Below are 230686 nucleotides of genomic sequence, written 5' to 3' on the forward strand. Positions count from 1 at the left end.
CAATATACACAAAAGTAGACCTACATATTTCTCCAAAAGACAACTCAAGCAAAGTCTGCCAAGACATAATTAAAGCTTTTGGTTTATCTGAAAAAGGGTGGACCGAGTCACTATCAAATTTAGACATTCCTACAAACGGAATTGTTCTAATAACAGGCGCAAGTGGTGTTGGTAAAAGCTTACTATTAAAAGAAATATCTCGACACTTTTCAGCCATAAGAAAAATATCTGACCACATTGATAAAGCGAAATCTATTGCCGAGATAATATGTTATGACGATGCAGGAGCAGTAATCCGTTACCTCTCAAAATTTGGACTGGGAGAGCCACGTATTCTGATTGGCCCCTTCTCTCACCTATCTGATGGGCAAAAAGAACGTTTCCTTATTGCGTCGGCCTTAATGCAGGGAACCGGGCCACTTATCCTTGACGAATTCACTACACGATTGGATAGGCGTACAGCTCACATTGTCGCTATAAATTTAGGGAAAATTCTTCGCTCCAATAAACAAAACGCTTTTATTGCAAGTTGCCACGACGATGTCGTCGACTTTTTAAAACCTGACATTCACATTGAGCTTTGCGCAGATGGTAAACACCGTATTTCGAACAAAAAAATCAAACCCGCGAATATATTAGAAAGCTTAAAAATAGAAATAAAGAAAGGCACCATAGACGACTATAAAAAACTTTCTCGTTATCACTATGAAAATGACAACCCGAATGATATAGATATGTTGGCGCCTCTAGTTGACCATGTTGTTACTGCTTATTCTCAAGGAATGTTGATTGGTGTCAACTTATGTATACGTCCATGGCCAAAGGCATTCGAAATATTTCCTGAGTTCTCAGAGATCAATAAATCTATATTGCAATCATTTCGGGTTATTGTACATCCGCAGTATCGTGGCATTGGTTTGACTAAAGCGCTAGATGTAATTCCCAACTCGAATACAAAAACACTATTATCATGGTCTGCATTTTCTTCATATTACTCTTTTCCTATACTAGCAAATTATCAGCGCTTTCATAGCCCATTTGAAATGATGAGCGACGCTGAAATTCTGCTTCAATCATTTGTTGAGCCTAGACAAAAAAATAAAGAAAAATCTCTTCACCTGATTATCGAGTGCCGAGAAATTTGGCAAGACCTAACAAATGAGGAAAAAAGGATATTGAAAGATTTAGTAGTGGATGCCGCCATCGAGAAAAGTTTACGCCTAACTTTATTTCAAAGAAAAATATCTGGCTTGGAAACCTCCGTTGAGTCCAGAAAATTTATCAAATCTATTTTTTTAAAACTTTATTCCAGATCCAGTAGCGACATTTTACCCATGCTGTTGGCTGAAACAGTTTATAGACCAATGGCTATGTTCGTTAAAAATATAGGCGACATACGTATAACGGAGAATCCCCTTATTAAATTAGAAAGCCCATGGGTCTTGCGTGGTGACGTTGCTATTCTTAGGGATAAGAATCAACTTAAATTTATCGCAGAGGACGGAGTGAAAAGTATCAAGCCTCACAACTCCAATACTGCCAAATTGCTTCATCTACTTAGTACAACAGGGGTAGTGTTGGAATTAGAGAAGGAACCGGAAGGAAGCCTTTTTCGAAAATTAAAAGATGCTAATCTTATTCACACAGCCCCTCCTTGCGGGATGACTCCGTTACAGTCTGTGCAATGGTCCTGGAATGAAGCAATAGCACCAAACCATGAAATTAGTCAACGCCTATATAATTCATCAATAGTAATTGTTGGTTGCGGCGGTACTGGATCTTTAGTTGCACAAAGCCTTGCTGGTTCAGGAGTTGGCTCCTTTGTCTTGATTGATTTTGATAAAGTGAGCATGAGCAATCTTAATCGTCAATTTGTTTTTAGCGCACGGGATATCGACCAATATAAAGCAGACATACTCGCTCAGCGATTATTGGAAAATCAAAAAGTAGTAAAAACAAAATCCGTTATATTAGAGATAACTTCTAGTAGACACTTAGCAAGGTTAGCAAGGGGAGCGAATTTGATAATCTGTTGTGCAGATGAGCCTAAAGGAGCCATTCTGAGTTACGTTGCTAAAGCAGCACTAAAAACAGGCGCCTCAGCCCTGTTCGGTGCCGTCGGCATTAACAATGGCACACTCGGGCCGCTTTTGAGAGACAAACCTTCATTTCAGGCATATCTACGCTGGACTAGAGACGTACACAATGTTTGTAAAAAAGTAATTATTCCTGCACGTTTTCCATCCAATGGAATAACAAACTCGATTGTTGCCAACCTTATGGCGTGGGAGGCTCTTCAACACTTGGCAAAAATTGGCCCTTCAAAAGTAAATGCGTGTATTTTAAGCTTAGATTTCAGAACTCTAGAACTCACAAAGAAACAGGCATTTGAATAAAATGAACGGATTAGGTTTTTTAAAAAACAAAAATGATAATTTATATTACTCTTTGTCAATTTTCCTAAATATGGATGTTCAAAGAAGCCTATTCGTTCTTTACTTGCTACAACTTGGCATCACACAAGGAGAGGTAGGTGTGCTCCAGTCTTTTTTATTTTTTTCTTGTGTAGCATTAGAAATTCCGTCTGGCTTACTCGCAGATCGATATGGCCGCAAGTTTTCTCTTATGGTCGGCTTTCTAGGGTTATGTATAAGCGGTATAGGCTTCTTACTATTCTCCTCTTTTATTCCCTTCGCGATTATATTCTGCCTATTCGGTGCCAGCATTGCAATGGGCTCCGGTTCAGACAGAGCATTATTGTATGATAACTTGCTGGCAGAACACCGTGCTAGAGAGTATCCCAAGATATTGTCGCGTGCCCGTGCTATCGGTGCGGTTTCATTAGGCTTATCCATGCTTCTTGGTGGTATATTACAAGATAACTTATCATGGAACAGCGTTTATATTTTTTTTGCGATATCAAAATTTATCGGCGCACTTATTGTAATGTGCATTCCCGAAATGCGGCTTCCGTCTACCTCACCGGCGCTCCCTAAAGAAAATAGAGTAAGCCATGAAACGGCAGAAAACGTTTTCACATCGCTCGTCAATTTTTTCCGTTCAAAAAGGGGGTCTCTTCTTATACCTCTATTTATTGGCTATGCATTATTCGAACTATCAACGATTCCCCTTTTTATCTATGGCCAGCCGTTTTTTGCCATGCAGGGTTTAGAGGTACCTATTATTGCCGGCGTTTATGCTGCCGTTGAAGCCATATCGGCAGTTATGTTCATAGCTGCGGGTTTTATTTGCTCTAGATTTTCTCTCGGCATAATTGCTCTTACCACTACCGCCGCTGTTACCTTTCTACTAGGTATTTTATCATTAAACATCGGAACTATTACTTCGGCTGTAACTTTCCTTCTTATTATGTCGCTCCCTTCAATCTATGAAACCTCATATGAAACATATATTCATGAGAATGTTGACTCACACATCCGGGCGTCCTGCCTATCTGTCGCAAACCTGATAAATTCAGTTATCATCGGCATCTCTTATACTATTTTTGGCGGGCTGCTGGATGCTTATGGTTTTTCGTTGACTTTGGTTATAGTTGCTGCCACCTGCTTTGCTGGTTTATTTGGTGTCAGCACAACACTATTCTTAAACGGACAAAGAAGTCATTTAAAAAAACAGGAAGTTTGAATCGCGCAGAGTTTTTCACACTCTACAGGCTCACTGCGTAACGTTTTCAAGTCACGGCATTAATCTTACGTAGCATCATTCAAAATCAAACTCCGATAATGCCCCGGATTCGACCCACTCCACTTACGAAACGCCTTATAAAACGAACTCGTATCGGCAAACCCCAACCGCTCGGCAATCTGCGCAAAGCTGATCTGCGGCTCCGCCAGCCACACTATCGCCAACTCCTTGCGCACGCTGTCCTTGAGGCCTTGATACGTCTGGCCCTCTTCCGCCAGGCGGCGGCGCAAGGTGGACGCAGAGATGCACAGCGTGGTCGCGAGGCCTTCAGTCTCCGGCCAGGTGTGGGGCGGCAGCTGGCGCAGGTCATGCTTGATACGGCTGGCAAGGCTTTGCGGGTCGCGGTATTTGACCAGGATATTGGCCGGCGCCTGGCTGAGGAAACGTTGCAGTTCTTGTGGGGTTCGTTTGATCGGCAGGTCCAGGCATTCGGCGGAAAAAATCATGCGGGTGCGTGGCCGATCAAAGCGCAGATTGTCTGAAAACATCACCTGGTAATCGTCACAAAAGTCCGGCCGTGCGCAGCGCAGTTCGATGGCCAGGATCGGGATGCGCCGCCCCGCCAGCCAGCAGGCGACGCCGTGAACGATCATCCAATAGGTGAAATAGGTGAACGCGCGCTTGGCCTCGGGCTCAGGCTCAAGCAACACGATTTCCGCCAGACTTTGTTGGCGTACCAATTGGGCAGGCATGCGCTCGAGCATCAGTGACAGAAAATCCAGGCCGGTTTCCAGGCCGGCCAACAGGCTGGGTTGTGCCAGCGAGGCGCGACACAAAAACGCCAGGCTGCCGGATTTGAGCTTGCGCGGGTCCATGCCGAAGAATTCGTCGTCCAGACGTCGCGCCAGCAAGCGCCACAACCGCGCATATGCCGTGGCAGCCACGCGCGCGCTGGGCTGTTCCAACAACAGCGGGTCAATCCCGACTTTGCTCAACGCCTCAACGGTGGCCGCTCCCGGTGCGCAGCTCTGCAACAGGGCTTCGCGCACGAGGTGAATGGAGATGGTGTCTTTTTCCGACATGGGGTGTTGCTCGATCCGGCTGCGGTTTATGGCCTGCATGATAAGGGCGGTTGCCCTTCGCCACCACCGTTCAGCCCAGGTTCAGCAAAGGTCAATATTTCTTGTTTAGCAATGAGTATCATTATGTTACAACTTAGCTTCCTATCTAGTTACGCCCTGGTGCCCGATGCTCGTTCCTTTTTTAATCATGCTGCGCGAAGGCATTGAAGCGGCGTTGATCGTCGGCATTATCGCCAGCTACCTGCAACAGACCGGGCGCGGCCAGTGGATGCCCGCTGTGTGGATCGGCGTGTTTCTCGCCGCTGCCCTGGCCCTGCTGGTGGGCGGTGGCCTGGAACTGGTCAGCGCCGAATTTCCGCAAAAGCAGCAGGAACTGTTCGAAGGCATTGTCGGGCTGGTCGCAGTGGGCATCCTCAGTTCCATGGTGTTCTGGATGCGCAAGGTGGCGCGGTCGATCAAGCACTCCCTGCATCAATCCCTGGACCACGCACTGGCCGGCTCCAAGCATCAGGTAACGGCGCTGATCCTCATGGTGTTTTTCGCCGTGGCCCGCGAAGGCCTGGAAACCGTGTTCTTCCTGCTCGCGGTGTTCCAGCAGAGCGAAGGCCCGGGCGCACCGATAGGCGCCCTGCTCGGCCTGATCCTGGCGATCATCGTCGGCTTCCTCATTTACACCGGCAGCATGCGCCTGAACCTCGGTGCGTTTTTCCGTTGGACTGGCCTGTTTATCCTCGTGGTGGCCGCCGGCATCCTCGCCAATTCGGTGCAAGCCCTGCACGAAGCGGGCGTGTGGAATCACCTGCAAACCGTGCTGTTCGACTTCAGCGCCGCGCTGCCCATGGACAGCCCGCTGGGTTCGGTACTCGCCGGCATGTTCGGCTATCAGGAAACACCGACCGTCAGCACCCTCGGCGCCTACCTCATTTACCTGGTGGTGGCCCTGGTGATGTTCTTCCTGCCCGCCGCGCCGTCCAAGCCGGCCGCCGCACCTTCTTCCGTTTCCAGCCAGTAAGGACCGTACCTTGTCCAACCCAACCCCTCAACCGGCTTCGCCACCCCGCGCCCTGCGCTGGGCCGTGGCGGGCTCGGTGGTCGTGATGATCGCCGCCGGTGGCCTGTTCTATTACGCCTCGCAACTGGCGGCCAGCAAGCGCCAGGCCAACCACGATGAAATCGCGGTGACCATTCATGGCCACGCCTGTGAGCCGAACGAACTGACGGTACCCGCCGGCCGTGCAAGTTTTCGCATCATCAACCGCTCTGATCGTGCCGTTGAATGGGAAATCCTTGACGGCGTTCTGGTCGTCGAAGAGCGCGAAAATATCGCGCCGGGCCTGAGCCAGGTGATCAACGCCAACCTGCTGCCCGGCGACTACGCGATCACCTGCGGCCTGCTGAGCAACCCGCGTGGCACCTTGCATGTCACGCCCACTGCACAGTCCGACGCCCAAGCCAAGGCCAAGCCATCGATGGTGGCGTTTATCGGGCCGTTGTCGGAATTCCGGGTTTACCTGAGCAGCCAAGGCAGTGCACTGGTCAAGGCAGTCACCGCGCTGCAACAGGCGATTGATGCCGGCGATCTCGCCCAGGCCCAGGCGCTGTATGTGCCGGCTCGCGAGGCCTACCAACGCTTGGCGCCGGCGTCGCAACGCCTGGCCGAGTTGGACAACGCGATCAATGCACGCGCCGACTACTTTGAAAAACGCGAGCAGGACCCAGCCTTCAGCGGCTTCCATCGCCTGGAATACAGCCTGTTCCAGCAACGCAGCCTCGACGGCCTGGCGCCGATTGCCCAGCGCTTGCTGAGCGACGTCACCACCCTCAGGCAACAACTGCTCGCCCAATCCCTGCCACCGGAGCAACTGGTGAGCATCGTAGTGCGCAACCTCAACAGCCTGGCGGATGTACGCGCCATTAGCGGTGAAGAGGAACGCTACAGCCACATCGACCTTAACGGTTTCGCCGCCAACCTGGAGGTTGCACACAAGGTCGTCGAGCTGATGCGGCCGCTGTTGACCAAGTCCGCTGCCGACCTGCTGCCTAAAGTCGACAGCGCCCTCGCCGCCTTCGATGCCCAACTCAACGGTTTGAAGGTCGATCAGGGCTACGCCACCTATGACAGCGTGACCGCCGATCAGCGCAAGCAGATCAGCGACAAGGCCAAGGCACTGGCCGCCGCACTCGATGGAATCGACCCCGCCCTTGGCCTTTCCGGCCTGCAGTGAAGACGACCGCACACATGAGTGATTCAGCACAATTTGACCTTCAACGCCGCCGTGTCCTGTTGGGCATGGCCGCCACTGGTGCGGCGATTGCCGGCAGCACCCTGACCTGCCCGGCCATGGCGGCCGCCGCCGAACAAGTCACCACCGCGCCGCGCAGTGACAAGACCCAGGACCACCAGGCGTTCTTCGGCAAGCACCAAAGCGGTATCGTCACCCCGCGTCCGGCCTGCGGCATGGTCGTGGCATTCGACGTGCTGGCCAGCGACCGTGACGACCTGGAGCGCCTGTTTCGCACCTTGAACGAGCGCATCGCCTTCCTGATGACCGGAGGTACCGTGCCGCAAGTCGACCCGAAACTGCCGCCCACCGACTCCGGCATCCTCGGCCCCGTGGTCACGCCGGATAACCTGACCATCACCGTTTCGGTAGGTGAGTCACTGTTCGATGAGCGCTTCGGCCTCGGCGCAGCCAAACCCAAGCGCCTGATCCGCATGGTCGGCTTCCCCAACGATGCTTTGGAACCGGCGCAGTGCCATGGTGACCTGAGCCTGCAGTTCAGCTCCAACACCCCGGACACCAATATCCACGCGCTGCGCGACATCGTAAAGAACCTGCCCGACCTGCTGCTGGTGCGCTGGAAACAGGAGGGCAGCGTGCCGCCCCAGGCGCCGGCCAAACCCGGTGAGCCGGCACAAAGTGCGCGCAACTTTTTGGGCTTTCGCGACGGTTCGGCCAACCCCGATTCCAACGACGCTACGGCCATGGACCGGATCGTCTGGGTCCAGAGCGGCAGCGACGAACCCGCCTGGGCCGCCCATGGCAGCTACCAGGCCGTGCGCATCATCCGCAACTTCGTGGAGCGCTGGGACCGCACCCCGCTGCAGGAACAGGAAAGCATCATCGGCCGCGTCAAACCCACCGGCGCGCCGATGGATGGCACCCGGGAGTCCCAGGTCCCGGACTACAGCAAGGACCCGGAAGGCAAGTTGACCAAGCTCGATGCCCACATCCGCCTGGCCAACCCACGCACCCCGCAGACCCAGGCCAATCTGATCCTGCGGCGGCCGTTCAACTACTCCAACGGCGTCAACAAGAACGGTCAGCTGGACATGGGACTGTTGTTCATTTGCTACCAGGCTGACCTGGAGAAAGGCTTTATCAGCGTGCAGACCCGGCTCAACGGCGAGCCCCTGGAGGAATACCTCAAGCCCGTCGGCGGCGGCTACTTCTTCACCTTGCCGGGGGTCACGGGGCCTGATGACTTCATCGGGCGCACGCTGCTTGCGGCAACGCACCCTCACACCACTGCCCATACCTAAAACAAACTCAGAGCGGATACCGTCCCATGAAGAAGTCAACCCTCGCGTTGTCGTTGCTGATGACCCTTTCACCGCTGGCCGCATTTGCCGCCACGGCGCCATTGGACCTGGTAGGTCCGGTGTCGGACTACAAGATCTACGTTACCGAAGAGATCGGTGAATTGGTCACCCAAACCCAGGCCTTCACCGCCGCGGTGAAAAAAGGCGACCTGGCCACCGCCAAGAAGCTCTATGCGCCGACCCGTGTGCACTATGAGTCCATCGAGCCGATCGCCGAGCTGTTCAGCGACCTCGACGCCTCTATCGATTCTCGTGTCGACGATCACGAAAAAGGCGTGAAGGCCGAAGACTTCACTGGCTTCCACCGCATCGAGTACAGCCTGTTCTCGGAGAACACCACCCAGGGCCTGAATGCCCTCGCTGACAAGCTCAACAGCGACGTGCTGGACCTGAAAACCCGGGTGGACGGCCTGACCTTCCCACCGGAAAAAGTCGTCGGCGGTGCCGCAGCACTGCTTGAAGAAGTTGCCGCGACCAAGATTTCCGGCGAAGAAGACCGCTACAGCCACACCGACTTGTACGACTTCCAAGGCAACATCGACGGCGCGAAGAAAATCGTCGACCTGTTCCGTGGCCAGATCGACCAACAAGACAAGGGGTTTCTGGCCAAGGTCGACAAGAACTTTGCCACCGTGGACAAGATCCTGGCCAAGTACAAAACCCCGGACGGTGGCTTTGAGACCTACGACAAGGTCAAGGATAACGACCGCAAGGCCCTGGTGGGTCCGGTCAATACCCTGGCTGAAGACCTGTCGATGCTGCGCGGCAAGCTGGGCCTGAACTAAGCCCGCACAAAAAAACACCCAGGCCCTGGTGCCAATCAGTTAGAGCTTTTTGTAGGAGCGAGCTTGCTCGCGAAGAACTAAAGGTCCCCGCGTTTATCCAGAACGCGTTGCCTGGACGTTTTTCGCGAGCAAGCTCGCTCCTACAGTGAATCCCTTTCGGCGCCTGGGTGTTTTTTTGCCAAGTGGTTTTACAAAATCCGGTAGAGCAGCCGCTCGATGCGGACCCGGCTGACCCGGCGCAAAAACTTGCCCACCGCCGCCGGGTAGTCCGCCAGGGTCTCCAAGTGCTGGTAGCCGGCAATGCGCGTGGTGTGCTGGAAAATATGCGCAAGCTCTTGCGCACGCGGCGCCAACCATTCGCCCTTGGGGTCGTCGATCAGCAAGGCGTTTTCCAGGTCGAGGCGGAACGCCCTGGGGTTGAGGTTGTTGCCGGTGAGCAACGTGTAGCGCTCGTCCACCCACATGCCTTTAAGGTGATAGCTGTTGTCGCCGTCATGCCACAGGTGCAGGTTCAACTGGCCGTTGTCGATCATCGGCTGATGGCGCTTGGCAAAGCGACGCAGGCTGATTTCATACAGATAAGGCAACGCGGCGATCACCTTGAAGGGTTCGCTGGGCGGAATGTAGAAGTCGTTGGCGGTCTTGTCGCCGACGATGATGTCGATCTTCACCCCGCGCGCCAGGGCCCGGTTGATCTCCCGAGTCACCGGCAGCGGCAGGTTGAAGTACGGCGTACAGATGGTCAGTTGCTGCTGGGCGCTGGCGATCAGCTCCAGGATGACCCGGCTGAGCGGGTTGTTCTTGCCCACGCCGAGTAATGGGCTGACTTGCAGCTGCCCATTGGGCAACTGCCCGGCGCTGGTGTCATACGCCGCATGCTTGAGGCGGCTGCGCAGGTCGCCGATGTCGTTGCGCAGGCTGCGGGTGGTGGGCGGGTTGGGCAGGTCGAGGCGATGCACCGCCTTGGACGCTATCAGGCCATGCTCCACCAGGTGCTGCATGGAATCGGCCAGCGCCTGGCTGTGGATCAGGTGATAACGGTCGAAGCGGTATTTGTCGAACTTGTGCAGGTACACGTTGTTCAGGCTGGCGCCGCTGTACACCACCGTGTCATCGATCACAAAGCCCTTGAGGTGCAACACGCCGAACAGCTCGCGGGTTTGCACCGGCACGCCGTACACCGGCACTTCACTGGCGTGACTCTGGGTCATGGCCTGGTACCAGGCGCTGTTGCCGGGCTGTTTGCCGGCGCCGATCAAGCCACGCTGGGCGCGCAACCAGTCGACCATCACCACGATCTCCAACCCCGGTCGCGCAGCCTTGGCGGCGTGCAGTGCGTCGTAGATCTCCTGCCCCGCTTCGTCCTGCTGCAAGTACAACGCAACGATGTAGATGCGCCGGGTGGCCTGGGAGATTTTCTCCAACAGGCAGCGACGATAGGCATCGGCGCTGGGCAGCACCTCGATGGCATCGGCAGACAGTGGAAAACCGCGCAGTTTAGGCAGCAGGGAGCGTTTGAAGAACGACGGCATAAGGCTCGCAGTGGGTCGAATCCGAAGAGGCCCAAAGCTTACACCATGGGGGCACTCAGGTCTCGTCAGTGTGAATGGAAAATTCCCTATTGACCAAGAAGAATGATCGTTCTACTGTTGATTGCATGAACGACATGACAAATAACGAAACCCGCGACATTATTCTCGACGTGACCGAGAAGTTGATTTATCGGCACGGCATCGCTGCCACCGGCATGGACTTGCTGGTGAAAACCGCGGGGGTCTCGCGAAAAAGCATCTATCGCTATTTCACCAACAAGGATGAGCTGGTGATCGCCGCCCTGCAGCGCCGCGACGAACGCTGGATGCGCTGGCTGCGTACTGAAGTAGAGCGCAGTGAAGACAGCGGCGAGCGCCTGCTCGCGCTGTTCAGCGCCCTGAAAGGCTGGTTTGGCTCGGCGGACTTTCGTGGCTGCGCCTTTATCAATACCAGCGGCGAAACCGGGCGACGCGCGCTCCCCGGTGCGCCTGCTGGCCAAGGCCCACAAACAAAAACTGTTCGAATACCTACTTGAACTGTGTCACGCACATGGCACCCCCGATCCGCAGCGCCAGGCCGCGCAGCTGCTGATCTTGATTGATGGCGCCATCACCGTTGCCCTGGTGATGGGCGATACAACGGCTGCCGATAACGCGCAAGCGATGGCGCGCACGCTGTTGGGGCTTTGAACAACTTTCGCTGCACTTTCATGACTTTTCAGGAGCCGCTTTATGTCATCCAACGCAGAAGTACGCCCGCCACTGCCACCCTTTACCTGTGAGTCGGCCATCGAAAAAGTGCGCCTGGCCGAAGACGGCTGGAACTCACGCGACCCACAGCGGGTTTCACTGGCCTATACGCTGGACACCCAGTGGCGCAACCGCGCCGAGTTCGCCCATAACCGCGAAGAAGCCAAGGGTTTCCTCACGCGCAAATGGGCTAAAGAGCTGGATTACCGACTGATCAAGGAGTTATGGGCGTTCACCGGCAACCGCATCGCCGTGCGCTATGCCTACGAATGGCACGACGACTCCGGCAACTGGTTTCGTTCGTACGGTAATGAAAACTGGGAGTTCGACGAGAACGGCCTGATGGCCAACCGTTTTGCGTGCATCAACGACCTGCCGATCAAGGAGAGCGAACGCAAGTTCCACTGGCCACTGGGGCGTCGCCCGGATGATCATCCGGGCTTGTCCGAGCTGGGTTTGTAGCCCCGAAAGATCGTTCCCACGGCGTGGGAACGATCCGCGCGGCGGTTACTCAATCCTGATTCAGCCCAACGCGATACAACACCCCATCGTCCTCATCCGTCAGCACATACAGATAGCCATCCGGCCCCTGCCGCACATCGCGAATCCGCGCTTTCAAGTCACCCAGCAAGCGCTCTTCATGGACGACCTTGTCGCCATCGAACTGCAACCGAATCAACTCCTGGCTGGCCAGCGCGCCGATAAACAGGTTGTGCTGCCATGCCTTGAAACGGTCGGCGTCGTAGAACGCCATGCCGCTGATCGCCGGTGACTTCTCCCACACATGGTGCGGCGCCACGGTGCCTTCGGCGGTCTTGCCCTTGGCCTCGGGAATCGGCGTGAGGGAGTAGTTGATGCCATGCGTCGCCAACGGCCAGCCGTAGTTCTTGCCGCGCTCGATGATGTTGATTTCATCACCGCCACGTGGCCCATGCTCGTTTTCCCAGATTGTGCCACTCCACGGGTTCAACGCGAGCCCCTGCGGGTTACGCTGGCCGTAGGACCAGATCTCGGGACGTACCCCTGGCTGACCGACAAAAGGGTTATCGTCGGGCACGCGGCCATCCGGATAAATGCGCACGACTTTGCCTTGCAGCTTGTCCAAGTCCTGGGCGGTGGGCCTGACGTTGTTTTCGCCCAGGGTCACGAACAGGTAGCCGTCACGGTCAAACGCCAGGCGCGAGCCGAAGTGATTGCCAGTGGACAGCTTCGGTTCCTGGCGCAGGATGACCTTGAAGTCCTTCAGGCCGCTCAGGTCATCAGCCAAGCGCCCTCGCCCCACGGCGGTCCCGGCCTTGCCATCCTCGCCGCCGCCTTCGGCATACGACAGGTAGACCATGCGGTCCTGCTTGAAGTCGGGCGACAGCACCACGTCAAGCAGCCCGCCCTGCCCCTTGGCCCACACCTGCGGCACGCCCGTCAATGGCGCGGAAAGCTTGCCGTCAGGGCTGACGAAGCGCAGATGGCCGGGCAGCTCGGTTACCAGAAAGCCCTGCCTGTCCGGCAGGAATGCCACCGCCCAGGGATGATTCAAACCCTTGGCAATCGGCGTGGCCGTGACACTGCCTTGCTCACTGGGAAATTGTTGGGCATCAGCGGCATGAGCCGCCGCCAATGGCAGCAGCGTGGTTGCGCAAATAGCGGCGAGCAGGGTTTTGCGTAGAAACATAAGACGAATCCTTACCGGCGATTGCCGTTGGCATCATAGGTGGGAGCTTTGGTTTCGGTGTTCGGGCGACTGGGCGTGGCGTCGCGCTTGGGATAGCTGTTGCCGATCCCGCCGTTTTCCACGGTAGGCCGGGGGTTGGTCGGCGCGGTCTGAATACCGCGAACCGCCGGCGCATTGGGCTGGGTGCCCTGCATGCTGTTGGGGTTGGCCCGATGGATGGGGCTGTTATTGGTGTCGTAACGCCCCGGCAGGGTTTGCGCCTGGGCCAGGGGAACCAGGACCAGACCCAACGCCAGCGCTGCAAGATGACGCACATAACTGTTCATGACGATGCCTCTCTTTGCCGAGTACACGTGCTTTCGATAACACGCTACCCCAGGGGTTCGTATGACGACATTAAATAGTTTCTCATCAGGTGTAACACGATCTGTCCGAGCATCCGCTCGCCGAAACTTTTGCCCGACCCCACGAGTCACCAGAACACAGGCTTATTTTAGGAGACGTACTTATGCCCCGGGCAATCTGGAAAGGCGCCATCAGTTTCGGCTTGGTTCACATCCCGGTGTCGCTGGTGTCGGCGACGTCTTCCCAAGGCGTCGACTTTGACTGGCTGGACAAACGCAGCATGGACCCGGTGGGCTACAAGCGCATCAACAAGACCACGGGCAAGGAAATCACCAAGGAAAATATCGTCAAGGGCGTCGCCTTTGAAAAAGGCCGCTACGTGGTGCTCAGCGAGGATGAAATCCGCTCAGCCCACCCCAAGTCGACCCAGACCGTCGAAATCATCGCCTTCGTGGACAGCGACCAGATCCCCCTGCAAAACATCGACACGCCCTACTTCCTGGCCCCGGACAAACGCGGCGGCAAAGTCTATGCGCTTCTGCGCGAAGCGCTGAAAAAAACCGGCAAGGTCGCCCTGGCCAATGTGGTGCTGCACACCAAGCAGCACCTCGCCGCATTGATGCCGCTGGAATCGGCGCTGGTGCTGGTGATGCTGCGCTGGCCCGCCGAGGTGCGCAGCCTGGACGAGCTGGAACTGGGCGAAGATGTGATCAAACCAACCCTGGCCAAGGGTGAGCTGGACATGGCCAAGCGTCTGGTGGAGGACATGAGCGCCGACTGGCAACCCGAGGAATACCGCGACACCTTCCAGGAAAAGATCATGGCGCTGGTGGAGAAAAAGGCCAAGGAAGGCAAGATCGAAGACGTGGAATCGGTCGAAGGCAGCGAAGAGCGCAAGTCCGCCGATGTGATCGACCTGACGGAACTGCTCAAGCGCAGCTTGGCGGGCAAACCTGCGGCAAAGAAACCCACCGCGAAAAAATCCAACAAAAAGGCGTCTTGAGTCTGCCATTGGCTGGAGAACGACATGGCAAAGCCCCTGAGCGAGTACAACCGCAAACGCGACTTCGGGATCACCGCCGAGCCCGCCGGCGAGTCACCTGCTTCCAAACGCAAAGCCTCGGCCCTGAGCTTCGTGATCCAGAAGCACGATGCGCGTAACCTGCACTATGACTTTCGCCTGGAACTGGACGGCGTACTGTTGAGCTGGGCAGTGCCCAAAGGCCCCAGCCTGGACCCGAGCCAGAAGCGTCTGGCGGTGCACGTCGAAGACCATCCCCTGAGTTACGGTGGCTTCGAGGGCAGTATTCCGGCCGGCCAATACGGCGCCGGGGACGTCATCGTGTGGGACCGTGGCATCTGGCAGCCCCATGACGACCCGCACAAGGCCTATGCGGCCGGCAAGCTCAAGTTCAGCCTGATCGGCGAAAAGCTCTCCGGCGACTGGACCCTGGTGCGCACCCGGCTCAGGGGCAGCGGCGACAAGGAGCAATGGCTGCTGATCAAGGAAAAGGACCCGCAGGCGCGGCCCAGCGCCGAGTACGATATCGTCCAGGCCGAGCCTGCCAGCGTGCTCAGCGATGCCGTAGTCGGCAAACCCAAGGCTAAGGCCAAGGCCAAAACGCCGCCAAAAACCAAAGCGGCAACCAAAACGGCAACCAAGGCCACCCCGCGCAAGCAGGCAGCAGAGGTGCCCGAGCAGTTTCCGCCGCAACTGGCGACCCTGGTCGATCGCGCACCCGAAGGTGACTGGCTCTACGAAATCAAGTTCGACGGTTACCGCATCATGGCGCGCATCCGCGACGGTGAGGTGCGTCTGTTCACTCGCAACGGGCATGACTGGACCGAGCGCCTGCCGCGCCAGGCCAAAGCCTTGCAAGCGCTCAAGCTCAAGGACAGTTGGCTCGATGGCGAAGTGGTCAGCCTCAACGGCGACGGGTTGCCGGATTTCCAGGCGTTGCAGAATGCCTTCGACATCGGCCGCAGCCTCGACATCGTTTACTACTTGTTCGATGCGCCCTTCCTGAACGGCCGCGATCAGCGTGAAGACCCGGTCGAAGATCGTCGCGCCGCACTCAAATCGGCGCTGTCGGCCAGCAATAGCAAGCTGCTGCGCTTCTCCGAAGCCTTTGCCGCCAACCACCGTGACATTTTCGAAAGCGCCTGCGACCTGGCCTTGGAAGGCGTGATTGGCAAGCGTGCCGGCAGCCCCTACGTATCCCGTCGCAGTGCCGACTGGATCAAGCTCAAATGCCGCTTGCGCCAGGAATTCGTGATCGTCGGTTACACCCGCCCCCAGGGTTCACGCACCGGGTTCGGCGCACTGCTGCTGGCGGTCAACGACGATACCGGGCTGGTGTACGCCGGGCGCGTGGGCACCGGCTTCGACCAAGCCTCACTCAAGGCCATCTACGCCAAACTCACTGCGCTCGAGCGCAAAGATTCACCCTTGCAAAAGCCGTTGACCAGCGCTCAGGCGCGGGGCGTGCACTGGGTCGAGCCGAGTCTGGTCGGTGAAGTGCAATTTGCCGAATGGACCCGTGAAGGCGTGGTGCGCCAGGCCGCGTTTGTGGGCATGCGCACCGACAAGCCGGCTGAGCAGATCATTCACGAACTGCCGCGCACGGCCAAATCGGTCAAGGCGCCCAAGGCGAAAAAAACCGAGAAGGACGCAAAACCCGTGAAGTCCACAAAAATCACTCACCCTGATCGCGTGATCGACGCGCAGAGTGGCACGCAAAAACAGCAATTGGCACAGTTCTACACCGACATCAGCCCCTGGATCCTGCCCTTCCTGCGCAACCGGCCCGTGTCGCTGCTCAGGGCGCCAGAGGGCATCGAAGGCGAGCAGTTCTTCCAGAAGCATGTCGAACGCATGACGATCCCGCACATCAAGCAATTGGACCAGGCGCTGGATCCCAGCCATGCGCGCCTGATGGAAATAGACTCCGCGGATGCCTTGGTCGGCGCCGTGCAGATGGGCACGGTCGAATTGCATACTTGGGGCGCTACCACCGACAAGATCGAAACCCCGGACCTGTTCGTGCTCGATCTCGACCCGGACCCCGCCTTGCCCTGGAAGTCCATGCTGGAAGCGGCGCAACTGACCCTGTCGGTGCTGGACGAACTGGGCCTGCAAGCCTTCGCCAAAACCAGCGGCGGCAAAGGCCTGCACCTGATCGTACCGCTGGCGCGGCGAGATAACTGGGACAGCGTGAAAGCCTTCGCCAAAGCCATCGCCGAATTCATGACCCGCCAGTTGCCCGAGCGCTTTACCGCCACCAGCGGCCCGAAAAACCGCGTGGGCAAAATCTTCATCGACTATCTGCGTAACAGTCGGGGCGCCAGCACCGTTGCGGCTTACTCCGTGCGTGCGCGACCAGGCCTGCCGGTCTCGGTACCGGTCAGTCGGGAAGAATTGAGTGGGTTGCGCGGCGCGCAGCAATGGACAGTGGCCAACCTGCATGAACGCCTGCAGGATTTAAAGGACGACCCCTGGGCCGGTTACGCTAATCGGCAGAAGATCAGCAAGCGGATGTGGGACAAGCTGGGCGCGAAGCCACCGAAGTGATTCGCGCCCTGGGCGGGGCTCAGATGAGGATGAAGATCAGCGCCAAGCCGGCGAAGATCGCCCACTTTTCCAGGTAATACCGCGTACGGTTGCGCTTTTTGAGTTCCTTGCCGCGCAACCGGATTTTGTACAAGCGGGTAAAGGCCCGGTTGAGGCCGCCGGTCTTGTCGCCTTCATCATTGGGCGAGCCCGCGGCGGCCATCACATTGCGGCTGAACCAGCGATTGAACGCAGCGGCCCAGCGATATTTCATCGGCCGTTCGATGTCGCAGAACAGAATGATGCGGTTATGCGCCGTGGTGTTCTCTGCGTAGTGAATGTAGGTCTCGTCGAACATCACCGGTTCGCCGTCGCGCCAGTAATAGCTCTCGCCATCCACATTGATATAGCAACCCGGATCGTTAGGCGTATCGAGCCCCAGGTGATAGCGGTAGGAGCCCGCGTACGGGTCACGGTGGCGCACCAGCTTGGACCCTGGCGGCAGCTCGGCGAACATTGCCGCCTTGATCGAGCCGATGCTTTGCACCAACTCAGTGGTGCGTGGGCACAACTTCATCGCCGACGGGTGGCTGTCGCCATACCACTTCAGGTAGAAGCGCTTCCAGCCGGATTTGAAGAACGAATTGAAACCCACGTCGTTGTACTGCTCCGAACGCTTGATCTCCCCGGCGCGCATCAGGTTCTGGCCTTCCTGGCGAATCTCTTCCCAGTGTTCCTGCAACGGGCTCAGGTCCGGAAAATCGCTGGGCGACAGGAAAGGACGGCTTGGTTGTCTGGAGAACAGGTACAGGAAGCAGTTGATCGGCGCCAAAAACGTCGAGTGATCGCTAAGCTGGCGGCCCAACTTGTGTCGCACCCGGCCACGCAAATGTACATACGCGATGGAGGCAACGTAGAGAGCAACAATGATGAGTTTCAAGGGATTCGTCACACGTCAGGGAGAGAACAGGCTGCTCCTGCGCGCCCACAACGGCCGAGGATGGATAAGCAGCACCTGAAATCACAATTCACATACAGGTGACACGACCGGCTGGAGAACCATGCGGTGTATGACCATTGGCCGTTATTTAGCCATACTTTGTAACCAAAGGTTAACTAAGAATTGTGAAAAGCTGTCCATGAATTGTGCTGGGAGGGGTGAGCAGGCGGGCCCCAGGGCCCGCCCGCCACAAGGCGTTACTAGGGTTTACAGCTGATCGTCCTTACGCTCACGCCGGGAAAAACTGCTGTCTTCCAACGCCGAATAAGGTACGGCACGACGCTGGGTGAGCATCAAATGGCGGATCAGCGCGATCATCATTCCGAGCACCAACCCGCCTACCAGGCTCAACGCAATGACCAGGGACTTTTTCGGTTTGATCGGCGACAAGGGCTCCTGGGCGCGACGGTCAATCGTCACCAGTTTCAGGTTACTCATGTCGATGTTCAAACCGCGCAACCGAGCGACTTCGGCGCGAAGCGGCTCAACGTCCTGCAGGAAGATGTCTTCATTACCGCGCTTGCGCAGCACTTCAACTTCGCGGTTGGCGTCCAACAGTTGGAGTTCTTTGCCAATTTCGGCAATACGCGGGTTGGTGAAGTCATCGCTGGTGCGCTTTTGCAGCGCGGCGCGCTCAGCCTCCAGCGCCTCGGTACCCAGGAAGTACAGCGGAATCTTCTGGTTGTTGACCTCGGTGCGCATCACCTGGCTCGAGCCGGTTCGCGCGGAGTCAGCCATAGAGGACGGCGTGGTCGGCGTCCTGATCCCCATGGACTGAGCGATGCTGATGGCTTCAGCCAATTCCGCCAGGCGGTTGGTGCGCTCCATTTTCATCTGCAACCGCAGGGCACTGAGCTCATCCTGCAATTGGGCGCGCTTGAGCCGGTCCGCCTCGAGCAGCTTGGCGATCTTCGATTCCTTGTCGGTATCGTAGTTGGCACGAGCAGCGTCGATCTTGCCTTTGAGTTCGGTCAGGCGGTTGTTCACGATCACCTTGAGGTCGGCGCCAACCTGCTGACGCTCTGCGGCAATGGCGTAGTCGACAAACCCGTTGAGAATCTTCACCCCGTCAACATCGGTCGGGTACTGCAACTCCAGGCGAATATAGTTGCTCAGCGAGTCGGACTTCTTCGGGTCCGGCAGGATCAGATTGACCGAGTTGCGGTTGAAGGCTTCAAAACTCTGCTCCAGGGTTTGCCCTGGCTTCTGGAACGCCTTGAACAATTCTTCGTGGTCTTTGAAGAAGCCCAGGCGAGCCTCGTAGGAGTCCAATTGCGCGCCCACTTTGAGCAATGCGTCGGCGGGCGGCAATTTGTACACTTCGGAGCGGTTCAACGCATCCAGTTCGTTGATCGCCGCAGGCCGCAGCACGCTGCTGACCTCAAAGGTCTTGGGTGCCAGAAAGGCATAGCCCGCGCCTAAAACTCCCGCCAAAACCGTACAGCCCACGATCAGCTTTTTTTGCCGCCAGATGGCATTAAACAATTCAAACAGATCAATTTCATCAGACGCAGCGGGCGCAGGCGGGGAAGTTCGATTCAAAATAGAAACACCTTAAATTAATACTAAAAGGCCATCATTTAACAGTCACATTAATGGCTTCCAGATCAGGGACAACGCCCTGAGCACAGCGGAACGGTGGCAGTCTGACCACTGAGTCTGACGAAATATCCCACTATTAAAAGGATTATTTCTGATTTATGTCGAGGCGTAGTAGCAAAGACATATTCTTGTGGGACTAGTCACGCCTCAAGCGTAGTCAATACAACATGAAAAAGCTGTCAAATGGCTGTCTCATAAAGAAAAAATCCTGCCACCGCACCCACTGTTACATTGCGGTTACAATTCTCCACCTTGCCCTCCAGCAAACGGAACTTGCATGTCATCTGCATCAGTCACGGATTTCCACGCCCTGCAGGGCGCCTGGGAGCAAACTGCCCTGGAAGACAATGGCGTCCTCAACCCGGCCGACGCCCATAGCGCGCCGGGTGCCATTACCACGATCAGCGGGGACACATTTGAAGTCGTCACGGTCGAGGGCCGCCTCTTGCTGGCTGGCCGTTTTGCCTTGGACGCCACCACCACGCCCAAAAGCATTACCTGGGTAGACGCCATCGGCGAGGACGCCGGCAAGTCGCTGCCGGCCAGCTACCGGCTCGAAGGCGATGATTTTGTGTTTATCGCGGCCGATGAAGGCATGCCGCGGCCAACCGTATTCGGCACAGGCCCTGGGCAAACCATGCGCACGTTCGTACGTAGGGCTTGAACGGCACCCTCATCCGGTTTGATCACGGCATTTTCACGAGGCCTTCACTTTCCGACGTATAGGGTGAAGGCTACCTACTCCAGTGAATCCCCTTGGCCCGCAATCATTCGCGGGCTTTTTTTGCGCGCGAAAACCAGCTTCATCAGGCGCCGCAGAAAACCTCAGGCCGCCACGAAACTTATCGCAAGGCGCCCGAGTCACTAGCCCAACGCCTGTTCAGCCCCTGGACAGCGCTCTGGAAGGTTGCCCCGTGGCCCATCACTCAGACCTGCGCACTGCCCTGTCCCTGGACAGCCTGAATTTCTTTCTCGCGGATGTGCGCGACGGCTTGGGCCCCTACCTGGCGATTTATCTGCTGGCGGTTCACCAATGGGATCCGGCCAGCATTGGCGTGGTCATGACCCTGGCAGGTATCTGCGGGCTGATCACCCAGGGGCCGGCAGGCGCGCTGATCGACCGTACTCGCAGCAAGCGCGCGGTGATTGCGCTTGCCGCGCTGCTGGTCACGCTCAGTTGCCTGATGCTGCCCTTTGTCAGTTCATTTGGCTGGGTCGCGCTGACCCAGGCCGCCAGCGCCATCGCCGCGTCGGTGTTTGCACCGGCGATTTCCGCGATTTCCCTTGGCATCACCGGGCCACGGGCGTTTACCCGGCGTACCGGGCGCAACGAAACCTTCAATCACGCCGGCAACGCGGTCGCGGCATTGCTGGCCGGGGGGCTGGCCTATCTGTTCGGGCCGGTGGTGGTGTTCTACCTGATGGCGTTTATGGCCGTCGCCAGTGTCATCGCGGTCGCCTGTGTCCCGGCCAACGCGATCGACCACGAAGTGGCCCGCGGCTTCGACCCGGCGCATCACACTGACCATGAACAGCCCTCGGGCCTGAACGTCTTGCTGGCCAACCGCCCGCTGTTGCTGTTCGCCATTTGCTGCGCGCTGTTTCACCTGGCCAATGCGGCGATGCTGCCGCTGGTCAGCCAGAAGCTGTCGCAGATCAACCTGCAGATGGCCACGCCGTTGACCTCGGCCTGCATCGTCGCCGCGCAACTGGTGATGGTGCCGACGGCGATGCTGGTGGGGGCCAAGGCTGACCTGTGGGGGCGCAAGCCACTGCTGCTGGCCGGGTTCATGATCCTGCCACTGCGCGGCGTGCTCTATACCTTGTCCAGCGACCCCTACTGGCTGGTTGCGGTACAGATGCTCGACGGCATCGGCGCCGGTATTTTCGGCGCGTTGTTCCCCGTGATCGTCAAGGACCTGACCCAGGGCAGCGGCCGCTTCAACGTCAGCCTCGGCGCGCTGTCGACCGTATTTGGCCTGGGCGCGGCGCTGAGCAGCAGCCTGGCCGGCTTCGTGGTGCAGTTGGCCGGCTACAACACCGCCTTCCTGACCCTGGCCGGGGTGGCGGCCGTGGCGTTGCTGCTGGTGATGCTGGCCATGCCGGAGACATTGGCAAAACCATCCTTCGCTCGCCATACAACTGTTGCCTGACATATGCGACAATGCGCGCCAAATTCCAACACACATCCCAAATTTTACGCTCAGCGACCGGGTTTCGCGCCTTGATGTCGCTGTTGACGCATGCCTGAAGGCGTCTGCCGTCACGCTCGCAACCCATTGATAGGTAAAGTAATTGATCTCCACAGCTAACATCACCATGCAGTTCGGCGCCAAGCCGCTCTTCGAGAACGTCTCGGTCAAGTTCGGCGCCGGCAACCGCTACGGTTTGATCGGTGCCAACGGTTGCGGCAAGTCGACCTTCATGAAAATTCTGGGCGGCGACCTCGACCCGTCCGGTGGCCAGGTCATGCTGGAGCCGAACGTGCGCCTGGGCAAGCTGCGCCAGGACCAGTTCGCCTACGAAGAATTCACCGTGCTCGACACCGTGATCATGGGCCACGAAGAGCTGTGGAAGGTCAAGGCCGAGCGCGACCGCATCTACTCGCTGCCGGAAATGAGCGAAGAAGACGGCATGGCCGTGGCCGAGCTGGAAACCGAGTTCGCCGAAATGGATGGCTACACCGCCGAATCCCGTGCCGGTGAGCTGTTGCTGGGCCTGGGCATTGCGCTGGATCAGCATTTCGGCCCGATGAGCGAAGTCTCGCCTGGCTGGAAACTTCGCGTATTGCTGGCCCAGGCGCTGTTCTCCGACCCGGAAGTGCTGTTGCTCGACGAACCGACCAACCACCTGGACATCAACACCATTCGCTGGCTGGAAAACATCCTGACCCAGCGTAACAGCCTGATGATCATCATCTCTCACGACCGTCACTTCCTGAACAGCGTGTGCACTCACATGGCTGACCTGGACTACGGCGAGCTGCGCCTGTTCCCGGGCAACTACGACGAGTACATGACCGTGGCGACCCAGTCCCGCGAGCAACTGCTGTCGGACAACGCCAAGAAGAAAGCGCAGATTTCCGAGCTGCAATCGTTTGTCAGCCGCTTCTCGGCCAACGCCTCGAAAGCCAAGCAGGCCACGTCCCGCGCCAAGGCGATCGACAAGATCCAACTGGCCGAGGTCAAGCCTTCGAGCCGTGTGAGCCCGTTCATCCGTTTCGATCAGAACAAGAAGCTGCACCGCCAGGCTGTCATGGTCGAAAAAATGGCCAAAGGTTTCGACGGCAAGCCATTGTTCAAGGATTTCAGCTTCCAGGTTGAAGCCGGCGAACGCGTGGCGATCATCGGCCCGAACGGTATCGGCAAGACCACCCTGCTGCGCACGCTGGTCAACGAACTGACGCCGGACGCCGGTAGCATCAAGTGGACCGACGCCGCAGAACTGGGCTATTACGCCCAGGACCACGCCCATGACTTCGAAGACGACGTCACCCTGTTCGACTGGATGGGCCAGTGGACCCAGGGCGAGCAAATGATCCGTGGCACGCTGGGGCGCATGCTGTTTTCCAACGACGAGATCCAGAAGTCCGTAAAGGTGATTTCCGGTGGTGAGCAAGGCCGCATGCTGTTCGGCAAGCTGATCCTGCAAAAGCCGAACGTGTTGATCATGGACGAACCGACCAACCACTTGGACATGGAATCCATCGAAGCGCTGAACCTGGCGCTGGAGAACTACCCGGGCACGCTGATCTTCGTCAGCCACGACCGTGAGTTCGTATCGTCTTTGGCCACCCGCATCATCGAGTTGAGCGCCAGCGGCGTGATTGACTTCAGCGGCACCTATGACGACTACCTGCGTAGCCAGGGTGTGGTGTTTTAAGGCAGCCTTTAGTTTTTTAGCTAAGAAGCAGAGCCAAATGTGGGAGGGGGCTTGCTCCCGATAGCGGCGTATCAGTCACCTATGAATGGGCTGAACCACCGCTATCGGGAGCAAGCCCCCTCCCACATTGGTTAGGGCAGTGGCATCATGGCCATACCGCCCGCCAGCGAATGAGCTCACATGCCTGTTGCCCCCTCCTCCCTGTCGATCACCCTGCAGATCGTCTCCATCGTCTTCTACACGTTCATTGCCTTTATCTGCATCGGCCTGCCGATTGCGGTGATTCCAGGCTATGTGCACGAACATCTGGGCTACAGCGCCGTGGTGGCCGGCGTCACCATCGGTTCGCAGTATCTGGCGACCTTGCTCAGTCGGCCGATGGCCGGGCGCATGTCGGACAACGTCGGCACCAAACGCGCGATTGTACTGGGCCTCGCCGGCATCCTGATCAGTGGCGTGCTGACATTTATCGCGGTGCTGCTGGAAGGCATCCCGGCGCTTAGCCTGGCGGTGCTGATCGTAGGCCGGTTGCTGCTGGGCGTGGCCCAGGGCCTGATTGGCGTGGGCACCATCAGCTGGTGCATGGGCGCGGTGGGCACCGAGCACACCGCCCGCTCGATTTCCTGGAATGGCATTGCCTCCTACGGCGCTATCGCGATTGGCGCACCGCTGGGGGTGGTGATGGTGGCCGACTATGGCTTCGCCAGCCTGGGCCTGGCACTGACGGGACTGGCCGCGCTGGGCCTGATGCTAATCCGCAATAAACCTTCGGTACCGGTGGTGCGCGGCGAGCGCCTGCCGTTCTGGGCCGTGTTCGGACGTATCGCCCCGTTTGGCGCCAGCCTGTGCCTGGCCTCGATTGGCTACGGCACGCTGACCACCTTTATCACCTTGTATTACCTCAATCGCGGCTGGACCGGCGCGGCGTATTGCCTGACCGTGTTTGGCGTGTGTTTTATCGCGTCGCGCCTGCTGTTTATTTCCGCCATCAGCCGCGTGGGCGGCTTCACCGCCGCCATCGGCTGCATGCTCATCGAGACCCTGGGCCTCACGCTGCTGTGGCTGGCGCCGTCGACCGGCGTGGCGTTGATCGGCGCCGGGTTGACCGGTTTCGGCTTGTCGCTGGTTTACCCGGCGCTCGGGGTAGAAGCCATCAAGCGCGTGCCCGACAGCAGCCGTGGCGCCGGGCTGAGTGCGTACGCGGTGTTTTTCGACCTGGCCCTGGCGATTGCCGGACCGTTGATGGGCGCAGTGGCATTGAACCTCGGCTACGGCTGGATCTTCTTCTGCGCGGCGCTGCTGTCCGTCACAGCACTGACGCTGACCGTGCTGCTCAAGCGTCGCGCTTACTGATCAGCCGTCTGTAGCCCGGCGCGAGTGGCCTCGCCGAGGGTGTGACTGAAAAAGCGCCCGGCCTCGGAGATCAGATCGCGGTGAATGCCTTCGCGGTCGACGCCGTCGGCATCGGTGCAGATGGCGGGCATCGTCGCCAATTGGTCGCTGTCGCACGGCGCCATGAACACGAAGTGCCCTGCCCCGGCCAGCAGTTTGAAGTCCGGCGGCTCCGGCAGCTTGCGCGCCAGGGCGGCAGCGTTCTTGTCCACGGCGACCAATTGGTCGCCATCGCCGCTGTAGAGCAGCACCGGCACATGCACGTCAGCCAGGGTATGGCGACCAAACATCAGGCTCAATGGTGCCATCAGCATCAGCGCGTGGATGCGTGGGTCGGCCTGGGGCTGCAGGTCGTCACGGTCGACTACCAGTTCGCCTTTTGTAGTGCAGGCGTCACGGTCTTGCGGACGCTGCTGGCAATAGCGGCGCAGGCGCTCGAAATCAGGTTTGGCGCCGGCCAGGATCAGCGCCGTCTCGCCGCCGGCGGAATAGCCGATCACGCCCACCTGGTCGACGTCGACGAAAGGCGAGAGCATCGGGTCGCCCAGTGCTGCAGTGATCGCCTGGGAAATCTGGATCGGCCGACCATACAGGTTGCTCACGGTGCCCAGGCGGCTGTGATCCTTATAGTTGTCGCCGGGGTGCAGCACCGCCACCACCACAAAGCCCTTGCGCGCCAGCGAAGTGGCCAGGTCATGCAGGGCCAACGGCGTACCGGTATTGCCGTGGGACAACATCAGCATCGGAAAACGGCCGATGGCAACCTTGGCGTCTTCGCCCGCAGCCACATGATAGGCACCCAACACCGTGGAGTGCTCGGCGTCGGTGGAGGGGTAAAACGCAATGGCCTTCATCGGCTGCTCATCCAGCGGGTCGAGCACGCTCATGCGATGAAAGCCCACGCTCCAATGTGGGTGCGGCGCAGGCGCGGCCTGCACTGAAAGCAGGCCGCCGCAGAGGGTAAGAACCAGAACAGCACAGAGTCGCATCATGGGATGTCCACCTTTGCTGCATGAGAGTCGGCAGGTCGTATAAAAATTCCGGGGTAATGAACCCAAGCCTGCATAACCTGGGCCATAAATCAAAAAACTCCGTACTCCGCTCGCGCTCAGGCGATCAGAATACAGAGTTTAGGCGCCCGGCTTCAGATTGAAACCAGGCGAGGCGCAAATTTACACAAGTCTTACGCGGCGGCGAACAACTGTTCGTTGATAAGCACGTTGGCATCGCTCAACGCCTTGCTGCGCACTTCGTCGCCGTAGGCCAGGCCTTCAGCCCGTACGATTTCGATGTCGGTGATGCCAAGGAAGCCAAACAGCAGCTTCAAATAACCTTCATGAGCAGCGCCCGACGCCTGGCCGGAGTGCAGGCCACCGGCGGTAGAGACAATGATCACCTTCTTGTTGCCACACAGGCCTTCAGGGCCGGCTTCGGTGTAGCGGAAGGTCTGGCCGGCGACGGCGATGCGGTCGATCCAGGCCTTGAGCTGGGTCGGGATGGTGAAGTTGTACATTGGCGCACCCACCACCACGGCATCGGCGGCGAGGAATTCAGCCAGCGACGATGCGCTCAGTTCGGCTTCGTGCTTTTGCGCGGCATCGCGCAGTTCGGCGGCGGTGCCCAGGGCGCCCAGGGTGGCGCCGGAGAAGTGGTTGATCCCTTCGCTGGCCAGGTCACGGTAAGTCACTTGCACGCCCGGCTCGGCGACTTGCCATGCCTTGACCACACCGGCGCTGAGCTGACGGGAAGCCGAGTTGTCGCCGAGGATGCTGGAATCGATATGCAACAGTTTCATGGTGAGTCTCCGAGGTGGGATCGTCAGGGGCGATCAGATGGTGTTGATGCTACGCACCTAACCAATGGTCGATAAGCCACCTGCAATGCGATAGATTGTCCTACTGACGGGACAATAGGCTGACCATGCAAGACCTCAATGACCTCTACTATTTCGCCAAAGTCGTCGAAGCCGGCGGTTTCGCTGCTGCCGGCCGCCTGTTGGGCATCCCCAAATCGCGACTGTCACGGCGCATTGCCGAGCTGGAAGAACGCCTTGGCGCGCGCCTGCTGCAACGCACCACCCGGCAACTGACCCTGACCGCCGTCGGCGAACGCTACCTGCGCCACTGCCAGGCGATGTTGCTGGAAGCGGAGATGGCCGATGAAGCGGTGGCCAGTATGTCCAGCGAGCCCCGGGGGCGTCTGCGGGTCACGTGCCCGGTCGGCCTGGCGCAGCAGATCCTGCCGGAATTGGTGGCCGGGTTTCTCGCCGCGCACCCGTTGGTGCAACTGGACATGACCCTGGTCAACCGCCGCGTCGACCTGGTGGCCGAGGGCATCGACGTCGCGCTGCGCGTACGTGAACTGGGCGACGAAGACCCGTTGCTGGTCACCAAACGCTTGCGCGAGGCGCACACCGTACTGGTCGCCAGCCCGGCGCTCGTGAGCGATCGCCGGGTAGAAACCCTGGACGACCTCAAACAGCTGCCGATCATGGGCGCACTCGAAGCGGACCGCATGGTGCACCAGCGCATCATCGACCCGCAGGGCAACGCCCATGAACTGGTGATGGAAGCGCGCCTGGGCATCGAGGATTTTATCGTGCGCAAGACCAGCGCCCTGATGGGCGTGGGTTTCACCCAGCTGCCGATGATGTATTGCGAAGAGGAACTGGCCAGCGGCCGACTGGTGCAACTGCTGCCGCAATGGTCGCTGCCGGGCGGCTGGTTGCAGGCCGTGTACCCGCACCGGCGCGGTGTGCTGCCCGCTATCCGCGCCTGGATCGATTACCTGGAAGAAGGCTTCAAGGGCTGTGGAGATCGCCTGTTATGAGCATGACCGAAGCACAAGTCGCGCAGTTCTGCCTGAGCCTGCCGGGCGCGCGTGAAGATTACAAATGGGGCGGCGTGCGGGTGTTCTCGATTGCCGGCAACAAGATGTTCGCGCTGCAGAACCTGCGCGGCGATTCACTGGCGTTCAAGGTCGACAAGGAACTGTTCCTCGGCCATGTCGATCGCCCAGGCATCCACCCGGCGCCGTACCTGGCACGCGCGCAGTGGATCATCATGAATACGCCCTACCCGCTGGGGCCCGCAGAACTGCGTGGCTTGCTGCAGCGTTCCCACCAGTTGGTGGTGAGCAAGCTGCCCAAGCGCACACAGGTCGGGTTGTTGCTAGAGGATTGAAAGCAGCGTACCGCCGAGAAACAGCTGATCCAGCCAGAACACCTGGTGCAGCAGCACGATCACCCAGAACAGCACCTGGTAGGACACCTTGCGTGTCTTGTGCCGAAACACCTGCTGTGCGATCAACGCACCCGGCCAACCGCCCGCCAGCTCGACGGCGTGCAGGATGTTTTCCGGGATGCGTCGCGCTTCTGTCTGCGCCTTGCGCTTGTCGCTCCAGTACAAAAAGAACGCCACCACGCTGACCACGCCGTACGCCGCCAGCGGGATGACGGTATCGCCGCGATGCCACAGCAGCACCGAACCCAGTAGTGGCGCGGCGCACAGCAGCATGAAGATCAATGCCTTCAGGCGCGGATGCTGAATGTTCATGGCTTGACGGCTGTCCAGTCGATCCAGCCGAATTGCCAGGTCGCCAGGATCACCAGGCCGAACGCGATGCGGTACCAGGCAAAGGCCGCGTAGCTGTGGTTAGCGATGAATTTGAGCAGGCCCTTGACTGCGATCATCGCGAAGATGAACGAGGTGACAAAACCAATGGCGAACACCGGCAGGTCCGCCGGTTGGAACAGGTCGCGGTATTTGTAGCCCGAGTACAGCGCTGCACCGACCATGGTCGGCATCGCCAGGAAAAACGAAAACTCGGTGGCGGTCTTGCGCGACAGGCCGAACAGCAGGCCGCCGATGATCGTCGCACCGGAGCGCGAGGTACCGGGGATCATCGCCAGGCACTGAGCGATGCCGACCTTGAGTGCGTCTTTCCAGGTGATCTCGTCCACGGTTTCGGCATGCACGGCATGTTGCCGGCGTTCAGCCCACAGCATGATCACGCCACCCACCACCAACGCCGTGGCCACGGTGATCGGGTTGAACAGGTAATGCTTGATCAGGTCGGCGAAGATCACCCCCAGTACCACCGCCGGCAACACCGCGATGATCAGGTTTACGGTGAAACGCTGGGCATTGCGCTGGGTGGGCAAGCCGACGACCACATCGAGGATCTTGCGGCGAAACTCCCAGACCACCGCCAGGATTGCGCCCAGCTGAATAATGATATTGAAGGCTTCGAAACGTTCGCCGCCGAAATTGATCAGGTCAGCGACGATGATCTGGTGGCCAGTACTGGAGATCGGCAGGAACTCCGTCAGCCCCTCGACTACGCCAAGAATCAATGCCTGTATGGCGGTCCAAAAATCCATGCTTTCTCCAAAGGTCACGCGCGTGGCGTGCCTCTCAGTATTTTTTAAGGTTCACTGACAACGAGCGCGCTGCAGCGCCCGGCGTTGATTCTCAATGCCGGACTGCAAAAATTCCGTGAAAAATCAGGCAGTACTCAGGTTTTTCGATTACGGGCCGAAAGCCTATCAGACAAGCCGTAAAAGTCGATGCGACACCCACAATTATAAAAGGCACGGAGTGACAGGACGATGAACAGTTTGCGCAATATGTCGATCAGCCGACGCCTCTGGCTGATCCTGGTAGTCGCCGTGCTGATGCTGCTGACCTTGGGCGCGTTGATGCTCAAACAGATCCATGGCGACCTCTACCAGGCCAAACGCCAACAGACCCAGCACGTGGTACAAACCGCCAGCGGTGTGTTGAGCTACTACCAGAACCTGGAGAAAACCGGCGCGCTCACCCGCGAAGCGGCGCAGCAGCAAGCCTTGAGCGCGGTGCGCGGCCTGCGTTACGACCACGACGATTACTTCTGGATCAACGACCTCACCCCCGTGATGATCATGCACGCGGCCAACCCCAAGCTGGACGGCAAGAACCTTTCGGCGATCCGCGACCCGGACGGGTTTGCCGTGTTCAATGAGTTCGTGATCCTGGCCAAGGCCAAGGGCGCCGGCATCGTCAATTACCGCTGGCCAAAGCCGGGCGCCGATGCGCCAGTGGAAAAAACCTCGTACATCCAACTGTTCGAACCCTGGGGCTGGATCATCGGCTCGGGCGTCTACGTGGACGACGTGCAGGCTGAGTTCACCGGCCAGGTGTGGAAAGCCTCGGCGATCGGCCTGGCCATCGCCCTGATCATGACCCTGCTGGTGCTGCTGATCGCGCGCAGCATCGTGCAACCGTTGCAGGCGGCGGTGAACGCCATGGGCAACATCGCCAGCGGCGAAAGCGACCTGACCCGCAGCCTCGACACTCACGGGCGTGACGAGGTCACCCAGTTGTCCCAGCACTTCAACACCTTCACCGCCAAGCTGCGCCAGGTGGTCGGCCAATTGCAGGTGTGCGCCAACGCCCTCGGCGAGTCGTCGACCGAGTTGGGCCACAACGCCAGCCAGGCCCACGACCGCAGCCAGCAACAGTCACAACAGATGGAACTGGTGGCCACCGCCGTCAATGAAGTCACCTATGGCGTGCAGGACGTGGCCAAGAACGCCGAACACGCCGCCAGCGAAATGCGCGATGCCCAGGCTCAGGCGCAACAAGGCCAGGTCAACATCGACGGCAGTCTGCAACGGATCGACCAGCTTTCCAGCACCATCAGCCAGGCCGTGGACGTTATCCGCACCCTCTCCAGTGAAAGCACACAGATCGGCGGCGTACTGGAAGTGATTCGTTCCATTGCAGATCAGACCAACCTGCTCGCCCTCAACGCCGCCATCGAGGCCGCCCGCGCCGGCGAGCAGGGTCGTGGGTTTGCCGTGGTGGCCGACGAAGTACGCCTGCTGGCCCAGCGCACGCAGAAATCCACCGCTGAAATCCAGTCGATGATCGAACGGCTGCAAGGCCATTCGGAAGCCGCGGTCAAGGTGATCAGCGACAGCCACAGCGCTTCGCAACTGACCATCGAACAAGCCGGCCTGGCGGGCGCCAGCCTCAGTGCCATCGGCCAGGCGTTGCACAACCTCAACGGCCTGAACGCCTCGATTGCCAGCGCCACCCTGCAACAGGCCCATGTGGTGGAAGACATCAACCAGAACGTCACCCAGGCGGCGGGTTTGTCCCAGAGCACCGCGCTGGCGGCCGAGCAGTCCAGCGTGGCAAGCGCGCAGCTACGGGGCTTGAGTGAGCAGCTTGATGGGCTGCTGCGCCAATTCAAGGTCTGACGTTGGGATGGACTTGCGATAGCGGTGGGTCAGTGAAAATTGCAGGTGACTGAACCACCGCCATCGGGGGCAAGCCCCCTCCCACATGTTGATTCGGTTTCGTCAGCAAGCAGCCATTTCGTGAACAATGAAGATCCCCTGTGGGAGGGGGCTTGCCCCCGATAGCAATGGGTCAATCACCACCAATAGCGACTGACACCCAGCCTTCGGGAACACTGCTGTTTGAGGATGGATGGCCTGTAGGTACAATCACCGCCCTCTTCCACTCTCCCAAGGAACCGCCATGTCCGGGCTTGAATTGTTCGCCGCCGCCTTGGGGGTGATCGCTGTCTGGCTGACGGTCAAGCAAAACCCCTGGTGCTGGCCCATCGGCCTGGTAATGGTGCTGCTCTACACCTGGGTGTTCTTCGACGTGAAACTCTATTCCGACATGCTGCTGCAGGTGGTCTACGCCGTGCTGCAACTCTACGGCTGGTGGCAATGGACCCGTGCCGGCGCGGTCAAGCAGGGCAGGCAGGTCAGCAGCCTGGGCTGGCCGGCGATCATGACCAGCCTGGCCGTCGGCGCAGTGTTCAGCCTGTTGCTCGGCGCTGCCATGGCCCACTGGACCGACGCCGCCCAGCCCTGGCTTGACGCGGCCCTCACCGGCTTCAGCCTGGTGGCGCAGTTGTGGATGGCGCAAAAACGCCTGCAGTGCTGGCCGCTGTGGATCTTGGTGGATGTGATTTTCGTCGGGCTGTTTCTCTACAAAGGCCTCTACCTCACCGCCGCGCTCTATGCCCTGTTTACCGTAATTGCCGTGCAAGGCTGGCGTGAATGGCGCGCCGACCCGGCGTTACGCGCATGAAGGTGGTGGTACTGGCGGGCCCTGAATCCAGCGGTAAGAGCTGGCTGGCGGCCGAACTTCACGCGCATTTTGGCGGATTGATGGTGGGTGAATACGTGCGCTATTTCATCGACCATCATCAGCGCGACACCTGCCTGGCGGACATCCCGGCGATCGCCCAGGGCCAGTTGGCCTGGGAAGACGCCGCCCGCGCCGCGCAGCCTGAAGTGCTGATCCTCGACACCCACCTGCTGACCAACCAGCTCTGGAGCCAGACCCTGTTTGGCGACTGCCCCGGCTGGCTCGACCGCGAGCTGCTGGCGCGCCACTACGACCTGCACCTGCTGCTGTCGCCGGAAGACGTGGAATGGAGCGCCGACGGCCAGCGCTGCCAACCGCAACTGACGGACCGCCGGGCGTTCTTTCAGGCCAGCCTGGATTGGATGCACGCGCATCGTCAGCCTGTGGTGGTAATCCGGGGCGACTGGCAGGCGCGCCGTGATGCCGCGTTTGCCGCCGTCGAGCGCCTGCTCGCGCCTGCGCCAGCCGGTTAACGCTTCTTGCGCGTACCGAGCTGTATCCAGGTCGGCGCGTGGTCGCTGGCATGCGCCTCGTTGCGCACCCAGGCGTCGACACCCGCGTCCTTGAGATAGGGCTTGAGCGCGGGGTTGAGCAACAGGTGGTCGATGCGCAGGCCGGAATTCTTCTGCCAATGCTGGCGAAAATAGTCCCAGAACGTGTACACCCGCTCTTCGGGGTACAGATGACGCAATGAATCGGTCCAGCCCTGTTCGAGCAAGCGTTGATAGCAGGCGCGACTCTCGGGCCGCAGCAACGCATCCTTGAGCCAGGAGCGCGGGTTATAGATATCCAGGTCGGTGGGCACCACATTGAAATCCCCGGCCAGCAACACCGGATGATCACTGGCTTGCCACGCCTGGGCGTAGTCGATCAGGCGTTCGAACCAGGCCAGTTTGTAGTCGAATTTCGGCCCCGGTTGCGGGTTGCCATTGGGCAGGTACAGGCAGCCGACCAACACGCCATGCACGGCCGCTTCGATGTAGCGGCTTTGCTCGTCGCTGTCGTCACCGGGCAGGCCGCGCCGGCTTTCCAGCGGTTGCGCATCCTTGGCGAGAATCGCCACACCGTTCCACGAGGCTTGGCCCAGGCAGATCGCGCCGTAGCCGGCCGCTTCAAAATCAGCATAGGGAAACAGGCTTTCCGGCGCCTTGAGTTCTTGCAGGCAGACGATATCCGGCTGCTCCCGCGCCAGCCATTGCAACAGGTTGGGCAGGCGGGCACGCAGGCCGTTGACATTGAAGGTGGCGATTTTCAGCGCTTTCATTGGGCAGGGTCCTTTCGGGGCTCTTGGGGTAGAGCTTGAAAGGCGCGTGGATGTTCCATCCAGACACAGGCCTTGTGTGGAAGGGAGCAAGGCCAGATGCCTGTAGGAGCGAGCTTGCGCGCGAAGAACCCAGCCCCCCGCGTGCATCCAGAATGAACGCATTGTCTGGATGTTTTTCGCGAGCAAGCTCGCTCCTACAGGTATCAGGGCAAGCACCCTTCCACAATTGCCGTGAATCAGGCCTTAGTAGCCCAACGACAGCCCAGTGTTGCGTCGCGGATCATTCGCACCATAGAAGCGGTTGTTGCCCACCGGCTTGCCACCCAGCGCCGGGGCGCCTACCAGGATGGCGGCCAGGTGGTTGGCGTCCTGGGGACCTGCAAACTTGTGGCCCCAGCTTTCGAGGATCTTCTGGGTGTCGGGGCTGACCGCGAAGGTCTCAAGGTTCGTGGTGTCAGGCATCCATTGCTGATGGAAACGCGGCGCGTCCACAGCCTCCTGGATATTCATCTTGTAGTCGATGACATTGAGGATGGTCAGCAAGGTTGCGGTGATGATGCGACTGCCGCCCGGCGTACCCACCACCATCACCGCCTTGCCATCCTTGGTGACGATGGTCGGGCTCATCGATGACAGCGGCGCCTTGCCCGGTGCGATGGCATTGGCTTCACCCTGGACCAGGCCATACATGTTCGGCACGCCGACCTTGACGGTGAAGTCGTCCATTTCATCGTTGAGGATGACCCCGGTCTTGCTCGCCATCACGCCCGCACCAAACCAGTCATTGAGGGTGTAGGTGACCGAAACGGCGTTGCCCCAGGTGTCGACGATGGAATAGTGCGTGGTGTTATTGCCTTCATGGGGCGACACGCCCGGCTTGATCGCCTGGGAATCCCCGGCCTTGTGTGGCTCGATGGCGTCGCGCAGCTTTGCCGCGTAGTTTTTATCCAGCAGATGCGCGATCGGGTTCTTCACGAAATCCGGGTCGCCGAGGTAGCTGTTGCGGTCCACATAGGCGTGACGCATCGCTTCGATCTGGTAGTGCAGGCCCTGGGCCGAGTGATAGCCCAGGTCCGCCATCGGGTAGCCTTCGAGGATGTTCATGATCTGGCAGATCACCACGCCACCGGAGCTTGGCGGCGGCGCCGAGACCACATGGTAGCCGCGGTAATCGCACTCGATGGGCGCCAATTCGCGGGTCTTGTATTTGTCCAGGTCAGCCTGGGTGATCAGGCCCTTGCCGGCCTGACTGGAATCCACCAATGCCTTGGCGACCCAGCCTTTATAGAAACCGTCGCTGCCCTTGGCGGAAATCTCCTTGAGGGTCTTGGCCAGGTCTTTCTGCACCAGCGTCTGGCCGACCTGCATCGGTTGGCCGTTGTGCAGGAAAATCCCGCGCAGGTCCTGGTCTTTTTCAAACTCACCGGTGGCGGTGTGCAGCAGGTCGATATCGCCCTGCTCCAGGGCAAAGCCGTGTTCGGCCAGCTTGATTGCCGGCGCAATCACTTGGGCACGCTTGAGGGTGCCGTACTTGCTCAGGGCCAACTCCATGCCGGAGACCGTGCCGGGCACCCCGACCGCCAGATGGCCCTTGGCGCTCAGGCCTTCGACGACATTGCCGTCCTTGTCCAGGTACATATCGGCCGTGGCCGCCAACGGGGCTTTTTCGCGGAAGTCGAGGAAGGTCTTGCGCCCGTCCGCCAGTTGCACGGTCATGAACCCACCGCCCCCCAGGTTGCCCGCCGCCGGGTACACCACGGCCAGCGCATAACCCACGGCCACTGCCGCATCCACCGCATTGCCGCCGGCCTTGAGCACGTCCACGCCGACCTGTGTCGCCAGATGCTGGGCGGTGACCACCATGCCGTTTTCACCGGCCACCGGGGCCTGGGAAGCGGCGTGTACGCCACTGACCGTCAACACCAAGGCAGTGGCAATCAGGGTGCGGCTGAAGGGTTGGTATTTCATCCGTGGCTACTCTATTTATGGGGATGCACCAAAATAGCCCTTCGCGGATTCGATCCCCAGCGAGGTGGCGTTTTTATTACAGAACTTGTCGGTCATGGAACGGTTGCCGGAGGCAATCAGCGCTGGCCTATAAATTTTATGGCGCTAGAATCAACGCCACTCTTCATCCGCCGCCCTGATACGAGCCCCTTCATGAGCTTTGATTTCGACACGATCCACCCACGCCTCGGCACCGGCAGCACCAAGTGGAGCCGCTACCCGCAAGACGTTTTGCCGATGTGGATCGCCGACATGGACATCGCCGCACCGCCTGCGGTGCTGCAGGCCTTGCGTGAACGCCTCGATCAACAGATTCTGGGCTACAGCGTGGCCGGCCCGGACGTGCGCGAAGCCATCATCGCCGACCTGTGGGCCAAGTACGCCTGGCGCGTACAGCCTGAAGAGTTGCTGTTCCTGCCCGGTGTCGAACCGGGCTTCAACATGGCCCTGCACGCCTTTGTGCAACCGGGCCAGCCGGTGGTATTGCAAACCCCCAACTACCGGCCGATTCGCCTGGCACCCGCTCACTGGAACCTGCCGCGCATTGAACTGCCGTTCGAGTTGATCGAGGGTGAGTACCGCACGCCCCTGCCGGCGCTGCGCCAGGCGCTGACCGGCGCCGGTGCGCTGCTGTTGAGCAACCCCCACAATCCTATCGGCAAGGTCTTCCCTCGCGCGGAACTGCTGGCCGTGGCCAACGCCTGCCTGGAAAGCGGCGCACTGATCATCTCCGATGAAATCCACGCCGAGCTGTGCTTTGACGGCCGTCGTCATATCCCCACCGCCAGCCTTAGCGATGCGATTGCCCAGCGCACCATCACCCTGATGTCGGCGAGCAAGGCCTACAACGTGGCTGGCCTGAAGACCTGTTTCGCCGTGGTGCAGAATGCCGAGATGCGCGAGCGCTTCAACCAGGCCCGTTGCGGCATGGTCGACAGCGTCAGCCCGTTGGGCCTGGAAGCTACCCGCGCCGCCTACAGTCAATGCGGCGAATGGCTCGACGCGCTGGTGCAGTACCTGCAAGCCAACCGTGACTACCTGCTCGATGCCGTGCAGACCCGCCTGCCCGGCGTGGTGATGCATGCGCCACAGGGTACTTTCCTGGCCTGGCTGGACTGCAGCGCCCTGGGCCTGGATGACCCACAACAGTTCTTCCTGGAACAGGCCAAGGTCGGCTTGAGCGCCGGCATTGAGTTTGGTGATGACAGCCAACAGTTCGTGCGCCTGAACTTCGGCTGTCCACGGGCGATGCTCGAAGAAGGCCTGCAGCGCATGGAGCGAGCCCTGCGCCAGCGGTGACCTGTGGCATCTGCGGGTGCCGGCTGGCCGGCGCCTGCTTTGTGCGCGCAGTTAAAGCTTGGCGATAGACACTTCGGTGGACTTCACAAAGGCGATCACTTCACTGCCCACTTTCAACTCCAGGTCACGCACCGAGCGGGTGGTGATCACCGAAGTGACGATGCCGGACGCGGTCTGCACATCGATTTCCGAGACCACTTCCCCCAGCAGGATTTCCTTGATCACGCCCTTGAACTGATTGCGCACGTTGATCGCTTTGATGGTCATGTCGGCTTTCCTTTTGGCTGTTGAGTCAATCCGCACGAATGCGCAGGCACTCAAAGTGCGCCATCCGGAAGAACAACAAAAGGAATATATAACTCTTTATTTATTCCATACAGGAATATGAAAACTGTTGCTCTAGCAACAGTACTTCAACACATTGCACCGTTGCACCACAGCTTCCAGCCAGTACCCGCCCATAAATACGTGGCAACACAGATGGCACAGAGACTGCATATTCCTTAAAAGCATGAAGGAGCATGCCGAATAATTTTCTGAATATAAGAAAAGTCTCTCTAAACGCCTCACGTGCCTGGAGCTGTTCCATGAAACCCTTCGCCAAACGCTTACTCGGCGCATGCGCCCTCGCCCTGTGCCTGCAACCGCTGGCCCAGGCCGCCGAAACCGATCCTGCGCAGGTCAATCTCGACTACGCGTACTACTCGCCGGTCAGCCTGGTGCTCAAGCACTTCGGTTGGCTCGAACAAGCCTTGCCGCATTCCAAAGTGGGCTGGGTATTGAGCCAGGGCAGCAACCGTTCGCTGGAATACCTCAACAGCGGCGGCGTGGATTTCGCCTCTTCCGCCAGCCTGTCCGCCGTGCTGAGCCGGGCCAATGGCAGTCCGATCAAATCGGTGTATGTGTACAGCCGCGCCGAATGGACGGCCTTGGTGGTACGCAAGGATTCGCCCTTCAAGAGCGTCACGGACCTCAAAGGCAAGAAAATCGCCGCCACCAAAGGCACCGACCCGTACCTGTTCACCCTGCGCAGCCTGCAACAGGCCGGGCTGAAAAAGGACGACGTGGAACTGGTGCACCTGCAACATCCGGATGGCCGCACCGCGCTGGAAAAAGGTGACGTCGACGCCTGGGCCGGCCTCGACCCGCATATGGCCGCCAGCGAAATCCAGGCCGGCTCGCGCCTGCTGTACCGCAACAAGGACTTCAACAGCTACGGCGTGATCAGCGTCACCGAGCAGTTCGCCAAGGCGCACCCACAGACCATCACCACGGTACTGGGCGCCTATGAAAAGGCCCGCGATTGGGCAGTCAAGCACCCGGATGAGTTCGCCAAACTGCTCGCCGACGAATCCGGCCTGCCGTTGGAAGTGGCCAGGCTGCAGTTGTCGCGTACCGACTTGAGCACACCGTTTTTGAACAGCAAGGATGTGCTGTCATCCAAGGCCGCCGCGCCGATCCTGGTGTCCGAAGAGCTGGTGCGCAAGGGCGTGGACGTGGACCAGGTGATCGACCAGTTGCTCGACACCTCGTTCGGCCAGTAAGGAGCGCCTGATGACCAGCAAAACCCAAGCCTTGCCCCTTGCCGCGCCACCGGTGATCAAGCGCAGTGCCTGGCCGCGCCGGCTCAAGGGCCTGGTGGTGCCGGTACTGATTCTGCTGGTGCTGGAGGCGGTTGTGCGCGTGGGCTGGCTGCCGTCGTATCAGATGCCGGCGCCCAGCGAGATCGCTGTGACCCTGGCGGACCTGGCCGAGGGCGCGCTGTGGAAACACATCAGCGCCAGCCTGGTGCGGGTGCTGCTGGGCTTTGCCATTGGCGCCAGCCTGGCGCTGGTGTTTGCCGCCTGGGTGGGCTTGAGCCGCGAGGCTGAGGCCTATCTGGAACCGACCTTCGCCGGGCTGCGCTCGATCCCGAGCCTGGCCTGGGTGCCGTTGTTGCTGTTGTGGTTGGGCATCGACGAGACCTCGAAGATCGTGCTGATCGCAATTGGCGCGTTCTTCCCGGTCTACCTCAACGGCGTCGCGGCCATCCGCGACATCGACCGCAAGCTGGTGGAGGTCGGGCAAATGTATGGCTTCAGTCGGCGGCGCCTGGTGCGGCGCATCCTGTTGCCGGCGGCCCTGCCCGGCCTGTTTACCGGGTTGCGCAGCGGCCTGAGCCTGGCCTGGATGTTTCTGGTGGCGGCCGAGTTGATCGCGGCCACCAAAGGCTTGGGTTACCTGCTCAGCGATGGGCGAGAGACTTCGCGGCCGGATATCGTGCTGGCGGCGATCATCGTGCTGGCGCTGCTCGGCAAGGTCAGCGACGGCCTGCTCGCAGCGCTGGAAAAGCGCTGCCTGGCCTGGCGCGACACGTTCCAGGGGGCAGGACAATGAGCGCGCAACCCCTGTTGGACATTCACGTGGCGCGTAAAAGCTTCGCCGGCAGCACCGTGCTCAATGAGGTGCGCCTGGCCTTGCAGCCGCGCGAAGCCGTGAGCCTGCTGGGGCCCAGCGGGTGCGGCAAAAGCACCTTGTTGCGCATCGTCGCCGGATTGGACACCGACTACCAGGGCGAACTGCGCAGCCCCGACGGCGAAGTCGCCTTCGTGTTCCAGGAACCGCGGTTGATGCCGTGGCTCACGGTGGAGCAAAACATCGGGTTCAGCGCGGACAATCACTACGACAAGGCCTGGGTCACGCAATTGATCGAAGAAGTCGGCCTCAAGGGTTTTGCCCAGGCGCTGCCCAAGGCGTTGTCCGGCGGCATGGCGCAACGGGTCGCCATTGCCCGGGGCCTGTATTCACGCCCGCAGGTGCTGCTGCTGGATGAACCGTTCAGCGCCGTGGATGCGTTCACGCGCATGAAGCTGCAGGACTTGCTGCTGCAACTGGCCGACCACCATGCCATCGCCCTGCTGCTGGTGACCCATGATGTGGACGAGGCGCTGTACCTCAGTGACCGGGTGCTGGTGATGGACAACCGGCCCAGCAGTATCCGCCAGGCGCTGGCGGTGGAGCTGGCACACCCGAGGGACCGACGCGATCCGTTGCTGGCTCAACTCAAGGCGCTGTGCTTGACCGAGCTGCAACGCGCCCACGTCATCTGAGCAGTCCCTCCTGTCGGTCAACGTACAGGCTCCGACTTGTGCGTTGACCATCGGCATCACACACCATATAGTGTGCCCACAAACAGATCCCACCACTACATAGTGTGCAGTATCGGTATTTACCGACCACACTATGAGCGGTATTTCAATGCCTTGAAGCCTGCAAACCGCATATTTTTTTGGACGGTTGCACACGCCGTCAGAACAGACCAGAAGGGAGTATTTCAATGCTGAGTTGGGATGAAGTCGACAGCGAAGACAGCACTGCGCCAGTCGTCAAAGGCGCCAACGCCGGCCACGCCAGCGAAGCCAACATGGACCGCCTCGACGGTGCCGGCGCCGCCGCCGCCGTTGAAGCCCGCGCCGTCACCGCCAACGACTCCGCCGCCATCGTGCGCGCCAAGGCCGCCCTGGACAAACTCGACGTCGCCGAAGGCCTCGCCGAGCTCGAAGGCGCCTCCGCCCGCGTCGCCGTTGACGAAAAGCGCATGATCAACTGCCGCGCCGACCTCAACCAACTCGTGCCTTTCAAGTACGACTGGGCCTGGCAGAAATACCTCGACGGTTGCGCCAACCACTGGATGCCGCAAGAGGTCAACATGACCGCCGACATCGCCCTGTGGAAAAACCCCGAAGGCCTGACCGACGACGAACGCCGCATCGTCATGCGCAACCTCGGCTTCTTCTCCACCGCCGACTCGCTGGTGGCCAACAACCTGGTGCTGGCCGTGTACCGCCTGATCACCAACCCGGAGTGCCGCCAGTACATCCTGCGCCAGGCCTTCGAAGAAGCGATCCACACCCACGCCTACCAGTACTGCATCGAATCGCTGGCCATGGATGAAGGCGAAATCTTCAACATGTACCACGAGATTCCATCGGTCGCGAAGAAAGCCGCCTGGGGTCTGAAATACACCCGTTCGATCTCCGATCCGAAGTTCGAAACCGGCACCGTCGACACCGACAAGGAACTGCTGCGCAACCTGGTCGCCTACTACTGCGTCCTGGAAGGCATCTTCTTCTATTGCGGCTTCACCCAGATCCTGTCCATGGGCCGCCGCAACAAAATGACCGGCGTGGCCGAGCAGTTCCAGTACATCCTGCGCGACGAGTCGATGCACCTGAACTTCGGTATCGACGTGATCAACCAGATCAAGATCGAAAACCCGCATTTGTGGGATGCCGAGATGAAGGAAGAAGCGACCCAGATGATCCTGCAAGGGACCCAGTTGGAAATCGAATACGCTCGCGACACCATGCCACGCGGCGTGTTGGGCATGAACGCGGCGATGATGGAGGACTACCTCAAGTTCATCGCTAACCGTCGTCTGTCGCAGATTGGCTTGAAGGAAGAGTATCCAGGTACGACTAACCCGTTCCCTTGGATGAGCGAGATCATGGACTTGAAGAAAGAGAAGAATTTCTTTGAGACTCGGGTGATCGAGTACCAGACCGGTGGCGCGCTGAGCTGGGATTGATTCAACAGCACAGATCCAAAATGTGGGAGGGGGCAAGCCCCCTCCCACATTGGAAACGCGGTGTTCCATCAACTTGCAAATTGCCCTCTATGCCCAACCAAACCATCAAGACGCCCTGTGTAGGCCTGTGTTCCACCGTCTACGGTGACCTGGTCTGCCGGGGCTGCAAGCGCTATCACCACGAAGTGATCCAGTGGAACGGCTACAACGCTGAAGAAAAACAGGCGGTGTGGCTGCGCCTGGAGCAGTTGCTGGTGCAGGTGATGGCCAGCAAGCTGGAAGTGTTCGACGCGCAGCGTCTGCGCCATCAACTGGAAGACCGCAAGATTCGCTTCATGCCGCACCAATCGCCGTATTGCTGGGCCTACCAGCTGATTGCCCGGGGGGCTCGGGTGATGTCCAAGCTGGACGCCTACGGGCTGGCGTTGCTGCCGGAGTTTCGCGACCGCAACCTTGCGGACTTGCGCGATGCGATTGACCGGGAGTTTTTCCTGCTGTCCGAGGCGCATTACGAGCGCTACATTGCGCCGGTATTCATGCGAGAGTCTTTTGGCCCCGCGCTGATCGCCACGCTCTGACGCACAATTGTGTTTAAAATGCCGCCCGCTCAACGACTGACGCTCAACGATGACCCCAGACGCACTCGCCACCCTGCACGCCCATCTGCTCACCGCCCTGGCCAGCGCTCCCGCTGAAACCCGGCGCCTGTTTCACGGCCGCGGCCGCTGCTGGCCGGGCCTGGAGCAGTTGACGGTGGACTGGCTGCAAGGCGTGGTGCTGGTGGCGCTATTCAAGGAAACCGAGCATCTTGAGGCCTTGAAGCAGCAGCTATTGCAGATCGACTGGGCCGGCTTCGGCGCCCATACCGTCGCGCTGCAACACCGCTACCTGCCGCAAAGCACCACCGAGTGGCTGCTGGGCGACGCCATCGACGATCTGACTATCACCGAAGGCGGCCTGCGTTACCTGATCGACCTGGGTAAAAAGCAGAACAGCGGCCTGTTCCTCGACATGCGCTACGGCCGCAACTGGGTGCGCGAGCAAGCCAGGGGCCAGCGTGTGCTGAACCTGTTTGCCTACACCTGTGGCTTTTCGGTCGCCGCTATCGAAGGCGGTGCCGACCATGTGGTGAACCTGGACATGGCGCGTGGCGCCCTGAGCCGTGGGCGTGACAATCATCGCTTGAACGGTCATGACTTGAGCAGGGTGACCTTTCTGGGCCACGACCTGTTCAAGTCCTGGGCCAAAGTCACCAACAGCGGCCCCTATGACCTGGTGATCATCGACCCGCCCTCCTTCCAGAAAGGCAGTTTCCTGCTGACCAAGGATTACCAGCGCGTCCTGCGCCGCCTGCCGGATTTGCTCACGTCCCAGGGCACCGTACTGGCGTGCATGAACGATCCGGCCTTTGGCGAAGACTTCCTGATCGACGGCGTCACCCGCGAAGCACCGGGCCTGCGCTTCGTCGAACGCCTGGAAAACCCGCCGGAATTCCCTGATATCGACGCGCAAAGTGGCTTGAAGGCCCTGGTGTTTCGCCAGGGCTGATGCCGAAACGTCCTACGCTTGCTACGCTAAGCCATACGCCGGGCGGTGAACCTTATCCCCGCCTTCCCGGTCGATACCTGCATTCCCCGGCCAGACTCGACGGCGTTACGTTGTCGGCTGCCCCGTTTGACCCTTTGGAGAACCGCCCGTGATATCGACCCTGCATGTAGCCAGAATCAAAGCCTGGGGCGCCCACGGCTTTACCGCCACCGGTGTGGTACTGGCATTCCTGGCCACCCTGGCGCTGCTGGAGAACTCACCCAAGGCCTGCCTGCTGTGGCTGGGCCTGGCACTGGTGGTGGACGGCGTCGACGGCTCCCTGGCGCGACGGGTCAACGTCAGCACGGTGTTGCCCAGCTTTGACGGCTCGGTACTGGACCTGGTGATCGATTACCTCACCTACGTGTTCATTCCCGCACTGTTTATCTACCGCTACATCGACCTGCCGGAATTTACCCACCTGTTTGCGGTGTCGGTGATCCTGGTGTCGTCGCTGTTCTGCTTCTGCAACGTCAACATGAAGAGCAAGGACAACTATTTCGTCGGCTTCCCGGCGGCGTGGAACGTGGTGGCTTTGTGCGTATACATCATCCAGCCTGACGCGTGGATCACCTTGCTGACCGTGATCGGCCTGGCGCTCCTGACCGTGACGCCGATGAAGTTTCTGCACCCGTTCCGGGTCAAGCGGTTCATGCCGATCAACATCGCGGTGACCACGATCTGGTTGCTGTGCAGCTTCCTGATGGTGGTGGATTACCCGAACACCAACCCATGGACCTTCGGGCTGTGGTCGCTGATGTCGGCGTACTTTCTGGGGATCTGCATCTGGCGCACGGCGCTGGAGTGGATGGGCACCCACAAATAGCCAGACAAACACGGTTAAACCTGTGGGAGGGGGGCTTGCCCCCGATAGCGGTGTGTCAGTAACCCTTAAGCTGACTGACCCACCGCCATCGGGAGCAAGCCCCCTCCCACAGTTGGATCTGCGTACATCCGGCAGGTCTGCATCGGCACTGCGGTGGATGGGCACCCACAAATAGCCAGACAAACACGGTTAAACCTGTGGGAGGGGGCTTGCTCCCGATGACGGTGGGTCAGCAACACTTGAGCTGACTGACCCACCGCTATCGGAAGCAAGCCCCCTCCCACATTGGGCTGTGCTCACTCATTTGGTTTTGCGTACATTGGACAGGTAAGATGGCGAGCTTGTGTGCCCACCCAACAATAAGCCCTGCCCATGCCCTTCGAACTCAGCGTTGACCTGACCACCCTCGCCATTCTCGCCGTCGTGGCGTTTATCGCCGGTTTCATCGACGCCATCGCCGGCGGCGGTGGCCTGCTCACCACCCCTGCCCTGTTGACCGCCGGCATGCCGCCCCACCTGGTGCTGGGCACCAACAAACTCAGCTCCACCTTTGGCTCAGCCACCGCCAGCTTCACCTTCTACCGGCGCAAGCTGTTCCACCCGCGCCAGTGGGTGCATGCCATCGTCGGTACGCTGATCGGCGCGCTGACCGGTGCCGTGGTTGCGCATTATTTGCCCGCCGAGACTTTGAACAAGATGCTGCCCGTGATCGTGTTCGCCTGCGGAATTTATCTATTGTTCGGCGGCACGCCCAAGACGCCGCTGGACGCCGAGGCGCCGATCAAGAAGAAATGGCAGGCCACCCAGGGCTTCGGCCTGGGTTTCTACGACGGCGTGGCCGGGCCTGGCACCGGCGCGTTCTGGACCGTGAGCACCATGCTGCTGCACCCGATCGATCTGGTGAAGGCAAGCGGCGTGGCGCGCAGCATGAATTTTGTCAGCAACGCGGCGGCGCTGACGGTGTTTATCATCAACGGCTCAGTGGACTGGGTGGTCGGCCTGGCGATGGGGATCTCGGTGATGGGGGGCGCATTCTTCGGCGCACGCAGCGCAATCAGCGGCGGCGCCAAGTTCATTCGGCCAGTGTTCATCACCGTGGTACTCGGTTTGACGGTGCGTTTAGCCTGGCAGCACTGGTTCAGCGTGGCCTAGGCGACGGGCCACATAGAGGTCGATCAGGTACCGCGCAATCGAGCGGGATGCCGGCAACGGCGGCAGGTCGTGGATGCTGAACCACTGCGCGTCTTCGATCTCGTCGGCCTGGGGCACGATATCGCCACCAGCATATTCGGCATGAAAGCCCAGCATCATCGAATGGGGGAACGGCCAGCACTGGCTGCCCATGTACTGCAGGTTCTTCACCTCTACCTGCACTTCCTCGCGCACTTCGCGGATCAGGCAGTCTTCGGCCGACTCACCCGGCTCGGCAAAGCCGGCCAGGGTGCTGTAGACCCCGCTGACAAACCGTGGCGAACGTGCCAGCAGAATCTCATCGCCACGGGTCACCAGCACGATCATGCTCGGCGAAATCCGAGGATAGCTGCGCAGGTCGCACGCCTGGCAGTACATCGCCCGCTCCCGTGGCACCTGCACCATGGCCTGGCCGCAACTGCCGCAGAACCGGTGCTCGCACGCCCAGGTGCCAATTTGTGCGGCGTAGCCCAGCACTTTGTACAGGGTATGATCGCCTTGCAGCATAAAGCCGCGCAGGCCTTGCCAACTACAACCCGGCACTTCGCCTGCACCGTCGACTTCGAGCAGGTACACCGGCTCGCCATCGAGGTGCCCGATGCCGTGTTCGGCAAACACTGAAAGGTCCTGGCGCTTGAGCCATTCCCGAGGGAACAGCGGCCCGTTGTCATCATGCAAAAAGCCATCGCGGCTGCGGGCAACCGCCCAACCGCCGGTGGCGTCGTTGTCCAGCAGCGTTGTGGTAATCCAGCCTGAGGTCATATCGATCAATCCACGAATTCGGGAGCCTGTTTGCTCATATGGGCCGCGATGGCCACGCGCAAGTCGTTGGATTGCAACATAGCCGAGTTCCAGGTGGCAACGTATTCCAGGCCATCATTGATGGTGTGGTCGCGCATATAACTGATCATGGCCTTGGTGCCGGTCACGGCAATCGGCGACTTGGCGGCGATTTCATGGGCAATGGCCATGACGCCGGCCAACAGGCTGGCCTGGTCGGCAAACACCCGATTGACCAGGCCGATGCTGCGCGCTTCTTCAGCACCGAACTGACGCCCTGTATAGGCCAGTTCACGCAACATCCCATCGCCGACGATGCGCGGCAGGCGCTGCAGGGTGCCGACGTCAGCAGCCATGCCAATGTCGATTTCCTTGATCGAGAACTGCGCGTCCTCGGCGGCGTAGCGCATGTCACAGGCGCTGATCAGGTCAATCGCGCCGCCGATGCAATAGCCCTGGATCGCCGCCAGAACCGGCTTGCGGCAGTTGTCGACCGCATTGAACGAGGCTTGCAGTTCGAGGATCTTGCGCCGCAGCAGGCGCGCATTGCGGCCCACGTCCTTGCCTAGCTCAGTGGCCACCGAGGCCAGCAGCATCAAGTCGATGCCGGAGGAAAAGTGCTTGCCGGCACCGCTGAGCACCACCGCGCGCACGGCATCGGTGTCGTCGACCCACTGGAAGATGTCGATGATTTCGCTCCAGAACGCCGCGTTCATCGCGTTGATCTTTTCCGGACGATTGATCTGCACATGGGCAACGTTGCCGCTGAGTTCGACGACGAAAGCTTGGTATTCGGACATGGCAGTGATCCCTGACTGGCGAGTGATGAGGCCCGAACTATAACAAGGGTCAGCGACGGCGCATCGGCCAAAAGCGGGACTCACGGCCGGGATGGAAAAGACGCTGGATAAAAGCCGGCACACACGCCATCCTTCGCCCTTTAAGCCGCCTGACTCGCGGCGTTCGACGTTTAAAGGATCTGCCATGCACGCCCAGCCCCTCACCATCGCCGAGTTCGAACTGATCGAAGAAACCCTGCTCCAGTACGGCGACGACCATTCGGTGCTCAACGTCGCCGAACTCGACGGCTACTTCACCGCGCTGGTGTCCAGCCCGACGCAGGTGGACATCGCCGAGTGGTTCCCGGCCATCTGGGGCGGGCAGAACCCGGCCTGGGAAAGCGCTGAGGAGGCCGGGGCGTTCCTGGACCTGTGCGTGCGCCACCTGAACACCCTGGCGGCGCAACTGGCCGGTGACGCCATGAGTTTCACGCCGCGCTTCGATGAGAAAGAACACCAGGGCCAAGCCGTAACCCTCGCGGAAGAATGGTGTTTCGGCTACATCCGTGGCGCCGCCATCGGCAACTGGCCGCCGTTGCCCGCGGAACTGGCCACTCAGTTCGAGAAAATCTCCTGGTGCGCCGAGCAGGATAACTTCGAATTGCCGGCAGACCTGGATGTGCCGGCCCATCAGCAACGGGTCAGCGAAATCGAACCGGCGGCGCGGGCGCTGCATGATTACTGGCTGAGCAAGCGCTAAATCTCGACAAGCACCGCACCTTTGGTCGATTATTCGGGTCCGCCCCGTCGGCCACTCCACGCCACCTCGCCTTGATCAGGAGCCTTGTCCCTTGAGTTCGCAGAAAACCGTGACCGTTACACCGCCCAACTTTCCTCTCAATGGCAAGGTCGCGCCTCCCGGCTCCAAATCCATTACCAACCGCGCCCTGCTGCTGGCGGCCCTGGCCAAGGGCACCAGCCGCTTGAGCGGCGCGCTCAAGAGCGACGACACCCGTCATATGTCAGTAGCCCTGCGGCAGATGGGCGTGACCATCGACGAGCCGGACGACACCACCTTCGTGGTCACCGGCCAAGGCAAACTGCGATTGCCGGCGCAGCCGCTGTTCCTCGGCAATGCCGGCACCGCCATGCGCTTTCTCACCGCCGCCGTGGCCACCGTGCAGGGCACCGTGGTGCTGGACGGCGACGATTACATGCAAAAGCGCCCGATCGGGCCGCTGCTCGCCACCCTTGGCCAGAATGGCATCCGGGTCGACAGCCCGACCGGCTGCCCACCGGTGACCGTGCACGGCGTGGGCAAGGTCCAGGCCAAGCGTTTCGAGATCGATGGCGGCTTGTCCAGCCAGTACGTCTCGGCGCTGCTGATGCTCGCGGCATGCGGCGAGGCTCCAATTGAAGTCGCCTTGACCGGCAAGGACATCGGCGCCCGTGGCTATGTAGACCTGACGCTCGACTGCATGCGCGCCTTCGGCGCCCAAGTGCAAGCCGTCGACGACACCACCTGGCGCGTGGCCCCCACCGGTTACACCGCCCATGATTACCTGATCGAACCCGATGCCTCCGCAGCCACCTACCTGTGGGCCGCGGAGGTATTGACCGGGGGCCGCATCGACATCGGTGTCGCCGCCCAGGACTTCACCCAGCCGGACGCCAAGGCCCAGGCGGTGATCGCCCAGTTCCCGAACATGCAGGCCACGGTGGTGGGCTCGCAGATGCAGGACGCCATTCCGACCCTGGCGGTGCTCGCCGCCTTCAACAATACCCCGGTGCGTTTCACTGAACTGGCCAACCTGCGGGTCAAGGAATGTGACCGCGTGCAGGCGTTGCACGACGGCCTCAACGAAATCCGTCCGGGCCTGGCGACCATCGAGGGCGACGATCTGCTGGTGGCGGCCGACCCGGCGCTGGCCGGCACGGCGTGCAACGCATTGATCGATACCCACGCCGACCACCGCATCGCCATGTGCTTTGCCCTGGCCGGGCTGAAGATCTCGGGCATCCGCATTCAAGACCCGGATTGCGTGGCCAAGACGTACCCGGGGTACTGGAAGGCCCTGGGCAGCCTCGGCGTCACGCTCAGCTATTAACTAAGGCACCAGCGCCGGTTACGGGAGGGCATGCACATGACCATTCGCCAACCCTGCCCGCCCGGCGTGTGTGATTGCGAGCGTGAACGATTGCTGGAGGCGCCCGGCGCCGACCTGCGCATTCTCAACCTGACACGCCAGGAAGAAAAACGCCTGCTCGAGCGCCTGGAAAACCTCAAGAGCCTGCAGGACCTGGAGCATATGCAGCAGCGGATGTACGACCAACTGGGCATCCGCCTGCATATTGCGCCGGGCCACACCGAGGTCAAGAGCATGCGCGGCATCCAGATCGTCATCGACGAATTTCCCGGTCTTTGTCGCAAGACCCGCCAGTCGATTCCGGCGGCGATCCGGCGTGGCCTGGAGAAACAACCGGAGATTGCCTACCGCTTGCTGGATGCCCACGACCTGTTTCGCGACGCTTGACTCATCCTGCAACCGTCTCGCGCTCGAACAGGCCCTGCCCCACCGCCCTGGCCCTGTGCAGATGCGTCTGGGCAGTCTCGCTTTCCGACTCCAGCAACAGCTCTGAGGTCAGCACCTGCGCTCCGCAGTAGTCAAAGATCCCGTAATCGATCTGCGTGCGCATGGCCGTGGCATAACCGTGCCGGTCAAAGGCGCCCGCATCGGCGCCGCCCAAGGCCAGCAGATGCACCTTGAGGTGCCGCAACTTCTTGGTCACCGGCGTATCAGGGCCGTAATCGATTGCCCAGCCGTTGACGAAAACGCGGTCGATCCAGCCCTTGAGCAGCGCCGGCATCGACCACCAGTAGATCGGAAACACCAATACCAAGGCATCGGCGCGCTCGATGCGTGCCTGTTCGGCCAGCACATCCGCTGGCGGCGTTTCGCGGTTTCGGTGTACGCAGTGATCGGCGGCGGTGTAGCGTGGGTCGAAGCCTTCGGCCGCAAGGTCCGCAAGTTCAAACGTGTGACCGCAGGCGTCCAGGCCGGCGCCGACGTGCTCGGCCACGCTGCGGGTAAGGGATTGCGGGTCGTGATGAGCCACAACGATGAGTGCATGCATGACATTGACTCCTTTTAGGCTTAAGCTACTTTTAGTAAGTTAACGCCTTTAAGTTACTTTTGGTATATAAGCATGTCAAGCGAACAATCCCCTGCCCCACGTCGGCGCCTTTCCCGCGAGGAACGCCTGCAACAATTATTGGAGACAGCCTGGCAACTGGTGCGCGAAGAAGGCACCGACGCCCTGACCCTGGGCCGCCTGGCGGAGCTGGCCGGGGTAACGAAACCGGTGGTCTACGATCATTTCGTCACCCGTTCGGGCTTGTTGGCTGCGCTGTATGAAGACTTTGACGGGCGCCAGAACCAAGTGTTTGTCGACGCCATCGAAGCCAGTAGCGCGACGCTTGAAGCGCGCGCGTGGGTGATCGCTGAGTCCTATGTGGATTGCGTGTTGCTGCAGGGGCGTGAGATCCCGGGGGTGACGGCGGCACTCAGTGGCTCGCCGGAGCTGGAAGCGCTCAAGCGCAAGTACGAAGCGATTTTCCTCGACAAATGCCGCGATGCCCTTGCGCCGTTCGCATTGGGTGGCAGGCTTTCCCAGGCGGGACTGCGCGCCATGCTGGGGGCGGCCGAGGCCTTGTCTCACGCAGCAGCCAGCGAGGAAATCAGCCGCGAAGAAGCCCAGCAGGAGTTGCTGGAAACCATCCTGGCGATGGTCAAGCGCGGCGAGTCGATGTGTAGGAGCGAGCTTGCTCGCGAAGAAACTCAGGCCCCCCGCGCCTATCCAGAATGAACGCGTTGCCTGGGCGTTTTTCGCGAGCAAGCTCGCTCCTACAGGCATTAGGGCTTTCCCTCTCCCACAGTGTCACCGGTTCTCAGGCCAAGCGTGCGTCTACAAAGCGCTGCACCTTGCGGGTCAGTTGATCCAGATGCCGGTCGCGCTGTTTTTCGGCGTCCACCATCGCCCGCTTACCGTGCTTTTGCAGCAGGTAGGTATGAATCTGCCGCACTTCCAACGAGCTGTAGATAGCCGCGACGTCCAGCACACCCATCAAGCCATCGGTGCCGTAGTCCCGCGTATTCATCAGCACCTGGGTGCCGCGCGCGCCACGTACCTTGAAGCCCATGGCTTCGAACGCCCGAACCTTCTCCACCGAGCATGCCAGCTCCGCATGGGGATAGCGCGCGAGCACGTCGCCCAGCATCGCCCGGGCCACGCCCTGGCGCCTGAACCCCGCGTGCACGGCCATGAACGCCACGCCACAGGCTTGGGGGTCATCCTTCACCGGCAGATACAGGCAGAAGCCAACCACCGTCTCGTCCTGCATCGCCACCACCAGCTCAACGGCGATGCCCTTCGATCCGTTCAGTGCCTCCAGGTACAGGTGCACCTCATAACCGATGGCGTACTGGTAAATGTTGTAGAGCAGATTACTGGGCGCCAACGCCACGCTGCTGATGTCGGTGAGGTTGTCGACCACCATTTGCAGGATCTGGCTGTTGACCGGTTCGGGGCACGGCGTGGTGTAGCGGGTAAGGCTGTACATGCACATTCCTGGTTTTCTACGTCAAGGCAGCAGCGATTGTACCTGTTGCGCGCCGTGTAACCGGGTTCTCACCAGCCCACACCCTACAATCGCGCAAAAAAGTTCGGACCAACGGGTGCATGCATGCACCTGGATCGCGCATCATGGGCACTTTCAAGCTCAAGGGTAACGTCCATGCGCGTTCTGTCATTGATGATGGGTCTTACGACGCTGGCCGCCAGTACGGTGTTCTGCGCCAGCGCGATGGCGAATGAAGAAAGTCAGTTGGTACAACAGATCAACCAATACCGCAGCCAGGTTCAGCGCTGCGGCGACCAGGGTTCCCAAGAATTGCCGCCGCTGAGCAATGATGCACGGCTGGTGCTGCCGGCCTCCAATGCGGGGGATTTGCAGCAGTCGCTCGCGCGGGCCGCGTACCCCATGGTCAACGTGCAGGCTATCAGCCTGTCCGGGCCCAAGGATGCCGAGGCCGCCATGAAAGCGGTGCGTGAAAGCTTCTGTCGCGTGGTACTGGATCCGCAGTTCGTCGATATCGGCGTCAGCAACAGCGGCCAGGACTGGCGCATCGTGCTCGCCCGCCCGCTGCTGACCAGCGGCCTGGGCGACTGGCAGACCGAAGGCCGCAAACTGCTCGACCTGATCAACGCCGCCCGCGCCCAGCAGCGCCAGTGCGGCACCGAAGCGTTCACGGCGACCACGCCACTGTCGTGGAACGACGACCTGGCCGGTGCCGCCAACAGCCATACCCGCAACATGGCCAACGGCAACTTTTTCGATCACCTGGACCACGACGGGCGCACCCCCGGCGACCGCGCCGAGCTGGCCGGGTACATCGCCAAGAACATCGGCGAGAACATCGCCGCCGGCCTCGATACCCCGCGCAAGGTACTCGACGGTTGGCTCGCCAGCCCCGGCCACTGCGCCAACCTGATGAACCCGCAATTTCGTGAGCTGGGCGCGGCCTACGCGATGGACCCCAAGAGCGATGCGGGCATCTATTGGACGGGGCTCTTCGGCACACAATAAAGGTGGGCGCCGGCCCAGGCCGGCAGCCCCTCGTCCCGCCAAATGAACGATGAAATCAAAGTGCTATCTAGGCGATAATCGCGCTGAACCGATCAGGGTCATTCCGGTCTGTTGCTTGTCAGTCTGACCTCTTCAAGGCGTAAGAACGCGTAGCGAACAAGGTGTGAACCCAATGATGAACTGGCTGCAAGATAGCAGCGAAATGGCGGACCGGGTTCGTCGGCATGATTGGGCCAATACGCCCCTCGGTCCGCTGGAGCACTGGCCCGACGTGTTGAAGACAACCGTTGCGCTGTGCTTCGCCTCCAGCTTCCCCCAGGCCATTGTCTGGGGGCCGCAGTTGATCACGCTCTACAACGATGCATTCGTGCCGATCCTGGGCAACAAGCCCGACGCCTTGGGCCGTCCGTTCAACGAGGTGTGGCATGAGGTCTGGGATGACATCCGCCCTATCGCCGACACGGCTTTCGCCGGGCATGCCACCTATATCGAAAACTTCCCGCTGTTGATCCAGCGTAACGAAGCACCTGAGCAAGCGTATTTCACTTTTTGCTACAGCCCGATCCGGGATGCGCAAGGTGGCGTGGTCGGGCTGCTCGATACCGTGACCGAAACCACCGCCACGGTCTTCCTTGCGCGGCGCCTGGAAGTCCTGGATGCCATTGGCAATAGCGTCGCCACCGCCACCGACGCCGAAGCCATCATGACCTCGACCACCCGTTTGGTTGCCGAGCACCTGCAGGTGTCGATTTGCGCGTACGCCGACATGGAAGACGATCAGGACGGGTTTACCATTCGCGGCGACTGGTCGGCGCAAGGCTCGCCGAGCATCATCGGCCATTACAGCCTGGCCGCATTCGGTGAGCGCGCGGTGAAATGCCTGCGCGCCGGCGAGCCGTTGGTGGTGTGCAATAACCTGCTCGAATTGCCGGCCCAAGAAGCTGCAAGCTTCCAGGCACTCGGTGTCACCGCGACCATTTGCATGCCCCTGATCAAGGACGGACGTCTCACCGCGCTGATGGCCGTGCACGACAAGCAGCCCCGCTACTGGTCCTCCTATGACCTGGCACTGTTGGGCGAAGTCACCGAACGCTCCTGGGCGCATATCGAACGCGTACGTGCCGATGCCGCGGTGCGTGAAGGCCTGGCGGCGTATACGGAGCTCAATGCAACCCTGGAACAACGCGTGGAAGAGCGCACCCGCGCCCTCGCCCAGGCGGAAGCCGCGCTGCGCCAGTCGCAAAAGCTCGAGGCCATCGGCCAACTCACCGGCGGCGTCGCCCACGATTTCAATAACCTGCTGACGATCATCCGCTCATCCGTGGACTTCCTGCGCCAGCCGGGGCTTTCGGAAGAGCGCCGGCAACGCTACATGGGCGCGGTGTCCGACACCGTCGAACGGGCCAGCAAGCTCACCAGCCAACTGCTCGCCTTTGCCCGCCGTCAGCCGTTGAATCCGCAGGTCTTCGATGTCAGCCAACGTGTGCAGAACATCGGCGACATGCTCGAGAGCGTCACCGGCGCGCGCATTCACGTGCAGGTGCAATTGCCCGACCTGCCCTGCTATGCGCGCATCGACCCCAGTCAGTTCGAAACCGCCTTGATCAACATCGCCCTCAATGCCCGCGACGCGATGGACGGCCAGGGCACCCTGAGCATCAAGGTTGCCGCGCAGCAGCCACTGCCGCGCATCCGTGGGGATGACGGGTCGCACCTGCCCTACATCAGCGTTGCACTGGCCGACACCGGCATCGGGATTTCCGGCGATACTTACGAGCGCATTTTCGAACCCTTCTTCACCACCAAGGCCGTCGGCAAGGGCACCGGGCTTGGCTTGTCGCAGGTATTTGGCTTTGCCAAGCAATCGGGCGGCAATATCGATGTGGTCAGTACCCTCGGACAAGGCACGGTGTTCACCCTGTACCTGCCGCAAGTGGAAGGCGAAGCCGCGCCGCAGCAGGAAGAACACCAGGATCTTCCAGCACCGTTGGATGTTGCCCAATTGCATGTCCTGATCGTGGAGGACAACCTGGAGGTGGGACGCTTCGCCAGCCAGATCCTCAAGGATCTGGGTTACCAGACCACGTGGGCCACCAACGCCGAGCAGGCGCTCACGCTGGCCGGCAAAGACGCCGAGGCCTTCGATGCGGTTTTCTCGGATGTGGTAATGCCGGGAATGACCGGTGTCGCCATGGCCAAGCTGCTGCGCCAGCGCCGTGCGGACCTGCCGGTGGTACTTGTGTCGGGTTACAGCGAAGAATTGGCGGACAGCGGCTATGAAGGCTTTGAGTTCCTCGCCAAGCCCTACTCCGCCGAACAGGTCGCCCGCGCATTGGCCAAGGCCATGACCAAGGATCAGCCCGCCACGGCCACCTGATTGCGGCCACGCGCCTTGGCCTGATACAGCGCCTGGTCGGCGCTGTCCATCAACACGTACAGATCCAGCGCCTGGCCATGGGTCGACGCCAACCCCAGGCTGGCGCTCAGCCCCTGTACCGGGCCGGCCTTCAGGTCGCTGATGGTCTGGACCAGTTGCGCTGCGAGGCTGCGCGCGGTCTCCAGCGACGTGTTGGGCAGCAGGATCGCGAACTCCTCGCCTCCCAGTCGACCGTACACATCCACCTGACGAAAGCCTGCGCTGATCACGCTGCCAATCTGGCGCAATACCTGATCGCCAGTTTGATGGCCGTAGGTGTCATTGATGCTTTTGAAGTGATCCATGTCCAGCATCAGCGCGCACAGCGGCTGCTGCTCGCGACGGCACTGGGCGTGCAGCAGCTGGGCGCGCTCGAAAAACGCACGGCGGTTCATCAGGCCGGTCAGCTCATCGGTCTGCGCGGCGCGGGTTGAAATAGCGTGAGCGCGCTCCATTTGCCGGGTCAGGCGAAAGGCTTTTTCCAGTGCATCGGAAAGTTTGCGCGTGGCGCCCACCACAAAGGAGGAGAACACCAATACCGCCAGCGCCACCCCCACCTGCATCGGTGACGGCTGGAACAGCAGCCACAGGGTACAGGGCAACAGCACCAGGTACATGGAACCCAGCGACATGTAGCGATAGGCCGAATAGCAGGACACCGCGCTGACCGACATGCCCACGGCGAACAGCATGACCAGCACCTGGGACACGCGGTCATCGACCGGCATCACCGCCAGCGCCCCGCTCCCCCAGATGCCGGCCGACAGCATCAGCGTCAGCCAATAGCGACGTTCCCAGCGTGCGGGGGTTCGTTCAGTGTCCGGGCAGCGAAACCATTCAACGAACAGCTGCAAGCGCAGCAGCGACGAGCCGGCCAGCAGCACCAGCCATATGAGGATGGTCGAGTGATCGAAGCGGTCCCAGCACAGCCAGCAGAGCATGACCGCGCCCAAATAGCTGCCAAAGATGGCCGGAAACGACTGACGAAACAGCTGGTGCAAACGGTCGGTTCGCACCTGCTCTTCGATAACGCGGTCTGGGTCTTGCCCAAGGCTGTTCATGCGCGTCGCCTGCCTGGCTGCCGACAAAGGCGCCATTGTGGCACCCTGCCAGTAGCGTGGACAACAGCCGGCGGCTCGCTAAAGCGTTTTAACCCTCTTCAGGCCGCAGAATCAGCACACCCAAGGGTGGCAGGTTCAACGACAGCGACACCGGCTGCCCGTGGCGCGGTTCATCCAGAGTCTGCACCGCGCCGCCATTACCGTAGTTGGACCCGGCATACATGTCGGCGTCACTGTTGATCACTTCGCTCCAGCGCCCGGCAAACGGTACGCCGACGGCGTACGCCTCACGCGGCACCGGGGTGAAGTTGGCGACCACCAGCACCGGCTTGCCGTCCTTGCTCCAGCGCAGCCAGGCATAGACGCTGTTGATCGCGTCGTCGCCAATCAACCACTGGAAGCCCTGAGGCGCATCATCCTGCTCGTGCAGCGCCGGTTCTTCGCGGTACAGCCGGTTCAAGTCGCCCACCAGCTTCTGCACCCCACGGTGCTCGGGGTATTGCAGCAGATACCAGTCCAATTGCTGGTCGTGGTTCCATTCTCGCCATTGGCCGAACTCGCAACCCATGAACAACAGCTTCTTGCCCGGGTGCATCCACATGAAACTCAGGTAGGCGCGCAGGTTGGCGAATTTCTGCCAGCGGTCACCGGGCATCTTGTCGATCAGCGAGTGCTTGCCGTGCACCACTTCATCGTGGGAAATCGGCAGGATAAACCGCTCGGACCAGGCGTACACCAGGCCGAAACTCAGCTCGTTGTGGTGATGGGCGCGGTACACCGGGTCTTGCTGGATGTAATGCAGCGAGTCATGCATCCAGCCCATGTTCCACTTGTAGTTAAAGCCCAGGCCACCTTGCTGGGTGCTTTGGCTGACGCCCGGCCACGCCGTGGATTCCTCGGCGATCACCAGGGCGCCCGGCGCTTCCAGGGCAACCACGTCGTTCAAGTGGCGCAGAAACTCGATGGCTTCCAGGTTCTCGCGGCCACCGTGGCGGTTGGGCACCCACTCGCCGGCTTTGCGCGAGTAGTCGCGGTACAGCATCGACGCCACCGCATCCACGCGCAGGCCGTCGATGTGGAAGTGCTTGAGCCAGTGCAACGCCGAGGCGAGCATGAAACCGTGCACTTCAGTGCGGCCCAGGTTGTAGATCAGCGTGTCCCAATCCTGGTGAAAACCTTCCAGCGGGTTGGCGTACTCGTACAACGCGGTACCGTCGAATTGCGCCAAGCCGTGGGTGTCGGTCGGGAAATGCGCCGGTACCCAGTCGAGGATCACGCCGATATCGGCCTGATGGCAGGCGTTGACGAAATACGCGAAATCTTCCGGCGAGCCAAAGCGTGCACTCGGCGCGAACTGCGACAAGGCTTGATAGCCCCAGGAACCGCCGAAGGGGTGCTCCATGATCGGCATCAGCTCGATATGCGTGAAGCCCAGTTGCTGTACGTAAGGAATCAGGCGCTCGGCCAGTTCGCGCCAACCGTACTGACGCGCCACTTCGCCGGCCTCGTCGAGTTCGCATTGCCAGGAACCGACGTGCAACTCATAAATCGACAGCGGCGCGGTGGATTTCTGCTTGTCACCGCGCGCCTGCATCCACTCATGGTCCTGCCAGTCCACCTGCAACGGCGCGGCAACCTTCGAAGCGGTGTCCGGCGGCAGTTGGGTGGCCAGCGCCACCGGGTCGGCCTTGAGCGGCAGGATGCCGTGGGCGCCGAGAATTTCGTACTTGTACGCCGCGCCCGGTTGCAGGCGCGGAATAAAGATCTCCCACACGCCCGACGGATGGCGCAAGCGCATCGGATGCCGGCGACCGTCCCAGATGTTGAAGTCGCCCACCACCGAGACCCGTCGGGCATTCGGTGCCCAGACGGCAAAGCGCACGCCCTGCACACCGTCCACCGTGGTCACCTGAGCGCCCAGGCAGTTGCCCAGGTCACGGTGGTTGCCTTCGGCAAACAGGTACAGGTCCATTTCACCGAGCAGCAATTGGCTGAAGCTGTACGGGTCTTCGGTAATCTGCTCGCCGCCGGCCCACTGAATCTTCAGCAGGTAGTCCTGGCGTGTGCTGAAGTGCCCAACGAACAGTCCCGGCACCTGGGTGGCGTCGAGGCTGCCGATCGGCTCGCCACCGTCACGTGCCAGTACCTGGACGCTCAAGGCTTCGGGCAGGAACGCGCGGATGAATTGCCCGCCCTGCTCATCGTCGTGCGGCCCAAGGATCGAGAATGGATCGTGGTGCTCGGCGCGCACCAGCGCGTCGACGTCCTTGGACGCCGGCATTGCAGTCAACTTGGGCTGCAGCGGTTCTTTATGCGTAAAACTCATGACGTCTCCCCACCGCGTGCAGTTTTCGATTCAGGTGTAAGCCCGCTGAGTAAACCGTGCAGCCCTTGCAAGGGCACCGGCAACCAGCTCGGGCGATTTTCCGCTTCGTAGGCCACTTCATACGCGGCCTTCTCCAGGCTGAACAACGTCAGCGCAGCGTCCTGGCCGTTGGCATCCTGCCAGTCATGCGCCAGTGTAGCCGTCGCTGCCTGATAAGCCTGGGTAAATGCCTGGCGGGCTTCACTCAGGTAACGCTCGGTCACGCGTCGACGTGCGGCCTGCGCTTGCGGCGAATGGTCAACCGCTTGCACATTCAAGGCCATGGCCGCCGCGTAGTCGAAGGAGCGCAACACACCGCTCACATCCTTGTACGGGCTGTGCTTGCCGCGCCGTTCATGCAGCGGGCGCGCCGGCTCGCCTTCAAAGTCGATCAAATAGGCGTCGCCCTTGACCACCAATACCTGGCCCAGGTGCAAGTCACCGTGGACGCGAATCCGCAATCCACCCTGCGTGGCTTTCGCCAACGCCTGAACATGCGCGCCGATGGCTTTTTCCTGCGCCAGTAGTTCACTGACCAGCGCCTGATCGGCGGGGTTCAACTGGCTTTGATTTAGTTTGAGCAACTGCAAGGCCCGTTGGATTTGCGCCCCCACGTCCTTGGCCCAGGCCTGGGTGTCCTTCGTCGTGGTGATTTCGGGCTTGAAGTCCTTGTTCTGGGTGGGCGCGCCCAACACCACGTGCATCTCACCCAGACGCTGGCCGAGCAGGCCGGCAAAGTCGGCCAGTTCGCCCAGCGCGTTGTAATGCTGCTCCTGTTCGGAAATCGCTTCGGCCAGCTCGTCGCGGATCGCGCGCTCAAGGTTGTTCTGGGTCCAGCTCCAGGCGTCGCCCTGATTGCTCAGGTAGCCCTGGGCGATCATCAACAGGTTGTCCTCGCCTTGTGCATCGCGCCGGCTCATCGAGCCCATCAGCGGAGAAATATTCGGGTAGGCGGCTTCGGTGAGGTAGGCGCTCATTTCCAGCTCCGGGTGCACCCCGGTGCTGACTTTGCGGATCAGCTTGAGCACCAGGCTCTCGCCCACTACCACCGAACTGTTGGACTGCTCGGCAGACAGGTAGCGCACCGCGGCTTCGTCCGTCAGTTGCAGGGCGGCCAGATGCGGCGTTGCCTCGAAGCGCAGGTCACCCTCGCTGCAGTTGAGTACGGTGCCAGCCTGCAGGCTCTGGATCACCGCGCGCACGAAAGGCTCGAGGCTGAACGCGTCGGTGACCAACCCCACCTGGCGGCTACGGCGTACGCGAGCCATTGCCAGTTGCTGGGGCAAGGCCGTGGTGAGTTGGTCTTCGCCGAGGAAACCGAATGGCAGCTGGTAACGGCTGGTCTGGCCTGCGCTGGTGACGTCGATTTCGCTGAGCAGCACCGGGTGCTGCGCGTCGCCGAAGCGCACGCCATAGGCGATACGCACACTTTCAATGGTAGCGTCCTTACCAGCGAACCAGCGACGCTTGGGCAGCCAGGCCGGCAGCGAAGTGTGTTCAAGGGTCGTGCGACAGGGTTCTTCCAATAATTCTTCCATACGTTTTTTCAACACCAATGTCGTGAAGTCAGGAATGCTCTGGGCCGGTTCCACATGCCAGCTGGGCATCTGGTTTTCCGCAGCCAGCACAAACCAATAAAAGCCATAGGGCGCCAGGGTCAGCAGGAAATTGAGCTGGCCGATCGGTGGGAACGCGTTACCGCCCAGCATCTCCACCGGCACCATGCCGGCGAAGCCCGACAGGTCCAGCTCTGCGGCCTGGGCGCTGCGCGACACGTTGGCCACGCACAGGATGATTTCAGTGCGGCCGTCCTCCCCGGTGTATTCGCGGGTATACGCCAGGATGCGACGGTTGGCCGGCGACAGCATCTTCAAGCTGCCACGGCCAAACGCCTTGGATTGCTTGCGTACCGCGAGCATGCGCCTTGTCCAGTTCAGCAGGGAATGCGGGTCCTGGGCCTGGGTCTCGACGTTGACCGACTGATAGCCGTATTGCGCGTCCATGATCGGCGGCAATACCAGGCTGGCCGGGTCGGCGCGGGAGAAACCGCCATTGCGGTCGATGGACCACTGCATCGGCGTGCGCACGCCGTCGCGGTCGCCCAAATAAATATTGTCGCCCATGCCGATTTCGTCACCGTAGTAGAGGGTCGGCGTGCCGGGCATCGACAGCAGCAGGCTATTGAGCAATTCCACGCGGCGCCGATCACGTTCCATCAACGGCGCCAGGCGCCGCCGAATGCCCAGGTTGATGCGCGCGCGGCGATCGGCGGCGTAGTAGTTCCACAGGTAGTCGCGCTCTTTGTCGGTGACCATTTCCAGGGTCAGTTCATCGTGGTTGCGCAGGAAGATCGCCCACTGGCAATTGGCCGGGATTTCCGGTGTCTGGCGCAGGATATCGGTGATCGGGAAGCGATCTTCCTGGGCCAGGGCCATGTACATGCGCGGCATCAACGGGAAGTGGAAAGCCATATGGCATTCATCGCCGTCGTCGCCTTTGCGGTCGCCGAAGTAGAGTTGCGTGTCTTCCGGCCATTGGTTGGCCTCGGCCAGCAGCATGCGGTCCGGGTAATGCGCGTCGATTTCGGCGCGGATCTGCTTGAGCACGTCGTGGGTTTCGGCAAGGTTCTCGTTGTTGGTGCCGTCACGTTCGATCAGGTAGGGAATCGCATCCAGGCGCAGACCGTCGATGCCCAGGTCGAGCCAATAGCGCATCACCGACAGCACCGCTTTCATCACCTGCGGGTTGTCGAAGTTGAGGTCGGGCTGGTGCGAATAAAAGCGGTGCCAGAAATACTGGCCGGCCACCGGGTCCCAGGTCCAGTTGGACTTCTCGGTGTCGAGGAAGATGATCCGCGTACCGTCGTATTTCTGGTCGTCATCCGACCAGACATAGAAGTCTCGCGCCGCCGATCCCGGTTTGGCCTTGCGCGCACGCTGGAACCAGGGGTGCTGGTCGGAGGTGTGGTTGATCACAAGCTCGGTGATCACCCGCAGCCCGCGTGTGTGCGCCTCGGCAATGAAGCGCCTGGCGTCGGCCATGGTCCCGTAGTCACTGTGCACGCCACGGTATTCGGCGATGTCGTAGCCGTCGTCGCGGCGTGGCGAAGGGTAGAACGGCAGCAGCCAGATGGTGTTCACGCCGAGGTCGGCAATGTAGTCGAGCTTGGCGATCAGCCCGGGAAAGTCACCAATGCCGTCGTTGTTGGAGTCGAAATAGGATTTGACGTGCACCTGGTAAATCACCGCGTCCTTGTACCAGAGCGGGTCTTTGATAAAGGTGGCTGGCTTGGGTTTTTTCGCCATTGGAAACTCCTGGAACGCTGAAATTCTGCAGACGGAATGCGATCAATGTGGGAGGGGGCTTGCTCCCGATAGCGGTGGATCAGTCACCTGATTTATCAACTGAAACACCGCCATCGGGAGCAAGCCCCCTCCCACATTTTGATCTCCACTGGGTTCAGGAAGCGGTAATCCGCCAGATCCCAAACGGCATTTGCGGCTCCAGCCGCGTCCATTGGGTCTTGCCATACCAGGTCCAGCGATGGCCATTCATCAAGTCTTCGCCCTGGGTCTGGGCGTCGTCCGGCAAGCCCATCTCCCATAGCGGCAATTCGAAGTGCGCTTCCTGGGCGTTGTGCGGGTCGAGGTTGACGGCCACCAGCACGAAATTGCTGCCGTCCTCGCTGCGCTTGCCGAAGTACAGGATGTTGTCGTTCCAGGCGTTGTAGAGCTTGAGCCCCAAATGCGTCTGCAACGCCGGGTTCTGCCGGCGGATGCGGTTGAGCTGGGCGATCTCGGCAATGATGTTGCCGGGCGCGGTGAAATCGCGTGGGCGAATTTCGTATTTTTCCGAGTCCAGGTATTCCTCTTTGCCCGGCACCGGTGCGGACTCGCACAGCTCGAAGCCCGAGTACATGCCCCACAGCCCCGAGCCCATGGTGGCCAGCGCGGCGCGAATCAGAAACCCCGCGCGACCGGACTCATGCAGAAAGGCTGGGTTGATATCCGGCGTATTGACGAAGAAATTCGGGCGGTAGCATTCGCGCCACGGCGACTGATTCAACTGGGCGAAATACTCACTCAGCTCGGCCTTGGTGTTGCGCCAGGTGAAATAGGTGTAGCTCTGCGAGTAACCGACTTTACCCAAGCGCGCCATCATCGCCGGGGTGGTAAAGGCTTCGGCCAGGAAGATTACGTCCGGGTATTGGGCACGCACGTCGCTGATCAACCATTGCCAGAACGGCAGCGGCTTGGTGTGGGGGTTATCGACGCGAAAGGTCTTCACGCCCTCTTGCACCCAACCCACCACGACGTCGCGCAACTCGACCCACAGGCTGGGGATCGCATCTGCCGCATAAAAGTCGACGTTGACGATGTCCTGGTACTTCTTCGGCGGGTTCTCCGCATATTTGATCGTGCCGTCCGGGCGCCAGTTGAACCAGCCCGGATGCTGCTTGAGCCACGGGTGGTCCTGGGAGCACTGGATGGCAAAGTCCAGGGCGATTTCCAGGCCGTGGTCGGCGGCCGCCTTGACCAGGCGACGGAAGTCATCGCGGCTGCCCAGTTGCGGGTGGATCGCCTCGTGCCCGCCCTCCTCGCTGCCAATCGCGTAGGGGCTGCCGGGATCATCCGGGCCTGCGGTCAGCGAGTTGTTCTTGCCCTTGCGGTGGCTGCGACCGATCGGATGGATCGGCGGGAAGTACAGCACGTCAAAGCCCATGTCATGGATCATCGACAGGCGTGAGTGCACATCGTTGAACGTGCCATGGCGGGCCGGATCGTCGGTAATCGAGCGGGGAAACAGCTCGTACCAGCTGGCGAACTGGGCGCGCTCGCGTTCCACGTCAATCGGGTAGACGGTGCTGACGCTCAAATAGGCGCGGTGGTCGGCCTGGGTCATCAGGTGTGCACTGTCTTCGTGCAGAAACTGCGCGACCTGCTCGGTTTCCAGCAGGCCGGAGAGTTCGTGGTGCAGCAGCATCAGGCGGTCGCGCAGTTCGTTGTCACTGCGCTCGGCAGCCTGCAGCACCAGGCTGCGGCCTTCCTGCAGTTCCAGGCTGACGGGCACCCCGGCTTCGTGTTTTTTGCGCAATTCATAGCAGAAGCTGGCGAAGGTATCGATCCAGGCCTCGATGCAAAACTCATGGGGCCCTTGGGCCGTGACGGTAAATGCGCCTTCCCAGCCGTTATTGCCCACATCAGTCATCACCACGCTGTGCCAGTGTTCCTGCCCAAGCGGGCGCCAGCGCACCAGTACCGCCAGCTTGTCGTGGCCATCGGCGAACACTTTACTGGTCACGTTGACGCGCTGACCGACCACTGCCTTGACGGCAAACTCACCGCCGTCGATCACAGGCATAGTGCTTTCAATCGCGATTCTGGGTAACAGCAGTGCTTGGGACAACGGCAACGAAGCGTGTTCTGGTACCCGTGTTTCAGCAGTCATCGAGCCTATTCCCCTTACGCCCAGTGGACGCTCTGTGCTTGATCCGAATTCGGTGATGGCAGCGCGCTTGAAGCGCAGACCCGTATTAGGTCCGAGCCTGGGCTTGAGTCAAAAGTTCAGGCGGATATGCGCCACCGGGCGGGGAATCAATTCCCTGCGCTGGCTGTCCACCGTTAGAGCTAGAGCAAAGCACAAAGGAGGCCACACCGATGACTATCCCCATCCCGGCTGAAACGCCGGACCCGAATATCGACAACCCGACCTTGCCCCCCACCGAGCCTGCGCCAGTCCCGGAGCAGGAACCGCCGGAGAATGAACCGCCACCGGTACAGGAACCGCCGACCACCATGCCGCCGGTGATCGTCAGTCCTTCTCGAAACGCTTGACGATTTTCGGCATCACGCTGAACACCGCCAGGGCCAGCAACGTACTCAATACCGCTGTCGATTCCCGGCCCAAACCGGCCGAGACCCCAATCGCAGCGGTCATCCATAAACCCGCTGCGGTGGTCAGTCCCTTGACGTGGCCGGCGTCATCATCCTTGCCTTTGATGATGGTGCCGGCGCCCAGAAAGCCGATGCCGGCAATCACGCCCTGCACCACCCGGCTCATGGCGTCGGCCTGATTGCCGGACATCTGCGGCACCATCACAAACAGCGCGGCGCCTAACGCCACCAGCATATGCGTGCGCACCCCGGCAGCCTTGCCTTTGCTTTCGCGTTCAAAACCCAGGATGCCGCCGAGTACCGCGGCCATCAGCAGGCGCACGGTCATCTGGGTGAGCTGTTTGGCGTCGCCGATATCGGCAAATTCCGCCTGCAGGGTTTGCCACGCTTCGTGTAGCCAAGCGTCCATGGATGCTGCCCTTTTATGATTATTGATAGAAGGTGGACAGCGGCGACCGTCAGTCAGTTGCGTGGAACCCTAACGCCTCCGTGGCCCCAAACGATCACAGCCTATGAAAAGGACACTGGTATGCCCATCCGTATCGACAACCAACTGTGTTATTTCACGCTCAACGACAATGGCCAGGAACAGAGCGTGCCGGCCACCCGTGTCAAGGTCGAGACCGACATCGATAAGGCCATGTCGTACGTCGAATTGGCGGCCGAGCGGATCTACATCACTGAAGCCGAGGCCGACGCACTGACCGTCGCGGGGGCTCACGACGGGCGTGAACATGTAAAATCCGACACCCCTGGTTCGGTAATTTAATTGATCTGTATCAATCCATGAGGATCTCTTGTGGGAGGGGGCTTGCTCCCGATAGCGGTGGCTCAGTCAGCTGATTTATCAACTGAAACAGCGCTATCGGGAGCAAGCCCCCTCCCACATTTTTCATCCGGCCTCGCCCATCTGATCCGCTTTTTATCCCACCACCTGAATCTGTTATGCAAACAGAGCGCCGGGCATAGTTCGTTCGCCTGATGGAGGCTGATGAGCGAATGACCATGAGCGAACGAATCCCCACCGTGGAAACCTTTGAGCCCATCCACCCAAAGAAGGTGAAGGCCAGATCCACCGACGACCTGATCCATACCCGCAGCTTCACCGGCCTGTTCCGCACCTTGCGCATGAGCGGTGCGGGCGTTCTGTTCCTGGCGTTTTTCGGCACCGTGTGGCTGAACTGGGGCGGGCGCCAGGCCGTGCTGTGGGATCTGGCCGAGAACAAATTCCACATATTTGGCGCAACCTTCTGGCCCCAGGACTTCATCCTGCTGTCGGCCTTGTTGATCATCTGCGCCTTCGGCCTGTTTGCCATCACGGTATTCGCCGGCCGCGTGTGGTGCGGCTATACCTGCCCGCAAAGCGCGTTCACCTGGCTGTTCATGTGGTGCGAAAAATTCACCGAAGGCGAGCGTCACCAGCGCATCAAGCTGCACGCCGCGCCCTGGAGCCTGAACAAGCTGGCACGGCGCTCGGCCAAGCACACCCTGTGGCTGGGAATCAGCGTGCTCACCGGCCTGACCTTCGTCGGCTACTTCACCCCCATCCGCCCGTTGGCCGCTGAACTGCTGACCTGGCAACTGGGCGGCGTCAGTCTGTTCTGGGTGTTGTTCTTCACCGCGGCGACCTACCTCAATGCCGGCTGGCTGCGCGAAGCGGTGTGCATGCACATGTGCCCCTATGCGCGCTTTCAAAGCGTGATGTTCGATAAAGACACCCTGACCATCGCCTATGACACCGCCCGTGGCGAACGCCGTGGCGCGCGAAAGCGCGATGTGAAGCCGGCAGACGCAGGCCTGGGCGATTGCATCGACTGCCAGCTGTGCGTGCAGGTGTGCCCCACCGGCATCGACATCCGCGATGGCCTGCAAATGGAATGCATCGGCTGTGCGGCGTGCATCGACGCCTGCGATTCGATCATGGACAAAATGGGTTATGCCCGCGGCCTGGTCAGCTATACCAGCGAGCACCAACTGCAAGGTGGCAAGACTCGGCTGCTACGACCGCGCCTGATCGGCTACAGTGCCGTGCTGCTGGCGATGATCGCCGCGCTGGTGGTGGCCTTGGTCGAGCGGCCGATGGTGTCGCTGGACGTGACCAAGGACCGCGGCATGTTCCGCGAGAACAGCCAGGGCTTGATCGAAAACATTTACAGCCTCAAGGTCATCAACAAGACCCAGCAGCGCCAGGATTATCGCCTGGAGCTGGTGGACGCCGAGGGCTTCCAGTTGCAAGGCAAGACCCAGCTCAGCCTGGCACCGGGAGAAATCAGCGATGTGCCGGTGTCGGTGGCGCTGCTGGCGGACACTCCGGCGAGCAGTTCACAGACCCTGCGCTTCAAGGTCACGGATGTGGATGAGCCTTGGATCTACAGCGCTGCCGACAGCCGTTTTGTCGCGCCATTGAATCGCTGACCCTTTAAGCAAATAACCAGGCCCCCATGAAACGCTACGAAAAATTCGCCGACGACATCGCAGAACTGATCCGCTCCGGCGTCCTTGGCCCAGGTCAGCGCGTCCCTTCGGTGCGCTATGCCAGCCAGACCTACGGCGTCAGCCCGTCCACGGTGTTCCAGGCGTATTACCTGCTGGAGCGGCGTGGCCTGATTCGCGCGCGACCGCGTTCGGGCTACTTCGTCAATGTCCATGCGCCCAGCCCGTTTTCCGAGCCGGTGGTGAGCGAGCAGGTGCATGAGTCCACGGAAGTCGATGTGAGCGAGCTGGTGTTTTCGGTGCTGGATTCGATCAAAGACCCGAACACCGTGCCCTTTGGCTCGGCCTTCCCCAGCCCGATGCTGTTTCCGCTGCCGCGCCTGGCCCGCTCAATGGCCAGTGCCAGCCGCGAAATGGACCCGCGCCTGGTGGTCACCGACATGTCCCCCGGCAACCCGCATCTGCGCCGCCAGATTGCGCTGCGCTACATGGTCGGCGGCCTGATGCTGCCGATGGAAGAACTGCTGATCACCAACGGCGCCCTGGAAGCGCTGAACCTGTGCCTGCAGGCCGTCACCGAGCCGGGCGACCTGGTGGCGATTGAAGCCCCGGCGTTTTATGCCTGCCTGCAAGTGTTGGAGCGCTTGAAGCTCAAGGCCGTGGAAATCCCGGTGCACCCACGCGACGGCATCGACCTCAACGCCCTGGAGCAAAGCCTTGCGCGTTACCCCATCAAGGCCTGCTGGAGCATGACCAGCTTCCAGAACCCGATGGGCGCCACCGTGCCGGAAGAAAAAAAGCAGGCGCTGGTGCAATTGCTGCGCAGCCACCAGGTACCGCTGATCGAAGATGACGTGTATGCCGAGCTGTATTACGGCCAGCATGCGCCGAAACCGGCCAAGGCGTTCGACACCGAGGGGCTGGTGATGCATTGCGGCTCCTTCGCCAAGAGCCTGGCGCCGGGTTACCGCGTGGGCTGGGTGGCGGCCGGCCGTTTCGCGCAGAAGGTCGAGCGCTTGAAGCTGATGACCTCGCTGTGCCCGTCGATGCCGGCCCAGGCCGCGATTGCCGATTACTTGCAGCATGGCGGCTACGACCGGCACCTGCGCAAACTGCGCTATGCCCTGGAAGAACAGCAAAACGCGATGCTCGCGGCCATCGCCCGGTATTTTCCGGCGCAGACCCGGGTCAGCCAACCGGCTGGCGGGTATTTCCTGTGGCTGGAATTGCCGGAGCACACCGATTCATTGAAGGTGTTTCAAATGGCCCTGGCGCAAGGCATCAGCATCGCACCGGGGCCGATCTTTTCGGCGACCCGGCGCTTTCGTAACTGCATCCGCTTGAATTACGGCAGCCCGTGGACCGACGCGTCGGAGCAGGCGATGGAGACGCTAGGGCGGATCGTGCGCTCGTTTTGAGTGGCGCAATGACAAGGCTCTTTGTAGGAGCGAGCTTGTAGCGGTCCAGTTTTTTTGGACCACTCTGTAGGAGTATTAGGCCGCCAGCTTTTCAAAAATGGCTGGCGGCAGGTTGTTCGAGGCAGAGTGACAGCGTCGATGGTTATAATGAGCAATGAAGTCCATCACGTCCCGCTCTGCTTCGAAGTGAGTTGAGTAACCATTTTCAGGTGACCAATCGTGTTTTTGCGATCTGAAATAGCGCTCCACAACCGCATTGTCCCAACAGTTCCCGCGCCTACTCATGCTCTGCACGATCTGCTTTTCAGCCAAGTAGCTGACGAAGCGCTCAGCTGTGTATTGGCATCCCTGGTCCGAGTGAAACACCAGCTCGGGGGAAGGTCGACGCAGCCCCACAGCAAGTCGTAAAGCCTGCAATGAAAGCTCGGTATCAGCCGTCCTTGAAAATGCCCAACCAACGATTCTGCGCGAAAAAAGATCCATCACAATGGCTAGATACAACCAACTGCCACCGACACGGATATAGGTAATATCTCCCGCCCAGAACGTGTTGGGTTGTTCCGGATTAAAGCGTCGCTCCAGTACATTGGGCGCGATGTTGGACACTTTGGTGGCTCGCCGATAGTGCGCATACTGGGCCCGACGTCTCACCAGGCCCAAACTCTTCATCAAGCTGCGCATACGATGGCGCCCGACCACTACGCCCTGTGTTTTCAGGACTTTTGTAAACCCACGACTGCCCAGCGCTCCGCGATGCTCTCGGTGTAATAGCCGGATTTTCTTTTCCAGTTGGGGCTCAATTCTGCGCTCAGGTTTGGGCTGGCGCATCGCGTAATAGCTGCTGCGAGGCACGCCCAGCAAGCGGCATAGACGTCGCACCGACAGCTTTTTTGTGGCGCCCTCAATCATTTTCTTCGGCCAAACAGCACCTTTAGATGAGAGGGCAACTGCTTTTTTAGGACATCGTTCTCGGCTTCCAGCAACGCCAACCTGGCCTGCAGCGAATCAATGAGATCCTGATCCTGAGGACGCGTCGTTTGCGCTGCTCCTACCTGCTCCTTGCGCCATCGCGAAACCCAGCGTCGCAGCGCCGTCGGCCCCACACCCGTTTGCTCGCACGCCTTAGGTACTGAGTAGTTCAACTCAACGACCAGACGAATCGCTTCGGCTTTTTCTTCGGCTGTAACGATCCGAAATCCCATGACGCTTCCTTAGGTTGATACTCCTACATCATGGTCCATAAATATTGAGCCACAACAGCTTGCTCGCGAAGAACTCCGGGCCTGCGCGTTTATTCAGGATGAACGCGTTGGCTGGACGTTTTTCGCGAGCAAGCTCGCTCCTACAGTGGGCATGCGTGGGGTGAGGGAAAGCGCGATCAGCGCCCGCCACCCAAATCGATGAACGTGCCGGTGGCGTACGAAGATTTGTCCGACAACAACCAGATAATCGCCTCAGCCACTTCATCCGGACGCCCGCCTCGGGCCATGGGAATACCGGATTCGAGCTTGCTGACCCGATCCGGGTCGCCGCTGAGGGCATGGAAGTCGGTAAAAATATAGCCAGGGCGAACCGCGTTGACGCGAATGCCCTCGCCCGCCACTTCCTTGGACAGACCAAGGGTGAACGTATCGAGCGCGCCCTTGGAGGCCGCATAGTCCACATATTCACCCGGCGAGCCAAGGCGCGCCGCCACCGACGAGACGTTGACGATACTACCGCCCTGCCCGCCATGCCTGGGCGACATGCGCAGCAGCGCATGCTTGGCGCACAGGATCGGGCCAAGCACGTTGGTCTTGAGGATTTTCAGCACGCGGAATTCAGACATTTCATCGACCCGCGACTTCTGCCCGACGGTGCCCGCGTTATTCACCAACGCCGTGACGCGGCCCAGTTCGGCATCGACACGGTTGAACAGCGCGATCACCTCATCTTCGATGCTCACGTCGGCGCGCACCGCAATCGCTTGTGCGCCCAGGGCGCGGACCTGGTCCAGTACAGCATGGGCTGCGTTTTCGTCGGACTGGTAGTTGATGCAGATGCGATAGCCCTGACGCGCGGCGAGCAACGCGGTCTCGGCGCCGATCCCGCGGCTGCCGCCGGTAATGATGACGACTCTGTCCATGTGCAGTCTCCTGACTCAACCTGATGTTTAGGATTGAGTTGAAGAATACCCGTCACACAGCGTTGTTGTCAGGCACCTGTACGTCCTGGGCGCGTTGGATATCGGCCATGAACCCGTCGGCCGGCAACGGATGGCCCAGCAGGTAGCCCTGCAGGGCGTTACAGCCAAGGCGCGTGAGAAAGCGCTGCTGCGCATCGGTTTCCACGCCTTCGGCGACAATCCGCAGCCCCAGGGCCTGGCCCAGCGCAACGATGGCCGACACGATGGCGGCGTCGTCGCTGTCGTGCTCCAGGTCGCGCACAAAGCCACGGTCGATCTTCAGCTCATTGGCCGGCAGGCGCTTGAGGTACATCAGGCTGGAGTAGCCGGTGCCGAAGTCGTCGATGGACAGGTCGACGCCCATGTCCGACAGCCGTTGCAATACGGTCATGCTCGCGTCGGCATCACTCATCGCCGTGGTTTCGGTAATCTCCAGGGTCAGGCTGTTGGCCGGCAGCTGGTGCCGGTCCAGGGCTGCGGCCACGCTGTCGACCAACCCGGCGTGGCAGAACTGCAGCGCCGACAGGTTCACCGCAATGCGCCAGTGCTCATAACCCTCGGCGTACCAGACACTCATCTGGCGGCAGGCTTCATTGAGCACCCATTCGCCGATGGAAATGATCAACCCGGTTTTTTCCGCGAGTTCAATGAACACGGCCGGCAGCAACAGGCCTTGCTGGGGGTGCTGCCAGCGCAGCAACGCCTCCGCCCCCACCGCGATACCGCTGATCGCGTCGAACTTGGGCTGGTAATGCAGGCGAAACTGCTGGTGGTCGAGGGCGTTGCGCAGGTCCTGCAACAATTGCAGCTGTTTGCGCGCGTTGGTGTTCATCGACACATCGAAGAACCGGTAGCCGTTCTTGCCCATGCCCTTGGCGTGGTACATCGCCGCATCGGCATTCATCAACAGCTCCTGGGGGGTGTGGCCGTTGCCCGGGAATATCGCGATACCAATGCTGGCGGAGATGGTCAGCTCATGCTCGGCGACCGTGAACGCGCGGTTGATCAGGCTGACCTGGCGTTCGGCCAGGCCCATGGCATCGTCCGGCTGGGTCAGTTGCACCATCAACACGAATTCGTCCCCACCGATGCGGGCCAAGGTGTCATGGCTGCGCAGGTCCTCGCGCAGGCGCAGGCCGACCTCGCGCAGCAACTGGTCGCCCATGTGGTGACCGAAGGCATCGTTGACCGGCTTGAAGCCATCCAGGTCGATAAACATCAGCGCGAAGCAACCGCCCTCCTCTTTAACCGCCTGGATGCCCTGTTGAATACGGTCCGCCAGCAAGGTGCGGTTAGGCAGGCCGGTGAGCATGTCATGCAGGGCCAGGTGGGTCAGTTCCTGATTGGCCAGGGTCAGGGAGTCGGCCAGCACGGCGGTGCGCGCCTCCAGGCGGGCGTCGAGCAGAGAGGTCAACAGGGCAATGACCAGCACGGCCAGCGAAGTCACCAGTACCAGGTTATCCAGGCCCTTGCCGCTCAAGCCCGTGAGTGCGGCAGCGCAGAAGCTGTCATCGGCAAAACGCGCGGCGGCCATACCGGTGTAGTGCATCCCGACAATCGCCACGCCCATTACCACCGCCGCGCCGCCCCGCGCCAGGCGCACGTAGGGTGTGTTGCGGCGCAGATTGAAGGCGATCCACAGCGCCGCGCCGGAAGCCACCACCGCGATCAACAAGGACGCGCCGAACAGCGTTGGGTCGTAATCGATGCCCGGCGTCATGCGCATTGCGGCCATGCCGGTGTAGTGCATGCTGGCGATGCCCGCGCCCATGATCAACGCGCCGAATGCCAGCTGCCAAGCCGGCAGGCGCGGCTGGCTGACCAGCCATAACGCAAAACCGCTGGAGAGCACGGCGATCAACAATGACAGCGCGGTAATGTCCAGGTCGAAGCCGAGGGCAAACGGCAGGCGCAGGGCCAGCATGCCGATGAAATGCATGGACCATACGCCCACCCCCATGGCGACGGCACCGCCGGCGATCCACAGATAAGCCGTGCGTCCCTTGGCGGTGGTGATGCGGCCGGCGAGGTCCAGCGCGGTGTAGGACGCCAGGATCGCGACACACAGGGAAATCACGACGAGGGAGGTGGAATAGCTACCGGTCAGCATGGGGTTTCTCGCGGTTTGACAGCCCGGACCGGGTGGCAAAGCGGCGGATTGTAGCGAGAATAATTCTTGTACAGGTGATTAATTGCGACGGGCGTGAGCGTTGATTTCTGGCGTCAATAGACCGTCCCACGCACCGCGACTGCTCGTTCAGAGCGTGGGAACGAGCGGTGTGTCAGGTCATTGCTTTTCGGTCAGGGCAGTGTTGCCGTCCCATCCGCCACCCAGCGCCGCAATCAGCTGCACGCTGGCTACCAGCCGCGACTGCAGCAAGGTCAGCACCGTGCGCTCGTTGCTCAAGGCCGTGGCCTGCACGGTGACTACGTCCAGATAAGCGATCAGCCCCGCCTTGTACTGGTTCTCGGTCAACCGCAGCGACTCGCGAGCGGCGTCCAGCGCTTCGTTGCTGACCACTGCTTCGTCCGCCAGCACCTTGAGCTGCACCATGTAGTTTTCCACTTCGCGGAACCCATCCAGCACGGTCTGACGGTACTTGGCCACGGTTTCGTCATAGCTGGCCACGCTACGGTCGACTTCCGCCGAGCGCTGGCCACCGTCGAACAAGGTCATGGCCAGCTTCGGGCCGACCGACCAGAAGCGGTTCGGCAGGCTGATCCAGTCTGCATAGGTGCTGCTGGAATAGCCCCCTGCCAGGCTGAGGGTCAAGTCGGGGTAATAGGCCGCCTTGGCGACGCCAATATTGGCGTTGGCCGCAATGACCGAGCGTTCCGCCGAAGCGATATCCGGGCGGCGTTCCAACAGGTGCGACGGCAGGCCGACCGGAATCTGCGGCAGCGGCGGAATATCCTTGCTGACGGCCAGGCTGAAATTGGCCGGCGCTTCACCGATCAATACGGCAATAGCGTTTTCCAGCTGCGCCCGCTGCCAGATCAGGTCGATCAGGCTGGCCTGGGTGGTCTTGAGCTGGGTTTGCGCCTGGGCGATGGCGTCCTTGCCGGCCACACCGGCGCGGTATTGGTTTTCGGTCATCTGCAGCGAGCGCTGGTAGGTGTCGAGGGTGGCTTGCAGCAAACGGGTCTGCTCGTCCATGACGCGCAGCTGCAAATAGCTCTGCACCAGCTCCGACTGCTGGCTCAGGCGCATCGCGGCCAGATCGGCCGAGCTGGCCTCGGCGCTGGCTTCGTTGGCCTCCAGGCCTCGACGCAACTTGCCCCAGACATCGGCTTCCCAACTCACGCCCAACTGCGCATTGAGGGTGTCGCGGATCCCACTGCTGGAACTGCTCAGGCTCGCGCTGCTGCTACCGGTGCCCTGGCTGGCGCGGGTCTTGCCGACGCTCAGGTCGACACTGGGGTAAAACGCCCCGCGCGCACTGCGCACCAGTGCCTGGGCCTGGCGAAAACGCGCCTCGGCCTGGGCGACGGTCTGGTTGGAGCTATTGAGGCGCACCACCAAGTCGTTGAGTTGACGGTCGCCATACAGCTCCCACCACGCGCCACGCGCCAGGGAGTCGCTTGGGTTGGCCTGGCGCCAGCCTTCGGCCTGCTTGAATTGTGCAGGCTCGACAACCGGAGGGCGCTGGTAATCGGGGCCGATGGCGCAGGCGCTGAGCAACAACGCCAACCCCACTGTAGGAGCGAGCTTGCTCGCGAAGACCGTCAACGATAACGCGCCGAGCCTGGAAGAACGCGGTGCCTGCCCATTTTTCGCGAGCAAGCTCGCTCCTACAGGGGGCCGGGGTGCAGTGGCGTGAGTTGAATCGTTCATAGCGCAGTGTCCAGGGCAGCATCGGTACGCACACCGCGCCAGGCATTGAAGCGGTGGCGCGCGCGGTCAAGATAGAGGTAAACCACCGGAGTGGTGTAAAGGGTCAGAATCTGGCTGAACACCAGGCCGCCGATGATGGTCAGGCCCAGAGGCTGGCGCATTTCTGCGCCATCGCCAGCGCCGAGCAGCAACGGCAAGGCACCGAGGATCGCCGCCAGCGTGGTCATCAGGATCGGTCGCAGGCGCAGCAGGCAGGCGCTGCGAATCGACTCCAGCGGGCTCATGCCGTCGTTGCGCTCAAGCTGCAGCGCCAGGTCGATCATCAGGATGGCGTTTTTCTTCACCACCCCGATCAGCAGGAACAGCCCCAGCAGTGAGATCAGGCTGAACTGCCCGCCCAGCAGGTAGATAGACAGCAACGCGCCGACGCCGGCCGACGGCAGGGTCGACAGAATCGTCAGCGGGTGGATATAGCTTTCATACAGAATGCCCAGCACCAGGTACACCGCCACCAGCGCGCCGAGGATCATGAACGGCTGACCCTTCTGGGTCGCCGCGAACGCGTCGGCGGTGCCGGCCATCTTCGCGATCACGTCTTCCGGCAGGCCAACCTTGGCAATCGCACGCTCGATGGCGGCAGTACCCTGCTCCACCGTGAACCCTGGCGCGATGTCGAACGCAATGCTTTCCGACGCGAACTGGCCTTCATGGCTGACGCGGTCATCGGCCAGGCTGTTTTCGTAGTGAGCAATGGTCGACAGCGGCACCCGCGCGCCATCGGCGGTGATCACTTGCACCTGGTTGAGGGTGATCGGGTCCTGGGCGTATTTCTGGTTGACCTCCATCACCACCTGATACTGGTTGAGGCTGTCGTAGATCGTCGAAATCTGCCGCTGGCTGTAGGCGTTATTGAGCACCGCCGTGACCATGTCCATGTCGATACCCAGGCGCTTGGCCTGATCGCGGTCGACGATCAGCGTGACTTGGGCCGCGCCGCGCCCTTCGCGGGCGTCGATGGCGGTCAGCTCCGGCAGTTCACGCAAGGCGGCCACCACTTTCGGGTACCACAGGCGCAATGCGGCCAGGTCACCGCTTTGCAGAATGTAGGAATACTGCGCGCTGGTCTGGTCGCGGCTGCCGCCAAACTGCAGGTCCTGGTCGGCCATCAGGAACAGGCGCCCGCCCGGCACCAGCGGGACGTCCTTGCGCAAGCGCTCGATCACCGCCTGGGCCGAGACCTTGCGCTCAGCGATGGGTTTGAGGCGCACCAGCATCACCGCGTTGTTGATGCCACTGTTGCCGCCGATAAAACCGGCCACGCTGAGCACCGCCGGGTCCTTGAGCACGGCCTGGCGGAAAATCTCCATCTTCGGCTGCATCACATTGAACGACAGCCCGTCATCGCCGCGCACAAAACCGATCAACTGGCCGGTGTCCTGCTGCGGCAAAAAGGTTTTCGGCACCACCACGTACAGCGCGATGTTCACGCCCACGGTGACGAACAGGCTGAGCAGCGTCAGGCGGCGATGGCGCAGCACCCAGTCCAGGCTGGTGGCATAGGCGGCGACCATGCGTTCGTTGATGCGGTGGCTCCAGCGCTGCAAACCGGTCATGTGCCCTTTGACATGCGGCTTGAGCCAGCGAGCGCAGAGCATCGGGGTCAAGGTCAGCGAGACGATCAGCGAGACGATGATGGCCGCCGACAAGGTGATGGAAAACTCCCGGAACAGGCTGGTGACGATGCCCCCCATGAACAGGATGGAAAGAAACACCGCCACCAGCGACACGTTCATCGACAGCAAGGTGAAACCGACTTCCTCAGCCCCCAGGTAGGCGGCCTTCATCGGCGGCACGCCCTCCTCGATATGCCGGGAGATGTTCTCCAGCACCACGATGGCATCGTCCACCACCAGGCCGGTAGCCAGGATCAGCGCCATCAGCGAGAAGTTGTTCAGCGAAAAACCGTACAGGTACATCACCGCAAAGGTGCCCACCAGCGACACCGGCACCGCCAGGGTGGGGATCAGCGAGGCGCGGAAGTTGCCGAGGAACAGGTACACCACCAGCACCACCAGGGCCACGGCGATCAACAGGGTCATCTCGGCTTCGTGCAAGGTGGCGGTGATGACCGGCGAACGGTCCATGGCCAGGTTGAGCTTGACGCTGGACGGCAACACGGCCTGCAACGCGGGCAGCTGCGCCTTGATCTGCCGGACCGTCTCGATGATGTTGGCGCCGGACTGGCGGTTGATCACCAGCAGCACCGCCGAATCATTGTTGAAAAAACCACTGTTGTAGCGGTCTTCGACACCGTCGCTGATCTTTGCCACATCCCGCAGGCGCAGTGCCGCGCCGTCCTGGTAGCGAATCAGCAGCGGTTCGTAGTCCTTGGCCTTTTCCAGCTGGTCGTTGGCCTGGATCTGCCAGTTGCGCTCGCTGTCTTCCAGGGAGCCCTTGGGTCGGCGCTGGTTGGCGTTGGCGATGGTATTGCGCACATCGTCCAGGGCCACGCCGTACTGGTCGAGTGCCTTGGGCTCCAGCTCGATGCGCACGGCCGGCAGGGAGCTGCCGCCAATCTGCACTTCGCCCACACCCGGCACCTGGGACAGGCTTTGGGACAGGATCGTCGAGGCCAGGTCGTACAGCTGACCCTTCTGCAGCACGTCCGAGGTCAGCGACAGCACCATGATCGGCGCCTGGGACGGGTTGATCTTCTTGTACGTGGGCATGCTGCGCATGCCGCTGGGCAGCAGATTGCGCGACGCATTGATCGCCGCCTGCACTTCCCGCGCCGCGCCGTTGATGTCCCGGTCGGAATCGAACGCCAGGATCACCCGCGTCGAGCCCTGGCTCGATGAACTGCTCATCGTGGTAATGCCGGCAATCGCGCCGAACGAGCGCTCCAGCGGCGTGGCCACGGTAGACGCCATCACCTCGGGGCTGGCGCCAGGCAAGCTGGCCGAGACCACGATCACCGGGAAATCGATCTGCGGCAACGGCGACACCGGCAGCAGATTGAAGCTGACGCCACCGAGCAGCATGATCGCCAGGCTCAGCAGCAGCGTGGCGACCGGCCGGCGGATGAAAGGTCCGGACAGGTTCATGACTCAACCGGCTCCAGGCTCTGCGGTTCTTTGCGCCAGCGCCGACCCAGACGATCGAAATACAGGTAGATCACCGGCGTGGTGAACAGCGTCAACACCTGGCTCACCAGCAAGCCCCCGACCATCACCAGGCCCAGGGGCTGGCGCAGTTCCGCACCGGAACCGGTGGCCAGCATCAACGGCACCGCACCGAACAACGCCGCCAGGGTGGTCATCAGGATGGGCCGAAAGCGCAGCAGCGCCGCCTGGTAGATGGCGGTCTGCGGGTCCAGGCCCTGGTTGCGTTCGGCGTCGAGGGCGAAGTCGATCATCATGATCGCGTTCTTCTTGACGATACCGATCAGCAGGATGATGCCGATGATCGCGATCATGCCCAGGTCATTGCCACTGAGCAGCAAGGCCAGCAAGGCCCCCACGGCGGCCGACGGCAAGGTCGAAAGGATGGTAATCGGGTGGATATAACTCTCGTAGAGCACCCCCAGCACGATGTACATGGTGACCACCGCCGCCAGGATCAGCAGCAAGGTGCTCGACAGCGAGGCCTCGAACGCCTGGGCCGCGCCCTGGAACTGGGTCTGCACGCCGATCGGCATGCCGATGTCCCTCTGGGTCTGGTTGATCAGTTCCACCCCTTTGCCCAGCGCAACGCCGGGGGCCAGGTTGAACGACATCATCACCGCCGGGAACTGGCCGATATGGGCAATCGACAACTGCGCCTGGCGCTGCTCCACATGGGCCAGGCTCGACAACCGTACCTGGCCGCCGTCGGTGGTCTTCACATGGATCTGGTTGAGCGCGGCCGGGCCGAGGGTTTCGCCGGACTGGGCCTGTAGTACCACGCGGTACTGGCTGGCCTGGGTATAGATGGTGGAAATCTGCCGCTGGCCAAAGGCGTCGTACAGCGCGTCGGTGATGGTCGAGACGCTGACGCCCAGGCGCGAGGCGGCATCACGGTCGATCACCAGGTACACCTGCAGGCCCTTGTCCTGCAGGTCGCTGGCCACGTCGGTGAGTTCCGGCAGCTGGCTGAGGGCGTGCACCAGTTTGTCGCTCCACAGCGCCAGCAGCTCGGCATCCGGCGAGGACATGCTGAATTGGTACTGGGTACGGCTGACGCGGTCCTCGATGGTCAGGTCCTGCACCGGCTGCATGAACAGGCGGATGCCCACCAACTTGTCGATTTCCGGTTGCAGACGGGCGATTACCTGCATCGCGCTCAAGTCGCGCTGCCCATGAGCCTTGAGGTTAATCAGCAAGCGGCCGCTGTTGAGGGTGGCATTATCACCATCCACGCCAATATAGGACGACAGGCTTTCAACCGCCGGATCGGCCAGGATGATCTTCGCCAGTTCCTGTTGACGCTGGCTCATCGCGGCAAATGAAATCGATTGCGGCGCCTCGGAAATCCCCTGGATCACCCCGGTGTCCTGCACCGGGAAAAAGCCCTTGGGCACCACTAGGTACAGCACCACCGTCAGGCCCAAGGTGGCGATGGCCACCAGCAGGGTCAGCGGTTGGTGCCTGAGCACCCACTGCAACTTGCGCCCGTAGGCTTCGATCAGCCAATCGATCCAGGCGCCGCTGGCCTTGTAAAAGCGGCCCTGCTCTTCTTCCTTCGGTTCACGCTTGAGCAAGCGCGCGCACATCATCGGCGTGAGCGTGAGGGACACCACCAGGGAAATCAGGATCGCCACGGCCAGGGTGATGGCGAACTCGCGGAACAGGCGCCCGACCACGTCGGCCATGAACAACAGCGGGATCAATACGGCGATCAGAGACAGGGTCAGGGAAATCAGGGTGAAGCCGATCTGCTTGGCGCCCTTGAGCGCGGCGGCCATCGGCGTCTCGCCCTCCTCGATATAACGGGAGATGTTCTCCAGCATCACGATGGCATCGTCCACCACAAACCCGGTGGCGATGGTCAGGGCCATCAGCGTCAGGTTGTTGACCGAGAACCCCGCCAGGTACATCACGCCAAAGGTGCCGATCAGCGACAGCGGCACGGCGATGGACGGAATGATCGTGGCGCTGACACGGCGCAGGAACAGGAACGTCACCATCACCACCAGGGCAATGGCGATCAGCAATTCGTGTTGTACGTCTTTCACCGACGCGCGGATGGTCTGGGTGCGGTCGGTGAGCACCGTCACGTCCAGGCCCGCTGGCAGGTTGTCAGTGATGCTCGGCAGCAAGGCCTTGATACGGTCCACCACCTCGATCACGTTGGCGCCCGGCTGGCGCTGGATATTGAGCAGCACGGCCTGGTTCTCATTGGCCCAGGCGGCAAGGCGCTCGTTTTCGGCGCCGTCGACGATCTGCGCCACGTCCTTGAGACGCAACGGCGCACCGTTGCTGTAGGCCAGGATCAAGTCGGCATATTGCTCGGGCGACACCAACTGATCGTTGGCATCGAGCATCGACACCCGGGTGGGGCCGTCGAAGTTGCCCTTGGGCTGGTTGACGTTGGACGCGGCAATCAGTGTGCGCACGTCCGACAGGTTCAGGCCATTGGCCGCCAGGGCCTCGGGGTTGACCTTGATGCGCACGGCCTGACGCTGGCCGCCGGCAATGCTGACCATGCCGACGCCGCTGATCTGCGCGATCTTTTGCGCCATGCGCGTGTCGACCAGGTCATTGAGCTTGGGCAGCAGCATGGTCTTGGAAGTAATCGCCAACGTCAGCACCGGGGTGTCCGCCGGGTTGACCTTGTTGTACACCGGCGGCGCCGGCAGGTCCTTGGGCAACAGGTTGGTGGCGGCGTTGATCGCGGCCTGCACCTGCTGCTCGGCGACATCCATGTTGATGTCGAGGTTGAAGCGCAGGGTCAGCACCGACGCACCACCGGAGCTGGTGGAAGCCATCTGGGTAAGCCCGGGCATCTGCCCGAACTGGCGCTCCAGCGGCGCAGTGACCGCGCTGGTCATCACGTCAGGGCTGGCGCCGGGGTACAGCGTCATCACGCGTATGGTCGGGTAGTCCACCTGGGGCAAGGCCGACACCGGCAGCAACCGGTAAGCGATGAGACCGGCCAGCACAATAGCCAGCATGCTCAGCGTGGTGGCGACCGGTCGAACGATAAACAGGCGCGACAGGTTCATGCGCCGACCTTTTGCGCCTTGCCGGCGTCAGTACCGGTCTCCCCTTTTGCCGCGGGCTTGCCTTGCAGGTGTTCGGTCGGGGTGGTCGGCACTTGGCTGCTGTCGTTGACCACCTCGATTTCGCTGCCGTCCTTGAGCCGGTCGGTGCCTTCCATGACCACCCGATCACCCGCCGCAAGGCCTTGCTTGATCACGGTGTTGTCGCCGTCGGTGTCGCCCACCACCAGCGGCTGGACCTTGACCTTCTTGTCGCCATCGAGCTTGTAGACAAAGGTGCCGTTATTCCCGAACTGGATCGCCGCGGACGGTGCCAGCACCACGTTGTGCAGGGTATCGGCGAGCAAATGCACGTTGACGAACTGATTGGGAAACAGCGCTTGATCCTTGTTATCGAAGCGCGCCTTGAATTTCAGGGTGCCGGTGGTCACGTCGATCTGGTTGTCCAGGCTTTGCAGCACGCCCACCGCCTGCTGTTTCGCGTCGCCACGGTCCCAGGCCTCCACCGGCAGTTTGTTGCCGGCGTGGTAACGCTGGAGGACGGTGTCCAGGGTATTTTCCGGCAGGGTGAAGGCCACGCTGATCGGTTGGGTCTGGGTAATCACCGCCAGTGCGGTGGTGTCGTTGGCGGCCACCAGGTTGCCGACATCGAGCTGACGCAGGCCGACGCGACCGGCAATGGGTGCGCGAATTTTGGTGAATTCAAGGTTCAGCTTGGCATCGTCGACCGCGCCCTGGTTGGTCTTGACCGTGCCCTGGTATTGCAGGACCAGCGCCTCGGCGGTGTCCAGGGTTTGCTTGGCGATGCTGTCCTGGGCATACAGGCCGCGATAACGTTCGACGTCGACCTGGGCGTTTTTCAACTGGGCCTGGTTCTGCAGCAGCGTGCCCTGGGCCTGGAGCAAGGCGTTCTGGTAGCTGCGCGGGTCGATTTCCGCCAGCAAGTCTCCCGCCTTGACCATCTGCCCTTCCTCGAAGGCGATCTTGACCAGCTCGCCGCCCACCCGGCTGCGCACATTGATGGTGTTGAGCGCGGTGACCGTGCCCAGCGCCTTGTAATACACCGGGAACTCCCCCACTACCGCAGGCGCCACCCGCACCGGCACCGGGCCGGTGGCGCCGCCAAACCCTGGGCGCGCCATGCCGCTCTTGCCGGTATGCCCGGCCGGAGCATCCTTGTGGGCCGCGCTGCCGGGCCAGAATTTCCAGCACAGGCCGGCGATAACTAGCAGTACGAGCAGGCCGAACAGCCAGCGGCGGGAGTTGCGGGGGGAGGATTGCATGGATTGATCAACCATTGGGCGCGAGAGCTTCTACTTTGGGAGGCTGAAAGATAAGCACTGGGGCGCATTTAGAAAAGCGCCTTTACCGGCTATTTACCTTGGGCTTGTAACTTTGATCACAGAGGGTGGCCCGCTTGCCAAGTCGGCCGAGCGTTTGCCCGCTGAATAAAAACGGCCTGGACTAGGCCAGGCCGCAATCATGCATCAAGCGTGTTACTGCCAAACGTCAGTAATGTGGCGAAACATTACTTCAAAACAGCCGGAGATGCATTCGCCCAGCGCAACGTGCCGATTACCCCAGATGCGCCTGACGCTTTCGGTTTGAAACATTTCTAACGCCGCCGCGGCTGGAACCGCTCATTGCGCGCCGCCACCCAGCTACAGCATCTGCCGTCTTTTCATGCAACGGATGATGCCGTTTCTAACTGCGCAGCCAAAAGGGCCATTCATGATTCACACTCATCTATCAGCTACTCCCCCGTCGACAATCCGAACTCACGAACCGGCTGCGCCCTTGATACCTCCACGGTCAGTGACATCACGCGTCATCGAGCTTTTCCTGAGCCCGCGCAACACACCGGGAGCGCTCTCACCCGCCAGCCTCGTACTGCGCCAGCGCATCGAGCCATTGCTGCGGGACGCGGTGACAACAGAACAGCCCAGCCTGGCCGAGCACATCGTCCAACTGATAAAGAACAGTTCTGAGCCGCTGACAGACACAACATTGCACCAAGAGGTAGAGCGGCGCCTGGGCCAGCCCAGTGCGCCCGATCCGCAAAAAACCTACGCCCAGGTTATTCAGCAAATATTCGAAAGCTTGCCACCCAGCGTACCGAACGCTCATAGGCTATTGCCGCGTGCACGTCGAGACCTGCAAAACCCAATCTCACCCCCCTCACCCCGCCAAGCTTCAGTCCGCTCATTCGCCGACGCGCTGGTAAACCGTGGCGACCGTCAACTGGCCATCGGTGTCGCCAATAGTTTGGTCCTCCAACAACAAATTGCCGCCAACGGTCTTCGTCGCTGCGCAGCGGAGTGCAACGTGACCGTCCCGCCTGACTCCACGTTCGGCCAGGCCTGGGCGGAGCTTGCTGACGCGCTGCATTCGGAACCGTTCAAATCGTTCGCCCAAGGCAGGCAGATCGATATTTCCAAACTGCTCATTGACACCAGCGGCACCCTGACCGAGACAAAAAATAACCGTGACGTCAATTATTACCTGCACCGGGACACCGCTTGGGCTAGCGCTTCAACTGCCGTTCTAGCGGCCGCCAGAAAAGTGGCTGGCAGGGGCTTTCTTGTTGAATTCAGCGACCGAAATCACTCAGACGCCTATACCGTCGCCCAATTCTACGGTTTGAATCCGGGGTACACGAAGGGCGATACGTTGTTTGCCATTGGGCAACTGTTTCGTGACGGCACCTTCAGGTCCTTGATCAGCGCCGACCCGGAGTACGCAACGCAATATGCGCCCATAAAACAGCTCCAACAAAATGCCAGCCAACGGATCGTGGATTTACCGCAACCGCAATTGAACCAACGCCTTGCAGCGTTCGCCCCCAAGCCTGTGTCAAAGACGGTTGAGGAAGCCGATCGGGAACTGGCGCTACGCTGCAGCCAAGCGCTAATGAAACTGTTACCGGATTGCCAAGACGGCGCCGTTGAATTTCCCATTTTGGTCAATGATATTCCTGAATATTCGACATTCAACCAGGTTCGAAACAACCTCCTGAATGCACTGAACAGCGCGAAATTCAAAGCCTTTTTGATCGAAGAGAACCTTGACCCGGGCAGCGTGCGCATCGCCCCTGACAACGCTGAGCTGACCGGCAAGGTAAACGGTGTCGATACCGCCTTTACCTTGAATGATCTGTCGAACTGGACCGTCGTCTGGGGCGAGATTATGAGTGCGGTCCAAGCGTGGGCCGCCGGATCGGACGCTTACGTTCAATATCCCTCCACAACCTCTGCGAGGTTGTATGACGTCATGCGCTTTTACAAGGAACCGATCCCCAGCGAAATTTCCTCTCGGGAGAGCGACTGGCAGGAGCGACGCTCGACCACCTACCTCGGTCGAGTTGCCGACATGATCAGAAATAAGGGCTTCAAGGCTTTGCTTAGCCCAAGTGCCGACGACTCCAATTCCCAGGAGGTACGTAAGCGCCAACAGGCGGTCATCCAACAATTCACTGGGCAGCCAGCCCCTCTCTCGCCACTGGAAACCCTGGCGGCAGATGTTCATGCCCAGCCCCTCGCACCCGTGAAGCGCGCAGAGCCGACCGCTCCCGACGCAAACGCTGCGACGACAGCAAAGGCGCCCCCGGCCACCGCACCGCAGGCAACAACGCCAACGGCTTCCTCTGAGAACCCTGCGCTCGGCAACGCCGTGGCGCAGATGTCTCGAAAGCTTTTTTCCGGCCAACCCAACTTACGCTCAGTCGTCGAAGGCATGCTTGGCGATGCTATCAACGATGCCTCCCCTGGCTTGGATTTCGACGTCAACCATCTGGCCTTCGCCACGCCGGACCCAGACGGGTCCAATCAATTCGTGGAGACGCAGCTTGTCGAGCTGGCTCTGGACTACCTAGCCAATCGAAGTGCGCTGCCTTTTCTTCGCGGTAACGGGAAATTCGTCGACACGCGCCCCGACGTGCTCGCGCATACAGGCTTCGCTCCAGGCACTCCCCTCGCTCTGGACGAAGAGGCCGTCAATCGTGCAGTCAGCATGTTGCCCGCCAAACTGAACGAGGCGATTAAAGCGGCAAAACTCGAATACTGGAACGCCCCCGCCGTGAGCACGCCAGCCAGCGGCGATGCGGGTAAAGGGGCCTCCTATAGCGGCAGCCGCCAGGCGCTCATCGTTAGCCTCCTGCGCGATAATCTTTTCCAGGCTGCACTCTATCAACCTGGGCTAACTGAAGAAGAGCGGGACACGCTGGATATGGTTCTCAAGTATCCCGTAGGCTCAACGCGCCCGAGGGCAGCACAGGGCTCATTAGTGGAGGTCTACACCCTCGACGGGCATCACAGCCATGGTTTTTCCCCCACTTCGCCGAACATACTCATCAAGCGCATGCTGCCAGGAAACACCGTCAAACTAATGTGCGAGCCCAGCGGCAAAGTCTCGGCCTACAACGACGAGGAGCCGCCCAAGACAAAAGTCAACGACGATATATTCAATACCCAGGCCAACATTATCATCAACCGTAAATTGGGCCAGCTCCTGGCCACTGCGCCGTCTTCGGCTATTGCTGCCACACCTGGGCAACCCAAAGTCAGCGTGCCTGACTGGCTGGCCAATGCCGTCGAAGCCGACCGTTTCACCATGCACGAACTGGCGTTGAAGCTCGCGAGTCACTTGCGAAGCAACAAGATCGGTTCTTCCATGAAAGAACTAAAAGATATCCGCACGTTTGCCCAGGAAAAATTCAGCGCCCAACTGCCTATACCCAACGCCTACAAGACCGAAGACCTTGAGGTGGTATTCAAGGTCGCCGCTCAAGTGGCAGGTGGCAGCATCGAGCGTCGTCGCGTGAGCCTGACCGACGTCCTGTTGAAAAACGCGGTTGATATGCCGAGTAGGCAGCTCGAGGTCCACCATAAGACATTGAATGTGCGAATCCCCTTCCTTGAAAAGGACGGCGCGCTGAGGAAGATGGTTGAAGAGGTCGACGTCGGCAAACACTATCCCGAATACCTGAAGAATGCGTTGCTGGATGACCCAGTGCAGAAAGCCGCACACCAGGCAGTCTTTACAGAGCAGGTGCCCATCACCCTGCAGATCAAGGCACTGGAACAGGCGATCAGGGGAAGCTTTGGCTTCGATATGACTGGCTTTCGCTACGTCAGGGAAATTCTTGACCCCAAGCCAGGCGCAAAAACAGTTGATGGTAAAGAGATTGCGATCAGGCCATTAGCGTTTATTCGCACATCTGGCGATGCTCCAGACATAGTCGCAAACGCCTACCTGATTGAGCCCAGCGACAGCGAGGCCGGACCGCATATTCTTTATCGTCCGATGAGTGCCAGTACGCCATTGCTGCAATTTCGCACCCGCGCAGAATTGATGAAAGCTATCCAGAAGCCCGCTCAGACGCAGAAAGAAATTATTAACTGGATGTCCGATGACAACACTCGAACCGCCTACCGGAACGGAGGGTTCCTGAGCCCGCATACGGTCGTGATGGGCCAGAATGTCGACCCGTTGATCAAGCTCAATCCGTTCCACCCAACCGCCGCTGCGCCCACCCTGGCTACGGACGGCTATGCCGCCGCCACCACCCTGCAAGCGCAACTTAACGCGGGGCAACTGATGAACTCTCTTTACGAGGCCAACGCAAGCGCTCAGATCTCTTCGGCCGCAGAGATGGCGGTTACGACCGAGGACAGCACGTCGGCGTTACACACCCAACTCGGTTGGTTGGTCTTGAACGCGGTTCTTTCCTTTCCGCTTCTTCCAGCAAAGTTAGCCTATGCCGCCTATGCCCTACAGGCCCTTAACATCGTCAACGACATTGAAACGCTGACCGACGGCGACGACGAGAGAAAAGCGGAGGCCACAGTAGACTTGTTGGTCAACCTTGCAATACTGCTGATTGCGCATCTAGCGGCCCCCCGCATGACCAAGCCTGCGGGAGATGCCTTGACCACCAAGGCTTTAGAAGGCCGGATATTGCCAGACGGCACGCCTGGCAATGAACTGGCTCCGCGTAGCATTCAGCTGGGTGGAACGGCGCAAAGCCTCTACTCGATCGAAGGCGTAGTAGCTTCGTATATAGACACTTATAACGGAGGAGATCGAATCAACGTACTAGGCCATGGATCTGAACCTGCGCCGGGACAACCTTCCAAAATAATGAGCGAAGACGGAAAATTGTATTCAGCTCAAGAGATCTACGACTTACTACTCGAACGCGGCATAGATCTGAAAAAGTTCAAAGAGGGGCGTGTGCTCGCCTGCTGGTCGGCATCAGGGGGTGACAACTCATTTATTGCTGACATGCACAGCATCACGGGCGTACCGTTCAAAGGCTACGAAGGTCCGATAGTGACGGACATTATTCCGGGCGTAAATATCGACGAACTTTACCAAGAGTACGTTAAAAACAATAGGCTTTATTTTCCGGAACTCGCAAACTCTGACATAGAGTCGATGGCACAACGGCAACTTGATAATTATGTCGACAATCATTTTAAGCAGGTCGATATTAAAAAAGATCACGGATCAGTCATCTGGCTTAACATAGGGACCGAAAAAAATCCCGTCTGGCAGAAATACGTCGTCGATTATCAGCCTAAACGCACCGGGCCTCCTAAAGCCAAGGCTGAAGCTAAGGACGACGCGCCGATTGTGCCCACTGTGGCCGCACATCCCGTGGTCGACGTCCTGATGGGCGAAAGCCACACCGTGCAAGACGGCCAATCGATACTCACCACTCGCAGCCTTTCAGACTGCTCAGCGCTTGTGGTTCTGTCGGATCTCAAAGATGGCGTCTATCAAAAGCGCACGATGATGCACTTGACCGGCAGCAACCTGGAGTTCGGCTTATGCAGCGGGGATGTTTACGAACATCTGGAAGCGTTGGATCGCTCATTGAACCGCGGCGGGAAAGTCATTCTCGTAGGCGGCAGTCAATCACAGTCCGTCGTTGGGGTGGCAACCACCGTCGGGCAAGAATATAACGGCAAGAAGCCACTCCTGGATCTGCTCAAAAAGCCTGGTGTAGAGGCGGTGATCGCAGGCTCCGTCGGCGTGACCGTCAAACCGGACGGCACCTTTACGTTGCTGGAGGGCACAGGCAATGGCGTATTCGACGCCAAAAAAGTCAAGGACGTGTTCGACTTCGCTGACTAAGCCTGGCGGCCGAGCAACTTGCAGCCGTTGGCTGAGCCAACGGCTGCAAGTTCGTCACCAGCTAATGCTTTACTTCAAAACAGCCAGGGCTGCTTCATAGTTTGGCTCCTGGCCAATTTCGGCAACCAGTTCGCTGTGCAATACGTTGTCGTTCTCGTCCAATACCACGACAGCGCGAGCGGTAAGGCTGCGCAGCGGGCCGTCGACGATGTCTACACCGTAGTCCTGAGAGAACGCGGCGCTGCGGAAGTCCGACAGGCTTTTCACGTTTTCCAGGCCTTCGGAGCCGCAGAAACGCGCCTGGGCAAATGGCAGGTCCGAGGAAATGCACAGTACGACGGTATTGTTCAGCTCGTTGGCCTGAGCGTTGAACTTGCGTACCGAGGTCGCGCAAGTCGGGGTGTCGACGCTTGGGAAGATGTTCAACACTTTGCGCTTGCCGGCGAAGGTCGCCAGGGTGGCGTCCGACAGATCGCCGGCGGTCAGGGTGAAGTCTGGGGCCTGGGTGCCGGTTTGCGGCAGTTCGCCTTCAACCTGGACAGGGTTACCACGGAGGGTGACTTGAGCCATGATCAGAATCCTTATGTTGGGTTTGGTTAAACGAATTCGAGAGGCGGAAGTTAACCACAAAGTGCGTTGGCTACCTACCGCCAGCAACAAATTGTCATATCGCCGGGTTGTGGTTTAATTGCGCGCTTTTTTTGCCTGCACCTCAAGGAACCTGTCGTTGATGAATCAGCCCGCCACCAAAGTCCTGGTCATTGGTTACGTCTGGCCGGAGCCCCGTTCCTCGGCCGCGGGCGGGCATATGATGCAGATTCTCGAGAGTTTTCTCACACAAGGTTGGGACATTACCTTCAGCAGCCCCGCGACCATCGGTGAGCACAAGGCTGATTTGCCGGCGCTGGGCATCCATGAGTGCGCCATCGAACTTAATAACAGCAGCTTCGACGACTTTATCCGCGAGCTGGCGCCGGACATCGTGCTGTTCGACCGCTTCATGATGGAAGAACAGTTTGGCTGGCGCGTGGAAAAATGCTGCCCCGGCGCTTTACGCGTGCTGGAGACCTCCGACCTGCAAAGCCTGCGCGACGCACGGCACCAGCGGCTCAAGGATGCGCTCAAGGCAGCTCCCGACAACGACGACTTCAGCGCCTTGTTCGCCCCGAACCTGGAGCAGGAGTTTCAGCTGATGGCTGGCACCGATCTGGCCAAACGCGAAATCGCCGCGATTTACCGCTGCGACATCAGTTTGATGATCTCCGACGTGGAGATCCGTCTGCTCACCGATCAGTTCAAGGTGCCCAGCGCCCTGCTCCATTGGTGCCCCTTGATGATGGCACCCCCGACCGAAGCCTTCGCGCCGTTCGAAGACCGCGCGCACTTTCTCAGCATCGGTAACTTTCGCCACGCGCCCAACTGGGATGCGGTGCTATGGATGAAGAACAGTCTGTGGCCGTTGATCCGCCAGCAATTGCCCGGCGCCCAGTTGCATATCTACGGCGCCTACACCCCGCCCAAGGCCACCGCGCTGCACAACCCGGCACAGGGCTTTCATGTAATGAACTGGGCCGAAGATGCACTGCAAGTGATGACGGCCGCGCGCATCTGCCTGGCGCCGCTGCGCTTTGGTGCGGGCATCAAGGGCAAGCTGGTCGACGCCATGCTGTGCGGCACGCCCAGTGTGACCACCCCGATCGGCGCCGAGGCCATGGGCGATGACCAGCCCTGGCCCGGCGTGATCGAACACGACGCCCTGGCCCTGGCCGCTGCCGCCGTGAGCCTCTACCAGGACCGCGAGCGCTGGACCCAGGCCCAGGAACGTGGGCGTCAGGTCCTGGCTCGGCGTTATGACCAGGGCTTCCACGGGCCAGCCTTGGTTGAATGCCTGGAGCAATGCCGCCGCAATCTTGCCGCCCATCGCCGGGACAACTTTACCGGCAGCATGCTGCGCCATCATGCGCATAAAAGTACGCAATACATGTCCCAGTGGATCGAGGCAAAAAATCGCAACATCTAGACAATCGAGCAACGCGAAGAGCATGAAAAGCGTGATTCAGACTTGTCGCCGCTGCGCGGCAAGTCGAATCGGATATTCCCTGAGCCTTAACGCGCCCAAACGTACCTCACCTCCTCCAGAGACACCCCGCCACGGGCGAGCGTGCGACGGCTGCCAAGCTCTTCCCGCCCTCCGAGCCCTTGATAGAAACGCACAGCTCTTTGGTTTTCAGCTAAAACCCATAAGGTAATCACCTTATAACCCTGATCAACCAAACGCTGTAAACCTGACTCCCATAATTGCGCGCCTATACCCTTGCCCCAGTATTTTGCCAAAACGTAGATAGCCATCACCTCTCCCGCTTCTGCTCCTGCCTTATCTTGATCACGGCAAGGCCCCACTGAAATCCAACCAGTAACGTTCCCATCCACCTCTGAAACTAAAACGTCAACCTCTTTGCTTCCAATCGCATGAGTCCAATAAGCTTCCCTCTTCGGCAAGGTCGCAGAAAGCGAAGCCAAAAAATCAGCAGGCATTAGATCAAGATAAGCATGTTGCCAGCTACTGATATGAACGTTGGCAATGCTATTTGCATCGCTGGGACGTGCATCACGAATCATAACTATACCCTCACTCGCGTCTACTTCAGATAAATCTTCTGTAATCCTGCCCGCCACTTCTTCTCCGGACGCTGGATATTGCATAAACGTGCCTTCAGCTTCGTTCCTATATTTCAGCGGCGCTGCGTTTCATAAATTCTCACTAACCCTGACCTATATATCAATCAGGCGATTTTCAGCGATCGCGCTCTAAAATACTGAGTAAGGTTTACTAATATGACAACCGAAGCCGTCGCGACTGCCGCACCACTCACCCCATACCGAGGAATCAACAGTACGTTTGCGATAATATTGAGTAGAACTGAGGTCATCATACTGATCGCAAAAAAAGCCACTTCGCCTTTCATGTACAACGCGGTAGCCACAGGCCCAGTGCCTGCGTTGACCATTTGTGCAATAGCTAATATTACAAGGCAAAAACTAAAGGCACCGACTACGGGTTCTCCAACCAACATGGACAATACAAAGCCTGGAAATATACTAAGCACCAAGAAAAACGGCAAAGACCAGAGCAGCACATATTTTTGAACTAAACAAAACGTTTTCCTAGCCGAAGCCAAATCGTTCTCCTTGTACTGCCTTACGATAATTGGGCCGAAAATCGCATTTCCAGCCGAGATAGCTATTGTTACCACTGTAACTATTTGACATATCACACCGTAAATCGCAACAGCATGACTATCAACATAATAGCCCATAATAATCACATCACACTTAAGCAGTGCCACATTAGACAAGCTCGTCGACATCAACCACCAATTACCTGAGCGCTTCAGGTCAACCGGCGATTCCTGCTCATCGTTAAACTCGCGCATCTTCGTCAATAACAATATACCAACAAGCAACACTAAACCAAGAAAAGCAGAAAAAGAATAAACCAACAATATATTATTGATTTCATCAACAACGTTAATCAATACAAAGCATGCAATGGTTATAAATGGCAAAAAAATACCGATGGCATATTGCTCGGCAATCACTCTTCCGACTCCATCCAGCACCCCCTTTATAAGCGCTATCAAAGACCTCAAAAGCAACAGCAGTGGCAAATAAAAAAAACTGTATTCCGGCTTAGACACGATCCCTATCCAGATCAGACCAAACAACACAACACCTATGGCGAGCGTTAAAAGGCTCGAATCTTTCAATGCCGCCCTCAATGCCAAAACTGAATTAATACGACCACTGCCCGCGAAAGCTTTTGTCAATATTACAGGCCAGCCAAATGTGGTAAATACTAGGCAAATAGCCAAAATGGCATTAAGCGACGTTATAACGCCAAAGCGCTCACCACCAATCGTCCGCATCATGTAACTAGACAGCAATAGCGAGGCAGCCATTGACAAAAATTGAATCAACGTAGAATGGCTGATCTTCCTAAGCAAGCCACTATTTGCCTCCGAAACAAAAGAAAACTTTCGCTTTCTCATTTCATTTCCTCACTGCGCGTCCGACAGCAGCAAAATAATTGAGTGTTGATACCGAGTTCAACTCGGTGATTTTCGCTGCCGTCAGGTCATTTGAAGCGGGCGTTATGAACAGCCCGAGTTTCATGCGCGCGCATGAAATACAAACTTTTTGCATCAACATACCAAGTCTCAACAGAGCATTAACATAGCCCACTGAATTGAGGCCCTCAACCGAGCTTGCGAACCAGTAAATATCCGATGCCTGCACGACTGGTTTCTGCCCTATTACGGCGTTTTCCAACAAAGCGCTTTCTATTTCCTTAAAATTGATGAAGCATCGCTCCTTTTTACTCCATCTCTGCACCTTGAACATGTCATCATTAACCCGTTTGAGATGGAACATCTCCAGCGCATCACAGTCATTCAACAATTCCAAACAAGAGCTTACCGCGCCGAATGCACTGATAGGGTCAATCAGCGTTGGCGAGAAAATTCGCGTCGTTTTTCTTTCTGTTGAAAGAGCTTTCCATAAAGGACCAGGCTCGACGGACTCACTCTCATGAAAAAAATTTTCACCTATTAAGGATTCTGAATTGATTTTTTCAGCTTTGTATTCAAGATAGACGAGTAGATTTTGATACCAACCATGAGAAATCCAATGCGCTGCTTCCGAATATAAGCTGCGTACGTTTTCTAGATTAACCAGGAATCCTGACTGAATGAGCTCATCAACCAAGTTTATAGAAACGTTTTGACTTAGGCTAAGTTCCAAAGGCGTTGAAGGGCGATCACCACGCCTAGAAACCTGAGCATAATTTAGTACTCTGAACATAGACTCATCGAGTATAAGTTTCGCACATTTAGGATACGACGTTACACCGACCAACTTACCCTCTGCAAAATAGCACCATAAAAAGGGGTTGGTGTTATAGCAAGCACTTCTACTGAAATCCTCGCGCTCACACGCTACGATGTCACTTGTTGTTTGAAGCGTTGCCTCTGACGCCATACGACCGACAGGTCTACTTATCGAAAAACCACAAATAGGTATATCCTGAAGATCAAACTCATTAAAAACATTCTGATCTATAAAGCCCTCCATTAACGACCACCCGTAGGCAGCACTTAATTGGCGCAGCGTTTCAATACAATGACCGGCATCCAAGAAGATCGCGCGAAAACTCCTACTTTCACGATAACGCCACATGGGACGCTCCACCCTCGCAGTCAACACAAGAGACAAACGCCTATGGTTACTTCCATCGCTACTGGCCATTTTATAAACGAGTTGATTGTTCGGCGGATCAAAACAATAAACACCATCAGGGATATTTTCGACTCCGTTTATAATAACCAACGCTTCAATTGGATGACGCGCGCCCCCTGATGGATTCGCCTTACGCAGCCAAGGCCCAAAATCGCCTCCGTTGATTTCCCCTACGGCAAGGAAAGTACCTGATAAAATATTACTCAGCAGTTGCACCTCACTTTCTATGCTGCACAGGTGCATTTGCGGCAAGGGCAGATTGAGTCGCTTTAACTCAGCATTTCTTTGAGTGTAAACATCTGGCGGTCGTGCAATTTTCCCATACTCATTCATTTGCTCACGATCTTTCTCAAATCGCTCTATTGAATCATAGTTATGAAAAACGTACCCGTGAACAAAAGAATGGTAATAATCAAGGAACACGCTACCTTTTTTCGTTACGGAACAGTTTGGTTCTGGTAAAAGCAAACTTTTTTCAGTCAATATTTCTACGTCATGCAAAGCCTCACCTTCCGCAGAGGAGGCATCCCTTAGAATTTTTATAAGCTTAGGATACTCATCCTTACCGATAGCGCCGTATAAAGTAGACGCAACAGGATTGACGACCGTCCACCGACTGTTCCCTTGAGAATTCGGAGAAACCAACTTTGTTTGCAAGACATAAAGAGACGGATTCGTAAACAAACTTCTCATTTAAACATCCTGTTAGCCGCACCTACTATTATCTTCTGAACTTCCGGAAAATTTTCATATCCACCGTGATATATTTGGATAAGTTTCACCTTGGCGGCCAAAGCCCTGGAGCATTCTCGTGCTCCTTCCGGAGTCCCCCCGAACTGCAATTGGTGTCTTGTTAATATTTGTGCTGCTATCTTTTCGTCAGTGACGTTTTCCGCATGAGGCGTAACCATTCCAGGAATAAATATCAATTCAAATGCTAGTACGGGATCGCCTTCTTTTTTGGTTTTCAGCCATAAATTATCCGCAAATCTAAGCACCATTTTGCGCGCGATATTTTGACTATCAACAGCGTACCCATGCGGCTGCCGCAGTATAGCGTGAACGACCAAATCTCGTGATCGGACCACACATGTCTCGTCAGATAGCAGGCTCCACTCCTGCTGCTTGCACAAGGCCAAGGCATTGGTACTCTTGCCGGCGCCTTTGTTACCCAGCAATAGGACCGCACCTACTTCAGCAGCGTTTATGGCAGCCGCGTGATAGGCAGAAAACCTCCCATCTATGGCCTCTATATTAAAAGGAATGAGTGGCGGAGCGGTGCTACGCCAGTTATGAATCGGGGGCATGCCAAAACCAAACTTAACGTCAGTAAGCACACTGGCGTAATCGGGCGCGGTTCGTGTCAAGTACCTTCTTTTAACCAGATCAATCAGTGGTATAAACAACTCAACATCAATGGGCTCTTCCTGACTGGTTACGAGGTGCTCCTCTAAAACATCTTCTAGATAGCGATGCATTTCGTCATTATCGGTAGTTAGTTTAAACGCAAGACCCAGCAACTCATATCTTATGCTGTATCGCGTTTCTTTAATCTCAGCCATTGATTAACCTGACCTGTTCTGCAACGTGCTCCGCACAGGCGTAAGAGAAAGTTAAACTCATTCTCATGCCTTCAGGATGCGCTATATCAAAATTAGGAGAGTACGTCTTATGATAGTGGCTTGAATCAAACAAAACTGCTCTATTGCATCGATACGGTACAATCACGTGACGCCGTGTACGCTCAAGTACATATTTCTCGGACGCTCGTCCAGCTGCCAGGTATTCGTTAGCTCTTAAATCCTTGGCACGCTTGATATCGTAAATAAGCAAGCCACCCGTATCAAAATCAAGATTGTATTCTTCAGGTGTCAACCAATAGGTTAAGGTTAGCTGTCCGAAATCTGCATGTGTATTACCGTCACTGTTCTTCGAATACAAAAGCGCCCAGTAATCTATCAGCTTGATGCCATCCCCTGCTCGCTTTCGCATCGCGTGGTCAACGCTAGCCAAGATTGTTTCAACGAAAGCCGTCTTAGGTTGTGAGTTATAGAGATGTTTGGATATGGGATTTTTCTTACGCCACATCTGATTGTTTAACAGGCTTTTATGCAGTTCTCGGCACAGCGTGATGTCGAGAAAACCATCAATAATAGTGCAGTCAATATCGCCTAAAAGCGGGTCAAGGCTTTCGCCTCTAACATCTAGCGATATATCCATATATCAGCTCCTTCAAGGATGGCATAGACTCGCCACTGGCGGCGAGTCTACTTGTGCACTGCAACGTTATTTAATCGCAGGTGTATTTGCGCCTTTCGATGGAAAGGTTAGAGCTGGGCCGTGAGAGATGGTATATCCACCGCCCGTCTCCCCGCTTTGCAGCATCGCTTGCTGAACAGGCGACAAATCCTCGAGAAACTCGTTACCTGAAGGAATTACAAAAGATATTCCATATCCGCCGTAATCGTTAGGTTGCGAGACCTTGAATAACTGCAGTTGCTCATATGAAAGGAGAAATGATTTATTCAGCGCCAGGGCCTGAATGATCACCGTGGGAGTATGGGTTCCACTTACATTAAACGGCGGCGTTGTTTCAATCAACTCATCATCTGGAATGATAAACGTGACAACGCCATCATCAATCTTAGCAAACGCATCAGCCGTCAACTCAAACGCACTTAACTCTTGGCTACTGATGATATATGCATACCCAGTCCGCGGTTCTTGAACAAGAACACTTGGCAACTCTTTATATACGAGTGACATTTAGTTTCTCCTTCTATCTTCAGTCAATTTTAACGGAACACTCTTTATTTACGGGAAGATCTTTTCATTCGACCCTACCGTCAGGCTTGCCCTATGGGCTTCCCAGATCCATCTGGAAGTGGAAATTTAGCGACCTGCCATCACATTTATTATTCTGCAGTGAAACAACACCAACTCGTCCCACTCGCCAAGCAGCTGGGCTTGCCGGAGACGTAATAGATATCCGCCAGGTGTGCAGTGATAGAAATCGTACAAAGGAATATAATTCTTTACTGAACGCCCCAATAATATATTGAAAAGCACGCGTGCCACCCGACCGTTACCATCACTAAATGGGTGGCAATTTAATAGCCCCACAATTGCGACCAATGCGGTAAAAAGATCATATTCCGGCACCACCTGCTCAGCCATGTAATACCACAGGGACATGAGCGTGCTTTTAATCTCAGCGGCGTCGACAAACATCGTTGTACGGCCGTGCCTGTCAGGCTCAAGCCCTATAGGTAACTCCCTAATACTTTCGCTGCCACCGACAAGCTGACTCGTGTTGCTTAAAAATGTACAAATGGCAGGGTAATTTATATCGACTAATGTTTTTTTAAATGCTGAGGAAATAGGTTCAACGTGACGCTGCTCCACTGAGGATCTGCCAGCTATCGGAATATGTGTATTGAATGCAGAGTAATGCGCAGATAACGGGTGCTGAAAAAGTGACGCTACTCTTTTTTCCGCTAGAAGGCTCGAGAGGCATTCAGATTTAATAGGCCAAGGCGCTTGCTCGTAGTCATTCAAAAACCTATTAGCAACCGCTAGCGCAGTGAGGGTTTTTTCAGCTAAACCCGCCCGAGCAGGGTAGACTAATGGATTCAAACTATAAACAGTGGTGGCTGTTCGAAGCGAGCTCATCCAATTCACTCCCTATGCTATGAGCACCTGCAAAATCTCAAGAACCAACTTGTATCGATTCGGGGCGGCGCGCTTTACTTGGTCTGGCTACTTTAACGACGAAAAATGACGATTCTATTTCACAACCAATAAGATGCAGTGGCGCATTCTGCGACGCTTGACGCTGGCAGGGCCGTGCACAACGGGGCATTATTTGGGTCGCACCCACAATAAAGCGACGGCAACATGACCCGAGCCACGCGCATCACCGACCCTTCCTACGAGTTGATGGACGACCATAACGGCCTCTCCATCATCTATCGCCAGCACGGCTTTCCCTGCCCGCTGGTGCGCTGGCACTTCCATAAGGAATACGAGCTGCACCTCATCGTCGCCAGCTCGGGCAAGGTGTTCATCGGCGACTACATCGGCAACTTCTACCCGGAAAGCCTGTTCCTCACCGGCCCCAACCTGCCCCACAACTGGATCAGCCAGGTCGAGGAAGACGAGGTGGTGCCCAAGCGCGACATGCTGGTGAACTTTACCGAGGAGTTGCTGGACAACGGCAGCCAGGTGTTCACCGAGCTCAAGAGTCTGGCCCCGCTGCTCGAGCGCGCCCAGTCCGGCATCGAGTTTCGCTGCAAACGCACGATTGCCCAGGCGATGAGCTTGATGCAGCGCATCGAGGACGCCCAGGGCATGGCGCGGCTGGGGCATTTCTTTATCTTGCTGGAAGTATTGAGCGCCTGTGAGGACTACCAACTGTTGTCTGGGGTAAACACGCCACAGCTGGCCGACGAACACAGCATCGACCGCACCAACCGCGCGGTGGACTACATCTTCGCCCACTACGCCCGCGAACTGCCACTGGAGGAAGTCGCGGACTACCTAGGGATGAAGCCGACCTATTTTTCCCGGGTGTTCAAGCAAGCCACCGGGCGCACGTTCATTGAATTCGTCAATCGTCTTCGGATCAGCAAGTCGTGCGAGTTACTGGCCGATGGTAATAAAGCTGTGACCGATGTTTGCTTTGAGTCGGGGTTCAATAACATCTCGAACTTCAACCGGCGCTTCCAGCAGCTCAAGGGGATGACGCCGTCGCACTATCGACGGTTGGCGGTGCAGCGGTTGACGGAGCAGAATCTGGCTTGAGGTAGTGGTAAACGCAGAAACGTCTGACAAGGATTTGAGGTTGTCCCTAGGACACTCAATCTCTAGTCTCCGTACACCGCTGCATACGCAGTGGACGGGCGTCGCGGCCCGGTTAATCAGATGCAAAGTGCCATTTCCGCTTGTTAGTCGACGTTTTTTTATCGTCTACTGTCCGGCCTTATGGTGGCTGTGCGCGGGATACCTTCGGGTATGCCGGTTTCCTGATTCCGGTCCGCGAACCTGCGTACAGCTACCACCCAATAGCGTCGCGGCGATCGGGTGGCAGCTCCACTTAAATCAGGAGTTTCACCATGATCAAACCCACCCCCAATCCCCCGATCGATCCAGCACCCAGCATGCTGTTCACCGTGAAAGACGGCATTTCCACTCAAGACTTACTGGTCAACCTCAGCGAATCACTCGCCTCTGCCCACGCCCTCACCTGCGATTTCGCGTTTGAGCTCGACGGCTCACGCCGCGAAGGCGCGCTGGGTATTGCGCAGTTGATCGAGGTGTCTCGGCTGTTGGCTGAACGCGTACTGGCTGATCTCGAGGGTTAAACCCTGCACTGATGGTTCCCACGCGCGTGGGAACGATCGTGCCGAGTGCAAAAAAGTATCAGTCCAAGTGCTCCCAAGGATTTGTCAGCGTGCCGTTTGAAGGCTGTAATCAGCGCACACTCTTCCTGACTCTCTGTAGGAAGACACAACAACAATAACTGTCCTTCTGTAGCCCCTGGGCGCAGAAAAGGAGTGCGCGATGAAGTTCACAGCAAAAGCTCTGCTTGTCTCCACCTGCATGATGACCTGCATGACCCTCAGCGCCGTCAGCTTCGGCGCGCAAACCCTGACCATTGCCACCGTCAACAACAGCGACATGATCCGCATGCAGAAGCTCTCGAAAACCTTCGAGACCGAGCATCCAGAGATCAAGCTGAACTGGGTGGTGCTCGAAGAAAACGTACTGCGCCAACGCCTGACCACCGACATCGCCACCCAGGGCGGGCAGTTCGACGTGTTGACCATCGGCATGTACGAAGCTGCACTCTGGGGTGCCAAGGGCTGGCTGGAGCCGATGAAAGACCTGCCGGCTTCCTACGACCTCGACGACGTATTCCCTTCGGTACGCGACGGCCTTTCCGTCAAAGGCTCGCTGTACGCCCTGCCGTTCTATGCCGAAAGCTCGATCACCTATTACCGCACCGACCTGTTCAAGGACGCCGGGCTGAACATGCCCGAGCACCCGACCTGGAGCGAGATCGGCGAATACGCGGCCAAACTCACCGACAAATCCAAAGAGCAGTACGGCCTGTGCCTGCGCGGTAAAGCCGGCTGGGGCGAAAATATGGCGCTGATCACCACCCTGGCCAACGGCTACGGTGCACGCTGGTTCGATGAGAAATGGCAGCCCGAATTCAACGGCCCGGAGTGGAAAGAGGCGCTGAACTTCTACGTCGATAACATGAAAAAATCCGGCCCGCCGGGTGCGTCCAGCAACGGCTTCAACGAAAACCTGGCACTGTTCAACAGTGGCAAGTGCGCAATCTGGGTGGACGCCAGCGTGGCCGGCTCGTTCGTCACCGACAAGACCCAGAGCAAAGTGGCTGACCATGTCGGCTTTACCTTTGCCCCGCACGAGAAGACCGACAAGGGCACCTCGTGGCTGTATTCCTGGAGCCTGGCGATCCCCACCAGCTCCAAGGCCAAGGACGCCGCCAAGGTATTCACCACTTGGGCCACTTCCAAGGAATACAGCCAACTGGTGGCCAAGACCGACGGTATCGCCAACGTACCGCCAGGCACGCGCCAGTCCACCTACAGCGACGAGTACATGAAGGCCGCGCCGTTCGCCAAGGTGACCCTGGAATCGCTGAAAGTCGCGGACCCGACCAAGCCGACGGAAAAACCGGTGCCGTATATCGGCATTCAACTGGTGACCATTCCTGAGTTCCAGGCGATTGGTACCCAGGTCGGCAAGTTCTTCTCCGGCGCACTGACCGGCCAGCAGACGGTCGATGCCGCACTGACGGCCGCGCAGACCACCACCGAGCGCGAAATGAAGCGGGCCGGTTACCCCAAGTAACCCAGCCTCACCCCTGTCAAAGGTGGGAGGGGGCTTGCCCCCGATAGCACTCTACCAGTTGATGAATGTGTGACTGATACACCGCTATCGGGGGCAAGCCCTCTCCCACATTGGCCGCACTCCGATCCTTGCTCTGCACTGGCCTTGATTATCATGAATACGACACCAAAAAACCGCCTGGCCAACCCCGGCTGGTTCCTCGTCAGCCCCTCGGTGGCCTTGTTGCTGCTCTGGATGATCGTGCCGCTGGGCATGACCCTGTATTTTTCGCTGATCCGCTACAACCTGCTCTACCCCGGCGAAAACCAGTTCGTCGGCCTGGAGAATTTCACCTACTTCGTCACCGACTCAGGTTTCCTGCCCGGCGCGACCAACACACTGTTGCTGGTGGGCAGCGTGCTGCTGATCAGCGTGGTGTTCGGCGTGTTGATCAGTGCGCTGCTGGAGGCCAGTGAGTTCTTCGGGCGCGGCCTGGTGCGGGTGTTGCTGATTTCGCCGTTCTTCATCATGCCCACCGTCGGTGCGTTGATCTGGAAGAACCTGATTTTTCACCCGGTGTCGGGGGTGCTTGCCGCCGTCTGGAAGCTGTTTGGCGCCGAACCGGTGGATTGGCTGGCGCACTACCCGCTGCTGTCGATCATCATCATTGTGTCGTGGCAGTGGCTGCCCTTCGCCATCCTGCTGCTGATGACCGCCATGCAGTCCCTCGACCAGGAACAAAAGGAGGCCGCGCGCCTGGACGGTGCCGGCGCCATCGCGATCTTCTGGCACCTGACGCTGCCGCACCTGGCACGTCCGATTGCGGTGGTGGTGATGATCGAAACCATCTTCCTGCTTTCGGTGTTCGCCGAAATCTTCACCACCACCAACGGTGGCCCCGGCTACGCCTCGACCAACCTCGCCTACCTGATCTACAACCAGGCGCTGGTGCAGTTCGACGTGGGCATGGCCTCGGCCGGCGGCTTGATCGCCGTGGTCATCGCCAATATCGCGGCGATCATCCTGGTGCGGATGATCGGCAAAAACCTGACTGACAAGCCTTGAGGGCCGCGCCATGACGCTTCAACAATCCCGCCGCCTGCAGAGCCTGTTGCTTGGCACCCTGGCCTGGGCCATTGCGATCCTGATTTTCTTCCCGATCTTCTGGATGGTGCTGACCAGCTTCAAGACCGAAATCGACGCGTTCGCCACGCCGCCGCAGTTCATCTTCACGCCAACGCTGGAGAACTACCTGCACATCAATGAGCGCAGCAACTACTTCAGCTATGCCTGGAACTCGGTGCTGATCTCGTTCAGCGCCACCGCCCTGTGCCTGCTGATCTCGGTGCCGGCCGCCTACTCCATGGCCTTCTACGAAACAAAGCGCACCAAGGGCACGCTGCTGTGGATGCTGTCCACCAAGATGCTGCCGCCAGTGGGTGTGCTGATGCCGATCTACCTGCTGGCCAAGAGTTTTGGTCTTTTGGACACGCGCATCGCGCTGATCATCATCTACACCCTGATCAACCTGCCGATTGTGGTGTGGATGGTTTACACCTACTTCAAGGACATTCCCAAGGACATCCTCGAAGCCGCACGCCTGGATGGTGCCACCCTGTGGCAGGAAATGGTCCGGGTACTGCTGCCGATCGCCAAGGGTGGCCTGGCCTCCACCGTGCTGCTGTCGTTGATCCTGTGCTGGAACGAAGCGTTCTGGTCGCTGAACCTGACGTCATCGAACGCCGCGCCGCTGACCGCACTGATCGCCTCCTATTCCAGCCCCGAAGGCTTGTTCTGGGCCAAATTGTCCGCCGTATCGACCCTGGCCTGCGCGCCGATCCTGATCTTTGGCTGGATCAGCCAGAAACAGCTGGTGCGCGGCCTGTCCTTCGGCGCAGTCAAATAATAATTCCAAGCGGAGGGCCCATCATGGCCAACCTGAAAATCAAGAATCTGCAAAAAGGCTTCGAAGGTTTTTCCATCATCAAGGGCATCGACCTGGAAGTGAACGACAAGGAATTCGTGGTGTTCGTCGGCCCGTCGGGCTGTGGCAAATCCACGCTGCTGCGCCTGATCGCCGGCCTGGAAGAAGTCAGCGAAGGCACCATCGAGCTGGACGGGCGCGACATCACCGAAGTGACCCCGGCCAAGCGCGACCTGGCCATGGTGTTCCAGACGTATGCGCTGTACCCGCACATGAGCGTGCGCAAGAACATGTCGTTCGCCCTGGACTTGGCCGGCGTCGACAAGAAGCTGGTGGAAAGCAAGGTCAGCGAAGCGGCGCGTATTCTGGAGCTGGGCCCTCTGCTGGAGCGCAAGCCCAAGCAACTCTCCGGCGGCCAGCGCCAGCGCGTCGCGATTGGTCGGGCGATTGTGCGTAACCCGAAGATCTTCCTGTTCGACGAACCCTTGTCCAACCTCGACGCCGCCCTGCGCGTGCAGATGCGCCTGGAATTGGCACGCCTGCATAAAGAGCTGCAGGCAACCATGATCTACGTGACCCACGACCAGGTCGAAGCCATGACCCTGGCCGACAAAGTCGTCGTGCTCAACAGCGGTCGCATCGAACAGGTCGGCTCGCCGCTGGAGCTGTATCACCAGCCGGCCAACCTGTTTGTCGCGGGCTTCCTCGGCACGCCCAAAATGGGCTTCCTCAAAGGCAAAGTGACCCGCGTGGAGGGCCAGGGCTGCGACGTACAACTGGACGCCGGCACCCTGATCAGCCTGCCGCTGAGCGGCCAGACCCTGAGCGTGGGCAGCGCGGTGACCCTGGGCATTCGCCCGGAGCACCTGGAAATCGCAGCGTCCGGCCAGACCACCCTGACCGTCACCGCCGACGTCGGCGAACGCTTGGGCAGCGACACCTTCTGTCACGTCATCACCGCCAACGGCGAGCCGCTGACGATGCGTATTCGCGGTGACATGGCCAGCCAATATGGCGAAACCCTGCAACTGCACCTGGACCCGGCGCACTGCCACCTGTTCGACACCGACGGCGTGGCCGTGGCCCGTCCCCTGCGCGCTGCCGCCTGATTTCGCGAGTATTTCCAGATGAAACTGAATAAACACAACCTCACCCAGCTGGCCCCCGAAGTGCAACTGCCGGCCTACGCGATTGCCGATACCCGCCAGGGCATCGCGCACATCGGCGTCGGCGGTTTCCACCGGGCGCACCAGGCGTTTTACACCGACGCCTTGATGAACACCGGCGAAGGCCTGGACTGGAGCATCTGCGGCGTTGGCCTGCGCGCGGAAGACCGCAAGGCCCGCGACGACCTGGCCGGCCAGGATTATCTGTTTACCTTGTACGAACTGGGCGACACCGACGACACCGAAGTGCGCGTGATCGGCGCCCTCAGCGACATGCTGCTGGCAGAAGACGGCGCCCAGGCCCTGATCGACAAACTGGCCGACCCGGCCATTCGTATCGTGTCGCTGACCATCACCGAAGGCGGCTATTGCATCGACGACAGCAACGGCGAATTCATGGCCCACCTGCCGCAGATCCAGCATGACCTGGCGCACCCCGGCGCACCGAAAACTGTGTTCGGCTTTCTCTGCGCCGCACTGACCCAGCGCCGCGCCGCCGGCACTCCCGCGTTCACGGTGATGTCCTGCGATAACCTGCCGCACAACGGCGCTGTCACCCGCAAGGCGCTGCTCGCGTTCGCCGCGTTGCACGACGCGCAATTGCATGACTGGATCAACGCCAATGTGAGCTTCCCGAATGCCATGGTCGACCGCATCACGCCGATGACCAGCAGCGCCCATCGCCTGCAACTGCATGATGAGCACGGCATCGACGATGCCTGGCCGGTGGTGTGCGAGCCCTTTGTGCAGTGGGTGCTGGAAGACAAGTTCGTCAATGGCCGCCCGGCCTGGGAAAAGGTCGGCGTGCAGTTCACCGACGACGTGACGCCGTACGAAGAAATGAAGATCGGCCTGCTCAACGGCAGCCACCTGGCCCTGACGTACCTGGGGTTTCTCAAGGGCTACCGGTTTGTTCACGAGACCATGAACGACCCGTTGTTTGTCGCCTACATGCGCGCCTACATGGACCTGGACGTCACGCCGAACCTGGCGCCGGTGCCGGGCATTGACCTGACGCAGTACAAGCAGACCCTGGTGGACCGCTTTTCCAACCAGGCAATTGCCGACCAGCTGGAACGGGTATGCTCGGACGGTTCATCGAAGTTTCCCAAGTTCACCGTGCCGACCATCAATCGCTTGATTGCCGATGGGCGTGAGACCGAGCGCGCAGCGTTGGTCGTGGCGGCGTGGGCGCTGTACTTGAAGGGTGTGGACGAGAACGGAGTGAGCTACCAAATTCCGGACCCGCGCGCCGAGTTCTGCCAGGCACTGGTGAGTGATGACGTATTGATCAGCCAGCGCCTGCTGGGGGTTGAAGAGATTTTCGGCACCGCTATTCCCAACTCGCCTGCATTTGTGGCAGCGTTTGAGCGGTGTTATGTGAGCTTGCGGGACAACGGCGTCACCGCAACCTTGGAACAGCTACTGAAGAAACCGGCTTAAACCTGTGGGAGGGGGCTTGCCCCACTGTAGGAGCGAGCTTGCTCGCGAAAAACGTCCAGGCAACGCGTTCATTCTGAATAAACGCCGGTGGCCTGAGTTCTTCGCGAGCAAGCTCGCTCCTACACTGGCGGGTAACAGGGCAAGCCCCCTCCCACATGTGGACCGCATTACCAATCCGAAAAATAATACTGCTGAGCAAATCATCATGACCCAGCAAAACCTGTTCCTCGGCATCGACTGCGGCACCCAGGGCACTAAAGCTATCGTTCTCGACGCGTCCAGCGGCAAGGTGCTGGGGCTGGGCGCCGCCGCGCACACCTTGATCAGCGGCGCCAACGGCCGGCGCGAGCAGCACACCCAGGAATGGCTGGACGCCTTTACCGAAGCCACCCACCGCGCCCTGCAACAGGCCGGGGTCGACGGCCAGGATATCCTCGGCATTGGCGTTTCCGGCCAGCAGCATGGCTTGGTGCTGCTCGATGAGCAGGGTGAAGTACTGCGCCCGGCAAAACTGTGGTGCGACACCGAAACCGCCGCCGAAAATGACCGCCTGCTGCAGCACCTGGGCGGCGAAAGCGGCTCGCTGGAGCGTCTGGGCGTGGCCATTGCGCCGGGCTACACCGTGTCCAAACTGCTGTGGACCCGTGAACAGCACCCGGACCTTTTCGCGCGCATCGCCCACATCCTGCTGCCCCACGACTACCTCAATTACTGGCTCACCGGCCGCGCCGTCGCCGAATACGGCGATGCCTCGGGCACCGGCTATTTCAACGTGCGCAGCCGTGACTGGGACGTGGCGCTGCTCCAGCACATCGACCCCAGTGGTCGGCTGCAGGCGGCGCTGCCCGAGCTGATTGAAGCCGATCAAGCCGTGGGCACGATCCTGCCGGCCATCGCCGAGCGCCTGGGCATCAACCCCAACGCGGTCGTCGCCAGCGGCGGCGGCGACAACATGATGGGCGCCATCGGCACCGGTAATATCGCTCCTGGGGTAATCACCATGAGCCTGGGCTCATCGGGCACCGTCTACGCCTTTGCCGACCAGCCCAACGTCAGTCCCCAGGCGTCGGTCGCGACCTTCTGCGCCTCCAGCGGTGGCTGGTTGCCGTTGATCTGCACGATGAACCTGACCAATGCCACCAGCGTGATCCGCGAGCTGTTCGAACTCGACCTGAACGCCTTCAACGCCCTGGTCGAGCAGGCCGCCATCGGCGCCGACGGGGTGAGCATGCTGCCGTTCCTCAACGGCGAACGGGTACCCGCCCTGCCCCACGCCACCGGCAGCCTGCACGGCCTGACCATGACCAACCTGACCCGCGCCAACCTGTGCCGCGCGGTGGTCGAAGGCACCACCTTCGGCCTGCGCTACGGCCTGGACCTGCTGCGCCAGACCGGCCTGCAAAGCCTGGGCATCCGCTTGATCGGCGGCGGCTCGAAAAGCCCGGTGTGGCGGCAGATGGTCGCCGATATCATGAACACCGAAGTGGTGTGTACCGAACAGAGCGAAGCCGCGGCCCTGGGCGCGGCGATCCAGGCGGCGTGGTGCCAGTCCGGCGAATCCCTGGCCAGCCTGTGCGACAAATGCGTGAGCCTTGACCCGGCCAGCCGCACCGTGCCGGTGCCGGCCAATGTCAGGGCCTATCAACAAGCCTATGAGCGTTATCAACAACTTGTGGCAACCCTTTAAGAGCGAGCAACTATGTATCTGGTGTGTGGTGAAGCGCTGTTTGATTTTTTCAGCCAGGAGGATGCCGACGGGCAGGCCGCCAAGCTCGATTACAAGGCGATTGCCGGGGGTTCGCCGTTCAACGTGGCGGTCGGCCTGCGCCGCCTGGGTATCGCATCGGGTTTCTTTGCCGGGATTTCCAACGATTACCTGGGCCGGCGCCTGTTGCAGGTGCTGAAAAATGAAGGCGTGAACGAAGACTTCCTGGTGCCCTTCGACGCGCCGACCACCCTGGCCATGGTGGCCGTGGGTGCCAATGGCTCGCCCCAATACAGCTTTCGTGGCGAAGGCTGTGCAGACCGGCAACTGCAGCTGAGCCACCTGCCGCCCCTGGGTGACGAGATTCGCGGGCTGCATGTGGGCTCGTTCTCGCTGGTGGTACAGCCAATCGGCGACACGCTGCTCAACCTGGTCAAGCGCGAAAGCGGCAAGCGCCTGATCAGCCTCGACCCCAACGTGCGGCTGAACCCGCAACCGGACATCCAACTGTGGCGCGACCGGGTGGCGGAATTGGTCAAGCATGCGGACCTGATCAAGGTCAGCGATGAAGACCTGCACCTGCTCTACCCCGAGCAATCCCCTGAAAGCGTGCTGCAAGGCTGGCTGCAACACCGCTGCCAGTTGGTATTCCTGACCCGGGGCGGCGATGGCGCCAGCGTGTTCAGCCGCCGCCATGGCAATTGGTCGCAACCGGCCATCGATATCGTGATGGCCGATACGGTAGGTGCCGGCGATACCTTCCAGGCAGCATTGATTGCCTGGTTGACTGAGCACCAATTGGACTCGGTCGAGGGCCTGCAGCAGCTTGACCGCGAACAGATCGACGCCATGCTCGGCTTTGCGATCCGCGCCGCAGCGCTGACCTGTACCCGTACCGGGCCGGACCTGCCTTACCGCAGCCAATTAGGCTGATTGCTCTGCCGGCCGTGCGCTGCGCGGCCTGCTACCCTTTGTCAGAAAATTCTCCGTTGAGCGAGGTGTGTGCTAGACCAAAAAACAGCAGTAACAAAAACAATACGTAGGACACGTCATGACCAAGGCATCTGGCTTTCCAACCCGAGCCGTTATTGCTGTCGGCATTCTTTCACTGCAGTATATCACTCCCCAGACCGCGCACTCCGCGTGCGCTTTTACCCCCGGACCCGGTGACGATAGTTACGTCTGCGACAGCGGCACCAGCGCCACTGGCCTGACCGATCTGCTGGGCAACAACAGCCTCACCCTACCCTCCGGCGGCTCCGGCACCCTCAATGGAGGCGTCACCTTCGGTGCGGGCGCCGATGCGGTACGCATCGATTCCGGGGTGATCACCGGCGCGGTGCAGCAAGGCAACGGCATTGACGATTTCATCATGAACGGTGGGCAAATCCAGTCCCTGGCCCAGGGTGATTCGCGCGACACCTTCCTGATGACCGGCGGCACCATCGTCGGCGCGTTCGAGGACGGCGACACCGCACGACAGAGCGGCGGCACCATCGGCCGCGTCGACATGAAGCTCGACAATAACCTCTACGATATGTCCGGCGGCGCGATCCTGGGTAACCTGGTGACCGGCTTCGGCACCGACACCATCATTGTTTCGGGCGGCACCATCGGCGGCAATATCAGTGTCAGCGGCGGTGATGACAGCATCACCGTCAGTAGCGGCGTGATCAGTGGCGAGATCCGCGCCAGTGTCGGCAACGATACGTTCAATTGGCTGGGCGGCGGCCGGATCAACTCCGCCGTGCTGATGGGCGATGGCGATGATAGCGCAGTGCTGCGCGGCCTCAGCGAAAGCCAGCTGGCTAGCACGCCCTCCCTCGACGGTGGCCTGGGCAATGATCAATTGACCTTCGATAACACCACCTCCGGCACGCCGGCGCGCTATGTCGGCTGGGAAACGGTCAACCTCGACAACGCTTCGCGCTTTGACCTGGCCGGGGATTTTTTCCTCGGCGACAGTACGAGCAACACCGGTACGTTCAACCTCGATGGCAGCAGTACCCTGGCCGTGACCCAGGGCGCGATCCGCCCCTACAGCGCCGGCCAACTGGCAACGCTGAACAACGCCGGCACCATTGACATGACCACCGGCAGCGCCAGTGCCGGCGATGCGCTCACGGTGCATGGCAACTACGTGGGCAACAACGGTCAACTGTGGCTGCAGACCGTGCTCGGTGACGACAACTCGGCCACGGACAAGTTGGTGGTGGCCGACGGCACGCTCAGCGGTCACACCCAGCTGGCCGTGACTAACCTCGGCGGTGCCGGTGGCTTTACCCAGAACAACGGCATCGAGGTGGTCCAGGCGCTCAACGGCGCGGTCAGCAGCATCGACGCCTTCGCCTTGAAGGGCTCGGTATCGGCCGGTGCCTATGAGTACCTGCTGTTCAAAGGTGGCGTCACCGCCGGTACGGAAAACAACTGGTACCTGCGCTCCTCGGTGGTGGCCGTGCAACCGCCCGCCGTACCACCGGTACCGCCCACCCCGCCGGTGGTGGTGCCTGTGCCACCGATTCCACCGACACCGCCTGTGGTCGACCCCGATGAACCACCGGTGGAGCCACCGACCGCGCAACCGGTGGCGCCAGTCGAGCCGCCGGCGCCAGCGCCGAGCCAGGTCGCGGCCGCCACGTCACCGCAATCCGCCGCCAGCAACCCGTTGCTGCCAACGGCCGTGGCCGGTGCCGAGCCTATCGCGCTGTACCGTCTGGAAGTGCCGGTGTACTCGGTTGTGGTTCCGGCCGCGCAACTGATGACGTTGCAGGCGCTGGGCACCTTTCACGACCGCCAGGGCGAGCAAAGCCTGCTCAGCGAAACCGGGGCGGTGCCGGCCGGTTGGGCGCGTGCCTACGGCAGCGATTTCAACAAAAGCTGGTCGGGCACCGTGTCGCCAAGCTTCGACGGCAGCGTCAAGGGCTATCAGGTGGGGCATGACCTCTACGCTGCGCACACCAGCGGCGGGCAATTGCAGCGCTTTGGCCTGTTCATCGGGCAGAGCCGCTTGAACGGTGACGTCAAGGGATTCGCCGAAGGCTTTCAGGACCGGCGCTCCGGACGGGTCAAGCTCGACGGCGATAACGTCGGCGCCTATTGGACGCTCACCGACTCCGCAGGCGGGTATGTGGATGTGGTCGCGATGTTTACGCGCCTGGACGGCGATAGCAAATCCGACCGTGGTGTGAAGATGAACACCAAGGGCCATGCCTTGGCGCTGTCCGCCGAAGCCGGTTATCCGTTCACTGTTTCCGAACACTGGGTGGTGGAACCGCAGGCCCAGGTGATCCGCCAGACCATCGACCTGGACAGCCAGAACGACGGCATTTCCAAGGTGTCGTTCGATTCTCAGGAAGTACTGGACCGGCCGGCTTGGCGCCCGTCTGAAGGGCCGCTACCGGGTGGGCAACACGCCCGTCGAGCCCTATCTGCGCGCCAACGCCTGGCGTACGTTCGGCGGCAGCGACACGGTGACCTACGATGATGTGGACCGCATCAAGAGCGACCACAAGTCGTCCAGCGCCGACGTGGGCGTAGGGGTTGTCGCCAAGTTGTCGTCGGCGGTGAGCGTTTATCTGGCAGCGGACTACAACACCAACCTGGACGGCAACGCCCTGGAAGGTGTCAGTGGCAACGCCGGTGTGCGGATGAGTTGGTAACCCGCCAACAACAGTGGGCCTGGCGAATGCCAGGCCCATGGGTCACTCACCAGTAATAACCACGCCCTCCTGCTCGTTGCAGGACAGGGGCGTGGGAATGTGTGAGTCCTTCACGCAATTCGGTGATCAGGTTGCAGATGGCTCGACTGCTGTCGAGCTTGTCTGCGCTTATTCCCTTGACCTCCAGATCCACGCGGTCACGGTCACGGTCGTCATAGACCCTGATCGTCAGCGAAGCATCTTCGGCTTTGGTGCACTCACACCGCTTGGGCAGGAAACTTCCTTCAATAATGCTGCGAAGCTCTAGTTCCGAAAGCATGGCTAACCTCTCCTTTTTTTGAGACTGCCAACAGTTTTATAGGTATTCCACAGGCACTTGCCTGCCGCGTCTTGCCGGCCCTGGAAGACGCCTTCTTCAGAAGCCTACTCGGCAATATCCACTGCTGTTGTAACCTTTCTTCATAAGCCGGCCGCTTGGTTATATAAGCGTGAGCGCTCGCTCAGCATCATCGTCGAACCGCATCGATTAATCGTTTAACCCGTCGCCTGAGCCGCGCGTAACCCCGGTGGTCGATGCTTCTGGCAACATATGGCAAACAATCAATCTGCGGCCCTTTCGTCGAGAGGGACTTACACAGAACATATGAAACATATACGCTTCGTATATTAAATTCTGATAGTGAAGCGTATGGGCATCGTCAAGATCACCGACCAATTGCACGAGCAACTGCGCCTGGCCAGCGCCACGATGGATCGTTCCATCAACGCCCAGGCGGAATTCTGGATCAAGATCGGCCTGCTGGCCGAGCTCAATCCGCAGCTGCCTTATAACGAGCTGATCAACAAACTGTTACTGGACAAGCCCGACCTGATCCGGGGGCGCAGCCAATGATCAAGACGCCACAACAGCTCGCGGTGATGCGCGAATCCGGGCGTCTGCTGGCACAGGTGTTCAGTATGCTCGACGGCTTCGTCGCCGCCGGCCGCTCGACCCTGGAGCTGGACAGCGCCGTCGAAACCTTCATACGCCAAGCGTTGAAGGCCCGCCCGGCGAGCCTCGGGCAATATGACTACCCCTTCTGCATCAACACCTCGATCAACGAAGTGGTGTGCCATGGCATGCCCAGCGCGAAGGAAATCCTCAAGGACGGCGACATCATCAACATCGACATCACCCTGGAAAAAGGCGGCTTTATCGCCGACTCCAGCAAGATGTACATGATCGGCACCGTCACCCCCAAGGCGCGCCGCCTGGTGGAGATGACGTTCGAAGCGATGTGGGCGGGCATCCGCCAGGTCAGGCCCGGCGCCCGTCTGGGTGATATCGGCCATGCGATCCAGCGTCACGCCCAGGCTAACGGCTACAGCGTGGTACGTGAATACTGCGGCCATGGCATTGGCCGGGAAATGCACGAAGAGCCACAAATCCTGCACTTCGGCCGCCCCGGCACCGGGCTGGAACTGCGTGAAGGCATGGTGTTTACCATTGAGCCGATGCTCAATCAGGGCAGCGCCAAGGTGCGCAGCCTGAAGGACGGCTGGACGGTGGTGACCAAGGACAACAGCCTGTCGGCGCAATGGGAACATACGGTCGCGGTGACGGCGGATGGGTTCGAGGTGCTGACGTTGCAAGCGAGCGCCTGAACAACCTCCACCGTTGGATGAGGCGCGCTACCACACTTGCCCTTGGCGTTTTAGTTCCAGGCGCCGCACGAACTCCTCCAGCACCAGGCCATAGAGGTCGTCCTGCAAATAGGCATCCTCAATGCCTGCGTCCAGGTTGGGATTGTCGTTGACCTCGATCACCACCACTTTGTCGCCGGACTGCTTGAGGTCTACACCGTAGAGGCCATCGCCGATCAGGTTGGCGGTCTTCACGGCCAGTTCCACCACCGCCTTGGGCGCTTCGTGAACGGCCAGGGTGCGGCATTCGCCATTGATGTCCTGGCCGATGGCCTTGTGATTGTAGATCTGCCAATGGCCCTTGGACATGAAGTACTGGCAGGCAAAGATCGGCTTGCGGTTGAGCACACCGATACGCCAGTCGTACTCGGTGTAGAAGAACTCCTGAGCGAGCAGCAGCACCGAATGCTCGAACAACTCGGCGGTGGCCTTGAGCAACGCCTCCTGGCTCTCCACCTTGATCACGCCACGGGAAAAGCAGCCGTCGGGGATCTTCAATACCAACGGGAACCCCAAGCGCTCGCCGACCCGCTCAAAGTCTTCCGGTCGTTCCTTGTAGAGAATCTCGGTGGCGGGCATGCCCAACTGATGGCTGTTGAGCAAGTCGGTGAGGTAAACCTTGTTGGTACAGCGCAAGATCGATGCCGGATCGTCCATCACCACCAGGCCTTCGCTTTCGGCTTTCTTGGCAAAGCGATAGGTGTGGTTGTCGACGCTGGTGGTTTCGCGGATCAACAAGGCGTCGTACTCGGCCAGGCGCGCGTAATCCTTGCGCTCGATCAGGTCCACATCGATGCCCAGGCCCTTGCCTACCCGAACGAAATTCTCCAGCGCCCGCGCGTTGGACGGCGGCAGTTGCTCTTGAGGATCGTGGAGGATCGCCAGGTCATAGCGGGCCAGTCTGCGCGAGCGCGGTTGGCGCCAGATCTTACGGCTGAAGTTGTCGAGGGCGTGGGCGAATTGATCTTCCTGATCATCACGCAACTTATGCAATACGCCGGACTTGACCCCTTCGATGTGCCAGCCGTTATTCTTTTTGAAATCAACTAACAGGATTGGACACGGAAACGCTTCAAACAACTGACGGGCCAAGTCCTGCAACGGTTCTATATTGGTTCGACCAAAATAAAGCGTCAGAGTAAAGCCTTCGGTATTGCTGTAAAGGTGGTGACTCAAGGCTTTATCGAGGGTTTTATCCAGGTCGTCCAGGGCCAGGCCGTACAACGCTTTTTTCGTCAGTTCGCTGATGGTGCGTACCGATGGGATCACCTTGTGCCCCCGCGCTTCGGCCAGCAGGGAGCAGTAGTAGCCATGCCCCAGGTACTTGTAGCCGCGGCACAGGTTGATCACCTGCACGCGCTTGCCCGTCTCGTTTTCACGCGTCTGCTCCAGATACTCCTGGGCGGTGACGATGTCTTCGCTGGGGAAGTAGGAGGCCCAGTCTTCCTTGCGTTCGACAATGATCACGACTTGACTTGCGCCTTTGGACGGGCCCGAAAAATAACCGCTGGAAGTTATTGTCGCCGCGACTGTTTGCTCGGATACTTCACGCCAATGACTGTGTACCGCCGACATAATATTTGATCCGCTTTAGAGAACTCGACCTTTTCTATTAAGCACGATCTTTTAGAGAAGTCCCGTTTCGTTACGCAACTTTTACGGCGGTCATATGGCTCTTTCCTTTCGCGTTGCAACTCCGTGCGATGTGCCTGAACTGGTGGCACTGGAACAACATTGTTTCACCACCGACCGGCTGTCATCGCGCAGTTTTCAGTGGATGATCAGCCGCGCCCATGGCGAGTTGTTGGTCGCGGAGAACGACGGACAATTGCTTGGTTATGCGTTGGTGCTGTTCCACCGTGGCACCTCGCTGGCGCGCCTGTATTCCATCGCCATTGCCGAGCCTGCGCGTGGTCTGGGGCTGGGCAAACAATTGCTCGCGCGCATTGAGGCAATTGCGGTGGAACATGACTGCGCCTACCTGCGCCTGGAAGTGCGCAGCGATAACCCAGGCGCCCTCGCGCTGTATGAGCGAAGTGGCTACCGGCGCTTCGCCCTGATCAACGACTATTACGAAGACCACACCGACGCCCTGCGCCTGGAGAAGCGCATCGTCCAGCACCGCCAGCCCCTGGACTGCCAACACCTGCCGGTCAGCCATGGGGAATTCGAGCGCATGTGCCGGTTCGGTAATAACAAACTGCGTGCGGCCGTGGTGGTCTTCAAGCCACTTGCCTGATTCCGGCCTTGGCCTCCAGCTCACGCACCAGCGGTAACACGCGCTTGCCGAAGTACTCGACTTCTTCCTGGAAATGCAGGAACCCGGCCAGCACCAGGTCCACGCCGACCGCCTTGAGCGCAACGATGCGCTCGGCGATCTGCTGCGGCGTGCCGATCAGGTTGGTCTTGAAGCCGTCGTTGTACTGCACCAGGTCCTCAAAACTGGATTTGGCCCAGTTGCCCTCGCCTTCCGGTGAGGCCTTGCCGGCTTGTTTGGCCGCGTCACCAAAGGCGTTGACCGCTTCCGGGTCGGCCTTGTCGATGATATCCGCCAAGACGGCGCGCGCCTCTTCCTCGGTGTCGCGGGCGATGATGAAGGCGTTGACGCCGACTTTGACCGAATGGTTATTCGCCGCTGCCTTGGCGCGGAGGTCATCGACCTGGGCCTTGATGCCTTCCGGCGTATTGCCGTTGGTGAAGTACCAGTCCGACACGCGCGCGGCCATGTCCCGCGCCGCCCGTGAGCTGCCGCCCTGGAATACCTCTGGATGGCCCAGCGGCTTGGGCTTGAGGGTGTAATTGTTGAAGCGGTAGAAGTCGCCCTTGAAGGTGAAGTCATCCTGGGTCCAGATGCCTTTCAAGGCACGGATGAACTCTTCGGAGCGACGATAGCGCTCATCATGCTCCAGCCAGGGTTCACCAATGGCCTGGAACTCGCCCTTGAACCAGCCGCTGACGATATTGACCGCGATACGGCCGTTGGTGAGCTGGTCGATGGTCGCCAGTTGCTTGGCCGCCAGCGCCGGCTGCCACGGGCCCGGCAGGATCGCCGCAATCACCTTGAGGGTGGTGGTGGCCGCGAGCAGCGCGTGGCTGAAGGCTACCGACTCGTGCTGGTTCTCGGCGCCGTAGCCGGCGGTGAAGCGAATCTGGGTCAGGCCGTATTCGAAGCCGGCAGCTTCGGCCAGTTGCGCCAGTTTGCGGTTGTAGTCGATGCCCCAATGGGTGCGTTGCTCGATCTTGCTGACCACCAGCCCACCGCTGACGTTGGGCACCCAATAGGCAAATTTCACGGCTTGCTGACTCATTGAATAACTCCTCGCACACAGGGATGTACCCAGGGCCTGAGCAGCAAGCGTGCCAGGCCGGGAAAACGCCCAGGCCAGGCGCGCTGCGCCGATATAGGCATGGACGCGCCGGTGTCGCAGACCGTGCTGGTTTGTCGATCCGCTGTTGCCGGGGCAACAGTGGATGAAGGTTTCAGCCCGTAAATACAGGCGTCGGCACCCGGCACGGACTGTGCAATCACCCTGCATTGACCACTGCCGAGGAACCGTGCCATGACCGAACAACACGTGATCAACCCCCTGTCCACCGGCGTCGACTACCCGACCCTGGCTGCGCGCTTTCGGCCGATTTTCCAGCGCATCGCCGCTGGCGCGGTGGAACGCGAACTGAGCCGCACCCTGCCCTACGAACCGATCCAGTGGCTCAAGGAGGCCGGCTTTGGCGCAGTGCGCGTGCCCGTGGAGTACGGCGGTGGCGGCGCTTCCCTGCCGCAGCTGTTCGAACTGCTGATCGAATTGGCCGAAGCCGACTCCAACGTACCTCAAGCCCTGCGTGGGCACTTTGCCTTTGCCGAAGACCGCCTCAACGCGCCGCCCAGCGCCGCCCGCGACCTATGGTTCAAGCGCTTCGTGGACGGCGACATCGTTGGCTGCGCCTGGACCGAAATCGGCAACGTGGCCATCGGCGACGTGGTCACCCAGGTCAGCCCCGATGGCGAGCAGTGGACGCTCAACGGCGAAAAGTTCTACAGCACCGGCAGCATTTTCGCCGACTGGATCGACGTCTACGCCCAACGCAGCGACACCGGCGCCGACGTAATCGCCGCCACCCGCGCCCGCCAGCCAGGGGTGGTCCACAGCGATGACTGGGACGGCTTCGGCCAGCGCACCACCGGCAGCGGTACATCGCGCTTTAACAATGCGGTGGTGGAGGCAGACAACGTCATCGACTTTGCCACACGGTTCAAATACCAGACCGCGTTCTACCAGTTGGTGCTGCTCGCCAGCCTGGCGGGCATCGGCCGCGCAGCCCTGCGCGACGTGGCACACCAGGTGCGCAGCCGACAGCGCATCTACAGCCATGGCAATGCGCCCCACGTCAGCCAGGACGCGCAGATTCAGCAAGTGGTGGGCGAAGTGGCGGCCCTGGTCTACGCCGCCGAGGCCAGCGCCTTGAAAGCCACGCTGCCAGCGCAACGGGCGTACCTGGCGCGTTTTGGTGGGGATGAAGCCGTGGAGCGCGAAGCCAATGTGGCGGCGGAAATTGAATCGGCCACTGCGCAGGTGGTGGTGTCGGACCTGATCCAGCGCGCTACCAGTCAATTGTTCAATGCACTGGGGGCTTCGGATGTGCGCCAGGGTAAAGCGCTGGATCGACATTGGCGCAATGCGCGGACAGTGTCTTCGCATAACCCGGTGATCTACAAGGCGCGGATCGTGGGGGATTGGGTGGTTAATGGGGCTGAACCGCCATTTGTCTGGCAAATCGGCAACGGCCCGGCCAAGGCCTGAGGCCTGAGGCCTGAGGCCGGTCAAAAATGTGCGAGGGGGCTTGCCCTAATGCCAGTCAGTTAAGCGAAAAGGACCCCTGTAGGAGCGAGCTTGCTCGCGAAAAACGTCCAGGCGACGCGTTCATGCTGAATAAACGCGGGGAGTCTGAGTTCTTCGCGAGCAAGCGCTCCTACAAAAAGTCTTAACTGACTGGCATTAGGGCTTGCCCCCTCCCACATTTAGAATGCGAGCTTGTAACCCACCGCCATCAACATCACCGCCAGGCACGGACGCAGCACAGCGTCCGGGATTCTGCCGGTCATGTGGCTGCCCAGGTAAATGCCCGGCAACGACCCCATCAACAAAAAGCCCAACAACTGCCAATCCATATTGCCCATGCTGGCATGCCCCAACCCTGCCACCAGGGTCAGCGGCACGGCATGGGCGATTTCGGTACCGACCAGGCGACGCGTGGCCAGGAACGGATACAGAATAAACAACGCCACCGTACCCAGCGCCCCGGCACCGATGGAGGTCAGGGCTACCATGGTACCGAGCACCGCACCGGTCACCACGGTCAGCGCGTTCAGGTTGCGCGGGCTCATGTGATAGTCATCGCCGGCATGGCGCTGGGCAAACGCCAACAGACTTTTCTTGAACAGGATCGCCAGGGCCGTCAGCAGCAGCACCACACCGAGGGCCTGCTTGATCATCGCGTTCATCGCACTCGGGTCGGTGTGCAGACTGGCGAGAAACCACAGGGTCAGCAATACCGCCGGCACACTGCCCAGGGTGAGCCAGCCAGTGATGGTCCAGTCGATGTTCCTGTTCTTGCTGTGCACCAGCACACCACCGGACTTGGTGATGGCGGCATACAACAGGTCAGTGCCCACGGCGGTGGCCGGGTTGATGCCGAACCACAACAGGATCGGCGTCATCAACGAGCCCCCGCCAACCCCGGTCATGCCTACGATAAAACCCACGATCAGGCCAGCAACCACAAACCCCACATTACCCACATCCATTACAGCTACCTGCGGCCTTATAAATTTCTGGCGGCAGGATAGCGATTTTTCTTATAACCACTTATATCAATATGATCTGACTTTATGCCTTTTAGCCAAGTCGATGGCAGACGTAGGCCTGGGTCTGATACGGGAAAGCGACGGTGTCCCGGCCCTTCAGGGCCGGATGCGTGTCGATCAGTGCCTGCAACTGTGCCGTGACCGCTGCCTTGGGACCCTCAGCCAACGCAGCGATAAAGCTCACGGAGAGGAAGCGGTCCATGATCACTTCCTGAGGGCTGCCCACATGGCTGTAGGGAAAACAGGTCATCTCAGGGTCGGAAAAGTACTCGCCGGTAAAGGCTTCACGCCAGCGACCGGTATGAAAACGCGGGGTGTCGCCCTCGTAGGGGGTGATGATCCGGGTGATGGCCGCGACCCAATCCACCGATTCATCCCGCACGTTCCAGACCAGGCCAAGGCGGCCGTTGGCCTTGAGCACGCGATGGATCTCCGCCAATGCGGCCTCGGTGGAAAACCAATGGAACGCCTGGGCACACACCACCGCGTCCGCGCTGGCAGCAGGCAGAGGGATGGACTGCGCGGTGCCATTGACCAGGCGCACATCCGGCAGAAGCCTGGTCAACTGGGCACCCATTTCGGCCACCGGTTCGACCGCCGTCAACGTTGGCGCCAGGGTGCTGAGCAAACGCGTGAACTTGCCGGTGCCGGCCCCCAGATCAACCACATTTGACTGGCCGTCGATGTGCAAGGCCTGCGCCAGCCAGCCCGTGAGCTGCCTCGGATAGTCCGGCCGGCCTTGGGCGTAGGTGACGGCCTGGGTAGAGAAACCTTGTTGAGCAGACGTGTGTACACCAGTCATTGCCAATCTCTCCTTGGGTAAAGCGGGGGCACAGTGTGCGCCCTGGCACATTTATTTTCTAATCGCTGCATCCAATCGGGCTCGCCGTGGGTAGTCCTCTCAGTCACCCCGCTGTTTTACTGAAATGGAGAAGTACCCATGAACGCTAAAGCCCTGCTCTGCCTCACCGGTCTGCTGGTCGCAAGCCCTGCCGTGTTTGCCCAGGCCGCTCTGCCCGACAGCATCAAGGTGCCGGATGGTCATAAGATTGCGCTGGAAACCACCGGTGTTGGCGAAATCACCTACGAATGCCGCGACAAAGCCAACGCCGCCGGCCAGACCGAATGGACCTTCGTCGGGCCCAAGGCCGTATTGAACGACCGCAACGGCAAGCCAGTGGGCACCTACTTCGGCCCGCCGGCGACCTGGCAAGCCAATGACGGCTCGAAAATCACCGGTACCCAGTTGGCCGTGGCACCGTCGGGCGCTGGCAACCTGCCGTATCAACTGGTCAAGGCCAACCCGGCTGAAGGCAACGGCGCGATGCGGGGCGTGAGTTACATCCAGCGCGTCGCGCTCAAGGGCGGCGTCGCCCCCGCCAGCGCATGCACGATTGCCAACAAGGGCACGCAGCAAACCGTGAAGTACCAGGCAGACTACATTTTCTGGGCCGCTAACTGAGCAAACTCGGCTACGCTCGCCTTGTAGGCGCGAGGACGCTCGCCCCTACAACGCGCAGACGTCTATTGAGTGGCAGGAATCCTTGGTTTGGCTGAAATCATCTTTGACTATGAAGCGTGCCTGCTGGCCTGCGCCCGCGGCGATCATCGCGCCCTGCAGCGGCTCTACGAGCACGACAGCAGCCGTCTGCTCGGGGTCGCCTTGCGCATCGTGCGGGACCGGGCCCTGGCCGAAGACATCGTGCATGACGCCTTTATCAAGGTCTGGCACGGCGCCCATGGCTTTGACCCCAACCGTGGCTCGGCGCGCGGTTGGGTGTTCAGTGTGACCCGTCATCTGGCCTTGAACAGGGTGCGCAACGCCAGCCGAGACGTCGAGCTCAGCGATGCCCATGAACGACTGGCGGCACCTGCCGAGCACGTGGAATTCGAGGCGCGCTCCGCACAGATTCACACCTGCCTGGCACAACTCGACCCGGCCCGGCGCCAGTGCATCCTGCATGCATATGTCGACGGTTTTTCTCACAGCGAAATCGCGCAAACACTGGGCGCCCCACTGGGGACGGTCAAAGCCTGGATCAAACGGAGCCTCGCCGCCCTGCGGGAGTGCATGGCATGAACGACGACGAACTGGCCAGTGAATACGTATTGGGCACCCTGCCCGCCGAACAACGCGCCGACGTCGAGCAGCGTCTAAGGCACGATGCCCAACTGCGCGCAGCCGTGCAGGCCTGGGAACAGCGCCTGCTGCCACTGACGGCGCTGGCGCCACCGGTATCGCCCTCGGCGCAGCTATGGCGACGTATCGAACGCACCCTCAACCAGGCGAATAACCGGGCGGATAAGCCTGTGCCCTGGTGGAACCTGCTCGCGGTGTGGCGCGGCCTGGCCGCTGCGGGGCTGACGGCGACCTTGGTGCTGGCAGCGCTCTTATGGATCCGCCCACCCATCGCTGAACCGACCTTCGTCGTGGTGCTGGTGGCCCCGCAAGACCAGGCACCGGGTTGGGTCATCCAGGCCAGTGATCGCCAGCAAATCCAGTTGATCCCCCTGGGCGTCATGCACGTGCCGGCCGACAAGGCTTTGCAGTTCTGGACCAAGGCCGATGGCTGGCAGGGACCGGTTTCCCTGGGGCTGGTCAAGCCGGGGCAGACCTTGTCGGTGCCGCTGGACAAGCTGCCACCGCTGGCGCCGAATCAGCTGTTCGAACTGACGCTGGAAGACCCCAGCGGCTCGCCCACCGGCAAACCGACCGGGCCGATCCAGGCCATCGGTCGCGCGGTCAAGGTGCTTTGATCACTCGATGGCAGGCAACCACACGCGAAACCGCGCACCGCCCAACGGAGAGGCCTCGGCGGTCAAGGTGCCGCCCTGGGCTTCCAGGGCCCGCCGGCTGATGGCCAGGCCCAGGCCGAAACCACCGGTGGCGCGGTCGCGGCTGCGGTCCAGGCGGTAGAACGGCTCGAAGATACGTTCGCGCTGGTCCGCAGGAATGCCAATACCATCGTCATCCACGCAGATTTCACAGCCTTTTTTCGGGCATACCCGGACGCCGACCTGGATGCGCTTGTCGCAGTAACGCGTGGCATTGCGCAACAGGTTCTGCAAGGCGCGGGCGGTGAGGCGCGGGTCGAGGCTGAAGCGCTCCACCGCGCAGTCGAGCGCCACGTCGATCACGATCTCGGGGTTTTTCCAGTTCGTCGTCGACACTGCCCAGGACGCTGTCGATGAATTCGTCGAGCACCACCTCGACGCGTTCCGGCAACTGCGCCGGGTTTTGCAGCCGGCTGTAGGAGAGCAGCTCCAGCACCAGTTCATCCAGTTCACGAATATGCGCCACCAGGCTTTGCAGGCGCTCCCGGCTCGCTGCGGGCAAGTCTTCCGACAGCGCCAGGGCCAGGCCGAAATCCAGGCGCGTCAGCGGCGTGCGCAGTTCATGGGACACCGCGTTGAGCAGGTCGCGCTGCTGGTTGAGCAGGTGCTCGACGTCGTCGGCCATGGTGTCGAACACCGAGGCGAGGCTGCCGATGCTGGAGCTGACCGGAATACGCGTGCGCTCGGTGAGGTTGCCCTGCCCCAATTGCGCGGCGGTGCTTTTCAGGCGTTCCAGGTCACGCCAGTGCGGGCGTAGCCACACCAGCAGGCAGGCGAGCAGTGCCGCGACGATCAGCACGTTGATCGCCCAGTACAGCACGTTCATGTCCAACGGATCGGGCGGAACCGTCAGTTTGACCACGAATTGCTCATTGATCGGCGAGCTGATTTCCTCCATCCAGCCCCATTCCCCCAGGCGCACCACCGACTTGCCCTGTTCCAGCAGTTTTTCTTCCGCCGGGGTGTAGCGAGCGTCCTGGCGCAGCAGCAATTGCACTTTCAACGGCGCAAAGTCGCGCCCCAACTGCTCGGTGACCTGTGACCAGCGTTCCACCGGTGCGCGCACGTATTGCTTGACAATCAACTTCTGCTGGCCACGGGTCTGTTCGATGTTGTAGTCCATGTAACGATGTTCGAAGAGCTGGATCACCAGTGAGGGGATCAGGTAGATCGCCGCGCTGTAGGTGACGATGGTGATCAGGTAGAGACGCAGGAGGACACGGAACATGGTTCAGCATTCCCACTCGGAACGGCTGAACAGATAGCCCTTGCCCCACACGGTCTTGATCTTGCGCGCTTCACCGGCGTGGTCGTCGAACTTGCGGCGCAGCTTGGAGATGGCCACGTCCACCGAACGGTCGGTGCCATTGAACTCGATGCCGCGCAGGCGTTGCAGAATCTGGTCGCGGCTGAGCACTTCGCCGGCATGTCGGGCCAGTACCACCAGCAGGTTGTACTCGCCGCTGGACAGCTCCACCGCCTGCTCGCGCCAGGTCACGGTGCGTTCGGACAGGTCGATGCACAGGTTGCCCATGATGATCTTGTCGCTGGCCACCTGGGGCTCCGACAGGCTGCTGCGGCGCAGCAAAGTGCGCACACGGGCGAGCAGCACGCGCGGTTCACAGGGCTTGGTCACGTAGTCGTCGGCGCCCATTTCCAGGCCCAGGACCTGATCGTGGCTGTCGTCCCGGGCGGTGAGCATCAGGATCGGCAGGCCCGCCGAGTCGGCGCGCAGCAGGCGGCAGACCTGCAGGCCGTCGAGGCCGGGCAGCATCAGGTCAAGGATCACCAGGTCCGGCGGGTTCAGGCGCGCCCGTTCACGCACCTGGTCGCCCCGGCTGAGCACGCTGACATGATAGCCATTGCGTTCCAGGTAGCTGGCAATCAACTCGGACAGTGCGGCGTCGTCTTCCACCAGCAGGATGTTGGGCATGAAGGTGTTTCCAGAAAATACAGTGAAGTGCCGTACACAAATCCCACGTGGGAGGGGGCTTGCCCCTCCCACATTTGATCTTCGTTGTAAGCAGGATTGTGCAAGGATATACGCCCCCGACGCCCCGCGCGTCGTACCTTACATTTCTTCACAGACGCACTACACAGCTTCACAGCACCACGGCGCAGGTGACCTTAGGATGCGCCAGTCAATATTGGGATAAGAGCATGTCGAAGAATCTGTTTGCGCCGTTTTGCCTGTTGGCCCTCACACTGGCGCTGAGCGCGTGTGACCAGTCGGCAGCCGAGGCGCCGGAAATGCCCCTGGCCAAAGTGCGCATCGAGACGCTGCAGGCCAAGCCCCTGTCCATCACCAGCGAATTGAGCGGGCGCATCGCCGCGCCGCGCATCGCCGAGGTGCGTGCGCGGGTCGCCGGGGTGGTGATGCAGCGCGTGTTCAGCGAGGGCCATGACGTGAAACAGGGCGACGTGCTGTTTCGCATCGACCCGGCGCCGTTCAAGGCCGACCTGGACAGCGCCAAGGCCAACCTGAGCAAGGCCGAAGCCAACGCGTTCCAGGCGCGCCTGCAAGAACAGCGCTACAGCCAGTTGGTGGAAGGCAACGCCATCAGCGGCCAGGAATACGACAACGCCCGCGCCGCCCTGCGCCAGACCAACGCCGAGGTCGCCGCCAACAAGGCGGCCGTCGAGCGGGCCAGGCTGAACCTGGGTTACGCCACCGTGACCGCGCCGATTTCCGGGCGCATCGGCCGTGCACTGGTGACCGAAGGCGCCCTGGTCGGCCAGAACGAAGCCACGCCGCTGGCGATCATCCAGCAACTGGACCCGATCCATGCCGACCTCACCCAGTCGACCCGCGAGCTCAATGACCTGCGCCGCGCCTTTCGTGCCGGGAGCCTGAAGCAGGTCGGCCAGGACCAGGCCAAGGCCACCCTGATCCAGGATGACGGCAGCCTGTACCCGTTGCCGGGCAAGCTGCTGTTCGCCGAGATCAGCGTCGATCCGGGCACCGGGCAAATCATCCTGCGCAGCGAGTTTCCCAACCCGGACCTCGACCTGCTGCCCGGCAGCTTCGTGCGGGTGCGCCTGGAACAGGCGGTCGACCAGCAAGGCCTCAGCGTGCCGCAACGCGCCATTACCCGCGACAGCGCCGGCATCCCCATGGTGCTGTTGCTCGACAGCGCGCAGACCGTCAGCCAGCAGCCGGTGGAGTTGGGCGCGGTGATCGAAGACCGCTGGGTTGTCAGCCGCGGCCTCAAGCCCGGTGACCGCATTGTTGTCGAGGGCCTGCAACATGCGCGCCCCGGTGAAAAAGTTGAAGTGGACGACAGCCCGCTCGTAAAGGAATAACCCGCCATGCCGCAGTTCTTTATCGACCGCCCGATCTTCGCCTGGGTGGTGGCCCTGTTCATCTTGCTGGCCGGCTTCCTGGCGATCCCGCAGTTGCCGGTGGCGCAATACCCCAACGTCGCGCCGCCGAAGGTGGAAATCTACGCGGTGTACCCCGGCGCTTCGGCCCAGACCCTGGACGAAAGCGTGGTCAGCCTGATCGAGCAGGAGCTCAACGGTGCTGACCACCTGCTGTATTTCGAGTCCCAGAGCAGCCTCGGTTCGGCGACCATCACCGCCACGTTCCAGCCGGGCACTAACCCGGAAATGGCCCAGGTGGATGTGCAGAACCGCTTGAAGGTGGTGGAGCCTCGCCTGCCGCAAGCTGTGACGCAACAAGGCCTGCAGGTGGAGAAAGTCTCGGCCGGCTTCCTGCTGCTGGTGACGCTGACGTCCAACGACGGCAAGCTTGATGACGTGGCGCTCAGCGATTACCTGGCGCGCAACGTGATGAACGAACTCAAGCGCCTGGACGGTGTGGGCAAGGCCCAGTTGTACGGCGCCGAACGCGCCATGCGCATCTGGATCGACCCGCAGAAACTGATCGGCTTCAACCTCACCCCGGCCGACGTGAATGCCGCCATCAGTGCGCAGAATGCCCAGGTGTCGGCGGGCAGCATCGGCGACTTGCCGGGCTCCCAGAGTCAGGAAATCACCGCCGCCATTCTGGTCAAGGGCCAGCTGTCGACACCGGCGGAGTTCGCCGACATCGTGCTCAAGGCCAATCCTGACGGCTCTACCGTGCGCATCGGCGATGTGGCACGGGTGGAAGTCGGCAGCCAGGAGTACCAGTTCTCCACGCGCCTGAATGGCAAGCCCTCTACCGCCGTGAGTGTGCAACTGGCCCCCGGTGCCAATGCGCTGAACACCGCAACCCTGGTGCGGGCGAAGATGGATGAGCTGTCGCGCTATTTCCCGGCCAACGTGGAATACAAGATCCCCTACGACACCTCGCCGTTCGTCAAAGTCTCGATCACCAAGGTGGTCTATACGTTGCTGGAGGCGATGGCGCTGGTGTTCGCGGTGATGTTCCTGTTCCTCCAGAACGTGCGTTACACCCTGATCCCCACGCTGGTGGTGCCGATTGCGCTGATGGGCACCTTTGCCACCATGCTGTTGCTGGGTTTTTCGATCAATGTGCTGACCATGTTCGGCATGGTGCTGGCGATCGGCATCTTGGTGGACGATGCGATTGTGGTGGTGGAAAACGTCGAGCGGATCATGGCCACCGAAGGCCTGTCGCCCAAGGACGCGACGAAAAAGGCCATGGGCCAGATCACCGGCGCCATCGTCGGTATCACCCTGGTGCTGGTGGCGGTATTCCTGCCGATGGCATTCATGCCCGGCTCGGTGGGGGTGATCTACCAGCAGTTCTCGTTGTCGATGGCCACCTCGATCCTGTTCTCGGCCTTTCTGGCGCTGACCTTGACGCCAGCGCTGTGCGCCACCTTGCTCAAGCCGATTGCCCAGGGCGAACACCATGCCAAGGGCGGCTTTTTCGGCTGGTTCAATAAACGCTTTGAACAGCTCACCGACCGCTACGAAGGCTGGGTGGCCTATGCCCTCAAGCGCAGCGGGCGTTACTTGCTGATCTACCTGGTGCTGCTGGTGGGCCTGGGGCTGTTGTTCAGTCGCCTGCCTTCCTCGTTCCTGCCGGTGGAAGACCAGGGTTACACCATCACCGATATCCAGCTGCCACCGGGCGCCAGCAAGAACCGCACGGTGCAGGTGGCCGAGCAGATCGAGGCGCACAACGCCGGTGAACCGGGTGTGGGCGATACCACCATGATCATGGGTTTCAGTTTCTCCGGCTCCGGGCAGAACGCGGCGCTGGCATTTACCACGCTCAAGGACTGGTCGGAACGTGGCAGCGATGACGCCGCGGCGTCGATTGCCGACCGCGCCAACATGGCCTTCAGCGAACTCAAGGATGCGATTGCCTATGCAATCCTGCCACCGCCAGTCGACGGCCTGGGCACCTCCAGCGGCTTCGAGTTCCGCCTGCAGGACCGTGGTGGCGTCGGCCATGCGGGGTTGATGGCCGCGCGTACCGAGCTGCTGGAGGCCGCCGGGAAAAGTCCGATTCTGGCCAACGTGCGCGAAAGCGCCCTGGCCGAAGCGCCGCAAGTGCAATTGGAAGTGGACCGCAAGCAGGCCAACGCGCTGGGCGTGTCGTTTGCCGACGTGGGCAATGTGTTGTCGTCGGCCATCGGTTCGGCCTACATCAATGACTTCCCCAACCAGGGCCGCATGCAGCGGGTGGTGGTGCAGGCCGAAGGCGACCAGCGCAGCCAGGTGGCGGACGTGATGAAAATCAACGTACGCAACAACGCCGGGAAAATGGTGCCGCTGTCTGCGTTCGTCGAAGCCAGATGGACCCAGGGCCCGACGCAATTGACCCGTTACAACGGCTACCCGGCCATTGCCATCAGCGGTGAAGCGGCGCCAGGCCACAGCACCGGTGAGGCGATGGATGAAATCCAGCGCCTGGTCAGCCAATTGCCGGCGGGCCTGGGCCAGGAATGGACCGGCCTGTCGTTGCAGGAACGCCTGTCCGGCTCACAGGCGCCGATCCTGCTGGGCTTGTCGCTGCTGATCGTGTTCCTGTGCCTGGCGGCCTTGTATGAGAGTTGGTCGATACCGACCTCGGTCCTGCTGGTGGTGCCGCTGGGCGTGCTCGGCGCGGTGCTGGCGGTGAGCTTGCGCGGCATGCCCAACGATGTGTTCTTCAAGGTCGGCTTGATCACCATCATCGGTTTGTCGGCGAAGAACGCGATTCTGATCATCGAGTTCGCCAAGGACCTGTACGACCAGGGTGAAGACCTGATCACCGCTACCTTGAAGGCGGCGCGGTTGCGCCTGCGCCCGATCATCATGACCTCGCTGGCGTTCATCCTCGGCGTGGTGCCGCTGGCGATTGCCACCGGTGCCAGTTCGGCGAGCCAGCAGGCGATCGGTACCGGCGTGATCGGCGGGATGATCACCGCGACCTTGGCGGTGGTGTTCGTGCCGGTGTTCTTTGTGGTGGTGATGAAACTGGTGCGCAAGCGCCACACGGCCGATTAAGCTTTTTGTAGGAGCGAGCTTGCTCGCGAAGAACTCAGGGCCTGCGCGTTTATTCAGACAGAACGCGTTGGCTGGACGTTTTTCGCGAGCAAGCTCGCTCCTACAGGGGTTATCGATCAAGTTCATGATCAAGTACAGGCGGATGAGCTATGGTGCTCACAGTTTCCCATTTGTGAGCAACCATGCCCTTCCTCGCCCGCACCCACCCTCGCCTTTCATCCGCCGCTGTACTGGGCCTTGCCGTGGGCATCCTGGTGCCGGCCGAGACCCTCGCCAGCAAAATCCTGATCGGTTGGAATGCCGGGGTCTGGACTTACCTGGTGCTGATGCTGTGGCTGACCAGCCGCGCCAAGGCCGAGGACGTCAAGCGCATTGCCGAGATCGAAGACGAAAACGCCGGGCTGGTGCTGCTCACGGTGTGCATCGCCGCCATCGCGAGCCTGGCCACCATCACCTTCGAGCTGGTCGGCAGCAAGGACCTGGCCAGCACCGAACGCCTGCTGCATTACGGCTTCACCGGGCTGACGGTGATCGGTTCATGGCTGTTGATCGGGGTGATTTTCAGCGTGCATTACGCCCGCCTCTACTACACCTGGAACGGCAAGGAGCCGGCGCTGCGCTTTGCCGAAGGACTGCTCACGCCTAACTATTGGGACTTCCTGTATTTCTCCTTCACCATCGGCGTGGCGGTGCAAACGTCGGACGTGGGGGTTGCCACCCGTGGCATGCGCAAGGTGGTGCTGGGACAATCCTTGATCGGGTTTCTGTTCAACACGGCGATCCTGGGTTTCTCGATCAATATCGCCGCCGGGCTGTTCGGCTGATGCCGCACAAACCTTCTAGACGCCCATGCCGCGCTGGGCGCTAATAGCCTCACCTATTCAGCCTCGGTGATTTATGGCCGCGCACAATTGGATCGACCTGTCCCAGGACGCCGACACCGGCATCGAGACCCTGCGCGCGCATTTCGAAGGCCATGCCTACGACCCCCACTGGCACGACAGCTACCTGATCGGTGTGACCGAACAAGGCGTGCAGCAATTCAATTGCCGCCGTGCCCGCCATAACAGCGTACCCGGCCAGGTGTTCCTGGTGGAGCCGGGCGAACTGCATGACGGCGACGCGCCCACGGCGGACGGTTTCACGTACCACATGCTCTACCTCGACCCGCACTGGCTGGCACGGGAAGTGAGCGCGGTATTCGAAGAGGCACCGGGCAACAGCCAACTGAGTTTCGCCAGCACCCTGGCCAATGACCCGCGCCTGGCCCTGGCCACCAGCCAAGCCTTCCAGACACTGCACAGCGGCGAACTGCGCATCGTGCGGCAACGGGCGATGGACCACTTGCTGGAGCGCCTCACCGGCCAGCTCTACTGGCGCACCCGTTATCGCGAAGACCCTCGCCTGCCCCTCGTGGCCCACAAGGCCCGGGAATACCTGCATGCGCACCTGCATCACGACGTCGGCATGGATGAGCTGGCGCGGGTCTGTGGCGTCGACCGCTTCCGCCTGAGCCGTGCGTTCAAGAGCGCCTTCGGCTTGCCGCCCCATGCCTACCTGGTGCAACTGCGCCTGGCGCGCGCCCGGCATTTACTGGCCAATGGCGAGCAGCCGGCAGATGTAGCGATCGCCCTGGGATTCGCCGACCAGAGCCACCTGGGCCGCTGGTTCGTGCGCGCCTACGGCCTCACGCCCGCCGCGTACCGCAAGCGCTGCTCAAATCTTCCAGACAGGTAACGCGCGTGCTTGTGAAGATCGACTCCATCGATTGGTTTATCGGAGTCACCACCATGCTGTCCACGCTCGCACCGTTCATGCTGTTCGCCTTCGTTGCCTCGATCACCCCTGGCCCGACCAATATCCTGGTCATGAGCAACAGCGCCCGCTACGGGCTCAAGGCGGCCGTGCCGATCATTCTGGGGGCCTGCACGGGGGCGGCGGGGATTGTCTTGTTGGTGGGGTCGGGCGTAGGCCAGTCCCTCATGCAGTGGCCCAAGGTGCAGGCGGCAATGCAGTGGGCCGGCGTGGCCTGGTTAAGCTACCTGGCGTGGCAAATCTTCAGCGCACCGCCTCACGCCATCGAGTCGGATTCGGCGCACAAACCCCTGGGCCTGTTCGGCGCCGCCAGCCTGCAACTGATCAACCCCAAGACCTGGATGATGGCCTTGGCCGTGGTCAGCGTCTTTGCCGGCAACGGTGCCGAGCACCGGGTGATGCACCTGTCGCTGTTGTTTTTTCTGATTGCCCTGCCCTGTCTGGGCGCCTGGGCCGTGTTGGGCGCCGGGACGCAGCGCGTGCTGCGTTCACCCACCGCGCTGCAACGCTTGAACCGCTGCATGGCTGTGCTGCTGTTGGGTTCGACCTGGGTCGGCGTACTGATCTGAAGACGAAAAAAAGGGAAGCCTAGGCTTCCCCCTTTCAACCACTGCGTTAGAAGTCGTAACGCACGCCAAAATTGACGCCCCAAGGCTGGTCGATCTTCTTGCCTTTGCTGGTTTCGAAGTCGGCATGCAGCTTGACGTTCTTCGATACCGACATGGCCACGCCGGCCGCCAGCTCGATCCGCGAGCCCGACAGATCATTGTTGAAGCTCTGATCGTTGACGAACACCTTGTTGCTCTGATCAAACTCGTGGGCCACTGCGGTACGCAGGTAAGGCTGCAATACACCGCCGCTGTCCAACTGAATGTTCTTGCCCGCGGTAACACCGACCTTGCCCACCACGGAGCTGGAACGGTCGCCCTTGGCCTGCAGGCCGTTGGACAGTTCATAGCTCTGCGCCTGGGTAATCGTCGCTGCCAGCTGGCCGTAAGGCTCAACGAAGAAATCGTTGTCCAGCTTGATATGGCGACCGACCTCCGCCGACGCACCCACCGCATTCTGCGCATAGCTGCCCTTGGCCTTTTTGCCGTCGCTCATGGTCACATTGACATCGTTGTGCAAGCGGTTGAGCTTGGCGACAGCGTCGAAGTACAGACCACTCTCGTCATCCAGCCAGGTGGCGTAGGCACCCAGGTAGTAGCTCTTGACCTCACCTTTACTGCCACGGGTGAGGCTCAGGTCCGAGGTGCTGTGACCGGCCATCACACCCGCCAGCCACTGGCCATCGCCGCTGGACAACGGCGCATCGGCACCGATGGTGAAGCCCTTCTGCGTCTGCGTATAGCCGGCGCCGTTCTTGTTGGCGGCCACTTCTTGCTTGTTGCCGTAGCTGCGCATCCACAGGCCGTTGTCCTTGCCTTCGCTGAAACGCAATTCGCCCATGCGGGTCCGCAGGATGGACGACTCGCCGTACAACACGGTCGGGGCGCTGTTGAACAGCGCCAGTACCGAGTGGGCACTGGTGCTGGTGCCTCGGCGCGTCGGGTCCAGCAGCCAGTCGGTGCCGTCCTGCTGCAAGCCATAGGCGTAGGCGCCGATATCCACGGTATCGCCCACCAGGGTGAAGTGTGCGTCGCCGCCCTCGGTGTGCACCACCTTGATCTGCTCGCCGCTGGCCAGCTCCGAACCGGTGGCTGCCAGCAGCAGGCTGTGATTGCCTTCGGCGCGGCCTTCAACGTTGAGGAAATCGGTCTGGTGGGTGGAGAAGTCGGTATGCATGACGAAGGTGCCATTGCCTTCCAGGCTCTTCACGTCCAGTTGGTAGAACTCATCCGGCCCACCGAAGTGCACGGCACCGCCGCCCATTTTCAAGGCGTCGACAGTGCTGTCACCCACCAGCATCCAAGTGGAGGCGTTGTTCACGCTCAACTCGGCCACGTTTTTCAACTGGCCGGTCAGCCAGGCGCCATTGTTGAGCTGCACTTTGGCGCTGCTGCCCTCCTCAACCACGATATCGCCCACCAGGAAGCTGCGGTCGACATTCATATTGGCGCTGGAGCCGCCGGTGACTTCCAGGATATTGCCGTTGCCGCCGGTAAGGGTCGAACCGTTGAGTACCTGAATGTCTGCGTCAGTCGTGCCGTAACCGTCGCCTTCTACAAACAGTGCCGCGCCGTTGCGGCCTTCGACATGGGAGCCGTTCAATACCAGACTGCTGGTGTTCATGCCTGCACTTTCGTAAGTCATGCGCACACCATTTTCACCACCGCTTGCTTATGGTGCCCCCGACAGCATTGGCGGCGCCGCCCCACAAGTGCACACCGATGCCGTTTTCATCAGTGGCGATGACATCCGAGCCAAAAAAGTTGAGTTGGCTGAATGTGGTGGCCCGTGCCCCCTCAGAGGAGCCTACGATGGTGCTGTCGAAAACAGTCGCTGTCGAACCGTCTTCAGTAAGGAGGTTGCGTGCAGCCAGGAGGCCAACACCATTGTTATTGATGACTTGGCTGCCCTTGATTTGCGCATGACTGCCTTGCAGGTTGATGGCAAAAGCGGCCGAATTGCGGGCCTCTACCGTGGCGCCATTGAGGTTGATTTGCGAGCCCTGGGTCGCGTAGATGTCCTGCGCCTTGGTGCCTGCATTGAGCGTCAGCGCACCGGCCGTCACGCGTGACTGACGCAGTTGGGCGCCATTGGACGTCAAGTGGGCATTCTGGCTGATGACCCAGTCATCAATCCGCGTACCCGAATCTATGGTGCGTTCAAGCCCCGGATGCAGAGTAGTGGTCGCGTGGGTGAATGAGGCACCCAGCACCAGGAGGCCAAAAGCAGGGACCTGAAGCGCCAGGGCCAGAGGATGTTTTTTGAACCGTGCATGAATAGTCATTGCGTGTATACCCGTAACGAACCTTCCCGAATGGGAACGAATTGACCGGCACCAAGCGAGATAGGCCCAGGTCATGACGGGGCGCAGATTAGTGAGCGGGGATGAATGGGTATGTAGGATTTATCTGCGCTTTTTACGCCAATTGCGCAACGGTTGACGAGCCGACATAAAAAAGAGGAGCCAGGCTCCTCTTCTTCATTACAACCCGCGCGGCCCTCAGCCTGGCCAGGGTGTACCGTCACAGTAAACCGAACCAGGCCGAATGCCTCTCACCAGAAGGATGGCTTCGGCCGACGGGATGGGGGTCGGGGCGCCAAAGATCGGTACGGTATAGCTGATATTCACCGACCCCATATCCACCGCGGCCTCATTAATGGGTTTCACATAGGTCTCGTAGGGCCGGACGGGGACCGTAAAGCCCAGTTGGGTATGCCCGAAGTTCAAAGGGCCGAACGGGAACGTTCCGGTCGCAGCAGCAATGGGGACGGCGCCTTCATCGTCGCTGCAGCCGGTCCAAGTCACTGTGACGATCATTCCGACCGTCAGCAGCTCGTGAGGTGGCACAGCTATATGCACCTCCCGGTCCGGCCCTTGCAACGTATTGCACACGATTTCTCCCGGTAAACCACCGGGACCTGGGATTTCAGGTAGGGCATCAATAACCCGGGGCGCAAGAAACGAAATCACATTGGCGTTGACGTTAATGTGCTGACTGGGCGAAGAAACCCGGTTATGGGTCTCACTGATCGCAATTTCATAGCGCAACGGGATGCCGTCATTATTGGAATGTTTGCGAATGAAAGGCCACGGCACGACCATATCAATCTCATCCCCAGGCATGGGGCTCGTACCCGCCGGCTTGCGATCGACTGCTTCGTTCTGGTAATACAGCACGATGTCGAACGGTTGTGCGGAAGGCAGTGGAAGAGCACTCCACAGGCGTACCACGACGTCGGCATCCATCTCTGAATCGCGCTCATCCAACTGGTTCGTCAACCCTGAGCCTCGCCCCGTCAGAATCGGCAACGGCAGGTTGGGGTTGATCAAGTCAGGTTCCCAAGGGTTGATCGGGCCGCCTACCTGCAGTTCGAGGTCGATATTAGTGGCCGTGGGCACCCAATGCAGCACGCCACCTCGGTCCACCGCATATTCCACTCTCAGGTTGATGCTCCCAACGCTCGTTCCGTACAAAGCGAGCAGCGTCGGAAAATCCACATGGAAATTGAACGGCAGTGCCGCGCCCCCCAACGGGTAAGGACCGACGTCCCGGACACCATGTGCGGTGGTAAGGCGCACAAGCAGTTGGTCTATGGCGCGATCTGCGTCAAAACTCGGAATGATCACAAACATCCCGGCAGAGGCTGCGGTATCGAAACGATCAATCAGGCGATCACCCACGCCGATCAAAGAGAGCGCATCTCTTATACCGGGCGGGTTCAGTAATGGCGCTGGTCTGAGCGCCACCGAAATCGGCAGTTCGAATGAAGGCCCGCTGATATTGCCCGCGACATCCACGAGACGATACACCAACCGACGTGGGCCATCACCTTCACCGGCCAATGCCTGGGTGATGCGCACCGCCATGTCAGGGAGCACCGGCCCCTCAGCGACGAAATCGGTCGAATCTCCGTAGTACAGCCGCCACTTGTCCCCGGGATCAGCACCTTCCTGGACATACGCCGGGATCCCAAATGGTACGCCGCCGGGGTTCGCATCCAGGAGTGCTTGCGTCAGGCTACCCGTCCATCCGGGCGGCACCGTCAACCGCCGAGGCCCGTCAGGAATGCTGTCATAGGGCGCGGTACGGTCAATGACCATAGGCGCCGAAAACGAACCTGAGTCATTTCCGGAGGCCTGGATGACCCTGTAGCTGACCGTGTGTTCGCCCTCAGTCAGGTATCGCCTCGGGATCCTGACCGTATAAGACGCCGGAGCGCCGCTCGGAAAAAACACTGTTTCACTGCTGATCCTTCCGGTCTGGAAATCACCGATATCATCCAAATGAAGATCAAGTGTATCTGGCCGCAACGGGTGGGTTGGGACGGGCGTCCACAGTGGAATCTCCACGTCCAGGAACTCTCTATCGGAGTGTTCCCTGTCCACCAGGCCTGGGTATTGATCCGCATCGACGAGACCCGAGATTTCGGGCTTAAGCAATATAATGGGAATGGGAATGACGCGTGGCCCCAAACCTGTTTCTGTGGGTTTGGAAAAATTTTTTTTCATGTTAGTTACTCTCTTTGTATAAAGGATCATTTTGCGTTGACTACCGATGACGCCTATAAAGATTCACAACATGTGCAACTTTTTATTCTCTCCCCCTTCATCAAAATGGCTAAAAAAGCTCAAGCATGTCTGCAACCGGAGATAATCAACGGCCGGGTTATATATTCAGGCTTACTCACACAACGCTGCTGGACTGACGCCCGACAGTCATCCACTACTTGCCCGGGCACTCATCGATCAACGAATCACAAAAACCGACATCGCCGCGTTGGCAAACCGCTGCGCTGCCTGGAAATACGCGATCAATGCGTACGCGACCCTGTCCAGACAGGCCTATCGCCGCACCACCACGAAGCACGAAAAAAGTGGCGGTCGCCGACGCGAAGCGACGCATCGGCTCAATCTTCGTATCCCATGGCCACACCCTGATTGCCTGACCGTTCGGTACATAATCGACGGTCACAGTGAAGTCAGTACCGTCAATGGGCTCGCTCCAGTTGTTTTGTAAAAAGCCTTGCCAAAAAAACTGAATTTTATCACCCGTTTGAAATTTAACGTCGTCGCGTATAAACCAGTACACGCCATGACAGATAGCAGGTTGAGATTGGCAAGTAAGGTAGCCAGCTCCGCCATGCAGGGTGTGTTCTATTAGCGGTGCGTCAAACTGAATTAACGGCGCTGCATGAACATTGACGGGTGTCGTGTCTGAGTGTTGGTCATTGACCCCGTTACTGGTGGTGTAATACACCGGCAAGTCCGGTCGATTGCCTCCGCCGACAATCACACTACCGGGCACATCCGTAAACTGGACCAACTGGCCGGCTACATCCCCAGGTTGTACCTCGTAGTGAGCCACGGACCCTGTGCCGTTCCAATTCAGCTCGAGCCGCTCTCCCGCTACAGGGTTGTGGTAGAGACGTACCCATACCTCAGCGCCCGCAACCGCATCACTAAAATCGAGTTCATTGTGTAATCCTGACCCTTTGCCGAGCACGTCCACCAGCGCCAACGTGGTATTAAGCAGTGCGGGCGCATTGGCATGGTCCTGCCCGGCGATGGTCAAGTTGACCCAGAAAAAACTTGACGGGGATGGCACTGCCGGGCGCCCAGAGCGATGAATCTCGTACCTGACTTCGTCCTCGACAAGCGCCAGAGGGTCAGGACCGCGCAAAATATCCCAGGGTATCTCTACCGAAAACGGAAACCCGGTAATGGGCTGCGCAGGCAGCACAGGACGACCGCCCCAGATCATCACGACGCTGTCGCCCGGTACAAAATCGTCGTACTGGTGCGGAATTCGCGCCGCGACAATCGCACGAGCATCGTCACGTTTGATCAGAGAATCAAGATAGGCCGGAGGACGAATATCAGGTGGAGGCAATTTGCTAGGATCAGCAATGAGATTGACCGGAAAATCCATCGGGGCGCTGAACGCCAACGTAAAGTTTCCGCCGCGATCATATAAGCGATATTGCAGATAGGCGGTCCCGTTACTCAGTCCACGAAAATGCTCGGCGGGAATCCTGAGAATCAGAGGGTCGGAGGTCAACGAAAATTCCTGGCTGCCCGTCTGAATGGACGGAAACGGTGGCGTGTTGTTGCTCAGGTAATAGCCGACGCGATCACGACCTGCTCGGCCGACATAGCCCGGTACCTCGACCTCGATAAACGGGTTGTCGGCCAGCACGGCTTCGGTGATTCCGGACAGTTCTATTGCCGGGTCAACAAAACGCGCCTTGTCGTCCGGATGCTGGAACCTGGGCGGGTTGTTATCCACCGTCAACGTAAGAGGGAGCGATGGCGTCACGGTACCGCCCTCATCCGTCACCGTATAATAAGCCTCCACCACCGCATCGATTTCCCGCATAAAATCAATAGGGATATGCAACGAGTACGGAAAAAGTGACGGATCCAGCGGCCCGGTAAACGCCTGGGAATCCGCTTCGACGTCCACGCCACGCACGCGCCACCACAGCTTGAGGGTATGGGTCCTGCCATTCGAGGGACCAGGTATCCACCGGGCAATACGACAGTCCAGTGGGAGCAACGACACTGCCAAAGGTATCAACCCTTCCGGATCGGAAGGATCGACTCCCACCACTTCGTCAAACATCGGCAATATCCTGGCCTTCCCTCCCTTGGTGGACAATACGCCAGGTGGTGCAAGTGAATTTGTTGAGCGGGCCATTTTTCGCTTTCCTCGTAAGAGTACTGGCGAGAATTAAGCGCTCAAATGCCCACCGCGAATACTGTCAGAAGTAACAGGATCTACGTGCCACTCGTCGGAATCCGCTCAGGACAACCGGTAGGATAAGCGTCACCTGCTCTTGACGGGACGGTCGGGTATAGTGTTTGCTGAAACCGGTTTCATAGCGCGTGTTAGCGCATCTGAATCCCTTGATTTCAATAAAAAGGTCCAACCACCGTGACTTCATTCTCCGCCGCCCAGCGCAGCCGCGTGACCATGCTCGATGTGGCCGAGCGCGCCGGTGTGTCCAAGGCCAGCGTGTCGCGCTTTATCGGCGATGACCGCGCCCTGCTCTCTGACGCGATTGCCCTGCGCATCGAGCAAGCCATCGAGCAGCTCGGCTACCGCCCCAACCAGATGGCCCGTGGCCTCAAACGCGGGCGCACCCGCCTGATCGGCATGTTAGTGGCCGATATCCGCAACCCCTATTCCATTGCCGTGATGCACGGCGTCGAAACCGCCTGCCGCCAGCACGGCTACAGCCTGGTGGTGTGCAACACCGACCGCGATGACGAGCAAGAGCGCCAGCACCTGGCCGCGCTGCGCGCTTACAACATCGAAGGTCTGATCGTGAACACCCTCGGCCATCACCTTGACCAACTGCTGGAACTGCAACGGGAAATGCCCCTGGTGCTGGTGGACCGCAAGGTCGAACCGCTGCACAGCGACCTGGTGGGGCTGGACAACCCGGCGGCGGTGCGGATGGCGCTGGAGCATCTTGAGCAGCAGGGTTATCGCGAGCTGCTGCTGGTGAGCGAGGCCACTGACGGCACCAGTTCACGGTTGGAACGCCTGCACAGTTTCCAGGCTGAGGTCGCCCTGCGCCCGCACGTGAACGGCGCCGTCCTGGAGCTGGACGACGCGCTGGAAGACCATCTGCAAACCTTCCTGGCCAAACCCGGGCGCAAAGCGTTGTTCTGCGCCAACGGCGTGGCTGCGCTGGCGTGCACCCGCGCGCTCAAGGCGCTGGGCTGCCACCTGTTCGACGATATCGGCCTGATTGCCCTGGATGACCTCGACTGGTATCCGCTGGTGGGCAGCGGCATCACGGCGCTCGCCCAGCCCACAGAGGCGATCGGTGCCAGTGCTTTTGACTGCCTGCTCAAGCGCTTGCGCGGTGACACAGCCCCCACTCGCACCCTCGATTTCCTGCCCAAACTGATCATTCGCGGCTCCACCCAACTCCCTGTGGGAGGGGGCTTGCCCCCGATTGCGGTCTGTCAGTCAGCTTACCTGTAGCTGACCCGCCGCTATCGGGAGCAAGCCCCCTCCCACATTTCGCTCTGCGCATAAAAATGAAACCGGTTTCAGAGGTAAACAACAATGCATGAATATCCCGTCTCCATCAGCCTTTCCAGCTACGGCGCCGAGCTGGTCCGCCAGCAGGGCCAATTGAGTTTCGTTGCGCTGCTGCACGCTGCCGGTGCCCGGCGCATCGAATGGCGTGAGGAGTTGCTGACTGCAGAGCAACCTGCCGAACTGGCCGAGGCCGCCGCCGAAAAGGGCATGGTGTCCGTATTCTCATCTCCCTTGGAGCTGTGGGTCGCAGGCCGTGCCCAGCCCAATGCCGACCTCGCCGCCACCCTCGACCGCGCCCAGGCCTTCGGTTCGCGCTGGCTGAAAGTGTCCCTGGGTTACTTCACCGATACCAACGACCTCGAAAGCCTGCACGCCCTGCTCAATCGCCACCCAGTCCAGCTGCTGGTGGAAAATGACCAGACCTTGCACGGCGGGCGGATCGAACCCATGCAACGGTTTTTCACCGAGGTCGAACGCCTAGGCCTGCCGGTGAAGATGACCTTCGACATCGGCAACTGGCAGTGGCAGGACCAATCCGCCCTCACCGCCGCGCGCCTGCTGGGCCGGCATGTGGACTACCTGCACTGCAAAGCGGTGGCCCGTCGCGCGGACGGCAAGCTGGTGGCCCAGCCGCCTGGCGCCACCGACCTGCATCTGTGGGAACAACTGCTCACGCACATGACCCAAGGTATTACCCGGGCAGTGGAATACCCGCTGCAGGGCGATGACCTGATCCAAGTCACCGCGCAACAGGTCGCCGCCCTCGCCTGCCTTGGCCAACCCCGCGTGGAGAATACCCATGTCTGAGATCGATATTCTGTCGTTTGGCGAGACCATGGCGATGTTTGTCGCCGAACAGACCGGTGATCTGGCTCAGGTCGCTCAGTTTCACAAACGCATTGCGGGCGCCGACAGCAATGTCGCGATTGGCCTTTCGCGCCTGGGTTTCAACGTGGCGTGGTTGAGCCGAGTGGGTCACGATTCGCTCGGACGCTTCGTGGTCGACACCCTGGCCCGCGAAGGCCTGGATTGTCGCCATGTGGCCGTCGACCCCATGCATCCCACCGGTTTTCAACTCAAGTCCCGCGAAGACGCCGGCGCCGACCCTCAGGTGGAGTACTTCCGCAAAGGCTCGGCGGCCAGCCATTTGTCGGTTTCGGCGATTACCCCGGCGCTGCTGCAAGCCCGCCACCTGCATGCCACCGGAATTCCGCCGGCGCTGTCCGAGGCCACCCGCGAGCTGTCGGTGGCGCTGATGACGCAGATGCGCCAGGCCGGTCGCAGCGTGTCGTTCGACCCGAACCTGCGCCCGTCACTGTGGGCCAGCGAAACCCGGATGATCCGCGAAATCAACGCATTGGCCAGCCTGGCGGACTGGGTATTGCCCGGCCTCAGCGAAGGCCGCCTGCTCACCGGCTTCGACGACCCGGCGGACATTGCCGCGTTCTACCTCGACCAGGGCGCCGAAGCCGTGGCGATCAAACTCGGGCCCGACGGCGCTTATTACCGCACCCAGATGGACCAGGGTTTCGTTGCCGCCGTGCGCGTGGACAAGGTGGTCGACACCGTGGGCGCCGGTGACGGTTTTGCCGTGGGCATGATCAGCGCCCTGCTGGAAAACTTGAGTTTTCCGGAGGCGGTACAGCGCGGTAACTGGATCGGCAGCCGCGCCGTACAGAGCCGTGGCGATATGGAAGGGCTGCCCACCCGCGCAGAATTACCCAGCCGATCCGTTGCCTGACCCACTACCTGTTGCCACAACTACAACAAGCTCAGGAGCAACCTCATGGAAACCGTGAAACTCGCCACCCGCCGTTGGTGGTACATCATGCCTATCGTATTTATCACCTACAGCCTGGCGTACCTGGACCGCGCCAACTATGGCTTCGCCGCCGCCTCCGGGATGGCCGAAGACCTGATGATCACCCCGGGCATGTCGTCCCTGCTCGGCGCGCTGTTTTTCCTTGGCTACTTTTTCTTCCAAGTGCCGGGGGCGATCTACGCGCAAAAGCGCAGCGTCAAGAAACTGATTTTCGTCAGCCTGATCCTCTGGGGCGCCCTGGCCACGTTGACCGGCGTGGTCTCCAACGCCTACATGCTGATCGCCATTCGCTTTATGCTCGGGGTGGTCGAAGCCGCAGTGATGCCCGCGATGCTGGTGTACCTGTGCCACTGGTTCACCCGTGCGGAACGTTCGCGGGCCAACACCTTCCTGATCCTCGGCAACCCAGTGACGATGCTGTGGATGTCGGTGGTCTCGGGTTATCTGGTGCAGCATTTCAGCTGGCGCTGGATGTTCATCATCGAGGGCTTGCCGGCGGTGATCTGGGCATTTATCTGGTGGAAGCTGGCCGATGAGCGCCCCAAGGATGCCAAGTGGCTGAGCGACAGCGAAAAGCGCAGCCTGGAAAGTGCCCTCGCCGCCGAACAGGTGGGCATCAAGGCGGTGAAGAATTATGGCGAAGCGTTCCGCTCGCCGAAGGTAATCATCCTCGCGCTGCAGTTCTTCTGCTGGAGCATTGGCGTGTATGGCTTTGTGCTGTGGCTGCCGTCGATTCTCAAGGCCGGCTTGAAGATGGACATGGTCGAAGCTGGCTGGCTGTCGGCCCTGCCTTACCTCGCCGCCGTGATCGGCATGCTGGTGGTGTCCTGGGGCTCGGACAAGCTGCAAAAGCGCAAACGCTTCGTGTGGCCGCCGCTGCTGATTGCCTCCATTGCGTTCTATGCCTCCTACGCGCTCGGTGCCGAGCACTTCTGGTGGTCCTACACCCTGCTGGTGATCGCCGGGGCGTGCATGTATGCACCGTACGGCCCGTTCTTCGCCATCGTCCCGGAAATTCTGCCGGCCAACGTCGCCGGCGGCGCCATGGCGCTGATCAACAGCATGGGCGCGCTGGGCTCGTTCGGCGGTTCGTACCTGGTCGGGTACCTCAATAGCAGCACAGGGTCGCCGGGGGCTTCGTACCTGCTGATGAGCGGTGCGTTGATGCTGTCGGTGGTGCTGACGATTTTCCTCAAGCCCGGCGCCAGCGACCGCGTGCGCGAGCCCCTGGCTACTCTCGAAATGAAGGCGAATTCCTGATGAAAAAATCCGTGGTTCTATACAAGAAACTCTCCGCGCCGCTGATGGCCCGCCTGCATGAGCATGCCAACGTGACCTTGATCGACACACTCGACGAGACCGGCCTGGCCCAACTGCGCGACGCCCTGCCCGATGCCCACGGCCTGCTGGGCGCCAGCCTGCGCCTGGACGCCAAGCTGCTTGACCTGGCGCCGAAACTGGAGGCGGTGGCGAGCGTTTCGGTGGGGGTGGACAACTACGATATCGACTACCTCACCCAGCGCGGCATCCTGCTCAGCAACACACCGGATGTGCTCACCGAAACCACCGCCGACACCGGCTTCGCACTGATCCTGGCCACCGCCCGGCGCGTGGTGGAACTGGCCGACATGGTGCGCGCCGGCCAATGGAACAAGAACATCGGCCCGGCGCACTTTGGCAGCGACGTACATGGCAAAACCCTGGGGATCATCGGCATGGGCCGCATCGGCGAAGCCCTGGCCCAGCGCGGGCACTTTGGTTTCGGCATGCCGGTGATCTATCACAGCCACTCGCCCAAGCCGGCGGTGGAAACACGCTTTGGCGCGCAGTACCGCAGCTTGCCGCAATTGCTTAAAGAGGCCGATTTTGTCTGCCTGACCTTGCCGTTGACGGCAGAAACCGAAAAGCTGATTGGCGCTGAAGAATTCGCGTTGATGGGGCCGGAGACGATCTTTATCAATATCTCCAGGGGCAAGGTAGTGGATGAGGCCGCGCTGGTCGAGGCGTTGCAGCAGCGCATCATTCGTGCGGCGGGGTTGGATGTGTTCGAGAAAGAACCGCTCGATCACGCATCGCCGCTGCTGCGCTTGAACAACGTAGTGGCCACGCCGCACATAGGGTCGGCGACCCATGAGACACGCGAAGCAATGGCCAAGTGTGCGGTGGATAATCTGCTGCAGGCGTTGGCCGGAGAGCGGCCGCAGAACCTAGTGAACGCAGCCGCCTGGAAATAAGGGGCGAGCCCTATCACTGTAGGAGCGAGCTTGCTCGCGAAAAACGTCTAGGCAACACGTTCATTCTGAATGAACCCAGGGCCCCTGAGTTCTTCGCGAGCAAGCTCGCTCCTACAATGGCATCAGGGCAAGCCCCTCCCACATCTGGATTGCATTTCAGCTTCTAGATAACGAACCTGGCCACCATTGCATTCAAGTCCACCGCCAACCGCGACAGCTCGTGGCTGGCCGCGCTGGTCTGGTTGGCGCCTGCCGCCGACTGGGTCGCCAGGTCACGGATGTTCACCAGGTTGCGGTCCACCTCGCGCGACACCTGAGCCTGCTCTTCCGAAGCGCTGGCGATCACCAGGTTGCGTTCGTTGATCAGGCTGATCGACTGGGTGATCTGTTCCAGCGACACACCCGCGGCGCGGGCCAGCTCCAGGGTGTGCTGGGTGCGCTGATTGCTTTGTTGCATGGACTGCACGGCTTCACCGGTGCCGTTCTGGATGCCGGCGACCATCTTCTCGATCTCCTGGGTGGACTGCGCAGTACGATGGGCCAGCGCGCGCACTTCGTCGGCAACCACCGCAAAGCCACGCCCGGCTTCACCGGCACGCGCCGCTTCAATTGCGGCGTTGAGCGCCAGTAGGTTGGTCTGCTCGGCAATCGCGCGGATCACGTCCAGCACCTTGCCGATATCACGCCCTTGCGTCGCCAACCCTTCGATCATCGCTGCCGTGTTTTGCACGTCCTGGGTCATGGTCTGGATCGCTCCGACGGTCTCAACTACCCGGTCACGGCCTTCCCGAGCCGCCTGGTTGGACTGGCCGGACGCTTCGGAGGTGGACACCGCGTTGCGCGCCACCTCTTCTACGGCCGCTGTCATCTCGTTGACCGCGGTTGCCGCCTGGTCGATTTCGTTGTTCTGCTGCTGCAGCCCACGGGACGCCTCTTCGGTGACGGCACTCAGTTCTTCCGCCGCCGAGGCCAACTGCGTGGCCGAACCGGCGATATGCTGGATAGTCTGGCGCAGGTTGGTTTGCATGCTCGCCAACGCACCGAGCAAGCGCGCCGGTTCGTCCTTGCCATCGTCTTCGATGGCTTTGCTGAGGTTGCCGGCGGCAATGGTTTCGGCCACTTCCACGGCCTTGCGCAGCGGTGTGACAATGCTGCGGGTCAGCAACCAGGCGAGCAGTACGGTGAGCAGCGCGGCGGCGACGGACACCCCGATCACACCGGCGATCGCGCCCTCATAACTTTGCCCGGCCTCGGCATCAGCAGTCTTGGCGTCCGCGGTATTGATGGCGATCAGCTTGTTCAACTGCTCGCCCATCTGGTCGGTGCCCTCCTTGATCCGGCTGTTGATCAGCGCGCGCATGTCATCGACCTTGCCTTGCTCTGACAGCGCCAACATATCGGCCTGGGCCTTGAGGTAATTGTCCAGGGTGACACCAAAGGCCTTGTACACCGTCAGCTCTTCCGGCCCTGCGGGTAACGCGGCATACCCGGCCTGGGCAGTCTTGACCTTGTCGGCCAAGACGCCGATGCGTACCTGGGCTTCCTGCAGACTGGCCGGTTCACGGTTGACCAGCACGCGGAACGACAGGATGCGCAGGCGCAGCACGTTTTCGGTGATGGTGCTCAGGTACGTCACGCTGGGTAACTGGTTGGCGCTCATGTCCATCGAGGCTTGGCGCATTTGCGACATGCGGGTGACCGCAAACACGCCCAATATCACCACTAACAGCGCAATGAAGGCGAAACCGAGGAATGCTCGAGGGGCAATATTCAGATGACGGAGGGACATAAGGGCGGCTCTCAGAAATAGTGTTTGCGAGCATCCCTGCCGCGAAACGATCGGCCAGCGACAACGCGCTGCCCAGACCTTGGCCACCCCCTGTTGTTATTGATAGGTGGTCCTATAGGAGATATCGGCACGCCTGGGGATTTAATGCAGGGCTTTCATAAATATTTTTTTACACTTCAGGCAACCGGCGGTTTCTGGCATCCTGCGCCTCCATTTTCTGACCCGAGCCCTCATTTTGTCTGACGCTCAAGCCCCCCGCCCGCGCTATAAATCCGACCTGATCTACGGCCTGGAAGACCGCCCTCACTTCACCGCGGCGATGTTTGCCGCCTTGCAGCATGTGCTGGCGAGCTTCGTCGGCATCATCACGCCAACCCTGATCGTCGGTGGCGTGCTGGGCCTGGAGAGCGAAGTGCCCTATCTGGTGAGCATGGCGCTGTTCGTGTCGGGGCTCGGCACCTTTGTGCAGGCGCGTACCTTCGGCCCTATCGGCTCGGGCCTGTTATGCCTGCAGGGCACCAGCTTTTCGTTTATCAGTGTGATTCTGAGCGCCGGGTTCATGGTCAAGGCCCGTGGCGGCGGCACCGATGAAATCCTCTCGACGATCTTTGGCATCTGCTTTTTTGCGGCGTTTATCGAAGTGGCGCTCAGCCAGTTCATTGGCAAGCTGCGCAAGCTGATTACGCCAGTGGTCACCGGCACCATCATCACCTTGATGGGCTTGTCGCTGATCAAAGTGGCGGTCACCGACATGGCCGGTGGCTTTGGCGCGAGCGACCTGGGCGCCGCCAGTAACATGGGCCTGGCGGCGTTGGTGCTGCTGACCATCGTGGTGCTCAACCGCTTTAACAACCCGTTCCTGCGCCTGGGTTCGATCGTGATCGGCCTGACGCTGGGCTTTGTCGTGGCGTGGATGCTCGGCCGTGTGGACATGACCGCCCTGCCCCAGGTGCCCTTGATCAGCGTGCCGGTGCCGTTCAAGTACGGGTTCTCGTTCGACTGGGTGGCGTTTATCCCGGTGGCGGTGATCTTCCTGATTTCGCCGCTGGAGGCCGCCGGGGATCTGACCGCCAACTCGATGATTTCACAGCAGCCGGTCAAGGGCCCGCTGTACATCAAGCGCATCAAGTCCGGCCTGCTGGCCGACGGGCTCAACTCGGCCATGGCGGCCACCTTCAACAGCCTGCCGATGGTGACGTTCGCCCAGAACAACGGCGTGATCCAACTGACCGGCGTCGCCAGCCGCTACGTGGCCTACTTCATCGCCGGCCTGCTGGTGCTGCTGGGGCTGTTCCCGATGATCGGCGCGGTGCTGCAACTGATGCCCAAGCCGGTGCTGGGCGGCGCGACCCTGATCATGTTCGGCACCGTGGCCGTGGCCGGTATCAAGATCCTCGCCGAAGCCGGGCTGCATCGACGCAATGTGCTGATCGTGGCGATTTCCCTCGGCATGGGCCTGGGCGTGGCCGCCGTGCCGGAGGTGCTGCGCGAACTGCCCAAGGCGCTGCACAACATCTTCGAGTCCCCGATCACCGTCGGCGCGTTCTGTGCCATTCTGCTGAACATTTTCCTGCCCGAAGAGTTCATAGAACTGCACGAAGATGAATTTGATCCGGAGTCCTCGACCCTCAAGGTCATGCAGGACCCGGACGTCACGAAACAGTAGGAGCACGTTCAGATGCGCAAGCTCATGGTTCTATCGCTGTTGCTGCTGACCTTGAGCGCCTGCGCGCTATTCCCCCAGCGCGACCCCGTCAACATCAACGTGGTCGGCATCGAACCGCTGCAAAGCCAGGACCTGGAAGTACGCTTCGCCGTGAAACTGCGGGTGCAGAACCCCAATGAAACGGCGATCGACTACAACGGCGTGGCCCTGGACCTGGAGGTCAACGGCCGGCCACTGGCCTCGGGGGTGAGCGACCAAGCCGGCAGCATCCCGAGGTTTTCCGAGACCGTGCTGATGGTGCCGGTCAGCGTTTCGGCGTTTACCGTGCTGCGCCAGACCCTGGGCCTGAGCCAGACCCAGAGCTTGAACAACCTGCCGTATGTACTGCGCGGCAAACTGGCGGGAGGCTTGTTTGGCACGATGCGCTTTGTCGAGCGTGGCACGCTGGATTTGCCGAATACGGCTACTTGGTGAAGCGCATGCAGCCGACACTGTTCACCGAACGCTTGATTCTGCGTCCGCTGGTTCTTGACGATGCCGAGGCGATCCAGCAGCAATTTGCCCATTGGGAGGTGGTGCGCTACCTCAACGCGCAAGTGCCCTGGCCTTATCCGGCAGATGGCGCGCGCACCTTCCTGCAACACATGGCCCTGCCCGCCATGCTCCGCGGTGAGGAATGGCACTGGTCGATCCGTCTTAAAAGCGCGCCTGAACAGTTGATCGGCAATGTCAGCTTGATGGATGAAGAAGACAATAACCGCGGGTTCTGGCTGGCACCGCAGTGGCAGCGGCAAGGCTTGATGGCCGAAGCCAGTGCCGCGGTGACTGACTATTGGTTTGGCGTGCTCCAGCGCCCTGTGTTGCGTGTACCCAAGGCTTCTCCGAACCTGGGGTCACGGCGGATTTCAGAGCGCACCGGCATGCGCCTGATCAAGACGGACGCGGGCGAATTTGTTGCAGGCACTTTCCCACGGGATATTTGGGAAATGACCCGTGAAGAGTGGTTGGAATCCAAATCCCCCAAACGGTAGACATCAAATGTGGGAGGGGCTTGCCCCCGATGGCGGCCTGACAGCCGACCAGGATGTTGGATCAGAGCGCGTACATATCCGTTGCTGCGGTAAAGGCGACTTAGGGTTCCGCCCTTACGGCGGCTCACTTTTGAAAAGCGCAAAAGTGAGCAAAACGCTCTTGCCCCACCACTCGGCACCTCGCCTAGGCTCGGTGTGCCCGTAATCCGACAGTGATTTGGGGGGCCGCCGCCACGCGCCATCCATGGCGCGAGGCGGCTAAACCGGCATCCCTGCCGGTTTACCCCCCAAATCACTGTCGAATTCCGGCCAGCGTGGTTTAACGGGGCGCCTAAGATCAAGAGCAAGATCAAGATCAAGAGCGGCTCGCTTCGCATCGTGGTTACCGTAGGCTGCTACAAAGTTGTGTAGATACCTATGCCCCGATGGCGGTGTGTCAATCAGCCTATCTGCCGCTGACCCACCGCTATCGGGGGCAAGCCCCCTCCCACATTTTTAATCGCGTTTAGTCAGTGATGTAGCGCACACCCGGCTTGGCGCGCTCGTCCACCGTCAACTCAAAAACATCTGGCCGGGCGTAATGCCCCACTACGTCGTAGTCATAGCGTGCCCGCACCAAGTCATCGGTATCGATGCGCGCCGTCAGCAGTCCCGCCTCACCCACCAGCGGCCCGGCCAGAATGTCGCCCATTGGCCCGACAATCACGCTGCCCCCGGCAATCAATGCGCGATCCGCCGGCCAGTTGGCCACCTCCACGCCCAATGCCTCGGGCGAGGCCTGTACCTGGCAGGCGCTCACCACAAAGCAACGCCCTTCATGGGCCACGTGGCGCATGCTCACCTGCCACATCTCGCGCTCGTCCACGGTCGGCGCGCACCACACCTCTACCCCCTTGGCGTACATCGCGGTGCGCAGCAGCGGCATCATGTTTTCCCAGCACACCGCGCCGCCGATCCGCCCAACTGCGGTGTCGACCACCGGTAACGTCGAGCCATCGCCCTTGCCCCAGATCAGCCGTTCGGTGCCGGTGGGCATCAGCTTGCGGTGCTTGGCCACGAGCCCGCCCGTGGGTTCGACATACAGCACGGTGCAATACAAGGTGCTGCCACTGCGCTCAATCACGCCGAGTACCAGGCTGGCACCGGTGCGTGCGGCTAGCCCGGCCAGCACATCGGTCTCGACACCCGGCACATCGATAGCGTTGGCGAAGTAGCGTGCGAAGGCTTCACGCCCCTCGGGCAGGCGGTACCCCAATTGGGTGCCAAACCCTTCGCCTTTCGGATACCCGCCGAGCAGGGCCTCGGGCATCACCACCAGTTGCGCGCCGCTGCGCTGGATCTGGTCTTCATAGGCCAATATCTGTGCAAGGGTTTCAGCCTTGCCGCCCGGCAGCGAGCCCATTTGTAAAGCAGCCACGGTAGAAACAGGCATCACGTCACTCCAAGTCAGTGGGGGTTGCCCATTCTCCGGCCAGGCTGGATCATGAATAAAGCCCACCTCAGTGCTAAATGATATGAGCCAGATCAATATCGCGCAGGTTGACCTGAACCTGCTCAAGACCTTCGAAGCCCTGCATGACGAGTCCAGCGCCAGCCGTGCGGCGTTGCGCCTGGGGGTCACGCAATCGGCCATCAGCGCCGGTTTGCGGCGTTTGCGCGAGCTGTACGGCGATCAGTTGTTTGTGCGGACCGGGCGTGGACTGGCGCCGACCGTGCGCGCCAACCAACTCAAACCGGTGATCAGCGAGGCGCTGGAGCGCTGCCGGCAAAGCCTGGCGATGATCAATCCGCAGAGCCCGAACTATCAGGGCCGCTCGGTGGTGCTGGGCCTGTCTGACGATTTCGAGATTGCCTACGGCCGCCGCCTGATGGACAGCGTTGCACAGCGCCTGCCGAAACTGCGGGTGATTTTCCGCCAGACCCACAGTCAGATCGTCGCCGACGCCCTGCTCGACCGCAGCCTGGACCTGGCGATCACCGCCGGCGGTTTTGCCGAGCGACGCCTGAGCCGGCAAGTGCTCGGCGAAGGTGACTATCGCTGCCTGGTGGACGCCGACAGCCTGGCGCCCGGCCAGCAACAAATCGACTTGAGGGAGTTCGTGGCGCGCGACCATGTGCTGGTGTCATCGGGCGGGTTTATCGGTATTACCGATGAGGGCTTGGCGGCGCAAGGGCTGAGCCGCCAGGTGTGCGCGTCTACCAGCCATTTTGCGGCATTGGCGTTTTTGCTCAAGGGCAGTGCGGCGGTGGCGACGATTCCGGGGCATGCCGCTGAGGCCATCGCCCGCCTGACCGGTTTGCGCGTCCTGCCCTGCCCGCTGGCGTTGCCCCGTTATCCAGTGGAGCTGGGCTGGCGCACCCAGGCCCAGCTCGACCCGTTGCTGCTGAAGGTCCGCGAGGCAATCGAGGCGAGCTTTATTTAGCCGCCGCCATTAGCTTGTTGACTTCACTGCGTACCATGTTGGAAAACTCCGGCGGCGACATGCCGTCAAGTTCCGCGCGCACCCACTCGGCCCATTTGCCTTTGCGCTTGGCGCGCTCGCCGAACAACCGCGCGGCTTCGCCCTTGGCCTTGCCCAGGTTGGTTTGCCACAGGTCGTAGAGACGGGACTTTTCATCTTCCAGCTCGGCGCGTTCGGCGAGGGTCTTGTTGGCGAGATTGAAGCTCATGTTGAATTACCTGCTGCACAAATAGGTGACATCTTACACTGTAGGTCGAAAGGACCCGATTTCGATTTTGCCGCAAACGGGTAGCCGGCAAAATAAACTGCAACTTTTGCCGCCGCCCGATACTCCATTGGTCACTGCCACATCCACTTGCAAGGAGTCACACATGGCCCGCAAAACCGCCGCCCAAGCCGTCGAAGAACAAATCAAGGATCAGGCTTTCAGCGAACTGACCGCGCTGATTGAAGAATCCGACAAACTGCTCAAGAGCAGCGCATCACTGGTGGGCGAGGAAGGTGAAACCCTGCGCGAGCAGGTCGCCATCAAACTCAAGCAAGCCCTGGAGTCGGTGTCCAGCGTACGCGAGCGCAGCAAGCCGGTGGTGGATGCCACCGAGACCTATATCGGTGGCCACCCATGGCAGACCGTCGCCATTTCCGCAGGCTTTGGCCTGGTGGTAGGCCTGTTGCTCGGTCGCCGCAACTGACGAATGTGGGCTGCGCGCAAGGCGCAGCCCCCTTTCACCCCGCCGCCAACTCGCGCAATTGCCGCAGATCCTGCACTTCAAGTTCTATCCCTGTTTCCTCAGACTTCGCCCGCGTGCGATGCCGCCGGTCCCCCGGCAACCGCCGCAACCCCACCGCATGCATCTGTCGCACCAGTTCCTGGCTGCGCGCTGCAAAGCTTTGCCCGGCCGTCTTGCTCGGGTCGATGACAATCAGCAGTTGGCCGGTCCAGGGCGTGCGCGCCCCCGGATGATCAGCCCAGTTGAACTCGAACGAAAAATGCCCTCCGGTTAACGCGGCCGCCAGCAACTCGACCATCATCGACAGGGCCGAGCCCTTGTGCCCGCCGAACGGCAGCAGTGCGCCGCCTTCCAGGATGGCTTTCGGGTCCTGGGTCGGTTGGCCCAGGCTGTCCACGCCCATGCCCGGCGGCAGGCGTTCGCCCTTGCGCGCGGCGATCTGCACGTCGCCATGGGCAATGGCGCTGGTGGCCAGGTCGAAGACGATCGGCGGGCCGTCGGCGCGTGGCGCGGCGAAGGCGATGGGGTTGGTGCCGAACAGCGGCCGGTCGGCGCCGTGGGGCACCACACAGGTCATGCTGTTGACCACGCTCAAGGCCACCAGGCCTTCGTCGGCAAAAGGCTCGACGTCTGGCCACAGCGCGGCGAAATGGTGGGAATTGTGGATCGCCAGCAACGCGATACCGGCGCTGCGGGCCTTGTCCACCAGCAATGCGCGAGCGGCAGCCAGGGCCGGTTGGGCAAAGCCATTGCAGGCGTCTACCCGCACGAAACCTGAGGCCACGTCCGTCACCACAGGCAATGCCTGACCGTCCACCCAGCCGCTGGCGAGCGTGCTGAGGTAGCCGGGCATGCGAAAGATGCCGTGACTGTGGGCGCCGTCGCGCTCGGCGCTGGCGCAATTGTTCGCCAGGATCGCCGCAACCTCGGGCGAGGTACCGTGCTTTTCAAACACCGCTTGCAGCAAGGCCACCAGCTCAGTGAAACCGATGAACGCGCTGGCACGATCAACTACCGGGGACTGGGCAGACATCTGTAGCTCCGATTTTATAATTGGAAGAGGCAACAAGAATCCAGATCACCGATTAAACAACGCAGCCCATGCCTGCTGTCAACGGGCGCCTGCGGCTTGACCCAGTTATCTACCACCACCTACGCCGCAACAGCCTTTAGTTTCAGCCGCTCCCCCGACGCTGATGGACATCACGGCATGGCTCGCTTGACCCCACCTTATTTTTTCGATGAATACCTGCTTCCCGTCAAACGCAACGCACCCACCGAGCGTGAGCGAGCGCTTGGGTTCACCGTAAAGGACCTGGATTGGCTGCAAACGCTCTACTACGCCACCGACGCTGCACGGCAAAACGCCAAGCCCCCCAAAGACCCGATGAAAGCGGAAAGCCTGCTGATCAACCTTACCGACAAACCCGCCCTCCCCTTGGCGGGCGCGTTCATGATGAGCCCCACCCCGGATGCCAAAGGCGCTGTGCTCTATACCCCCTATGGCGGCCTTGAGTTATTCGACAGCTCCACCGCGCTGATCGATGAGCTGGAAGAGCGCTTGAAAAAGCCAGATGAACGGGTGGAGCTGTTGCGATTCCTGTCTATCAGCCAGCGCGACGCAATTGCGGCCGATGCGCCGCTGGCGGTCACCCACACGGTGATCCCTGGGGCGGTCATGGAACATCAGGAACAGACGATCCTGGCCAACCAGCGCAGCAACGTCGAGGCGATGCTCGCCCAATTGCGCCAACTGCCCAACCTGCACGAAATGCTCGACACATTGCTCGGTATTATGGCCCGCAGCGCCTTTCCACGCCTGAACCAAAGCGACACTCGAGTTAATTTTTTCAGCCGCGGCGGCGTCGGCGAGGACAGCCACTGGGTCGCCTCCACCTCGTTGCGCGACGCGCTGCTGCACTTTTATGCAAGGCAAGGCTGGCCTGCCGAGCAGACCCACAGTTTCTTCAACCCACGCCATGACACCAGCGCCTTTACCCAGGAGCAACGGGACAATGATCAACTGCGCTGGGACAGCGTGGTCGAGCAAACCAGCGGTATCTTATCGAAACTGCTCAACAGCCTGGTGCAAACCTACTGGAACGAAGACTTCGGAACTGGCCAGTCTCGCCTGGCGTTCTTTGCCCAGGTCAGCCGTGACAAATTTCGCGCGGACCTGCTGTTCAAACGCCAGAATTGCATCCTGTCCACCGACGAAAGCCGCAAGCTGCAGGCGCTGCTGCTGCCGAGCCAGGCCGCGCGCAGCGCCTTGGACGGCCAATTGCGCATCGAGAAAGTCCGTATTCGTGCGCGGTATCAACATCATGTTGAACTGGCCAGTACCCTGATGATCAACAACGACCACGCCTACCTGTATACCCAGAATCGTGGCCTGCAGGTGCTTAAAGATCTGGACGACCTCCACGCCACCCTGCTGACGATGCTCAAGGCCGCCGGCTACGAAGATGAGCTGCTCAATTTTCGGTCTTTGGATGAACAGCATGTGTTCATTGGTATGGATCAACCGCAGGTTACCGGTCTGCCCGTGGCTGACGACCTATTCCAGGAAATCGTCGAGGACATTGTCGCCAAGCAATTGAACAATATGGACCACGCCCTGAGGCTTTTTCGACGCAGCAGCGGCACCATCGACCTGGGCGCCTTGCTCGACAGCGCCCTGGATATTCGGTTCATGCTCGACGGCCGTTTGCTCGCGTTGCAAACCGACGGGCGCTGGAGCCTGCACCCCGTCACCGGCCACGACGGCGGCCACACCACCGTCGTGGCGCAACGCACCAAAGGGCATTTGCAACGGCTGGAGGCGATCCAGGCGGCACTCGATCTCGCCCACCGCCAACACCCGACCCTGCACAGCCTGGCGGCGAAGGCGCTGGATGCACAGCTCACGAAAAGCCTGCTGGACCTGCATGCCGATGATGTCTACATCAATACCTACACCACGACGCCGCAGGAGCTTGAACTGCGCTTACCCCAGGCATCGTCAACTATGGTCGAACACTTTATCGCGCGCCTGGCCGGAAAGGCCCAGGCGCTGACGCTGTCGTCACTGACCGAGTTCTACGGCAAGCGCGTCGAGGGTGCCGCTGCCAAGCGCCACAACTTGACACTGGCCACCTTCAATCGGGTGGTCGAGCAGGCCCTGGCGGACTTCACGCCACACGTCCTGCGCACTCAGCTGGGCGCGTTCCTGGACACTGAACTGCGCCGTCTCAGCCTGGGCATGCTGCAGGGGCTGAGTGGGGAAATGCAATTGCGCCAGCTGGAGAAAAGCCTCGCGCCCCGCGAGTTGGCGCTGCTTGACAGCGTGCTCAAGGCTGACAGCATGACGCGCCGAACCCGCCACGGCCTCAACGGCTTCATACCGGATGCCTTCGGCCTCGCACTCTACGTCGGCACCCAAGCCGAGCCCGAGGCCCTGGCCAATTGCTTTGTATTGAGCGAACGCGGCGGACTCGACCCGCTGCATTCCGGTATTGCGCTGCTGTGGACACCCCGCCATGGCTACGAGGCCTACACCTCGGTCACTTACCTGCGCCAGAAATTGACACAACGCCTGGGCGATCCCACGCAACGACTGCTGCTGCTGGAAAACTTACCCGCCTCCAAACGCAAACCCCATCAAACCTTCAGACTCGGCCCCCTGCAGCGTATCGACGACCACTTGTTGAACAACCGCCAAGGCAGTTACAGCCGACTCGTGCAGTCCGAAGTTGACCCTGTGCTGCTGATGAACCTGAGCGCGCGGGCATTGCAGGACTGGCTGGACGCCTTGATGCGCCGCCCGCCGCCGTCAGGCCTGCCCAGAAGCATCGCGATCGCCCAAGCCGTACTCCGCCAGCAAGGCCTACCAGTGTGGCTGGGCATGGCGCGCCCCCACGAGCAGATTCTGCATGCCGAGCTGTTGGAACAGTACCGCCTCAGCGCACCGCAGGAGCGGGACTACCTTAACGGCATCATCCCGATGCGCCAGCAGGCGGCGACGACCCTTTCCAACCTGCTCAATGCGCGGTTTCCGGGGCAACTGGTGGATCCGGACAATGTGCTGATCGCGCCTCGTATCGACCTCAAGGGGCCTATCCAGACCCTGACGGACTTTGCCTTGCGCCACTGGCCGGTGCTGCGCGCCGAAGATATTCGACTCAGTTCGCGCAGCGCCCTACCACTGCCGTCCGGGTTGGACGGCAACGCCGTGGTGCAGATGGTGCGTCAACTGAACCTCAAGGAGCTGTATCAGGCGCACCTCAAGCGCTATCTGGACGGCCAAGGCGATGATGCGCTCGAGCGTCGTGACCTGTTCTGTCGGCAGCTGCCTTGGCAGGTGCTGCAGTACGCCCATGAACAAAGGCTAGATGAGCGGCTGTCGGCCACGGCCTGGAGTTTTGTTCAGCAAGTCTTCGACATGCCCGATGCCATGGCGCGCGCCATGATCCACGGCGTGACGGCGACCATTCGCCCCCTTGAACTGATCGCCACGCCGGGCGCCAACCCGGCCAAGGCCCTGGGCTGCTATTTGATCAGCCCCCAGGCGGGTGCCACCGGCCCCACGCTGCTGTATGCACCCTACAGTCCCACGCATTTGCTCAAGGAGTACATCGGCGAGTCGGCCCTGCTCGATGAGTTCACCAGCCCAGGGGCTTTGCAGAACTGGGTGGTCAGTCGCCTGCAGGATTCCGATCAGGCGACCTACCGCAATTTGCTGCGCCAGCATGCGCTTGGCGAGTTATCGGACGTCCGTCTGGGCAACACGCCCATTTCCGGCAACCTGCTGCCACGCCTGTTCGCGGACAACCTCATTCAGCTGTCGCAAATGCTCGCGTGCCAATTCATCCTGGGCGCGAAGGCACAGTGGGACGCGATGACCAGCCTGCTGAGCGAGGGCATTCCCAAGGGCCTTCAATTCATGGCCGGCAAACTGGCCTACCCCTTGGTGATCTGGCGCAGCTTCAATTTGTTCAAGCAGTCGGCCGAAGATTTGCAGCAACACCGCTGGCAACACGGGTTAAAGACGTTTATCGCCGGTGTGGCCGAAATGGCCGCCTTGCGCCGGGAGCTGGACGGGCTCGTGCCCGACACCGCGACGCCCCAGTCAACCACCACGGTGGAACAATGGCTTGACGCCCCCGCGCCAGCGGCAATGGCCTTGGCGACCCTGGATGTGACAGCGCCCCAGCGCACCCAACTGAGCCGGTTCGAAAACACGCGGGTCAGCCTAAAAAACTTGAAAAAAAGCCCTTCGACCCACGTTTACAAGGATGAGGCCAACCAGCGTGATTTCGTGCCGATGGCCGGCAAGGTCTACCCGGTGAAAAAATCGGGTCAACACTGGCGCCTGAGTGACGGTGACCGGCACGGCCCTTATGTGCAGCGCAATGACGATGGTGATTGGGTGCTGGACCTGGACCTGCATCATCCGCGCTACGGCAAGACCCTCTCCAAATACACTTACAGGGCCTTTACCCGCGCGGGCGAGCGCGAGGCCATCAATATCGAGGCGGTGGGCATACCCGCCATTGCCGCGCTTTCTAGCTGGAAGGCGCTGTGCATCAACGAAGCGCTCAACGTGGCGACGTATTACGCGGTAACGTGCAAACGCAACCTGGTGCACTTTGCCGACCTGCGCGATCCGAACAGTCGTCTTGGGGGCTTTTTCACGGAAATGTTCGGCGTTGTCAGCCTGACGCCCGAGCAGGTGCAACGAATCGAAGCCCGCGTCGACGAGGTGCTCGATGAACTGGTCAACCCCACACTGATCAACCCTGATTCGATGCGGTTCGTCTGTGGCACCCACCACGCTGGCGGCCAAGATACCTTTGCCTTCGTGCTGCCTGATGATGCGCAGAAGAAGATCTACCTGCTTAACCGGTTCTTCGACCCCAACATGGACGCCTATTACAATCGTTTGACCGTGCCGTTCGATATCTCGGCCCACGCGCGCGCCACCGTGTTGATCCATGAGATCACGCACTTGACGTCTTCGACCGAAGACTTGGCCTACCTCGACAGCATGCGACCGTTCCCGGACCTGATCAATGTGAAGATCCATGGCGCCGCGCAGATGAAAACCGATCTGACCGACATGCGTGAAACCGCACTTTCGGTGTTGACGCCAAGCATCTACTTATTCAAGAGCCTGGACGCGCTCACCCAGCAGTGGAACGATTACGGCAGCGGCCAGGGCACTTCGGCGCTCAAGGACAAGGTGCTGAGTACCACCGGCGCTCGGAGCCTGGCAGATGCCCGGTCCGTGTTCATGAGCGACGCCGACCGGCGCCTCGACACGATCCTGGCCAACGCCGACTCGGTCACCTGCCTGATCAGCCAACTGGGCCGAGAGCTGGATGCCGGTGCCTGACAGGTCGCCAGCGGGCGCTGGCCCCGTGTGCTTCAGAGAGATTCATTCTCATTGATGCTCATTTGCCATGATGGCGGTTCTCGCCGTGCTGCCTGGGAGGTTAGAATGGCGCAAATCAGGATGTGTTAATGACCGATAAGCCCGTTTCCGAAGCCGAGTATGACGCCATCACCGATGCGGCCGCGCAGTGGTGCATGCGTTTGCATGCGAGCGACTGCACGGTGGCGGAGCGCCAGGCCTTCACTCAATGGCACGACGCTCATCCGCTGCACGCCTTTGAATATGCGGCGATGCTGGAAATCTGGGACGTGGCCGATCATCTGCCGCGCACCGCGCCGGCACCCGTGGTGCTGGCGTTCAAACCTCGTCCGCGCTGGCGCACCTATGCGGTCGCAGCCGCTATTTGCCTCGCAGCGTTACCGCTCGCTGCGTTCACTGGCTGGGAGGCCGGCTGGTTGCCCAGTTCCTATAAGCATTTCCAGGCGGTCAATGGCTTGCGCAGCGTCACCCTCGGCGATGGCAGCGAAGTGGAATTGAACCTGGGCACTGAACTGGTCTACAGCGCTTACAAAGACCGACGCCAGGTCAAGTTGAAAAAAGGTGAAGCGTTTTTCAAGGTCACTCATGACAGCGATCATCCGTTTATCGTGCAGGCTGGCGCTGGACAGGTGCGGGTGACGGGCACCCAGTTCAATGTCTGGACCTATGAAGACCAGGTCCGAGTGATGCTGCTCGAGGGCTCGGTGCAGATCGCCAGCGACTCGGTGCATGGCAGCGTGCCGCTTACCCCGGGCATGCAGGCCAGCTACCAGCGCGGCGACGCTACCCCGCGTGTGGCCACGACCAGGCCCAATGACCCCGCGCTGGCATGGCGCACGGGTAAGCTGGTGCTCGACAACCTGGCCCTGGCCGATGCCCTGCCGCTGATCAACCGCTACCTGGACAAGCCCGCAATGCTGGCGGATGCAGGCACAGGGGCCATTCGCATCGGTGGTATTTACAACCTCAGTGAAGTCAACAACCTCATCCCTTCCCTGCCCAAGGTGCTGCCGGTCTACCTGACCCAGAATCAGGATGGCAACCCGGTACTCAATTCCATTCCGCGTAAAACCCCCAAGGGCTGAGCACGCGCCTGTAGCGTCAACTGTCCATTTTTGAAACAGCCCAATGTCCTGAATCGCCCCGTGGGTGCGGATTCATCGCTTTGTCATGGGCAGTGTTTCATCGATGAGACAGCAGGCGTGAGCGGCCGGGCATATCGCGTTTCAGGGCGACTGTCTCACGGCTGAAACACTATCGCCGACGTATCCTCCAGCGCCGATCGCAACACCTTGAATCCACAGCAAAAACAAAAAGCGGCACGCCTTCTGCTCTGTTCCTGACAACGCTGTTTAGGGTCAGCGTGAATAATAAGGACTGCCGCCGTGAACACACTCACTCAAGCCTCGATAAACGCACTGTTGATCAGTTGCGTGCTCAGTGCCGGCATCAGCCTGCCGAGCCAGGCCGGTGACGGCGTGATCGTGACGGGACGTGTGGTGCAAGGCCATATGTACGGGCGCACCTCCCTCCCCGACCCCTACCCCAATACCGCCAACGCCAATCCCAGCAAAGAAGTGATCAGCGCCATTTCCGGTGAACTCAGCGATGTGGACATCGGCGGTATCCGCAGCGGTTCCAGCCTGACACCTGCCCTGCAGCCCAGCGGCAACCTGTCGGGCTTGAGCGCCACGCAAAACGGCATGTCGACCCTCGGTTCCGGCGCGGCCGCCGGCCACGGCGCGGGCAGCGGCATGGGTGGGCAGATCAGTGATTCGATCCAGCGCGGCATGGCCCCCTTGAACAACCTCGGCAGCATGATGGGGGGCAAGTGATGAGGCGCTTGGTGTGGTTGTTAGCGCTGCTGGGCAGCGCGTCGACAATGGCTGACGACAGCGCCGTGGTCGACAACAGCGGCAAACAGTACCAGGGCGTCCTGTCGATCAACCAGGCGGCCGGTACCCAGCAGCAAATGTCCAATAGCCGCGCCATCGTTCTCGGCGGCCAGGCCACCACGGTCAACATCCAGAAACTCGACGGCAACGTCGACCCGTCCCTGAACGCCAAGGCGGCGATCCTGGGCACCTCTTTTACCAACGGCAACGGTGTACTGGGCATCAACCAGTCGGCCGGGGCCAATAATCAATCGATCAACGCTGTGCGGATCAGCCTCAACCCTGGCCCGCAAAGCATCGATGACAGCGTCCTGTTGCAACAGAACACGACGCAGTTGACCGACTCAGGGCTCACCCCCACCACTGGCAGCCGCCAGGTCGTGACCAGCGACCAGGCCTTCACCGGCAGCCGAGGAGTGATTCAGGTGAACCAGAGTGCCGGGGTGGGGAACCGAGTGGCTAACACCCTGGGCATCACTATCAAGTAAATGCTTGGTAGCACTGGCTGGACCGTACCAACACTTAACCCAACTAATTAGAAGCAAGGAGAAACACCATGAAACCTCAAATGGCCCTGAAACCAATGGTTTTCGCGCTCGCCGCACTCATGGCTGCCGCCGCTCAAGCAGGGGGTGGCTGGCATCCGGCGCCGCAACCTACCGGTACGGTTGCCGCTGTGGTCACTGACGTACAAAAAAGCGAACACAACAAATTCGACGACACCAATACCGAAAACAATGCCTCTGCTGACGGTTCGGTAACCGGCAACAGCGGTAACGTCGGGGTCAACGTGCAGTCGGGCTCCGGCAACCAGGCGGATAACGCCGGTGCCATCTCCAGTGCCAAGGGCGACTTTGCCACGGTGTTCGCGGTGATTGATGTGGACCAAGGCAGCAGCCACAACAACTTCGTCAACAAAGGCACGCAAAACAACGCCTCCCTGGACAACTCGGTCAACGGCAACTCCGGTAACGTGGGTTACAACGGCCAGGCCGGCCAAGGCAACCAGGGTAAGAACAACCTGGCAATCACCACCGCCGACGGCAAGAACATCGCGGCGGCTTCCAATACCGAGCAGAACTCGCTCAACAACAGCTACCTCAACACGGCCGTCAGCAGCCACGGCTATGGCAAACCGCAGTATGTGTCCAACAACTCCAGCCTCGACAACTCGGTTAACCACAACTCCGGCAACGTGGGTGTGAACATTCAATCGGGCGGTGGCAACGGGGCCAGCAACAGCCTGTCGATCGGTCAAGGTTGCAGCGTCTGCGCCAGCGGCGTGCGCTTCTGATCCAACGGGGCCTTGGCAACAAGGCCCTTTTTTTATTCCAGTGTCCAGCAGGTCATTCGATCATGCGCATCGCGACCCTTACCCTCCTGATGTTGCTCACCGGCACTACCTGGGCAGGCACCATGGCAATCTCCGCCATGCCCGGCGGTGCAGTGATCTTCAAGAAGGTCGAGAGCATTCGTGAACGCCGGTTCGCCAACCTGGTGGAACAGAAAACCGATTTCAGCTGCGGTGCCGCGGCACTCGCCACCATCCTGCGCCAGGCCTATTGGCTGGACGTCGACGAAGACCACATCATCAAAGGCATGCTGGTCACCGCCGACCAGGACCTGGTGCGTACCCAGGGTTTTTCCATGCTGGACATGAAGCGCTACCTCGAAAGCATCGGCATGCGCGCCCGGGGCTACAAGATCGCTCCGGACACCCTGACGACCGTGAAAATCCCCGTGGTGGTGCTGCTGGAAATTCGTGGCTACAAGCACTTCGTGGTGATGCAGCGGGCCGACAAGGACTGGGTGTATATCGGCGACCCGGTGCTGGGCCATAAGCGCTACTCGCGGGATGACTTCGTCAAGGGTTGGAATGGCATCGTGTTCGCCGTATTGGGTGAAGGCTACGACAAGGCCAACGTTTTGCTCGACCCGCCTGCGCCGCTGACCGCCAAGAACCAGATGAATGAGTTCAGGCCCGTGGGCGACGCCGAGCTGATGGATTTCGGTTTTATCCAGAGCGACTTCTTCTAGAAGCGCAATAAGGGGCAGGACGCTCCAGGAGCAAAAGATGAACACTTCCCGTTGGCTGACGGTTTTGTGTCTGGCAGCCTCGATGCCCGCTTATGCTTCGTCGGGTTTCAAACCGATCGAACTCAAGGATTCGGAAATGGCCGAGCTGCGCGGCCGCTATGTGATGCCGGGGCGAATCATCAGCTTCGGCATTGTCATGAGCAGCACCTGGACCAATGCCGTGGGTGACAGCATCACCGGCAAGGCCAGCCTGCAACTCGACAAGACCACCATCACCCCGCAGTTCTACGTGCAAACCACTGGCTCGGCCGGAACCGGGAGCAACCAGAACACCGGGGCCGGCAACGTGGTCGGTGGCGCGGGACTTGGCACTGGCCAGGGCGTGGTACAAAGCGTACGCACCGCCGGCGATGGCAACACGGCCCACAACACGGTCGGCATCAACGTCACGCAGGACGGCTTCGCGCCTGCCAATCTCGTGCAATCCGGGCAAGTATTGGTGGCCGGTGGCACCGTTTCGGGTGACAGCCCGGCAGGCCATGTCAGCGTGTCGGCCAATAATGGCGGCCTGCAGATGGCGATCCAGGCCAACCACAACCAAGGCAACAGCCTGCAGCAGATCGGCGCCGGGAATGTGCTGCAAGGCACCGTGTTGACCGGCAACGCCAACTTCGTCAACAACATGACCCAACTCAACGTCGTGATGAACAATAACGGTTTGAACAACGGCGCGTTGAACTGCAACCTGGATCAACTCAAAGGCCTACGCACGCTTGGTTATTGAACTACGCTGACCCTCGACACTTACGCATTAGAAAAGGACGGCTTATTTCATGCATCGATCGTTATCGCTCCGCGCGGTGGTCTGTCTAAGTACGCTATTGCCCTCATCCGTGTTGTATGCAGCGCCGGATGCCGATATCGAAACCCTCAAGCAGGAACTCCTGGAACTCAAGCAACGCTACGACGTGCAGCAAAAGGCCCTGGCCGTGCTGGAGCAACGTGTACGCCAAGTGGAAGACCAACCGGCAGCGCCCGCGCCCAGGCGCCTGGCCAAATCCCCCGCCGACTTCAAGAAAGGCGGCACCGTCGTCGCCGGCACGGGCGCGGCGGCGGCATCGGGTGGCGCGGGCGGCGGCGGCAGTTCCTACGGCCAGTCGCTGAAGGACGATTCCGCCCCCGCGCAAAGCGTGAGCAACCTGTATAACGAAGCCAGCGGCTTTTTCGGCAACGGCAAGTTCAGCTTCGAAACCGGCGTGACCTATGCCCGTTATGACGCCCGTCAGTTGACCCTCAATGGCTTCCTGGCGCTGGACTCGATCTTCCTCGGCAACATCAACCTGGACCGGATCAAGTCGGACAGCTGGACCCTGGACCTGACCGGGCGCTACAACGTCGACAATCGCTGGCAGTTCGACCTGAACGTGCCGGTGGTCTACCGCGACTCGACCTACCAGTCCGCTGGCGCCGGCAACGATGCCACGGCCACCTCGGAAGGCTCCGTCACCCGCGACCCCACCATCGGCGACGTCAATTTCGGCGTGGCGTACAAGTTTCTCGATGAAACCCCTACCCTGCCAGATGCGGTGGTATCGGTACGGGTGAAGGCGCCTACGGGTAAAGAGCCGTTTGGCATCAAACTGGTCAAGCAGCCCAACAACGACAACCTCTACCTGCCGGAAAGCCTGCCGACGGGCAACGGCGTCTGGTCGATCACGCCGGGCATTTCCCTGGTCAAGACCTTCGACCCCGCGGTGCTGTTCGGCTCGCTGTCCTACACCCACAACTTCGAAGACTCCTTCGATGACATCAGCAGTGAAGTCAACCAGAAGGTTGGAGGCAAGGTACGCCTGGGCGACAGCTTCCAGGTCGGCCTCGGCGTAGCGTTCGCGCTCAATGAGAAAATGAGTATGTCGTTCTCGGTGTCGGACCTGGTCCAGCGCAAAAGCAAGCTCAAGCCGGACGGTGGCGACTGGCAGTCGGTGGTCTCCAGCGATGCCAACGCCGGCTACTTCAACGTGGGCATGACCATTGCCGCATCGGATAACCTGACCATCGTGCCGAACCTGGCGATTGGGATGACCGACGATGCGCCGGACTTTACCTTCAGCCTGAAATTCCCGTACTACTTCTGAATCAGTGCGAACGCTTGTTAAATGTGGGAGGGGGCTTGCCCCCGATGGCGGTGGGGCAGTCGATACAGCAGGCGCTGACCCCGCGCTATCGTGGGCAAGCCCCCTCCCACATTTTGATTCGGTTCGGTCAGTTATGACGGTGCAGGCAGCCGCAGCGGCAAGCCACCTCCCACACCTGCCCTAGCGGATCTGGTGTTTGTGCAGCAACCGGTAGAACGTCGGCCGGGAAATGCCCAGTGCGCGGGCCGCGACGCTCAGGTTATCACTGTGCCGGTTGAGTACATCGCACAACGCCTGACGTTCGGCGCGGTGTTTGTAGTCTTCCAATGTAGCCATCGGTGGTGAAACCGCCTGCTCGCCCTGCAGCCCCAGGTCAACCGCTTCGATCTGCCGCCCTTCGGCCAAAACCAGGCCACGGCGCACGCGGTTGGCCAACTCACGCACATTGCCCGGCCACGGGTGTTGGCCCATCGCGACCAAGGCCTCTTCGCTGAAGCTGCGCGGGCGGCGGCCGGTTTCCTGGCTGTAGAAGCGCGAAAAGTGATTGGCCAGCATCGCCACGTCACCGTGGCGTTCGCGCAAGGGCGCCGTGACGACTTGCAGCACGTTCAGGCGGTAATACAGGTCTTCGCGAAAGCTGCCCTTCTCGACGGCGGCCTCAAGGTTCACATGGGTGGCCGCCAGCACCCGCACATCCACGGGGATGGGCTGACTGCCGCCGACACGCTCGATCTGTTTTTCCTGCAGAAACCGCAGCAGATTGGCTTGCAGCTCCATTGGCAGATCGCCGATTTCGTCGAGAAACAGCGTGCCACCGTGGGCGGCCTCGATGCGTCCGACCTTGCGCTGATGGGCACCGGTGAAGGCGCCCTTTTCATGGCCGAAGAGTTCTGATTGGATCAGGTGTTCAGGGATAGCCCCGCAATTGATCGCCACAAACGGCTTGGCGTGTCGCTGGGATTGCCGGTGCAGCGTCTTGGCAACAAGCTCCTTGCCGGTGCCACTGTCGCCACGGATCAGTACCGGGGATTCAGTGGGCGCCAACTTCGACAACAACTTGCGCAGTTCGCGGATGGGGCGGCTGTCGCCCAGCAGTTCATCACCGGGCCCACCCACCGGGGGTTGGCCCTTGCCGCGCAGGCGCGCCATGCCAAAGGCGCGCCCCAGGGTGACCTGCACCCGCGACACATCGAACGGCAAGGTGTGGAAGTCAAAAAACCATTCGCAAACGAAATCACCGACGTTCTGCAAACGCAATACATCCTGGCTGAGTACCGCGATCCACTCGGTGCCGCTACGACCAATCAGCTCCTTGACCGCTTCGGGACGTTCCAGGTGGCAGGGCTGCAACCGCAGCAGGCCTACGTCGCAGGAGCGATCACCTACCGCCTCCAGGGTGCAACTGTCCACTTCCCATCCGACCGTGCGCAAACCGGGCAGTAACCCGTGGCAGTCAGCACAAGGATCAACGACCAGCAAACGGCGTTGGACGGAGGATACGATCATGGGTATTCCTTGACGCCAAAACAGCCAACGTTATTAGAAACAACAGTTTGTGAAGGCTGACACGAACCTTAGCAAAATCTTGACGCGCCCCTTGTACCCTTTCGCTATAAGTACGGGCAAAAAGCCACCTATCTATACGGCACGAGGGTCGGTTGAAAAAATTCGTTCAGCTTTCAAAACAGGCGCTTAGATGACGTTGGTCAGGGAACGTTAAAATTTCTCGCTCTAGCATGTGACCCGCCCCCCACCATCGTGCATCAGTACAAGTAACTCACCGTACGGTCAGCCCAACCGCCGGTACTCACTTGAATGGGCATAGAGAGAGACGACCCACATGAACGCTACGCTGCGCATCAACGACGCTCTTTTGATTGCAGACCGTGCTTTCCAACCCTTTCAGTGCGTGGCCTGGCACGACGGCAATGGCGCCCTCAGCCTGAGCGTGATCGACCGCACCAATACCCGTATCGGCTCCAAACAGCTGTCATCAACTACCTATACCGATCCGGCGCAACTGGAAAACTTGTTGTTGCAGGCGCGCGCCGAACTCGACAAAGACGGCCACCAGTTACAGCAGTGGGTTATGCCCAAGTAAGTCGACAGGGTAACTTCCGATCACCGCACTACAGTGATCGGAAGTTGCACTTACTTATTGTGCGGCAAGAATAAATCGCTCGAACGCTTCGGCAGCGCCGTCCTCGACATTGCTGCCGGTGACCACACTGGCTTGACGCTTGACGGTGTCTTCCGCCTGACCCATGGCAATCGACAGACCGGCCACATGAAACATCGCCGGGTCGTTGCCACCGTCGCCGATGGCCGCCGTTTGCGCAAGCGGCACCCCAAGGTGCGCCGCGATGGTCTTCAAGGCCTCGCCCTTATTGGCCAGCATGGCGGTCACATCCAGGTAAACCGGCTGCGAACGCGACACCTGGGCCAAGCCCTTCACCTTGGGCTGCAACTGCGCCTCCAGCTCCACCAGCAACTGCGTGTTGTTGCTGGCAGCGACGATCTTGTCGACCCGGTCCAGGTACGGCTCGAAACTGTCCACCACCACCGGCCCATACCCCAGGCCATCGGCTTCGCGCTGCGCCATCGGCCCAGGCGGGTCACGGCGCAGCCAGTCACCGTCGGCGAATACCCATACCTCAACGTCCGGCTCGGCCGAAAACAGCGCCAACGTCACCAGCGCCGCTTCGGCCGGCAGATGGTGGGCCACCAGGATGCTGCCGTCCGGGTTGATCAACGTACCGCCATTGAAGCCCGCCACCGGCACATCGATACCGAAGGTCTCGATCAAGTGCAACATGGCCTTGGGTGGCCGCCCGCTGGCCAGGCTGAAAAACACCCCGGCCTGACGCAACGCTTGCACTGCATCGGCGGTGCGCTGGCTCAGGCTGTGATCCGGGTGCAGCAATGTGCCGTCCACGTCACTGAGGATAAAACGGATGGGATGAATCGCGGTATCACTCATCCGAGGCTGTGCCAGGTGCGGCCATCACGGGCCAGCAGCGCATCGGCCGCCGCCGGGCCATCTTCGCCGGCTTTGTAGGTCTGAATACCGTCATCTTCTTTCCAGGCATCGAGGAACGGCTGCACGGCGCGCCAACCGTTCTCGATGTTGTCGGCGCGCTGGAACAGAGTCTGATCGCCGGTCATGCAGTCGTAGATCAGCGTTTCGTAACCGGTCGACGGCTGCATCTCGAAGAAGTCCTTATAGTCGAACCCCAACTCGATATTGGCCATCTCCAGGGTTGGCCCAGGCTTTTTGGCCAGCAGGTCGAACCACATGCCTTCGTTCGGCTGGATCTGGATCTTGAGGTAAGTGGGCTTGAGTTCATCGACTTCGGTGTCGCGAAATTGTGCGTAAGGCGCGTGCTTGAAGCAGATCACGATCTCAGTGTCGCGAATGCTCATGCGCTTGCCGGTGCGCAAATAGAACGGCACGCCAACCCAGCGCCAGTTGTCGATCATCACCTTCAGCGCGACGAAGGTCTCGGTGCTGCTGTCGGGCGCGACGTTGGCTTCTTCACGGTAACCCGGCAGCGACTTGCCGGCGATTTCACCGGCGGTGTACTGGCCACGAACCGAGTTGGCTCGCGCATCTTCCAGCGACCAGGGCCGGATAGCGCCGACCACCTTGGCCTTCTCGCCGCGCACCGCGTCGGCACCGAAGGCTGCCGGCGGCTCCATGGCAACCATGGCGAGCAACTGGAACAGGTGGTTGGGCACCATGTCGCGCAAGGTGCCGGTCTTTTCGAAAAAATTACCTCGGGTTTCCACGCCCACCGTTTCGGCGGCGGTGATTTGCACGTGATCGATGTAATGGTTGTTCCAGAACGCTTCGAACAGCACGTTGGAGAAACGGCTGATGAGGATGTTCTGCACCGTTTCCTTACCCAGGTAGTGGTCGATGCGATAGATCTGTTTCTCGCTCATCACCTTGAGCAGGCACGCGTTCAACGCTTCGGCGGTGGCCAGGTCGGAACCGAAAGGTTTCTCGATGACCACGCGGCGAAAGCCCTCCTCGGTTTCATTGAGCAACCCGGCACTGCCCAGGCGCTGCACCACTTCACTGAAGAAGCGCGGTGCCGTCGCGAGGTAGAACACCGCATTGGCGGTGCCGCTGTCAGCGATTTTCTGCGCGATGTCCGCGTAGGTGCTGTCATCGAGGAAGTCGCCCTCGACGTAGCTGATGCCCTTGGCCAACTGGGCCCACAACTGTGGATCCAGTGCATTGTCGGCACTGCCGCGCACTTTGCTGGCCGCTTCGGTGCGAATGAAGTCCTCGAGTTTCTTGGCAAAGTCAGCGTCGCTGATGGCGTTGTGATCAACACCGACGATACGCAAGCCATCGCCCAAGAGCCCGTCGCGGCTCAGGTTGTACAGCGCCGGCATCAGCAGGCGCTTGACCAGGTCACCATGGGCGCCAAACAGAAACAACGTGGTCGGTGGAGCAGGTTCGGCCTTGGGTTTCTTGCCGTTGGCGGTCATTTTTTGGAAGTCTCCACGTGGCCGCCAAAGCCGAAGCGCATGGCCGAAAGCATTTTGTCACCGTAGGTGCTCTGCTGGCGCGAACGGAAACGAGCAAACAATGACGTCGACAGCACCGGTACCGGCACCGCTTGTTCCATGGCCGCCTCGATGGTCCAACGGCCTTCGCCGCTGTCGGCCACGGAGCCGGAATAGCCGTCCAGCTTCGGATCGGTCGCCAGGGCATCGGCGGTCAGGTCCAACAGCCACGACGAAACCACGCTGCCACGGCGCCAGACTTCGGCGATGTCGGCGACGTTCAGGTCAAAACGCTGATCTTCCGGCAGGTTTTCCGAGTTCTTGGTCTTGAGGATGTCAAAACCTTCGGCAAACGCCTGCATCATTCCGTATTCAATACCGTTGTGGATCATTTTGACGAAGTGCCCCGAGCCTGCAGGGCCGGCATGGATGTAACCCTGCTCGGCGCGTGGGTCAGCAGAGGCCGAACGGTCCTTGGTGCGTGGGATGCTGCCAATTCCAGGGGCGAGGCTCTTGAAGATCGGGTCCAGGCGCTGCACAGTTTCCACGTCGCCACCAATCATCATGCAATAGCCACGTTCCAGGCCCCAGACACCGCCGGATGTGCCGACGTCGACGTAGTGCAGGCCCTTCTCTGCCAGGGCCTTGCCGCGACGCACGTCGTCCTTGTAATTGGTATTGCCGCCATCGATGATCACGTCGCCGCTTTCGAGCAGCTCACTCAGCTCATTGATGGTGTCTTCGGTAGGCGCGCCTGCCGGTAGCATCACCCACACCGCACGTGGCTTCTGCAGCCCGGCCACCAGGGCCTCCAGGCCGCCGACGCCGGTGGCGCCCTCCTCGCTCAAGCCTTTGACGAAGGCTTCGTTACGGTCACATACAACGGTGGTATGCCCATTGAGCATCAGGCGCCGCGCAATATTACCGCCCATGCGGCCTAGTCCGATAATCCCCAGTTGCATGTGCTGATGCTCCTAACTACAAAAAAATGTGTGACATAGTTTATAGCGCAATGAGGCTAATGAGGGTTAGTCCAGAGCCGATTGCCATAGTTTCATGGCAAAAAAAGCGCGCGCAGCGATGAACCCAGGCAAAAAGTCACAGCGACCATGAAAAATAAAAAAGTTCCATTACGATGAAAAAGAAATCAGAATTGACCCTGACGTTACCCAGCCTCACGCTTTTACCTGCCCTTGCGAGGTGCTTCATGAACACGTATGCCCCAGCTCGTCCTGCCCAGACCCTCTACGTCAATATCCGTCGTGACGAACTCACCCAGCTCAAGCAGGAGCGCGAACGGCTGCAGGCGCAAGTCGAACACCTGCAACAGCAGTTACTCGCGCTGCACGCACCGGCGCTACCAGAACTTAAAGCCCGCGCCGCGCTTAACTGAGGCGTTCACGCCAAAGAACAACGATCCGGCCAGCGCAGCATTGATCTGCGCCCGGTACACCGTCAGGTACTGCCCTTCACTTTGACCCGCCCCCATCAAGTAGCTGTTGAAGCGCTGCGCGGGCATCTTCAAGTGCCCGGCCACAAAGTCCGCGAGGGGGGCCTGCTTGCTGCGGTAGTGAAAGTGCGCGTAGGCAAGGGGCCGCTTGCTCCGATCACGAACCACATACTCTTGTAAATAGTCATTGGGCCGACTGAGCCTGACCCTCCCTTCGATCTTCAAGATCTCAACTTCGCCCTGCGTCTTGAGGTAGTCGACACGGTTGGCCTCGGGCGGGTTACGCTTGATCACCTCGATCCTGATCAAGCGACCTTGCTCGCGCAGGTAAAGGGCAGCACTGGCGAGGTCGGACAGCACCTGGGTTTTGCCGGGATCGCGTTGGGAAATTTTCCCGTGCAAAGCGTCCAACTGCCGCGCCCGGTCGCACAACACCGCCTCCAGGGCGATGGGTGAGTTGGAGGTCTGCGCATCGTTCCAGGTAGCACCGACCTGCTTGTGCTGGTCGTCCAACAGCAGACGCGCATCCTGGAGCAAGCGCGTAATGCTGCGCTCGGGTGGGAGCGGCGCCGGTTGCGGGTTGACCTCTTCCCAGATGTCTTTTTCCGGACTTTGCCGATAGCTGGCCACCGGCACATTATCGACCGGGTCCACCACATCGACGATTTCGTTCGGCTCCTCCGGCGTTCGAGCGCGTGCCACTCCCACCAGAATGCGTTTGTCGCGGGTACGCACCATGCGCCTGCGGCTGCCGGGCACGGGTCGGGGCTGGGGCACTGGTGACGCTTGCGGCATTGGTGCCGACTCGGCTTGCCGGGCCTGGTCGCGCAACAGGAGGGCGAGTGAATGCTCGGCCTCGCCGTGAAGCGCCTCGATCAGGTTGACCAGGCGCGTGGTGTAATCGTGATCAAGCAGCTCGTTCAAGGTCTGCCGATACAACCGCAGGCTGCCCAGAGCTTGCGTGTATTTTTCCATCACATCGCCGTGCGCCTGAACCCGCTCCTCGACCGTCATGAATCCAGGTTCCTGCAAGGCTTGCTGCGAGCGAACCGCCCCACGCGCCTTGTCAGTAGCATCCTTGAGCGCGATAAAGTCGTAAAACTCAGCCTCCACGGGTGCGCGCTTGAAAAGCAGCCCTTGCAGGACAGAAACCTGCTGGACTTTCCAGTCCAACGGCGAGAGCCGGCGCTGCACCGTTTCATCGGGCAAGCTGGTTTGCCGCTCGAGACCGGGCACCGCTTGCAACTCCCTGTCGTAAGCGTACTCCAGGGTGCTCAGCTCAATCAGTTGCTGATTGAGCTCGGCAATCTGGTTCAGATAATTCAGGGTATTGTCGTGGGCCTGCTGGCGGATTTGCTGGTCGCCAGAGTCCAACTGCGCGTTCCATGCATCGAGGGTCGCGCGCGCCGGCGTCGCGCTCTTGCGGGCAAACTCCAGCAGCGCGCCGCGCTCTTGCAATGTATGGACAATGTTTTGCAGTTGCTCGATCAGTTCCGTCTCGAAAGCCGGCAGCGGTTTGTTGGCGTTGCGCACCTTGAGGGTTTCCAGCCTCTGGAATTGGCACTGATTCTGTTCGCGCAGTGCCGCCTGATAACGCAGGTAGATACTGCGCCGCAGTTCATCGTTGAATTTTTCCCGCTCGGTCCGATACACGCGCTCGTAGTAGACATGCTCCTTGCCGGCCTTCTCATCCGCGATTAACTGCGCCTGGGTTTGTTCATTGTACCGCTGCTTGAAATCCGCCTCTCGGCGCAAGATTTCGGCACGCCGCTGCGCACCGCTGGGCTTGGGCATGCCACCGGCCAGGCGCAAACGCAGATCGAACTGCCAGCCCCCTGCGGCGTCGCGTTTGAGCAAGGGCCCAAAGCGCTCAGGCTGCTGAGGATCGAATACGCGGATGCCCCCGGCAACTTCCATCACGGGGTATAACCCGCCACGAATCAGCGCGTGCAATGTATACCTGTCCCCGCCGGTGGGCACTCGGACCAAGCCTTTGCGCACCCCCTCGGTTTCGATATTTTGCGGGATCACCGGCCAGGGTTTCCCGTCCTGACGCCACTTATAGTAGGTGTCCAATGCCTTCTGTTGTACGGGCGATATCTCGCCCGCGCTGTGCCAGCCAACATCCATTGGCAGAAAATCGGCCCTGCTTCGGCGGCGCAATTCGCTCAAGGTGGCGGCCTGCTGTATCTCCACCGGCGGCCGGGTCGCGGTCGGTGCGGGCTCTACCTCGACCAACCCGATACGCTCGTCCAGGCTGGCCACCGGATACAGCAAGATTCCAGCCAGGCTGGCGACGGCATCGGCGATGGTCGTGCCACGACGGTCGTCGTCCGCGTCCACGGGCAGTGTGATAAACGCCCTGGCACTGAGCAGACTTTGGTACAGCCAGCCTACGGTCGCCAGCGGCCCACGCAGCAACGGCATCACCACATTGAATAGCCGCCCTATGTCAGCGCGAAAGGCCGCCCAGCGCTTATCTTCATTGGAACGACTCTGCGCCTCGGCGCGCTTGACCAAGGCCTGCGCATTGCTGCTGAACAGGTAGGCCAGGAAATCCCCAGGCACTTCTTGATCGCTGAGCAGCGCGCGGGCGGGCACCTCGATTGGCGCGAACTCTCCCCCTTGGCCTTGGCGCTGGGTATGGGGCTGACGAAAGCCGCCATTGCCCAGCACCGCCCGACCCTGTGGATCAAGGCTGTTTAACACCTCGGTTTGCAGCGGGCCGACGCTGGCAATGGCGTCGAGCAGTTCCTGGCGGCTGGCCCACTCTTGCAGGGGTGTATCCGAGCCGGGCCGGTAAAGCAGGTGCGGTTGCAGGGCATCGTTCTGGGGGCCGATCACGAACATATTCGCTGCCGGGTACACCCGCCCGCCAGCGTGGGTCAAAAACGCCAGCGGGCGCGCGACAATCTCGTGTCCGTCGACCTCGCGTGCCTGGGCGGTAGGCTGCACCGCCGCCTCCACCCAGCGCATGCCAATGCGAGTCAGCCCCTGGCGCCGGCGCAGCAGACATTCCAGGGCGGCCAGGGGCAACTGCGCACGGGTTTGCCCGACAAACAGCGCCTGGCGCCGCTGCCGCTCAGCGGGATCGTCCAGCAAGTTGCGCTTGAGCAACGCCGGATAGTGCTTGCCGATGTCGACAGCGGGGATCAAGCGTTTGACATAATCGATGGTCAGCCACCAGTCGGGAATATAGCCGGGCTCAACGCGATTGGTGATGGTCACCTGGGCATAGGGTTCGGTGAAGGGGTTGTCCAGGGCCCATTCCGTCAAGGTGCGAGAGATTGATTCGGTCCAGCCGACCGTCCCCCCCAGGGTACGGGTGAACGTCATCATGTAGTCATCGGGGCTGATCACCACTTCCTGGGGATAATCCAGTCGCATGCGCGCCTGCAGGGCTTTGCTGGCATAGACGTGAATCGGGTCCAGCCCGTCGAGGTAGTCCGCGCCCGCCGCTTCGACCTGGACGGCATGCAGGGCGTCCAGCAGACGGCTTGCGCGCAGGCGGTCGGCCGCGTTGGCGCCTTGCAGCCAGGCGGGCAATACCTGTTCGGGCATCCCATCGGGTCCCGCCTGTACCCCAAACCACGCCTGAGGCGCCGTCAGTTGGCGAAAGCGTTGCTTGTACCATTGCACATCGGGGAAGTCCGACCAGCGTAGCGCCGCAAGGTCGCGCAGCTGTTTTTCCAGGAGCATCTGGGCCATGGCATCGAACACGTCGTCTTCCGGTTCGCGCACTGCCCATTCCACGCGCTGGCCGGTGTAGCGACGGCTCATGTGCAGCGGCAACAAGTGGGCGAGATCCTCCCTGCTACGCAGTCGCTGTACGCCCGTGCCAGGGCTGAATAAGTAGAAGGTCGAAACCGTCAGCGGGCGACTTTCAATCAGCAATACCACCAACCACTCACCCGCCCCGCCTTCCTCGCAGGCATAGACTTGAAAGACCCGCACGGCCCCCTGTCCCAAATGGCGTTCACGCTCGGCCTTGAGCGGATAAAACAGCCAGAGCAGCTTTCGGTACTCATCGGCTGGCAACGGTGGCGATTGCGGTCCGAATTTCAGACAGCGACGCAGTTGATCAGCCACAATTCGCCAGCGGGTAGACAACGGATCCTGGCGCGACACCTGGCTCCAATAATCGACCAGCCGCGCCTGGTATGCTTCGAGCAGCGACGGCGCGACCCGATTGATGAGGGCTTCAAGCTCATCGACCGACGGTGACCGCGCTACAGGCTTCCAGGAACCATCCCTCTGCCTGTCGAGCAAGACATGCAGGGTGGCGGTCAGGTTCAACAACGTGCCCTGCATGATGCGCGTCAATAATAAGTCGCCCAGACTTAACAATGCCCCGTAGGTAGCTGGCTGGTCCTGGCCGGCGGGGGCCAGGACGCGGCCGAGGCGCAAATGGCTGACATTCAGCCCAGAGGCCGGCCACTGGTCATCGATTTCGCGCTGCAATACCGCGTCGATCACCTCCTCGAGCCTAGGTCTGTCGGCAAATACCTCGCCAAGGTAATGACGGGACTGGGTAACGTGATCAATCGGGCTAGTCGTCGTGCTCATCGCAAAGCGCTCCTTGGCAAAAGCCTCACGTTAAACGCCACGCCCCTCATCCTTGCGGTAGCCCCGTATGCGACGCTGGCCCCGGGACATCCGTAAGTAAATTCTCACAAAACTTTCACACCGTTTTGTTGATACTCCGCGCCATTAAATGACGCCCATCGCAAGACGAGGCTTCTCGTCCCGGGGCAGGCATGCCTCGGGATAATCGTAATTAACTGGTTGGAGCGCTGTATGGCGATGTTTGAACGCAGCCCTAAGTCTGCGAAAGGCTTTGATTGGGCCGGCCTTGGCTGGTTATTCCTGTTTTTCTGGTATTTCTCGGGCATTACCCAACTGCTTATCCAACTGACCGGTACTTCCGGCTTCAGCGGGTTCCGCCAGGCTTTCTTCATGAGTGCGCTGTGGCTGGCGCCGATGTTGCTGTTCCCTCGGCAAACCCGCCTGCTGGCCGCTCTGATCGGTGTGGTGCTATGGGCGTGCTCCATGGCCAGCCTGGGTTATTTCTTTATTTACCAGCAGGAATTTTCCCAGAGCGTCATCTTCATCATGTTCGAATCGAACATTTCTGAAGCGGGCGAATACGCCACCCAGTACTTTGCCTGGTGGATCGTGCTGGCCTTCATTGCCCACACCGCTTTTGCGATTTTCCTGTGGACACGCCTGCGTCCGGTCTACTTGCCGCGCGGTCAGTCGATCGTGGCAGCGGTCGCCATCGTATTGGCCGTGGTCGGCTACCCACTGGTCAAGCAGATCGCCACCAGCGAAACCATGGAATTGGCCATCGACCGCTTCGAAACCCGCATCGAACCGGCCGTGCCTTGGCAGATGATCGTCGCCTACCGTCGTTACACCGAACAACTGGATAACATGCAGGGCATGCTGACCAGTGCCAGCCAGATCCCACCGTTGAAGAACCTCAAGGACAGCATGGCCGGCCAGCCGTCCACCCTGGTGCTGGTGATCGGCGAGTCCACCAACCGCCAGCGCATGAGCCTCTATGGCTACCCGCGCAACACCACGCCGGAACTGGACAAGCTGCGCGACCAACTGGCGGTGTTCGATAACGTCATTACCCCGCGCCCGTACACCATCGAAGCGCTGCAGCAGGTACTGACCTTCGCCGACGAAGAAAACCCGGACCTGTACCTCAAGACACCGTCCATCGTCAGCGTAATGAAACAGGCCGGCTACAAGACCTTCTGGATCACCAACCAGCAGACTATGACCAAGCGCAACACCATGCTCACGACCTTTTCCGAACAGGCCGACGAGCAGGTGTACCTGAACAACAACCGTAACCAGAACGCCCGCCAATACGACGGCGACGTCCTGGCGCCGTTTTCCAAGGCCATGGCCGACACCGCCGAGCGCAAGTTCATCGTGGTGCACTTGCTGGGCACCCACATGAGCTACCAGTACCGTTATCCGCAGACATTCGACAAATTCACCGATCGCCAGGGTGTACCGCCGGGCGTCAGCGATGCACAGTTGCCGACTTACAACAGCTATGACAACGCCGTGTTGTACAACGACTTCGTGGTATCGAGCCTGATCAAGGACTACGCCAAGACTGATCCCAACGGCTTCCTGCTGTACCTGTCGGACCACGGCGAAGATGTGTTCGACTCTGCTGGCCACGACACCCTGGGTCGTAACGAAGGCAAGCCGACCGCGCCGATGTACACCATTCCATTCATGGCCTACGCCTCGCCCAAATGGCGCGAAAGCCACGACTGGAGTTTTGCCGGTGACCTGCAACGGCCTTACAGCAGTTCGCAGTTGATCCACACCTGGGCGGACCTCGCAGGCTTGAGCTTCGATGAACTGGACCACAGCAAAAGCCTGGTCAGCGACAGCTTCAAACCGCGCCCCCTGCTGATCGGCAACCCTTACGAGACCAAGCAGAAAGCCTTGATCGACTTCAGTTTGATCAAACCGAAGAAGGCCGACAGCGCCGAAGTGGTGGTCAAGTAATCGAATGGCTTGTAACAGAAAGATAACAATCATTCTCGTTTAAGCCTAAAGTTGCGCGTCTCCTTTCGTCTTTGAGCCATACCCGCCCTTTCCGGGTGGCCTCAAAGACGACAAGGAGTTCGCCGCGATGCTCGCGCCCTTTACCCGTTCCATCACCTTTACCCTTGGCCTGTTCAGCCTGGCGCCAAGCCCGGAGCTGCTGGCCGAAACCGACCCCGAACACGCCCCCGCCAACGCCCTTGAATTGGGCGCGACCAGCATCACTGCCGAAGGCCTGGGTGCGACCACCGAGGACACTGGCGCCTACACCACCGGCTCCATGAGCACCGCCACCCGCCTGAACCTGTCGATCAAGGAAACTCCGCAATCGATCTCGGTGATCACGCGCCAGCAGATGGATGATTTCAATCTCAACACCCTGACCGACGTGCTGCGCCAGACCACCGGCATCAACGTCCAGCACACTGATTCGGACCGCGTGGCCTATACGTCCCGCGGCTACGGCATCAACAACTTCCAGATCGACGGGATGCTCAACACCTTCGGCTACATGAAGTCCGACGCCGACACCATCATCTACGACCATATCGAAGTGGTTCGCGGTGCCACCGGCCTCACGACTGGCGCGGGCGACCCCTCCGCCACCGTCAACATGGTCCGCAAGCGCCCTACCGCCCAATGGCAGGCGAAAACCGGAATCAGTGGCGCCACCCATGACAACTACTACAGCTACCTCGATGTCGGCGGCCCGCTGGCCTTCGACGGCAAACTGCGTGGGCGCAGCGTGCTGGCCTACCGTGACAGTCGATCCTTTCGCGACAACTACGCACTGCAACGCGCGGTGGGCTACGGCATTCTCGAGGGCGATCTTTCCGACGACACCGTGCTGGCCGTGGGCTTTGATTACCAGGACAAACAGGTACAGGGCACGTCCTGGGGCACCGTGCCTTACTGGAACAGCGAGGGTGGCAAGGCCGGGCTTTCGCGCTCCACCAATATGGCGGCGCACTGGAGTTCCTGGCCACTGACCGACAAAACCACCTTCGCTACCCTCGACCATCGGCTCGGCGGCGACTGGCACCTGAAGGCCGCCTACACCCACCGCCAGAGCGATACCGATGGCAAGGTGTACTACGGCGGCGCGGGATTCCCCAACGCCGACCGCAGCGGGATGACCGCCTGGGCCAGCCACATGCGCGGCACGTCGAGAATGGAAGCCATCGACCTCAACCTGGCCGGCAGCTATTCGCTGCTGGGGCGTGAACATGCGCTGATGATGGGCTATGGCGAGGCGGCGCAACGGGATAGTTCGCCCTACATGCGCAGCAATCTGCCCGCCAGCTACTACCCCATCGAGGACTGGAAACACATGGGCGGGATCGGCAAGTTCAGCGATGACGTCACTGACCTCAAGGGCGAGCACAGCAAGAAACAACAGAAGGCCGGCTACCTTGCGACTCGACTGAGCCTGACGGAGCGTCTGCACGCCGTACTCGGCAGTCGCTACGGCAGCTGGGAGCTGCAAAGCGCTACCCCGCAATACGATGCCAACGATCAACTGACCGCGTCCGACAAAACCCGCCAGACTCATAACGATATGTGGACGCCTTATGCCGGGCTGCTTTACGACATCACACCGCAGTACACCGTCTACGCGAGCTACACCGACATTTTCAAGCCACAGGATTTACGCGACGCCAACAAGAAATATCTGGAACCCGTGGTGGGCAGTAACTATGAGGTGGGCCTTAAGGGCAGTGTGTTGAACGAACGCCTGAACCTGGCGGCCGCGTATTTCTGGAGCACCCAGGACAATGTCGCCGAGCGCGATGACTCGGTGCCGCCAAACCCGGTCACCGGCGAGGAATATTACAAATCCGGCGGCAAGGGCAACAAGGTGAAAGGGTTCGAACTGGAAGCGGCCGGAGAAATTGCACCGGACTGGAACCTGACCGCAGGCTACACCTACACCCACTCGGTGAATGGCACGGGCACGCGCAACAACACCGGCCAGCCGTTGAACCTGCTGAAGGTATCCAGCGCTTACCGCCTGCCAGGCGCCTGGCGCAACCTTACCGTGGGCGGCGCAGTGAATTGGCAGAGCGACATCTATGACTTCGGCAACCGGCCCACGGGAGCACGCAACAGCGAGGGCAGACCGATAACCACGCGCGAAAGAATCAAGCAACAGGGCTACACCGTGGTCAACCTGATGTCGCGCTACCAGTTCGACGAACATGTTACGGCGTCGATTAACGTCAACAATCTATTTGCAAAAAAATATTACGAGCGCGTTGGCTTTTATAACGGCGTGTATTGGGGCGACCCACGCTCGATCACGCTGGCGCTTGACTGGAAGCTCTAACGTCTTGCCTCGCGAAGTTAACGAAAACGTTAACTTCGCAGAGAGTTCCGTTAATTCCCACTTAATAAGGTAACGCCATAGTCACCCCATGATCTGATCAAGGAGTGACCGGACACCTATCACTCTTAATGGAAATACCGCCATGAAACTTTCGACATTGATGCTTGCCAGCCTGATGACCCTGACCTCCGCCGCCGCTTTCGCAGAAGGCGGTTCAGAGCGTTCCAAAGCGTTCTACAACAACTTCACCTTTGTCCAGGAAAAAACCCACGGCAAGGCTGAACAGCAAGTTGCATCCGCCGATGGCAAACCGGTTAAAGCCACCACGGTCGATGCAGCCCAACCTAACAGTTGATTTAACGCTGAGTTAATCCGCAACACCCTGTGCCATTCCGCTCCTTTGGTAAAGGTTTATTGGGCGCCATTAAATGGCGCCTTTTTTTTGCACTTTTTTATTAAAGCGCCTTGCTCCAGAACAACATGCGGCCGTGGGCGGGATCAAATACCGAATCGTCAAAACCGAACTTGCGATACGCCGACTGCGCCAGGTCGTTACCTTCAAGCACTTCCAGGGTGATCTTGCAGCAACCGCGCTGGCGGGCGATTTCCTCGACCTTCTGCAGCATTTTCTGACTCAACCCCAAGCCACGAAACTGTTTGGCCACTACCACATCGTGGACGTTGACCAATGGCCGACAAGCGAACGTGGAGAACCCCTCGAAGCAATTGACCAGCCCGGCGGGCTCACCGCCGACGAACGCCAGCACGCTGAACGCATGGGCGCGCTTGGCCAGTTCCGCAGGCAGTTGCTGCAACAGATCGGCTGGCAAGGCGTGGCCGCCACCCATTGGGTCTTGCGCATAGTGGTTGAGCAGCGAACCGATGGCGTCGGCGTGCACGGCGTTGGTGTAGCTGGCTTGCAGCACCAGGATGTCTGGGGTGTCCATTTCCTTCCTCGATATCGACAACCAGGGAACCGATTCCCTTTGAGAGGGGTAATTGTAAGCATGGAGTCGGCAGTAGATGAAGGAGATAAACGCCTAATGCCTGACAGAAAGTGGCCAGCTTGCAGGCAGCCAAAGCCTCGAACGAGGCGAATACCCAGGTTATAAGGTGCCGAAGCGCTGCAGCTGCATTTCCTGCAAGCGACTCAAGGTGCGACGAAAGGCAAACGCCAGGTAGCCTTGGGTATAAAGATTTTCCAGTGGTACCTGGGCCTCGATGAACAACGGCACTTTGCGGTCGTAACATTCATCCACCAGCGCAATGAAGCGTCGCACGCCGTCATCGTGCACCGACAGCGCAGGCAATTGCCGATCCCCGGCCGCGACGCGCTCGGCGCCGTCTTCGGTGCCACGGGCAATGCGACCAGGGCGCGGCTGTGCGCTGAGGCTGGGTACCTGCGCCAGCAGGATGGCCTTGAAGCGATCACACAGCAGCATGAAATCCATCGCGGCCAGGGGCTGCTCGCACAGCTCGGCGTAGCGGCACCAAAGCACCTCGTCGCAGGCCTGCACCGGCGTAATCATGCGATGCCCCACGCTCAGCCCCTTCGCGTCGCTGACGGTGTGCCCGGCGCTCAACTGCTTGAACACCTTGGCCAGCGCATCGGGTTGGTTGACCCAGTAGCGCTGCAGGCCAACACCGGGATGCAAGCGGTGGTCCTGGCTACCGTCCACCGCCACCACCTGCATATGCCGCTTGATCGCCTCGATACCCGGCAGGAAACGCTCACGGTTGAAGCCGTCGGCGTACAGTTGGTCAGGCGGTTGATTGGAGGTACAGACCATCACCACACCCTCCTCGAACATCACCTGAAACAGACGGCCGAGAATGATCGCGTCACCGATGTCATTGACGAACAGCTCGTCGAAACACAGTACGCGCACCTCCCGACTCAGCTCCCGCGCCAAGGCCTGTAGCGGGTCTTTGATGCCGGTGAGCTGGAACGAGCGCTGGTGTACCCAGCCCATGAAGTGATGAAAATGCTGACGTCGAGCAGGCACGCGCAGGCTTTGGTAGAACTGGTCCATCAGCCAGGTCTTGCCCCGCCCCACCGGCCCCCACAAGTAAACGCCGGGAATGGGGGAACGGCCTTGGTGCAACGCCTGGTGACAGATGTGCAAGGCCTCGACAGCGTGTTGTTGAGCGTCGTCGGGCACGAAACCTTGCTGGGCGATAGCGTATTGATAAGCGGCGAGCGGCGAGTCGAAAGTCATGCGGCCAGTATGACCTACAACGCAAACGCCGGCCGCGCAATCTTCGCCGTTAACCCAGTTCCGCACGCAGTTGGCGCGCCGCTGCGACCATGTTGATCAACGCCGCTTCCGTCTCTGGCCAGCCACGGGTCTTCAGGCCGCAATCAGGGTTTACCCACAGTCGCCGCGCTGGTATCTGCTTGGCTGCCTTGCGCAGCAAGTCCAGCATCTGCGACACATCCGGCACCCTTGGCGAGTGGATGTCGTAGACGCCCGGGCCGATTTCATTGGGGTAAGCGAAGGCTTCGAAGGCGTCCAACAACGCCATGTCCGAGCGTGAGGTTTCAATGGTAATGACATCGGCATCCATCGCCGCGATGGATTCGATCACATCGTTGAACTCGCTGTAGCACATATGGGTATGGATCTGAGTGTCGTCACGCACGCCGCTGGCGCACAGGCGGAACGCTTCGGTGGCCCAATCCAGGTACGACTGCCACTGCGCCTGACGCAATGGCAAGCCCTCACGGAACGCGGCTTCGTCGATCTGCACGATCTTAATGCCGGCGGCTTCCAGGTCGACAACTTCGTCACGGATCGCCAGGGCCAATTGCCGGGCCTGTATTTCCCGGCTCACGTCATCCCGCGGGAACGACCACATCAGCAGGGTCACCGGGCCCGTCAACATGCCTTTGAGCACCTTGCGAGTCAGGCCCTGGGCATAGCGTATCCATTCCACCGTCATCGCCTTCGGACGGCTAAGGTCGCCGTAGATCAGCGCCGGTTTCACACAGCGCGAACCATAGCTTTGCACCCAACCGAACCGGGTAAAGGCGTATCCATCCAATTGCTCTGCGAAGTATTCGACCATGTCGTTACGCTCGGCTTCACCGTGAACCAGCACATCCAGGCCAAGGTGTTCCTGCACCTCGACGGCGTGCTTGATCTCGCTGTGCATCGCTTCGACGTATTCGGCTTCGCTCAATTTGCCAGCCTTATATGACTGACGCGCCAGGCGGATCGACGCGGTTTGCGGAAACGAACCGATGGTGGTGGTCGGGAACAACGGCAGGTTGAGGCCGGCCCGCTGTGTCTCGATACGCTGGGCAAAGGGCGACTGGCGCTGGCTGTCGCTTGCACTGATCGCGGCAACCCGGGCTTGCACGGCAGGCTTGTGAATACGCGGCGAAGCGGCACGTGCAGCCTGTCCCGCACGGCTTTCAGCTAGCGCCGCGATTACGTTCGGCGACTCTGGCTGGTCGACCGCCTGGGCCAGCACCGCGACTTCCGCGCACTTTTGCAAGGCGAAGGCCAGCCAACCTTTCAATTGCGGGTCCAACTGGTCTTCACGCTCCAGGTCCACAGGGCTGTGCAACAACGAGCAGGACGGCGCCACCCACAAGCGATCGGCTAATTTCTCATGAGCATGCTGCAAAGTCGCCAGCGCTTTTTCCAGGTCGCAGCGCCACACGTTACGGCCGTTGACCAGGCCCAGGGACAACACTTTATACGCGGGCAGGCGATCGAGAATGGTCGGGTACTGCTCCGGCGCCCGCACCAGATCAATGTGCAGACCGTCGACCGGCAGGTTGGCGGCCAGGCCCAGGTTTTCTTCGAGCCCGCCAAAATACGTGGCGACCAGTTTTTTCAGCGGGTCCCGCTGGATCAGGTTATAGGCGCGCTCAAACGCATTCTTCCAGGCCTGTGGCAGATCGAGCACCAGGATCGGCTCGTCAATCTGTACCCACTCCACACCCAACTCGGCCAGGCGTTGGAAAATCTGACCGTACAGCGGCAACAGGCGGTCGAGCAGGTCGAGCTTGTCGAAGTCAGCGCCCTTGGCCTTTCCCAGCCACAGGTACGTCAGCGGGCCGATGATGACCGGCTTGACGGTGTGTCCCAGGTTCCGCGCTTCCTCGACCTCTTCAAATAATTGGTCCCAGCCAAGGTGAAATTGCTGGTCGACGCTGAACTCCGGCACCAGGTAGTGGTAGTTGGTATCGAACCACTTGGTCATTTCCTGAGCGTGCGCACCGCCACAGCACGTGTCGCTGACACCACGGGCCATGCCGAACAATGTCTGCAATGTGGCTTGGCCATCGGCTGGGCGGAAACGCTCGGGGATCACACCAAACATCAGCGAATGGGTCAGCACCTGGTCATACCAGGCGAAATCACCTGCTGGCAGCAGCTCGATGCCGGCTTGCTTCTGCAGGGCCCAATGCGTGCGGCGCAAGTCACGGCCCACAGCACGCAGGCCGGCCTCATCGAGCTCGCCCTTCCAGAACGCTTCCTGCGCTTTTTTCAGTTCACGATCGCGTCCAATGCGCGGAAACCCGAGGGAATGAGCGACTGCCATGACATACAGCTCCGATGTAGTAGGTATGGCAGCTATTGTCGGCAGTGGGCGATAGTGAGACAAACTCATATTATTGTAGATGATCACAAGTACTGTTCATGTTGATCCGGGATAGGCGAGGCACGTGCTTTGGTACATCGGTGACTGATACTCCGTCATCCGGAGCAAGCCCCCTCCCACATAGGGCCGGTGTTCGCCAATAGATAGTCATACTCCCGGACTATGCTCGAAAAACTGGGCAGCAATTTCCGCCAGCTAACCTTTCGATCTGATCCAAGTGCGGGCACAATGCGTGTCCTTTTTTGGCAGGCACCGCCGCAGGCTCTCAAAAATGATCAAAACGCCGTACTACCTCATCGACAAACAGAAGCTTCTGGTCAATATGCAGAAGATTGCCTACGTGCGCGAGCAGTCCGGCGCCAAGGCTCTGCTGGCGCTCAAGTGCTTTGCCACCTGGTCGGTGTTCGACCTGATGCAGCAATACATGGACGGCACCACGTCGTCGTCGCTGTATGAGTTGAAGCTCGGTCGCCAGAAGTTCGAAGGCGAGGCACACGCCTACAGCGTGGCCTGGGCCGATGATGAAATCGAAGAGATGCTGGATAACTGCGACAAGATCATCTTCAACTCCATCAGCCAGCTGCAGCGCTTTGCCGAACGCAGCGAAGGCAAGACCCGCGGCTTGCGCGTCAACCCGCAGGTGAGCAGCTCCGATTACCTGCTGGCCGACCCGGCGCGCCCGTTCAGCCGCCTGGGCGAGTGGGACCCGGTGAAGATTGACGGCGTGATCGATCAGATCTCAGGCTTCATGTTCCACAACAACTGCGAGAACGGCGACTTCAGTCTGTTCGACAAGATGCTCGGCACCATCGAAGAACGCTTCGGCGCGCTGCTGCACAAGGTCAAGTGGGTCAGCCTCGGCGGCGGCATTCACTTCACCGGTGAAGGCTATGCGCTGGACGCGTTCTGCGCGCGGTTGAAGGCATTTTCCGAGAAGTACGGCGTGCAGGTGTACCTGGAACCCGGCGAAGCGGCCATCACCAACAGTGCCTCCCTGGAAGTCACGGTGCTCGACACGCTCTACAACGGCAAAAATCTCGCCGTGGTCGACAGCTCCATCGAAGCCCACCTGCTGGACCTGCTGATCTACCGCCTCAACGCTAAGCTGGCGCCGAGCGAGGGTGAGCACACCTATATGGTGTGCGGCAAATCCTGCCTGGCCGGCGACATTTTCGGCGAGTATCAATTTGATCGTCCGCTGGCCATCGGCGATCGGCTGTCGTTCATCGACACCGCTGGCTACACCATGGTCAAGAAAAACTGGTTCAACGGCCTGAAAATGCCGTCCATCGTAGTGAAACAACTCGACGGTACAGTCGAGGTGGTTCGTGAATTTGGTTACGACGACTACCTGTCCAGCCTTTCGTAAGCTGGCGGATAAAGGAGAGATAAAGCAATTGAAAAAGAACGTTCTTATCATTGGTGCAGGAGGTGTCGCCAAGGTGGTGGCCCACAAGTGCGCGCAGCACAACGACGAACTCGGTCGTATTGCTATCGCGTCGCGCAACATCTCCAAATGCCAGGCCATCATCGACAGCGTCAAGGCCAAGGGTAGCCTCAAGGTACCCGCCCAGATCCAAGCCTTCGCGCTGAACGCCCTGGACGTGGAAGCGACCAAGGCCCTGATCCGCGAGACCGACTCGCAGATCGTCATCAACGTAGGTTCCGCGTTTCTCAACATGTCAGTGCTGCGTGCCTGCATCGATACGGGCGTGGCTTACCTGGACACCGCCATCCACGAAGAGCCGGGCAAGGTCTGCGAGACCCCGCCGTGGTACGGCAACTATGAATGGAACCACCTGCAAGAGTGCAAAGAGAAGAACATCACCGCCATCCTTGGCGTGGGCTTCGACCCGGGTGTCGTCAACGCGTACGCCGCGCTGGCGCAGCAACAGCATTTCGACCGCATTGATTCGATCGACATTCTCGACGTCAATGCCGGCTCCCATGGCAAATACTTCGCCACCAATTTCGACCCGGAAATCAACTTCCGCGAGTTCACCGGACAGGTGTGGAGCTGGCAGAACAGCCAGTGGACCAGCAACACCATGTTCGAAGTCAAACGCACCGACGACCTGCCGGTAGTCGGTTCGCAGAACCTTTACCTCACTGGCCACGATGAAGTGCACTCGCTGTCGAAAAACCTCGACGTGCCGAACGTGCGTTTCTGGATGAGCTTCGGCGAGCACTACATCAACGTGTTCACCGTGCTGAAAAACCTCGGCCTGCTTTCCGAGAAGCCGGTCAAGACCGCCGAAGGCCTGGAAGTGGTGCCGTTGAAAGTGGTCAAGGCCGTATTGCCCGACCCGTCTTCGCTCGCTCCGGGCTACACCGGCAAGACCTGCATTGGCGACCTGGTCAAAGGCACCAAGGACGGCCAGCCGCGTGAGATGTTTATCTACAACGTGGCCGATCACGAAGAAGCCTTCGCTGAAACCGACAGCCAAGGCATCTCCTACACCGCCGGTGTTCCGCCAGTGGCCGCCGCGCTGCTGGTAGCGCGTGGCGAGTGGGACGTGAAGCACATGGCCAACGTTGAGGAACTGCCGGCTGAGCCGTTCCTCAAAGCGCTGGATGTGATGGGCTTGCCGACTCGGATCAAAGACGAGCACGGTGATCGTGCGTGGGATGCGAAGGCCTGATAGGCAATCGCTGACCGAACAAAAAAATGCGCCCTCAGGGGCGCATTTTTGTTGGGGCTCACATAAATCCCAAAACCAGTAAAGATCCAATGTGGGAGGGGGCTTGCCCCCGATGGCGGTGTATCAGCTGCAACTGAGCTGGCTGACACACTGCATCGGGAGCAAGCCCCCTCCCACAGGGATAGCACTTCGCCCTGGACTCTCAGAGTTTTCCCACGACCGTTTCAGGTTGTCGGTCGGAAGAGCGCTAACTAACCTCACTGCCGTCGCTACCCACTCAGCGACCGGACTTGACCGTCCGATTAATTCAAGGACAGCTACGGCCAAAACCTATTCGGCGTTTTCTTTGCGCCTGAGGTATCGTGTCGCGGCGGCTGTACGCGGGATACCTTCGGGTATGCCGGATTTCCTTTGATTGCCGGTCGGTCAACCCGCGTACAGCTGCCACCCTCTTTGCTTGACCGCGAATGTTGGCGGCTCCACTTAATCAGAGGAACTTCACCATGATCAAAGACAGCCCCAAACCCCCAGAACACCTCTTCACCGTACGCCCCAACCTGTGTACGGAAACCCTGCTGGTCAACGCATCCCAGGATCTAGCCTCCATCAACGATATCGCCACTCACCTGGCATTCGACGTCGATGGCGCTCAACGTAATATCGCACTGGGCATCTGCCGCATGCTCGAAGGCGTAAAGCTGCTGGTGGACAAAGCACTGGATGAGGCTCATCCGGCTGCCTGAACGTAGACGGCACCAGGCGCCTGAGCTATCTTCGGGCGCTCCTTTCGAACGCCCCAAACAGGAAGTTACCACTTGAGCACGTCGCCCCTAGTGCGAGGCCGTACGTTCGCCCTCCTCGCTGGCATCGCATTCATCGCCCTGGACCAGCTTGTAAAACTATTGGCCCTAGTTTCACTGCATGCCAAAAGCTTCAAAATCGGCTCAAACCCAATCAATCTTGCTTTGGAGTTAAGCCTGAACCCCGGCGCATTCCTGAGCCTGGGCGCCGCTTTGCCGCCACAGGTCAAACAACTGATTTTTATCATCGGCGTAGCCGTCGTAGTGGCCTGGGCGATGGGGTGGTCCCTCTCCAACTGGAACCAGCCACTGCGTAAAGTCTTGCCGCTGTGCGCCATCGCCTTGGGTGGCATCGCAAACCTGATCGACCGGGTGTTTCGCGACGGCCATGTGGTTGATTACATGATCCTGAACGTCGGGCCAGCACATACCGGGGTATTCAATATTGCAGATATCGCGATTACCGTCGGCGCGTTGTACCTGCTAATCGACCTGTTCGTGAAGCCGCTTAAAGCCTAGGCGCCTCAGTATTGCTCCCCTTCATCGCCTCGAATTTCGGCGGCGAGGGCCTGGGCGATCGCCTTGGCTTTGACGATGCTCTCATCGCTGTATACAAACGAAATCTGGCCACGGCGATAATCGAAATAATAATCCTGCTGCGTGGTGGTAGAGGTCCAGTAAGCAGTTTGGTTACCGCTGAGCGAGATCGTCGCTCCTGTGGCGGGGTTAACGGCAGTCACTTCGTCCTGCAACACCAGGGTTGGATCATTGGCACACAAGGCACGCCATTCTTCAGGCGTGATTACATTGCTTTCGACACGGGCTATATGGAGTTCATAGGCCATATAAATATCCATCAGATAAAGGGGAAAGGTCCTTGAAATGCCAAGGTAGCCTGATACTCACTTCAGCGGCTTTTGCCCTCCGACGTCTACGTCAACTTATCGATGACATACTGCTGAAACCATGCAGGCTGGGTGTCCGCAACAATATCGATATCCTCGCCTTCTGTAATCTCGGCAATTTGCGCAAACCTGGGCTCGCCGTCTTGCGAATTGTCAAAGATATAGGCTCGATTGGATAAGAGAATCGCCTCTGACAGGTTTTCCAAAGAGCGCTTATAACGAGATCGAATCTTGTCCGGTGGTACATCATGGCCACCTATAGAGGCCCGGTAGGCAACCCGAGCAACGTTAATATCAGCATCCGCAGTAGCAACGTAATAAACGTATACCCGATAACCAGCAGCTTTCGCCTGCCTTAGCAGCTCAATTTTGCTGCCGTCCGACATGACTGTCTCGAATGTAAAACTTACGCGTTCCCCAATCAGAGACACCCGAATATAGTCAGAAAGAGCGGAAGCGATATAGGAGTCGATGTTGCGCGAAGCAAAAATGATCCGTTCACCCTTGGCGGCCAGGTCATCCAGTTTGACAAGGGAATCAGGAAACTTTGAAAGCAGTGAATGGCTGCGCAAGAACGTGATCGCACACTTGGCGTAGCGGTACAGCCCGAAGGCAGCAAAATCGAAAACACCCGTTTCACGAATGCCCAGCTCAATTGCATCAGGATTGATGTAATTGACCAGCAAGTGGGCCGGAACCTTCGAATTGAATGTGCTCTTTCCACTCCCGTTCGGTCCGGCGAACATACGGACGCGGGGGGTGGTACTCAAGCCTGTATCTGCGCCTGGGCAGACCGACGGTCCAATAAAGACTTTTTGGTTTTCAAGCGCGTGCCGGCTTTGAGAGTGCCGTAGGTTTCCACAGGGCGGATAACCAACATTTCCGTAGTAGAAACTTTAACCAGTTGGCCGTCGCGAACCATAAGTACGGACTCTCCCTTGGAAAGGGCAACCTCGTAGGCATCCCTGAATGCTTTGGCCGCAATGGAGGGAATGCTCGATTCCTGGGCAAGAATCTGTGCCTCGGTAATTTGGGATTTAACTTTTTTACGTGACATGTTGGTCTCCGGCTCAGGACAAGGGTTGATCAATGGCGATGAGCATAGATCACCTTAGGCGTCGAACGCTGGCTCGACTTTACCTCAATGTGTGTCCCATGTCCTGCAGTGGGCTGTTCAACACCTCTAAGCGGTTTCTCGCTCAAAACACCGACCACCCTATCCGCTCACTCAACAGTTCCAACGCCTTCATCCCCGCCAGCGAATTCCCCGCCGCATTCAATTCCGGCGACCACACGCACACCGTAAACTGCCCCGGCACCACCGCGACGATCCCGCCGCCTACCCCGCTCTTGCCCGGTAATCCCACCCGGTAGGCAAAATTGCCCGCCTCGTCATACAGCCCGCTGGTGGCCATGATCGAGTTCACCTGTTTGGTCTGGCGCGCGGTCAGAATCTGCTCGCCACTGTGGGCGCTCACGCCCTCGTTGGCCAGGAAGCTGAACGCCCTGGCCAGGTCCAGGCAGCTCATCTGCAAGGCGCAGTAATTGAAGTAACTGTGCAGCACCGCGTCCACATCGTTGTGAAAATTGCCGAAGGCTTTCATCAGGTAGGCCATGGCCGCGTTGCGCGCGCCGTGCTGCGCTTCCGACTCGGCGACCACGCTGTTGACCAAAATCTGCGGGTTGCCCGACAGGCGTCGTACGAAGTCGCGCATCGACAGGATCGGCACGGCGAAACGTGACTGGTTGATGTCGCAGATCACCAGCGCGCCGGCGTTGATAAACGGGTTGCGCGGGCGGCCGCGTTCGAATTCCAGTTGCACCATGGAGTTGAACGGCTGCCCCGACGGTTCGTGGCCCAGGCGTTCCCAGATGGTTTCGCCGCCGTGGTCGATGGCCTGCACCAGGCTGAACACCTTGGAAATGCTCTGCACCGAGAACAGCGTGTCGGCATCACCGGCGCAGTAGGCTGCGCCGTCGTTGCCGTATACCGCGATGCCCAGCTGGTTGGCGGGCACGTCGGCCAGGGCGGGGATGTAGTCGGCGACTTTGCCGAGGCCGATCAGGGGGCGCACTTCGTCGAGGATCGACTCCAGCAGCGCCTGCATATCTTGTCCTGTCATCTTGATTTGAATCAGTGGTGAACGAGGCGCGGAGGATACTTCAATGGGCGCGGAAGCCCCACACAATCTCGACCACGCGTTCAGCGACCACCAGGTAGATCAGGATCAGCAGCAGTTGCAGCGCCAGGTGATAGCGCAGCTTGGCCAGCCGGCGAATGCCGTCACTGACGTTCAGCAGCATCAACAGCGTCGACAGGATAATCAGCCCCCAACCGGCGACATAGGAGGCGAAGACCCCGATGAATAACTCATGGTGCCCGACCAGCGTATTGGTCCCCGCCGCAAACAGCAGCGCACACACCAGCAGGTTTTTCACGTTGTCGAAAACCTGTGTGCTCAGGTCGTTTTCCAGCAACGCCAGGTACCGCGTCCATAACGTGCGCATGCGTGAGTACCGAGTGGGAAGGCTCGTCAATCAAGGTAGTTCAAATGGGCAGGCTGTCGAGCGCTGACCAGGCCAGCACGTCACGCAACAGACGTGCAGAAGCAATAGCAAAATGCAATCCATTGATAATATGAAAACCTATAATTCCATAATTTAATAATTAGGTTAGAACCAATCGGCCTTTTACAGACACGCCCGTGCGCTCTATTTTCACGCTACGGACCGACCCCCTGCCCGGTGGAGGCTTGTTTATCAACTTCAACAAGGACCTGACCATGAGCATCGAATTCATCGGCTACATCGGCGGCCACCATGCCTCCGAAATCCACCCGCGCAGTGGCCCTACCCTGCAGCCGGACTACGTTGAACGCGTGGCGCGCGCACATGAAGAGGCCGGCTTCGACCGTGCCCTGGTGGCCTTCCACTCCAACAGCCCGGACAGCACGCTGATCGCCGCCCACGCCGCCAGCGTGACGCAGCGGCTCAAATTCCTGATCGCCCACCGCCCAGGCTTCGCCCAACCCACGTTGGCCGCGCGCCAGTTCGCCACGCTGGATGTGTTCAACGGCGGCCGTACCGCCGTGCATATCATCACCGGCGGCGACGACCGCGAGTTGCGCGCCGACGGCAGCCATATCGGCAAGGACGAGCGCTATGCGCGCACCGACGAATACTTGAGCGTGGTGCGTCAGGAATGGACCAGCGACAAGCCCTTCGACTTTGCCGGCACGTACTACCAGGTCGAGGGCGCGTATTCCACGGTGAAGTCACCGCAACAGCCGCATATCCCGGTGTACTTCGGCGGCTCGTCCGCGGCGGCGATTGCGGTGGCGGGCAAGCATGCGGACGTTTATGCGCTGTGGGGCGAAACCTATGAGCAGGTGCGCGAGGTGGTGACCCAGGTGCGTGCCGAAGCGGCTCGGCACGGGCGTACGATTCGCTTTAGCCTGTCATTGCGCCCGATCCTGGCCGAGACCGAGGAACTCGCGTGGCAGCGGGCGGACAGCATTCTGCAGCAAGCCACGGCGCTGGCTGAAAAAAGCGGCTTCGTGCGGCGCGAACCACCCAATGAAGGCTCGCGTCGATTGCTGGCGGCGGCGGCGCAGGGCTCGCGTCTGGATAAGCGCCTGTGGACCGGGATTGCCGGCTTGCTCGGCGCACAGGGCAATTCCACCTCGCTGGTGGGCACAGCCGAACAGGTCGCGCAGGCGTTGCTAGATTACTACGATTTGGGCATCACAACGTTCCTGATTCGCGGGTTCGATCCGCTCAATGATGCGATCGACTATGGCAAGACGCTGATACCGCTGACGCGCCAGTTGGTCGCCGAACGCGAACGGGCCAGGCAAGTCGCTTGAGAACCGGCGGGAGGACGCACGCGCCCTCCCGCATTCCTGGCGGCTAGCCAAGTTCTCGCGCCAAGAATGGCGCCGTGCGGCTGCTCTTGCTGTTGGCGACCGTCTGCGGCGTACCACTGGCAACCACTTTGCCGCCCGCATCCCCGGCGCCGGGGCCAATGTCGATCACCCAGTCACTCTGGGCCACCACGCGCATTTCATGCTCGACCACCACCACCGTATGCCCCGCCTCCACCAATTGGTTGAGCTGGCTGAGCAAGCGGTCGACGTCCTTGGGATGCAGCCCGGTGGTCGGCTCGTCCAGCACGTATAACGTGGCGCCCCGCGCATTGCGTTGCAGCTCGGTCGCCAGCTTGATGCGCTGCGCTTCACCGCCGGACAACTCGGTGGCCGGCTGCCCCAGGCGCAGATAACCCAGGCCGATATCGCGCAGCACCTGCAGTGCGCGCAGCACGCTCGGTTGCTCGGCGAACACGTCGACGGCCTGCTCCACCGTCAAACCCAGCACTTGGGCGATGTTCAAACCTTGCCATTTGACCGCCAGGGTCTCGGGGTTGTATCGCGCACCGTGGCAGGTCGGGCATGGCGCATACACGCTGGGCATGAACAGCAATTCGACGCTGACAAAGCCCTCGCCTTCGCAGTTCGGGCAACGGCCCTTGGCGACGTTGAAGGAGAACTGCCCGGCGTCGTAACCGCGTTTCTTCGCGGCCGGCGTGGCAGCGAACAGTTTGCGCACGTTGTCGAACAGCCCGGTGTAGGTCGCCAGGTTCGAGCGCGGCGTGCGGCCGATGGGTTTCTGGTCCACTTGCACCAGACGGCGGATATGCTCCAGCCCGGCACTGATGCGCCCCTCGCTGGCGGCGGGCGCGGCGTCTTCCAGGCTGGGCTCGTCGACGCTTTCCAGCTCGCGCCCAAGGCCGCTGCTCACCAGCTCCAACAGCGCCTGGCTGACCAGGCTGGACTTGCCCGAACCGGAAATTCCGGTCACCGCCGTGAAGCAGCCCAGCGGGAAGCCCACCTCAAGATTGTTCAAGTTATTGCGCGTCACCCCGTGCAGCTTCAGCCAGCCGCTGGGTTCGCGCCGCGCCTGATTCGAAGGGCGCGCTTGGGCAAACAGGTACTCACGGGTCTGCGACGCGGCGATATCCGCCAACCCCGCGGGCGGGCCGCTGTACAGCACTTGGCCGCCGTGTTCGCCGGCGGCCGGGCCCACATCGATCAGCCAGTCGGCGCGGCGCATGGTTTCCAGGTCGTGCTCCACCACAAACAGCGAATTGCCGGCGGCCTTCAAGCGCGCGAGTGCGCTGAACAGGGCCTCGCCATCGGCTGGATGCAGGCCGGCGGAAGGCTCATCCAGCACGTAGATGACGCCGAACAATTGCGAGCCCAGTTGAGTGGCCAGGCGCAGGCGCTGCAACTCCCCGGACGACAGCGTCGGCGTGCTGCGTTCCAGGGACAGGTAGCCCAGCCCCAGTTCGATCAAGGTGCTGACCCGTTCCAGCAAATCCTCGGCGATACGTTGGGCCGCCAGGCGTTTTTCCACCGACAACTTCATCTTGTCCTGCCCCGCCGCCACCGGCCGCAGCAACTCGGCCAGGCGGTTCAGGGACAGTTGCGACAACTCACCGATATCCACCCCGGCAAACTTCACCGACAGCGCCGCCTTGGTCAGCCGCTTGCCCTCGCACAATGGGCAGGCGCTGCCTTGCATGAACTGCGACACGCGCTTTTTCATCAGCGCACTTTGGGTGTGGGCGAAGGTGTGCAGAATGTAGCGCCGCGCGCCACTGAAAGTGCCCTGGTAACTGGGCTCCAGCTTGCGCTTGAGGGCATCGCGGGTCTGCGCCGGGGTGAAGCCGGCGTACACCGGTACGGTGGGGGTTTCTTCGGTGAACAGAATCCAGTCGCGCTGTTTTTTCGGCAGGTCGCGCCACGGGATGTCCACGTCGTAACCCAGGGTCACCAGGATGTCCCGCAGGTTCTGCCCCTGCCACGCCAACGGCCAGGACGCCACCGCGCGCTGGCGGATGGTCAGGGACGGGTCGGGCACCATCAGCGCTTCGGTCACTTCATATACGCGGCCCAGGCCATGGCATTGCGGGCACGCGCCTTGGGGCAGGTTCGGCGAAAAGTCCTCGGCATACAGCATCGCCTGCCCCGGCGGGTAGCTGCCGGCGCGCGAATACAGCATGCGGATCAGGCTCGACAAGGTGGTCACACTGCCCACCGATGAGCGCGCACTCGGCGTGCCACGCTGCTGTTGCAGGGCCACGGCGGGCGGCAAGCCTTCGATACTGTCGACATCCGGCACGCCGACCTGATCGATCAAACGGCGCGCATAGGGCGCCACCGATTCGAAATAACGACGCTGGGCCTCGGCGTATACGGTGGAAAACGCCAGGGACGACTTGCCGGAACCGGATACCCCGGTAAACACCACCAGAGCATCGCGCGGGATGTCCACATCAACGTTACGCAAGTTGTGTTCGCGAGCGCCACGCACCCGCACGAAGCCGGTGCGCTGGGCGGTCGGTGAAGGGATGCTGCGCTGTGAAGTCATGGACAACCTTGTCTGGCGGTGAGCACGCTGCGCACCCGTTGCGTCAGGGCGTCGGGGCTGTAGGGTTTGCTCAGCAGGTGAATATCGGCGCTGAGCAGATGATTGGAGGAAAGAATGTCGCGGGTGTGGCCGGAGGTGAACAGCACCGGGATCGGCGGCGCCTGCTCACGCGCCCAGTTGGCCAGGTCGGTGCTCTTGATGCGGCCGGGCATCACCACATCGGTGAAGATCAGTTCCGGTTGCAGGCCCGATTGCAGCTTGGCCATGGCCTGATCGCCGTCTTCAGCGGTCAGCACGGTGTAGCCCGATTGCTGCAGCAGCTCCACCACGGTCAGGCGCACGCCTTCATTGTCCTCCACCACCAGAATGGTTTCCTGGCCGGTGCAGGGGCTTTCCTCGCCGGTATCCAGGTCCAGATGTTCCGGTTCCAGGCTGCGCGGGAAATACATCTGCACCACCGAGCCCTTGTTTTCCTCGCTCCAGATGTCGACATGCCCGCCGCTTTGGCGGACAAAGCCAAACACCATGCTCAGCCCCAGGCCGGTGCCCTGCCCTTCGCGCTTGGTGGTGAAGAACGGCTCGAACGCACGCTTGAGCACCGTCGGCGGCATGCCCACGCCGGTGTCGGTGACCGCCAGGCGCACGTACTCGCCGGGCTTGATGCTTTTGCCCGCGCATTCGGCCGGGTTGAGAATGATATTTTCGCCGGTGATGCGGATCACACCTTCGCCTTGCATGGCATCACGGGCATTGATCGCCAGGTTGAGCAGCGCGTTTTCCAGTTGGTTGCGGTCGACGTTGATGCACCAGGAATCCTGCGGCAACTGCACGTCCAGGTGAATGGTCTCGCCCAACGCGCGTTGCAGCAGTTCACCGAGACCGGCGTAGATCCGTTGCGGGTTGTACACCGCCGGCGACAACGGTTGGCGCCGGGCAAACGCCAGCAGTTGCGAGGACAGCGTAGCGCCGCGTTCCACCGCAGCGATGGCGGCAGCCACCCGCCGTTGCACCTGCGGGTTGTCCGGCTCATGCCGGGCCAGCAAGTGCAGGTTGCCGGCGATCACTTGCAGCAGGTTGTTGAAGTCGTGGGCCACGCCGCCGGTCAGGCCGCCAATTGCTTCGAGTTTCTGTGACTGGCGCAACTGCTCCTCGGCGGCGGAACGTGCCTGAACTTCGGCCGCCACGCGCTGCTCCAGATTATGGGTCAGCTCCTGGCGCACCCGCTCGGAGCGCACCAGTTCAGTGGTCTCCACCACGATGGCCAGTACGCCGGCCGGTTGCTGGTTGTCGCCGGCCACGGGGCTGTAATACAGGTCCAGCCAGAGGTTTTCCGGCTTGCCGTTACGCGACAACACCAGTTCCTTGTTGTTGAACGACAAGGTGCCGCCCGCCAGGCAAGTGTCCACCACATGCCGGTTGAACTCGGCCACTTCCGGCCAACCCAGCTCCACCGGCGTGCCCAGCAAGTACGGATGGCGCCCGCCCGCGAACACCGAGTAACTGTCGTTATAGATCATGTAACCGGCCCGCCCCCACAGCATCACCATGGGTACGGGCGAGGCAAGCATCATCTGCACGGTGCAGGCCAGGCTGGTGGACCAGCGATCGATCGGGCCCAGGTCGGTGGTCGACCAGTCAAACGCGCGAATCTGCTGGGCCATTTCACCGGCCCAGCCTTCACAGCCGTGGGGGTTGGATAAAAATTGCATGGTTCGGCTCTGGGCAAAGAGAAGGCAGTTGCAAGTTTTGGAGCGCAGCGGCGCGGGATGGTTTCATCTTGTCTAACACAAGCCGAATAAACCACTGGCCTCAGTGAAAATCCCGGCTGCGCACCACAATGCCGTCCAGCAGTGGCGTCAGGTCGGTCAAGCGCCCAGCGATCAAATGGCGCACTTCGCCCACCGCCTCCCAGCGCCCATCCACCTTGAGCAGCCGCGACCCCACCAGCGCCTGGCGCTGACGCTCGGCCAAGTCACGCCAGACCACCACGTTGAGGTTGCCGAACTCATCTTCCAGGGTGACAAAGGTCACGCCGCTGGCGGTGCCTGGGCGTTGGCGCCCGGTGACCAGCCCGGCGACGCTCACGTTGCGCCCATGCTCCACGGTCAACAGCTCCTGGGAACTGCGGCAGCGGCGCTTGCGCAGTTCGGCACGCAGCAGTGTCAGGGGATGCGGGCCAAGGGTGGTGCCGAGGGTGGCGTAATCGGCATGCAAGTCTTCGCCGACCGTGGGCTGGGGCAAGGCCACCGCCGCTTCATCGGGGCTCGGCAGGCCGGCAAACAGGCCAAGTTGCTTGTGCACACCGGCCACCTCCCAGCGCGCCTGGTGCCGGTTACCGGCCAACGCGCGCAAAGCGCCGGCATCCGCCAGCAATGCCTGGGCGCGTGCATCCAGGCCCACGCGGGCGTCGAGGTCGGCGATGTCGCTGAAAGCGCGGTGCTGGCGCACGGCCTCGATGCGCCGGCCGTCCTCTTCGCGAAACCCCGAGATCATGCGCAGGCCCATGCGGATCGCCGGCTGCTGGCCGTCGATGGGTTCCAGGCTGCAATCCCAGTCGCTGGCCTGCACGTCCACCGGGCGGATCTGCAGGCGATGCCGGCGCGCGTCCTGCAGGATCTGGTCCGGGCTGTAAAAACCCATCGGCCAGCTGTTGATCAGCGCGCAGGCAAACGCCGCCGGCTCATGGCATTTGAGCCAGCAACTGGCATACGTCAGCAAGGCAAAACTGGCCGCGTGGGACTCGGGAAAACCATAGCTGCCAAAGCCCTTGATCTGCTCGAAAATCTGCGCGGCAAAGGCTTCGGTGTAGCCGTTTTTCAGCATGCCATCGCGCAGACGCTTTTGATGGGGTTCCAGGCCGCCGTGACGTTTCCAGGCGGCCATGGAACGGCGCAACTGGTCGGCCTCGCCGGGGCCGTAGTCGGCGGCGACCATGGCGATCTGCATCACCTGTTCCTGGAACAAGGGGATGCCCAGGGTGCGCTCCAGCACCACTTTCAATGCCGGCGACGGATAGGTTTCTTCTTCCTCTTTATTCCTGCGACGCAGGTACGGATGCACCATACCGCCCTGGATCGGCCCCGGCCGTACGATGGCGACCTCGATCACCAGGTCATAAAACGTCTTCGGCTTGAGCCTGGGCAACATCGACATCTGCGCCCGCGATTCAATCTGGAACACGCCGATGGTGTCGGCCTTGCTGATCATCGCGTAGGTGGCCGGGTCCTCTGGAGGAATGCTGGCCAGGCTCAAATCCAAGTGGCGATGGCGGCGCAGCAGGTCGAAGCAGCGACGGATCGCGCTGAGCATGCCCAGGGCGAGAATGTCCACTTTAAGCAGGCCGACGGCGTCGAGGTCGTCCTTGTCCCACTGAATGATGGTGCGCTCGGCCATGGCGGCGTTTTCCACGGGCACCAGGGTGTCCAGCGGGTATTCGGAGATCACGAAGCCACCGGGATGCTGGGACAAATGCCGCGGAAAGCCGATCAACTGCTGAGTCAGGGTCAATACGCGGCGCAGCAGCGGGCTGTCCGGGTCGAAACCGCTTTCACGCAGGCGCTCCAACGGCGGCGCATCGTCACTCCAACGCCCGCAGCATTCGGCCAAGGCGTTGACCTGATCCGCCGGCAACCCAAGGGCCTTGGCCACATCCCGCACCGCGCCGGTGGCGTGGTAACTGCTGACCACCGCCGTCAAGGCGGCACGCGTACGGCCATAGCGCTGGAACACGTATTGCAGCACCTCTTCGCGGCGCTCGTGTTCAAAATCCACATCGATGTCCGGCGGCTCGTTGCGCTCCCTGGACAGGAAACGTTCGAACAGCAGGTTGCTCAGGCTCGGGTTGATCTCGGTGATGCCCAGGGCAAAACACACCGCCGAGTTGGCCGCCGAGCCGCGTCCCTGGCACAGGATGGAGCGGCTGCGGGCAAAGCGCACAATGTCGTGCACCGTGAGGAAATAGCTCTCGTAGCCCAACTCGCTGATCAACTCCAGCTCGGTGTTGATCTGCGCCAAGGTCTTGGTGTCGATGCCGTCGGGCCAGCGCAGCGCGATACCTTCCTTGGTCAGGGTGCGCAGCCAGGATTCGGCGTCATGGCCGGCAGGTACCAGCTCGCGGGGATAGTGGTAACGCAACTGGCCGAGGTCGAAGGTGCAGCGCCGCGCGATGGCGAGGGTTTCATCGAGCAAGGCTTGCGGGTACAGCGCGGCCAGGGCGTCGAGGCTGCGCAGGTGCCGCTCGCCATTGGGGTGCAGGTGCAGGCCGGCTTCGGCCACGGGTACGTGATGGCGGATGGCGGTCATGGTGTCTTGCAGGGCGCGGCGGCCACGCGCGTGCATGTGCACATCACCGCAGGCGACCGCCGGGATCTGCAGGCTGGCCGCCAGCTGCAGGCGTTGCTCCAGATGGCGCGCATCGTCCTGCCCGCGGTGCAAATGCACCGCCAGCCACAGGCGCTCGGCAAAGGTGCGGCGCAGCCACTGGATGCTGGCCTGGGTGTCGCTGTCCTGGGCCACCCACAGCGCCAGCAGGCCGGGCAGCGGTTGCTCGAAATCTTCATGCAGCAGGCGATAGCTGCCCTTTTCGGCGCGGCGCCGGGCCAGGGTGATCAAGCGGCACAGGTGCTGGTAACCGCTCAGGTTCTCCACCAGCAGCACCAGTTTCGGACCGTTTTCGATGCGCACCTCACTGCCGATGATCAGCGGCAGCTCCAGCGCTTTCGCCGCCTGCCAGGCGCGCACAATGCCCGACAGCGTGCATTCGTCGGTAATCGCCAGGGCGCTGTAGCCCTGGCGCTTAGCCCGCTCGAAGAGTTCCAGCGCACTGGAGGCACCGCGCTGGAAGCTGAAGTTGGACAGGCAATGCAGCTCGGCGTAACTCATGCCTGCCCCACCCCTGTAGGAGCGAGCTTGCTCGCGAAAAAACCTGGAGCACCGCATTCATTCAGGTGCCCTGCGTTATCGTTAACCACCTTCGCGAGCAAGCTCGCTCCTACAGGGGGTGGTGGCCTGTTGGTGTTCATGCGAACCAGCCTTGCAACCACAAACCATCCTGCTGCCCCACCGTGCGGTAGGCCCAGCCTTGCTGGCCGGCGCGGGTCTGGATGAGGTAATAGTCGCGGCGGATATCCGCGCCATCCCACCAGCCGGATTCGATACGCTCCGGCCCCATCAGGATCTGTACGCCCTGCTCGGCCAGCAAGGTCGGTTGGTTCAGCAACCAGCCAGGGCGGCGCACCTTGTGCAAGGTCGGGCATGGACGGGTGTCGACGGTGGCTTGCCAGGCGCATTCAGGCCGATGGTCGGCGTGAAAACGCAGGCCCTGCACCGCCTCATCGCCCAGGCGCGCACGCAGGCGTTCGCGCAATTGCTCCCAGGGCAAACTCTGTTGCGGACGGTCGTCAAACAGGTCCTGGCGTTGCGGCACGAATACCGGCAAGTCCTGGGCCACCAGGCGAAAACCGCGCACCGGCGCTGTGACCTGCACCTGTTCCAATCGCCCCCGGGCCAGTTCGAACAGCATTGCCGGTTCGCGCTCGGCGCTGAGCAAGCCCACCTTGATCACACTGTCCGGCGCCTGGGCATGTTCCAGGTGCAGATCGAAGCGCTGTACGCCACTGTCACGCCCGCATAGAAAGGCGGACAAGTCGGCGGTCAAACGGCGCAAGGGAAACAGCAGCGCCTGGTGGGATTGCACGTCGAAATTCAACTCGATGCGCACATCGAACTGGTCTGGCGGCTGATAGAACTCCAGGGCCAATGGCCGATGCCCGGTCAGGGCGTCGAGGTGCTTGAGCAAGCTGGCGTCAAAGCGCCGCGCCAGGGTATGCCGGGGCAGCGCTTGCACCTGGGCCACCGTGCGCAGGCCCATGCGCGACAAGGCCACGGCGGCCTGCGGTTCAATCCCGGCGCGGTCGATCGGCAGCGGCGCCAGGGCCTGCATCAGGGCGTTGTCGTCGGCCACGGCCAGGCCATCGTAACGGTTCGCCAACACCCGCGCCGCCGCCGGGTTGGGCGCGGCGACGATGCGGTGGCGAAAGCCCAGCTCGGTCAACTCCTTGCGCAAACGCGCTTCGAACTGCGGCCACGGCCCGAACAGACCCAGGCTCGACTCGATTTCGAACAGCAAGGCGCGTGGGTAATACATGCTGACCTGGGAACTGAAGCGGTAGGCCCAGGCGGCGAGGAACTGCTGCCAGCGCTGGATTTCCAGCGGGTCGTATTCGGCACAGGCAAAGGTTTTGACCAGCGCATGCGCGGCCGTCAGCGACTGGCCGGGGCGCAACCCCAGGGCGCGGGCGGCGGCATTGACGGTTTGCAGCACGCGCCGCTGCGGCGTACCGGCCAGCAGTGCCAGCGGCTGGTCGGGCTCGGGATGGGCACGCAACACCCCGTCCAGCGCCAATTGCGGGAAGACAATACACACCCAGCGCATGGCAACCTCAATGCCCCGCCAGGGCAATCGGCGCCGGGTGGGCCAGGCCGCCCCGGCACTTGAGCACGCGCACTTGTGCGGGCCTTGCCTCCACCGCCAGGCGCAGGGCGGCCGGCGATGGATTGACCGCTTCACTCAAGGCGCGCCAGGCAAATGCCAGGGTCTGCCCGGTTTCCGCCGCCACCTGCAATCGGCGCAAGGCCCGGTCATCAGCTTTGTGCGGCCAGCACAGCACCGCGCCGCAACTGCCGGAGCGCAGGCATTGCTCCACCGCCCACAGCGCGTCGCGCTCCTGAGCCTGGATCACCGCGAGCTGGCGCACATCCACCCCGGCGTTCTGCCAGGCATGGGGATACGGCGTGTAGGGCGGCGCTACCAGCACAATGCGTTCGCCCATCGCCGACAAGCGTGCCAGGGTCGGCAGCACCAGTTGCAGCTCGCCCACGCCGTCCTTGGCCATCAGGATTTCACTCAACGCCGCTTCCGGCCAGCCGCCGCTGGGCAGCACCGCGTCCAGCGCCGCAAGCCCTGTGGGATGCACGCTGGCCGGTGGCGCGGCTGGCCGACCCTTCCAGACTCGCCCGCCATTGAACAGCGAGTCCAGGGCAACCACGGCGCCCATCAGCCTTGCCTCACCAGGCCGCAGAACACCCCTTCAATGGCCAGGTCCTGATCGGCCCCGACCACGATAGGTTGATACGCCGGGTTGCGCGGCAGCAGGCGCACCTTGTCGCCATTGCGCTCGAAACGCTTGATGGTGACCTCACCGTCCAGGCGCGCCACCACAATCTGCCCGTTCAAGGCCTCGGCACTGCGCCGCACGCCTACCAGGTCGCCATCGAGAATACCGTCTTCGATCATTGAGTCGCCCTGCACGCGCAGCAGGTAGTCCGGTGTCTTGGCGAACGTGGCGGGGTCCAGTTGCAGACGATTGTGCACTTCGGCATCTGCGCCGATGGGCAGGCCCGCGGCCACCCGGCCGAGCACCGGGATGTCCAGCCATTCCGGGCGTGGCGGTTGGTTGAGCAGGCGAATGCCACGTGCCTGGTTGGGGTTGACCTCGATAAAGCCGGCTTCGGTCAGGGCCACCACATGCTTGCGGGCGACGCTGCGCGAGGCAAAGCCGAACGCCTCGGCGATCTCGGCGAGGCTCGGGGGCTGGCCTTGCTGCGCGATGCGGTCGCGGATGAAGGTCAGGATGGCGGTGCGGCGGGGGGTCAGGGTCGTCATGGAGTACATTTGTACTCTTGTCGGAAATTTCTGACAATAGCCGTCAGTCGGCGATTACCCACCTGCTACGCCCCTCCCACCTTTTGATCTTCAGGCTCGATTGAGCTACCAGCGTTCTTTCAACATGCGCAGTTCCAAATGCTGCAACAGCATGATGGTCTTGCCATCCACGATTTCCCCGCTGGCCACCATCTCCAGCGCCTGCTCGAACCCCAGCTCCAGCACTTCGATGTCCTCACCCTCCTCTTCCAAGCCACCGCCCGTGCCAACCCGGTCACCCGGTTGGTACTCACCGGTAAAGAAGTGAATCCGCTCGGTCACCGACCCCGGGCTCATGAACGCCGCATAGATTTTCTCCACATGCCCGACGCGGTAGCCGGTTTCTTCCTCGGCCTCCAGGCGGATGCGCTCTTCGGGGCTGGCGTTGTCGAGCAAGCCGGCCGCCGCTTCGATCAGGTAACCGGTGTAATCGTTGACGAACGTGGGCATGCGGAACTGGCGGATCAGCAGCACCGTGCGCTGGGCGCGGTTGTACAGCAGGATGGTCGCACCGTTGCCGCGGTCGTACACCTCGCGGGTCTGGGCTTGCCAGCTGCCGTCGCGGCGGCGCAGGTCGAAGCTGTATTTTTTCAAGAGGTACCAGTTGTCCGAAAGGGTTTCTTCGGCAGTGATGCGCACGGGGCTGTTGTCCATGGTCGGGCCTTTGCTCAAAGAAGCGGAGCATCGCGTGCAGGTCATGCAGCGTCAAGCCGATGACTCGCCTGGAGCGCTGCAACACTTTGCAAGCAATCCTGCATCACGGCTGTCGTATTAATTCCTTCCCTCCCGGGCCATCTGGTAAAACCCGTGCTTCGCTTTTGTAATGGAACCTTCATGTCCTCTCGTTCTATGCCCCGCCGGGGCCTGCGCTGGCTGACGCTGCTGTGCATGGCCGTATTGATCGTCGGCCTGCCGGTGGGCTGCGCCGTGTTGCAACACAAAGAGCGCGAACTGGTGTTTCGCATCGAGCCGGGCACCGCAGGCTGGTACACCGGGCTGCCCAGCGCCGTGCAGGAGTTCGATATCAAGCCCGCCGCCTTCAAGGCTGGCCAGAATATCCATGGCTGGTGGTACCCGGCCGCTCAAAAGGACGCACCCGCCATCCTCTACCTGCACGGCGTGCGCTGGAACCTCACCGGCCAGCTGTTTCGCATCGAACAACTGCACGCCATGGGCTTTTCGGTACTGGCCATCGACTATCGCGGCTTTGGCAAAAGCCAGGGCGACCTGCCTTCGGAAACCACAGTGTATGAAGACGCCCGCATCGCCTGGGAGCGCTTCCAGACCTTGCAACCAGACCCCGGCAAGCGCCTGATCTACGGCCACTCCCTGGGTGGCGCGGTGGCCATCGACCTTGCCGCGCAGTTGAGCAAGCAGGTACCGCTGCCGGTGCGCGGATTGGTGATCGAGTCCACGTTCACCTCCCTGGGCGATGTCGCCACGGCGGTTGCCAATACCTCCTGGCCGGTGCGCTGGTTGCTCTCGCAAAAATTCGATTCCATCGACAAGATGGCTGATATCCATATGCCCTTGCTGGTGGTGCATGGCCTCGATGACCGCTACGTGCCACCGCGTTTCAGCCAGCAATTATTTGAAGCCGCCCGCGAACCCAAGCGGCTGCTGATGGTGCCGGGTGCCAGCCATAACAACAGCATGAGCCTGGCAGGGCGAAATTATGGCCAGGCACTGAACAAGCTGATGCAAACGACGATGCCAACTCCCGTGGTCACGCACTCCAAAGGCCGTGTGGGCGACTCATAAATGCGCTTTTCGGCACTGGGTTCGCTCAGGCCTGTCAAGCGCAAACCCTGCCCATATTGGCCCCCGCTGAAAGTTGATCAAAAATTGACCGCAGGTTAAATCGCCAACGCTGCCGGGGCCTTGCAAAGTTATCCACAGAGATACCCACGGTTTTCGTGGACAACTCTTTTTACTTTTTCAGGTTTTATTTGCCCATTCAACGCCGTCAGGAAACGTGCCAGGTAGCAGGATCTCGCGGTTCACATCGCGTATATCGTTATAGCCACACAGCGCCATCGACACGTCCAATTCACGGGCGATGATTTCCAGCGCTCGGGTCACACCCGCCTCGCCCATTGCGCCCAAGCCATACAGATGCGGGCGCCCGATCATCGTGCCCTTGGCGCCCAGTGCCATGGCCTTGAGTACGTCCTGGCCGGAGCGAATACCGCCATCGAGCCACACTTCAATCCGGTTGCCCACCGCCTCGACAATCGCCGGTAACTGGCTGATGCTCGACGGCGCGCCATCCAGTTGGCGGCCACCGTGGTTGCTCACCACCAATGCATCGGCGCCGGCATTGGCCGCCAGGCGTGCGTCCTCCACATCGAGGATGCCCTTGATAATCAGCTTGCCGCCCCAGCACTTTTTGATCCATTCAACATCGTCCCAGCTCAGGCGTGGGTCGAACTGCTGGGCGGTCCAGGCCGACAGCGAACTCATGTCGGCCACCCCCGTCACATGCCCGACGATGTTGCCGAAGCCACGGCGCTGGGTGCCCAGCATGCCCATCACCCAGCGCGGCTTGGTCATCATGTTGAGGATATTGGGCAGGGTCAGTTTGGGCGGCGCGGACAGGCCGTTGATCAAGTCCTTGTGCCGCTGGCCGAGTATCTGCAGGTCCAGCGTCAGCACCAGCGCGTCAACGCCTGCCGCCTTGGCGCGCTCGATCAACCGCTCGATAAAGCCACGGTCGCGCATCACATACAGCTGGAACCAGAACGGCTGGCCGACGTGCTCGGCGATGTCTTCCAGCGAACAGATGCTCATGGTCGACAAGGTATAGCGCAGGCCAAACGCCGCGGCGGCGCGCGCGGTGAGGATCTCGCCATCGGCGTGCTGCATGCCCGCCAGGCCGGTGGGCGCCAGGGCCACCGGCATGGCCATGTCCTGGCCAATCATACTGGCGCGAATCGAACGCTCATCGATATTGCGCGCCACGCGCTGACGGAACTTGATCCGGGCAAAGTCGCTTTCATTGGCCCGGTAGGTGCTCTCAGTCCAGGAGCCGGAATCGGCGTAGTCGTAGAACATCCGGGGCACACGTTTTTGCGCAAGCTTGCGTAAGTCTTCGATGGTTGTGATCAACGACATCGGGTCACCTCTCCCTGAACTGAACCCAGAGAGTAACCGGCGATGGCTCGGGCAACCAGTCGTTGCGTTTAGACAGGCAGGCGCTTAATCTTGCACAAACCCGCAATAAAGCGCACAAACATGCAAAACACCCATCACGCCATCGACCTGCCGTCCCTGCGCAAACAAAAGATTCTGTTGTTGCTGGAGCGCGACGGCAAAGTCACGGCATCCGAGCTGGTCGAGCATTTCGCCGTGTCCCAGGACACCATCCGCCGCGACCTCGGCGAACTCGCCGCCGCTGGCCTGTTGCAGCGCGTACACGGCGGTGCCCTGCCCCGGCCCAAGGACACCGGCAAGGATTTTTTCACCCGTGTCGGCGAGACCGATGACGTCAAGCGGCGCCTGGCACAGTTGGCCGCGCAACAGGTTGAAGACGGCCAGATCGTACTGTTCGACTCCGGCTCCACCACCCTGCAGATCGCCCGATCATTGCCCCACTCCATCCACCTGACCGTGGTCAGCCCATCGCCGATGATTGCCATTGCGCTGGCGGACCACCCCCACGTGACCGTGATCCTGGCCGGTGGCCAACTCAACCCCATCACCCTCTCCACCGGCGGCCATGAAGCGCTGCGCCTGATCCAGAGCATCAAGGCTGACTTGCTGTTCACCGGCGTGTGCGCACTGCATCCGCAAGTGGGCATCACGTCACTGCATTTTGCTGAAGTGGCCGTCAAGCAAGCCTTGCTCGACAGCGCCTCCCAGGTGGTGGCGGTGACCACCTCGGACAAGCTCGGTGCGGTGGAGCCCTTCGTGGTGGCGCCGTGCAACCGTATCCATACGCTGATTACCGAGTGGGATGCCCCCGGTGTCGAGGCTTACGAGCAATCAGGCCTGCACGTGCTGCGGATGGGAGCCGAGTAGGTCAAGGGCATCGGCCACCGCGTGGCCGCTGGCGGTGTTATCGAAAATGCACCAGGTGGGAATACCCGCTTCAATCGACTGCTGCAGCAACCGCGCATAAACCTGCACCCGCTCGTGCCCATAGGCGCTGTGATAAATCCGCGGCGAGCCATGCAGGCGCCAATAGCGCACGCCTTGCCAGGCCTCGCCTGCATCGATCACCGCAGGGTCGGCAGTGACCCAGCCAATCTCAAAGGCCTGCAACAAGGCCCCCGCCGCGAGCCAACTGGCATGGCGCGGTTCCAGCACCACGGCGCCGGCAAACCGTTGGCGCAGCGCCTCGAAAAAAGCCCGGGCAATCGACGGTTCAAAACTCAAGGAAGGCGGCAGCTGCACCAACAGGCAGCCCAGCTTCTCGTCCAGTTGCAGGCACTGGGCGAGAAACCCATCCAAGGCGGTGCCACATTGCTGCAAGCGCAGTTCATGGGTGAGCCGCTTAGGTACCTTGACGGAGAAACGAAACCCCGCGGGCACCGACTCACGCCAACGCTCATAGGTTTTGGGCAAGTGAGGTCGATAAAAAGAACTGTTGATTTCCACCGCGTTGAAACGCGAGGCATAGCGCTGTAGATGCGTGCCTTGATCAGCGAACGCCGGCCACTGTTCGCGGGGCAGACTCCAGCCGGCGCAGCCCACATACAAAGGTGCGGTCAAAACAATACCGTGGCGGCATCGCGCATGAAAATCTCGATGGTCTTGGGGCCGACACCGTCGAACTCAGCCAGGCGTTTTTCGAACGCCTGGCGGTTATCGCTGGCCTGCACCATCCGCGTGATGCTGCCGCTGTAATCGGCGTTGAGCTTGGCGCTCAGGTCCAACAGGCGCTGCGCGGTGGTTTCGTCGTAACGCACGTAATGCGCACGCCCCAACATCGCCACCAGCTCTCGCGACGTGCAGTGCTGCAGCTTGCGCGCGGTGTCGCGGCCCTGCTCTTCAACGATCACCTTGTAGGCTTGGGCGGCAATGGGCGCCTGAATGCGCTTGCCCATCAGAAAACTGGCGATAAACCACTTGAAGAGGCTGCTGTCGTCGTCAGGCTTGAGCTCGATACCCAATTGCGCCGCGCTGATGGAACGGGCCATGCTCACTGCCCCTTGCTGAGCTTCTCGTTGATGGCATCGGTCTGGCGTTCGATGTCCTTGATCGAGGTGGGCGTCACGACTTTGTCGATGGTTTCGGTCCTGGGGTTCGGACGCTCCAAAGTCTGCCCTTTGGCGCCGTCGGCATTGCCCTTTTGCGTGTCTTCAGAGCTGATGGGCGCGGGGGTTTTATCGTCGGGCGTGTGATCGGTCACAGTGCAATCTCCTGGTCAATAACAGGCCACCGAGAGCGGCGGCCCTATGCAGCAGAACCGCGGGGATTTGTATTAGTTCAAGGAAATTGCCGCGTATGGCCACTGGGTCAATTCGCGCAAAAAAAATTTAAACCTTTTGTGCCAGTCTTGGTTCAACAGTCAGGTAACGGCATCACGCCATTTCCAAGGAGAGACACCATGACGACTCGACTGATGAAACAAATGGGCCTGACATTCGCACTGGTTGCAGGCTCGATTTCCGCCGCAATGGCCGCAACGTCCAACGACTTTGTCGAAAATGCAGCCCAAGGCGGTATCACCGAAGTGGAAGCCGGCAAGCTGGCCCTGGAAAAAAGCGGTTCGGCGGACGTGAAAAACTTCGCCCAACATATGATTACCGACCATACCAAGGTCAATCAGGAACTGACGGCACTGGCGAAAAAGCTGGATATCGAAGTGCCGGATGACGCCGCTCTGATGGACAAGGCGAAGAAAGCCATCCTGGAAATGCGCGATGAATCCTTCGACAAGGCGTATGCCAACAACCAGGTCAACGCTCACGAAACCACGGTCAAACTGTTCAAGAAGGAAGCCGAGTCCTCGGATAACGCCGAGCTGAAAGCCTTCGCCACCAAGACCCTGCCGGCCCTTGAAGCACACCTGCAAGAGGCCAAGGAACTGCAAGCCAAATACGCCAAGTAATCCACCCATGACCCCAGGAGGCACTCGACCATGAGTTCGCAACTCAGCGGCAAGCACATCCTCGTCATCACTTCCAACACCGGCATCGAGCGCGATGAACTGCTCAAACCGCTGCAAGCCCTGCGCGGCTACGGCGCGACAGTGACCCACGCGTCCAGCAAAGGCGGGATCACCCAGACCTTTGTCGGCGATACCGAAAAGGACCAGACGGTGGAGTCCGACGTGCAAGCGTCGGACGTGGTCAGCGGCAACTTCGATGCGCTGGTCATTCCCGGCGGTACGGTGAATGCCGACACCCTGCGCCAGGATCCTGCCGCGCTGCGCTTGATCAATGAGTTTGCACAGGCCGGCAAAACCATTGCTGCAATCTGCCATGGCCCGTGGACGCTGATCGATGCCGGCGTGGTCAAAGGCAAGACCCTGACCGCGTATAAAAGCGTACGTATCGATCTTGAAAACGCCGGTGCTGCCAGCGTGGTCGATGCCCAAGTGCAGGAATGCACGGCCAACGGCTGGACCTTGATCACCTCGCGCACGCCGGACGATTTGCCGGCGTTCAACGAGGCGATTGCCAAGGCTGTCGCTGGCTGATCCGTACCCTGCAAAAAAACAGGCGCCCCATGGGGCGCCTGTTTTCTTATGGCGGGTTGTTTTCAGTTTTTGCGCTGTTGCGCCATCTCACGCTTGGGCCCGAACATCGCCCAGGCAATCAGCCCCAGCAGCGGTACGAAGATCAGCACCACCAGCCACAACCCCTTGGATTCCCAGCCACCGGTGCTGCGCAATACGGTATTGATCGCCCACAATTCCAAGAGCAGCAAAATCACCGCCAATGCGATCCAGATATAGTTTATTTCCATGCTTCACCTCCTGAGGTCTAAGGGTTAGGTCAAGCAGAAGCGCCAAGGGTTCCATTGGATTTTTTCCAACCGAGGCCTGTCGCTGAAGGTGCGGCATCGGCAGATCGGCGTTGTGCAATCCACTTAACGCCCAATCATGCAAGCTGCACGACAACGAAACGTCCTATCGAGTCTATACCGCTGATTTTAATGAGCTTTTAAAAGACGCCAAAACTGGTACGCCTGATGCATTTCATTACTCACGAGGCGTGCGTTTCGACATGCCCGACGACTACCCGTGAGGTTCCACATGAATGCCATCGACCTTCTCAAAGCCGACCATGAACGCGTCAAGGCCCTGCTGACCCAATTGAGCGAATCCACCGAGCGCGGGGTAAAAAAACGCACCGAGTTGCTGGCCAAGCTGGAGATGGAAATCACCCTTCACACCAAGCTGGAAGAAGAAATTCTCTACCCTGCTTTCAAGAAAGCCGGCGGCAAGGAACAGGAGATCATGTACCACGAAGCCAAGGAGGAACACCGTACCGTCGATTCGCTGGTGCTGCCCGACCTGAAGCAGACCGACCCGTCATCCACCGAATTTTCCGGTCGCGTGAAAGTGGTTAAAGAGCTGCTGGAGCACCACATCGAGGAAGAGGAAAGCGAGATGTTTCCTCAAGCCAAGAAACTGCTGGGCAAGGCGCTGCTGGATGATCTGGGGGCCGAGATGGAAGCGATGAAAGCGGCCTATAAAAAGTCGATGGCGAGCAAGCCATTGGCCGCGTGATTCCCTCGCGACAGGCCTGCCATCAGGTCCTGTCGCGTTATCCATCACGAGGATCACCCAGACGGTTTACGGTACCGGCAACCATTCGCCGAACGCGCCTCGCTCACTCAACGGGCACCAGGCGAAATCCAGGTCAGGCGCCGCAGATACCTGCTGCCCTGCGGCTGTTGAAGCGGCGCCTTTCCAATCCAACACCCTCACGTTTCGCCAGCTCAGGGCAATTCCCGTGGCCTGGCTGTAATCGGTGAGAATCCAGCGCGCAGCGGCGGCGGCCATGAAGGCTTCGATAGGTTCTGCATCAATTTGCGTGCTGTAAGGTGAACTCAACAACCAGCGGCACACGTTCAGATGGTAGGTCCAATCCAGCGCTGGCCGGTTGCGATACGCCCAGGTCATGAAGCTGCGAAACAGGTTCAAGCCTTCCGGTGGGTCGAGCTTGAGCAATGCCGGGCAGACATCGAACAAGGTGTGCCAATGCGGCAGCAAGCGTGCATCAAGGTGCACGAAACAGCGGGCATTACTCGGATAGTCCGGCAGCACCGGCTCCGCAAGCGGCCGTCGGTCGGCCTTACTGACTAGGCGACGGGCGCCTGCAGGCAATAGGGTGTTCATCAAACGCACTCACAATTGTGACGATAGGACGCCTCCCGATCATGGGAAGCCCAGGGCATACGTCAGAATGTGGGGGAAGCGCGAGGATTGGCGCAGGGCCAGGCATAACGTGGAGGCGCCTTGTTGCGCTGCTCATGGGCCACGCGTGGAGTCTGCTGGAGGCTCAGCAGCCAGGCCAGGCCGATCAGGAAAACGATGGCGACGGTGACGGCGCTGCACACCGGGCAGGCAAAGTAGTTCGAGATGTTGCTGGAAGACGGGTCAGCCAACCCTTTGTCGGAAACTGCGGGCCGGCCACCGTCGACTGAACAGAACTGGCCGCCGATGCCATTGAGCTGTTGGCCCATCATCTGTCCGTGCCCCAAACCGCACGCGAACAGGTTCACCAGTACGCAGAAGTACAGGGCCCAGGCGATCAGCGCACGGTCAGGGTGGCTCAATTTCATGGCGGCGACTCTACCACCGAGCCGCAAAAGGATGAAGCGCAGCGCGCCCCTGTGGCAGAACGTCGCAGATTACGCGCGATGACCAGGGTTGGTAGACTCTGCACCCTTCTCGTTATTCCTTTTCAAAGCCGGGTGCGCAGCAAGCAGAGCCATTCAGGCGTTTCACAGGATGCACAGTTGATGAGTACGTTATTCACCCGCCGCAAAGTGCTGACCGGCATGGGCCTGTTGGGCCTGGGCAGCCTGCTGGGCGGCTGTGACTACAGCCCCAAGCTGAATTTCAAGTACGGCAAGGACCTCAGTGACAAGATCATGGGGCGCACCTTCAAGCTCAAGAACACCGACGGCGAGACTGTCACCCTGAGCTCGTACCGTGGCCTGATGCCCGTGGTGTTCTTCGGCTTCACCCAGTGCCCGGCGGTGTGCCCGACCACCCTGGCACGCGCCGCCCAGGCGAAGAAACTGATGGGCCGCGACGGTGAAATCATGCAGGTGGTGTTCATCACCCTGGACCCCGAGCGCGACACCCCCGAGATTCTCGACAAATACGTCAAGGCCTTCGACCCCAGCTTCGAAGCCCTCTACGGCACCCCGGAAGAAATCGCCGTGGCCGCCAAGGAGTTCGGGATCTTCTATGAAAAGATCCCCGCCGGCGATACCTACACCCTGTCCCACACCGCCACCAGTTTCGTGTTCGATACCCGTGGCAACCTGCGCCTTGGCTTGCAGGCGTCCCTTACCGCTCAAGAGTGCGCAGAAGACCTGCTCACCGTCATGGAGGTCTGCTAATGACTGCCGTTCATCACCTCAAGCGTTTCACCCTCGGCCTCACGCTGCTCGGCCTGGCCACCCATGCCAGCGCCCAGGTGCACGTGACCGACGCCTGGGTGCGCGCCACCGTACCGGGCCAACCGTCCAGCGGCGCGTTCATGACCGTCACCGCCGACAGCGACAGCCAGTTGCTGCGCGTGGCATCGCCCGTGGCCAAGGACGTGCAGATCCATGAAATGAGCATGAAAGACGACGTCATGCGCATGGGCCCGGTGAATTCGGTGGCCCTGCCCGCCGGCAAAGCCGTGACCCTCGACCCGAACGGCTACCACGTGATGCTGATGGGCCTGACCGGCCAGATCAAGGAAGGCGACCAGGTGCCGCTGACCCTCACGGTAAAAGACGCCAAGGGCGCCGAGCAAAGCATTGAAGTGAAGGCTGCTGCGCGGGGTTTGGATGGCATGGACCATAGCCACATGGACCATAGCAAGATGCATTGAGGGTCAAACCTGGCCCAAAATGTGGGAGGGGGCTTGCCCCCGATGAGGGAGTACCAGCACATACATTCGTGACTGAGCCACCGCCATCGGGAGCAAGCCCCCTCCCACATGGGGAATACTTGTTATCCTGCCGCACCAGCCAACCTGGACGCGCGCCCATGCCAATCGACCCCGCCTTCATCCTGCACCGTTCGCGCTGCACTTTCATTTCATCCCCGTCTATGACTGGGTAGAGCAAGCGTTCTGGCAAGACGAACGCTACCGCGCACTGCACAATTTCGGCTCGCAAACACTCGCCAGGGACCTGACCGATGGAGCCGAGCTGACGTTGTTTGTGTGGCGTGAGTTTGGCGAGAGTGATGCGCCGCCGCAGATTCAGGGGCCTTCAGTGCCCGAGGTGATCGAACGGCTAAGCGCAGCCTTCAAGACACAGTGAAGCGCCAAGATCGTTCCCACGCGTGGGAACGATCACGGCTCTGCAGTGAACTTAACAAGGCACTCGCTCTGGTTTCCTGCCGCACCAGAATTCTGTGCAAGCGCTTTCACCATAGGCACACATGCCAACACCAATCCCGCTGGCGAGCGATACACTGCCTGCTCACGCCCCACATACCCGCACGCTTGATAAAAGCTCACCGCGTTCAACGTCGAATCCAGCACCACTTGCGCAACGGCATGCTGCCGCGCGACAGCTTCCAGGTGGTCAAGCATGGCTTTGCCATAACCGCGCCCGGTAAATGCGGACCGTACGAACAACGCCCCGATTTCGTTGTTGGCAAGATCGAGCATGCCGGTGCTGACAGCTTCACCGTTTACCCATCCGATGTAGAACAGTTTTTCCATCAATACGCTGTAACCGTCGCTTGCGCAGCCCCGGGTCCAGAGCGCCATTTGCTCTGCGCTGTAGGCGCCAATGCACTGACTGCGAATGGCTTCGCGGCGAATCTCAAACGCCTCGTCAGCGTCGGCTGGTGTGGCGCGTTTTATCCTAAGCACAGCACTGTCCTTCTCCAAGATCAAAGATCGTTCCCACGCTCCTGCGTGGGAATGCAGCCCGTGACGCTCTGCGTCACCCAAGCGCAGTGGCCGGCGGGACGTGGAGCGTGGAGCGATCATCAAGCCCCGAAGACTATCTCAAGATGCGCTGCATCCGATATTTATGCTCACTCCCAAGCTTAATAATATTTTATTAAAAACCACCCTCCCCCTAGCCTTGAAGTCATGCCCACGTTGAATCCAACTGCATGACGCAAGGACAGACACATGACTCAAGCACTAATAAAAACAGACACCCTGGTGGTGGGCGCCGGCCAGGCCGGCGTGGCCATGAGCGAGCACTTGAGCAAGCTCGGCGTGCCGCACCTGGTGCTGGAACGCAGCCGGATCGCCGAGCGCTGGCGCACCGGGCGCTGGGACTCGCTAGTGGCCAACGGGCCGGCCTGGCATGACCGGTTTCCGGGGCTGGAATTCGATGATGTGGCGCCCGATGGCTTTGCGCCTAAGGAGCGCGTGGCGGATTACTTCGAAGCGTATGCGCGTAAGTTCAATGCGCCGATTCGCACGGGCGTTGACGTCACTTCGGTGGTGCGCAACGAAGGTCGACCAGGCTTTACCGTGCACACCAGCGAAGGCGTGATTGAAGCCAATCGCGTGGTGGCCGCCACCGGGCCGTTCCAGAAGCCGGTGATTCCGGCGATTGCGCCGAAAGACACCGCGTTGCACCAGATCCATTCCGCCGACTATCGCAACCCCGCGCAACTGCCGGCAGGCGCCGTGCTGGTAGTGGGCGCGGGCTCTTCCGGGGTACAGATCGCCGATGAACTGCAACGCAGCGGCCGCCAGGTGTACCTGTCGGTGGGTGCCCACGACCGCCCGCCGCGCGCCTATCGCCACCGCGACTTCTGCTGGTGGCTGGGGGTGTTAGGCGAGTGGGACCAGGCCGCGATGAAGCCCGGCCGCGAGCATGTGACCATCGCCGTGAGCGGCGCCCATGGCGGCAAGACCATCGACTTTCGTGAGCTGGCCCAGCAGGGCATGACCCTGGTCGGCCTCACTCAGGCGTTTAACGGCAGCGTCGCCACGTTCCAACCGAACCTGGTGGAGAATCTGGCACGCGGGGATGAAAACTACCTGGCCCTGCTGGATGCGGCCGACGCCTACATCGAGCGCAACGGCCTCGACCTGCCCCTGGAGCCCGAAGCACGCCGCGTATTCCCGGATGCCGACTGCATCAAGCATCCAATCCTGGAACTGGACCTGACCCAGGCCGGCATCACCTCGATCATCTGGGCCACCGGGTTTGCCGTGGATTACAGCTGGCTCCAGGTGAATGCCTTTGATGCAGCCGGCAAGCCCCAGCACCAGCGTGGCGTCGCCAGCGAAGCCGGGATCTATTTCCTCGGCCTACCGTGGCAGTCGCGTCGTGGCTCGTCGTTTATCTGGGGCGTGTGGCACGACGCCAAGTACGTCGCCGATCATATCGCTATCCAGCGTCAATACCTTGAGTACCGCGAAGCCGCCCCGGTGGTTCGCCCGTCCCCTGTCAGCGCCTGATCCCCTTGCCGGAGTTTTTTTCGATGCCTACGCACACTCGTATCCGCATGTTCAACACCAAACAAACCTACCCCAACCAGAGCCTGGACAACGACCTGTGCCAGGCCGTACGTGCCGGTAACACCGTGTACGTACGCGGCCAGGTCGGCACCGATTTCGACGGTCACCTGATCGGCCTGGGCGACCCCCGTGCCCAGGCCGAACAGGCGATGAAAAACGTCAAGCAACTGCTGGAAGAAGCCGGCAGCGATCTCAGCCATATCGTCAAAACCACCACCTACCTGATCGACCCGCGCTACCGCGAACCGGTGTACCAGGAAGTCGGCAAATGGCTCAAGGGTGTGTTCCCGATCTCCACCGGGCTGGTGGTGTCGGCGTTGGGCCAGCCACAGTGGCTGATGGAGATCGATGTGATAGCGGTTATTCCAGAGTAAGGAGGCGAGCCATGACTTTTTCAATCGTCGGTCGCTGCGCCGACACCGGCCAACTGGGCATCGCCATCAGCTCATCGAGCATCGCCGTGGGCGCCCGCTGCCCATGGTTGCGCCCGGGTGTGGGTGCGGTGTCCACCCAGAACATCACGCTGCCGGCCCTTGGCCCGGACGTGCTCGACCTGCTGGAGCAAGGCCTCACGCCGGCCGAGGCCATCGACAACGCCTTGACCCGCAACGGCTACAGCCAATACCGGCAACTGACCGCGATCGACCACCTGGGCCGCAGCGTGCATTTCAGCGGCAGCGAAACCCTGGGCACCCACAATGCGGTGTCGGGCGAGCAATGCGTGGCAGCCGGCAATATGCTCGCTGACCGAGGGGTGATCAAGGCGATGGTCAGTGCCTTCGAACACGGCGAAGGCCAGTTGGCGGACCGCCTGCTGGCGGCGATGCATGCCGCCATCGCCGCCGGTGGCGAAGCCGGCCCGGTGCATTCCGCCGCGCTGGTGGTGGTGGGCGACTTGACCTGGCCGATCATCAACCTGCGCGTGGACTGGGCCGATGAAGCGCCGATTAGCCAGCTGCAAACGCTGTGGGACGCCTACCGCCCGCAAGTGCAGGACTACATCGACCGCGCCCTGGCTCCCGATCGTTCCCCAGGCTACGGCGTGGCCGGAGACGACCGATGAGCCACAGCCGCCGATTGCTGCAGACGCTGGTGGGGTTCGACACCACCAGTCGCGAATCCAACCTGCAGTTGATCGAGTTCGTGCGCGAGTACCTGGCGGGCTTCGACGTCACCTGCGAGCTGGTCTACAACGAGGCGCGCAGCAAGGCCAATCTGTTTGCCAGCATCGGCCCGGTAGAGTTGCCGGGCATCGTGTTGTCGGGGCATACCGATGTGGTGCCGGTGGATGGGCAACCGTGGACGCTGCCGCCGTTTCAACTGACCGAGCGTGACGGCAAGTTGTATGGCCGTGGCACCGCCGACATGAAGGGCTACATCGCCTGCGTGCTGGCGCTGGTGCCGGAGCTGGTCAAGGCGTCGTTGCGCCTGCCGGTACACATCGCGCTGTCCTACGACGAAGAAGTCGGCTGCCTCGGTGTACGCTCGCTGCTCAGTCTGTTGGCGCAACGCCCGGTGAAACCGATGCTGTGCATCATCGGCGAGCCGACCGCGCTCAAACCGGTGCTCGGCCACAAGGGCAAGCTAGCGATGCGCTGCGATGTGCATGGCGAGGCCTGCCATTCGGCGTATGCGCCGTCCGGGGTGAATGCGATTGAGCATGCCGCCGAGTTGATCGGCGAACTGGGACGCATCGGCCAAAGGCTGCGTGCACACCAGGACCCGCGCTTCGACCCACCTTTCAGCACCGTGCAAACCGGGCTGATCAGCGGCGGCAAGGCGCTGAATATCGTGCCAGCCGACTGCCAGTTTGATTTTGAAGTACGTGCCCTGCCGACGATGGATCCGGGTGAAGTGGCCGAAGCACTGCAAGCCTACGCTCTGCACGAAGTACTGCCACGCATGCAGGCCGTGAGCAGGCAGAGTTCGATTCGGTTCACCGAACTGTCGGCCTATCCGGGGTTGGTCACCGATAAACGCAGCCAGGCCGCCGAATTGATCGCGGCGTTTTGCGGGTCCCGCGAGTTTGGCACCGTGGCGTTTGGCACGGAGGGTGGGCTGTTCGATGCCGTGGGCATTCCCACCGTGGTGTGCGGCCCGGGCAGCATGGACCAGGGGCACAAGCCGGATGAGTTTGTGAGCCTGGAACAGCTGGCCGGCTGCGATGCAATGCTGCGGCGGATGCTGGATTCCATCCGCCTCTGAACACACCACAAATGAAATGTGGGAGGGGGCTTGCTCCCGATTGCGGTGTATCAGTCAACTTATGTATTGGCTGAACCACCGCAATCGGGAGCAAGCCCCCTCCCACATTGGCCCCGTAATCAGGCCAGTAATCGAGCCAGTTCTTCGCGGCAGTAATCCACGAACAGCTGCACCGGCTTGGTCAGCGGTGCGCGCTTGAGCCACACCGCCGACAAGCCGGAGCCGGTGACCGTTTCCGCCAGCGGAATACACACCACTTTCTGCCCGTCATAGGTGTACTCGCTGAACGGCTTGGTCACCAGGATCGAAAAGCCGAACCCGCGCCCCACCATGCCCCGCACCATCTCGATCGAGGGCGAGCTGAACACGATATTCGGCGTCAAGCCACGCTCCTCAAAGATGCTCACGAAGTAGGTCCGGCTCGGCAGCACGTCCAGCAAAATCATCGGTTCCAGCACCAGGTCGGCCAACGACACCCTGGCCTGGCATGCGAAACGGTGGTCCGCCGGCAGCAACGCATACGGCTGCTGCGGCGGCATCAACGGCGTGGTCTCGATGGAGCCGCCCAGGTCGTGCTCGAACAGCATCGCCACATCGATGGTGCCCGCCGTCAGCGCCTGCACCAGCTCTTGCTGCTCGCCGTCGCGAATGCGGATTTCCACCCCTGGCCAGCGCGCCTTGAAGCCGGCGATCAGGCGCGGCAGGTACAGTGGCGCCACGGTTTCAAAGCAGCCGATATCGATTTGCCCGGCCACCACATCATTATCCGCCAAGGCGTTCTGCTCGAACTCGTGGGCTACCCGCAACAGCTCCAGCGCCTTGCGATAAAACCGCGCGCCGCTGGGGGTCAGCGACACGCCCTGGGCGTGGTGGCGGATAAACAGCTGCACCCCAAAACTGTCTTCCAGCTGCTTGATGGCAGTGGAAACCGACGGCTGGGCGATATACAGCTTGCGCGACGCCTCGGCGACGCTGCCGCACTCGGCGGTGGTGACGAAATATCTGAGTTGGCGCAGGTTGTAGGCAGCCATCACGGCCTCCAAAAAACAGGGGCTTTTGCCCCAAACATGTGCAAGAAAGGCCGGCTTTTTTCATCGATTCCAGCCCATGCAACATACCGGAGCAAAAATCGCCGCGAGATACTTTTTTTAAGGTCTATAGCAACAAACTTACTAATTTACCTGCCCGTGTCCATTGCAGATGATCACTCCAACAACAAAGCGCCGCCCTGGCTGCGCACAGCGAAGTACGTCAACGTACTCATCTTGCCTTGGAGCTCGTCATGGTCACCACTGCAACATCCTCCGCCCCGCTCATCGAAAAACACACGATTGGATACGTGCCCCCGGAAGATCGCCATGGAAAGGTAAGAGACCTGTTCACCCTGTGGTTCGGCGGCAACATCGCGCCGTTGCCGATCGTGACGGGCGCATTGGGGGTGCAGTTGTTTCACCTCAACCTGGTGTGGGGCATCGTCGCCATCCTCGTTGGCCACCTGGTCGGCGGCGTGTTGATGGCCCTGCACTCAGCGCAAGGCCCGCAGATGGGCATTCCGCAAATGATCCAGAGCCGCGCGCAGTTTGGCTCCCTCGGCGCGCTGCTGGTGGTGGTGATTGCCGGTGTGATGTACATCGGTTTCTTCGCCTCCAACATCGTGCTGGCCGGTAAATCGCTGCATGGCGTGGTCGATGCGGTACCGGTGCCCGTCGGCATCGTGGTGGGTGCCATCGGTTCCGGCATCATCGGCATCATCGGCTATCGCTTCATCCACGTGCTCAACCGCATCGGCACCTGGGTACTCGGCGCCGGCATCGTGCTGGGCTTCGGCTACATTTTCACCCACGTGCAGACCACCGACTTCCTGACCCGCGGCAGCTTCAATATTTCCGGCTGGCTGGCCACCGTTTCCCTGGCTGCGCTGTGGCAGATCGCCTTTGCGCCGTACGTCTCGGATTACTCGCGCTACCTGCCGGCCGATGTACCTGTCGCCGCCACCTTCTGGACCACCTACCTGGGCTCGGCACTGGGTTCGAGCCTGGCCTTCATCTTCGGCGCCGTCGCCGTGCTCGCCACGCCGGTAGGCATGGACACCATGGACGCCGTCAAGCTCGCCACCGGCGCCATCGGCCCGCTGATGCTGGTGCTGTTCCTGCTCAGCGTGATCAGCCACAACGCCCTCAACCTGTACGGCGCGGTGCTGTCGATCATCACCCTGGTACAAACCTTCGCCTACCGCTGGATCCCCACGGCGAAAAGCCGCGCGGTGATCTCCATCATCGTGCTGGCCGCCTGTTCGATTGCGGCGGTGTTTGCCTCCAAGGACTTTATCGGCCACTTCGTCGACATGGTGCTGGTGTTGCTGGTGGTCCTGGTGCCATGGACGGCGATCAACCTGATCGACTTCTATGCGATCCATAAAGGCCAATACGACATCGCTTCGATCTTTCGCGTGGATGGCGGGATCTACGGCAAGTACAACCCCCAGGCGCTGCTGGCCTACGCGGTGGGCATCGCGGTGCAGATTCCGTTCATGAACACGCCGCTGTACGTGGGGCCGATTTCGGAACACATCAACGGGGCGGATTTGTCCTGGGTGGTGGGGTTGGTGGTGACGTCGCCGCTGTACTTCTGGCTGGCGAGTCGGGACAGTGCGTACAAGCGCCGGATGGACGGAGGGAAATTGGTGGGCGGGGTCTGATACCAGGATGTGGCGGATGTGTTTACCGTGATTGACCTGAAGAAACCCGCTCTGGCGGGTTTCTTGTTTTCAAGAGCCCCAGAGCCGAGCGCTATCAAACTGTGGGAGGGGGCTTGCTCCCGGTGGCGGCAGATCATTCAACACATCAGTGACTGTTCCACCGCTATCGGGAGCAAGCCCCCTCCCACATTGAACCTTCATACATCAGGCAGACCTGACCGCAACCGCAGCGGCGCGTGCTACCAACTCCCCGACGCCCCGCCGCCGCCACTGGAACCCCCGCCACCGGACGAGCTGCTGCTGGAACTGGAGCTGCTGGAGCCCGAACCGGACCCACTATCAGACCCTGACCCCGAACCCTCACCGACCTTGCCGAAAATAAGCAACGCCACAAACGACGCGATAGGAAACGCTAGCAGCCAACCGTTGCGACCATCATCCAGCAGCCACCCGGCCACCCCGTAGACGGCGACCGCCGCCAGCAGCCGCAGGACAAAACCGGTGCGGCTGGTTCTCCAGGTGTGCCTCATGATCAGCAGCAGCACCAGGTACAAACCCAGTACAGCCAACACACCCAGTGGCCACGCCAGCCAATGGGTAAAACTGACGTCCACATACCGGTCTGCCACCACCAACCCGAGGATGTAAGCCAGCAGCCCGATCACGCAGTAGAAGAGCGCGCGTACCTGCCACAAGGCGCCGAACAGGGCGCCGCCAATCAGCAGGGTCAGCGGCATGACGAACAGAAACATCGGCCATTCCCGCCCGCCCGCCAGCAGCGTCAGCAACAGCGTAGCCGCCACCACGACGATAACTGCCTTGCGCCAGTGCAACTTGCCGGCAGCGAGCAACACGCCGCCGAGCCCGCCGAGGACAAACGCCGCCAGCAACGCGAAAAATTGCGGATTGATTCCCGGCCCGGCCACCTGGGGCAGGTCGCCGCCGTCCACCAGTACGGTCAGTGCGTCGACCCCTTGTTGAACCCCACCGGCGAAGTCGCCCTGACGAAACGCCGGCGTGATGCGTTCTTCAATGATGCGATGGGCCAGCAGGTCGGTGACCGTGCCTTCCAGGCCGTAACCCACCTCGATGCGCACGGTGTGATCGTTCTTGGCCACCACCAGCAGGATGCCGTCGTCGACGTCCTTGCGCCCCAGCTTCCAGGCGCGGAACAGTTGGTTGGCATAGTCTTCGATGCTGACGTCGCCCGTGCTGGGCACCAGCAATACGGCAACCTGGGCGCCTTTGCGCTGTTCAAGGTCGGCCAGTTGCTGCTTGAGGCGCGAGGTGGTGTTTGAATCGAGGGTGTTGGTCAGGTCGATGACCCGTTGGTCAAGTGCAACGCCGATGGGCGACGTGTCGGCCTGGGCGATGCTCAACAGACTGGCAAACAGCAGCGCCAGCAAGCTCAAGACGGATTGGCGTAGAATCACCATGATGTATTGTTACCTGAAGTTTCTTCCTGAAGGCGCCGACTCTACCTTATCTATGCGCAAACGCGTGACCCAGGGCCGGCGACTGTCTAAACTGCCGCTACGTCGCATAGCAATAAGCCATCTACGAGAACGCCATGGATCTACGTCACCGCAATAACGTCAGTGTGATGGGCAACGGCTCCTCTACCCTGGTGTTTTCCCATGGCTTTGGCTGCAACCAGGCGATGTGGAACTACCTGGCGCCGCACTTTCTCGAGCGTTTTCGCGTGGTGCTGTATGACCTGGTGGGCGCCGGCCTCTCGGACCTTGGCGCCTACGACAAAGCCAAGTACAGCACGCTGGAAGGCTATGCCCACGACCTCAACGAGCTGATCGACGCCTACGCCGAAGGCCCGGTGATTCTGGTGGGGCACTCGGTCAGCGCAATGATCGGCGCCCTTGCCGACCGCTTCGCGCCTGGGCGGGTCGCGGCGCACGTGATGATTGGCCCTTCGCCGCGCTATATCGACACCCAGAGCTATGTCGGCGGCTTCAAGCGCGACGACATCGAAGACCTGCTCGACACCCTCGACAGCAACTACCTCGGCTGGTCCAGCAGCATGGCCCCGGTGATCATGGGCGCTCCAGGGCAACCAGAACTGAGCAGCGAACTGACGGAAAGCTTCTGCCGCACCGAACCCGACATTGCCAGGCAATTTGCCCGGGTGACCTTTCTCTCGGACAACCGCGCCGACGTGATCGGCCTGACCACCCCCGTACTGATCCTGCAGTCGAGCGACGACTTGATCGCCCCCGTGGCCGTCGGCGAATACCTGCATACCGTGCTGCCCAACAGCAGTTATCAGTTAGTGGATAACATCGGCCATTGTCCACACATGAGTGCGCCGCAGGCATGTGCGGCGGCGATGGATCGGTTCCTGGCGCCATGGACCGCTGTCGATGCCGGCTGAGTCGCTGTTCGACAACGCCGCCTGCGCCCTGGCGGTGACCCGTGAAGACGGTACGATCGTGCACACCAACCAGCGCTTGAGCGACTGGCTCGGGCTCAGCGCAGTCGAGCTACACGGGCAACGCTTTCAAGACCTGCTGACCATGGGCGGGCGGATTTTTTACCAGACCCATCTGGCGCCCATGCTGCGCATGCATGGCAGCGTCACTGAGGTGAAGCTCGACATCCGCCATCGTGACGGGCACAAAGTCACCGTGCTGCTCAACGCCAATCAGCGTCAGCTGGCCGATGGCGTGGTGTACGACCTGGCGCTGTTCGGCACCACCGACCGCGACAAGTACGAGCGCGAACTGCTCAACGCACGCAAGCTGGCCGAAGCGCTGCTACAGGAAAAAACCGCCACCGAACGGGCGCTGCATCAGGCCCAGGCCGAACTGAGCGAGGCCTACGCCATTGCCCAGCAACGCGCGTTGTTCGCCGAACAGATGGTGGCGATTGTCAGCCACGACTTGAAAAACCCGCTGACCGCGATCCGCATGGCGTCGGACTTCCTTCGACGCGGCGAGCACACGCCCAAGGAGCATCAGTTGCTCGGGCATATCGGCCAATCATCCGAGCGCGCCCATCGCATGATCGCCGACCTGCTGGACTTCACCCAGGCCCGGGTCGGCCAGGGCATCACCATCAGAGCCCAGCCAGTGGACTTGCACAGTGTGATTGATCGCGCCGTGGACGAACTGCGGGTGGCCTTCCCGAGGGCCACGCTGGTGCATCACGCCCAGGGCCATGGCGACGCTTGCCTGGATGCCGACCGGGTGCAACAGATCATCGGCAATCTGGTTGCCAACAGCGTGGCCTATGGCGACCTGCAGCAGCCGATTACCATTGCGTCACGCCTGGGCAACGACGGCAGTGAAATCTCGGTACACAACTACGGCGCGGCGATTCCCGAGGCATTGCTGGCCGGGCTGTTCGAACCCATGACCCGCGGCGCCCATCAGGGCAGCGATGTCCGCAGCGTGGGCCTGGGCCTGTATATCGTGCGCGAACTGGCCAGGGTGCACGGCGGCGATGTGGCCGTGAACTCCTGCGCAACGCAGGGCACCACCTTCAGCGTGAAGTTCCAGGCAGGTACGCCGCGCCCTGCATGATCGGCTCCACGCTGCCCGTCAGTACCACCCCGCCCTGCCCGTCCCACTGCACCGTCAGCGTGCCGCCGTCGCACTCGACCTCCACCTTGTCATCCAGCAACCCGCGTCGCACACCATTGACCACTGCCGCGCAGCAACACGAGCCGGAGCCCAACGGCACGCCACCGCCACGCTCCCAGATCCGCAGGCGGATACGGTTACGCTCGAGCACTTGCACAAAATGCACATTGGTCCTGGCTGGGAACAGCGGGTGATACTCCAGGGCTGGCCCCATGGCTTGGACGTCGACCGCGGCGATGTCTTCGACAAAAAACGTACAGTGCGGATTGCCCATGCCACAGGCGGCCGGCGCGCCATCGATGGGCAGCGCGCGGGTGTCCACCGCTCGGGCCAGCGGCACCGCCTCCCAGTCCAGCGAAGGTTCGCCCATGTCCACCGACACCCGCTGCCCACCGACGCGCACGCAGGTGAGCAAGCCGCGGTCGGTACGCAGCAGCACCGCCTGGGTGCCGGCCTCGTGCATCAGGCGGTCGGCCACCCCTCGTGTCGCGCTGCCACAGGTTTGCAGCGGCGTGCCATCGGGGTTCCAGAACTGAATGCGGGCGGCGGCGTCGTCACAGTCGAGGACCACCGCCAGTTGATTGAAACCGATACCGGTGTGTCGATCGCCCAGGCGCCGGGCGATCTGCGGCGTGATCGGGTTATCCTGGCCACGGCGATCGATGATGATGAAGTCGTCGCCGTGGGCGTGCATCTTCACGAAGGGCAAGGTCATGGACGGTCCTTAAGTCGAACGAAACAGCCCTACTCTAACACCCGTGGAAGTGAGGAGACGGACCATGCTTATCGTATTCAGCGGCCTGCCCGGCACGGGCAAGACCACGATCGCCAGGGAGCTGGCGCGGCAGATGGCACCATCAAGACAAACGCAAATCTCACCAGCAACGCCGCTCAAATGTGGGAGTTGTCGAGCCCCAGCGAGGCTGCGATGGCGGCGGCACAGTCAACATTTAGTTGCCTGAACCACCGCTTTCGCAGCCTCGCTGGGGCTCGACAGCTCCCACAGAGGCGTCAGCCAGGAAAATTGGCGCGCAACGCCGCAAGGCCATCGCTGTACACGCCGGTAAACAGCGTCTCCACCGCTGCATCCGTGGTGCCTTCCGCCGGGGTGAACACCCCGGACCAGGTCACTTTGGCCGACGCATCGGTCAACGCCTCAACCTGCAGGGTCGCCAGATAAGCACTCACCGGAAACGGCGACTGTTCAATCGTGTAGCTGTAGGTGCGCGCCACGTTGTCGAAGGTCTGCAACCGCTCGACGATCTGGCCGCCATCGGCGGTGTGCAGGTGCCGCACGCGGCCACCGTCGCCTGGCTCGCTTTGGGCGATAAAGGGCAGCCAGTCAGGCAGGCTGTTGAAGCCGCCGATCAGTTTCCAGACCTGGTCAGCCGACGCAGGGATTTCAATCACAGAAGACGCTGTTGCCACAATTAATACTCCAGATCATTGAAAAATCAGATCGCCATGCTGTCGACCACACCACCGTCGACCCGCAGCGCGGCGCCCGTGGTGGCGGATGACAGCGGTGAAGCAATGTACGCCACCAGGTTGGCCACTTCATCCACATTCGCCGCGCGCTGGATGATCGATGTCGGCCGCGCCTTGCGCACGAACACATCGGCCTCGTCCCGCGCGCTGCGCCCGGATTGTTGCGTGGCGTCCTTGAGCATGTGCTCAAGGCCATCGGTAAACGTCGGCCCCGGCAGGATCGCGTTGACCGTCACACCGGTACCCGCCAGGCGCTTGGCCAGGCCATGGGACACCGCCAGATTGGCGCTTTTGGTCACGCCGTAGTTGATCATGTCCGCCGGCGTCGCCACGCCGGATTCCGACGACACAAAGATCACCCGCCCCCAACCCTGCTCGACCATGCCCGGCACGTAATGCCGCGACAGGCGCACGCCGGAGATCACGTTGACCTCATAGAAACGCGTCCATTCACTGTCCGGCGCCTCGAAGAAATCCACATCATTGAAGATGCCCAGGTTGTTGACCAGGATGTCGGCGCGGGGTTCGGCGGCGAACAGTTTTTCGGCGCCTTCGGCCGTGCCCAGGTCGGCCACCAACCCGCGCAGGTCGGCGCCTGGCACCGTCTGGCGAATGCTGGCCAGGGCCGCGTCGACTTTGCCGCTGTCACGCCCGATCACCACCACGGTGGCGCCCGACTGCGCCAGGGCCTGGCTGATGCCCAGACCGATCCCGGCCGTGCTGCCGCTGACGATGGCTACTTTGCCGCTCACATCGATTTTCATGTTTCTGAACTCCTAAGGTTAAAGCGGCAGAGGTGCGCGCAGCGAAATCAATTGCGCATCGCGCAACGCCTGCCAGAAGGTTGCTGGAATCTGCTCTGACAACGCCGCCACGTCTTCGGCAATACGCCCCGGACGACTGGCGCCAGGAATCACCGCCGCCACGGCTGGGTGTGCCAGGGAGAACTGTAGCGCAGCCGCCTTGACGCTCACGCCAAACGCCTGGGCAATCGCCTTGATCTGCTCGACCTTGCGGATGATCGCCGGGCTGGCCTGCTGGTATTCAAAGTGCGCACCGCCCGCAAGAATGCCCGAGCTGTAGGGGCCGCCGACCACGATCTCGACGTGCTGCGCGAGGGCCGCGTCCATCAGGCGCTGCAAAGCACGGTCGTGATCCAGCAGCGTGTAGCGGCCGGCCAGCAGAAAGCCGTCGGGCTGGGCTTCGGCCAGGTCCAGCGTCAATTCGCAGGGTTCGACGCGGTTCACCCCCAGGCCCCAGGCCTTGATCACGCCTTCCTCGCGCAAACGTGTCAGCACCTTGAAAGCACCGGTACGCGCCTGGTTGAAGTATTCCAGCCACTGGTCGCCGTAGAAATCCTGGGCAATGTCGTGCACCCACACGATGTCCAGACGGTCGGTTTGCAGGCGCTCAAGGCTGTCTTCGATCGAGCGCAAGGTGGCATCGGCGCTGTAATCATTGAGCATCTTGTTCGGGCGCCCGTGCTCGAACACACCGCTTTTCTCGCCCAGGTCACGGGCACTGTCTTGGACTTCGTCGAGAATCACCCGGCCGACCTTGGTGCTGAGCACATAGTCGTCGCGGTTGTAGCGGGACAAGGCGTGGCCCAGGCGGATTTCCGACAACCCCGACCCGTAGAACGGTGCGGTATCAAAATAACGTACGCCATTATTCCAGGCAGCTTCGACGGTGGCCTGGGCTTCGTCTTCAGGGATGGCGCGGAACATATTGCCCAGCGGTGCGGTGCCAAAGCCCAATACGCCGGGCAATTTGTCTTTCAAGCTCATGGTGGTTCCTCAATCGGTTGTGGGTCGCAATGACCGTTGAGCAGATCCTAGATTGCCTAGATCGGACCGTCCAAGACATACTGCGACCAACTTGAGTCCCGATAGGTCTTACATGATTGATCTACGCCAACTGCGCTATTTCGAAGTGGTCGCCGAAGAGCAACACGTCGGCCGCGCCGCCGAGCGCCTGCACATCTCCCAGTCACCGTTGAGCCGGCAGATCGCCCAACTTGAAGAGCGCCTGGGCCTGACGCTGTTCGAACGCAGCCAACAACGCATCCGCCTGACCCGCGACGGCCAGACTTTTCTCGCCGAAACCAGGGCGCTGCTGACCCACGCCAGCCGCCTGGAATCCCTGGGCAAGCGCCTGGGTCGGGGTGAAGAAGGCGGTTTATGCATCGGTTATATCGAGAACGCCATGCACGCCGGTGTGCTGCCCAACGCCTTGCGCGTGTTGCGCGATGACCGGCCCAACGTGCATATCAAGCTGTATAACCTGCCCTCCCTCGAACAGTTGGAAGGCCTGCGCCAACGCAGCCTGGACGTGGCCCTTGTGGGCGAACCGCCATCACCCGACGACCCGGACCTGACCGCCCAACAGGTGCTGGATGACCCGATGTTGCTGGCCTTGCCCGAGCATCATCCACTGACCCAACAGCGCGCGTTATTGCCCGAGCACCTGGCCGAACAACAATGGATCGGCGTGCAGCGCAAACCCGGCGCCAACCCGGCTGATGACTTTGTCGCCGCGTGCATCCGGGCCGGCTTCACCCCACAGATCCCCATGGAAGCCAGCGAACCCTTCACCGCCCTGGGCCTGGTGGCCTCCGGCCTGGGCGTGGCAATGGTGCAAAAAGGCCTGAGCCGCAACGCACCACCGGGCGTGGTACTGCGCGAACTGCCCTGGCTGAGCTACACCACCCCGCTATGGGCGGCCTGGCACCGGATCAACCTGCGGCCGTTGGTGGAGACGTTTCGTAAAGTGCTGACTGAACCTGCAACTCTCTAACTGATGCTCTGCAGTTCAAATGTGGGAGGGGGCTTGCCCCCGATAGCGGTGGGTCAGTCACACATGCATTCACTGACACCCCCTCATCGGGGGCAAGCCCCCTCCCACATTTGGATCACTGCCACAGGCAGAACCCGTGTAATCAGAGCATCTCTCGCAACCGATACCACAACATCCCCAACGCCAGCAGCGGCGAGCGCAACGCCTTGCCGCCTGGAAAGGTCATGTGCGGCACCTGGCTGAACACGTCCAGGCCCTGGCTGACACCGGTGTGAATGCCCTCGGCCAGCAACCGCGCGCACCAGTGGGTCACGTTCAGGCCATGGCCGGAATAGCCCTGGGCGTAGAACACATTGGGGTGCTGCCTGAGCCGCCCGACCTGGGGGAAACGGTTGGCGGTAATGCCGATCTTGCCGCCCCACTGGAATTCGATCCGGGTGTTGGCCAACTGGGGAAATACCTTGAGCATCTTCGGCCGCATATACGCGGCGATGTCCTGGGGATCGCGCCCCGAGTAATGGCAGGCGCCGCCGAACAGCAGGCGGCGGTCGGCGGTCAGCCGGTAGTAGTCCAGCCCGACTTTCTGGTCGCACAGCGCCAGGTTTTGTGGGATCAACTGATGGGCCATCGCCGCCGATAACGGTTCGGTGGTGATGATGTAGCTGCCCGCCGGCAGCACCTTACCGCTCAGGCGTGGTTCCAGGTCTTCCAGATGCGCATTGCACGCCAGCACCAGGCTGCCCGCACGCACCGTGCCGCCGGCGCATCGCACCTGCACGGTGTCGCCGTGGATCAACTCCAGCACCTGGGTCTGTTCGAAGATGCGCACCCCGAGGGACTCGGCCACTCGCGCCTCGCCCAGCACCAAGTTGAGCGGATGCAGGTGCCCGGACCCCATGTCGATCAAGCCTCCGGCGTACACCGTCGAGTCCACCACCTGCGCCATCTCCTGCCGGCCGACAAGCCGGGTTTCGTGGGCGTATCCCAGCGCCGCCAGGTGCTCCTGCTCGCCCTTGAAGGCATTGAATTGCGCCGGGGTATTGGCCAGTTCGCAAAAACCCCAGCGCAGGTCGCAGTCGATGCCGTGCGCGCGAATGCGTTCGCCCACCAGTGCCACTGAGTCGATGCCGGCGCGTTCCAGATAACGCACGCCCTCCTCGCCCACATGCTTGGCAAACCCCGACACATCATGGCCGATGCCGCGAATCAACTGCCCGCCGTTGCGCCCACTGGCGCCCCAGCCAATGCGGCGCGCTTCGAGCAGGATCACCGAGAGCCCACGCTGGGCCAGTTCGATGGCGGTGTTGACCCCGGTAAAACCGCCGCCGATCACACACACGTCGGCGCTCAGGTCAGCATCCAGCGCCGCCCGCTCCGGCATCGCGTGGGCCGATGCGCGGTAATAGGACGGGGCGTGGTCGTTGGGCTGCATCATCGGTTGGACTTCACTTTGCTCCAGGCACGGGTCATCACGCGCATGGTCGCCGGGGTGGGCGTGGTGGAAATGTAGAGTTTGTCGAGCACGGCCTGGGGCGGGTACACCTCGGGGTCGTTCACCAGTTCCGGCGCCATGAACGGCTTGGCCGCCGGGTTGGCGTTGGCGTAACCCACCGAGGCGCTGACCTTGGCGATCACCTCGGGCTCGAGCAGGTAGTTGATGAAGGCGTGGGCTTGTTTGGGGTTGCTCGCGTCGGCCGGGATCGCCAGCAGGTCGAACCACAGGTTGGAGCCTTCCTTGGGAATCGAATAGGCGATGTTCACGCCGTTCTTGGCTTCCTTGGCGCGGTTGGCCGCCTGGAACACATCGCCGGAATAACCGAACGCCACGCAGATATTGCCGTTGGCCAGGTCCGAAATGTACTTGGAGGAATGGAAGTAGGTGATGTACGGCCGCAGCGTCAGCAGCTTGGCCTCGGCGAGTTTGTAGTCTGCGGCGTTCTCGCTGCGCGGGTCTTTGCCCAGGTAGTTGAGCACCGCCGGAAACAACTCATCCGCCGAGTCGAGGAAGGCCACGCCACACTCGTGCAGCTTCTTGAGGTTGTCCGGCTCGAACAGCACGGCCCAGGAATCGATGCGGTCGATGCCCAGCACTTGCTTGACCTTGTCGACGTTGTAGCCGATGCCATTGGTGCCCCACAGGTACGGCACCGAGTGCGCGTTGGCCGGGTCGTTCTGCTCGAGCAATTTGAGCAGCCTCGGGTCGAGGTTCTTGAAATTGGGCAACTGTGCACGGTCGAGCGTGAGGAACGCGCCGGCTTTCACCTGGCGCGCCAGGAAGTGGTTGGACGGCACCACCACGTCATAGCCGGTACGCCCCGCGAGCAACTTGCCTTCCAGGGTTTCGTTGGAGTCGAACACGTCGTAGACCACCTTGATGCCCGTGCTGGCCTGGAAATCCGCCAGGGTGGTCTCGCCGATATAGTCGGTCCAGTTGTAGACGCTGACCGTTGGTGCAGCCTGGCCGGCACTGCTGAACGCCGCCAGCAGGGCCAGCGGGAGAAGCTTGTTCACAACACGCATATCCACACCTCTTTACGATGGTTGTCAGACACTCAACAGCAGGAATTCGCGCTCCCAGGAACTGATCACGCGCTTGAAGTTTTCGTGTTCGGCACGTTTGACCGCCACGTAGCCGCGCACGAACTTGTCGCCCAGGTACTGCTTGACCGTGGCACAGTCCTCCATGCGTGCCAGCGCGTCTTCGAGGGTGAACGGCAGGCGCAAATTACGACGCTCATAAGCACGCCCTTCCACCGGCGCGCTGGGTTCGATCTGCTCGATCATGCCCAGGTAGCCGCACAACAGGCTCGCGGCAATTGCCAGGTACGGGTTGGCATCGGCCCCCGGCAGGCGGTTTTCCACGCGCATCGCGTCGGGGCTGGAGGTGGGCACACGCAGGCCGACGGTGCGGTTTTCTTCGCCCCACTCGACGTTGACCGGTGCGGAGGTGTCCGGCAGAAAGCGCCGGAACGAATTCACGTTGGGCGCGAACATCGGCAGTAGTTTGGGAATGTATTTCTGCAGGCCACCGATGTGATGCAAAAACAACTGGCTCATCTTGCCGTCGGCGTCGACGAACACCGGTTTGCCGGTGGCGATATCGACCACGCTCTGGTGTAGGTGCATGGCGCTGCCAGGTTCGTCGGCCACCGGTTTGGCCATGAAGGTGGCGGCCACGTTGTGCTTGAGCGCGGCTTCGCGCAGGGTGCGCTTGAACACGGTGATCTGGTCGGCCAGGTCCAGTGCGTCGCCGTGACGGAAGTTGATTTCCATCTGCGCCGGGCCGTCTTCGTGGATCAGCGTATCGAGGTCCAGGCCCTGGGCTTCGCACCAGTCGTAGACATCTTCGAACAGCGGGTCGAATTCGTTGGCGGCGTCGATGGAGAACGACTGGCGCCCGGTTTCGGCGCGGCCGGAGCGGCCAATCGGGGTTTTCAGCGGCAGGTCCGGGTCTTCGCAGCGCTGGGTCAGGTAGAACTCCATTTCCGGCGCGACAATCGGCTGCCAGCCTTGCTCGGTATAGAGCTGCAGGACTTTTTTCAGCACGTTGCGCGGCGACAGTTCGATCGGGTTGCCCTGCTTGTCGAAGGTGTCGTGGATCACGATGGCGGTGGGTTCGATGGCCCACGGCACCACGTACGTGGCGTTGGCCACCGGGCGGCAGATCATGTCGATATCGGCCGGGTCAAGCAGGTCGTAGTAGATCTCGTCGTCGACAAAGTCCCCGGTCACCGTTTGCAGCAGCACACTTTCCGGCAGGCGCATGCCTCGCTCATGCAGGAACTTGTTGGTGGGCGCAATCTTGCCGCGTGCGATGCCAGTCAAGTCACTGATCACGCACTCGACTTCGGTGATCTTGTGTTCTTTCAGCCACATTGAAAGCTGATCGAAGGGGGCGTTCATAAGGACCTCGTCTTGGGTGGGATGCCGCACAGGCTTGTACTGGCGGCGCATTGAGGTCTATCTTGGGCCCGCCTTCAAACGGCATCTATCCACTTTGCACGCCACACAACGCACCAATAGAGTGCGCACGGACCACCCATGACACAGGCAACCGCTTTGCGCGTACAGGCCTTCGCCACCGGCGATGTGGCCGCTCAATGCCAGGCGACACCCGGTTGGGTGCAGCAGTACCAGCAGATGTCTCCCGGGCATTTTGCCGGATGCGTGCGCTACCTCGACCTGCAAGGCGTGCAGGTGTACGAAGAGAGCATGAACACCCGCGTCGAGCAGCATTTCAACGCCCCGCCCGGCTCGCTGGCGTTCTGTTTCGACGGCAGCGACAACGCGCTGTACCTGCTCAATGGCGAAAGCCGCAATACCTGGATCACCCCGGAAAACTACCGTGAGACCGCGGTGGTGTTCGGCCCGCAGTTCGTGCAGCGCCACGGGCTGGACATGGCCAGGCTTGAAGGCCTGTTCATGGCGCCACTGACGTGCCAGCAGAACGCGCTGTTTGCCCGGTGGCTGAGTGGCACGCTCACGCGCTTGTCCGCCGTGATCGAACCGGCCAGCCGCGACGCCCTCACCCAGCAATTGCTCGACGACTGCCTGTTCATCCTCGATAACGCCTGCGTGTGCCTGGACCGCAGTTCGCTGCAAAAACGTGGCGCCGAGCGCCTGTTGATGGCCCGCATCGGCGAATGGGCGGCGGATGCACCGGACGAAACCGTCAACCTGTTGGAGCTGGCGCAGATCGCTGGCGTGCCGTTGCGCCAATTGCAGCAAGGGTTCAAAACCTACACCGGCCTGAGCCCGGCGCAGTGGTTGCGCCTGCGCCGATTGAATGGCGCGCGGCGGGAGTTGTTGGCGTGCGCCGACACTACCGTGGCCGAGGTGGCGATGAATTGGTCGTTCTGGCACCTGGGGCGGTTTTCCAACAGCTACCGCGCCCTGTTCAAAGAGCTGCCCAGCGAAACCCTGCTGAAAAAACGCGGTTAACACTGTGGGAGGGGGCAAGCCTCTTTCCCACATTGAATCGAGCACACCTTGTAAAACTCGGCACTTGCCCCTAGCTTATGCGCCCCCCGCCCAGCGCTTTAAGGCCTTGCCCCATGGTTTTGCGTTTTCGTCCCGTCGTCACTTCACGTTTCGCCCTCAGCCTGTTGCTCAGCGGCGGGATCGGCAACAGCCTGGCGGCGCAGATCGAACTGCCGACGGTCAACGTCCAGGGCCAGGATGAGTCCGGCTATCACACCGAAACCGCTTCGGTCGGTGGCTTCGATGAAGCGCCCCTGCTCGATACGCCCGCCTCGATCAGCGTGATCAACGCCGCGCTGATCAAGGACCAGCAAGCACGCCTGCTCAGTGAGGTGCTGCGCAATGACGCCTCAGTCGGCGACAGCTACGCGCCCATCGGCTACTACGAAAACTTTGTGGTGCGCGGCTTTTCGCTGAATGCGGCGAGCAGCTACAAGATCAACGGGCGCACCATCACTGGCGAGCAGAACGTCGCCCTGGAAAACAAGCAACAGGTGGAAGTGCTAAAGGGCCTGGCCGGCTTGCAAAGCGGCATCGCCGAGCCCAGCGGCGTGATCAACTACGTGACCAAGCGCCCCGAGGACGTGCGCTCGGTGACGGTGTCCACCGATGATCGCGGCAGCGGCTATGTCGCCACCGATATCGGCGGCTGGTTCGGCAGTGAGCAGCAGTTCGGCCTGCGCGCCAACGTCGCCCACGAAGACCTCAATTCCTATGTGGAACACGCCAACGGCCAGCGCGATTTTGTGTCCCTGGCCTTCGACTGGAACATCAGCCCCGACGCTGTACTGCGACTGGACGCCGAATACCAGAACAAACAGCAGCGTTCGGTGCCGGGTTATCAACTGCTCGGCGGTACCGAGGTCCCCCACGACGCCTCGCCGAAAAAGCTGCTCGGCCATCAGACCGGCTCGCGGCAAGTGGGCATCGATTCACTCAACCTCAACGGCACGTTCGAATACCGTTTCAGCGAGCAGTGGAAAGGCAGTGTCAGCGCTGCGCGCAGCAAGGTGGTGATCGATGACTACAGCGCGTTTGCCTGGGGTGGCGATACCAATGGCGTGGGCAATTACTTCACGCCGGAGGGCGACTACGGCATCTACGACTACCGCAGCCCCGACGACACTCGCCGTGACGATGAAATCCAGGCCGCAATGACCGGCCTGTTCGACACCGCAGGTCTAGGCCATGAACTGACCTTTGGCACCAGCGCGTTTCGCCGGGTGGTCGACAAGCGTGATTCGGTCAACGAGTACATCGGCAGCGGCAACATCCATCAGGACGCACCGAGTTTCACGCCCACCGACAAGCCGCTCAACGATAGCCATCGCAACCTCGACAGTCGCCAATACGGCGTGTTTGTCACCGACCGCATTCGTTTCAACGAGCAATGGCAAACCCTCCTCGGCGGGCGCGAAGTGCGCCTGGATGAAAAGGCCTACGACAAAGACGGCACCGAGGCGCGCCACACCCAACAGTATGTATTCCTGCCCCAGGCGTCGTTGATCTATAAACCGGTGGACAATGTCTCGCTGTACACCAGCTACAGCAAAGGCTTGTCCCTGGGCGGTACGGCACCGTGGTTTGCCAGCAACAGCAGCGAAACTTTGGCACCCACCACCTCACGGCAAATCGAAGCCGGGGTGAAATACGACTGGCGGCGCATCAGCTTCGCCGCCGCGGTGTTCCAGACGCGTCAGGCCTATCAGTACGCGAAGCCCGAAGACGGTGGCTTCAACTACGTGCAACAGGGCCAGCAGAAAAACACCGGGGTCGAACTGTCGGCCAACGGCTGGGCCACCGAGCGCCTGCAGATCGCCACCAGCGTGGCAGCCATTCGGGCACGGGTGACGGGCAGCGGCACGCCGGACTACGAGGGCCATCAGGCGATCAACGTGCCCAAGCTACGCGCCAGCGTGTACGCCGACTATGCG

The 230686-nt window shown here is 60.5% G+C and carries 191 protein-coding genes and 6 pseudogenes (2 of these 197 running past the window's edge); 109 read left to right on the forward strand and 88 right to left on the reverse strand.

Going from position 1 to position 230686, the window contains the following annotated elements; translation table 11 throughout:
* Positions 1-2396, forward strand: the 3' portion of a protein-coding gene (locus tag QF045_RS16785) for a ThiF family adenylyltransferase (protein ID WP_306493201.1). Its footprint begins 7 nt before the window's first position; 2396 of the gene's 2403 nt are visible here — the last part of the coding sequence; the start codon falls outside the window, past its left edge; its stop codon occupies positions 2394-2396.
* A 1-nt stretch (position 2397) separates the two neighbouring features.
* The gene (locus tag QF045_RS16790) at positions 2398-3645 is read left to right on the forward strand and encodes an MFS transporter (protein ID WP_306494912.1); all 1248 of its coding nucleotides are present in this window, start codon (positions 2398-2400) and stop codon (positions 3643-3645) included.
* 65 nt (positions 3646-3710) lie between these two features.
* On the opposite strand, the gene QF045_RS16795 is transcribed toward QF045_RS16790, so the two are convergent.
* Positions 3711-4727, reverse strand: a complete 1017-nt coding sequence (locus QF045_RS16795; protein WP_306493202.1) for an AraC family transcriptional regulator — start codon at positions 4725-4727, stop codon at positions 3711-3713.
* A 166-nt stretch (positions 4728-4893) separates the two neighbouring features.
* On the opposite strand from QF045_RS16795, the gene efeU reads away from it, so the two are divergent.
* Genes efeU through efeO (QF045_RS16815) form a run of 4 tightly spaced genes read left to right on the forward strand, consistent with a single transcriptional unit; the run spans position 4894 to position 9116 of the window.
* Positions 4894-5739: an iron uptake transporter permease EfeU gene (gene efeU, locus QF045_RS16800; protein ID WP_306493203.1), complete on the forward strand. Its 846-nt coding sequence runs from the start codon at positions 4894-4896 to the stop codon at positions 5737-5739.
* Positions 5740-5749: 10 nt separating this feature from the next.
* Complete coding sequence (gene efeO, locus QF045_RS16805) at positions 5750-6952, forward strand: iron uptake system protein EfeO (protein ID WP_306493204.1); 1203 nt, start codon at positions 5750-5752, stop codon at positions 6950-6952.
* Positions 6953-6966: 14 nt separating this feature from the next.
* A complete protein-coding gene (gene efeB, locus QF045_RS16810) occupies positions 6967-8271 on the forward strand; it encodes an iron uptake transporter deferrochelatase/peroxidase subunit (protein WP_306493205.1) in 1305 nt (434 codons plus the stop codon).
* Between the two features lie 26 nt (positions 8272-8297).
* Entirely contained in the window at positions 8298-9116 is an 819-nt protein-coding gene (gene efeO, locus QF045_RS16815; RefSeq protein ID WP_306493206.1) for an iron uptake system protein EfeO, read from the forward strand.
* Positions 9117-9304: 188 nt separating this feature from the next.
* Here efeO (QF045_RS16815) and pssA read toward each other — a convergent pair whose 3' ends face one another.
* Positions 9305-10648: a CDP-diacylglycerol--serine O-phosphatidyltransferase gene (gene pssA, locus QF045_RS16820; protein WP_306493207.1), complete on the reverse strand. Its 1344-nt coding sequence runs from the start codon at positions 10646-10648 to the stop codon at positions 9305-9307.
* A gap of 125 nt (positions 10649-10773) precedes the next feature.
* Here pssA and QF045_RS16825 point away from each other — a divergent pair.
* Positions 10774-11338 (forward strand): annotated as a pseudogene (locus QF045_RS16825) (TetR/AcrR family transcriptional regulator).
* Positions 11339-11380: 42 nt separating this feature from the next.
* Positions 11381-11860, forward strand: a complete 480-nt coding sequence (locus tag QF045_RS16830; protein ID WP_306493208.1) for a nuclear transport factor 2 family protein — start codon at positions 11381-11383, stop codon at positions 11858-11860.
* A 49-nt stretch (positions 11861-11909) separates the two neighbouring features.
* On the opposite strand, the gene QF045_RS16835 is transcribed toward QF045_RS16830, so the two are convergent.
* Positions 11910-13067, reverse strand: a complete 1158-nt coding sequence (locus QF045_RS16835) for a PQQ-dependent sugar dehydrogenase (RefSeq protein WP_306493209.1) — start codon at positions 13065-13067, stop codon at positions 11910-11912.
* Positions 13068-13078: 11 nt separating this feature from the next.
* Complete coding sequence (locus QF045_RS16840) at positions 13079-13393, reverse strand: hypothetical protein (protein WP_306493210.1); 315 nt, start codon at positions 13391-13393, stop codon at positions 13079-13081.
* Positions 13394-13575: 182 nt separating this feature from the next.
* Here QF045_RS16840 and QF045_RS16845 point away from each other — a divergent pair, with 182 nt between their 5' ends.
* Positions 13576-14415 (forward strand): Ku protein, encoded by an 840-nt coding sequence (locus QF045_RS16845; protein ID WP_306493211.1) that lies wholly within the window; start codon positions 13576-13578, stop codon positions 14413-14415.
* Between the two features lie 24 nt (positions 14416-14439).
* Positions 14440-16983: a DNA ligase D gene (ligD, locus tag QF045_RS16850; protein WP_306493212.1), complete on the forward strand. Its 2544-nt coding sequence runs from the start codon at positions 14440-14442 to the stop codon at positions 16981-16983.
* A 19-nt stretch (positions 16984-17002) separates the two neighbouring features.
* Here ligD and lpxO read toward each other — a convergent pair whose 3' ends face one another.
* Both lpxO and QF045_RS16860 read right to left on the reverse strand, forming a co-directional pair.
* Positions 17003-17902, reverse strand: a complete 900-nt coding sequence (gene lpxO, locus QF045_RS16855; protein WP_306493213.1) for a lipid A hydroxylase LpxO — start codon at positions 17900-17902, stop codon at positions 17003-17005.
* Positions 17903-18169: 267 nt separating this feature from the next.
* The gene (locus tag QF045_RS16860; protein WP_306493214.1) at positions 18170-19504 is read right to left on the reverse strand and encodes an LPS O-antigen chain length determinant protein WzzB; all 1335 of its coding nucleotides are present in this window, start codon (positions 19502-19504) and stop codon (positions 18170-18172) included.
* A 337-nt stretch (positions 19505-19841) separates the two neighbouring features.
* Here QF045_RS16860 and QF045_RS16865 point away from each other — a divergent pair, with 337 nt between their 5' ends.
* The 4 genes from QF045_RS16865 (at position 19842) to QF045_RS16880 (ending at position 24799) form a co-directional block, all read left to right on the forward strand.
* The gene (locus QF045_RS16865) at positions 19842-20228 is read left to right on the forward strand and encodes a TIGR03067 domain-containing protein (protein WP_306493215.1); all 387 of its coding nucleotides are present in this window, start codon (positions 19842-19844) and stop codon (positions 20226-20228) included.
* 250 nt (positions 20229-20478) lie between these two features.
* On the forward strand, positions 20479-21717 hold the full coding sequence (locus tag QF045_RS16870) for an MFS transporter (protein WP_306493216.1): 1239 nt from the start codon (positions 20479-20481) through the stop codon (positions 21715-21717).
* A 142-nt stretch (positions 21718-21859) separates the two neighbouring features.
* Positions 21860-23446, forward strand: a complete 1587-nt coding sequence (locus QF045_RS16875) for an ABC-F family ATPase (RefSeq protein ID WP_306493217.1) — start codon at positions 21860-21862, stop codon at positions 23444-23446.
* Between the two features lie 180 nt (positions 23447-23626).
* Complete coding sequence (locus tag QF045_RS16880) at positions 23627-24799, forward strand: MFS transporter (RefSeq protein ID WP_306493218.1); 1173 nt, start codon at positions 23627-23629, stop codon at positions 24797-24799.
* Here the strand turns inward: QF045_RS16880 and QF045_RS16885 are convergent.
* A complete protein-coding gene (locus QF045_RS16885) occupies positions 24793-25830 on the reverse strand; it encodes a dienelactone hydrolase (RefSeq protein WP_306493219.1) in 1038 nt (345 codons plus the stop codon). The two genes, QF045_RS16880 and QF045_RS16885, sit on opposite strands and share 7 nt — an antisense overlap.
* Before the next feature lie 191 nt (positions 25831-26021).
* Positions 26022-26633, reverse strand: coding sequence for an FMN-dependent NADH-azoreductase (locus QF045_RS16890; RefSeq protein WP_306493220.1), 612 nt, complete (start codon positions 26631-26633; stop codon positions 26022-26024).
* Positions 26634-26758: 125 nt separating this feature from the next.
* Between QF045_RS16890 and QF045_RS16895 the strand changes: the two genes are divergently transcribed.
* The gene (locus QF045_RS16895) at positions 26759-27667 is read left to right on the forward strand and encodes a LysR substrate-binding domain-containing protein (RefSeq protein WP_306493221.1); all 909 of its coding nucleotides are present in this window, start codon (positions 26759-26761) and stop codon (positions 27665-27667) included.
* On the forward strand, positions 27664-28020 hold the full coding sequence (locus QF045_RS16900; RefSeq protein ID WP_306493222.1) for an MmcQ/YjbR family DNA-binding protein: 357 nt from the start codon (positions 27664-27666) through the stop codon (positions 28018-28020). Before QF045_RS16895 ends, QF045_RS16900 begins: the two co-directional genes overlap by 4 nt.
* Here QF045_RS16900 and QF045_RS16905 read toward each other — a convergent pair.
* Positions 28009-28392: a DUF1294 domain-containing protein gene (locus tag QF045_RS16905; RefSeq protein WP_306493223.1), complete on the reverse strand. Its 384-nt coding sequence runs from the start codon at positions 28390-28392 to the stop codon at positions 28009-28011. The genes QF045_RS16900 and QF045_RS16905 overlap by 12 nt on opposite strands.
* A complete protein-coding gene (locus QF045_RS16910) occupies positions 28389-29219 on the reverse strand; it encodes an undecaprenyl-diphosphate phosphatase (RefSeq protein ID WP_306493224.1) in 831 nt (276 codons plus the stop codon). Before QF045_RS16910 ends, QF045_RS16905 begins: the two co-directional genes overlap by 4 nt.
* A 228-nt stretch (positions 29220-29447) precedes the next feature.
* On the opposite strand from QF045_RS16910, the gene QF045_RS16915 reads away from it, so the two are divergent.
* From QF045_RS16915 to QF045_RS16925, 3 genes are all read left to right on the forward strand, one after another.
* Positions 29448-31082 (forward strand): methyl-accepting chemotaxis protein, encoded by a 1635-nt coding sequence (locus tag QF045_RS16915; protein WP_306493225.1) that lies wholly within the window; start codon positions 29448-29450, stop codon positions 31080-31082.
* A 283-nt stretch (positions 31083-31365) separates the two neighbouring features.
* Positions 31366-31929, forward strand: coding sequence for a nicotinamide riboside transporter PnuC (gene pnuC / locus QF045_RS16920; RefSeq protein WP_306493226.1), 564 nt, complete (start codon positions 31366-31368; stop codon positions 31927-31929).
* A complete protein-coding gene (locus QF045_RS16925; RefSeq protein WP_306494913.1) occupies positions 31926-32462 on the forward strand; it encodes an AAA family ATPase in 537 nt (178 codons plus the stop codon). Before pnuC ends, QF045_RS16925 begins: the two co-directional genes overlap by 4 nt.
* Here QF045_RS16925 and QF045_RS16930 read toward each other — a convergent pair.
* Positions 32459-33253 carry an exodeoxyribonuclease III gene (locus QF045_RS16930; RefSeq protein WP_306493227.1) on the reverse strand — a complete coding sequence of 265 codons (795 nt, stop codon included), beginning with the start codon at positions 33251-33253 and terminating at the stop codon, positions 32459-32461. The genes QF045_RS16925 and QF045_RS16930 overlap by 4 nt on opposite strands.
* 243 nt (positions 33254-33496) lie before the next feature.
* Positions 33497-35221 carry a gamma-glutamyltransferase gene (ggt, locus tag QF045_RS16935; protein ID WP_306493228.1) on the reverse strand — a complete coding sequence of 575 codons (1725 nt, stop codon included), beginning with the start codon at positions 35219-35221 and terminating at the stop codon, positions 33497-33499.
* Between the two features lie 192 nt (positions 35222-35413).
* Between ggt and QF045_RS16940 the strand changes: the two genes are divergently transcribed.
* Entirely contained in the window at positions 35414-36559 is a 1146-nt protein-coding gene (locus tag QF045_RS16940) for a MalY/PatB family protein (RefSeq protein WP_306493229.1), read from the forward strand.
* Between the two features lie 51 nt (positions 36560-36610).
* Here QF045_RS16940 and QF045_RS16945 read toward each other — a convergent pair whose 3' ends face one another.
* Positions 36611-36826 carry a molybdopterin-binding protein gene (locus QF045_RS16945; protein WP_003173733.1) on the reverse strand — a complete coding sequence of 72 codons (216 nt, stop codon included), beginning with the start codon at positions 36824-36826 and terminating at the stop codon, positions 36611-36613.
* 320 nt (positions 36827-37146) lie between these two features.
* Between QF045_RS16945 and QF045_RS16950 the strand changes: the two genes are divergently transcribed.
* The 8 genes from QF045_RS16950 to QF045_RS16985 all read left to right on the forward strand — a co-directional run bounded on the left by QF045_RS16950 (position 37147) and on the right by QF045_RS16985 (position 44691).
* A complete protein-coding gene (locus QF045_RS16950; protein ID WP_306493230.1) occupies positions 37147-38103 on the forward strand; it encodes an aliphatic sulfonate ABC transporter substrate-binding protein in 957 nt (318 codons plus the stop codon).
* A 10-nt stretch (positions 38104-38113) separates the two neighbouring features.
* Positions 38114-38935 (forward strand): ABC transporter permease, encoded by an 822-nt coding sequence (locus QF045_RS16955; protein ID WP_306493231.1) that lies wholly within the window; start codon positions 38114-38116, stop codon positions 38933-38935.
* Positions 38932-39648, forward strand: a complete 717-nt coding sequence (locus QF045_RS16960) for an ABC transporter ATP-binding protein (protein ID WP_306493232.1) — start codon at positions 38932-38934, stop codon at positions 39646-39648. Before QF045_RS16955 ends, QF045_RS16960 begins: the two co-directional genes overlap by 4 nt.
* Positions 39649-39875: 227 nt before the next feature.
* A complete protein-coding gene (locus QF045_RS16965; protein ID WP_306493233.1) occupies positions 39876-41126 on the forward strand; it encodes a ribonucleotide-diphosphate reductase subunit beta in 1251 nt (416 codons plus the stop codon).
* Positions 41127-41215: 89 nt separating this feature from the next.
* Entirely contained in the window at positions 41216-41704 is a 489-nt protein-coding gene (locus QF045_RS16970) for a DUF1289 domain-containing protein (protein WP_306493234.1), read from the forward strand.
* Positions 41705-41753: 49 nt separating this feature from the next.
* Positions 41754-42674, forward strand: coding sequence for a class I SAM-dependent methyltransferase (locus QF045_RS16975; RefSeq protein ID WP_306493235.1), 921 nt, complete (start codon positions 41754-41756; stop codon positions 42672-42674).
* Between the two features lie 148 nt (positions 42675-42822).
* Positions 42823-43539 carry a phosphatidylcholine synthase gene (gene pcsA, locus QF045_RS16980; protein WP_124386890.1) on the forward strand — a complete coding sequence of 239 codons (717 nt, stop codon included), beginning with the start codon at positions 42823-42825 and terminating at the stop codon, positions 43537-43539.
* 372 nt (positions 43540-43911) lie between these two features.
* Entirely contained in the window at positions 43912-44691 is a 780-nt protein-coding gene (locus QF045_RS16985) for a TSUP family transporter (RefSeq protein WP_306493236.1), read from the forward strand.
* Here the strand turns inward: QF045_RS16985 and nudC are convergent.
* Entirely contained in the window at positions 44659-45492 is an 834-nt protein-coding gene (gene nudC / locus QF045_RS16990; protein WP_306493237.1) for an NAD(+) diphosphatase, read from the reverse strand. The genes QF045_RS16985 and nudC overlap by 33 nt on opposite strands.
* 5 nt (positions 45493-45497) lie before the next feature.
* Positions 45498-46310, reverse strand: coding sequence for a crotonase/enoyl-CoA hydratase family protein (locus QF045_RS16995; protein WP_306493238.1), 813 nt, complete (start codon positions 46308-46310; stop codon positions 45498-45500).
* A gap of 184 nt (positions 46311-46494) precedes the next feature.
* On the opposite strand from QF045_RS16995, the gene QF045_RS17000 reads away from it, so the two are divergent.
* From QF045_RS17000 to QF045_RS17010, 3 genes are all read left to right on the forward strand, one after another.
* A complete protein-coding gene (locus tag QF045_RS17000; RefSeq protein ID WP_306493239.1) occupies positions 46495-47049 on the forward strand; it encodes a UPF0149 family protein in 555 nt (184 codons plus the stop codon).
* A 91-nt stretch (positions 47050-47140) separates the two neighbouring features.
* A complete protein-coding gene (gene aroA / locus QF045_RS17005) occupies positions 47141-48397 on the forward strand; it encodes a 3-phosphoshikimate 1-carboxyvinyltransferase (protein ID WP_306493240.1) in 1257 nt (418 codons plus the stop codon).
* A 36-nt stretch (positions 48398-48433) separates the two neighbouring features.
* Positions 48434-48823, forward strand: a complete 390-nt coding sequence (locus QF045_RS17010; protein ID WP_306493241.1) for a hypothetical protein — start codon at positions 48434-48436, stop codon at positions 48821-48823.
* Between the two features lies 1 nt (position 48824).
* On the opposite strand, the gene QF045_RS17015 is transcribed toward QF045_RS17010, so the two are convergent.
* On the reverse strand, positions 48825-49424 hold the full coding sequence (locus QF045_RS17015; protein ID WP_306493242.1) for an NAD(P)H-dependent oxidoreductase: 600 nt from the start codon (positions 49422-49424) through the stop codon (positions 48825-48827).
* 72 nt (positions 49425-49496) lie between these two features.
* On the opposite strand from QF045_RS17015, the gene QF045_RS17020 reads away from it, so the two are divergent.
* On the forward strand, positions 49497-50156 hold the full coding sequence (locus tag QF045_RS17020; protein ID WP_306493243.1) for a TetR/AcrR family transcriptional regulator: 660 nt from the start codon (positions 49497-49499) through the stop codon (positions 50154-50156).
* Between the two features lie 82 nt (positions 50157-50238).
* Here QF045_RS17020 and QF045_RS17025 read toward each other — a convergent pair whose 3' ends face one another.
* Positions 50239-50910, reverse strand: a complete 672-nt coding sequence (locus QF045_RS17025; RefSeq protein ID WP_306493244.1) for a GNAT family N-acetyltransferase — start codon at positions 50908-50910, stop codon at positions 50239-50241.
* A gap of 174 nt (positions 50911-51084) precedes the next feature.
* On the opposite strand from QF045_RS17025, the gene QF045_RS17030 reads away from it, so the two are divergent.
* Both QF045_RS17030 and QF045_RS17035 read left to right on the forward strand, forming a co-directional pair.
* A complete protein-coding gene (locus tag QF045_RS17030) occupies positions 51085-51936 on the forward strand; it encodes a CAP domain-containing protein (protein WP_306493245.1) in 852 nt (283 codons plus the stop codon).
* Positions 51937-52108: 172 nt separating this feature from the next.
* Entirely contained in the window at positions 52109-54313 is a 2205-nt protein-coding gene (locus QF045_RS17035; RefSeq protein ID WP_306493246.1) for a GAF domain-containing protein, read from the forward strand.
* Here the strand turns inward: QF045_RS17035 and QF045_RS17040 are convergent.
* The 4 genes from QF045_RS17040 to QF045_RS17055 form a co-directional block, all read right to left on the reverse strand.
* A complete protein-coding gene (locus QF045_RS17040; protein WP_306493247.1) occupies positions 54292-55449 on the reverse strand; it encodes a diguanylate cyclase in 1158 nt (385 codons plus the stop codon). The genes QF045_RS17035 and QF045_RS17040 overlap by 22 nt on opposite strands.
* 52 nt (positions 55450-55501) lie before the next feature.
* On the reverse strand, positions 55502-57739 hold the full coding sequence (gene glgB, locus QF045_RS17045) for a 1,4-alpha-glucan branching protein GlgB (protein WP_306493248.1): 2238 nt from the start codon (positions 57737-57739) through the stop codon (positions 55502-55504).
* Positions 57736-61083: a maltose alpha-D-glucosyltransferase gene (treS, locus tag QF045_RS17050; RefSeq protein WP_306493249.1), complete on the reverse strand. Its 3348-nt coding sequence runs from the start codon at positions 61081-61083 to the stop codon at positions 57736-57738. Before treS ends, glgB begins: the two co-directional genes overlap by 4 nt.
* A gap of 154 nt (positions 61084-61237) precedes the next feature.
* The gene (locus tag QF045_RS17055; RefSeq protein ID WP_306493250.1) at positions 61238-63226 is read right to left on the reverse strand and encodes an alpha-1,4-glucan--maltose-1-phosphate maltosyltransferase; all 1989 of its coding nucleotides are present in this window, start codon (positions 63224-63226) and stop codon (positions 61238-61240) included.
* A 209-nt stretch (positions 63227-63435) separates the two neighbouring features.
* On the opposite strand from QF045_RS17055, the gene QF045_RS17060 reads away from it, so the two are divergent.
* Positions 63436-63612: a hypothetical protein gene (locus tag QF045_RS17060; protein ID WP_163003436.1), complete on the forward strand. Its 177-nt coding sequence runs from the start codon at positions 63436-63438 to the stop codon at positions 63610-63612.
* Here the strand turns inward: QF045_RS17060 and QF045_RS17065 are convergent.
* Positions 63590-64081 carry an MgtC/SapB family protein gene (locus QF045_RS17065; protein ID WP_306493251.1) on the reverse strand — a complete coding sequence of 164 codons (492 nt, stop codon included), beginning with the start codon at positions 64079-64081 and terminating at the stop codon, positions 63590-63592. The genes QF045_RS17060 and QF045_RS17065 overlap by 23 nt on opposite strands.
* 120 nt (positions 64082-64201) lie before the next feature.
* On the opposite strand from QF045_RS17065, the gene QF045_RS17070 reads away from it, so the two are divergent.
* The 3 genes from QF045_RS17070 to mapR all read left to right on the forward strand — a co-directional run bounded on the left by QF045_RS17070 (position 64202) and on the right by mapR (position 67523).
* The gene (locus QF045_RS17070; protein WP_306493252.1) at positions 64202-64441 is read left to right on the forward strand and encodes a DUF3203 family protein; all 240 of its coding nucleotides are present in this window, start codon (positions 64202-64204) and stop codon (positions 64439-64441) included.
* 236 nt (positions 64442-64677) lie between these two features.
* Positions 64678-66087: a cytochrome c oxidase accessory protein CcoG gene (ccoG, locus tag QF045_RS17075; RefSeq protein ID WP_306493253.1), complete on the forward strand. Its 1410-nt coding sequence runs from the start codon at positions 64678-64680 to the stop codon at positions 66085-66087.
* 26 nt (positions 66088-66113) lie between these two features.
* Positions 66114-67523, forward strand: coding sequence for a GntR family transcriptional regulator MpaR (gene mapR / locus QF045_RS17080; protein ID WP_306493254.1), 1410 nt, complete (start codon positions 66114-66116; stop codon positions 67521-67523).
* Positions 67524-67598: 75 nt separating this feature from the next.
* Here the strand turns inward: mapR and QF045_RS17085 are convergent.
* The 7 genes from QF045_RS17085 to QF045_RS17115 all read right to left on the reverse strand — a co-directional run bounded on the left by QF045_RS17085 (position 67599) and on the right by QF045_RS17115 (position 81019).
* Positions 67599-68725 (reverse strand): IS3 family transposase gene (locus tag QF045_RS17085; protein ID WP_306492585.1). Its coding sequence is split into 2 segments (ribosomal slippage): positions 67599-68473 and positions 68473-68725, totalling 1128 coding nucleotides; the frame shifts between segments, so codons are not numbered across the junction.
* A gap of 176 nt (positions 68726-68901) precedes the next feature.
* Positions 68902-69648 (reverse strand): SDR family oxidoreductase, encoded by a 747-nt coding sequence (locus QF045_RS17090; RefSeq protein WP_306493255.1) that lies wholly within the window; start codon positions 69646-69648, stop codon positions 68902-68904.
* A 52-nt stretch (positions 69649-69700) separates the two neighbouring features.
* The gene (locus QF045_RS17095; protein ID WP_306493256.1) at positions 69701-71797 is read right to left on the reverse strand and encodes a bifunctional diguanylate cyclase/phosphodiesterase; all 2097 of its coding nucleotides are present in this window, start codon (positions 71795-71797) and stop codon (positions 69701-69703) included.
* A 177-nt stretch (positions 71798-71974) separates the two neighbouring features.
* Positions 71975-73522 (reverse strand): efflux transporter outer membrane subunit, encoded by a 1548-nt coding sequence (locus QF045_RS17100; protein WP_306493257.1) that lies wholly within the window; start codon positions 73520-73522, stop codon positions 71975-71977.
* Entirely contained in the window at positions 73519-76626 is a 3108-nt protein-coding gene (locus tag QF045_RS17105) for an efflux RND transporter permease subunit (RefSeq protein ID WP_306493258.1), read from the reverse strand. Before QF045_RS17105 ends, QF045_RS17100 begins: the two co-directional genes overlap by 4 nt.
* The gene (locus tag QF045_RS17110) at positions 76623-79724 is read right to left on the reverse strand and encodes an MdtB/MuxB family multidrug efflux RND transporter permease subunit (protein WP_306493259.1); all 3102 of its coding nucleotides are present in this window, start codon (positions 79722-79724) and stop codon (positions 76623-76625) included. The genes QF045_RS17105 and QF045_RS17110 overlap by 4 nt, the downstream gene beginning before the upstream one ends.
* On the reverse strand, positions 79721-81019 hold the full coding sequence (locus tag QF045_RS17115) for an MdtA/MuxA family multidrug efflux RND transporter periplasmic adaptor subunit (protein ID WP_306493260.1): 1299 nt from the start codon (positions 81017-81019) through the stop codon (positions 79721-79723). Before QF045_RS17115 ends, QF045_RS17110 begins: the two co-directional genes overlap by 4 nt.
* A gap of 517 nt (positions 81020-81536) precedes the next feature.
* Here QF045_RS17115 and QF045_RS17120 point away from each other — a divergent pair.
* On the forward strand, positions 81537-86858 hold the full coding sequence (locus QF045_RS17120; RefSeq protein ID WP_306493261.1) for a DUF6543 domain-containing protein: 5322 nt from the start codon (positions 81537-81539) through the stop codon (positions 86856-86858).
* A 69-nt stretch (positions 86859-86927) separates the two neighbouring features.
* Here QF045_RS17120 and tpx read toward each other — a convergent pair whose 3' ends face one another.
* Positions 86928-87428 (reverse strand): thiol peroxidase, encoded by a 501-nt coding sequence (tpx, locus tag QF045_RS17125; protein WP_306493262.1) that lies wholly within the window; start codon positions 87426-87428, stop codon positions 86928-86930.
* 160 nt (positions 87429-87588) lie between these two features.
* On the opposite strand from tpx, the gene QF045_RS17130 reads away from it, so the two are divergent.
* Positions 87589-88878, forward strand: coding sequence for a glycosyltransferase (locus QF045_RS17130; protein WP_306493263.1), 1290 nt, complete (start codon positions 87589-87591; stop codon positions 88876-88878).
* Between the two features lie 86 nt (positions 88879-88964).
* On the opposite strand, the gene QF045_RS17135 is transcribed toward QF045_RS17130, so the two are convergent.
* From QF045_RS17135 to QF045_RS17165, 7 genes are all read right to left on the reverse strand, one after another.
* Positions 88965-89477, reverse strand: a complete 513-nt coding sequence (locus QF045_RS17135) for a GNAT family N-acetyltransferase (protein WP_306494914.1) — start codon at positions 89475-89477, stop codon at positions 88965-88967.
* 164 nt (positions 89478-89641) lie between these two features.
* Positions 89642-90907, reverse strand: a complete 1266-nt coding sequence (locus QF045_RS17140; RefSeq protein ID WP_306493264.1) for an oligosaccharide flippase family protein — start codon at positions 90905-90907, stop codon at positions 89642-89644.
* Position 90908: 1 nt separating this feature from the next.
* Positions 90909-92846 (reverse strand): SagB/ThcOx family dehydrogenase, encoded by a 1938-nt coding sequence (locus tag QF045_RS17145; RefSeq protein WP_306493265.1) that lies wholly within the window; start codon positions 92844-92846, stop codon positions 90909-90911.
* Positions 92843-93715, reverse strand: a complete 873-nt coding sequence (locus QF045_RS17150; RefSeq protein WP_306493266.1) for a hypothetical protein — start codon at positions 93713-93715, stop codon at positions 92843-92845. Before QF045_RS17150 ends, QF045_RS17145 begins: the two co-directional genes overlap by 4 nt.
* Complete coding sequence (locus QF045_RS17155; protein WP_306493267.1) at positions 93708-94373, reverse strand: hypothetical protein; 666 nt, start codon at positions 94371-94373, stop codon at positions 93708-93710. The genes QF045_RS17150 and QF045_RS17155 overlap by 8 nt, the downstream gene beginning before the upstream one ends.
* A 66-nt stretch (positions 94374-94439) precedes the next feature.
* Positions 94440-94919 (reverse strand): hypothetical protein, encoded by a 480-nt coding sequence (locus tag QF045_RS17160; protein WP_306493268.1) that lies wholly within the window; start codon positions 94917-94919, stop codon positions 94440-94442.
* A 126-nt stretch (positions 94920-95045) separates the two neighbouring features.
* Positions 95046-95825, reverse strand: coding sequence for a Fic family protein (locus QF045_RS17165; RefSeq protein ID WP_306493269.1), 780 nt, complete (start codon positions 95823-95825; stop codon positions 95046-95048).
* Positions 95826-96050: 225 nt separating this feature from the next.
* Here QF045_RS17165 and QF045_RS17170 point away from each other — a divergent pair, with 225 nt between their 5' ends.
* The 10 genes and pseudogenes from QF045_RS17170 to QF045_RS17215 all read left to right on the forward strand — a co-directional run bounded on the left by QF045_RS17170 (position 96051) and on the right by QF045_RS17215 (position 108914).
* Positions 96051-96956, forward strand: a complete 906-nt coding sequence (locus tag QF045_RS17170) for an AraC family transcriptional regulator (protein WP_306493270.1) — start codon at positions 96051-96053, stop codon at positions 96954-96956.
* A 311-nt stretch (positions 96957-97267) separates the two neighbouring features.
* Positions 97268-97516 (forward strand): DUF6124 family protein, encoded by a 249-nt coding sequence (locus tag QF045_RS17175; RefSeq protein ID WP_306493271.1) that lies wholly within the window; start codon positions 97268-97270, stop codon positions 97514-97516.
* 238 nt (positions 97517-97754) lie between these two features.
* A complete protein-coding gene (locus tag QF045_RS17180; RefSeq protein ID WP_373424488.1) occupies positions 97755-99038 on the forward strand; it encodes a sugar ABC transporter substrate-binding protein in 1284 nt (427 codons plus the stop codon).
* A gap of 153 nt (positions 99039-99191) precedes the next feature.
* A complete protein-coding gene (locus QF045_RS17185) occupies positions 99192-100082 on the forward strand; it encodes a carbohydrate ABC transporter permease (RefSeq protein ID WP_124386920.1) in 891 nt (296 codons plus the stop codon).
* 10 nt (positions 100083-100092) lie between these two features.
* Positions 100093-100923, forward strand: coding sequence for a carbohydrate ABC transporter permease (locus QF045_RS17190; protein WP_032886872.1), 831 nt, complete (start codon positions 100093-100095; stop codon positions 100921-100923).
* A 23-nt stretch (positions 100924-100946) separates the two neighbouring features.
* On the forward strand, positions 100947-102050 hold the full coding sequence (locus QF045_RS17195) for an ABC transporter ATP-binding protein (RefSeq protein WP_306493273.1): 1104 nt from the start codon (positions 100947-100949) through the stop codon (positions 102048-102050).
* 18 nt (positions 102051-102068) lie between these two features.
* Positions 102069-103550, forward strand: coding sequence for a mannitol dehydrogenase family protein (locus QF045_RS17200; RefSeq protein ID WP_306493274.1), 1482 nt, complete (start codon positions 102069-102071; stop codon positions 103548-103550).
* 205 nt (positions 103551-103755) lie between these two features.
* Positions 103756-105237 (forward strand): xylulokinase, encoded by a 1482-nt coding sequence (xylB, locus tag QF045_RS17205; RefSeq protein ID WP_306493275.1) that lies wholly within the window; start codon positions 103756-103758, stop codon positions 105235-105237.
* Positions 105238-105249: 12 nt separating this feature from the next.
* Positions 105250-106188, forward strand: coding sequence for a carbohydrate kinase (locus QF045_RS17210; protein WP_306493276.1), 939 nt, complete (start codon positions 105250-105252; stop codon positions 106186-106188).
* 118 nt (positions 106189-106306) lie between these two features.
* Positions 106307-108914 (forward strand): annotated as a pseudogene (locus tag QF045_RS17215) (autotransporter outer membrane beta-barrel domain-containing protein).
* Between the two features lie 46 nt (positions 108915-108960).
* On the opposite strand, the gene QF045_RS17220 reads toward QF045_RS17215, so the two are convergent.
* Positions 108961-109233 (reverse strand): DUF1652 domain-containing protein, encoded by a 273-nt coding sequence (locus QF045_RS17220; protein ID WP_306493277.1) that lies wholly within the window; start codon positions 109231-109233, stop codon positions 108961-108963.
* Positions 109234-109602: 369 nt separating this feature from the next.
* On the opposite strand from QF045_RS17220, the gene QF045_RS17225 reads away from it, so the two are divergent.
* Positions 109603-109806 (forward strand): ParD-like family protein, encoded by a 204-nt coding sequence (locus tag QF045_RS17225; RefSeq protein ID WP_306493278.1) that lies wholly within the window; start codon positions 109603-109605, stop codon positions 109804-109806.
* Positions 109803-110558 (forward strand): type I methionyl aminopeptidase, encoded by a 756-nt coding sequence (map, locus tag QF045_RS17230; protein WP_306493279.1) that lies wholly within the window; start codon positions 109803-109805, stop codon positions 110556-110558. The genes QF045_RS17225 and map overlap by 4 nt, the downstream gene beginning before the upstream one ends.
* A gap of 27 nt (positions 110559-110585) precedes the next feature.
* On the opposite strand, the gene QF045_RS17235 is transcribed toward map, so the two are convergent.
* Positions 110586-112172 carry a RimK family protein gene (locus tag QF045_RS17235; RefSeq protein WP_306493280.1) on the reverse strand — a complete coding sequence of 529 codons (1587 nt, stop codon included), beginning with the start codon at positions 112170-112172 and terminating at the stop codon, positions 110586-110588.
* Between the two features lie 94 nt (positions 112173-112266).
* Here QF045_RS17235 and QF045_RS17240 point away from each other — a divergent pair, with 94 nt between their 5' ends.
* Positions 112267-112836: a peptidase C39 family protein gene (locus QF045_RS17240; protein WP_306493281.1), complete on the forward strand. Its 570-nt coding sequence runs from the start codon at positions 112267-112269 to the stop codon at positions 112834-112836.
* On the opposite strand, the gene sfnG is transcribed toward QF045_RS17240, so the two are convergent.
* Positions 112820-113905, reverse strand: a complete 1086-nt coding sequence (sfnG, locus tag QF045_RS17245) for a dimethylsulfone monooxygenase SfnG (protein WP_306493282.1) — start codon at positions 113903-113905, stop codon at positions 112820-112822. The genes QF045_RS17240 and sfnG overlap by 17 nt on opposite strands.
* Positions 113906-114157: 252 nt before the next feature.
* Between sfnG and QF045_RS17250 the strand changes: the two genes are divergently transcribed.
* A complete protein-coding gene (locus tag QF045_RS17250; RefSeq protein ID WP_306493283.1) occupies positions 114158-115396 on the forward strand; it encodes an acyl-CoA dehydrogenase family protein in 1239 nt (412 codons plus the stop codon).
* Between the two features lie 218 nt (positions 115397-115614).
* On the opposite strand, the gene QF045_RS17255 is transcribed toward QF045_RS17250, so the two are convergent.
* Both QF045_RS17255 and QF045_RS17260 read right to left on the reverse strand, forming a co-directional pair.
* The gene (locus QF045_RS17255) at positions 115615-116400 is read right to left on the reverse strand and encodes a sulfite exporter TauE/SafE family protein (RefSeq protein WP_306493284.1); all 786 of its coding nucleotides are present in this window, start codon (positions 116398-116400) and stop codon (positions 115615-115617) included.
* Positions 116401-116491: 91 nt separating this feature from the next.
* Positions 116492-117262 (reverse strand): class I SAM-dependent methyltransferase, encoded by a 771-nt coding sequence (locus tag QF045_RS17260; protein WP_306493285.1) that lies wholly within the window; start codon positions 117260-117262, stop codon positions 116492-116494.
* Positions 117263-117400: 138 nt separating this feature from the next.
* On the opposite strand from QF045_RS17260, the gene QF045_RS17265 reads away from it, so the two are divergent.
* From QF045_RS17265 to QF045_RS17275, 3 genes are all read left to right on the forward strand, one after another.
* Entirely contained in the window at positions 117401-117922 is a 522-nt protein-coding gene (locus tag QF045_RS17265; protein ID WP_306493286.1) for a DUF3455 domain-containing protein, read from the forward strand.
* 87 nt (positions 117923-118009) lie between these two features.
* Positions 118010-118540: a sigma-70 family RNA polymerase sigma factor gene (locus QF045_RS17270; RefSeq protein WP_306493287.1), complete on the forward strand. Its 531-nt coding sequence runs from the start codon at positions 118010-118012 to the stop codon at positions 118538-118540.
* Positions 118537-119217, forward strand: coding sequence for an anti-sigma factor domain-containing protein (locus QF045_RS17275; RefSeq protein WP_306493288.1), 681 nt, complete (start codon positions 118537-118539; stop codon positions 119215-119217). Before QF045_RS17270 ends, QF045_RS17275 begins: the two co-directional genes overlap by 4 nt.
* On the opposite strand, the pseudogene QF045_RS17280 reads toward QF045_RS17275, so the two are convergent.
* Positions 119218-120523, reverse strand: a pseudogene (locus QF045_RS17280) (ATP-binding protein).
* Positions 120524-120526: 3 nt separating this feature from the next.
* The gene (locus QF045_RS17285; RefSeq protein ID WP_306493289.1) at positions 120527-121228 is read right to left on the reverse strand and encodes a response regulator transcription factor; all 702 of its coding nucleotides are present in this window, start codon (positions 121226-121228) and stop codon (positions 120527-120529) included.
* A gap of 227 nt (positions 121229-121455) precedes the next feature.
* On the opposite strand from QF045_RS17285, the gene QF045_RS17290 reads away from it, so the two are divergent.
* The 5 genes from QF045_RS17290 (at position 121456) to QF045_RS17310 (ending at position 128087) form a co-directional block, all read left to right on the forward strand.
* The gene (locus QF045_RS17290; RefSeq protein WP_306493290.1) at positions 121456-122598 is read left to right on the forward strand and encodes an efflux RND transporter periplasmic adaptor subunit; all 1143 of its coding nucleotides are present in this window, start codon (positions 121456-121458) and stop codon (positions 122596-122598) included.
* A 6-nt stretch (positions 122599-122604) separates the two neighbouring features.
* On the forward strand, positions 122605-125703 hold the full coding sequence (locus tag QF045_RS17295) for an efflux RND transporter permease subunit (protein WP_306493291.1): 3099 nt from the start codon (positions 122605-122607) through the stop codon (positions 125701-125703).
* 182 nt (positions 125704-125885) lie between these two features.
* Positions 125886-126527, forward strand: coding sequence for a DUF1345 domain-containing protein (locus QF045_RS17300; RefSeq protein ID WP_306493292.1), 642 nt, complete (start codon positions 125886-125888; stop codon positions 126525-126527).
* A gap of 73 nt (positions 126528-126600) precedes the next feature.
* Positions 126601-127440: an AraC family transcriptional regulator gene (locus tag QF045_RS17305; RefSeq protein WP_306493293.1), complete on the forward strand. Its 840-nt coding sequence runs from the start codon at positions 126601-126603 to the stop codon at positions 127438-127440.
* Positions 127441-127493: 53 nt separating this feature from the next.
* Complete coding sequence (locus tag QF045_RS17310; RefSeq protein ID WP_306494915.1) at positions 127494-128087, forward strand: LysE family translocator; 594 nt, start codon at positions 127494-127496, stop codon at positions 128085-128087.
* Between the two features lie 46 nt (positions 128088-128133).
* On the opposite strand, the pseudogene QF045_RS17315 reads toward QF045_RS17310, so the two are convergent.
* From QF045_RS17315 to QF045_RS17330, 3 genes and pseudogenes are all read right to left on the reverse strand, one after another.
* A pseudogene (locus tag QF045_RS17315) lies at positions 128134-130411 on the reverse strand (autotransporter outer membrane beta-barrel domain-containing protein).
* A 216-nt stretch (positions 130412-130627) separates the two neighbouring features.
* Complete coding sequence (locus QF045_RS17325) at positions 130628-132637, reverse strand: hypothetical protein (RefSeq protein ID WP_306493296.1); 2010 nt, start codon at positions 132635-132637, stop codon at positions 130628-130630.
* 214 nt (positions 132638-132851) lie between these two features.
* The gene (locus tag QF045_RS17330; RefSeq protein ID WP_306493297.1) at positions 132852-134750 is read right to left on the reverse strand and encodes a hypothetical protein; all 1899 of its coding nucleotides are present in this window, start codon (positions 134748-134750) and stop codon (positions 132852-132854) included.
* Positions 134751-135062: 312 nt separating this feature from the next.
* Between QF045_RS17330 and QF045_RS17335 the strand changes: the two genes are divergently transcribed.
* From QF045_RS17335 to QF045_RS17355, 5 genes are all read left to right on the forward strand, one after another.
* Positions 135063-136124: a LacI family DNA-binding transcriptional regulator gene (locus QF045_RS17335; RefSeq protein ID WP_306493298.1), complete on the forward strand. Its 1062-nt coding sequence runs from the start codon at positions 135063-135065 to the stop codon at positions 136122-136124.
* 84 nt (positions 136125-136208) lie between these two features.
* Entirely contained in the window at positions 136209-136991 is a 783-nt protein-coding gene (locus QF045_RS17340) for a sugar phosphate isomerase/epimerase (RefSeq protein ID WP_306493299.1), read from the forward strand.
* Positions 136984-137925 (forward strand): sugar kinase, encoded by a 942-nt coding sequence (locus QF045_RS17345; RefSeq protein ID WP_306493300.1) that lies wholly within the window; start codon positions 136984-136986, stop codon positions 137923-137925. Before QF045_RS17340 ends, QF045_RS17345 begins: the two co-directional genes overlap by 8 nt.
* Positions 137926-137970: 45 nt before the next feature.
* Positions 137971-139266: an MFS transporter gene (locus QF045_RS17350; RefSeq protein ID WP_306493301.1), complete on the forward strand. Its 1296-nt coding sequence runs from the start codon at positions 137971-137973 to the stop codon at positions 139264-139266.
* Positions 139266-140240 (forward strand): NAD(P)-dependent oxidoreductase, encoded by a 975-nt coding sequence (locus QF045_RS17355; RefSeq protein WP_306493302.1) that lies wholly within the window; start codon positions 139266-139268, stop codon positions 140238-140240. The genes QF045_RS17350 and QF045_RS17355 overlap by 1 nt, the downstream gene beginning before the upstream one ends.
* A gap of 163 nt (positions 140241-140403) precedes the next feature.
* Here the strand turns inward: QF045_RS17355 and QF045_RS17360 are convergent, their stop codons facing one another.
* Positions 140404-142029, reverse strand: a complete 1626-nt coding sequence (locus QF045_RS17360) for a methyl-accepting chemotaxis protein (protein WP_306493303.1) — start codon at positions 142027-142029, stop codon at positions 140404-140406.
* Between the two features lie 235 nt (positions 142030-142264).
* Here QF045_RS17360 and QF045_RS17365 point away from each other — a divergent pair, with 235 nt between their 5' ends.
* The 3 genes from QF045_RS17365 to QF045_RS17375 are packed head-to-tail and all read left to right on the forward strand — an operon-like array spanning position 142265 to position 144726.
* Positions 142265-143695 carry a nucleobase:cation symporter-2 family protein gene (locus tag QF045_RS17365; RefSeq protein WP_306493304.1) on the forward strand — a complete coding sequence of 477 codons (1431 nt, stop codon included), beginning with the start codon at positions 142265-142267 and terminating at the stop codon, positions 143693-143695.
* A 12-nt stretch (positions 143696-143707) separates the two neighbouring features.
* On the forward strand, positions 143708-144169 hold the full coding sequence (locus QF045_RS17370) for an LEA type 2 family protein (protein ID WP_124386951.1): 462 nt from the start codon (positions 143708-143710) through the stop codon (positions 144167-144169).
* Positions 144170-144174: 5 nt separating this feature from the next.
* Positions 144175-144726, forward strand: a complete 552-nt coding sequence (locus tag QF045_RS17375) for a GNAT family N-acetyltransferase (protein ID WP_306493305.1) — start codon at positions 144175-144177, stop codon at positions 144724-144726.
* A gap of 505 nt (positions 144727-145231) precedes the next feature.
* Here QF045_RS17375 and QF045_RS17380 read toward each other — a convergent pair.
* Positions 145232-146158 (reverse strand): carbon-nitrogen hydrolase family protein, encoded by a 927-nt coding sequence (locus QF045_RS17380; protein ID WP_306493306.1) that lies wholly within the window; start codon positions 146156-146158, stop codon positions 145232-145234.
* Between the two features lie 82 nt (positions 146159-146240).
* Here QF045_RS17380 and QF045_RS17385 point away from each other — a divergent pair, with 82 nt between their 5' ends.
* Positions 146241-147149 carry a LysR family transcriptional regulator gene (locus tag QF045_RS17385; protein ID WP_306493307.1) on the forward strand — a complete coding sequence of 303 codons (909 nt, stop codon included), beginning with the start codon at positions 146241-146243 and terminating at the stop codon, positions 147147-147149.
* Here QF045_RS17385 and QF045_RS17390 read toward each other — a convergent pair.
* Entirely contained in the window at positions 147142-147396 is a 255-nt protein-coding gene (locus QF045_RS17390) for a hypothetical protein (protein ID WP_003190904.1), read from the reverse strand. The two genes, QF045_RS17385 and QF045_RS17390, sit on opposite strands and share 8 nt — an antisense overlap.
* Positions 147397-147559: 163 nt before the next feature.
* Between QF045_RS17390 and QF045_RS17395 the strand changes: the two genes are divergently transcribed.
* On the forward strand, positions 147560-147880 hold the full coding sequence (locus QF045_RS17395; RefSeq protein WP_058411252.1) for a YqjD family protein: 321 nt from the start codon (positions 147560-147562) through the stop codon (positions 147878-147880).
* A 34-nt stretch (positions 147881-147914) separates the two neighbouring features.
* Here QF045_RS17395 and QF045_RS17400 read toward each other — a convergent pair whose 3' ends face one another.
* The gene (locus QF045_RS17400; protein ID WP_306493308.1) at positions 147915-148952 is read right to left on the reverse strand and encodes an Ldh family oxidoreductase; all 1038 of its coding nucleotides are present in this window, start codon (positions 148950-148952) and stop codon (positions 147915-147917) included.
* A 177-nt stretch (positions 148953-149129) separates the two neighbouring features.
* Between QF045_RS17400 and QF045_RS17405 the strand changes: the two genes are divergently transcribed.
* The 8 genes from QF045_RS17405 (at position 149130) to QF045_RS17440 (ending at position 160398) form a co-directional block, all read left to right on the forward strand.
* Complete coding sequence (locus QF045_RS17405) at positions 149130-154292, forward strand: dermonecrotic toxin domain-containing protein (protein WP_306493309.1); 5163 nt, start codon at positions 149130-149132, stop codon at positions 154290-154292.
* A 128-nt stretch (positions 154293-154420) separates the two neighbouring features.
* Positions 154421-155416 (forward strand): FecR domain-containing protein, encoded by a 996-nt coding sequence (locus QF045_RS17410; RefSeq protein WP_306493310.1) that lies wholly within the window; start codon positions 154421-154423, stop codon positions 155414-155416.
* 300 nt (positions 155417-155716) lie between these two features.
* Positions 155717-156166: a hypothetical protein gene (locus QF045_RS17415; RefSeq protein WP_306493311.1), complete on the forward strand. Its 450-nt coding sequence runs from the start codon at positions 155717-155719 to the stop codon at positions 156164-156166.
* Positions 156166-156714, forward strand: a complete 549-nt coding sequence (locus tag QF045_RS17420) for an adhesin (RefSeq protein ID WP_306493312.1) — start codon at positions 156166-156168, stop codon at positions 156712-156714. The genes QF045_RS17415 and QF045_RS17420 overlap by 1 nt, the downstream gene beginning before the upstream one ends.
* Before the next feature lie 68 nt (positions 156715-156782).
* Positions 156783-157520: a hypothetical protein gene (locus QF045_RS17425; RefSeq protein ID WP_306493313.1), complete on the forward strand. Its 738-nt coding sequence runs from the start codon at positions 156783-156785 to the stop codon at positions 157518-157520.
* Positions 157521-157582: 62 nt separating this feature from the next.
* A complete protein-coding gene (locus tag QF045_RS17430) occupies positions 157583-158263 on the forward strand; it encodes a C39 family peptidase (protein ID WP_306493314.1) in 681 nt (226 codons plus the stop codon).
* Between the two features lie 37 nt (positions 158264-158300).
* Positions 158301-159047 carry a hypothetical protein gene (locus QF045_RS17435; RefSeq protein ID WP_306493315.1) on the forward strand — a complete coding sequence of 249 codons (747 nt, stop codon included), beginning with the start codon at positions 158301-158303 and terminating at the stop codon, positions 159045-159047.
* Between the two features lie 49 nt (positions 159048-159096).
* Positions 159097-160398 (forward strand): hypothetical protein, encoded by a 1302-nt coding sequence (locus QF045_RS17440; RefSeq protein WP_306493316.1) that lies wholly within the window; start codon positions 159097-159099, stop codon positions 160396-160398.
* A gap of 180 nt (positions 160399-160578) precedes the next feature.
* On the opposite strand, the gene QF045_RS17445 is transcribed toward QF045_RS17440, so the two are convergent.
* A complete protein-coding gene (locus QF045_RS17445; RefSeq protein WP_306493317.1) occupies positions 160579-161904 on the reverse strand; it encodes a sigma-54 dependent transcriptional regulator in 1326 nt (441 codons plus the stop codon).
* A 334-nt stretch (positions 161905-162238) separates the two neighbouring features.
* Between QF045_RS17445 and QF045_RS17450 the strand changes: the two genes are divergently transcribed.
* Positions 162239-162499: a hypothetical protein gene (locus tag QF045_RS17450; protein WP_306493318.1), complete on the forward strand. Its 261-nt coding sequence runs from the start codon at positions 162239-162241 to the stop codon at positions 162497-162499.
* 54 nt (positions 162500-162553) lie between these two features.
* Here QF045_RS17450 and QF045_RS17455 read toward each other — a convergent pair whose 3' ends face one another.
* Genes QF045_RS17455 through gnd form a run of 3 tightly spaced genes read right to left on the reverse strand, consistent with a single transcriptional unit; the run spans position 162554 to position 165878 of the window.
* Positions 162554-163378, reverse strand: coding sequence for an HAD family hydrolase (locus tag QF045_RS17455; protein ID WP_306493319.1), 825 nt, complete (start codon positions 163376-163378; stop codon positions 162554-162556).
* Positions 163375-164898, reverse strand: a complete 1524-nt coding sequence (gene zwf, locus QF045_RS17460) for a glucose-6-phosphate dehydrogenase (RefSeq protein ID WP_306493320.1) — start codon at positions 164896-164898, stop codon at positions 163375-163377. The genes QF045_RS17455 and zwf overlap by 4 nt, the downstream gene beginning before the upstream one ends.
* Positions 164895-165878, reverse strand: coding sequence for a phosphogluconate dehydrogenase (NAD(+)-dependent, decarboxylating) (gnd, locus tag QF045_RS17465; RefSeq protein ID WP_306493321.1), 984 nt, complete (start codon positions 165876-165878; stop codon positions 164895-164897). The genes zwf and gnd overlap by 4 nt, the downstream gene beginning before the upstream one ends.
* Positions 165879-166123: 245 nt before the next feature.
* Between gnd and QF045_RS17470 the strand changes: the two genes are divergently transcribed.
* Positions 166124-166309: a DUF6026 family protein gene (locus QF045_RS17470; RefSeq protein ID WP_306493322.1), complete on the forward strand. Its 186-nt coding sequence runs from the start codon at positions 166124-166126 to the stop codon at positions 166307-166309.
* Here QF045_RS17470 and QF045_RS17475 read toward each other — a convergent pair.
* A complete protein-coding gene (locus QF045_RS17475; RefSeq protein ID WP_306493323.1) occupies positions 166274-170932 on the reverse strand; it encodes a DUF6543 domain-containing protein in 4659 nt (1552 codons plus the stop codon). The two genes, QF045_RS17470 and QF045_RS17475, sit on opposite strands and share 36 nt — an antisense overlap.
* A gap of 231 nt (positions 170933-171163) precedes the next feature.
* Between QF045_RS17475 and QF045_RS17480 the strand changes: the two genes are divergently transcribed.
* The 3 genes from QF045_RS17480 to QF045_RS17490 all read left to right on the forward strand — a co-directional run bounded on the left by QF045_RS17480 (position 171164) and on the right by QF045_RS17490 (position 175626).
* Positions 171164-172906 carry a phosphoethanolamine transferase CptA gene (locus QF045_RS17480; RefSeq protein ID WP_306493324.1) on the forward strand — a complete coding sequence of 581 codons (1743 nt, stop codon included), beginning with the start codon at positions 171164-171166 and terminating at the stop codon, positions 172904-172906.
* Positions 172907-173033: 127 nt separating this feature from the next.
* On the forward strand, positions 173034-175271 hold the full coding sequence (locus QF045_RS17485) for a TonB-dependent siderophore receptor (RefSeq protein ID WP_306493325.1): 2238 nt from the start codon (positions 173034-173036) through the stop codon (positions 175269-175271).
* A 142-nt stretch (positions 175272-175413) separates the two neighbouring features.
* Positions 175414-175626: a hypothetical protein gene (locus QF045_RS17490; protein ID WP_306493326.1), complete on the forward strand. Its 213-nt coding sequence runs from the start codon at positions 175414-175416 to the stop codon at positions 175624-175626.
* Between the two features lie 100 nt (positions 175627-175726).
* Here QF045_RS17490 and QF045_RS17495 read toward each other — a convergent pair whose 3' ends face one another.
* The 3 genes from QF045_RS17495 to metE all read right to left on the reverse strand — a co-directional run bounded on the left by QF045_RS17495 (position 175727) and on the right by metE (position 179828).
* Entirely contained in the window at positions 175727-176218 is a 492-nt protein-coding gene (locus QF045_RS17495; RefSeq protein WP_306493327.1) for a GNAT family N-acetyltransferase, read from the reverse strand.
* A gap of 159 nt (positions 176219-176377) precedes the next feature.
* Positions 176378-177490, reverse strand: coding sequence for a cell division protein ZapE (gene zapE, locus QF045_RS17500; RefSeq protein ID WP_306493328.1), 1113 nt, complete (start codon positions 177488-177490; stop codon positions 176378-176380).
* Positions 177491-177539: 49 nt separating this feature from the next.
* Positions 177540-179828, reverse strand: a complete 2289-nt coding sequence (metE, locus tag QF045_RS17505) for a 5-methyltetrahydropteroyltriglutamate--homocysteine S-methyltransferase (RefSeq protein WP_306493329.1) — start codon at positions 179826-179828, stop codon at positions 177540-177542.
* A gap of 331 nt (positions 179829-180159) precedes the next feature.
* On the opposite strand from metE, the gene QF045_RS17510 reads away from it, so the two are divergent.
* The 4 genes from QF045_RS17510 (at position 180160) to QF045_RS17525 (ending at position 183849) form a co-directional block, all read left to right on the forward strand.
* A complete protein-coding gene (locus QF045_RS17510) occupies positions 180160-181257 on the forward strand; it encodes a carboxynorspermidine decarboxylase (RefSeq protein ID WP_306493330.1) in 1098 nt (365 codons plus the stop codon).
* Positions 181258-181285: 28 nt separating this feature from the next.
* On the forward strand, positions 181286-182530 hold the full coding sequence (locus QF045_RS17515; RefSeq protein ID WP_306493331.1) for a saccharopine dehydrogenase family protein: 1245 nt from the start codon (positions 181286-181288) through the stop codon (positions 182528-182530).
* 503 nt (positions 182531-183033) lie between these two features.
* The gene (locus QF045_RS17520) at positions 183034-183273 is read left to right on the forward strand and encodes a DUF6124 family protein (RefSeq protein ID WP_306493332.1); all 240 of its coding nucleotides are present in this window, start codon (positions 183034-183036) and stop codon (positions 183271-183273) included.
* Positions 183274-183345: 72 nt separating this feature from the next.
* Positions 183346-183849: a signal peptidase II gene (locus QF045_RS17525; RefSeq protein WP_306493333.1), complete on the forward strand. Its 504-nt coding sequence runs from the start codon at positions 183346-183348 to the stop codon at positions 183847-183849.
* 5 nt (positions 183850-183854) lie between these two features.
* On the opposite strand, the gene QF045_RS17530 is transcribed toward QF045_RS17525, so the two are convergent.
* The 5 genes from QF045_RS17530 to QF045_RS17550 form a co-directional block, all read right to left on the reverse strand.
* Complete coding sequence (locus tag QF045_RS17530) at positions 183855-184175, reverse strand: hypothetical protein (protein ID WP_306493334.1); 321 nt, start codon at positions 184173-184175, stop codon at positions 183855-183857.
* Between the two features lie 86 nt (positions 184176-184261).
* Positions 184262-184921 carry a zeta toxin family protein gene (locus tag QF045_RS17535; protein ID WP_306493335.1) on the reverse strand — a complete coding sequence of 220 codons (660 nt, stop codon included), beginning with the start codon at positions 184919-184921 and terminating at the stop codon, positions 184262-184264.
* A gap of 80 nt (positions 184922-185001) precedes the next feature.
* Positions 185002-185292 (reverse strand): hypothetical protein, encoded by a 291-nt coding sequence (locus tag QF045_RS17540; protein WP_124386981.1) that lies wholly within the window; start codon positions 185290-185292, stop codon positions 185002-185004.
* Positions 185293-185434: 142 nt separating this feature from the next.
* Positions 185435-186343, reverse strand: a complete 909-nt coding sequence (glsB, locus tag QF045_RS17545) for a glutaminase B (RefSeq protein ID WP_306493336.1) — start codon at positions 186341-186343, stop codon at positions 185435-185437.
* A 55-nt stretch (positions 186344-186398) separates the two neighbouring features.
* Positions 186399-186743: a hypothetical protein gene (locus QF045_RS17550; protein WP_306493337.1), complete on the reverse strand. Its 345-nt coding sequence runs from the start codon at positions 186741-186743 to the stop codon at positions 186399-186401.
* A 275-nt stretch (positions 186744-187018) separates the two neighbouring features.
* Here QF045_RS17550 and QF045_RS17555 point away from each other — a divergent pair, with 275 nt between their 5' ends.
* Entirely contained in the window at positions 187019-188101 is a 1083-nt protein-coding gene (locus tag QF045_RS17555) for an LLM class flavin-dependent oxidoreductase (protein ID WP_306493338.1), read from the forward strand.
* Positions 188102-188144: 43 nt separating this feature from the next.
* Here QF045_RS17555 and uvrA read toward each other — a convergent pair whose 3' ends face one another.
* From uvrA to QF045_RS17590, 7 genes are all read right to left on the reverse strand, one after another.
* Complete coding sequence (uvrA, locus tag QF045_RS17560; RefSeq protein WP_306493339.1) at positions 188145-190664, reverse strand: excinuclease ABC subunit UvrA; 2520 nt, start codon at positions 190662-190664, stop codon at positions 188145-188147.
* On the reverse strand, positions 190661-192373 hold the full coding sequence (locus tag QF045_RS17565; protein WP_306493340.1) for an ATP-binding protein: 1713 nt from the start codon (positions 192371-192373) through the stop codon (positions 190661-190663). Before QF045_RS17565 ends, uvrA begins: the two co-directional genes overlap by 4 nt.
* Before the next feature lie 100 nt (positions 192374-192473).
* Positions 192474-195545, reverse strand: a complete 3072-nt coding sequence (locus QF045_RS17570; protein WP_306493341.1) for an error-prone DNA polymerase — start codon at positions 195543-195545, stop codon at positions 192474-192476.
* Between the two features lie 136 nt (positions 195546-195681).
* The gene (locus QF045_RS17575) at positions 195682-197097 is read right to left on the reverse strand and encodes a DNA polymerase Y family protein (RefSeq protein ID WP_306493342.1); all 1416 of its coding nucleotides are present in this window, start codon (positions 197095-197097) and stop codon (positions 195682-195684) included.
* A gap of 7 nt (positions 197098-197104) precedes the next feature.
* On the reverse strand, positions 197105-197719 hold the full coding sequence (gene imuA / locus QF045_RS17580) for a translesion DNA synthesis-associated protein ImuA (protein ID WP_306493343.1): 615 nt from the start codon (positions 197717-197719) through the stop codon (positions 197105-197107).
* Positions 197719-198336: a transcriptional repressor LexA gene (gene lexA / locus QF045_RS17585; RefSeq protein WP_306493344.1), complete on the reverse strand. Its 618-nt coding sequence runs from the start codon at positions 198334-198336 to the stop codon at positions 197719-197721. Before lexA ends, imuA begins: the two co-directional genes overlap by 1 nt.
* Before the next feature lie 96 nt (positions 198337-198432).
* Positions 198433-199020 carry an NUDIX domain-containing protein gene (locus QF045_RS17590; protein ID WP_306493345.1) on the reverse strand — a complete coding sequence of 196 codons (588 nt, stop codon included), beginning with the start codon at positions 199018-199020 and terminating at the stop codon, positions 198433-198435.
* Positions 199021-199200: 180 nt separating this feature from the next.
* Between QF045_RS17590 and QF045_RS17595 the strand changes: the two genes are divergently transcribed.
* On the forward strand, positions 199201-200127 hold the full coding sequence (locus QF045_RS17595; protein ID WP_306493346.1) for an alpha/beta hydrolase: 927 nt from the start codon (positions 199201-199203) through the stop codon (positions 200125-200127).
* A gap of 177 nt (positions 200128-200304) precedes the next feature.
* On the opposite strand, the gene QF045_RS17600 is transcribed toward QF045_RS17595, so the two are convergent.
* Positions 200305-201480, reverse strand: coding sequence for an alpha-hydroxy acid oxidase (locus QF045_RS17600; RefSeq protein ID WP_306493347.1), 1176 nt, complete (start codon positions 201478-201480; stop codon positions 200305-200307).
* A 120-nt stretch (positions 201481-201600) separates the two neighbouring features.
* Here QF045_RS17600 and QF045_RS17605 point away from each other — a divergent pair, with 120 nt between their 5' ends.
* Positions 201601-202386, forward strand: a complete 786-nt coding sequence (locus QF045_RS17605) for a DeoR/GlpR family DNA-binding transcription regulator (protein ID WP_306493348.1) — start codon at positions 201601-201603, stop codon at positions 202384-202386.
* Here QF045_RS17605 and QF045_RS17610 read toward each other — a convergent pair.
* From QF045_RS17610 to QF045_RS17620, 3 genes are read right to left on the reverse strand one after another with little or no spacing between them, the layout of a single operon-like run.
* Complete coding sequence (locus QF045_RS17610; protein ID WP_306493349.1) at positions 202351-203079, reverse strand: DUF72 domain-containing protein; 729 nt, start codon at positions 203077-203079, stop codon at positions 202351-202353. The two genes, QF045_RS17605 and QF045_RS17610, sit on opposite strands and share 36 nt — an antisense overlap.
* Positions 203076-203507, reverse strand: a complete 432-nt coding sequence (locus tag QF045_RS17615; RefSeq protein WP_306493350.1) for a DNA methylase — start codon at positions 203505-203507, stop codon at positions 203076-203078. The genes QF045_RS17610 and QF045_RS17615 overlap by 4 nt, the downstream gene beginning before the upstream one ends.
* Positions 203508-203509: 2 nt before the next feature.
* A complete protein-coding gene (locus QF045_RS17620; protein WP_306493351.1) occupies positions 203510-203719 on the reverse strand; it encodes a hypothetical protein in 210 nt (69 codons plus the stop codon).
* A gap of 198 nt (positions 203720-203917) precedes the next feature.
* Between QF045_RS17620 and QF045_RS17625 the strand changes: the two genes are divergently transcribed.
* Together QF045_RS17625 and QF045_RS17630 are read left to right on the forward strand one after the other, a co-directional pair.
* Complete coding sequence (locus QF045_RS17625; RefSeq protein ID WP_306493352.1) at positions 203918-204421, forward strand: DUF4142 domain-containing protein; 504 nt, start codon at positions 203918-203920, stop codon at positions 204419-204421.
* 30 nt (positions 204422-204451) lie between these two features.
* Entirely contained in the window at positions 204452-205012 is a 561-nt protein-coding gene (locus tag QF045_RS17630) for a type 1 glutamine amidotransferase domain-containing protein (RefSeq protein WP_306493353.1), read from the forward strand.
* A 62-nt stretch (positions 205013-205074) separates the two neighbouring features.
* Here the strand turns inward: QF045_RS17630 and QF045_RS17635 are convergent, their stop codons facing one another.
* The gene (locus QF045_RS17635; protein WP_306493354.1) at positions 205075-205281 is read right to left on the reverse strand and encodes a PLDc N-terminal domain-containing protein; all 207 of its coding nucleotides are present in this window, start codon (positions 205279-205281) and stop codon (positions 205075-205077) included.
* Positions 205282-205570: 289 nt separating this feature from the next.
* On the opposite strand from QF045_RS17635, the gene QF045_RS17640 reads away from it, so the two are divergent.
* Entirely contained in the window at positions 205571-206047 is a 477-nt protein-coding gene (locus tag QF045_RS17640) for a hemerythrin domain-containing protein (RefSeq protein ID WP_124386998.1), read from the forward strand.
* Between the two features lie 66 nt (positions 206048-206113).
* Here the strand turns inward: QF045_RS17640 and QF045_RS17645 are convergent, their stop codons facing one another.
* Both QF045_RS17645 and QF045_RS17650 read right to left on the reverse strand, forming a co-directional pair.
* A complete protein-coding gene (locus QF045_RS17645; RefSeq protein WP_306493355.1) occupies positions 206114-206659 on the reverse strand; it encodes a putative natural product biosynthesis protein in 546 nt (181 codons plus the stop codon).
* Between the two features lie 62 nt (positions 206660-206721).
* A complete protein-coding gene (locus QF045_RS17650; RefSeq protein WP_306493356.1) occupies positions 206722-207105 on the reverse strand; it encodes a DUF2946 domain-containing protein in 384 nt (127 codons plus the stop codon).
* 180 nt (positions 207106-207285) lie between these two features.
* Here QF045_RS17650 and QF045_RS17655 point away from each other — a divergent pair, with 180 nt between their 5' ends.
* The 3 genes and pseudogenes from QF045_RS17655 to QF045_RS17665 form a co-directional block, all read left to right on the forward strand.
* Positions 207286-207894: an SCO family protein gene (locus QF045_RS17655; RefSeq protein WP_043050409.1), complete on the forward strand. Its 609-nt coding sequence runs from the start codon at positions 207286-207288 to the stop codon at positions 207892-207894.
* The gene (locus QF045_RS17660; RefSeq protein ID WP_306493357.1) at positions 207894-208376 is read left to right on the forward strand and encodes a copper chaperone PCu(A)C; all 483 of its coding nucleotides are present in this window, start codon (positions 207894-207896) and stop codon (positions 208374-208376) included. Before QF045_RS17655 ends, QF045_RS17660 begins: the two co-directional genes overlap by 1 nt.
* A gap of 178 nt (positions 208377-208554) precedes the next feature.
* A pseudogene (locus QF045_RS17665) lies at positions 208555-208812 on the forward strand (HIT family protein); the annotation flags it as partial.
* 32 nt (positions 208813-208844) lie between these two features.
* Here QF045_RS17665 and QF045_RS17670 read toward each other — a convergent pair.
* Complete coding sequence (locus tag QF045_RS17670) at positions 208845-209372, reverse strand: GNAT family N-acetyltransferase (RefSeq protein WP_306494916.1); 528 nt, start codon at positions 209370-209372, stop codon at positions 208845-208847.
* A 267-nt stretch (positions 209373-209639) separates the two neighbouring features.
* Here QF045_RS17670 and QF045_RS17675 point away from each other — a divergent pair, with 267 nt between their 5' ends.
* Genes QF045_RS17675 through argE form a run of 4 tightly spaced genes read left to right on the forward strand, consistent with a single transcriptional unit; the run spans position 209640 to position 213194 of the window.
* Positions 209640-210929, forward strand: coding sequence for an NAD(P)/FAD-dependent oxidoreductase (locus QF045_RS17675; protein ID WP_306493358.1), 1290 nt, complete (start codon positions 209640-209642; stop codon positions 210927-210929).
* A gap of 23 nt (positions 210930-210952) precedes the next feature.
* The gene (locus QF045_RS17680) at positions 210953-211363 is read left to right on the forward strand and encodes a RidA family protein (protein ID WP_306493360.1); all 411 of its coding nucleotides are present in this window, start codon (positions 210953-210955) and stop codon (positions 211361-211363) included.
* An 11-nt stretch (positions 211364-211374) separates the two neighbouring features.
* Positions 211375-212052 (forward strand): DUF1028 domain-containing protein, encoded by a 678-nt coding sequence (locus QF045_RS17685; protein ID WP_306493361.1) that lies wholly within the window; start codon positions 211375-211377, stop codon positions 212050-212052.
* Complete coding sequence (gene argE / locus QF045_RS17690; RefSeq protein ID WP_306493362.1) at positions 212049-213194, forward strand: acetylornithine deacetylase; 1146 nt, start codon at positions 212049-212051, stop codon at positions 213192-213194. The genes QF045_RS17685 and argE overlap by 4 nt, the downstream gene beginning before the upstream one ends.
* A 119-nt stretch (positions 213195-213313) precedes the next feature.
* Here the strand turns inward: argE and QF045_RS17695 are convergent, their stop codons facing one another.
* Positions 213314-214225 (reverse strand): LysR substrate-binding domain-containing protein, encoded by a 912-nt coding sequence (locus QF045_RS17695; protein WP_306493364.1) that lies wholly within the window; start codon positions 214223-214225, stop codon positions 213314-213316.
* Positions 214226-214476: 251 nt separating this feature from the next.
* On the opposite strand from QF045_RS17695, the gene QF045_RS17700 reads away from it, so the two are divergent.
* Positions 214477-215892, forward strand: a complete 1416-nt coding sequence (locus QF045_RS17700; protein ID WP_306493365.1) for a cytosine permease — start codon at positions 214477-214479, stop codon at positions 215890-215892.
* 239 nt (positions 215893-216131) lie between these two features.
* Here QF045_RS17700 and QF045_RS17705 read toward each other — a convergent pair whose 3' ends face one another.
* Positions 216132-217331, reverse strand: a complete 1200-nt coding sequence (locus tag QF045_RS17705) for a YgcG family protein (protein ID WP_306494917.1) — start codon at positions 217329-217331, stop codon at positions 216132-216134.
* 131 nt (positions 217332-217462) lie between these two features.
* On the opposite strand from QF045_RS17705, the gene QF045_RS17710 reads away from it, so the two are divergent.
* Both QF045_RS17710 and QF045_RS17715 read left to right on the forward strand, forming a co-directional pair.
* The gene (locus QF045_RS17710; RefSeq protein ID WP_306493366.1) at positions 217463-218278 is read left to right on the forward strand and encodes an alpha/beta fold hydrolase; all 816 of its coding nucleotides are present in this window, start codon (positions 217463-217465) and stop codon (positions 218276-218278) included.
* On the forward strand, positions 218268-219428 hold the full coding sequence (locus tag QF045_RS17715) for a PAS domain-containing sensor histidine kinase (protein ID WP_306493367.1): 1161 nt from the start codon (positions 218268-218270) through the stop codon (positions 219426-219428). Before QF045_RS17710 ends, QF045_RS17715 begins: the two co-directional genes overlap by 11 nt.
* On the opposite strand, the gene dapF is transcribed toward QF045_RS17715, so the two are convergent.
* Positions 219388-220203 (reverse strand): diaminopimelate epimerase, encoded by an 816-nt coding sequence (gene dapF, locus QF045_RS17720; protein WP_306493368.1) that lies wholly within the window; start codon positions 220201-220203, stop codon positions 219388-219390. The genes QF045_RS17715 and dapF overlap by 41 nt on opposite strands.
* Before the next feature lie 64 nt (positions 220204-220267).
* Here dapF and QF045_RS17725 point away from each other — a divergent pair.
* Positions 220268-220339: pseudogene (locus tag QF045_RS17725) on the forward strand (AAA family ATPase); the annotation flags it as partial.
* A 160-nt stretch (positions 220340-220499) separates the two neighbouring features.
* On the opposite strand, the gene QF045_RS17730 reads toward QF045_RS17725, so the two are convergent.
* Genes QF045_RS17730 through QF045_RS17740 form a run of 3 tightly spaced genes read right to left on the reverse strand, consistent with a single transcriptional unit; the run spans position 220500 to position 222763 of the window.
* Positions 220500-220916 (reverse strand): SRPBCC family protein, encoded by a 417-nt coding sequence (locus QF045_RS17730; protein WP_306493369.1) that lies wholly within the window; start codon positions 220914-220916, stop codon positions 220500-220502.
* A 26-nt stretch (positions 220917-220942) separates the two neighbouring features.
* Positions 220943-221740, reverse strand: a complete 798-nt coding sequence (locus QF045_RS17735; RefSeq protein ID WP_306493370.1) for an SDR family NAD(P)-dependent oxidoreductase — start codon at positions 221738-221740, stop codon at positions 220943-220945.
* An 18-nt stretch (positions 221741-221758) separates the two neighbouring features.
* The gene (locus QF045_RS17740) at positions 221759-222763 is read right to left on the reverse strand and encodes an aldo/keto reductase (RefSeq protein ID WP_306493371.1); all 1005 of its coding nucleotides are present in this window, start codon (positions 222761-222763) and stop codon (positions 221759-221761) included.
* A gap of 112 nt (positions 222764-222875) precedes the next feature.
* Between QF045_RS17740 and QF045_RS17745 the strand changes: the two genes are divergently transcribed.
* Complete coding sequence (locus QF045_RS17745; RefSeq protein WP_306493372.1) at positions 222876-223772, forward strand: LysR substrate-binding domain-containing protein; 897 nt, start codon at positions 222876-222878, stop codon at positions 223770-223772.
* Between the two features lie 142 nt (positions 223773-223914).
* Here QF045_RS17745 and QF045_RS17750 read toward each other — a convergent pair whose 3' ends face one another.
* Genes QF045_RS17750 through QF045_RS17760 form a run of 3 tightly spaced genes read right to left on the reverse strand, consistent with a single transcriptional unit; the run spans position 223915 to position 227675 of the window.
* Positions 223915-225207 (reverse strand): FAD-binding oxidoreductase, encoded by a 1293-nt coding sequence (locus QF045_RS17750; RefSeq protein WP_306493373.1) that lies wholly within the window; start codon positions 225205-225207, stop codon positions 223915-223917.
* Positions 225204-226292, reverse strand: coding sequence for a polyamine ABC transporter substrate-binding protein (locus QF045_RS17755; RefSeq protein ID WP_306493374.1), 1089 nt, complete (start codon positions 226290-226292; stop codon positions 225204-225206). Before QF045_RS17755 ends, QF045_RS17750 begins: the two co-directional genes overlap by 4 nt.
* A gap of 24 nt (positions 226293-226316) precedes the next feature.
* Positions 226317-227675 (reverse strand): glutamine synthetase family protein, encoded by a 1359-nt coding sequence (locus QF045_RS17760; RefSeq protein ID WP_306493375.1) that lies wholly within the window; start codon positions 227673-227675, stop codon positions 226317-226319.
* Between the two features lie 138 nt (positions 227676-227813).
* Between QF045_RS17760 and QF045_RS17765 the strand changes: the two genes are divergently transcribed.
* Together QF045_RS17765 and QF045_RS17770 are read left to right on the forward strand one after the other, a co-directional pair.
* On the forward strand, positions 227814-228713 hold the full coding sequence (locus QF045_RS17765) for a helix-turn-helix domain-containing protein (protein WP_306493376.1): 900 nt from the start codon (positions 227814-227816) through the stop codon (positions 228711-228713).
* A gap of 113 nt (positions 228714-228826) precedes the next feature.
* Positions 228827-230686: the 5' portion of a TonB-dependent siderophore receptor gene (locus QF045_RS17770; RefSeq protein WP_306493377.1), read on the forward strand. The gene runs 282 nt beyond the window's last position; the window shows 1860 of its 2142 coding nt (coding positions 1-1860); its start codon is at positions 228827-228829; its stop codon lies beyond the right edge, outside the window.

This window comes from Pseudomonas sp. W4I3 (assembly GCF_030816195.1).
Taxonomy (GTDB): Bacteria; Pseudomonadota; Gammaproteobacteria; order Pseudomonadales; family Pseudomonadaceae; genus Aquipseudomonas.

What these genes read in the sequence shown, in the direction of transcription:
- QF045_RS16790 (WP_306494912.1), top strand. Translation starts at nt 2,398, where the DNA reads ATGAACGGATTAGGTTTTTTAAAAAACAAAAATGATAATTTATATTAC.
- QF045_RS16795 (WP_306493202.1), bottom strand. Translation starts at nt 4,727, where the DNA reads ATGTCGGAAAAAGACACCATCTCCATTCACCTCGTGCGCGAAGCCCTG.
- efeU (WP_306493203.1), top strand. Translation starts at nt 4,894, where the DNA reads ATGCTCGTTCCTTTTTTAATCATGCTGCGCGAAGGCATTGAAGCGGCG.
- efeB (WP_306493205.1), top strand. Translation starts at nt 6,967, where the DNA reads ATGAGTGATTCAGCACAATTTGACCTTCAACGCCGCCGTGTCCTGTTG.
- efeO (WP_306493206.1), top strand. Translation starts at nt 8,298, where the DNA reads ATGAAGAAGTCAACCCTCGCGTTGTCGTTGCTGATGACCCTTTCACCG.
- pssA (WP_306493207.1), bottom strand. Translation starts at nt 10,648, where the DNA reads ATGCCGTCGTTCTTCAAACGCTCCCTGCTGCCTAAACTGCGCGGTTTT.
- QF045_RS16830 (WP_306493208.1), top strand. Translation starts at nt 11,381, where the DNA reads ATGTCATCCAACGCAGAAGTACGCCCGCCACTGCCACCCTTTACCTGT.
- QF045_RS16835 (WP_306493209.1), bottom strand. Translation starts at nt 13,067, where the DNA reads ATGTTTCTACGCAAAACCCTGCTCGCCGCTATTTGCGCAACCACGCTG.
- QF045_RS16840 (WP_306493210.1), bottom strand. Translation starts at nt 13,393, where the DNA reads ATGAACAGTTATGTGCGTCATCTTGCAGCGCTGGCGTTGGGTCTGGTC.
- QF045_RS16845 (WP_306493211.1), top strand. Translation starts at nt 13,576, where the DNA reads ATGCCCCGGGCAATCTGGAAAGGCGCCATCAGTTTCGGCTTGGTTCAC.
- ligD (WP_306493212.1), top strand. Translation starts at nt 14,440, where the DNA reads ATGGCAAAGCCCCTGAGCGAGTACAACCGCAAACGCGACTTCGGGATC.
- QF045_RS16865 (WP_306493215.1), top strand. Translation starts at nt 19,842, where the DNA reads ATGTCATCTGCATCAGTCACGGATTTCCACGCCCTGCAGGGCGCCTGG.
- QF045_RS16880 (WP_306493218.1), top strand. Translation starts at nt 23,627, where the DNA reads ATGCCTGTTGCCCCCTCCTCCCTGTCGATCACCCTGCAGATCGTCTCC.
- QF045_RS16885 (WP_306493219.1), bottom strand. Translation starts at nt 25,830, where the DNA reads ATGATGCGACTCTGTGCTGTTCTGGTTCTTACCCTCTGCGGCGGCCTG.
- QF045_RS16890 (WP_306493220.1), bottom strand. Translation starts at nt 26,633, where the DNA reads ATGAAACTGTTGCATATCGATTCCAGCATCCTCGGCGACAACTCGGCT.
- QF045_RS16895 (WP_306493221.1), top strand. Translation starts at nt 26,759, where the DNA reads ATGCAAGACCTCAATGACCTCTACTATTTCGCCAAAGTCGTCGAAGCC.
- QF045_RS16900 (WP_306493222.1), top strand. Translation starts at nt 27,664, where the DNA reads ATGAGCATGACCGAAGCACAAGTCGCGCAGTTCTGCCTGAGCCTGCCG.
- QF045_RS16905 (WP_306493223.1), bottom strand. Translation starts at nt 28,392, where the DNA reads ATGAACATTCAGCATCCGCGCCTGAAGGCATTGATCTTCATGCTGCTG.
- QF045_RS16910 (WP_306493224.1), bottom strand. Translation starts at nt 29,219, where the DNA reads ATGGATTTTTGGACCGCCATACAGGCATTGATTCTTGGCGTAGTCGAG.
- QF045_RS16915 (WP_306493225.1), top strand. Translation starts at nt 29,448, where the DNA reads ATGAACAGTTTGCGCAATATGTCGATCAGCCGACGCCTCTGGCTGATC.
- pnuC (WP_306493226.1), top strand. Translation starts at nt 31,366, where the DNA reads ATGTCCGGGCTTGAATTGTTCGCCGCCGCCTTGGGGGTGATCGCTGTC.
- QF045_RS16925 (WP_306494913.1), top strand. Translation starts at nt 31,926, where the DNA reads ATGAAGGTGGTGGTACTGGCGGGCCCTGAATCCAGCGGTAAGAGCTGG.
- QF045_RS16930 (WP_306493227.1), bottom strand. Translation starts at nt 33,253, where the DNA reads ATGAAAGCGCTGAAAATCGCCACCTTCAATGTCAACGGCCTGCGTGCC.
- ggt (WP_306493228.1), bottom strand. Translation starts at nt 35,221, where the DNA reads ATGAAATACCAACCCTTCAGCCGCACCCTGATTGCCACTGCCTTGGTG.
- QF045_RS16940 (WP_306493229.1), top strand. Translation starts at nt 35,414, where the DNA reads ATGAGCTTTGATTTCGACACGATCCACCCACGCCTCGGCACCGGCAGC.
- QF045_RS16945 (WP_003173733.1), bottom strand. Translation starts at nt 36,826, where the DNA reads ATGACCATCAAAGCGATCAACGTGCGCAATCAGTTCAAGGGCGTGATC.
- QF045_RS16950 (WP_306493230.1), top strand. Translation starts at nt 37,147, where the DNA reads ATGAAACCCTTCGCCAAACGCTTACTCGGCGCATGCGCCCTCGCCCTG.
- QF045_RS16955 (WP_306493231.1), top strand. Translation starts at nt 38,114, where the DNA reads ATGACCAGCAAAACCCAAGCCTTGCCCCTTGCCGCGCCACCGGTGATC.
- QF045_RS16960 (WP_306493232.1), top strand. Translation starts at nt 38,932, where the DNA reads ATGAGCGCGCAACCCCTGTTGGACATTCACGTGGCGCGTAAAAGCTTC.
- QF045_RS16965 (WP_306493233.1), top strand. Translation starts at nt 39,876, where the DNA reads ATGCTGAGTTGGGATGAAGTCGACAGCGAAGACAGCACTGCGCCAGTC.
- QF045_RS16970 (WP_306493234.1), top strand. Translation starts at nt 41,216, where the DNA reads ATGCCCAACCAAACCATCAAGACGCCCTGTGTAGGCCTGTGTTCCACC.
- QF045_RS16975 (WP_306493235.1), top strand. Translation starts at nt 41,754, where the DNA reads ATGACCCCAGACGCACTCGCCACCCTGCACGCCCATCTGCTCACCGCC.
- QF045_RS16985 (WP_306493236.1), top strand. Translation starts at nt 43,912, where the DNA reads ATGCCCTTCGAACTCAGCGTTGACCTGACCACCCTCGCCATTCTCGCC.
- nudC (WP_306493237.1), bottom strand. Translation starts at nt 45,492, where the DNA reads ATGACCTCAGGCTGGATTACCACAACGCTGCTGGACAACGACGCCACC.
- QF045_RS16995 (WP_306493238.1), bottom strand. Translation starts at nt 46,310, where the DNA reads ATGTCCGAATACCAAGCTTTCGTCGTCGAACTCAGCGGCAACGTTGCC.
- QF045_RS17000 (WP_306493239.1), top strand. Translation starts at nt 46,495, where the DNA reads ATGCACGCCCAGCCCCTCACCATCGCCGAGTTCGAACTGATCGAAGAA.
- QF045_RS17010 (WP_306493241.1), top strand. Translation starts at nt 48,434, where the DNA reads ATGACCATTCGCCAACCCTGCCCGCCCGGCGTGTGTGATTGCGAGCGT.
- QF045_RS17015 (WP_306493242.1), bottom strand. Translation starts at nt 49,424, where the DNA reads ATGCATGCACTCATCGTTGTGGCTCATCACGACCCGCAATCCCTTACC.
- QF045_RS17020 (WP_306493243.1), top strand. Translation starts at nt 49,497, where the DNA reads ATGTCAAGCGAACAATCCCCTGCCCCACGTCGGCGCCTTTCCCGCGAG.
- QF045_RS17025 (WP_306493244.1), bottom strand. Translation starts at nt 50,910, where the DNA reads ATGTACAGCCTTACCCGCTACACCACGCCGTGCCCCGAACCGGTCAAC.
- QF045_RS17030 (WP_306493245.1), top strand. Translation starts at nt 51,085, where the DNA reads ATGCGCGTTCTGTCATTGATGATGGGTCTTACGACGCTGGCCGCCAGT.
- QF045_RS17035 (WP_306493246.1), top strand. Translation starts at nt 52,109, where the DNA reads ATGATGAACTGGCTGCAAGATAGCAGCGAAATGGCGGACCGGGTTCGT.
- QF045_RS17040 (WP_306493247.1), bottom strand. Translation starts at nt 55,449, where the DNA reads ATGGCGCCTTTGTCGGCAGCCAGGCAGGCGACGCGCATGAACAGCCTT.
- glgB (WP_306493248.1), bottom strand. Translation starts at nt 57,739, where the DNA reads ATGAGTTTTACGCATAAAGAACCGCTGCAGCCCAAGTTGACTGCAATG.
- treS (WP_306493249.1), bottom strand. Translation starts at nt 61,083, where the DNA reads ATGGCGAAAAAACCCAAGCCAGCCACCTTTATCAAAGACCCGCTCTGG.
- QF045_RS17055 (WP_306493250.1), bottom strand. Translation starts at nt 63,226, where the DNA reads ATGACTGCTGAAACACGGGTACCAGAACACGCTTCGTTGCCGTTGTCC.
- QF045_RS17060 (WP_163003436.1), top strand. Translation starts at nt 63,436, where the DNA reads ATGACTATCCCCATCCCGGCTGAAACGCCGGACCCGAATATCGACAAC.
- QF045_RS17065 (WP_306493251.1), bottom strand. Translation starts at nt 64,081, where the DNA reads ATGGACGCTTGGCTACACGAAGCGTGGCAAACCCTGCAGGCGGAATTT.
- QF045_RS17070 (WP_306493252.1), top strand. Translation starts at nt 64,202, where the DNA reads ATGCCCATCCGTATCGACAACCAACTGTGTTATTTCACGCTCAACGAC.
- ccoG (WP_306493253.1), top strand. Translation starts at nt 64,678, where the DNA reads ATGAGCGAACGAATCCCCACCGTGGAAACCTTTGAGCCCATCCACCCA.
- mapR (WP_306493254.1), top strand. Translation starts at nt 66,114, where the DNA reads ATGAAACGCTACGAAAAATTCGCCGACGACATCGCAGAACTGATCCGC.
- QF045_RS17090 (WP_306493255.1), bottom strand. Translation starts at nt 69,648, where the DNA reads ATGGACAGAGTCGTCATCATTACCGGCGGCAGCCGCGGGATCGGCGCC.
- QF045_RS17095 (WP_306493256.1), bottom strand. Translation starts at nt 71,797, where the DNA reads ATGCTGACCGGTAGCTATTCCACCTCCCTCGTCGTGATTTCCCTGTGT.
- QF045_RS17100 (WP_306493257.1), bottom strand. Translation starts at nt 73,522, where the DNA reads ATGAACGATTCAACTCACGCCACTGCACCCCGGCCCCCTGTAGGAGCG.
- QF045_RS17105 (WP_306493258.1), bottom strand. Translation starts at nt 76,626, where the DNA reads ATGAACCTGTCCGGACCTTTCATCCGCCGGCCGGTCGCCACGCTGCTG.
- QF045_RS17110 (WP_306493259.1), bottom strand. Translation starts at nt 79,724, where the DNA reads ATGAACCTGTCGCGCCTGTTTATCGTTCGACCGGTCGCCACCACGCTG.
- QF045_RS17115 (WP_306493260.1), bottom strand. Translation starts at nt 81,019, where the DNA reads ATGGTTGATCAATCCATGCAATCCTCCCCCCGCAACTCCCGCCGCTGG.
- tpx (WP_306493262.1), bottom strand. Translation starts at nt 87,428, where the DNA reads ATGGCTCAAGTCACCCTCCGTGGTAACCCTGTCCAGGTTGAAGGCGAA.
- QF045_RS17130 (WP_306493263.1), top strand. Translation starts at nt 87,589, where the DNA reads ATGAATCAGCCCGCCACCAAAGTCCTGGTCATTGGTTACGTCTGGCCG.
- QF045_RS17135 (WP_306494914.1), bottom strand. Translation starts at nt 89,477, where the DNA reads ATGATTCGTGATGCACGTCCCAGCGATGCAAATAGCATTGCCAACGTT.
- QF045_RS17140 (WP_306493264.1), bottom strand. Translation starts at nt 90,907, where the DNA reads ATGAGAAAGCGAAAGTTTTCTTTTGTTTCGGAGGCAAATAGTGGCTTG.
- QF045_RS17145 (WP_306493265.1), bottom strand. Translation starts at nt 92,846, where the DNA reads ATGAGAAGTTTGTTTACGAATCCGTCTCTTTATGTCTTGCAAACAAAG.
- QF045_RS17150 (WP_306493266.1), bottom strand. Translation starts at nt 93,715, where the DNA reads ATGGCTGAGATTAAAGAAACGCGATACAGCATAAGATATGAGTTGCTG.
- QF045_RS17155 (WP_306493267.1), bottom strand. Translation starts at nt 94,373, where the DNA reads ATGGATATATCGCTAGATGTTAGAGGCGAAAGCCTTGACCCGCTTTTA.
- QF045_RS17160 (WP_306493268.1), bottom strand. Translation starts at nt 94,919, where the DNA reads ATGTCACTCGTATATAAAGAGTTGCCAAGTGTTCTTGTTCAAGAACCG.
- QF045_RS17165 (WP_306493269.1), bottom strand. Translation starts at nt 95,825, where the DNA reads ATGAGCTCGCTTCGAACAGCCACCACTGTTTATAGTTTGAATCCATTA.
- QF045_RS17170 (WP_306493270.1), top strand. Translation starts at nt 96,051, where the DNA reads ATGACCCGAGCCACGCGCATCACCGACCCTTCCTACGAGTTGATGGAC.
- QF045_RS17175 (WP_306493271.1), top strand. Translation starts at nt 97,268, where the DNA reads ATGATCAAACCCACCCCCAATCCCCCGATCGATCCAGCACCCAGCATG.
- QF045_RS17180 (WP_373424488.1), top strand. Translation starts at nt 97,755, where the DNA reads ATGATGACCTGCATGACCCTCAGCGCCGTCAGCTTCGGCGCGCAAACC.
- QF045_RS17185 (WP_124386920.1), top strand. Translation starts at nt 99,192, where the DNA reads ATGAATACGACACCAAAAAACCGCCTGGCCAACCCCGGCTGGTTCCTC.
- QF045_RS17190 (WP_032886872.1), top strand. Translation starts at nt 100,093, where the DNA reads ATGACGCTTCAACAATCCCGCCGCCTGCAGAGCCTGTTGCTTGGCACC.
- QF045_RS17195 (WP_306493273.1), top strand. Translation starts at nt 100,947, where the DNA reads ATGGCCAACCTGAAAATCAAGAATCTGCAAAAAGGCTTCGAAGGTTTT.
- QF045_RS17200 (WP_306493274.1), top strand. Translation starts at nt 102,069, where the DNA reads ATGAAACTGAATAAACACAACCTCACCCAGCTGGCCCCCGAAGTGCAA.
- xylB (WP_306493275.1), top strand. Translation starts at nt 103,756, where the DNA reads ATGACCCAGCAAAACCTGTTCCTCGGCATCGACTGCGGCACCCAGGGC.
- QF045_RS17210 (WP_306493276.1), top strand. Translation starts at nt 105,250, where the DNA reads ATGTATCTGGTGTGTGGTGAAGCGCTGTTTGATTTTTTCAGCCAGGAG.
- QF045_RS17220 (WP_306493277.1), bottom strand. Translation starts at nt 109,233, where the DNA reads ATGCTTTCGGAACTAGAGCTTCGCAGCATTATTGAAGGAAGTTTCCTG.
- QF045_RS17225 (WP_306493278.1), top strand. Translation starts at nt 109,603, where the DNA reads ATGGGCATCGTCAAGATCACCGACCAATTGCACGAGCAACTGCGCCTG.
- map (WP_306493279.1), top strand. Translation starts at nt 109,803, where the DNA reads ATGATCAAGACGCCACAACAGCTCGCGGTGATGCGCGAATCCGGGCGT.
- QF045_RS17235 (WP_306493280.1), bottom strand. Translation starts at nt 112,172, where the DNA reads ATGTCGGCGGTACACAGTCATTGGCGTGAAGTATCCGAGCAAACAGTC.
- QF045_RS17240 (WP_306493281.1), top strand. Translation starts at nt 112,267, where the DNA reads ATGGCTCTTTCCTTTCGCGTTGCAACTCCGTGCGATGTGCCTGAACTG.
- sfnG (WP_306493282.1), bottom strand. Translation starts at nt 113,905, where the DNA reads ATGAGTCAGCAAGCCGTGAAATTTGCCTATTGGGTGCCCAACGTCAGC.
- QF045_RS17250 (WP_306493283.1), top strand. Translation starts at nt 114,158, where the DNA reads ATGACCGAACAACACGTGATCAACCCCCTGTCCACCGGCGTCGACTAC.
- QF045_RS17255 (WP_306493284.1), bottom strand. Translation starts at nt 116,400, where the DNA reads ATGGATGTGGGTAATGTGGGGTTTGTGGTTGCTGGCCTGATCGTGGGT.
- QF045_RS17260 (WP_306493285.1), bottom strand. Translation starts at nt 117,262, where the DNA reads ATGACTGGTGTACACACGTCTGCTCAACAAGGTTTCTCTACCCAGGCC.
- QF045_RS17265 (WP_306493286.1), top strand. Translation starts at nt 117,401, where the DNA reads ATGAACGCTAAAGCCCTGCTCTGCCTCACCGGTCTGCTGGTCGCAAGC.
- QF045_RS17275 (WP_306493288.1), top strand. Translation starts at nt 118,537, where the DNA reads ATGAACGACGACGAACTGGCCAGTGAATACGTATTGGGCACCCTGCCC.
- QF045_RS17285 (WP_306493289.1), bottom strand. Translation starts at nt 121,228, where the DNA reads ATGCCCAACATCCTGCTGGTGGAAGACGACGCCGCACTGTCCGAGTTG.
- QF045_RS17290 (WP_306493290.1), top strand. Translation starts at nt 121,456, where the DNA reads ATGTCGAAGAATCTGTTTGCGCCGTTTTGCCTGTTGGCCCTCACACTG.
- QF045_RS17295 (WP_306493291.1), top strand. Translation starts at nt 122,605, where the DNA reads ATGCCGCAGTTCTTTATCGACCGCCCGATCTTCGCCTGGGTGGTGGCC.
- QF045_RS17300 (WP_306493292.1), top strand. Translation starts at nt 125,886, where the DNA reads ATGCCCTTCCTCGCCCGCACCCACCCTCGCCTTTCATCCGCCGCTGTA.
- QF045_RS17305 (WP_306493293.1), top strand. Translation starts at nt 126,601, where the DNA reads ATGGCCGCGCACAATTGGATCGACCTGTCCCAGGACGCCGACACCGGC.
- QF045_RS17310 (WP_306494915.1), top strand. Translation starts at nt 127,494, where the DNA reads ATGCTGTCCACGCTCGCACCGTTCATGCTGTTCGCCTTCGTTGCCTCG.
- QF045_RS17325 (WP_306493296.1), bottom strand. Translation starts at nt 132,637, where the DNA reads ATGAAAAAAAATTTTTCCAAACCCACAGAAACAGGTTTGGGGCCACGC.
- QF045_RS17330 (WP_306493297.1), bottom strand. Translation starts at nt 134,750, where the DNA reads ATGTTTGACGAAGTGGTGGGAGTCGATCCTTCCGATCCGGAAGGGTTG.
- QF045_RS17340 (WP_306493299.1), top strand. Translation starts at nt 136,209, where the DNA reads ATGCATGAATATCCCGTCTCCATCAGCCTTTCCAGCTACGGCGCCGAG.
- QF045_RS17345 (WP_306493300.1), top strand. Translation starts at nt 136,984, where the DNA reads ATGTCTGAGATCGATATTCTGTCGTTTGGCGAGACCATGGCGATGTTT.
- QF045_RS17350 (WP_306493301.1), top strand. Translation starts at nt 137,971, where the DNA reads ATGGAAACCGTGAAACTCGCCACCCGCCGTTGGTGGTACATCATGCCT.
- QF045_RS17355 (WP_306493302.1), top strand. Translation starts at nt 139,266, where the DNA reads ATGAAAAAATCCGTGGTTCTATACAAGAAACTCTCCGCGCCGCTGATG.
- QF045_RS17360 (WP_306493303.1), bottom strand. Translation starts at nt 142,029, where the DNA reads ATGTCCCTCCGTCATCTGAATATTGCCCCTCGAGCATTCCTCGGTTTC.
- QF045_RS17370 (WP_124386951.1), top strand. Translation starts at nt 143,708, where the DNA reads ATGCGCAAGCTCATGGTTCTATCGCTGTTGCTGCTGACCTTGAGCGCC.
- QF045_RS17375 (WP_306493305.1), top strand. Translation starts at nt 144,175, where the DNA reads ATGCAGCCGACACTGTTCACCGAACGCTTGATTCTGCGTCCGCTGGTT.
- QF045_RS17380 (WP_306493306.1), bottom strand. Translation starts at nt 146,158, where the DNA reads ATGCCTGTTTCTACCGTGGCTGCTTTACAAATGGGCTCGCTGCCGGGC.
- QF045_RS17385 (WP_306493307.1), top strand. Translation starts at nt 146,241, where the DNA reads ATGAGCCAGATCAATATCGCGCAGGTTGACCTGAACCTGCTCAAGACC.
- QF045_RS17390 (WP_003190904.1), bottom strand. Translation starts at nt 147,396, where the DNA reads ATGAGCTTCAATCTCGCCAACAAGACCCTCGCCGAACGCGCCGAGCTG.
- QF045_RS17395 (WP_058411252.1), top strand. Translation starts at nt 147,560, where the DNA reads ATGGCCCGCAAAACCGCCGCCCAAGCCGTCGAAGAACAAATCAAGGAT.
- QF045_RS17400 (WP_306493308.1), bottom strand. Translation starts at nt 148,952, where the DNA reads ATGTCTGCCCAGTCCCCGGTAGTTGATCGTGCCAGCGCGTTCATCGGT.
- QF045_RS17405 (WP_306493309.1), top strand. Translation starts at nt 149,130, where the DNA reads ATGGCTCGCTTGACCCCACCTTATTTTTTCGATGAATACCTGCTTCCC.
- QF045_RS17410 (WP_306493310.1), top strand. Translation starts at nt 154,421, where the DNA reads ATGACCGATAAGCCCGTTTCCGAAGCCGAGTATGACGCCATCACCGAT.
- QF045_RS17420 (WP_306493312.1), top strand. Translation starts at nt 156,166, where the DNA reads ATGAGGCGCTTGGTGTGGTTGTTAGCGCTGCTGGGCAGCGCGTCGACA.
- QF045_RS17425 (WP_306493313.1), top strand. Translation starts at nt 156,783, where the DNA reads ATGAAACCTCAAATGGCCCTGAAACCAATGGTTTTCGCGCTCGCCGCA.
- QF045_RS17430 (WP_306493314.1), top strand. Translation starts at nt 157,583, where the DNA reads ATGCGCATCGCGACCCTTACCCTCCTGATGTTGCTCACCGGCACTACC.
- QF045_RS17435 (WP_306493315.1), top strand. Translation starts at nt 158,301, where the DNA reads ATGAACACTTCCCGTTGGCTGACGGTTTTGTGTCTGGCAGCCTCGATG.
- QF045_RS17440 (WP_306493316.1), top strand. Translation starts at nt 159,097, where the DNA reads ATGCATCGATCGTTATCGCTCCGCGCGGTGGTCTGTCTAAGTACGCTA.
- QF045_RS17445 (WP_306493317.1), bottom strand. Translation starts at nt 161,904, where the DNA reads ATGATCGTATCCTCCGTCCAACGCCGTTTGCTGGTCGTTGATCCTTGT.
- QF045_RS17450 (WP_306493318.1), top strand. Translation starts at nt 162,239, where the DNA reads ATGAACGCTACGCTGCGCATCAACGACGCTCTTTTGATTGCAGACCGT.
- QF045_RS17455 (WP_306493319.1), bottom strand. Translation starts at nt 163,378, where the DNA reads ATGAGTGATACCGCGATTCATCCCATCCGTTTTATCCTCAGTGACGTG.
- zwf (WP_306493320.1), bottom strand. Translation starts at nt 164,898, where the DNA reads ATGACCGCCAACGGCAAGAAACCCAAGGCCGAACCTGCTCCACCGACC.
- gnd (WP_306493321.1), bottom strand. Translation starts at nt 165,878, where the DNA reads ATGCAACTGGGGATTATCGGACTAGGCCGCATGGGCGGTAATATTGCG.
- QF045_RS17470 (WP_306493322.1), top strand. Translation starts at nt 166,124, where the DNA reads ATGAACACGTATGCCCCAGCTCGTCCTGCCCAGACCCTCTACGTCAAT.
- QF045_RS17475 (WP_306493323.1), bottom strand. Translation starts at nt 170,932, where the DNA reads ATGAGCACGACGACTAGCCCGATTGATCACGTTACCCAGTCCCGTCAT.
- QF045_RS17480 (WP_306493324.1), top strand. Translation starts at nt 171,164, where the DNA reads ATGGCGATGTTTGAACGCAGCCCTAAGTCTGCGAAAGGCTTTGATTGG.
- QF045_RS17485 (WP_306493325.1), top strand. Translation starts at nt 173,034, where the DNA reads ATGCTCGCGCCCTTTACCCGTTCCATCACCTTTACCCTTGGCCTGTTC.
- QF045_RS17490 (WP_306493326.1), top strand. Translation starts at nt 175,414, where the DNA reads ATGAAACTTTCGACATTGATGCTTGCCAGCCTGATGACCCTGACCTCC.
- QF045_RS17495 (WP_306493327.1), bottom strand. Translation starts at nt 176,218, where the DNA reads ATGGACACCCCAGACATCCTGGTGCTGCAAGCCAGCTACACCAACGCC.
- zapE (WP_306493328.1), bottom strand. Translation starts at nt 177,490, where the DNA reads ATGACTTTCGACTCGCCGCTCGCCGCTTATCAATACGCTATCGCCCAG.
- metE (WP_306493329.1), bottom strand. Translation starts at nt 179,828, where the DNA reads ATGGCAGTCGCTCATTCCCTCGGGTTTCCGCGCATTGGACGCGATCGT.
- QF045_RS17510 (WP_306493330.1), top strand. Translation starts at nt 180,160, where the DNA reads ATGATCAAAACGCCGTACTACCTCATCGACAAACAGAAGCTTCTGGTC.
- QF045_RS17520 (WP_306493332.1), top strand. Translation starts at nt 183,034, where the DNA reads ATGATCAAAGACAGCCCCAAACCCCCAGAACACCTCTTCACCGTACGC.
- QF045_RS17530 (WP_306493334.1), bottom strand. Translation starts at nt 184,175, where the DNA reads ATGGCCTATGAACTCCATATAGCCCGTGTCGAAAGCAATGTAATCACG.
- QF045_RS17540 (WP_124386981.1), bottom strand. Translation starts at nt 185,292, where the DNA reads ATGTCACGTAAAAAAGTTAAATCCCAAATTACCGAGGCACAGATTCTT.
- glsB (WP_306493336.1), bottom strand. Translation starts at nt 186,343, where the DNA reads ATGCAGGCGCTGCTGGAGTCGATCCTCGACGAAGTGCGCCCCCTGATC.
- QF045_RS17550 (WP_306493337.1), bottom strand. Translation starts at nt 186,743, where the DNA reads ATGCGCACGTTATGGACGCGGTACCTGGCGTTGCTGGAAAACGACCTG.
- QF045_RS17555 (WP_306493338.1), top strand. Translation starts at nt 187,019, where the DNA reads ATGAGCATCGAATTCATCGGCTACATCGGCGGCCACCATGCCTCCGAA.
- uvrA (WP_306493339.1), bottom strand. Translation starts at nt 190,664, where the DNA reads ATGACTTCACAGCGCAGCATCCCTTCACCGACCGCCCAGCGCACCGGC.
- QF045_RS17565 (WP_306493340.1), bottom strand. Translation starts at nt 192,373, where the DNA reads ATGCAATTTTTATCCAACCCCCACGGCTGTGAAGGCTGGGCCGGTGAA.
- QF045_RS17570 (WP_306493341.1), bottom strand. Translation starts at nt 195,545, where the DNA reads ATGAGTTACGCCGAGCTGCATTGCCTGTCCAACTTCAGCTTCCAGCGC.
- QF045_RS17575 (WP_306493342.1), bottom strand. Translation starts at nt 197,097, where the DNA reads ATGCGCTGGGTGTGTATTGTCTTCCCGCAATTGGCGCTGGACGGGGTG.
- imuA (WP_306493343.1), bottom strand. Translation starts at nt 197,719, where the DNA reads ATGGGCGCCGTGGTTGCCCTGGACTCGCTGTTCAATGGCGGGCGAGTC.
- lexA (WP_306493344.1), bottom strand. Translation starts at nt 198,336, where the DNA reads ATGTACTCCATGACGACCCTGACCCCCCGCCGCACCGCCATCCTGACC.
- QF045_RS17590 (WP_306493345.1), bottom strand. Translation starts at nt 199,020, where the DNA reads ATGGACAACAGCCCCGTGCGCATCACTGCCGAAGAAACCCTTTCGGAC.
- QF045_RS17595 (WP_306493346.1), top strand. Translation starts at nt 199,201, where the DNA reads ATGTCCTCTCGTTCTATGCCCCGCCGGGGCCTGCGCTGGCTGACGCTG.
- QF045_RS17600 (WP_306493347.1), bottom strand. Translation starts at nt 201,480, where the DNA reads ATGTCGTTGATCACAACCATCGAAGACTTACGCAAGCTTGCGCAAAAA.
- QF045_RS17605 (WP_306493348.1), top strand. Translation starts at nt 201,601, where the DNA reads ATGCAAAACACCCATCACGCCATCGACCTGCCGTCCCTGCGCAAACAA.
- QF045_RS17615 (WP_306493350.1), bottom strand. Translation starts at nt 203,507, where the DNA reads ATGGCCCGTTCCATCAGCGCGGCGCAATTGGGTATCGAGCTCAAGCCT.
- QF045_RS17625 (WP_306493352.1), top strand. Translation starts at nt 203,918, where the DNA reads ATGACGACTCGACTGATGAAACAAATGGGCCTGACATTCGCACTGGTT.
- QF045_RS17630 (WP_306493353.1), top strand. Translation starts at nt 204,452, where the DNA reads ATGAGTTCGCAACTCAGCGGCAAGCACATCCTCGTCATCACTTCCAAC.
- QF045_RS17635 (WP_306493354.1), bottom strand. Translation starts at nt 205,281, where the DNA reads ATGGAAATAAACTATATCTGGATCGCATTGGCGGTGATTTTGCTGCTC.
- QF045_RS17640 (WP_124386998.1), top strand. Translation starts at nt 205,571, where the DNA reads ATGAATGCCATCGACCTTCTCAAAGCCGACCATGAACGCGTCAAGGCC.
- QF045_RS17645 (WP_306493355.1), bottom strand. Translation starts at nt 206,659, where the DNA reads ATGAACACCCTATTGCCTGCAGGCGCCCGTCGCCTAGTCAGTAAGGCC.
- QF045_RS17650 (WP_306493356.1), bottom strand. Translation starts at nt 207,105, where the DNA reads ATGAAATTGAGCCACCCTGACCGTGCGCTGATCGCCTGGGCCCTGTAC.
- QF045_RS17655 (WP_043050409.1), top strand. Translation starts at nt 207,286, where the DNA reads ATGAGTACGTTATTCACCCGCCGCAAAGTGCTGACCGGCATGGGCCTG.
- QF045_RS17660 (WP_306493357.1), top strand. Translation starts at nt 207,894, where the DNA reads ATGACTGCCGTTCATCACCTCAAGCGTTTCACCCTCGGCCTCACGCTG.
- QF045_RS17675 (WP_306493358.1), top strand. Translation starts at nt 209,640, where the DNA reads ATGACTCAAGCACTAATAAAAACAGACACCCTGGTGGTGGGCGCCGGC.
- QF045_RS17680 (WP_306493360.1), top strand. Translation starts at nt 210,953, where the DNA reads ATGCCTACGCACACTCGTATCCGCATGTTCAACACCAAACAAACCTAC.
- QF045_RS17685 (WP_306493361.1), top strand. Translation starts at nt 211,375, where the DNA reads ATGACTTTTTCAATCGTCGGTCGCTGCGCCGACACCGGCCAACTGGGC.
- argE (WP_306493362.1), top strand. Translation starts at nt 212,049, where the DNA reads ATGAGCCACAGCCGCCGATTGCTGCAGACGCTGGTGGGGTTCGACACC.
- QF045_RS17695 (WP_306493364.1), bottom strand. Translation starts at nt 214,225, where the DNA reads ATGGCTGCCTACAACCTGCGCCAACTCAGATATTTCGTCACCACCGCC.
- QF045_RS17700 (WP_306493365.1), top strand. Translation starts at nt 214,477, where the DNA reads ATGGTCACCACTGCAACATCCTCCGCCCCGCTCATCGAAAAACACACG.
- QF045_RS17710 (WP_306493366.1), top strand. Translation starts at nt 217,463, where the DNA reads ATGGATCTACGTCACCGCAATAACGTCAGTGTGATGGGCAACGGCTCC.
- QF045_RS17715 (WP_306493367.1), top strand. Translation starts at nt 218,268, where the DNA reads ATGCCGGCTGAGTCGCTGTTCGACAACGCCGCCTGCGCCCTGGCGGTG.
- dapF (WP_306493368.1), bottom strand. Translation starts at nt 220,203, where the DNA reads ATGACCTTGCCCTTCGTGAAGATGCACGCCCACGGCGACGACTTCATC.
- QF045_RS17735 (WP_306493370.1), bottom strand. Translation starts at nt 221,740, where the DNA reads ATGAAAATCGATGTGAGCGGCAAAGTAGCCATCGTCAGCGGCAGCACG.
- QF045_RS17740 (WP_306493371.1), bottom strand. Translation starts at nt 222,763, where the DNA reads ATGAGCTTGAAAGACAAATTGCCCGGCGTATTGGGCTTTGGCACCGCA.
- QF045_RS17745 (WP_306493372.1), top strand. Translation starts at nt 222,876, where the DNA reads ATGATTGATCTACGCCAACTGCGCTATTTCGAAGTGGTCGCCGAAGAG.
- QF045_RS17750 (WP_306493373.1), bottom strand. Translation starts at nt 225,207, where the DNA reads ATGATGCAGCCCAACGACCACGCCCCGTCCTATTACCGCGCATCGGCC.
- QF045_RS17755 (WP_306493374.1), bottom strand. Translation starts at nt 226,292, where the DNA reads ATGCGTGTTGTGAACAAGCTTCTCCCGCTGGCCCTGCTGGCGGCGTTC.
- QF045_RS17760 (WP_306493375.1), bottom strand. Translation starts at nt 227,675, where the DNA reads ATGAACGCCCCCTTCGATCAGCTTTCAATGTGGCTGAAAGAACACAAG.
- QF045_RS17765 (WP_306493376.1), top strand. Translation starts at nt 227,814, where the DNA reads ATGACACAGGCAACCGCTTTGCGCGTACAGGCCTTCGCCACCGGCGAT.